The sequence below is a fragment of the Moorella sp. E306M genome (assembly GCF_006538385.1).
Classification (GTDB): domain Bacteria; phylum Bacillota; class DSM-521; order Neomoorellales; family Neomoorellaceae; genus Neomoorella.
The window spans coordinates 2,295,167-2,525,165 of record NZ_BJKO01000001.1; the positions used below are offsets into that span (position 1 = coordinate 2,295,167).

The following is a 229,999-nucleotide window of genomic DNA, read 5'->3' on the forward strand; positions in this document are numbered from 1 at the left end:
GGGGGGGGGGGGGGGGCACCCTGATAGCTTTGCTTGGCGAAATACTTTTTTTACTGAGGCGGCCGCTCTGACCAGAGCCGGGTCATACATGGCGGGGAGGGCAACGACCGTTCGGGATAAGCAGGCGGGATGGCATATACTGGACAACGCCACGTGCAACCGCGGCGGTAACAAACAATAGTCCCCCCAATGAGCTGTGTTCTTGGAGCGTTGCCAAATTGATCAGCATATAGAAAGATGCGAGGGCAACTGTATAATGAGTATAGAGCAACTAAGGGGCACTCCATTTGGGCCCCAAGCCGCAAGGTTGAAGGTGGCCCTTCCTGTTAATAATCGAGCAGCAAGCGGCTTTTTACTTGGAGGTAGACTGATGGACACGGTTCCAGGGAAGAAAATACTCATAGTGGAGGACAGCAGGCTTCAGGCCCAGATAGCAGCGGATATCCTCAGCAGGCACGGGTATATGATTGAAATTGCCCTCACCGCAGAAGAGACCCTGCAAAAAGCATCCGGTCCGGAATGTCCCGACCTCATTCTGATGGACATTGACCTGGGAGAAGGGATGGACGGAACGACGCTCTCCAGACGGATTCAGCAGGTTAAAGACATCCCCGTGGTATTTCTCACCGCCATCTCTACCCGGGAGGCTGTAGAGCAAGTCCGTTCGGTCACGCGCTACGGGTATGTTCTGAAGGGCGCCCCGGAACACGTGCTGGTGTCCACCGTAGAGATGGCCCTAAAGCTCCATGAAGCCCTCTCTCTGGCGCAAATGTACCGCAGGATAGTCGAGGGGTCCTTGACGGAGGTCTATATCTTTCATCCCGGCACGTTAAAGTTCCTGGCAGTCAACCGGGGGGCCAGGGAGAACCTTGGCTATACCGAAGAAGAACTCCTGGACATGAACATCCTGCATCTAATGCCGGAATTTGACGGGGAGAGCTTCAGAGCCCTTCTGGCTCCTTTACAGCAGGGTGAAAAAGAAAAGATCGTATTTGACACTATACACCGCCGGAAAGACGGTTCCCTCTACCCGGTGGAAGCGCACCTGCAGCTCTTCGGCCATGGGAAAGACGGCATAGGCGTGGCCTTTATATTGGATTTGACAGAACACAGGAAAATGGAAGAAAAGCTGAGGCAGCAGGGAGAGTTTCTGCAATCGCTCCTGGCCGCCCTGCCTGTCGGGATCTTTATCATCGACCCCGCATCCCACCGCATCGAGGAGGCCAATCTGGAAGCGGCGGCCATGATCGGAGCCGCACCCGAAGAGATCGCAGGCAGATCCTGCTGGGAATTTTTCCCGCAATCCGCAGGAATCTGCCCTATTACTACGTCGAATGAAGAGATCGATCGCTCCGAACGGCTTTTGCGCCGGAAGGACGGGAGGGAGATCCTCGTGCTTAAGACGGTAAAGCGCTTGCGGACGGACAGCGGGGAGAAACTGGTGGAAACCTTTATAGACATTTCCGAACGCAAATACCTGGAGGAAGAGCTTTACCGCCTCTCCATCACCGACCCCCTGACCGGCGCTTACAACCGCCGTTATTTTTTAGAAATGCTGGAAAGAGAAATTGAGCGTAAGCAGCGGACGGGGCATTCCTTAGCCCTGATCATGTTTGATCTGGACCACTTCAAGAGCATTAACGACCGTTTCGGACACGCCGCCGGCGATCGGGTTCTTAAGAGCCTGGTGGCCGCCTTTAAGGAGAGGTTGCGCAAGACAGATTGCCTTGCCCGCTGGGGCGGGGAAGAATTTGTGATCCTTTTGCCCGACACGACCGCGGCAGGGGCCGCCAGTCTGGCGGAAGAACTTCGCCACCGGTTGAGTCAGATGGAGATCCCGGGTGTGGGGCACGTGACGGCCAGCTTCGGAGTGACCGGATATTGTTCTGGTGACACTGTGGAGACCATCATCCAGAGAGTAGACAGTTTGCTATACAGAGCCAAAGAAAACGGCCGGAACTGTGTATGCGCCTGCCAGTAAAGTGTAAAGTAATCCGTGTTTGTGGCAATCAAAAAGGGGACCACTGTGGTAACCGGAAAGGGACCCACCCCCGTTTTGGCTACGCCTAAGCGGGCTCGCGCAGTTTTTCGCGTTCTACCGTTTATTTTTCATCCCCAAACACCTCCACCCAGCGGCTGAATTCCAGGTAAGCCTATTAAAAAAGCCAACCCTCACTTGCAGATAAAGTAGCCATTGCGCACAAGTGGATCACAGCCGGGTACAACGCTACTCTCGTGCTGCGCATAGTACACATGAACCCAAGTACGACGGGTGGACGTCCGTTTCCTGGTCATTCACTGACTGTGGGCGGCTGTGTGAAGTACGGATACATTGCAGGAGAAGACCGGTTTTTCTTTGTGCTGTCGTACATTGACGTCTATGACAGGCAGATTGTGGGCTATCATATTGGTCTAACCTGTGAAGCCAGACATGCCGTTGAAACTTTTCGAGCAGCATTGTGGAAACGTCAGATTCTTCAAAGGAATTTACCATTACCCATCATCCGTTCGGATAATGGACCCCAGTTTGTAAGCCATCTGTTTGAACTTGGCCTATAATTTACACCGGTTGGCAACAATAATTTAACAAGATAGGTGAAGCAGTTAGAGATTAACCAGGACTATAGTCGGAAAATATCATTTCCCCTTAAGTGATGCAAAAAAGTTTACTTTTTAGGGGGAACTAACTATTACTGCCACATTTGTAAACTACCCTTCCTAGTTTCTCCAGATTAGGGAAAGCAGGATTTTCTTGCCTGGTACAGAATTATTAAATTATATTATCGTTATAAGAGAACAAATTGATACTCCCTACGGTCCAGAGCGATGTTAAAGTCTTTTGTTAACTATTATTTGGAAATAACTGATAGAGCATAGCAGGATTTCTCTTAGTAAAACGAATAGCACATTCAAGATAGAGGCTTAATAGAGTTTAAGGATAAGAAAGCATGAAAGTTATGCCCGTCCAGCCACATATCTATCACATTACGCATGTGGAAAATCTGCCATCCATAATCAAAGAAGGTAGGTTATGGTCAGACGCAGAAATGATTGCACGGGGCGGACCGGTAGCATCAATTGGCATGAGCACTATCAAGCAACGACGGCTTAAGTTGCCTGTAAAATGCTATCCAAAAGATCGCGTAGGTGAATACGTACCGTTTTATTTCTGTCCTCGCTCGATCATGTTATACTTGCTTTATTGTGGCAATCATTCAGAATTAACTTATCATGATGGTCAAGAACCGATCGTCCATCTGGAAGCGGATTTGTACGAAACGGTGAGGTGGGCTAAAAGTCAAGGCCAACGCTGGGCGTTTACCCTGTCCAATGCTGGGGCCACTTACACTGAGTTCCGCAACCGGCTAGATCAGCTTGAGGAAATAGACTGGGAGGCGGTGGCAGCCAGAGATTTCCGTGACGAAAATGTCAAAGAGAGAAAACAAGCCGAGTTCCTGATATATAACTTCTTCCCCTGGCATCTTGTCCGGCGCATTGGGGTACAATCCTTACGCATCAAAAAGCGAGTGTTGCAGGTATTGACCAGAAGCAGACACCAACCGATTGTGGAGATACGTAAAGACTGGTATTATTAATTCAGGAGGATATAATGAAATGATTAGGTATATGAAAGGCAATATCCTGCAAGCTGAAGCTGAAGCCTTGGTCAACACCGTTAACTGCGTAGGCGTAATGGGACGGGGCATTGCGCTTCAGTTTAAGAACGCTTTTCCGGATAATTTTAAGGCGTATGCCGCAGCCTGCCGGCGGGGAGAGGTGCAGCCAGGGCGCATGTTTGTTTTTGATAGAGAAAAGCTATTCGGACCGCGTTACATCATTAATTTCCCGACCAAGCGCCATTGGCGCGGCAAAAGTCGTATCGAGGATATCGAAGCCGGGCTTGCCGCTTTGGTAAAGGAAATTCGGGAGCGCAATATTCGCTCTGTTGCCATACCACCTTTGGGCAGCGGGTTGGGCGGACTTAATTGGAACGAGGTGCGACCGCTCATTGAGCGTGCGTTGGCAGCTTTAGAGGACGTTGATGTGCAAGTGTTTGAACCTAACGGTACCTCAGCAAATATGAGAGCCAATAATGCGCGTGAAACCCCCAAAATGACACCTGGCCGTGCCGCATTAGTAGGGTTGATAAATCGTTACCTAGCCGCCTTGATGGACCCAACTATTACCCTGCTGGAGGTTCATAAACTAATGTATTTCCTGCAAGTTTCTGGGGAGCCGCTGCGTCTGCAGTTTGTGAAAGGGCCTTATGGTCCCTACGCAGAAAACTTGCGCCACGTGTTGCGTGCCATTGAAGGGCATTTGATTCTGGGTTATGCGGACGGCGGCGACGTGCCGAATAAGCAATTGTCTATAGTGCCAGGCGCGGTGCGAGACGCTGAAGCCTTCCTCGAAAAAAACGTTGAAACACGGGCACGCTTTGAGCGCGTAGCACGCCTCATCGATGGTTTCGAGACCCCGTTTGGGCTTGAGCTACTTTCAACGGTGCATTGGCTGATGACGAAGGAGGAAGTGCAAGACGCTGAAGCCTTGGTTAGAGCTGTATATGACTGGGCGCCCAGGAAACGCCGATTTACTCCCGCGCAAATTGAGCTTGCCGCGGAGCAGTTACGTTCGGAAGGCTGGATCTCATAAAGATGCAGCAGATTTTCGGTAAGCGTAAAATAACCCCCGCCTTGCATCTAAGGCGGGGGCTAAAACAGGCTTAATTATTCATCCGGCAGACAGGAGGCAGAGTTTCCGCCCACGGCAGGAGTTGATCCAGGGCATTTTTATCCTGGAGGTCCAGGTTGGGAAGTTTTTCGAAGAGGTAAATGAGGTATTGAAAGGGATTTAACCCGTTTTCTTTTGCCGTTTCTATGATACTGTAGGTAATGGCACTGGCTTTAGCACCCCGCGGGGTATTGGCAAACAACCAGTTCTTGCGGCCGATGACGAAGGGCTTGATGGAGTGCTCGCTGCGGTTGTTGTCGAGTTCCAGACGCCCGTCTTGCAAGAAGGCTACGAGTTTATCCCACTGGGCCAGGCAATAGTAAATGGCCTGGCCAAAGGAACTTTTGGGCAGTACCCGGGATTTCTGGGTTTTTAGCCACGCCAAAAAGGCGTCCAGCACGGGTTTGCTGCGCACCTGGCGGATTTGATATCGTTCTTCCGGGGTTTTATCTTTCAACTCGCGCTCGATGGCAAAGAGCCGGTTGCAGTACTCCAGCCCCTCCCGGGCGGCTACTGCTTTATTGCGTTTATCTTCCGGCAGGGCCTTTAATGCTTCGTCGAACTTGCGCCGGGCATGGGCCCAGCAGCCAACCAGGGTAACATTGGCAAGTTCATTGTAGCCAGCATAGCTGTCAACGTGCAAATAACCCTTAAAACCTGTTAGAAACCGGCTGGGGTGTTTGCCGGCCCGGGTGGTCTGGTAGTCGCTACTACTGTAGCTGCGGTAATCAGGGCTATCCTCATAGGCACTGCAGGGCTCTGATAACTGGCGCCTGGTCACTTTCTTCGGCCACTACGGCTATCTCCCTTCCCAGACGCTCTGCCATGGTTTCGGCTTCTTCCAAAGCGTGAAGGTATTCTTTGAGAGCTATTGCCTGTCCGGGTTGGTTAAACCGAATACTGTTTAGCCACTGGCGATATTTGACAGTCCAGGCTTTTCCTCCTGCTGGCGGCCTTAAAGACCTTTAGCGTAATAGCAGTTTATCGACCTGGTTTTTCTTGCGAAGAATATCTTCCTTGGCGTCTTCATAGGCGCGGGTCAGGTCGCGCAAGACTTCCTCTTTTTCATCTAGTACCCACACTGGTTAATTCGCCGCTGCGTAGAAACGCGCCAACTTCCTGGCATCCCGCCGGTCGGTCTTTATTCGTTCTCCTGGTCGTTGCGGTATTAAGGACGGGGCTACTACCAGACAGTTAACTCCCATGGTTTTGAGCTGCCAATAGATCACATAACCGCAGGGACCGACTTCGTAACAGAATAATAGCTTTTCTACCGGTTTTCTTAAGCGCCGCACCAATTTGGCTATTGCTTCGGGTTTGTTGATGATGTTACCCAGATTTTCTGCTTCTTCACGTCCTACTTTGGCAATGGCTACCGAAATGCTATCCTTGTGAACATCCAGCCCTACATATGTGCTATAATTCATCCTGCCAGCCTCCTTAGCTTGTAGCTCTGTATTGGTCTCTATTGTACCAGTATAACCTACGTATAGCTACTGTGGGGCTGGCCCTTCCATTATGTCTAGGCCTATCTTGCACTGCTATGGATGCTGTTCGGGTAGTGAAAAATGCTCTAAGAAAGCGAGGCCTGTACAAAGGAGCAAGGATGCCCAAACTTCGCACAGATAATGGACCACAGTTTATCGCCAAGAAGTTTCAAGAAACTTGTGAAAAGCTAGGGATTATCCATGAGCGTATACCTGTGTACTATGGTTCCTGTGGTGTTGTTTTGTGCAATAGAGGCAAAATGCAACACTAGTGTCAATCCGGTGTATAACTTCCTTGTTATTCTGGCACATCTGAAGCCGTGCTTGGACACATCTGGGGCGAGGATGTAAAAGAGCTCTATAGCTATTGTGCAATATGCAACACAAAGCTAGCCGCAAGGAAGGCTGGGCTAGCTTGTATTTTTTAACTGCCCTTGCTTTAGAATAGGTGGCATGGATTTTGCTAATACGATTGTTTAAGGTTAGGGCCAGACCCTTTGATACTGCGGGAAGGAGAGAGAAACGGGTTGGGGCGAACGAGAGACGTTCTGGTCTTGCACGCAAGCGATAATGTGGCCGTTGCTCTCAAAGACCTTGCGCGCGGTGAAACGGTCACGGTGAACTTGGAGGGAAAATGCAAGGAGATAGCGGTAAAGGAAGATATTCCTTTTGGGCACAAAATGGCCCTGGTGCCGCTGTTTCCTGGAGACCTGGTAATTAAAAAGGATACGCCTATAGGTGAGGTAATAAAACCCATTGAGCCAGGGGGGTGGGTACACATTCACAACGTAGTCAGTCGGCGGGCTTCTTTTAAAGCCAAAAGTAGCAGGCAATAGCCTGTAGGCAGGGCGGGAGGAAGAACGCCTGTAATAACGCGAGGTTACAGTACCACAATTATAGCCCGGCTTAGGCTGGCTGTACTCATAGCTGAATTGCTTATACGTTTATACCATTGAGGGTGAAAAGGCAGGTCAAGAGCTAACGATGAAGATTTCCGGGTATCGTCGCGCTAATGGTTGGGTGGGTTTCAGGAACTACGTAGCCATTTTACCTACGGTAATGTGCTCTTCTACTTTGGCCGCACAGATAAGCTCTATGGTCCAGGGCACGGTGGCCTTGCCGCATCCCCATGGTTGCTCGGAGCTGGAAGATGATCGGCAGCGGACCCTGCGCACTTTAGTAGGGCTCGGCGCTAATCCCAACGTAGCCAGCGTGCTGGTTGTGGGGTTGGGTTGCGAGAACGTTACAGTAGCGGAGGTTGTCGAGGGCCTTAAGGTACCGGGGAAACGGGTGGAGCACTTATCCATCCAGCAGGAAGGGGATACCATCTCTGCCCTGGAAAAAGGTCTACGACTGGCCCAGGAAATGGTGCAGGAAGCGTCCCGGTACCGGAGGGAAGAGGTGGATTGGGATGAGGTTATCCTGGGTTTGAAGTGCGGGGGATCGGATGCCACGTCAGGTTTAGTCTCTAATCCAGTACTGGGTTTTGCCGCAGATAAAGTGGTATCTCTGGGCGGTACAGTGGTCCTCTGTGAAACAACGGAGCTTATCGGCGCCGAGCATATCTTGGCCGAGCAAGCAGCAAACGAGGAGGTCAGAAGGCGACTTCTCCAGGCTGTGGGAGCTACGGAGAATACCATATGCAGCCTTGGCCTCGATCTCAGGGGAACGCAGCCTAGCCCTGGCAATATGGCCGGAGGGTTGACCACCATTGAGGAGAAGTCCCTAGGGTGTGTATGCAAGGGGGGGACTTCGCCCCTGGTGGAAGTGGTGGACTATGCCTGTCGGCCTACCCGCCGTGGCCTGGTGATGATGGATACTCCTGGTAACGATATGGAAGCGGTCACCGGCCTAGTAGCTGGAGGTGCTCAGGTCATAGCCTTTACTACCGGATGCGGCACCCCTACCGGCAGTGCCTTGGCTCCGGTGATCAAGATATGCGGTAACCCGGTGACTTCCAGGCGTATGCAGGCGAACATCGATGTGGATGTGAGCGGAGTTATAAGCTTGGGAGAGCCGTTGGAAGAAGCTGGGGAAAGGCTATTTAGGGAGGTGGTGGAGGTACTCAACGGGAAGCTCACCAAGGCCGAAGTGCTAGGTTATAGGGAGCTTGCTATAAGCAGGATACATCAAAGCTTTTAGAGGGGGATTGAGGATGACGAAAAAGGTAGTCGGGTTAGTGGTGGCAATATTGGCTGTGCTTTTCCTTGCAGGCTGCGGATCTACTTTAGCGCAGAAAGGGACGGATCACTCCGGTGCCTCCAACTTACAAGACCAGACCAAACAGGTGGTCATTCAGATTGGATACGAGAACAACCCGGGTGAGCCTATTGATCTGGCCTGCAAGGAATGGAAGAGGCTTTTGGAAGAGAAAAGCAACGGCACCATTAAAGTTGAGCTCTTCCCTTCCAGCCAACTAGGCTCGAAAAACGATCTGATAGACCAGATGCTGGCAGGTGCCAATGTCATTACCTTAGCTGATGGAGCCTTTTATGCCGACCGAGGTGTACCAGACTTTGGCATAACCTTTGGTCCCTACCTCTTCGACAGCTGGGATCAGTGCTGGAAGTTAGTAGATAGCAATTGGTGGAAAGAACAATCTGCAAAACTGGAAGCCAAAGGACTAAAGCTTCTCACGGCTAACTGGATCTATGGGGAGAGACACCTCCTAACCAAGAAACCGGTGAAGAAGCTGTCCGACCTTAAGGGCTTAAAGATCCGCGTTCCCAATAATACTATTCAGATCAAGGGCTTTGAAGTCTTAGGCGCTACGCCTACGCCCATGCCCTTGGGGGAAGTTTACACGGCTTTACAACAGGGAGTAATTGACGGACTAGAAAACCCGTTACCTGTCCTTTACAACGGTAAATTCCACGAGGTGGCCAAGTATCTGGCCCTTACGGGACATATCAAGAATTTCACCACTTGGATATGCGGGGTAACTCTATTTAACTCTCTTACTCCAGAACAGCAGAAGCTTTTGGTGGAAACGGGTAACGAGGCGGGCGTGTTCAATAATTCCATACAAGAGAAGGTAAGCAAAGAAACGCTGGAGAAGCTAAAGGCCGAAGGAGTACAGGTTACGGAAGTAAATGTTGCGGAATTCAAAGAAGCGGCCAAAGCTTTCTATTCTTTACCTGAGTTTACCTCCAAATGGTCTCCTGGGCTATATGAGGCTGTGAAAGCGGCCATGAAGTAGCCTGGTAAGGAGAAGATGGGGGTTGTGTGTGAACAGGTCCCAAAGGTACGAAACCTTTGGGACTTGGAATCTTATCTTTGGCAATACTTGGTAAGAAAATGTCCACACACGACACAACTCTCCATAGGAACAGTTAGCAACTTAAAAGCTAAAGTCCAGCAAACGTCTGCCCCCAATGGGGCGATTGCTGTAAAAGGTTGGTGTGCCAGCTTGAAAGATAGCTTGAATAGAGTCTTAAAGCTTCTACTTAACATGGACCTGTTGCTCGCCGGGATAACCCTTGCGGCCCTGGTCTTTGTCACCTTTATTGGTGTTTTGATGCGTTATTTTTTCAATGCCCCCTTTGTGTGGCAGGAAGAGGTGCAGCTGTGGTGTGTGGTTTGGATGGTGTTCTTGGGAGCCGGTGCCGCCTTTCGCAGCGGTAGCCATGTCGCCATTGAGTTTGTAGTTGAACGCTTGCCCCAGACTTTGAGGAAAGCCGTTGGTGTATTAGGCTATTTTGTGGTCATCTTTGTGCTCACCTATCTCTCAGTCTACGGCTGGCAACTACTTATACAGCTTCTCCGTACTGGGAAGACCACTAACGTCCTGCATATACCCTATCCAGTGATTTATATTACTTTTCCTTTGGGCTGTCTTCTCATGATTTTGAACTATAGCCTTGCAGCTATCCCGGCCTTTCTCAGGAGCCCATTCCGTTCTGAAGGCGAAGGCGGTGAAGGGACGCAAACATGAGTGCAGTGAGCGTAGCCTCCATAGTATTGCTGGTACTACTTTTTCTCAGGGTCCCGGTGTTTGCAGCTGTGCTCGCAGGTTCAGTCAGCTATTTCATTTTGAGCCCTAGCGTTCCTACGCAGATTATAGCCCAGCGGGTGCTCGCCGGCATCGAGAGTATTCCCCTTCTAGCTGTGCCGTTTTTTCTCTGCGCCGGTGTGTTCATGAACTATTCTGGGGTTACCAAACGGGTGATGGAGTTCTGCGAGATACTTACGGGTAATATGACCGGCGGGCTGGCCCAGGTAAACGTATTGCTGTCCACCCTTATGGGGGGCCTTTCCGGTTCGAATCTGGCAGATGCGGCCATGGAGGCCAAAATACTGGTACCGGAAATGAAAAAGAGGGGCTTTTCCAAGGAGTTTTCTTCGGTCGTCACAGCAGTGTCAGCCCTCATCACTCCTCTTATTCCACCGGGGATAGCCATGATTATCTATGGATCCATCACTAACGTTTCTATAGGCAAGCTCTTCGTTGCCGGCATAGGACCAGGACTTCTGCTGTGTGCCTCGTTGATGGTGTTGGTGGCTATAATTTCCAAGAAGCGCAATTACAGATCCGTACGGGACAACCCATTAACTGCTAGGGAAATTTTCAGAGCTGTAGCCCATGCCGCTCTGCCACTCTTTTTGCCCGTGGTCATCATAGGTGGCATCCGTCTGGGAGTGTTTACTCCTACCGAAGCCGGGGCGGTGGCCATAGTTTACTCGCTTTTCCTCGGCCTGCTCTACCGGGAGATTAAACTTAAGGATGTTTTGCAAGGGATTAGAGAAACCATAACCAGCACAGCCTCCATCATGGTCATCATCGGCGCGGCCTCCGCATTCGCCTGGGTACTGACCCGCGAGAGGATCCCCCAGCAGTTGACGGAGCTTATCATAAGCACTATCACCAACAAGTACGTATTCCTGCTCGCTGTTAACGCCTTCTTGCTTCTGGTGGGCATGTTCATCGAGGGTAATGCAGCCATGGTTATCCTAGCTCCCCTTTTACATCCTGTGGCCGTAGCCTATGGGATAAATGAAATCCACTTTGCTATAGTGTTCATATTCAACCTAGCTTTAGGTTGCCTAACCCCACCTATGGGCACGGTTATGTTCGTCACTTGCAGCATAACCAAGTGCAAGATAAGCGATTTTATCCGAGAAGCTATTCCTTTCTATATCCTTCTCTTAATTTGCCTCCTACTTTTGACCTTCATACCGGTTTTGTCTACTGGTATAGTCGAGCTAATCTATTAGATTTAATTGCTTTAGTCTGAGCTTGATTATGAGGAGGGTCCAGTTATGGCGGATTTAAGCCCTTTTAGCCTGGAAGGCAGGACGGCTCTGGTCACGGGTGCGGGGAGCGGTATAGGGCAGGCTATAGCTCTAGGGCTAGCCCGGGCCGGGGCAGAAATATTTGCCGTGGGGCATACGAGCATTGACGATACGAGGGCGAAGTTCCAAGAGATGGGCGGTAGACACCTGGCAGCTACCGCAGACTTATCGCGGGAAGAAGAGATAGAGAGGATAGTTAAGAGAGCTTTGGAGGCCTGGGGTAAGATAGACATCCTGGTCAACGTAGCCGGGGTGATCAGGAGATCTCCTGCAGAAGAGCATCCTCTCACAGATTGGGACGCGGTGTTAAATTTGAATCTGCGGAGCGTTTTCCTGCTCTGCCAGCACGTGGGCCACCACATGCTGGCCAGAAGTTACGGCAAGATAATCAATATCGCCTCTATGCTCACCTTCATGGGCGGGTATACAGTGGTATCCTATGCGGCGGCCAAATCAGGTATAGCGGGGTTGACCCGGACACTGGCTAACGAATGGGCAGGCCGGGGAATAAATGTTAACGCCATTGCTCCTGGTTGGATAGAGACCAAGATGACCCAAGCGATCCAGGAGAACCGCGAACGGTACCATTTCATCCTTTCTCGGATACCCGCGGGCCGTTGGGGGAAGCCCGAGGACCTAGTGGGAGCGGCCGTATTCCTTGCCTCTTCGGCTGCGGATTACGTAAACGGCCACATCTTGGTAGTGGATGGCGGTTACCTGGCCCGAGGTTAGTAGGACGGGTACCAGTACGGGGCAAGGCCGCGGTGCAGGCAGCATTACCCCGCCTATGCTCTACCTCTAATCCTATTCCGGCTCCCTGGTGCAAGTTTTGCATGGTGATTCTTGGTATTTCCAAATTCCGGAGAGGTGAAGTAAGGAAATGAAAGCTCTCGTTTACTATGGTCCCTACGAAGTCAAGGCCGCCGATGTACCCTGCCCGGAGTTGAAAAAAGGGGAAGCCCTGGTAAAAGTAGCGTATGCGGGCATATGCGGGAGCGATCTTATGATCGCCGCGGGCAAACATCCTCGCGCCCGAGCGCCGCTTATTTTGGGGCACGAGTTCTGCGGCGAGGTAGTGGAAGTATGTGATCCAGAAAACAAACACCTCGTAGGTCAGCGAGTGGTAGTTGAACCCTTGCTCACTTGCGGCCGCTGCCGGGCGTGTTGGGAAGGCAACTATCATGTATGTGAAACCCTGGGTTTCTTAGGCATAGATGCGCCAGGAGGTATGGCCGAGTACGCCGCGGTTCCCGTAGAACGGCTCTACTCTGTAGATGGCCTTTCTTGGGAGGAAGCGGCAGTCGTAGAACCGGTGGCGGTGGCTGTCCACGCGGTAAGACGTTCTGGCTTTAAGGTTGGAGAGGTAGCGGTGGTCTTGGGCGGCGGGACCATAGGTCAACTGGTGGCTCAGGTCTTGGTAGTTGGTGGGGCGTCGGAGGTTATAGTCTCGGAAGCTAGCCCTTACCGCAGGGAGTACCTGAAGAAGCTACCCGTAAAAGTGGTAGATCCGACCCAGGAGGTACTAAAAGAGAATATGGCGGATGTGGTCTTTGAGGCTGCGGGAGTGGCCGAGACTATAAACTACGCCATAAACGTTGCCCGGGTCAGGGGTGTCATTGTGCAATTGGGACTTCCCAAAGTGCCCCCTGCCACTGATGTAATGAAGATATCCTTTAAAGAGCTTTCCTGGATAGGTTCTCGCGTTTACAATCGGTGGGATTACTTAGCCGCCATAAAGCTTATCCGATATGGTAAAATCAATAGAGAAGCGCTGGTGACCCATGTGCTTCGGCTGGAAAAGGGGGCGTCGGGCTTCGACATTCTTAATCGCGGCGAGGGGATAAAGATTCTCCTCCAACCTTAAGCTTGTGGGGCGGTGGGCGGTGAAAGCGGGCAGGAAGATCTGCGTTATTGCTCCTTATCCCCATCTGAGTTCTGTGGCCGCAAAGGTCTGTGAAGAATTGAGTCTTGAATGCGATATTTGCGTGGGCAACATGTCCGAAGGACTGGAGCTCGCTCTTAAGGCAGTGGAGAGGGGCAGCAGGGTGCTCCTTAGCCGCGGTGGTACCGCTATCCTGCTTAGGAATTATGTTAAAGTTCCCGTCGTGGATATCCCGGTCACGGCTTACGACATCTTGGATGCCCTGGCCGCGCTGCGAGGATGCAAGGAACCAATAGGGGTTATAGGTTTTCGTAATGTAATCCAGGGCTCTCAGAAGGTCGCGAGTTACCTGGGCCTTGCTACTTACGAGTTTGAACTAAAGGCACAGGAGGAGATACCTTCTTGCCTGGATATGGCGGCACGTCAGGGCATAAGAATAATCATTGGGGATAGAGATGCCGTGGCCCAGGCCAGAAGGCTGGGCTTTGAGGCCAGGCTTATTGATTCCGGCCCGGAATCTTTCCGGGATGCTCTTTTGGAGGCGCAAAGGGTTTTGGAGGCCCAGGAATTAGAAAAGGAGCGACGCCGGCAAATCAAGGCCATTGTGAACCATATAGGCGACGGAGTTATAGCCCTGGATGAGAACGGGCGTATCACTCTTTTTAATCAGGTAGCCAGTTCTATCTTCGGTGTGCAGCAAGCAGAGGTAATGAATAAAGACCCTGCCAGGGTTATGGCTTTGAAACCGTTGGGTGAAGCCCTTTACAGCGAAACGGGCAAACAAGTATATATTATCCACTTGGGGGACAAGCCGGTAGTGGTGAACCGGGTACCGCTGGTGGAGGCTGGCCAAATAAAAGGGGTGGTTATAACTGTTCAGGACGCCCGTCGCATACAGCAAGTTGAAAAAGAAGTGAGGAAGGAGCTTCAGCGCAAAGGGTTCAAGGCCCGCTTCAGTCTGGAACAGATGGTGGCCGAATCCGCTGCCATGCAGGCGGTAGTGGAAGAAGCGCGCAAATTTGCGGCGGTAGATTCCACGATATTGATTATTGGAGAGACAGGTACGGGCAAAGAGATGGTAGCCCAAGGTATACACAACGCCAGCAGTCGGCGAGAAGGATCTTTTGTGGCCGTAAACTGTGCCTCTATTCCCGAGTCGCTTCTGGAGAGCGAGCTCTTCGGTTATGCCCCGGGCGCTTTCACTGGGGCCAGGCGGGAAGGCAAGATGGGTCTCTTCGAGTTGGCCCACGGGGGTACTATTTTTCTTGACGAAATAGGAGAGGCTACTCCAGGAATACAGGCTAAACTTTTGCGGGTGCTACAGGAGCGCCAGATAATGCGCGTCGGGGATGACAAAATGATCCCCATAGATGTTCGGGTCATCGCAGCCACCAACAAGGATTTAAGGAAGCTAGTAAAGGCCGGTAAGTTTCGGGAAGATCTGTATTACCGCCTGAGCGTACTCACTCTTAATATTCCGCCTTTGCGGGAGAGACAGGAGGATATTGGGCCTCTAATAGACTATTTTTGGGCTCGTGCCTGCGCCCGGCTGGGCAAAAAGGTAGTGCTGCCGCAGGAGGTTTTGGTCGCTTTATTAAAGTATAAGTGGCCAGGGAATGTACGGGAACTGGAGAACGTGGTGTACCGCCTGGTGCTTTCCGGAGAGGCAAGTCTCAGCCAACTTGAACGGTGGGGGCTCCTTGACACAAGAACCTTAGCCCCAGTAATAGGCTCGCAGACTTCTACTGCCGAGGCATCGAGGAAAAGCTGCATCGAGTTGCGGGGTACGCTAAAGGAGATGGAAGAGGCTATAATAAAAACGGTACTGGAAGAGGAAGGGTACAACCAGGCTCGGGCGGCCCGGAGGCTGGGTATAGACCGTTCCACCCTGTGGCGAAAGATAAATAAGGTGTGGCGAAAAACATGTAAGTGTTAGTATGCCATTATCGACAACCTACTTGAAGGGGTTAGAGAGTTTGGCAACAGCTCATCTATAGCTCCCACTACGCGGGGAGCTTTTTAATTTAGTATTTACAAAAACCATGTTCGCTACCACTTGATATAGATAGAGAGGGGAGCGGAGTGAAAGCGGAGATGACCCCTGAAATCTAGCGAAATAGATTTAGCGAAAAGATGTGGTGCAAGGGGGAGAGGTAAGCGTAAAATAACCCCCACCTTGCATCTAAGGCGGGGGCTGAAACAAGCTTAATTATTCATCCGGTAAATAGGAGGCAGAGTTTCCGCCCACGGCAGGAGTTGATCCAGGGCGTTTTTATCCTGGAGGTGTAGATTCTCACTTTAATTCGGAAAAGCTTCTCACAATAAATTAGACGAAGATAGCAGCAAAAGAATAAAGTTTCTCAGATTAAACCGGATATAGACAAACATCATTCTAAGATTGCGCCAGCAAAAAGGTTAAATAAAGCCAAAACCGGGCACCACAAATTGGTACCCGGCTTTAGCAAATTCTTACCTTCTTCCGGCTCTAAATCTCCAGTTCCCTTTGTGCCTGGTAGACGATCTCATCATCAATCAGCCTCTGTTTCTTGCCACAGGCACAGATGAGGCAGGTGGTGACCAGGTTGTTAACCAGGCGGGGCAGGCCGCCTGTTATGCCGTAGATAGCCTCCAGGGCGGAGGGGGTAAAAATATCCTCATGAAGGCCGGCAAGTTTTAGCCGGCTCAAAACATAATCCCGCAGTTCCTCCGGCCTAAGGCCCTGGAGGAAATACTTGACCGCCAGGCGCTGCCTTAAAGGAGCGTTAATATTTAAGCTCAGGCGGGAACGGATAAGGTTTTGGCCGGCGAGGATAAGGACAAAGGGGTTCTGGGAGTCCATCTGGAAGTTAAAGAGGAGGCGCAGGTCCTCCAGGATTTTGTTGGCAGCGAGATGGATTTCGTCCAGGACAATAAGGGGAATAATATTGCGGTCGGCATAAAGGCTATTGACAGCCGCCTGGATCTGGTGGAAGATATGGACTTTTTTATGCTTGGGTTCCTCGCCCAGGGCGAGGGCCAGGCCCTGGTAAAACTCCAGCACCGTGACGGTGGAGAGGGCAAAATAACAAGCTTTGTAGTGGGCCGGGTTAAGTTCACTGACAAATTTCCTGAGGGCGGTAGTTTTACCACAGCCGGCCTCGCCGGTAATTAGTCCAATACCCCGGACGTTAAGGAGATACTTCAGGCGGGAGTTAAGTTCCAGGAGGTCCTGGCTTAAGAACAACTGGTCGAAGGGTATTTCTTTGGTGAAGGGATTAAATTTAAGGCCAAAGAACTGGGTAAACATCACCCTTCACCTCCAACGTTCTCTGGGGTGAGGATAGCGGCAAAAGAGACGGAAGGCGCCGGTGCCGGGAGGGGGTTGTCCGCATGAGGGAGATTTACCTTCCCCGGCAACTGAAGGGGTGGGCGGTCCTTGCCGGCCGGGCGGCCGCGCCCTCTTCTTTTCAGGCCGGCATTGGTGGCAAAGTCCACCTGCCTGGCCTCGCCCACCTTTAACCCTTCGCGGTACAAAAGGACGGGCCGGGCGGGGTTTAAAAGCCACTCCGGGTCGTACCGCACCTCAAGGCGCAATCCGGCCAGCTGCGGCTCCGTTTCAAAGAGGACATTCTCCAAAGAGAAGGTAGCATCATGGTTAACCTTGCGCATGACCCGCAGGAGAAAATACTCATCCAAAAGCGCCGGGTCGGGAAAGAGGCGTATCCGCTGAACTTGGGAGAGGAAATAATCCAGGGGGCTAAGGCCCAGGGAGCTATGAATTTTGCGTTGGTAGTCCTCCTCCAGCCACTGCCAGAAGAGGAGGTTTAACTCCTCCAGGGATTTAATTTTCTCCAGGTCCAGCCGGGGCAAGAAACGCGTCCTGACCGTCCGGAAGAAACGCTCAATCTTACCCCGGGCATAAGGGGTGAAGGGTTCGGCATGGAGCAAAGCACAGCCTAAACTGGCACAGACTACGGCCAACTGCCCAGAACGGTAGACCCTGCCGTTATCGGTGTAAATCATCTTCGGCACGCCGCGCTTTAAGATGGCCTCTTTTAAAGTAGAGCGCACCGCCAAATAATTCTGCTCCCAGAAGAACTGGGCATGAAGGATAAGGCGCGAAGCGTCGTCGATAAAAGCAATGAGGTAAGTCTGCCTTTTACCCCGGGCCGTTTTAAGGTAAGGGCCGTACATGATATCCCCCTGCCAGAGCTCATTCACCCACTGGTGGGCAAAGCGCTTGATTTCCTTTCCTTTAGCATTTGTTGCCGGAGAAGACGAAGGAAGCGGGTGCCGGGAGAGGTAGCGGTAAAAGGTGGATAGAGAAACTTTGTCAGGAGTAAACACCCCGTCTTTCACCAGCTCCTCATAGAGCATGATACCACTTAGCCCCGGTTTCTCTGTCCTTTTGGCCTCGATTTTTAGGGCCATCTCTTCCGTTATCCGCCGGCTTTTCCCCCGGTCGGAACGATAACCGGGTTTTAAACCCTCCAGGCCATGGCGGCGGTAGAGATACAACCACCAGGCAAAACTCTTGGGAGAATACCGCTTTATGCCATAATGGGGCATGACAATAGGTTGAGAGGCCAGGTCCTTAAAGTACTCCTGGTGACTTTCCACCTGGCCGTTAAGCACCGGCGCAATCAAAGCAAACTTCTTCAGGGCGATCTCTTCCCGTTCTTGAGAAGAAAGCATAAAGAACCGTAAGCCTCCTTAAAACTAAATGTTAAATTTTAGGAGGCCGTAAGCGCTTACAGCCCGCAGGCGCCCTTGAGTATCATGATACCATTCTCTGATAGCCGGTCCCCAGACAAAAGTTTTGTTGCTGCCATTTTTCACCTCCAGGGGTACCAGAAGAGCTCCGGTTATGCTAAAATATTACGCAAAGGAGCCATAAAAGCGTACCCCCAAGCCTCGTAAAACCTGGTACTGAAGGACTGGATGTGGGCAAATCCAGTGGTAATGAGGCGGAGTACCTTTTGGGCTCCTTCCTTTTTGGCGGGTATTTCCTCCGGCAGCCGAACCCGGGGCATGAATTGGCGTAAGGCTAATTTGATAAATTTCAAATTGGCCAGAAAACGGCGCAGGTAAAACTGTAAGTGTGAGATGTCCCAGTAGAGCTTTGGGTAGCGCCCTTTTAGAAACTTAAGGCAACCTCGCAGGGAGAAATTGAACTCCAGCATAAGCCTGAGGCCGGTAAAAATCAAATCAACACAATACTGAAAATAGGGCAGGCAAAAGGAAGGCAAGTAAGAAATGGTAGAGTGGCAGTATTGGCAGTAGTAACGCCGGATTAAGATGCGGCCGCTGAAATCAGCGGTAATAACGTTGCGGTGAAAGAACCCGTGTTTTCGGGGCGGTATCTTTATCCGGCAATGGGGGCAGCAATCGGGTTCCGGAAAGGGGAAATCTTTACCCTGGCGGCTGTACTCTTCGGGCGACACGGTGGTGTAGAATATCAGCTGCATGGTAAACCCTCCCAGCCAATATTCTACTCTATTCGCCCCCAAGCAGCACGCCTTCCAGAAGATGGACTAAACCCATCTATAGTTTGAATACTGGCGTAAAGTGAAATAGGATTCTCATACTCTCCTGGTATTAACTTTAGATGCAGATTGTTCAATTTGCGACCATGGAATTATTTTGGGATGAATTAATGTGAGGATCTACACTGGAGGTCCAGGTTGGGAAGTTTTTCGAAGAGGTAAATGAGGTATTGAAAGGGATTTAACCCGTTTTCTTTTGCTGTTTCTATAATACTGTAGGTAATGGCGCTGGCTTTAGCGCCCCGTGGAGTATTTGCAAACAACCAGTTCTTGCGGCCGATGACGAATGGCTTGATGGAGCGCTCACTCCGGTTGTTGTCGAGTTCCAGACGCCCGTCTTGCAAGAAGGCTACGAGTTTATCCCACTGGGCCAGGCAATAGTAAATGGCCTGGCCAGGTGTTTACCGGCCAATCACTGTTCCATCTGTTTCTTCAACACGGCGATCTCATCCGGAGTAAGCCCCGTAGCTTTAACAATGGTCTCTATATCGACGTTGAGCAGTAGCAGGTTCCGGGCTACTTCTCGTTTGCCCTCCAATTTTCCTTCCAATTTTCCTTCCAATTTCCCCTTCAGTTCGCCTTCTTTTAAGCCTTTTAACAAAGCCTGCTGTTGCATCTCTTCCAGGGTTAATTCCAAGTTATAAATCATCCGTTCCACCTCCCAGGGATTGCTTGCGTCCAGGATACCGTCGATTTTTGCGCTATAATCTCCAGGCATTCTGGGTTTGACAACATTCTTCAGCCACGTCGTGAAATGGCGGAACTCATCAGGCGTGAGCCGCCTTAAGACCCTCGCCAGTTTCTGCAACCGTCCAACCAGCTCTTCCGGGCGCATCTTCTGGTCCAAAAGAAATATGCCGGCAATCAGGTTTGCCGCTCTGATTAGCTCTTCTTCGCTGTAACGGTTGACGTCAAACAGCAGGTAGCGGAAGTCCAGAAGATGCCCGCTGAAATCCTGGAGGACGTAGGACTTGTTCACCAGAATGAGGTCGTCGGCGTCAATGGCCTCCACCCATTTTTCCCGGACGAAGGTTTTCAACAGTTCCAGGAAAACTCTCTTGTCGGAAAGGAGCTGCCGGTAACCCTTGTCGTGGGGGTGGTGGGGAAACTGGAAGGGAGACCCCTCTATCATTCCAACGTGCGCGCGGCATTCAAAAGGCTGGCGGTGAAAGCTGGAGTGGCAGTCATTCGACTACATGATCTTCGCCATACCCATGCCACTTTCCTGCTTAGGAAAGGCGTCCACTCCAAAATCGTGGCTGAAAGATTGGGCATTCCAGCGTTAAGATAACTCTAGACACATATTCTCACGTCCTGCCGGATACCCAATCTGAAGCCGTAAAAAGCAATAGAAAGCATTTTCGAAGATAGATTTGTAAATGTTTGCAACCCCTAAAGCCTAATCCTTAGTAACGTTGAAAATCAAGGATTTCAAGGGTATATACAAATATATTGTATACTTGCGTAAGAAATATTGCACCGCCCGGCTCGTGTTTATATAATAAGGCAAGGCGGTTGAATAAAAAGACAAGCACCGCTCTGGTTATTACACCAGAGCTTTTCTATAGCCGCAAGGACCACCCATAGTGGTCGTAAACGCCGCCGGCCAAGAGATAAATATGTTTAGGGAGCCTAGCTTCCCTATATGGAGGAGAGCCGTTTTGAGCCAGCTAAAGATCACCGACACCACCCTGCGTGACGGTCACCAGAGCCTCTGGGCCACGCGCATGACCACGGCTGACATGCTGCCCATCATTGAAAAAATTGACAGCGTCGGTTACCATTCCCTGGAGGTCTGGGGCGGCGCCACTTTTGATGTCTGCATGCGCTTCCTGGACGAAGACCCCTGGGAACGCCTGCGGACCTTAAAAAAATATGCCCGGAAAACACCCCTGCAGATGCTTCTCAGGGCCCAGTCCCTGGTAGGTTACCAGCTGTACCCCGACGATGTGGTGCGGGCCTTTATTGCCAGGGCGGTGGCCAACGGCATTGATATTATCCGTATTTTCGATGCCCTGAATGATCTGCGCAACATGGAAGTTCCTATTGAAGCCGCCAAAAAGGAAGGCGCCCACGTCCAGGGGACGGTGGTTTACACCATCAGCCCGGTCCATACCATCGAGCACTACTTGCAGACAGCCCTGGAACTGGAGAGCATGGGCGTGGACTCCATCTGCATCAAGGATATGGCCGGCCTTCTTGCTCCCTTTGAGGCCTATGAGCTAGTAAAGCTCTTTAAAGAAAAGCTCCACATCCCCGTCCAGCTCCACAGCCACTATATCGGCGGCCTGGCCGTAGGTGCCTACTTAGAGGCCGCCCGGGCGGGGGTGGATGTGGTTGATACGGCCTCGGTCCCCCTGGCCTTCGGTGCTTCCCAGCCACCGGTAGAGACGGTGGTGAGGGCGCTGGCCGGGACGCCTTACGATACCGGGCTGGACTTGAACCTCCTCTTTGAGATTGCCCGTTATTTCGACGACCTGCGCCGGGAGCTGGGTTATGAGCGCGGCGTAACCCGCATTACCGATATGTGGGTCTTCCAGCACCAGGTCCCCGGCGGCATGATTTCCAATCTGGTAAGCCAGCTAAAGGAGCAAAAGGCGGCTGACCGCATCAATGAAGTCCTGGCCGAAATCCCGCGGGTACGGGCCGACCTGGGTTACCCGCCCCTGGTAACGCCTACCAGCCAGATTGTCGGCACCCAGGCGGTGCTCAACGTCCTGCTGGGCCAGCGTTACAAGATTGTGCCCGGGGAAGTTAAAAACTACGTTCGCGGCCTCTACGGCCGGCCGCCGGTTCCTATAAGTGAAGAAATTCGCCGGTTGATCATCGGGGATGAAGAACCCATCCAGGGGCGGCCGGCGGATGTCCTGCCGCCGCGCCTGGAAGAAGCCCGGCAGGAAATCGGCGATCTGGCCCGGAGTGAAGAAGATGTCATCAGCTACGCGTTGTTTCCCCAGGTGGCCCGGAAATTTTTTGAGGATCGCCGCGCCGGGCGGTTGCAGCCGGGCCGCCGGACTTTAAAACCCCAGGCCGGGGGTAAGGCCGAGGCAGGAGGTACAAAGAAGATGGATCTTAAGGACATTACCCAGCTCATTAAAGCCTTAGAAGAAACAGGCATTACCGAACTTAACCTGGAAAGCGAAGGGGTCAAAATCATAATCCGCCGTGGTGGTGACCGGGGAGGGAGCACCGGCCCGGCCCCTGTAGTCCAGGTAACCCCGAACGATGAGCCTCGTGCCCGTGGGGATATACCACCGGTCCAGCCAGCCGAGGATATTATCGAAGTCCGGGCACCCATGGTAGGTACTTTTTACCGGGCGCCAGCCCCGGACGCGCCGCCTTTCGTTGAAGTCGGTACGAGGGTTAAACCGGGGCAGACCCTGTGTATAATAGAAGCTATGAAGCTGATGAATGAGTTGACGGCCGAAACCGCCGGCCAGGTTGTCAGGATTCTGGCCGAAAACGGCCAGCCGGTGGAATACGGCCAGGTGCTGTTCCATTTAAAGAAAGAGTAGAAACAAATATGCTGGGCGGTGTAGAAACATAAACTGCCGCTAAGAAGTATGCTTTTTTCGGAGGATAGGAGATGTTTAAACGAGTTCTCATTGCCAATCGCGGCGAGATTGCGGTGCGGATTATCCGCGCCTGCCGTGAAATGGATATCGAAACAGTAGCCGTCTATTCTGAGGCCGATCGGGGAGCCCTGCATACCAGGCTCGCTGACAAAGCCGTCTGTATCGGGCCGGCGCCGGCCAACCGCAGTTACCTGCATATCCCCAGTATTATTGCTGCTGCCCAGATGAGCGGTGCCGATGCCATTCATCCTGGTTATGGCTTTCTGGCAGAAAACCCCTATTTTGCCGAGATGTGTGCCACGGCAGGGATCACCTTTATCGGCCCTTCACCGCGTTCCATGCAGCTTATGGGCGCCAAGGCCACGGCCCGGGCTACCATGATTGCTGCCGGGGTGCCGGTAGTACCAGGTTCAGAAGGGGTTGTCAAGGACTTGGATGCCGCCCTGGCTATAGCCAAAGAAATTGGTTACCCTGTTTTAATTAAAGCGTCAGCCGGCGGCGGTGGCCGCGGCATGCGTGTGGCCCAGGGACCTCGGGAGTTGCGCCAGGCCATCCAGACCGCCCAGCGGGAAGCCGAAGCTGCTTTCGGCGATTCCCAGGTTTACCTGGAGAAATATATTGAAGAACCCCGCCATATTGAATTCCAAATATTAGGTGATACCGAGGGGAACCTCATTCACCTTGGGGAGCGCGACTGTTCCCTGCAGCGGCGCAACCAGAAGATACTGGAAGAAGCCCCCTCGGTAGCCCTGACACCGGAACTGCGGCGGGAAATGGGAGAAGTCGCCTTAAAGGCCGCCAGGGCCGTCGATTATTACAGTACCGGTACGGTAGAATTCCTGCTGGATAAGCATGGCCGCTATTATTTTATTGAAATGAATACCCGCATTCAGGTGGAACACCCGGTGACCGAGGCGGTTACCGGGATCGACCTGGTCCAGGAACAGATCAGGATAGCAGCAGGGGAACCTTTAAGTATCCGCCAGGAGGATGTCCAGATACGGGGGCATGCCATTGAGTGCCGGATTAATGCCGAAGATCCCAACCATAATTTCCGGCCGGCCCCGGGGCGCATTGAGCGTTACCATGTACCGGGAGGCTTTGGCATCCGGGTGGACAGCGCTGTGTACAGTGGTTACTTTATTCCCCCTTTTTATGATTCTTTGATTGCCAAGGTCATTGCCTGGGCGCCGGACCGGGAAGGGGCCATCAACCGCATGGCTGGAGCTCTAAAAGAAATGGTAATTGAAGGGGTGCCGACAACTATTCCTTTCCACCAGCAGATTCTGGCCAACGCCTTTTTCCGGCGGGGCGAGATCTATACCAACTTTATCCAGCGCCGCTTGCTGGCGGGGTAAAGTTACTGGCGTTTCTACTTCGCCAGGGCTGCTGCGCCAGCCGGGTCAAACCATAAAAATCTGGCCGGCTTTGCTTCAGGGATAACGAGTAATTTTCGCCGTAAGCAGTTGTGATGGCTGCCGGCCTCTGGTATAATATAGAAAAAGGTGGAGGTGGATGCAGTGGATAATGCTTTAGAACAACAGGCCCGAACCGATCTCGGCACTATAAAAATTACCAACGAAGTGGTAGCCATCATCGCCGGCCTGGCCGCCACGGAAATCGAAGGAGTAGCCGGCATGAGCGGCGGCATTGCCGGCGGTATTGCCGAACTTTTAGGCCGGAAGAATCTAAGTAAGGGCGTTAAGGTAGAAGTAGGAGAAAAGGAAGCTGCGGTTGACTTGTACATAGTGGTTAACTTCGGCGTTCGTATTCCTGATGTAGCCATCCGGGTACAGGAGAATGTTAAAAGGGCTATTGAATCAATGACAGGCTTACGGGTGGTAGAAGTAAATGTTCACGTCCAGGGCGTAGTATTTCCCCAGGAAGAGAAAGAAGAAGAAACCACCCGGGTCCGGTAGGAGGGTAGTGACTTGTCAATGCTGGACCGGGCCATACTGGCCCTTTTTGCTTTACTGGTGGCGGCCCTTTCCCTGGTTACCATGGCGGTAATCGCCGGCTGGACAGTACCCCTGGACCTTTTTGAACTAAGCCTATTACGTACGGACTACCGCTTCATAGCCGGTCTGATAGCCGCCGTATTGTTCCTGCTGGCCTTGCGTTTCTTTCTGGCCAGTGTGCGCCCGGCAGCAGCGAAGGAAGAGCAGGCGGTTATTAAATCTACCGACCTTGGTACGGCCAGCATTGCCCTGCCGGCCCTGGAAAACCTGGTCAACAGGGCCGCCCGCCAGGTAAAAGGAGTACGAGAAGTGCGGCCCACCCTCAGAGTCCTCCCGGAAGGGCTGGCAGTGAAGCTCAATATTACCGTCAGCCCCGACCGCAATCTACCGGAATTAGCAGCAGCACTCCAGCAACAAGTCTATGAATATATTGTTGCTACAGCCGGCCTGGAAGTGCCGGAGGTCCAGGTGCGGGTGAACGGTATTTACCAGGAAGGCCTGCGCCGGGTAGAATAGGGGAGAAGAAGGCGTGGAAAATATTTTCGATTTGCTAGGCTATCTCTGGCGGGAACACCGTGGTAAGCTAATCGGCGTCACCCTGGGCCTTATTTTTGGGATTTTAACTGCCATCTGGGGCTTTGGGAAGGCCTTTTTCATCGGCCTTTGTGTAGCGCTGGGCTATGTTATCGGCCGTCGCCTTGATCAGGGCCGGGGATGGGAGGACCTCTGGCAACGTTTCTTTGGTCGTCGCTGGTAAGGGGGAATAGCGTACTTTGAGTAGACGAGCAGCCAGGACAAAAGCCCTGCAGGCTCTGTTTGCCATTGACCTGGGCCGTATGGCCCCGGAAAGGGCGGTGGAAGAAGTTTTAGCTGAAGAGCAACTTTCACCCCAGGCAGCAGCCTTTGTCCGGGAACTGGTAATGGGGACGGTCACAGCCCGGCAGGAACTTGACGCTATCATTAGCAAGTATGCCGTGGGCTGGCGCCTGGAACGCCTGGCGGCCGTCGACCGCAATATTCTCAGGATGGCTTTGTATGAAATGAAATATTACCCGGATACGCCGGTAAGCGTTATAATAAATGAAGCCATTGAACTGGCCAAAACCTTTAATAACGAAGAAGCCGGCAAGTTTGTCAACGGCTTGCTGGACAGCGCCCGCAAGGAGTTAGGGAGATAGCTGATGGCCATTCTCGGCATCGATACCAGTGCTTATACCTGTTCAGTAGCCATCGTCAGCGTTGACGGCGAAGTGCTTACTGCCCACCGCCGCCTGCTACCGGTACCCGCGGGAGAAAGGGGACTGCAGCAGGGAACGGCGGTTTTTCATCATGTCCAGATCTTACCGGAACTGCTGGCATCAGCCTTTGCCGACGTGCCGGCAACCAGGCTCAAAGGCGTGGCAGCAGCTACCAGACCCCGGCCTGTGGAAGGCTCCTATATGCCGGTTTTTACCGTGGCCGCCGGGCAGGGCCGCGTATTGGCAGCGGCATTGCAGGTGCCTTTCCTGGCCACAACCCACCAGGAAGGGCATCTAGCCGCTGGCCTGTGGTCGGCAGGCTGGCAGCCGGGCGGTCCCTTCCTGGCCGTCCACCTGTCGGGAGGGACTTCCGAAATCCTCAAGGTCAGCAGGAAACGCGGCGGTTTTAATATCAGCAAACTTGGAGGCACCCTGGATCTTCATGCCGGGCAGCTGGTGGACAGGGTCGGGGTGCTAATGGGCCTGAAGTTTCCTGCCGGCCCGCAGCTAGAATTGCTGGCCCGCGAAGCCGGAGAGGAAAAGGGTGAGAAGGTCCGGCTGACCTCAGCCGTGCGGGGATATAATTTTAGTTTTTCCGGGCCGGCCAGCCAGGCAGAACGACTGCTGGCCGCCGGTGCTTCCCCGGCGGCCGTGGCCCGGGCGGTGGAACAGTGCATTGCCAATACCCTGGAGCGAGTTCTCCGGGCCGCTGTTGGTGAAACCGGCATTAAAGAAATTTTAATCGTCGGCGGGGTGGCGGCCAATACCTACCTGCGCAGTCGGCTGCGCCGCCGCCTGGAACACCGCGCCGTAGGGGCACGCCTTTATTTTGCCGACTCTCAGCACAGCACCGACAATGCCATCGGCGTAGCCCTCCTGGGCCGGGATGGGGTTTTTAGTGCATGCGGGCCGGGTGCCGACGGCGATCCGGCAGAGGGAGGGTCATGGCGGCAGCCAGGGCCGGAATAATGGCCAGGAGATGGATGACAAAAGGGACGCCCCGGGCGTCGGCAATGCCGCCCAGCAGGATAAGGCCCAGGCCGCCGGTACCAATGGCAAAACCCATCATCAGTCCGGAGGCCATCCCAATGTGCCGGGGCATCAAGGATTGAGCAAGGACAATAGCCGGGGCGAAGGTTGAAACTACAAAAAAGCCGCTTAAGGCCAGCAATATGGCCACCCAGTATCCCTTGACGTAAGGGAAGGCCAAGACCAGGGGTATAAGGGCCAGCATGGAGGCGAGGATCATTTTTTTGGTCCCCCAGTAGTCGGCCAGGCGGCCACCTACCAGGGTACCCACGGCGCCGGCTATAAGAAATATGGAAAGCATTGTGCTGGCCAGGGCGGCATCGCCATGGAGGTAATGCTGATAGTAGAAGGGGATATAGTAGGTTAAGCCGGTATGCAGCCAGGAACGCAAGATGACTACCAGGACCAGGAGAGTAATGGCCGCCAGGGAAGTCCTGCTATACTTTTCTCCCTTCTGACCGGCAGCAGCTACCCGCTGGCCGGCGGTCATGGTGCGGCCAATAGCCGGCATGGTATGGACCAGTAGAGCCACGGTAAGGGCCGTAGGAAAGATAACCAGCCAGGAGGATTTTAAACCGCCGTGGCTGAGGATTAGGGAGGCGATTATTGGTCCCAGGCCGAAACCCAGGTTGCCGCCTACGGAAAAGACGGCCATGGAACTAGCCTGCATGGGGCCGCTGATGTAATGGGCCGACTTGGAAGCTTCCGGGTGGTAGGCGGCTACCCCAAGGCCGCTGACAAAGACTATGGCTGTAAGTAAGTAGTAGTTGGGTACCAAGCCGAAGGCAGCCATACCCAGGCCGGCTAAAAGGCAGCCGGCGGGTAAGAGCCAGCGCAGCTGGTACCGGTCCGACAGGTAACCGAAAAGGGGCTGGATCACGGAAGAACTGATAGTAGATAGGGCGGGAATGATGCTGGCGGCCGTAAAGGTCAGGGCAGCCTGTTCTTTATATACCGACAGAAAGATGGGCAGCAGGCCCTGGTTGACATCGGTAACCAGGTGTCCCAGGCTTAGCAGGTAAAGAATACGTTTTCGCACTTCTTTAAACCTCCAGTCTCATCATATCTTAAACCCTGCAAGGAAAGTGGTCAAGGATCATTAGCAGGAATATGGGTTTTAACAGCGAATATAATTAAGGTTATTCTGTACTAGTTTTTGATAGCTCAACTTATAGGGGGTAGGGGATGCCCGTGTACCGTATTGTACGGAAAGAAGTTATGTCGCCGGTTATCAAGCTGATGGAAATTGAAGCTCCGGAAGTGGCTGCCAAAGCCCGGGCCGGACAATTTATTATTCTCCGGATAGACGAAGAGGGGGAACGCATTCCTTTAACGATCGCCGATTTTGATCGCAGCCGGGGTACCATTACCACTATCTTCCAGGAAGTGGGTTATACAACCAGGCGCCTGGGAACCATGGAGGCAGGAGATGCCCTGGCTGACTTTGTCGGTCCCCTGGGGCAGCCCTCGGAGATTGAAAATTACGGCCGGGTTGTTTGTGTGGGCGGCGGCGTCGGCGTGGCCCCGGTTTATCCCATAGCCCGCGCCTTAAAGGAAGCTGGCAACGAGGTAATTTCTATTATAGGCGCCCGGACAAAGGAACTGCTTATCTGGGAAGAGAAAATGCGCGCCGTTTCCAGCGAACTGCTGGTGGCCACCGATGACGGCAGCTACGGCCACCACGGCTTTGTAACGGACCTCTTAAAGCAGGTATTGGAAGAACGGGGCAATGTAGCTCGGGTCTGGGGTATCGGCCCGGTGGTCATGATGCGGGCTGTGGCGGAAACTACCAGGCCCTTTGGCGTACCCACCATTGTCAGTATGAATCCCATTATGGTGGACGGTACCGGTATGTGCGGCGCCTGCCGGGTCAGCGTCGGCGGGGAGACCAAATTTGCCTGTGTCGACGGGCCGGAATTTGACGGGCACCAGGTGGACTGGCAGCTGGCTCTGCGGCGGATGAACATGTATAGAGAAGAAGAGGAAAGGATTATCAAGTTCCACGAGGGGGGTGGCTGCGGATGCCATTAATTCCCAGAAAAACTCCCATGCCTTCTCAGGACCCGCAGGAGCGTATCCACAACTTCAATGAAGTAGCTCTGGGCTATACCGAAGAAATGGCCCTGGCCGAAGCAGAACGCTGCCTCCAGTGTAAAAAGGCTCCCTGCCGCCAGGGATGTCCGGTCGAGGTGGACATACCCGCTTTTATCAGCTTGATAAAGGAAAAAGATTTTGACGGGGCTATTGCCAAAATCAAAGAAAAAAACAACCTGCCGGCCATTTGCGGGCGAGTCTGTCCCCAGGAAAACCAGTGCGAAAAATACTGTACCGTGGGCAAGAAGCATGAGCCGGTAGCCATCGGCCGCCTGGAACGTTTTGTCGCTGATTACCAGATGGCTAAGGGCGAGGCAGCAGCCGTACGCAAGGCCCCGGCCACTGGCTTTAAGGTAGCAGTAATCGGTTCCGGTCCCGCCGGTTTGACCGCCGCGGCCGACCTGGCCCGGATGGGACACCAGGTAACGGTCTTTGAAGCCCTCCATGTGCCCGGGGGCGTACTGATGTATGGCATTCCTGAATTCCGCCTGCCGAAAAAGATCGTCCAGCAGGAAATCGACTCCATCCGCCGGCTTGGAGTAGAAATCCGGACCAATGCCGTGGTCGGCAAGGTTACCACCGTGGACGAACTCCTCGCCAGCGGCTACGATGCCGTCTTTATCGGCACTGGGGCCGGGTTGCCCCACTTCATGGGGATACCCGGGGAAAACCTTCTAGGCGTTTACTCGGCCAATGAATTCCTCACCCGGACCAACCTGATGAAGGCCTATCTATTCCCCCGCTATGCCACCCCCATCAAGGTGGGCAGGCGAGTGGCTGTTATCGGCGCCGGCAACGTGGCCATGGATGCGGCCCGTACTGCCCTGCGGCTGGGAGCAGAAGAATCTTATATTGTTTACCGCCGCTCGGCAGCCGAAATGCCGGCCCGCAAGGAAGAAGTAGAGCACGCCGAAGAAGAAGGGGTCAAGTTCCACCTTCTTACCAGCCCGGTGAAAATCTACGGTGACGACCGGGGTGTGGTGAAGGGCATGACCTGCCAGCGCTTTGAACTGGGCGAGCCGGATGCCTCCGGCCGCCGGCGGCCGGTGCCCATCCCGGGTTCTGAGTATGACATGGAAGTAGATACAGTGGTTATGGCTATCGGCCAGGGCCCCAACCCTCTGGTCTTAAGGACCACGCCGGGCCTGGAACTTACCCGCAAAGGTACTATCGCCGCCGACGAGGCTACCGGCGCCACTTCGAGGAAGGGCGTCTTTGCCGGCGGCGACATCGTCACCGGGGCGGCAACGGTAATCCTGGCCATGGGAGCCGGCAAAGCCGCCGCGCGGGCCATAGACAAGTATTTGCGGGAGAAATGAGTTTTTCGGAGGAGGCACCCATGGTGGTGAGCCGCCACCAGAGGGCATAAAAATGCCGGGCTGGCATTTGTCGGAAGCGAGCGCGACAATGCCAGCCTGGGAGTGAGTATTTTAAGGAGGTCTAGTGCCATGCCAGCCCAAATCTTGGACGGCAAGCAGATTGCCGCCGCAGTACGGGAAGAAGTCAAGCAGGAAGTAGCCAGGTTGAAAGAGCAGGGGATTACTCCCGGTTTGGCCGTCGTCCTGGTCGGCGACGACCCGGCTTCCCAGGTGTATGTCCGCAACAAGCACCGTGCCTGCGAAGAAGTCGGCATCTACTCGGAAGTCCACCGCCTGCCGGCGGAAACCACCCAACCCCAGCTCCTGGACTTAATCAAACAGCTCAATAATGATCCGCGCCTCCACGGCATCCTGGTACAGCTGCCTCTGCCCGATCATATTGACGAAAAAACCGTCATCGACACCATCGCCCTGGAAAAGGATGTCGACGGTTTCAGCCCGGCCAACGTCGGCAACCTGGTTATTGGCGACAAGTGCTTTTATCCCTGCACGCCCCATGGCTGCATGGTCCTCCTGGATAAGGCCGGGATTGATCCCAAAGGTAAAAAAGCAGTCGTCGTTGGCCGCAGCAATATCGTCGGCAAACCCATGGCCATGATGCTTTTAGCCCGTCACGCCACGGTAACCATCTGCCACTCCCGCACCAGAAACCTGGCCGAGGAATGCCGCCAGGCCGACATCCTGGTGGCTGCCGTAGGCAAGCCGGAGATGATCACCGGCGACATGATCAAGGAGGGCGCGGTAGTCATCGATGTAGGCATCAACCGCGTAGGCGAGAAAAAGCTGGTAGGGGATGTCCACTTTGAGAGCGCCGCGCAAAAAGCCAGCTGGATTACCCCTGTGCCCGGGGGAGTTGGTCCCATGACCATTGCCATGCTGCTGAAAAATACAGTCGAGGCGGCCCGGCGCTAGTGTCCGGGCAGCGGGTTCTGGCGGTGAGGGAACTCACCGCCTATTTGCAGCGCCTGATAGGCAATGACGGCCGCCTGGCCAACGTCTGGGTCAAGGGGGAGATCTCCAACTTGCGCCGCCCGGTATCGGGTCACCTCTATTTTACCTTGAAGGACCAGGTGGCTGCTTTGCGCTGTGTTATGTTCCAAGGCCGCAGCCGGAGCTTGAGTTTGTCGCTCCAGGACGGTTTGGAGGTAATAGCCAGGGGTCACATAGCCATTTATCCCCGGGACGGCGTCTACCAGCTTTATGTGGCCGAAATCTATCCGGCCGGAATGGGTATGGCTACTCTTGCCCTTCAGGAGCTGGCGGCCCGCCTGGAAAGGGAAGGCCTTTTTGCCGCCGAACGCAAACGTCCCTTGCCCCTCCTGCCGCGCCGGGTGGGCCTGGTGACCTCACCGAGCGGTGCCGCCCTGCGGGATATGGTTACCGTCAGCCGGCGGCGCTTTCCCGGTATTGACCTGGTACTGGCCCCTGCTACCGTTCAGGGGGATACTGCTCCCTTTGAATTGGCCCGGGCCCTGGAACTTTTGGGCAAACTGGGCGGGGTAGACGTGATTATCATCGGCCGCGGCGGCGGCTCGGCGGAGGACTTGAGTGCCTTCAATACCGAAATCGTCGCTCGGGCCATCTATGGCTGCCCGGTGCCGGTTATTGCTGCCGTTGGGCACGAGACGGACCTCACCCTGGCCGACCGGGTAGCCGACCGGCGGGCACCAACCCCTTCGGCGGCCGCCGAGCTGGCCGTCCCGGTAAAAAAAGAGCTGGAAGAGCGCCTGAATATCCTGGCTACCCGTGCCCGGCGGGGAATGGAGCACCGCCTGCAGATGGCGCAAGCAAGGCTTGAACGCCTGGTTAAAAGCCGGGGCATGGCCCGGCCCCAGCAGGAACTGTATTATCGCCAGCAATACCTGGACGGGCTGGAACAGCGCCTGCTGGCTGCCTGGCAGCGCCATGCCGGGGCCAGGGAACAGGCCCTGCAACTGTTAACGTCCCGCCTGGAGGCCGCCAGCCCCTTGACCATCTTGAGCCGCGGCTATGCCATCTGCCGTCGTCCCGGCGGTGGCCCCCCCATCCGGCACAGCCTGGAGGTGGCTCCTGGGGAAAGGGTGGAAGTAGTCTTAAGCCAGGGTCGCCTCCAGTGCCAGGTAGAGGATGTGGACGGTGGCTAATGTATCGTTTGGGAGGAACCAAAGCATGCCTGAAGGCGAACAGCTTAAATTCGAAGAGGCTTTGCAGAAACTGGAGGGTATCGTCCGGGCTCTGGAAGGAGAAGGCCTGACCCTGGAAGATTCCCTGGCCTATTACCAGGAAGGGATCAGGCTGGTACGCCTGTGCCGGCAGCGCCTGCAGGAAGTCGAGGGTAAACTCCAGGCCCTTCTGGTCCAGGAAGGCGAAGTTGTACTAAAGGAAATCTCTATATCCGGGGGTGGGGGTTACGGAGCTTGAAAGTTATCTAGCTTCCCGCCAACAAATGGTCCAGGAAGCCCTGGAAAAGAGCCTGCCGCCGGCAGATAATTATCCCCCGGCCGTTCACCAGGCCATGCGCTACAGTCTTTTCGCCGGGGGGAAGAGGCTAAGGCCTATCCTGGTTTTGGCTGCGGGTGAGGCTGTAGGCGGCCCCCCGGAACCACTGCTGCCGGCCGCCTGCGCGGTGGAGCTTATCCATACCTATTCCCTCATCCACGATGACCTGCCGGCCATGGATAATGACGATTTTCGCCGCGGCCGGCCCACCTGCCATAAAGTTTTCGGTGAGGCCATTGCCTTGCTGGCCGGGGATGCCCTCCTCACCCAGGCCTTTGCCGTTTTGAGCCAGGTGCCCGACGGCATCCCGGCGGTGAAAGTTCTCCAGGCCATCGGCGAGCTGGCCGCCGCCGCCGGCAGCCAGGGGATGATTGGCGGTCAGGTGGTGGACATGGAGGCCGAGGGCCGGCCGGCGACCCTGGAAACAGTTAATTACATCCACACCCACAAGACTGGTAGCCTCATCCGCGCCTGCCTGCGCCTGGGCGGCATTTTAAGTGGCGCCGGAGAGGAGCAGCTGGCGATATTAACGCGCTATGGCGAAAACCTGGGACTGGCCTTCCAGATAACCGACGACATTCTCGATATTGAGGGCGATTTTACTCGCATGGGTAAAAAAGGCGGGATGGATGCAGCCCGGGGCAAGGCAACCTACCCGGCCTGCTTAGGTCTAGAGAAGGCACGGGAGATAGCCGGCGAACTCTGTACCGAGGCGCAAAGTTTAGCCCGTTCGCTGGGGCCGGCTGCCGAACCTTTATTCCTCCTCGCCGGTTACGTTCTTAACCGACAGGGATAGTCATACGCCAAGCATAAAGGTGTCCGCGAAAGGGAGGAAAGGCATACCGGTGCTGGCTGCCGGCCAGCACTATAGACGGCTTAAGGCCACCGGGGGCTTCTGGCCGTGGTGCTTGCTGTTTAAGGACAAATACCTTATAATACATCCTACCAGCAGAAAAATTTTTGCTTAGCCTATTGGTGGGTGGCGCAGTATTCTAGTCAAGACCACCATCTTTGAAGACGGGCCTAAAAATCCGTCAAGGGCACACCGATGAAGTTCCTGGTGCTGGCTGTCGACGCCCAGTCGGGGGTTGGTACTGGGAGTTAAGGAGGGGGGGCGATCTACAATGGCATGTAGGCGTGGACCCTCCCTCCGTGGAGACCCAGGTGCGTGGGAAAGTTCCTGCGGCAGGAACAACTACTATGGCCTGGGGTAGAAACCTGCAGTCGGTACGGAGGGTGCTGGCTGCAGCGTAGCCTGCCTTGAGCGGTAGTGGTGGATGCGGGTGTTAAGCGCCTGTCAAGGTCTTCGCCGAAGACCTCTTGACTATAGCGGAAACCACTACTGCAAAAGAGGCTAGAAGATGGCGGGGCTTGTCGAGGAAAACTCCTAGACTGTTTACCACCGGTAAGGCTGGCCGGGGATTAAAGTATGCGCTAAGTGGTAATCCAGTCCTGCCTCCGGCGACGGCGCAGGGCACCCTTTAAAGGGAAACCGCCATTGCGGCGACGCGTGGTAGGGTGCCGGGAAAACCTACTGGACCTAAGCCATAACATTTATCCGGCCAGCTGCCACCCACCAGGATTACATAATCCTTATCCCTCATGGAGGCAGAAAACACATTTGGCCAGATCACAAGGTCGTTCCTCCTGGAAAAATGCCCTGACTATGGGCGGAGGAACTTTTTTTATAGCCCTGGCTGTAGGCTATGGTTCCCAGGTGTTTCTGGGTAGAATAACTTCAATAATTTTAACCTTTACCCTGTTGCTGTTAATTATCGTGGCGGGTATTGCCTTTGATATTGTTGGCGTAGCCACGGCGGCGGCCAGTGAAGTACCCCTGCATGCCCGGGCGGCCAAAAAGATCCCCGGCGCCCGCCAGGCCCTGGGTTTGCTGCGCAACGCCGAACGGGTGACCAGCTTTGCTACCGACGTGGTGGGGGATGTCTGCAGCACCTTGAGCGGTGCGGTTGGGGCGGTAATTATCTTACGCCTGGCAGGACAGCATGGAGCGGAAGACCTGCTGGTCAGTACTATTATGACGGCCATTATTTCGGCTGTGACTGTGGGGGGTAAAGCCCTGGGCAAGGGATTTGCCCTGCGCCAGGCCAATGATATAATATTTTTTGTGGGCCGGCTGTTGTACGGCGTGGAAAAATTAACCGGGTGGCGCCCCTTTAACTATGCACCCCAGAAAGGACGGCGGCCATGAACCTGCTGGATAAAATTAACGAACCGGCTGATGTGAAAAAGTTGAATAACGTGGAACTCGAGATGCTGGCCGTGGAAATACGCAGGGAACTGGTCCGGACGGTGGCCCGCACTGGCGGCCACCTGGCGCCCAACCTGGGGGTAGTAGAGCTGACTCTAGCCCTGCACAGCGTTTTCGACTTACCCCGGGATAAAATCATCTGGGACGTGGGCCACCAGTGCTATGTGCACAAGATGCTTACCGGCCGGCGTTCCCAGTTCAGCACTTTACGCCAGTTCGGGGGCTTGAGCGGCTTTCCCAAGCGAGCCGAAAGCCCCTATGATGCTTTTGATACCGGTCATAGCAGCACCTCTATTTCCGCTGCCTTAGGCTTTGCCCTGGCCAGGGATTTAAAGGGTGAGGATTACCAGGTAGTAGCGGTTATTGGCGATGGTGCCCTGACGGGCGGTATGGCCTTTGAGGCCATGAATCATGCCGGTCATCTGAAAACCAGCCTGATTGTGGTGCTGAATGATAATGAAATGTCTATCTCCAGCCCTGTAGGGGGCATGGCAGCCTACCTTTCTCGCCTGCGGACGGATCCCATGTATTCCCGGGGCAAGGAAGAGCTGGAAAACCTCCTCAACCGCCTGCCCCATTTTGGTCCCCGGGTTTTAAAGATAATTGACCGGATTAAAGATAGCTTTAAATACCTGGTTGTTCCGGGAATGCTTTTTGAGGAACTGGGCTTCACGTACCTGGGTCCCATCGAAGGCCACAGCATAACCCGGCTTAAAGAAGTACTGCAACGCGCCCGGGTTACCCGTGGGCCGGTCCTGGTACATGTGATTACCACCAAAGGCAAAGGTTATCATCCTGCTGAGACCCATCCCGGCCGCTTCCATGGCGTTGGCCCCTTCGACCCGGAAACAGGTGAACCTGTAACTACCGGGGGACCGCCGACTTTTACCTCCGTCTTTGGCGCTGAGCTGGTACGCCAGGGGGAGAAAAACAACCGCCTGGTAGCCATAACGGCGGCCATGCCCGACGGTACCGGGCTCATTCCTTTTGCCCGGCGCTTCCCCAGACGCTTTTTTGATGTCGGCATTGCCGAGCAACATGCCCTGACCATGGCCGCCGGCCTGGCGGCTGCGGGATTAAAACCGGTAGTGGCCATTTACTCTACCTTTTTGCAACGGGCCATAGACCAGGTAATCCATGACATTGCTTTAATGGAACTACCGGTAGTCCTGGCCATTGACCGGGCCGGTCTGGTGGGCGAAGATGGAGAAACTCACCAGGGCCTCTTTGACCTGGCCCTGCTACGCAGTATCCCGAGTATGGTAATCATGGCTCCCAAAGACGAGCAGGAGCTGCGGCACATGCTAGTTACAGCTATCCAGCACCACGGCCCGGCAGCCTTACGTTATCCACGGGGTGCCGGCGTGGGTGTACCGTTAACCGGTGTAGCCCAGCCCCTGCCTATCGGCAAGGGGGAGGTCCTGCGTCAGGGCAGGGATGTAGCCATCCTGGCCCTCGGGCCCCTGGTTTACGCCGCCCTTGCCGCAGCGGAAGAACTGGCCGCCCGGGGTATTGAAGCGGCAGTCATCAACCCGCGCTTTGTTAAACCCCTGGATGCGGATTTAATTCTCAGCTGGGCCGGTAAAACCGGCTGCCTGGTGACGGTTGAGGAACACGTCCTGGCCGGCGGTTTTGGCAGCGCCGTCCTGGAATTGCTGGCTGCCAGAGATATGGTGAGGACGAGGGTGCAATGCCTGGGGATCAAGGACCAGTTTGTCCCCCAGGGTAAAGCGGCCGTGTTACGGGAACACTTAGGTTTGACGCCGGCGGGGATCGTCAAGGCCGTCCAGCAGGTGTTGGAGGGAGAGTCGATGTTTACCAGGCGTAAATTGGGTACCAGGGAGATTTCCGGTGGCTAGGCAACGACTGGACGTCCTGCTGATACAGCGGGGACTGTTTGGCAGCCGCCAGCAGGCACGGGCAGCTATTATGGCTGGTGAGGTGCTGGTCAACAATATCCCGGTAGACAAGCCCGGGGAGAGGGTCCCGGTTGATGCGGCGATACGCCTTACCGGCCGGCCCCTGCCTTACGTCAGCCGCGGCGGCTTAAAGCTGGAGAAGGCCTTAAAGGTTTTTAATATTGATTTGCACCATAAAGTAATCTTGGACGTGGGCGCGTCCACCGGAGGCTTTACCGACTGTGCCCTTAAACACGGCGCCGCCCGGGTCTATGCCGTTGATGTCGGTTACGGCCAGCTGGCCTGGTCGCTACGCCAGGATCCGCGGGTAATTGTCCTGGAAAGAACCAACGCCCGTTATCTGGAACGGGATAAGCTAGGGGAGCCGGTTGACGTGGCCACTATAGATGTAGCCTTCATTTCCCTGGCGAAAGTCCTGCCAGCCGTCCGCCGCTGCCTTAAACCGGAGGGGGAGATTATTGCCCTGGTCAAGCCCCAGTTTGAAGCCGGCCCGGGCCGGGTCGGTAAAAAAGGGGTTGTGCGCGACCCAGTCGTCCACATGGAGGTTTTAAAAGAAGTAATGAACGCGGTAACCGGGTTGGGTTTAAAAATATATGGGTTGACCTGGTCACCCATCAGCGGCCCGGAAGGTAACCTGGAATTCCTCCTCTGGCTGGGTTTAAAAGGCCAGGGCCTGGCACCAGCAGACTGGCAGCACCTGATTGAACAGGTAGTAGCTGCAGCCCATCAGGAAGTGCATTAGGTTTGAAGTGAGGGAGTCAATTGCAGCAGATTGGTATGGTGGCCAACCTGGATAAGCCGAGGGTAAAGGAAGTAGCCCTGGAAATCATGGCCTACCTGGAAGACCGCGGTGTGAGGGTACTGGTATCCACCAGCAAAGCTGCCGCCCTGGGCTGCCCGGAAAAGGGCGTGCCGGAAAAAGAGCTGGCAGGTGCCGATTGCCTTTTAGCTCTAGGTGGTGACGGCACCCTCCTGCGGGCGGCGCGAATAGTTGCCGGTGCCGCTACGCCCATTCTCGGCGTCAACCTGGGTCACCTGGGTTTTTTAACAGAAATTGAGCTGGCTGAACTTTATCCCGCCCTTGATAAGCTCCTGGCCGGTGGTTACCGCCTGGAAGAGCGGATGATGCTCCAGGGTGCCGTCAGGCGACCGGACCAGGCCCTCCACTGCCAGGCCTTAAATGATGTTGTAATTACCAAGGGCGCTTTTTCCCGCATGCTCCGCCTGGAGGTTTATATCGGCCCGGCCTACCTGGACACTTATCCGGCTGACGGTCTCATTATCTCCTCACCTACGGGTTCAACGGCTTATTCCCTGTCGGCCGGCGGCCCCCTGGTATCACCGCAGCTGCAGGTGATGATATTAACGCCCATCTGTCCCCATACCCTTTATAGCCGGCCCCTGGTTGTACCGGCGGAACAGCAGATCAGGGTCCATGTCCATGCCCAGGGAGCGGAAGTCATGCTAACTGTTGACGGCCAGCAGGGATGGCGCCTGGAGAACGGGGACGTCGTTACCGTGACGCGAGCGGAAGTACCTACGCGCCTGATACGTTTAAAAAATAACACCTTTTACAGCCTGGTACGGGAGAAATTGCGGGAAGGGGGGAGCCGGCAGTATGACGAAAGCCAGGCGCCAGCAGCTGATTCTGGAAATCATAGCCAGGACCCCGGTAACTACCCAGGAACAGCTGGCCCGGGAACTCAACAAGCACGGGCTTAAGGTGACTCAGGCTACCGTTTCCAGAGATATTAAAGAACTGGGCCTGGTTAAAGTGCCGGCGGGGGAGAATCTCTATCGCTACGCCGCACCGCCGGGACAGCCCCCGGTCAACGTCTATGGCCGCTTGCAACGCCTTTTTGAAGATTCTGTTGTTAAAATAAACGACAGTGAAAACTTGATTTTAATTCGCACCCTGCCGGGGACGGCCCATGCCGTTGCCTCCTGCCTGGATAACGTGGCCTGGCCGGAGATTATAGGAACGGTAGCCGGGGATGATACCATCCTGGTCATTGTTAAACCTAAAGAAGCCGTGGCTGCGGTTTTAAAGCGTTTTGAGGAGCTCAGGGAAGGGTGAGGCCATGCTCCAGGAACTGCAAATCGAAAATTTTGCCCTGATCGAATCCCTGCAGCTGGACCTGGAACCCGGGCTAACGGTCCTCACTGGCGAAACCGGCGCCGGAAAGTCCATCATTGTCGATGCCGTGGGGCTTCTGGTGGGGGCGCGGGCTTCAGCGGAGTATATCCGTTCCGGTGCCGAACGGGCCCTGGTGCGCGGGCTCTTTCAGGCTGCCGGTATACCTGGACTGGAGGAAGTCCTGGCCGAATTTGGTGTTCCGGTTGAGGCCGACGGGACCCTTTTGCTCAGCCGGGAAATCAGCCGCAGCGGCCGGCATAGCTGCCGCGTTAACGGCCGCAGTCTCACTTTAAGTATGTACCAGAGAATTGGCCAGATGCTGGTCGATATCCACGGCCAGCACGCCTACCAGTCAATTCTCAGGCCCGCCTCTCAGACGGACCTGCTTGACGGTGTGGCGGGTTTAATGGAACTGAGGGCGCAAGTTAAAGAACTTTACACAAAATGGCAGAATTTACAAAAAGAGCTAGCAGAACTCGGCGGCGACGCGGCGGCAAGGGAACGGCAGCGTGACCTGTTAACTTACCAGCTAAAGGAAATATCTGCCGCTAATTTAAGACCGGGTGAAGATGAAGAATTACTCCGGGAACGGGAGATTCTAAATAATGCGGCCAGGCTGGCTGAAGGGGCTGTTGCAGTTTACGCTGCCCTTTTTGGGGAAGAAGGCAGGGCGGCCTATGACCGCATCAGCCAGGCAGCGGCAATTCTGGATACCATGGCTGGCATCGATGCTGGCCTTAAACCCTGGCAAAATTTACTGGAAGCTGCCGCCGCCCAGGTGGAAGAGGTAGCCCGCGGTATCCGCCGTTACGGGGAAGAGCTGGACTATAACCCGCAAAGATTAAAAGAAATTGAGGAACGCTTGGAATTGATTAAAAACTTAAAGCGTAAATACGGGAACGATATTCCGGCCATCCTGCGCTATCAGGCGGAGACGGCAACAGCTTTGGAGGGCCTGGAGCAAAGGGCAGCCAGAGTGGCGGCCATGGAAAAAGAAATAGCTGCCGCTGAAACCAAGTACCGGGAAGCAGCCCTGCGGTTACGCCGGCAGCGCTTGAAGGCAGCGCAAAAATTGGCTGCGGAGATAACCGCTGTATTGCATGACCTGGCCATGCCTGCGGCCCGGGTAACAATAGCCTGCACGGAAGCGTCCCTGCCGGGACCCGCAGGGATGGATACGGTAACTTTTCTCTTCCAACCCAACCCCGGGGAAGGGAGCCGTCCCCTGGCTCAGATTGCCTCAGGCGGGGAAATGGCGCGGGTAATGCTGGCCTGCAAGAGTATCTTAGCTGATGTTGATGCAGTGCCAACTTTGATTTTTGACGAAATTGATGCCGGGGTGGGCGGTGCTGCCGCCCGCGCGGTGGCCAGAACTTTGGCGGCCATTGGCCGGCGCCACCAGGTTCTCTGCATTACTCACTCGGCGCAACTGGCCGGTGTTGCCGGGCAGCATTACCGGGTTAGTAAGGTTGTCCAGGGTGGGCGTACCTTTACCAGAGTTGAAAAATTAACGGGTGAGGCCAGGGTGGAAGAACTGGCCCGGTTGTTATCCGGGGAAACAAGCCCGATTGCCAGGGAGCATGCGGCCGCCCTTTTAGAACAGTCGCAGGCCAAAAATTGAAATTTATGTTATTGACATTTAAAAATCATAAATTAGCACCTGAACGCTTCCTAATGCAGGCTATATCTCCTCCTCAGGACGTTTTTAACAGCATAAAAGCGACGGCCTGAGGTTATTTTATGTTTAGAAAGCAAAAATAAAATCCCTGAATGGGGGTGGTGCCCTTGAAACGCCTGGGGCGCCAGGTTTTCGGCCTGGTGCTGGCGGCATTGTTATTGTATGGAGGAATGCTCCCGCCGGTACGCGGGTTTTTTAGTCTGCCCCAGATGCTGCGCCTGTCAACGGCGGCGCCTTTTAAGCTAAACTGGGAACTACCGCCGGGCCTGGCCCGGCAGGTAGAAGTGCAGGTTAACAGCCTGGATGAAATCAGTACGGCCAGCCAGGGTCGCCCGGGCTGGTGGCAGCTCCAATTAAAATTATTTGGTCTTATTCCCTTAAAAAATATTACCGTGCAGATGGTCCAGCCGGTCAGTGTTTTTCCAGGCGGCCAGGCCATTGGCGTCCTGCTCAAAACAGAAGGGGTAATGGTCGTGGGCCAGGCAGCCGTAACGGACAACCAGGGCAACAAGCTTTACCCGGCGCGGCAGGCCGGCCTGGAAACGGGTGATACCATCGTAGCCATTGATGGCCAGAAGGTTAGCAGCGATCAGGAAGTGGCATCCTTGATCGATGCTGCCGGCCGTGCCAAGCGCCCTTTAAGGCTAACGGTCAGAAGGGATGAGCATTTGTTTAGCTTAAATATCCAGCCCCTGTACTGCCGGGAGACGGGGCGTTACCGGATCGGCATCTTTGTCCGGGACAGTACCGCCGGTGTGGGGACATTAACCTTTTATGACCGGGACAAGAGTGTCTTCGGCGCTTTAGGGCATATCGTTACCGGTGACGGCCAGACGGGAATGAATATCAGCGGTGGCCGGATTGTTGCGGCCGCCATCCAGGGGATCCATCAGGGGAGACGGGGCCAGCCCGGGGAAAAAATAGGTGTTTTTCTGGAAAACAGCAGTTTTAGCGGCATAATCAAGAAAAATACCACAGTTGGCATATTTGGGACAATAACGGGTAATATTCCGGGCTATTTTACCTCACCTTTGCCGGTTGCCCTGGCGGAGACGGTGCGCCCGGGACCCGCCGAAATCTTAACAGTAGTTGAGGGAGAGAAGGTAGAAAGGTTTCAGGTGGAAATTGAACGGGTAATGCTCCACCAGCGAGCCAGTGGTAGAGGGCTTATTTTACGGATAACCGATCCCCGGCTACTGGCCTTAACAGGGGGAATTATCCAGGGTATGAGCGGCAGTCCCATTATCCAGGATGGGCAACTGGTGGGAGCTGTGACCCATGTGTTTATTAACGATCCTACCAGGGGGTATGGAGTGCTGGCCGAATGGATGCTGCAGGAAACAGATCTTGTCTCGCCAACCAGGGGAACTGTCGTCGAATCCCCTGGGAGATTACATATAATGGAAAATGATGTTGGATAACCAAAAGTTTTGCCTCTTTATGCGATTGGAAGGATTATCCCTTATCGGCGTCGAAAACTATCTCGACTAAAATGACACGGGTCTTTAGGAGGCGGGATGAAATACAATGAAAGACCCCATAAAGGTATTAATCGCCGATGATAATCGGGAATTTTGTGAAGTACTTGAGGAATTTTTTAACAGGCAGCAGGATTTTGTTTTGTCAGGGATAGCCCATAATGGCCATGAAACCCTGCAGCTTATCCAGGAGCAAGAGCCGGACGTTGTAATTCTAGATATTATTATGCCGCATCTTGACGGTATCGGTGTCCTGGAACGGCTCAATGATTTAAACTACGAACCGCGGCCGAAAATAGTAATCCTTACGGCTTTGGGCCAGGAGAGCACGACCTTGCGTTCCATGGAGCTGGGGGCTGATTATTACATACTTAAACCCTTTGACCTGGAAGTGCTGGGCAACCGTTTACGGCAACTGGCCAACGGATACTCCTTGCCCGCGCCACCGGCCCAGTTAAATCGTAGCGGTCGCAATATGGATGTTGAAGTAACCAAGATTATCCATCAGATGGGGGTTCCGGCTCACATTAAGGGTTATCAATACTTACGTGAAGCCATCCTGATGGTAATCGACGACGTGAGCCTCTTGGGCGCGGTGACAAAAGAGCTTTACCCCCTGGTGGCGAGGAAATTTATGACCACGCCCAGCCGGGTAGAACGCGCCATCCGCCATGCCATCGAGCTGGCCTGGGACCGGGGCAACGTGGAGATGATGAATAAGTTCTTTGGTTATACTATTAACGTAGAACGGGGCAAACCGACCAACTCGGAATTTATTGCCATGATAGCAGATAAACTAAGAATAGGCGCCAAGACAAACTGATATACGGGAGGTCAGGGGAACTGGCGTAATGCCAGTTTCTTATCTTTTTTCGGAGGGAGAATGAAATATGGATCTTACCGAAGTGCTGCTGAGTTCTGAACGCATTTATGAAGGACGTATATTGAATTTGCGCCGGGACCGGGTGCGGCTACCCGATGGCAATGAAGCCAGCCGCGAAGTTGTTGAACACCCGGGCGCTGTAGCAATTATCGCTCTGGATAAAGAAAAAAACGTTTATCTTGTTCGCCAGTACCGTTACCCTATTGGCCGGATAACCCTGGAGATCCCCGCCGGCAAACTTGATGCCGGGGAAGAACCGGTAAATTGCGCCCGGAGAGAGCTGGCGGAGGAAGTAGGCCTCAAAGCTGCCGAATGGCAACTGCTTTTAACCTTCTATTCAACACCGGGCTTTTCCAATGAAATCATGTACCTTTTTATGGCCACCGGCCTCGAACCTCACCGGGAAGAAGCTGATGCCGATGAATTTCTGGAAGTGGTACGGCTACCTCTGGCTGCCGCCGTGGCCGAGATCTTTAAGGGTACTATCCAGGATGCCAAGAGTATTGCCGGTTTGCTGGCCGCCGCCCGTACTTTGCAGGCATAAATATCCCCAGGCGGCATAACTATCTAGGGGATGATATTTGACTGAGCGGCCGGGGAGGGAATGAGGTGGAAAGGGCCCTTGCCAGGCACATCAGGGACAACCTGGGCTTATATCTGGTCATATTTTTCTTTTTCCTGGGAGGAATTATTGCCGGAACAGTTACCCTTTACTTCCTCGAGGAACAGCAGGTGCTCCAGCTGGCCGCCTACCTGGATAACCTCTTGCAGCAATTTAACAGCAGCGATATAAGCGGGTATAAAGTCGTTCAACAGGCCATTATCAATGCCCTTAAAGAGATCGGCCTGGTATGGTTTTTGGGCTTAACGGTAATTGGCATACCTTTGATTATTGTCGTTGTCTTCTTAAAGGGCTTTATCCTTGGTTTCACTGTCGGTTTTTTGGTGCAGCAGAAAGCCATCCATGGTGTGGCCCTGTCGCTGATGGCCATCATGCCACCTAACCTTATCCAGATTCCGGCCTTATTTGTGGCGGCTATGCTGGGCATTTCCTTTTCTACCAGTTTAATGCACGGGCGAAGCTTTAATGAAAGGGGCATTTTACCGCGATTTTTAAACTATTCCATTTTTATGCTGCTGGTCACGCTGCTGGTAGCGGGCGGGGGCCTGGTGGAGGCATATCTCGCGCCGGTTTTTGTCAGGGTGGTACTCAATTATTTTTAAAAGTTTGGAGGGATAGGGGATGATTGTTGTTACCATTAGTAAATGGCGGCAAAAGCTTGTCTGGCTGCTGGCAGCTATACTGGTGGCCGCTGTCTTGCTGGGCCAGATGGTAGGCAGTGGCCGGTCCAACCTGGCAGGGCAAAGCAACACCCCGGCTGCCGTCCGGCAGCAGGATCAGCCGGCTGCTGCCCCAGCGGCAGGGGAAGCAGCCCACCTGGAGGGATTATTAGAGAAATTAAGGAGCTTTTACCGGGGTGAATAAGTGGTAGAAAGATCCGCCTTTAGCAGGCGGGTTTTTTATGGCTTTTTTTGGTGACGATGGAGGACTTTTACCTGTACATGTGGAAATAATCTGGTAAACTTAAGGGGAATGGTGGTGCGCCGTGCGTGAGCTGGTGGATGAATTCCTTTACTATCTGGTGGTAGAAAGGGGACTGGCGGAAAATACCCTGGCTTCCTATAACAGTGACCTGCAACAATTTTTGCAGTACCTGGAAAATAGCAAGGTAAAATCTTTGCGCGAGGTTAATCATGGCTTACTGGTAGCCTACCTGGTGAAACTGCAGCAGGAAGGCCGGTCACCGGCGACGATTTCCCAGCACCTGGCTGCCTTAAAATCCTTTTACCACTTTTTATTAAGGGAACGCCTGGTGGATAGCGATCCTACGGCCAACCTGGAATCCCCGCGGCAAATAAAAAAACTACCCCAGGTATTGACAGTGGATGAAGTTGAGAGGCTCCTCAGCCAGCCGCGCCCGGATACGCCTGCGGGTTTAAGGGATAAGGCCATGCTGGAATTGCTTTATGCCACAGGCCTGCGGGTCTCGGAACTGGTGGCCCTCAATGTGGACCAGGTCAACCTGGAGGGGGAATTTATCCGCTGCCTGGGCAAGGGGTCGCGGGAAAGGGTGGTTCCCATGGGCCAGGTGGCCTGTTTTCACGTGCGGACATACTTGGAGAACGGGCGGGGGAAACTAATCAAAAAGAAGATGGAGCCGGCCCTTTTTGTCAACCAGCACGGTCGGCGCCTTTCCCGCCAGGGCTGCTGGAAAATTCTTAAAGGATATGCCCGGGCGGCCAACTTGAAAAAGGAAATTACGCCCCATACCTTGCGCCATTCCTTTGCCACCCACCTGCTGGAAAATGGCGCTGACCTGCGTTCGGTCCAGGAGCTTTTGGGCCATGCCGATATTGGTACAACCCAGATTTACACCCATCTTACCAGGAAAAAGATTCGCGAGGTGTACGACCGGACCCACCCGCGGGCGTGAGAACATTTATGGAGGCAATAGCTGCAATGGCCATCGATCGCGTTATAATCATCGTTCTCGACAGCGTTGGTGTAGGTGAACTGCCAGATGCCGGAAAATTTGGCGACGAGGGCAGCAATACCCTGGGGAATATCGCCGCTACGGTGGACCTGCACCTGCCGAATATGGCCCGGCTGGGACTGGGCAATATTATTCCCCTCAAGGGCATTGCCCCGGTAGCCGCACCTGCAGCCGCCTATGGAAAAATGGCTTCCCGGACGGCCGGTAAGGATACTACCAGCGGTCACTGGGAGCTGGCCGGCCTGATTTTAGAGCGTCCCTTCCCTCTTTATCCCCACGGCTTCCCCCCAGAGATCATCGAGCCCTTTGAAAAGGCCATCGGCCGCAAGGTCCTGGGCAACAAACCGGCCTCCGGTACGGTTATTATTGAGGAACTGGGCGTCGAACATATGCGCACCGGTTACCCCATTGTTTACACCTCGGCCGACAGTGTCTTCCAGATAGCAGCCCATGAAGACGTTATCCCCGTCCAGGAACTCTACCGTTACTGTAAAATTGCCCGGCAACTGCTGACGGGTGAACACGCGGTAGGCCGGGTAATTGCCCGGCCCTTTGTCGGGGAACCGGGGCATTTCATTCGTACGGACCGGCGCCAGGATTTTTCCCTGGAGCCGCCCCGGCCTACACTGCTGGATGCCGTCATAAGCGCCGGCCTCCAGGTCATGGCGGTCGGTAAAATAAAAGATATCTTTGCCGGCCGGGGCATCAGCCGCTGGATTCATACCCATGATAATATGGACGGCGTCGATCAGACGTGTAACTTCATGCGAGAAGGCGGCCGCGGCCTTATTTTCACCAACCTGGTGGATTTTGATATGCGCTATGGCCACCGCAACGACGTGGCCGGCTATGCTGCCGCCCTGGAGGCCTTTGACCGGCGCCTGCCGGAGTTGCTCGAGGCGTTAAACGAGAATGATGTCCTGGTGCTTACCGCCGACCACGGTTGCGACCCCACCACCCCCAGCACCGATCACTCCCGGGAGTATGTCCCCCTTCTGGTTTGTGGGAGGCAAATCAGGCCAGTAAATATTGGCGTGCGCCCTACCTTTGCCGACCTGGGGGCTACTGTTGCCGATCTTTTGGATGTCCCCTATAACCTGGCCGGGGAGAGTTTTGCTTCTATATTGATGTAATAAATGCTCATATTTTCCCCCTCTCGCTAATATAAGTTAAAAGAGAACAAGCCTGGCGAGGAGGGCGGTGGGGTGCGTAAAACAGGAGTTCTACTACTGGCGGTCATCCTGGGACTGTGCTTGCTTCCAGGGTTACTGCTGGCTGCAAGTTCGGGGCCAACAGACGCGGCCGGGGCCCTGCCGGCGGATGCACAACCGGCGCAGGCTGCTGCAGGCAACCAAGCAGCAGCAAGCCTGACCCTGAACGCCAAAGGGGCCATCCTTATGGACCCCCAGACGGGGGAGGTCCTCTGGGAGAAGAATGCCCATGCCCGTTACTACCCGGCCAGCATGACCAAGCTGATGACTATGATAGTAGCCATGGACATGGTGGCCAATGGCCAGGCCAGGTTGGATGAACCGGTGCAGACCAGCGAGCGGGCTGAAAGTTTTGGCGGTTCGGAAGTCTTCCTGGCTGCGGGGGAGACTTTCCCCCTTGAGCAGATGCTCATTGCCATCGCCGTGGCTTCGGCCAACGACGCGGCAGTGGCCGTGGCCGAACACCTGGCCGGCTCGGAGGAAGCCTTTGTGGCCATGATGAATGCTAAGGCCAAAGAACTGGGCTTGAAAAATACTCATTTTGCCAACTGCCATGGCCTCCATGATGAGCAAAACTATACTTCCGCCTACGATATGGCTGTTATTGCCCGTTATGCCTTGAAGTACCCCAAAATCAGGGAGTGGACCTCTATCAAACGTTACACCTTCCGCCGGGAACCCTTGTCCATCCTGGACAATACAAATAAAATGCTTTACTGGTACCCGGGTACCGACGGCTTTAAAACCGGCTTTACCGATGCCGCCGGCTTGAACCTGGTATCAACGGTCGAAAGGGATGGCCTGCGTTTAATCGCCGTAGTTATGGGCGTGGAAACCCCCCGGGGCAATTTCACCGATTCCATGAAGCTTTATAACTGGGCCTATAAACAGTGGGCCTTCCAGCAGCTCTATGGCCCCGGCCAGGTAGTAGCCACCGTACCGGTAGGCAAGGGCCGAGTGGAACAGGTCAAAGCCATCACCACGGCTAAAGTTGGGGCGCGGGTTAGCCGCATCCGGGGCAAGGCCGAAAAGGTAACTGCCAGGGTAGATTTACCGCCGCTTTTAAATGCTCCCGTTAATGAGGGTCAGAAGGTCGGCCAGGTGACGGTCTTCAGGGATGGTAAAGAGATCGACCACGTCGACCTGGTGACCGGCGAAGGGGTAGCCAGGGCATCCCTGGGCCAGGAGATTACCAGGGCAATCCGGGCCGTTTTCACCATTCGACAATAATTTTACCATTATTTAGCAGGAAGAAAGCCGGTGAAGAGCGAATTAACCCCTTCGGAGATCGTAACGAGGGGGTTTTTCCTTTGCAGGTATTTTTTAGCATGGAAGGTAAAGAACTCTGGGCGCGGGTCAAGGGAGAAGTTGACCTGGAAAGCGCCGACGCTTTGCGCCGGGAACTGGAAGCCAGCCTGGATCACGCCCGCCCAGAAGTATTGCTGCTGGATCTGGAAGGAGTTACCTTTATGGATAGTTCAGGGCTGGGGGTAATCCTGGGCCGTTACCGGGATTTAAAGAAGCAGGGAGGCAGGGTGGTCATTTGCCGGCCCCAGCCCCAGGTAAGGCGGTTGCTGGAAATATCCGGCCTTAGTAAAATTATGACCATCCATCCCGATGGGCCAGAAACTGCGGGAGGGGTTGACTGATGGCTGGTGAGGCGCAAGTTAAAAACAGTATGGCCTTGGAGTTTTTGAGCCTGCCGGAAAACGTAGGCCTGGCCAGGGTGGCGGTTGCCACCTTTGCCGCCCAGGTAGATATGACCTTGAATGAACTGGAAGAGATTAAAGTTGCGGTTTCCGAAGCGGTGTCCAATGCCATCATCCACGGTTATCGAGGAGAACCCCGGGGTATAGTACGGGTGGCCGTGGAGCGCACGGCAGCGGGGCTGGTAATTACCGTGGAGGATAAAGGCTGCGGTATTCCCGATGTGGCCACGGCCATGCAACCGGCCTACTCCACTGATCCCGAAAGGATGGGGCTGGGCTTCGCCTTTATGCAATCCTTCATGGATGACCTGGAAGTGACCTCGGAGGTCAACCGGGGGACGCGGGTGAAGATGTTTAAAGCCTTCAAAGGAGAGGCTGGAAAGTAACCGGGGTGGCGATTTAAAGTGCGCTTGTCGGAAATGAACCTGCCCCGCTTTCCCCTCCTGTCTGAGGCTGAAACAGAAGAGCTGTTACGCCGGGCCAAGGCGGGGGATAAAGAAGCCCGGGAGCGGTTGATTAATTGCAACCTCAAGCTGGTTTTCAACCTGGTCCAGCGCTTTGAACATCGCAACTATGAGCTGGAGGACCTGTTCCAGATCGGCACCATTGGCCTGATCAAAGCCATTGACAAATTCGACCTGAGCTACCAGGTGCGGTTTTCCACCTATGCCGTTCCTATGATTTTAGGGGAAATCAGACGGTTTTTGCGCGATGATAGCACCGTTAAAGTAAGTCGTTCTCTAAAGGAGACAGCTTTCAAGGTCAACCGCACCCGTGAGGAAATGGCCAAAAAACTGGGCCGGGAACCATCTATTAGCGAAATAGCCGAAGCTATGGATCTTTCCCGGGAGGAAATAGTAGCCGCCCTGGAAGCCGTACAGATGCCGGGGTCCATCCACGATACCATTTACCAGGATGACGGCGATCCAATTTACGTTTTGGACCAACTGGCTACAGAGGAAGGGGAAGAGACAGCATGGCTGGATAAAATTGCTATAAAAGAAGTGCTGCGAAAGATTCCGGAGAAACACCGGCGGGTCCTGGTCATGCGTTTTTTCCAGGATAAAACCCAGGCCGAAGTGGCAGCCCGTATGGGATTGTCGCAAGTGCAGATTTCCCGCATCGAGCGCCAGGCCTTGCAAAAAGTCAGGGAACTGTTGCAGGCGGAGGGAAACAAAGGGGCGTCGCCGGCAGATAAAGAAAATGGGTGAAACATAAAAAAGTGGGAGACTGGAGCGAATGCCAATCGCTTTTCGTCTCCCAATTATTATTTTTACCATGATACCGCCGGCCATCCTGGCCGTCAGGTAAGGATACTATAATATTAAGCGCTGCGGTAAAGTTTGGTGAGGATAAATTCCTTGTGGCTCAGGGCCTCGGCGCAGGTATAACGGCCGTTCAGGGTACGGATAAACATATCCAGGATGGCGGTGCCGGCACCGTCCAGGTCCATTTCCCGGCGCAGCAGGCCTGTCAGGTCGACGTCAATGTGCTCGCTCATGGTACTGACCGTTACCGGGTTGGCCGATATCTTGATTACCGGGATGATGGGATTGCCGACAATGTTGCCTTGGCCGGTGGTGAAGAAGTGCAGGACCGAGCCGCCGGCAGCAAAAAGGGTCACGGCTTCAGCGCCGGCAGAAGAGGTCTCCATGTACCACAAACCCTTACCTTTGGGGGCTTCGGCGGGCTGGAGGACGCCCTGGATCAGGGCCCGCCTGCCGATTTTCTGGATGTTACCGAGGGCCTTTTCTTCGATAGTAGTCAGGCCGCCGGCGATATTGCCTTCTGTAGGCTGGGAGCCGCAGAGATCGACGCCCTGGGAAATAATAAAGTCGCTGTAGGATTTAAAGCTCTGCATGAACTGTTCCCGGATCTCCGGGGTGGCGCAACGGGCGGCTACCAGGTGCTCGCCACCGGTAAGCTCGGAAGTCTCGCCGAAGAGGACGGTGGCACCCATATCGACCAGGCGATCGACAACGTTACCTATGGAAGGATTGGAGGCTAATCCAGAGGTGGTGTCGGACTCGCCGCACTTGATGCTGACGACCAGTTCGGAGATATCGCATTCCTCTTTTTGCAATTCGGTAGCATACTGGACAAATTCGATAGCCTTGCGGGAAGCCATTTCAATGACCTTCAGGTCGCCGTAGCGCTCAATGGCAAAGCCGGCCACGGGTTTCCCGGTTTTGGCGACGCCTTCCACCACGCGGTTGGTCCAGTTGGGTTCAATTCCGATGACGATGCAGGCCGCCACATTGGGGTTGGAGCCGGTGCCGATTAAGGTGCGGAAGAAGAGTTCCAGGTCTTCGCCGAATTGGAGGCGGCCATAGGGGTGGGGCAGGGCGATGGTGCCGTCAATGAGTTTGGCTACACCTTCGGCGGCAGCATTGGAAAGGTCATCTAAGGGAAGAATAACTACCCGGTTGCGGACGCCGACGCTACCGTTTTCCCGGCGGTAGCCCATGAATTTGGTCCCGGTCATTTTTACCACCTCGCAGTTTTTAAATTATGGACGTGGACATGTTCGCCTTTGGCAATGGGGGCTACGGTTTTGCCGATTGGTTCGCCGTACTTGATTACCGTTTCACCATTGGCGATGTCCTTAAGGGCAATCTTGTGGCCGAGTTTGATGTCGCTCAAGGCCTTTACGGTAATGATGGAGTTGTCTTCCATCACCCATCCGCTAACCGTCTCGCCGGCCTGGATATCGGCCACGGCCACACCAACGGTATCCCGCTTGTCATGGACAAAAAATTTTTCCACTTCAGGTTCCCCCTCTCCGGAAATGTAAGAAAAGGACTCATCTGGAAGGCATAAAGTATGAGGTCTGTGGTAAGACCACATTTATTGTACAACCTTCTGTTAATAGTGTCAAGGCAAAATTTAATAGTAGATCCCCATAAAAAACAAGCAAGTATTACAAAAAAATTGTAAGATGCAGCAGGAAAATTTATAGTAATGGCGAATAATAATTACCAACCAAAGGATATATTAGGCAAACTTGAAAGGATGATGTTTAGTTGTCGCTCAAAAATGTTATTGCAACTGATGGGGCACCGGCAGCTATTGGTCCTTATTCCCAGGCTATTAAAGTTGGCAATATTATTTTTACTTCCGGTCAAATTCCCATTGACCCGGCCAACGGCCAGGTTGTGGAAGGTGGGGTGGCCGAGCAGACGGCCAGGGTGATGGCCAATTTGCAGGCCGTGCTGTCTGCTGCAGGAGCCAGCCTGGATGACGTTGTTAAAATAACACTGTACATTAAGGATATGAATGATTTTGGTGTCATCAATGAAGTTTACAGCCGTTATTTTGCCAAAGAACCCCCGGCGCGTTCCTGCGTGGAAGTGGCTCGGTTACCCAAAAATGTACTTGTGGAGATTGAGGCAGTCGCGGTTGTTGCCGGAGATAAGCAAACACTAGAGTAAACAAGAATAGCGCTAGGAGGAATATTATTTAGCTATAGGTACATTTAGCTCAAGGCGACGTTCGAGGAGGAAGAGAGGATGAGTTTTGTCCGTTGCTTGGAGTGTCCGAGGTGCCACAGTACTTATACAGCAACAGAGATTCATAATCTCTGCCAGTGTGGTTCTCCACTGCTGGTGCGTTATGATCTGGAACGCCTGGGGCAGGCTGTTAAAAAAGAGGACTTAAAAAGCCGGCGGGCCGATCTCTGGCGTTACTGGGAGTTTTTGCCTTTGAGAGGGAGAACTGGTAAAACCGGAAACAAAGGTATCAATGTAGAAATAGTAAAGTAATTTTTACACGAATAATTTATTTGTTTTATTTGTTAGGGCCGGCTAAGCTGGCCTTTCTTTTTAAACACCGGGTTAGTTGAACTGTTAATTCTGCTTTCTGAAGGGTAAAGGCCTAATACACCTGCTTTAAATCGTTTCTTAGTCATTTTCCTTGAACAGCTCAACAAATAAGGTATTTTTTTGTATAATACTAACCATAAAGGTTAACAAGGGGGTTAACCATGGCAAGCGACCAAATCCACCCGGCCCTTAAGGCTATGAAACCTATTGCCCAAGGCATAGCAGCAACCTTTGGTAAAAATTGTGAAGTTGTTCTTCATGATCTCAGCGAGCCGTCCAGTTCCCTTATTTTCAAAGCCGGATCGGTGACTAATAGAGAAATCGGCGCCCCGGTTACCAACCTGGTGTTAGAAGCTCTGCAACGTTACGGTGACGCCACCGAGGATTTAATCGGCTATCTTAACCGGACCAAGGACGGTAAGGTCTTGAAATCCTCCACCATTTTTATCCGTGATAACAGCGGCAAGATCATTGGTTGCCTGTGTATTAACTTTGATCTTACTGAGTTCCAGCTGGCAAAAAATATTTTAGAAGACTTTTGCCAGCTAAAGGACCTGGCGGAAGCAGGTTTTGAACGTACCCAGGAGCAGTTTGCCCGGGACATTAACGAAGTGGTTGACAACGTAGTGGAAAACGTCCTGCAGGAACTGGGCAAACCGGTACCGGTCATGACCAAGGAAGAAAAGGTTAAGGCCGTGGAAATGCTTGATGACCGGGGTATTTTCCTGGTCAAGGGGGCGGTGGATGTGGTAGCCCAGGCCCTGGCAGTTTCAAAATATACCATTTATAATTACCTGGAGGAAGCCCGGGCCCTTAAAGGCAACCGGAGGGCCGTACTATAGAGTTATCAGAAGATAGGGGAGCAGGCTGGAAACTTGGCCCTTAAGAAAAAGCCGGACAAAGTTGGCGGCAATTTTGGGGAGGCAGGACAGGATGCTTTTTACCTTTGATCTCCAGACGCCAAGCAAAGAGGCCATGGTTGATATTACCCACCTGGCAGCTAGAGCAGTACAGGAGGCGGGTGTAAAGGAAGGCCTTTGCCTGGTCTACGTCCCCCACACGACGGCAGGCGTTACTATAAATGAAAATGCCGACCCGGATGTGGCGGCCGATATCCTGGCGGCTCTGGCCAGAATTGTTCCGGCGGGAGGTTACCGCCACGGCGAAGGCAACTCGCCGGCTCACATCAAAACCTCCCTCATGGGCAGCAGCCAGATGGTGATTGTCCATAACGGCAACCTGGTGCTCGGTACCTGGCAGGGCATTTATTTCTGCGAATTCGACGGTCCCCGCCGGCGCAAGGTGCATATCAAGGTATGGCAGGGATAGCGATAAAGACTGCTCGACATTTCGGAAGGCCGATGGTATAATATACCTGTAACGCAAGATAATAGTAGGAACGAAGCGGTGAGCTAAATGGAGAATACTTCCCTTTCGCTGGAAGAACGCTTGCGGGAGGCCTTGATAACGAGAAAAGAAATTATGTTTGCTTATCTCTTTGGTTCCCACGCCCGGGGAACGGCGAATAAACTGAGTGATGTAGACGTGGCCGTTTTTCTGGATGAACTCCGTTTACCGCCGGTGGGTCACTATGGTTATAAAAGTGAGTTGCTTGTTGCCATGAGACAGGAGCTGCGGGAACCGTTGGATTTTGTTATCCTTAATGAAGCACCTTTACCCCTGCGTTTTCGTGTCCTGCGGGATGGAAAACTCCTATTCTGCCGCGATACCCGGGTTCGGATAACTTTCCACGAAAAAACCATGCGGGATTACCTTGATTTCCGGCCCATGCAGAAGATTCAAGTGGAGTACCTGCACAAGAGAATGGCCGAAGGACGCTTTGGGGGTGCAAGGGATGGTTGATGCGGCCGTTATCAATCGAAAATTGCAACAGCTGGAAAGTTATCTAGCTCAACTGGAGAAGCATAAACATGTTAAGGCCCCTGACCTGGAAAAAAATATGGAACTAGCCTGGATCGTAGAACATGGTTTGCAACTAAGCATCCAGGTTGTACTGGATATAGGTACGCATATCCTGGCTGAAGAAGGAATTATTGTAGATGAATATAGCAATATTTTTGGTGAACTTGCCGAACTAGGGGTTTTACCTGAAAAATTTGCCCGGGATATTTCCGGCATGTCAGGATTTAGAAATATTCTGGTCCATGAATATGGCAAGGTAGATATGGAAAAAGTGGCCGATATCATGAACCACCACCTTGATGATTTTCGTCAGTTTGCCCGCTATATTGTTAAGTACCTGGGTTGGAGTTTTTAGCTGCTATAAAGCCCCGGCGATTCCCGGGGCTTACATTTATAGATCGGCGCTATGATCGGCATAAGCGATTTTCACATTGGCCTTGAATTCGGTTAGTTTGCCGTCTCTAACATTGGCAGTCAGGTTATAAACCTCTACGCCAGAGATGTTTTTTACCTCCCGGCTAGCTTCAGCCACTGCCTGCTGGACGGCATCCTTCCAGTTATGGGGCGATTCGCCCACCAGTTCTACTACTTTAACGTGCAAAAGAAAACCTCCCTTCCTTCAAAAATCATATTTACTGTTGGTTTTATTATTCCCCGGCCAGGTAGAATAATCCCCTTTCTTGACGGAGTAATAAACGGGATTTATAATAACCTTAAGTGACAAGACAGCTGATAAGACAGAACCAATAAATTTAACCTCTAGCAGGACTGGTCTGGCGGCTATCTTTAGGATTGGAGATTACACCGGGGATGTCCGTACGGTCCTGAGCACTTTTGGAAGGGGAGAACTTATGTCGGAACTGGTTCAAGAAATAGAAAAACTAAAAAAAGAACGCCAGGCGGTAGTCCTGGCCCATAATTACCAGCAGGATGCCGTCCAGGATATAGCGGATTTTGTGGGCGATTCCCTGGCCCTCAGCCGTTATGCTGCCACTACCAGGGCCAAGGTGGTAGTTTTAGCCGGGGTACGCTTTATGGCGGAAAGTGCCAGCATCCTGGCACCAGAAAAAATAATCCTCCTGCCGGACAGCCAGGCCGGCTGTCCCCTGGCCGATAGCATTGATGTCGAGGCCCTGCGGGAAGCTAAAGCTAGATACCCGGATGCCGCGGTAGTCTGTTATGTTAATACCTCAGCAGATGTTAAAGCCGAAAGCGATATTTGCTGTACCTCCAGCAATGCCGTGGCGGTCGTTCAGTCCCTGACCCGGCGAAGAATACTTTTTGTCCCGGACCGGAATCTCGCCAGTTTTGTCGCCCGGTTTACCGACAAAGAGATAATCCCCTGGGATGGCGGCTGCCTTACCCATTACCGGGTAACCCTCGACGAGCTAGATAGGGCCAGGGCGGCCCACCCGGAGGCCGAAATCCTGGTCCATCCCGAGTGCCGGCCGGAAGTCGCCCGGGCGGCCGACTTTGTCGGCAGTACCGGGGCCATTATCAAATATGCCCGGGAAAGCAGGGCTAAAGAGTTTCTAATCGGTACGGAGATGGGCATTCTCCACCGCCTGCAGCTAGATAATCCGGAGAAAAAATTTTATCTCCTGTCCCCGGGGCTGGTTTGCCCTAATATGAAGCTTACCACCCTGGAGAAAATAGCCCGCTGCTTACGGGAGATGCAGCCGGTAGTCCAGGTGCCGGAAACCATCCGCAGCCGGGCCTACCGCGCCCTGGAGCGCATGCTGGCCGTGTAATTGGCTTTAAGGATAAAGCTAAGCCCGGTCAAAATGAGGAGCAGTTACTGGTTTGGGGAACAAGTTGTTACGGCTGCCTTTTTCATCCTCTGCTGGTGCCGTCCAGGCGGCATGAATGTCTACTTTGAGGAGAGATTATTTGAAGTATGGACTGGGAAAGGGTTCCCCGTTATCTCGTCAATTTTAATCTTACTGGTTTACCCCGGGAAGAGACCGATATTTTGATTATCGGCAGCGGCATTGCCGGCCTTTATACAGCTTTAAAGGTAGCCGGACGCTACCGGGTGGTCCTGGTAACTAAAGATAACCCGGCGGAATGCGCTACCGACCTGGCCCAGGGGGGAATTGCCGCTGCCATTAATGAGGAAGATTCCGCCGCATTACACCTGGAAGATACTTTAACGGCGGCTGCCGGCCTGGGGGACCCTGCTGCCGCCAGGGTGCTGGTAACAGAAGGGCCCGGACGGGTCCAGGAGCTGATTGAATGGGGTATACCCTTCGATCGTGAAGGCGATAAGGTAGCCCTGGGTAAGGAAGGAGCCCACAGCCGGCGGCGCATCCTTCACGCCGGCGGCGACGCCACCGGGGCTATCATCTGGCAGGGCCTGGCAGCTAGGGCGGCAGGAGCCACAAACATTCAGCTGTGGCCGGGGACCATGGCCCTGGACCTGCTGGTTGTTGAAGGCCGCTGCTGCGGCGCCCTGGTGTTAACCGGAGCGGGAACCCTGAAGGCTATCCTGGCTCAAGCTGTTGTCCTGGCCTGCGGCGGCGCCGGCCGAATTTACCCCGTTACGACCAACCCGGCAGTAGCTACCGGCGACGGCGTGGCCATGGCCTACCGCGCCGGGGCTGAGGTCATGGACGTGGAGTTTTACCAGTTTCACCCTACCGTCCTGGTGCACCCCGGCGCACCCGGTTTCTTGATTTCCGAGGCCGTCCGTGGTGAAGGGGCGATTTTACGCAATCAGGCCGGCGAAAGGTTTATGCCTGCCTACCACCCCTTGGGGGAGCTAGCCCCCCGGGATGTCGTCGCCCGGGCGGTAGCCAGCGAGATGGCCCGGCACGGGTCCGGCCACGTTTATCTGGACCTGACCCACCTCGAGGGCGAACTGGTGCAACGCCGTTTTCCCACCATCACCTCCACCTGCCGGGAGCTGGGATTAGACCCGCTAAAGGAATGGTTGCCCGTGGCCCCGGCGGCCCATTACTTTATGGGCGGGGTACGAACGGACTTAAACGGGCGGACTAATATTACCGGCCTTTATGCCGGCGGCGAAGTGGCCTGTACCGGGGTCCACGGCGCCAATCGCCTGGCCAGCAATTCCCTGCTAGAAGGCCTGGTTTTTGGCGGACGGATAGCCGCCGAACTTTTAAACCAGGAACTCAAGCCATCCCCCTGTCCACGGCTAAAATACAACACGCTAAAAGATGGCGGCCAGGAGGATACCGGCAACTGGCTGGCCGTCCAGGAAATTATGCAGCAGCGGGCAGGTTTAATCCGCAATAGGGAGGGCTTACAAGAGGCTGCCAGCACCCTGGAATCTTGGTGGCCGTTACTGGGTTATCCAGCCCGGGATCGACTGGCGGTAGAGATCCGCAATATGCTGACTGTGGCCCATTTAATTATTACTGCCGCCACCTGGCGCCGGGAAAGCCGGGGCGCTCATTACCGCGAGGACTTCCCGGAAACCGATCCCGCCTACCGGAAACGGCTGGTGCTGGCCAGGGAGAAGGAAGCCAGGGAAGTCCCGGTCGTGTAGAAGGGGGATTGCTAAATCATGCTCAATATGCTCGCAGTTACAGAAATAGTCAAAAGAGCCCTGGAAGAAGACCTGGGCGCGGGAGACCTGACCAGCAGCGCCCTTTTTACCCCTGCCGACCGCGGCCGGGGGGAAATCATCGCCCGCCAGGAGGGCATTATTGCCGGCCTGCCGGTAGCCGGACTGGCCTTCCAGCTGCTACCCCCGGGCTGTACCTTTACACCCCTGGTAACCGATGGGAGCCAGGTTGCCGCCGGGCAAAGGGTAGCCTTGGTAGAGGGGTCTCTGGTGGCCATCCTCGGGGCCGAAAGGGTGGCTTTAAATTTTCTCCAGCGCCTCTCGGGCATCGCTACCCTGACGGCCCGTTATGTAGAGCTGGTTAAGCCCTATAAAGCAAAAATTTGCGATACCCGCAAGACCGTTCCCGGCCTGCGCCTCCTGGATAAATACGCTGTCCGCATGGGGGGCGGGGTAAACCACCGCTTGAACCTGGGCGATGCCGTCCTGCTTAAGGATAACCATATTAAAGCGGCCGGGAGTATTACCGCGGCGGTAGCCAGGGTCCGCCGGGCTATTCCCCTGACGACGAAAATTGAAGTGGAAGTTGAAAACCTGGCTCAGGTCGAAGAGGCCCTGGCCGCTGGGGTGGAGCTGATTATGCTGGACAACATGTCTCCCCCGGAGATGCGCCGGGCCGTAGAAGTGATTGGCGGCCGGGCCTTAGTAGAGGCTTCCGGCGGCATCACCCTGGACCGGGTAGCGGAAGTAGCGGCTACCGGCGTCGACTATATTTCCGTTGGCTCCCTGACCCATAGCGTTGCCGCCCTGGACCTGAGTTTGGAACTATTTTAGCCTCCTGCCTCCCGTGAGGAGGCTTTTTAAATACCCCTGGTAATTTTATTTTTAACAATGAGGAGGATTTTATCCTCGGAGTTTGAACTAAATAAACTGGGGTCCTGAAACATATTATTGTGATAATAAAAGGGCAGAAGGAGGCAAAAGTAATGGTGAAAGTCGAGAAATTGGTTCGCTTTGCTGCCGGGAAAGATATCTTTTACGGCCGCCTGGAGGGAGAGACGATTGTCGCCTTTGAAGGTGATATTTTCGGGGAGCACTGGGAAAATGGCCGGTGCTTCAGTTTAAACGAAGTGCGTCTATTGGCTCCCTGCCGGCCCAGTAAGGCTGTATGTGTAGGGCTGAATTATAGCAATCATATTAAAGAAATGGCCGAGAAAGTGCCGGAAGAGCCGGTCATCTTTATCAAGCCGTCAACCTGTGTAATTGGCCCTAATGAAAATATAATTTACTGGCCCGTGGTTAAACGCCTTGATTACGAAGCAGAGTTGGCCGTGGTTATCGGCCGTGAGGCCCATAATGTAAAAGAAGAAGAAGCCTGGGAGTATATTTTCGGCTATACCGTTGGAAACGACGTTACAGCCAGGGATTTGCAGCAGAAAGACGGCCAGTGGACCAGGGCTAAGAGCTTCGATACATTTTTACCCCTTGGACCCTATATTGTGCGGGGTATTGACGTTTCCGACCTTCGCGTCCAGTCTTTTTTAAACGGCGAACTAAAGCAGGACGGCCGTACTTCCCAGCTCATCTTTTCTATACCTTTTCTGGTGAGTTTTATCTCTCAGGTAATGACCTTATTACCCGGAGATGTAATCATGACCGGCACGCCGGAAGGGGTGGGTCCCATGCAGGTGGGCGATACCATTGAAATTAGGGTGGAAAAGATAGGGAGCCTGGTTAACAGGATCATTGCTCGGTAATTATCACTAACGTTACTTACAAAAAACTTTAGCCCATGGCCATCCCGCTAAGATTTTTTAAGCGGTCAACAATATGCAAGCAATAAAGTGCATACAAACCTGTCTACTCATATATTCATTTTATATCATAAATTTCATTTTTCATCAAAAACAATTTGCATTCTACATTGACTTGAGCCGCAGTTATGATAGAATTCCCCAAAGGGGAAGCGTAACATAGAAGATGCAATTTCAAAACACTACATAAAGCATTTATAAAGGGGTTTGAGAAAATATGGATAGTTCGAAGCAGCTTGGTGAAAGCAACATCGGTCAGCTGCTGTGGAAATTTTCGTTGCCCGCCATAACAGGCATGCTGGTAAATGCTCTTTATAACGTGGTGGACAGGATATTTGTCGGACGGGGAGTAGGCTCCATGGCCCTCGCGGGGATAACCATAAGTTTTCCCGTAATGATTGTGCTGATGGCCTTTTCCATGCTTATCGGCATGGGGTCTACTTCATTAATATCCATCCGCCTTGGTGAGCGCAGGAAGGAAGAGGCCGAACAGATAGCCGGGAACGGCCTGGTATTGCTGGTTTTAATTGCAGCAGTTTTATCGCTTCTGTTCCTGGGATTCTTAGAACCCGTTTTATCCGCCTTTGGAGCCAGCGAAGTTGTAATGCCTTATGCAGCGGATTATTTGCGAGTAATTTTAACAGGTAATGTTTTAATGTCCATCGGCTTCGGCATGAGCAATATGATTCGGGCTGAGGGCCAGCCGGTAATTGCCATGTACACAATATTAATTGGCGGGATTACCAATATTCTTCTCGATTATATAGCTATCTTCCTACTGGAAATGGGGATTAAAGGCGCGGCTCTAGCTACAGTTATTTCCCAGGGGGTCTCCGCCAGCTGGGTCCTTTATTATTACCTGTCCGGGAAAAGCCTGATCAAGTTGCGCTCGAAGAATTTTACTCTGCAACCGATTGTGTGTCTTAACATTTTTGCGGTGGGTTTTCCCCCCTTCGCCCTGCAATTGGTACACAGCGTGCAGCAGGTGCTTTTCAACAAGAGCCTTACTTTTTATGGAGGAGACCTGGCCGTAGCTGCTGTCGGCGTTGTTTTTAGCCTGGGGACCTTTATGTTCATGCCTGTGATAGGAATCTCCCAGGCCGCGCAACCGATCATCGGCTTTAACTACGGAGCCCGGCAATTTGACCGGGTTAAGGCCACTTTAAAGCTGGCCAGCTTTTGGGCGACGGTAATTGTGGGGTCCGGCTATATTTTCACTAGAATCTGGCCGGAACATCTGATAGCGCTATTCAGCCGTGGGGATGTCCAGTTAATAGAGTTGGGCAGCCATGCCATGCAAAGACTTTTTCTTGTCCTCCCCGTGATCGGATTTCAAATTGTCGGTGCAGGATATTTCCAGGCGGTAGGAAAACCGGTGCAGGCTACGATTCTTTCTCTGTCGAGGCAGGTACTGCTCTTTATACCTCTACTGCTAATCCTGCCGCGGTTTTGGGGGCTGGAAGGTATCTGGTGGGCCGCTCCTATTGCCGATGCAGGCGCAACCCTGATAACTGCCGGGTGCCTTTATTATGAGTTTAGAGCCAGGAATGCACCTCTGGCAGGATTAGAACCATGCAGCACCGGCAGGAAGGGATAACCAGGCGGGAAGGGTGTCCGGTTCCGGCGACAGAATCCGTCCTGGCCAGAGGTAAAAAAGCCTTTACAAATTCAACGGTAAGAGAAATAATAAAAATATCATCAACGCTGGAGGGATTTATGGTGGAACTTGCCCGGCGGGCTGCCGGCATCAGCCCATCTCCTACCCTGGCTATAGATGCCCAGGCCAAAGCCATGAAGGCTAAAGGTATTCAGGTAATCAACTTTAGTGCCGGTGAGCCTGATTTCGACACGCCCGAACATATCAAGCAGGCAGCCATTGACGCCTTGAAGGCCGGCTTTACCCGTTACACGCCCGTGGCCGGGATCCCGGAACTGCGCCAGGCAGTCTGTGACAACCTGAAAAACCGGGGTTTGAGCTATGAGCCTGCCGATATAGTGGTATCGTGCGGCGCCAAACACTCCCTTTACAACGCCATGCAGGTCTTACTTAATGATGGGGATGAAGTAATCATCAGTGCTCCCTACTGGGTAAGTTATTACGAGCAAATTAAACTGGCCGGTGGAGTACCGGTGGTAGTAAATACCGATGCTACTACGGATTTCAAGTTAACCCCGGCGGCCCTGAAGGCAGCCCTGACTCCCCGGACCAAACTCTTAATCCTTAATTCGCCCTGCAATCCCACCGGGGTGGTCTACAGCCGGAACGAATTAGAAGCCCTAGCGGAAGTAGTCCTGGCCCATGGGCTGATGGTTATTTCCGATGAAATATACGCCGCCCTGCTCTACGATGGTCTCAACCATACCAGCATCGCCGCCCTGGGGCCGGAAATAAAAGAGCGCACCATCGTCATCGACGGCGTGTCCAAAACCTATGCCATGACCGGCTGGCGGATTGGCTATGCCGCCGCTCCCCGGCCTATTGCCAAGGCCATGACCGACCTGCAGAGCCACTCGACTTCCAACCCTACTTCTATAGCCCAGAAGGCGGCGGTGGCCGCCCTGACCGGCAGCCAGGAACCGGTGGAGGCAATGCGCTGCGAATTTGAAAAGCGCCGCAACCGCATCCTGGCAGGATTAAGGGAACTGCCGGAAGTAGAATGCAACCAGCCCGGTGGAGCCTTCTATGTTTTCCCGTACATCGGCAAGCTATTTGGCCGCCGCTTCCGCGGCCAGGTGCTGGCCAGTTCTACCGACGTGGCTACGGTTCTCCTTAATGAATACCAGTTAGCCGTGGTACCTGGCATTGCCTTTGGCGCCGACCCATTCTTACGCCTATCCTATGCCACCTCGATGACCCAGATCGAAGCCGGCCTGGAGCGGCTAAAGGCTTTTATCGTCGAATTACAATAAAACTACCAACTCCTGAGCCCGGGGTGTCCCGGGCTTTTGTATATAAGCTACAAAAACGATCGCCTGGAAATATATTCCAGGCAGATAATGCTCAATTACCAGAGCTGGTTTTATGGTAACCTGGCCAGGATAGCGAGCAGGGAAGCGATAATACCGACAAATCCGACTATTACTGCTGCGATAGTACCAAAAGACCAGCGCTGAACACTGCGGAATTCGCGTAGCATTTCCTCCCGCAGAATACCAATCGCTTGCCGTAACGTCCCCATTTCTGTTTCTATTCTGGTAAACCGGTTTTCGTATTTATTATCTAGTTCGTTAAACCTACCTTCAAACTTTTTCTCTAACTCGGCAAACCGACTTTCGAATTTTTTCTCTAACTCGGTAAACTGGGTTTCCACCTTACTAAACCTGGTTTCCCAGCGTGCATCCATGTTATTAAGCTGCTGGACCAGGTAATTGAATGGGTCAAAACCTCTGGGGTAGAATATTTCATCTGTCCCGGCAGCTATTTCTTTCCTGGCTTCTTCAGGCATATTTTTCCCTCCCTGATACAATTGTACCATTATCTCCCGGGACGGGCAATAGCAGTTCTTATTACTGCAAACCTCCCCTCATTGTCCGGGACAGTAGAACAGCATCACCAGGCCGGGCAGCAGGGCGGCCCCGGCCACCAGCCCCCAAGCCCCGGTGGGTAGGGTGCCGGTACCCAGGACAGCCTGCAAGGGTGTCAGGTAGACAGCCATCAGGGTTACTACTGCCGCTCCCAGGGCCCAGAGATTAAGGACACTGTTGCTAAAGAACCCCTGGCGGTAAGGGGGCAGGCTCTGGGTCCTTAAGGCGTAGGCCAGCAGGACATGCCCCAGCATCCAGGTAGCAAAGGCGGCAGTTTGCCTTATAGGTACAGGGGCCGGTCCCCACCAGAGTTCGAGGCCCTGGTAGGCCAGCCCTACTGCCAGGGCCAGGAGCAGGCCTCCGGCAAAGATCACCTGGACCATGGGCCGGTCCAGGAAGGGCCGGTCGGGCCGGCGCGGGGGGCGTTCCATGAGAGGCTCCTCCGGGGGCTCGATGACAAAGGCAGTTGAGGCCGCCAGGTCCATGAACAGTTCTAGGAGAATAATCATCAGGGGCGAAAAGGGAGCCGGTTGCCCCAGGGCGGCAGGTACCAGCATAGTAGCGATGAGGGCTACCTTCACTGCCAGGTAATAGCGCACCGACTTTTGCAGGTTCGCCAGGAGGCCCCGCCCCTGGCGGATGGCCGTGGCCAGGGTAGAAAAGCAGTCGTCGCTTAAAACCACGCCGGCGGCCTCCCGGGCGACATCGGTACCCTGGCGGCCCATGGCCAGGCCTACGTGGGCTACGGCCAGGGCCGGGGCATCATTAATACCATCGCCGATCATGGCGACTATTTCCCCTTTAGCCTGCAGGGCCTGGACTAACTGGAGTTTCTGTTCCGGCGTTATGCGTGCCAGGACACGGGTTTCCTGGAGAAAGGGATCCCAATCCTTAGGGCTTAATTGCTCCAGTTCGGCGCCGGCCAGCAATTTCTCTGCCGGGATACCTACCTGGCGGGCAATACGGCGGGCTGCCTCGGGGTGGTCGCCGGTGGCCAGGTAGACCTTGATCCCGGCCTGCTGCACGGCGCCCACTGCCGCGGCAGCCTCAGGGCGTAAGGAGTCGGCAAAGATTAAAAATCCCAGGAAAGTGAGGTCCTGGCCGGCTGCAGCAGCCTCTGCCGGCAGGTCCTGGCTGGAGAAAAAGCGCCTGGCTACTGCCAGGACTCGCTTGCCTTCGCCGGCAAGTTGCGCCAGGGTGGCGGCGGTAGCCTCCTGGGTGGAAGGATCGGTACACATGGCCAGCACTTCTTCCGCCGCTCCCTTGACGTATAGGGTAGCCCCGGCCTGGTTAGCGCGCAGGGCCCCTACCCAGCGTTGATCCTGGTTTAAAGGGTAAAAAGCCAGCAACTCTTCCCGGGGCAGGTCCAGGTGTCCTCCCCCTTCGGCCAGGGCCTTTTCCAGGGGGTCACAGGCTTCCAAGGCAGTAACCGGGCTCTGGGTCAGGAGGGCGGCCAGGAGTAATTCCCCGGCCGCGTTATCCTGCCGGGCCAGGGTAGGGGACAGGAGTTTTCCTTTCCCCGGCAGCCAGATGGCTTCCAGGGTGAGGCGGTTGGCCGTCAGGGTACCCGTCTTGTCGGTGACCACGGTGGTGATGTATCCCAGGGTTTCAGCGGCTCGCAGGCGCCGGACCAGGGCCTTTTCCCGGGCGAGCTTTAGAGACCCCAGGCCCAGGACCATGGTCACCAGGATGGGGAGTTCTTCGGGTATTGTAGCAAAGGCCAGGCTCAGGCCGGTGAGGACCGCCCGGGGCCAGGGTTCCCTGGCCACCAGGAACTGGAGGAAAGGGATAAGCACGGCAAAACCCAGGGCAACTAGCGCCAGGACCCGGCTCAGTTCCCGCATAAACTGCTGCAGGGGGGTGCGGGGCTCACGGGCCCGGCGCGTAAGGCCAACAATCCGCCCCAGTTCGGTCTCCAGACCTGTGGCTACCACGCAGGCCAGGCCTTCACCCCGGGATATTACCGTACCCTGATAAACCATATTGTGACGGTCGGATAGAGGGGTTTCCGGGTCCAGGGGCCGGGTGTGTTTTTCCACCGGCAGGGATTCCCCGGTAAGGGGGGACTCATCGACGGCCAGGCCGGCGCTCACCAGGAGGCGGGCGTCGGCCGGCACGCGGTTGCCGGGCTGGAGCACCAGAATGTCGCCGGGGACAACGTCTTCAGTATTAATGGCCTTTACTTTGCCCTGGCGCAGGACCGGGGTAGTGGGGGCGTTCAGGTCCTGGAGGGCGGCAATGGCCTTCTTGGCGCGAAACTCGGTGCCTACCTCAATGAAGACGATACCCAGGATAATGGACGTTGCGGCCAGGGCTTCCCCCAGTTCTCCCAGGAGGAAATAGGCGGCAGCTACCGCCAGGAGTAAAAGGATCATGGGCTCGCGGATTTCTTCGGCAAAGATATGCCAGAAGGATAGGACGGGACGGACCAGCGTGCGGTTGGGACCGTAAATTTTCAGGCGCCTCTGGGCTTCAGCGGCACTTAGACCCTCCTCCGGATCTACCTGCTGCCAGGCCAGAACATCTTCCGGCGCCTGGCTCCAGGGGCAAGGGGCCGGCATCAATTAATCTCCCTTTCTTTTAAGGCTCCATAGGTAAGAGTGGTAAACCTCGCCAGGGCTACCCGGGCTTCGTCTATAAGGGAGGCGACCTGTTCACCCAGGGGGGCATTATACCAGTCGCGCTCCCGGGCCCGCTGGTACCAGCGTTCGATTTTTTCCAGTTCGGCTTCCTCCTCTTCTATTTCCGCCGGAGAAAAGTTCTGAATACGCACTTCCTTTTCCAGTTCTGCCAGGTATTTGTTAATCTCTTTAATTATTTCCTGGTATTCTTTATTGCGCATTTCCTTGAATTGCTCTATTATCTGAGCTTCTTGCCCGGGATCAAGGTTGAGATTGGGGAAGAGATAGGCAGTGCCTTCGAATTCTTCTACCCGTGACTTTAGTTGTTCCAGTTTTTCCAGTAGTCCGGGGCGTGCCGGGAGGAGGCAGGCGGCCTGCTGCAGGTAGAGGGCTCCCAGCCTGTTGAGTTCCCGCCAGAGGTAAATGCGCTTGCTCGATGGTTCGCCGGGTACTTTATAGATGAACAGGTGCCATTTGTTGCCGCGGCCGGTAATGTCCTGGTTCATTATTCTCACCCATGATGTAACATTCGTTACAATGTAACAAATGTTGCATTGAAAGTCAAGGTTAAAGGGAGGAACGGCAGGAAAAATTAATCCTCGCGGCGAATAATTGCAAGATATATTTCAGCAGGAGCATACTGGCAATGATTGTCGTCCATGGGACCTGGGTTAAAGATAGCAATAAAGAAGTAAATGGCCGCTTTTTTGTCTGGGGGGAATCCCTGGCCGCCGCTCGTCAGCAAAAGGAACTCTACCTGCCCAGGCCAGCTAAAAATAAAGTGCCCCTTCATCCTTTTCAGGCTTCCGACCAGGAACTTATCACCGTCCTCCTTAATTTAAGCGCGGGCCTTTATAAAAGCATACCCCTTATTCCGCCGGGCCTGGATAAAATCCAGTTGTTACTCCCCTCAACCAATCTTGGACCCCTGCCTTCGCCGCAGCTAAGGCATCTGCCCGGTAGCGGCGAGATTGCCCGGAGGGGTCAATCTTTACGGGAAAGCAACCTGGTCTTAACCCCCTGGGAGGTCAAAGGCCTGGCAGTATCACCGGTATGGGTTATCAATGTCCTGACCCGGCTGGGGGAAGGAAGTGCCGGGCAAATTAAAGGTAATATTTTAGCACCCGATTTCCTGTTCTGGAGCCTGGCAGCCAAGCTGGCCCTGGAACTCCTGGTCCGGGAACGCTTTATCCCGGTGGTACTGGAGGAGGTAAAAGCACCGGCGGGGAAGAGGGCCGGGGCAAAAACTCCGCTGAGGCAGGAATTAAGGGCTTCCTGGCGAGCCCTCTTAGACCAACCTGAAGATGCCCGCCGGGTGGACTTACTGGCGGCCGGTATGCCGCCCGCCTGCCGGGCCGTGGCGAGTACTCCGCTCCCGCATCCTCGCCTCCTGGTGGAAGATTTCCTGCACGGCACCGTCGATGCCATGGCCCGGTACTGGCTTATGATTTCGCCTCTCGAGGGGAGGACCAAGGGGCTCGGGGACGATAATACCCCGGCTAAGTGGGCTATGGCCCTGACGGCAGAAAAAGCCACCTTTAGCGGGCCGTTGCTGGAAATGAAAGACCTGAAGGAGCAAATCAATGGCTGGACGAAGACCCTGTTCAGCCAGCCGGGGACCGTAGCCTTTCGCACCTGTTTCCGCCTGGAACCACCGGAAAGAACGGGAGAAGAAGGCCAGCCTTCCTGGCAGTTGCAATTTTTACTCCAGGCCAGCGATGATCCCAGCCTCCTGGTGCCAGCCGGGGAGGTCTGGCGCGAAAAGGGCAGCGTGCTGGAGTTCCTGAACCGGCGCTTCGCCAATCCCCAGGAAAGGCTCCTGGCCGACCTGGGCCGGGCGGCAAGGTTATTCCCGCCCCTGGAAAAGAGCCTGAAAGACCCTTCACCGGAAGGCTGTCTCCTTACTACTGAAGAAGCCTATACCTTCTTGCGGGAAGCGGCCGGCCTCCTGGCCGAAAGCGGCTTTGGCGTACTGGTGCCTTCCTGGTGGGGGCAGCATAAATCCCGCCTGGGGCTGCGCTTAAAGCTGAAGACCAGTGAGCGGGGCAAAAACGCTTCCCGGATGATTAGGCCGGCTGCATACGGGGGCCTGGGCCTGTCCGCCCTGGTCGATTATGAATGGGAAGTGGCCCTGGGGGATACCGTCATCGACAGGAAGGAATTTGCCAGGCTGGCTGCTTTAAAGGTGCCCCTGGTCCGGGTACGGGGCCAGTGGGTGGAGCTCCGGCCGGAGGAACTGGCGGCCCTGGACAGGTTTTGGAAAAAGCAAGCCATCCAGGGGACCATGAGCCTGGGTGAGGCTTTACGTCTCAGCCTGCTGGGCGGGGTAGTTCCAGATTCAGGTAAAGAGCAACCTGAAGGCGAAGTAGCCCTCGCCAGTCTCCCGCTACTGGGTATTGAATCAGAGGGTCAGCTTAATTCCATTCTAGAAAAGGTGCACGACAACCAAAAAATTGCCCTCCTGCCCCAGCCCTCCGGATTCCGGGGTAGCCTTCGCCCTTACCAGGTGCGGGGTTTTTCCTGGCTGAAGTTTATTACTGAACTGGGCCTGGGTGCCTGCCTGGCCGACGATATGGGCCTGGGCAAGACCATCCAGCTCCTGGCTTTACTGCTTTACCGCAAGGAACAGGGAATGGCCAGCGGCCCGGTTCTCCTTATCTGTCCCACTTCAGTGGCCGGCAACTGGCAGCGGGAAGTAGCGCGTTTTGCCCCCTCACTGCGAGTCCTTCTCCACCACGGCAGTGAGCGCCTCTCAGGCGACGAATTTATCCGGGAGGCAGCCCGACGGGACCTGATAATCAGCACCTATACCCTTGTTCACCGGGATGAAAGGGAACTGGCAGCCGTAGAATGGGATGGGGTGGTTCTCGACGAGGCCCAGAATATTAAAAATGCGGAAGCCAAACAGACCCGGAGCATCCGACGCTTAAAGGCCGGTTTCAGAATCGCCCTTACCGGTACACCGGTGGAAAACAACTTAAGCGAACTCTGGTCCATAATGGAATTTCTAAACCCCGGCTACCTGGGCAGCCTGGCCGATTTTCGCAACCGTTTTATGATCCCCATAGAACGTTACCGGGACCGGGAGCGGGCGGAACGGCTGCAGCGCTTGGTCCAACCTTTTATCCTACGCCGGATCAAGACTGACCCGGCAATCATTCAGGACCTGCCGGAAAAGCAGGAGATCAAGGTCTTTTGCCATTTGACCCGGGAACAGGCTACCCTCTACGAAGCTGTTGTCCAGGACATGCTCCAAAAGATAGAAGCCGCCACCGGCATCGAGCGTAAAGGGCTGGTCCTGGCTACCCTGGCCAAATTAAAACAAATCTGCAACCACCCGGCCCAGTTCCTGGGTGACGGTAGCCACCTGGACGGGCGCTCCGGGAAACTTACCCGGCTCCAGGAGATGCTAGAAGAGGTCCTGGCAGCCAGGGAACGAGCCCTCATCTTTACCCAGTTTACCGTCATGGGGCAAATGCTGCAAGAATATTTAGAGGCGGCTTTTGACCGGGAAGTCCTTTTCCTCCACGGGGGGCTGGCAAGGGCCAAACGGGAGGAGCTAATCCGCCGCTTCCAGGAGGAAAACAATGGGCCGCCCTTTTTCATCCTTTCCCTCAAGGCTGGCGGGGTGGGACTAAACCTCACCCGGGCCAACCATGTGTTTCACTTTGACCGCTGGTGGAACCCGGCCGTAGAAGACCAGGCTACCGATCGCGCCTTCCGCATCGGCCAGAAGAAAAATGTACAGGTTTATAAATTTATCTGCGCCGGGACGCTTGAAGAAAGAATTGACGCCCTGATCGAGGAAAAACGTTCCCTGGCGCAGCAAATTATCGGTACCGGTGAAGGCTGGCTTACGGAATTGTCAATTGGAGACTTACGGGAACTGCTGGCTTTACGGAGCGAGGGAATAGAACTTTAACCGTAAAAAACAAATTCGATTAAAAGCTTTTTGGAGGTTAAAGAATGACTTCCCGGCGAAATTTCGGTAACAACTGGTGGGCCAGACGCTGGCTGGATGTCCTGGAGTCCTTTGGCTGGGCCAGCCGCCTGCAGCGTGGCCGGGCCTATGCGCGGCGGGGTAACGTCTTAAGTATAGATCTCGCCCCAGGGCTGGTCAAGGCTAAAGTACAGGGGAGCAGACCCAGACCCTACGATGTAAAAATTAAAATTAAGCCCCTGTCAGACGGAGAATGGACACGGGTAATAGAGGCCCTCGCCAGTCAGGCAGCTTTTGCTGCTCGCTTGCTGGCTGGCGAAATGCCTGATGATATTGAGGAGGCCTTTACCGGGGTGAGCCTGTCCCTCTTCCCCCATGCTGCAGGAGATATCGTGACCAGCTGCACCTGTCCTGACTGGGCCAACCCCTGCAAGCATATCGCCGCCGTCTATTATTTGCTGGGTGAAAAGTTTGATAGCGACCCTTTTTTACTTTTCCTCTTGCGCGGACGGGAAAAAGAAGCGATAATCAAGGCTCTCAGAGAGAAGCGTGCAGCCCTTGCCGGCGGCCCCTCCCTACCAGTTAAAAAAGAAGAAGAGATGGAGCCGGTCCCAGAAGAAAGTAGCTCCCCACCGGAGTTACCTGTCGACCCGGTTGATTTTTGGCAGTCCGGGGAAGGGCTGGATGCCTTCCAGGTTAATATGCACCCACCTGCCGTTCCCGGGGGTGTTTTAAAACGCCTGGGTCCTCCTCCCTTTGGGCGCTATGCCCGGGATTTTTATCAGCTTTTAAATAGCTATTACCAGGAAATCTCCCGTAAGGCTTATGAGCTGGCTTATGATGCGGGAGAAGACGGTAGTCAGGTGTGACAGGTTTCCCAAAATTGCTTCTATACGGCTCCTGATGTATAATAACAAAAATAGTACCAGGAGGGATAAAGATGAAAGTAACCGTAACCTGGGAAGGGGAACATATGCGCTTAAAGGGGCTGGGGGCTTCCGGCCAGCCGGTAACCATGGACGCCGCCCCTGAGCATGGTGGCCAGAACCTGGGGGCCAGGCCTTCAGAGGTCCTGCTCATGGGTATGGCCGGGTGCACGGCTATGGATGTCCTGAGCATCCTCAAGAAAAAACGCCTGTCCCTGGCTTCCTTTGCCATTGACGTCGAGGCTGAACGGGCTCCAGAGCATCCTAAAATCTTTACTGCTGCTACTCTGGTTTACCGCTTGGCCGGGCCCGAACTCCCTGAAGATCAGGTCAAGCACGCCATCGAGTTATCTTTAAGCAAGTACTGTGGTATGGTCAATACCTTGAAAAAAGCCATGCCTATCAGTTACTGTTACGAAATTAACGGTAACCGCAGTCCAGTAATCCCAGCACCATAATACTTCAACCAGCGGCCGATTAATATCTCGGCCGCTTTTTTAAGTGGTCTTTTAAACCTTATAACAAAACGCTAAAATATATTAATAACAGCACCTCAGGGGAGGGAAATGGAGATGGGTATGTATGAACCCTCTATCCAGCCGCAAGCGGCCCCCCTGGAACTAGAGAACCGCCAGCAACAACTGGAATACTTGATGCGGCGCTTCGGCGATAAAGTCCTTTACCTGGCCTATTCCTATCTCCATGACCTCCACTGGGCCGAAGATGTAGCCCAGGAGGTTTTTATCCGTATATACACCAACCTGGATAAATTCCAGGGTCGTAGTTCCATTTATACCTGGATATACCATATAACTGTCAACCTCTGCCGCGACCAGCTGCGGGCCCGGACCCGTCGTCGCGACGTAGAACTCGTTAAGCCGCCAGAGCATACCTTTGCCGGTGTGGAGGACCGGGTGCTGGAAAACCTGCAACAGCAGGAATTATGGCGCGCTATTTTAAATTTGCCGGTTATCTACCGGGAGGTAATCTGGCTCCATTATTACGAGCAGTTAAGCCTTAAGGATATTGCTAAAATCCTGGGTATATCCCTGCCATCTGTAAAGATCCGTCTTTACCGGGCCCGCCAGCGCCTGCAGCAAGTTTTTAAGGTAGGTGAGGGTGATGCCTAAACGCCGGGACCGCCTGGATAAACTACTGGCCGGATTACCGGGGAAAGTCCCGCCGCCCCTTGCTGGCTGGCATTTTACAGCCGCCATGCGGCGGCGGGTACAAAATAGGGTGGCTTCCTTACCAATGACAGAGGTACCTACCGTATCTACCCGGCAGCGGAAGGTGAAGTGGTCCCTGGCCGGGGTAGCGGCCCTGGTGCTGGTCTTTTTATTCCTGGTTTGGTGGCAATGGTCGGCTACTGCACCTGAGCCGCCAGCAGGATTTAAAGTTACACCACTCCAATACCGCATGGTTAGCTTAAACGGCCCGGAGCCCGAAGCCCTGGTAAGCATCGGTCAGGTAGAGGGTTCCAACCAGCTCCTGGCTTCCATCAGCAAGCGCCGGGAGCACGCAGGCTGGCAGCTTATCTATACCCAGCCCCTTAACGCCTACCTGGTCTTACCCGTGCAGGTGATACGTTCGGATACCAGCAGGAGCGCCTTGATCCTGATTACCTACCAGGAGCAATGGGGGCCGGAATACCACTACCTGATTTTGGAGTTCGACGGCGACAAGGTAATACCCTATCGGGAGGAGGATAAGATTACGGGGACTGGGCGCTAAAAACGCCCTAATTTTTTGTCCAAGCTGTAACCTCCCGGCCTAACCGGACGTCTATAGTATAGAATTTATTTATTGATATCTGCGATAGGGGGGAATTATTTTGCTTCGCCAGCGCTCATGTTTAGTCCTGACTACTCTTTTATTTTTCCTGGCCCTGGCCTTCAGTCCCTTTGTAGAGACAGCCAGGGCGGATAACGGCCTGCTTCTATCCACGGCCTTCCCGGGCATTGAGGCCCAACCCGGGGAAACGATTACCTTTCCCCTGGAGTTACGCAATAGCGGTGTACCTCAAAAAGTTGATCTGAAAGTTGTTTCCGCCCCCAAAGGGTGGCAGGCCCTGTTTAAAGGCGGCGGCATGGTTGTCAGCCAGGCTTTTGCCGATACTGATAATCCGGCCAGCGTTGATTTCCAGGTAGAAGTGCCGGCCGATGTTAAACCCGGGAACTACAGCTTTGTGGTCCAGGCCAGTGGGCGCAGCGCCTCTTCCCGCCTTGACCTGCAGGTGCTCATTAAAGAGGTGGCTTCCGGCAGTGACAAGATGACCACCGACTACCCGGTATTGAGCGGAACCAGTAGCACAAGCTTCCAGTTCCGGGTTAGCCTGACCAATAATGGCGCCCAGGAGCGTTCCTACAGCCTGGGCGCTCAGGCGCCCCCAGGTTGGCAGGTAACCTTTAGCCCGGCTTATGACAGCAAGCAGATTGCTAGTTTAAGTCTAAAGCCTGGTAAGAGCCAGGACCTGGATGTGACCGTCAAGCCGCCCCAGAACGTCAAGGAAGGCACTTATAATATTCCTATCCAAGCCATTTCGGGGAGCAGTAAAGCAGGCGTTGTTCTCAAAGTTAACATTACCGGCACCTATAGCCTGGAACTGACTACCCCGTCTGGACGCCTGAACGCTGACGCCATTGCCGGCAAAGAGAGCCCGGTAACCATGGTGGTGAGAAATACTGGCAGCGCCGACCTGGCCAACATTACCTTTGCCGCCAATGCAGCCAGCGGCTGGGCGGTCACCTTTAAACCGGAGAAGATTGACATGCTGCCGGCTGGCGCCAGCCAGCAGGTAACGGCTTTTATCAAACCCTCGCCCAAGGCCATAGCCGGTGACTACGTGGTGCGCCTTACGGCCAGTACCCAGGAAACTAGTGGCAGCGCCGATTTGCGGGTCAGTGTGCGGACCTCTACCCTATGGGGTTTGGTGGGGGTAATCCTGGTTCTTGGTGTAATTGGTGCTGTTGGGCGAACTTTCCGGAAGTACGGACGGCGATAGCCATGGCAGGACAGGAAGCAGTCATTGTCACCCGGAACCTTACCAAGCATTATGGCTCCATAACTGCCGTCCAGGACCTCAACCTGGAAATCAGAGAGGGAGAGATTTTCGGCCTGCTGGGGCCCAATGGTGCCGGCAAGACGACGACGATTTTAATGCTTCTGGGGTTGACTGAGCCGACGTCCGGCCAGGCCCTGGTAAAGGGCTTAGATGCCACCCGTCACCCCCTGGAGGTTAAGAGGATAGTGGGCTATTTACCCGATAATGTCGGCTTCTACGACGACCTTACGGCACGGGAGAACCTTCTCTATACCGCCGGTCTGAACCTGATCCCCCCGGCGGAAGCTGAAAAGCGCGTGGCTTTAAGCCTGGACCAGGTGGGCTTAAGCAATTACGCCCACCGCAAGGTGAAGGAGTTTTCTCGCGGGATGCGCCAGCGGTTGGGCATTGCCGATGTCATGGTAAAGGACCCGGCGATTATTATCCTCGATGAACCTACCCTGGGCATTGATCCCGAGGGCGTACGGGAGATGCTGGCCCTGATTGTCCGGCTGGCACGGGAAGGCGGAAAAACAGTTCTCCTCTCCTCCCATCTCCTGCACCAGGTGCAGCAAATCTGCGACCGGGTGGGAATTTTTGTCGGTGGCAGACTCCTGGCCGCGGGGCCGGTGGCTTTACTCGGGCATCAAGTCATGGCGGGCAAGCCCCTGGAGATTGAACTGCAGGCCGAGCCGGACAATGACAATTTGTTTTCTGCCCTCCGGTCCCTTCAGGGCGTGACCGCTGTCGAGCGTCACGGAGCCTTTATCCGGGTCCGCTGCGCCGCGGGCCGCGATATCCGCCCCGAGCTTACGCCTTACCTGGCCGGTAAAGGATTTACCCTGCTCTATTTGCGCGCCCGGGGCTATGACCTGGACGATATATACAGGGAGTACTTCCAGGGGGAGGGTTACCATGGCACGATGGCAGGCTAAACTAAAAGATTGGCTGGACTGGTTCCGGCAACAGGAGTGGTTCAGCGGTGGCCTGAAAACTGTTTTTCAGAAGGAACTGGCGGACAACCTGAGCAGCACCCGCTTTACGATCCTGGTTTTCCTGGTGGCCGTGGCCGGCATTGGTGCCTTTTACGTAGCAGCCCAGAGCATCCGCCAGACAGCAGGGGATGGTGATCCTCAATTTGTCTTCCTGCGCCTTTTTACCACCAGCGGCGGGTCCTTACCACCCTTCATCACTTTTATTTCTTTTTTGGGGCCCCTGCTGGGCCTGGCCCTTGGTTTTGATGCCATTAACGGTGAGCATAATAAACGTACCTTGAGCCGGTTGCTCGCCCAGCCTATCTATCGGGACGATGTCATCAACGGCAAGTTCCTGGCCGGTCTGGTAGTTCTGGCCTTGGTCATCATGGCCCTGGGGCTCTTAGTGGCTGGGTTGGGGCTGCTGCTAATTGGCGTTCCTCCCACGGGCGAGGAAATCGGGCGGTTGTTTATTTACCTCCTGGTCACCATTATTTATGTAGCCTTCTGGTTGAGTGTCTCCCTCCTATTTTCTTTGTTGTTCCGCCAGACGGCCACCTCGGCCCTGGCCGGGATAGCCGTATGGCTGTTTTTCGCCCTCTTTGCCGGGATGCTGGCGGGGCTCATTGCCGACGGTCTCCTTCCGGTAAGTGAAGATGCCGCGCCGGCCCGGGTCCTGCACAATGCGACTTTGAAACAAAATCTTAGCCGCCTTTCGACGACGACTCTTTACGATGAAGCTACAGTAACTCTCTTGAACCCAGGGGTAAGGACCCTAGGACCTGTACTGGTGGAACAGTTAGAAGGGGCTATACCCGGAAGCCTGCCACTGGACCAGAGCCTGCTTCTCATCTGGCCGCACCTGGTAGGGCTTATCGCAGCCACCATGCTGATTTTTGCCCTGGCCTATTACTTCTTTATGCGCCAGGAAATACGGGCCGGCTAGGCTGAAATATCTTTCCTCTGCCGGTGATAAATCTTCACCGGCTTTTTTCTTTTTACTCCTCGAGGGACTGGGGTCCGCAATCCTGGCTTCTAGTCTTTTATTTAAAATTATATCTCCGGTGGCTTCTCTGGTCCTTAAACCGGAGGAAGGGCAGCAACGGCGATGGTGTCGCCCCTTGTGGCAAGCAAGCTCGTGACAACATCACAATCCGATGACACACCTCGGGGTTTCTGTTGACAAATGTCGACCAAATGTAGTAAAGTAGTGATTGTGTCACGTCACATTGCATAATACAGCCAGTACCGCTAAAGGCAAACTCGTCGAAAGGCGGGGGCGCAAAGCCGCGGACCTAAGTCCGTTTTAAGGATATGGTAGCCAGGCTGCCGGGGGAGTAAGTAAGTTGAAATTAAATACAGGTTCTCTACGGCCGCCGTGAAAGCGGCCGTTTAAATTTAAACGCAAAATGGGGTAAAACGTTAGGTTAGTTCCTTAATGGGTGAGGCTGAGGCAAAGCTATTGTCGTTCTAGCAAGACAAATGTAATGAAGGAGGTATAGGTCGCCCCGCAGACCGAAGTTCGCCAGGAGCGGGAGCGACCGGCAGCAGTATGATGGGAAAACTTACAGGAAGTCTGCGAGGCAAGATGACCGCGCTCTTCGGGCTGATCGTTCTAGTTGGATGCCTGGTGCTGGTATTTGTAAGCTACGACCGTGCCAGGAACGCTCTGGAGAGCGAAGCTAAAGAGGCCATGTTGAAGATGGCCCAGCAGGCCGCCGAAACTTTGGAAAGCCGCATCCAGGCGCGGATGTACGTTATGGAAACCCTGGCCAATAACACCGTCATCCGTGGGCGATGGGGCGACCGCGAAGCCACGCTAGAAGAAAAGTTGGATGTTCTCCGGGAAGAGCAAAAAAAAGCGGGAAGTCTGGGCTTCAGGCGGTTTGGCATTGCTGATAAGGAAGGGAACGCAGTATATTCCGACGGCAGTAAAGCTAACATCGCAGACCGGGAACACTTCCGGGCTGCCCTGGAGGGTAAGACTTTCGTCTCCAGCACTATTGTCAGCAAGATCGACAAGTCGGTTATATTTGCTTATACCACACCTATACGCAACTATGCCACCGATGAAATAATCGGCGTGCTGATTGGTATAGTGGACGCGACAAAGTTCAGCGAGCTGGTGGCGGACATTACATATGGACGTACTGGGTATGCGTTTGCAGTAGACAGTACCGGTAAGACCATAGCTCACAAGGACGCGGAGAGGGTCACAAATGAGGAGAATGTCGTGGAGGCGGTTAAGTCTGACCCTTCCCTGGATTCCCTGGCGGCAGTAATGTCCAGGATGATTCAAGGAGAAAGGGGAGTCGGCAATTACATCTTCCAGGGCCAAAAGGAAATTATAGCCTACGCACCTGTTGAGAGCACCGGCTGGTCTTTGGGAGTTGCCGCCCCCGAAGTCGAGGTGCTGGAGAAGATCGCCGGCCTTAAATGGTCCGTGCTGTTTGTCTCCCTGATCATAATCCTGGTTGCCTTGGTACTGACTCTTGTAATGGCAAGAACTATTACCACTCCTCTGGCCCTGGCTGTCGACGACCTGGGGCTTATAGCCGGTGGCGACTTCACCCGACCCGTTTCTGAAAAATTCCTCCGCATGAAGGATGAGATAGGCCGGCTCGTCCGGGCGGTGCACCGCCTGCAGGCCGACCTCAAACCGTTGCTTTCAGGACTCAAAGAAGACGCTAAAACGCTGGCCGGCAACTCGGAGGCCTTAAGCGCTGCTTCAGAAGAGATCGCCTCTTCTTCCGGCGAAGTTGCCAAGGCCATCCAACAGGTGGCCTCGGGAGCCTCGGAACAAGCGGGTCACCTGCAGGAAATACTGGGCCTCGTTGAAAATATAACCTCCAACCTGGAGAAGGTGTACACCGAACTTGGTTACGTTAAGGCTAACACCGAAGAGACCTCCAGGCTGGCAGGTGTAGGCAAGAAAGAGCTGGACATCCTGATTGCTTCCATCAAGGATGTGCGCGAGGCCTTCAAGGTGGTCGTGGAGAAATTAACTGATTTAAGCAGCTCTGTGAATCAAGTAGGCGAGATCCTGGAAGTGATCAACGGGATAGCAGACCAGACGAACCTTTTGGCCTTGAACGCGGCCATTGAGGCGGCGCGCGCAGGCGAGGCCGGCCGCGGTTTTGCAGTGGTGGCGGATGAGGTCCGCAAGCTGGCTGAGCAGTCCCGTGCTTCTTCGGATAAGATCAGGGCGCTGTTGGACACTATAGCCGCGGGGACCAATGAAGTTGTGAACACTTCGGAGGAAGTCAGGAGGCAGGTAGTTGCGCAACTGGAAAATGTAGAAAAAACGGTCAAATCCTTTGACGACATACTCCATTCGGTAGCCGCTATAGCACCCACGATCGATGAGACGTACCGTCAGGTAGACAACACTGTGAAGGCCAAGGACGTGATGCTGGAACGGGTTCAGAGCATAAGTGCTGTGTCGGAAGAAACTTCAGCTTCGGCACAAGAGATTTCGGCCTCGGCTGAGGAACTGTCAGCATCAACCCAGGAGATAGCCTCAACAGCCCAGGAGGTCCTCAGGGTAGCCAGGCGATTAGAAGAACAAGTGGGGCGCTTCAAGGTATGAATGGCAACCTGTCTTACGGCGCTAAAGACAACCGTGCAGGGAGCAAACCTGTCGCCAGGTCACGGCCAATATACCTACATACCTACAGTTTTATTAAACTCAATTGCCTTCACAGCTACTACCGGTTTTTTCAGTTTTTTGGCTCTGGTTGAAGCCAGGCTGGCCGTATTGACCAGGTATTTGACTATGTAACTACTGTCTTCACCAGAATTGTGTAGTTCTGAACAGCGGCCTCCGGCTACGCCGGCAGAAATGGCGACCTTTATTTTCCCGGGCCAGTTTTCATTAGCATGGGCCAGGACCATTTGCCGGGCAAGTTTTTCGGCTTCGGGCAGGGGCCGGTTAGTTACGGCTGCAAATTCGTCGCCCGCATAGCGACATAGAGTTTCCTTATTGCTGTCGATTAAGCTATTTAAGATTAGAGCAGTCTGGCGCAGGACATTGTCGCCGTAGATGTGGCCGTACTCTTTATTAATAAAGCCAAAGTTATCTAAATCCAGGAAGATTACCGTAATCTCCTGGCCTTTTTTTAATAACTCCAGGGCTTTTTCGTAAAAGATTTCGGCTTTATTTAACCCGGTAAGGCCATCGGTATATTTACCCAATTCTGACATAATTTGAGTGTGAGTAACGACACCAATAATATCACTTTCTCTGGTAACTACCAGATGCTCAATTTTATGTTTGGCCATTAATTTTTGCGCTTCAGTGAGGCAAGCCGTTGGCGGTATAGTAATCACTTTGCGAGTCATAGCATCGGCAACCAGCCGGTTGGGGTGAGATCTTTTTATATCCCTTGAAGTAATGATGCCTACCAGTTTTCCTTCTTCAACTACCGGTAGACTACCTATACCATAACGCTCCATGATTAGTGCCGCCCGGCCGACACTGGCCACAGGGTCGATGGTATAAAGCTTCTCGCTTATCAGGCCTTCTACCGTGGGCACTACAAATCCACCGTCCTGCTGATCTGAATAGTAATATTTACCTGTGCCTTAATTACCATATTCTCGCTGGCGATGCGGTTTCCTTCGTCGATTACAACTGGCAAAAGTTTTTCTTTGGGTAGGAGCCTTAAAAGAGATTTTTTAACTACTACAGCTTCAAAAACTTCGTGATTGAGGCGAACAATCTCATATTGTTCCGGCGAGACTGCATCAACCATCCGCCTGACGGCTTCGGGACCAATAGGGGCTCTTTTACCAACGAGTAAAATGTCCTGCATGGGAGGGATCTCAAATTCCGATAATTTTATGCTGATGTCGGCTTTGCGTTGTGGTTCCGGTGAGCGGGACGTTTCCTGGAGCGTCAAAATATCTCCCTTCCTTCCCCAAGACATATATTTATATTATACCCTTTATTACTAAATTTGCCCATGGGGTTAATAACAATATTAGTCAAGTTTAGCATTCATTTTACTGAAATACTGTAAGGTTTTCGCCTGTAGTGGAATGGAAAAGATGACGCCGCATAACATCGCCCATGTTTACGGCGTACCGGTGGTGATGGCAAAAATGAGAAACATCCCGGTAATCATACCGCTGGGTTAACTGTAATCATCGCACCCTGGAGATGGCCTCCGGGTTTTTTATTTATGGCATATTATTATTGACAAATGGCCATAATAGACTTATACTAATAATGAACATAAGACCGAAAGGGGGTGTAAAAATGCCACGTGGTGACAGGACCGGTCCGTGGGGTCTCGGGCCACGCACCGGCCGCGGAGCCGGCTTTTGTAACGGTTTCCCCGTACCGGGCTTTATGAATCCTGCTTTCGGCTTTGGACGGGGCCTGGGTTTTGGGCTGGGTCGCGGCCGGGGCTTAGGCCTGGGCCTGGGCCGCAGGTGGGCCTGGGGTTTTTCCCCGCCGTCTTATGGCTGGTTTCCCGGTGGCTGGTGGGGCGCACCCTTTCCCGGTGCCTTACCGCCCCAGGGCGCGGCGCCTGATGTGGAATTTTTAAAGCAGCAGGCGGCCGTGCTTGAAGGCCAGCTCAAAGCGGTCAAAGAACAGCTGAAGGCTTTACAGCAGGAAGAGCGGCAAGATAAGGCCCGCGATCCGGAAAATGAGGACCTGTAGGTAAACCCAAAATGCGGGGCCGGGTCATAAATTTACATCCCGGCTCTTTTTGTTTAATATTTTATTGACATAAGGTCAAAATAACTATATAATGCTATTGGACAAATGACCATTATAGAAGGGGGCGAAATTAATGAAAGTGGCTATTACGGCCCAGGGTAAAGATGCGGCGGCAGCGGTGGACCCCCGTTTCGGTCGCTGCCAGTATTTTGTTATTGCCGATACAGCAAGGAATACCTTTGAGGCCGTAGCCAACGATAACATGGCCGCCGGCGGCGGGGCGGGAGTGGCTACAGCCCAGGCCATGGTCAACCGGGGTGTGGAGGTTGTCCTTACCGGAAATGTTGGGCCCAATGCCCTGCGGGTTTTGCAGGGTGCCGGAGTTAAGGTTTACTCAACTACAGCACCGACGGTCCAGGCGGCGTTGCAGCAGTGGCAGGCCGGAGAGGCCACGCTATTTTCCCAGGCTAACGTAGGGTCTCATTTTGGTATGGGTCGGGGAGGTAACAGATGGTGAAGATCGCCGTAGCAACCGAGGGAAAAATGGTAGCCGAGCATTTTGGCCATTGTTCCCAGTACAGCCTGTTTACCGTTGAAGACGGGAAAGTAATAAGTAAAGAAGTTATTGCCAATCCCGGGCATCAGCCTGGCTTCTTACCGGGTTATCTGGCAAATTTAGGTGTTCACTGCGTTATTGTCGGCGGCATCGGCGCCCGCGCCGTGGAATTGTTCGGTGAGCGGGGCATTGAAGTAATAAGCGGTGCTTCCGGCCCCGTAGAGGCGGCAGTGAATGCTTACCTGAGCGGTAATCTCAAGAGTACCGGCAGTACCTGCAGCCATGACCATGATGGCTGCAATCATTAAAATAAACGGAGGAGAGTAACATGGCAGCCAGGGTTGATGAAGATAAGTGCACCGGCTGTGGCAGCTGCGTCGAGGTTTGTCCGGTAGAAGCCATTACCGTTGAAGAAGTAGCGACTATTAATGCCGACGAGTGCCTGGAGTGCGGCGCCTGCGTTGATGAGTGCCCGAATAATGCTCTCAGTCTTGATTAAAGTGTGGTGAAGGGAATGCTTGTCACTGTGGCCAGCGGCAAAGGGGGCACGGGGAAAACGACCATTGTTACCAACCTGGCCCTGGCCCTGGCCAGGAAAATACCGGTGCAGGTACTCGACTGCGATGTAGAAGAGCCCAATGCCCATCTCTTCCTGCATCCGGTATTCCAGGAAGAAGAGGAAGTGACCCTGCCGGTCCCGGAAGTGGACAATACCAAATGTAACGGCTGCGGCAAGTGCAGCGAAGTTTGCGCTTTTCACGCCCTGGCCGTCGCCGGGGGTAAGGTTATTACTTTTCCGGAAATGTGCCACGGCTGCGGCGGCTGCGCCATTGTGTGTCCCCAGGGTGCAATTACAGAGAAACCTTATCGTATCGGGGCGGTAGCCAGGGGCCAGGCCGGCAAGATTGATTTTGTCCACGGCAAGATTGATGTGGGCGTGCCCCTGGCACCCCCGGTGATCAGAGCGGTCAAAAGGCTCGCCCACAAAGAAGGGCTCACCCTTATAGACGCCCCGCCGGGTACTTCCTGCCCGGTAGTAGCTGCCTTGAAGGGCAGCGATTTTTGCCTGCTGGTTACGGAGCCCACTCCTTTCGGCCTTAATGATCTCAAGCTCGCAGTCGGCATGGTGCGAGAACTGGGTATTCCTTTTGCGGTGGTTATCAATCGTTCCACCCTGGGTGACCTGCGGGTGGAGCGTTATTGCCGCCAGGAAAAGATTCCGGTCCTTCTGAAAATCCCCTTTGACAAAAGATATGCTGCCACCTATGCCAGAGGGAGATGCCTGGTGGAAGATTATCCCGACTGGGTACCGCCTTTTGTCGGCCTCTGGCAGGAGATAGAGAGGCTGGTGTCACAACATGCAAGAGCTGCTGGTAATTAGCGGTAAGGGCGGTACCGGTAAAACTTCTATCGTTGCTGCCCTGGCAGCCCTGGCGGAGGATAAAGTCCTGGCCGACTGTGACGTTGACGCTGCCGACCTGCACCTGCTCCTGCGGCCGGAGGTGGAGAGCGTCAATGAATTTTACGGCTCCAACAAAGCGGTTACTGATGCCGGGCGTTGCACCGGGTGCGGCCGCTGTATCGAAGTTTGCCGGTTTGGCGCTATCACGAAGGCAGATAACGGGTCAAGGGGCTCCGTTTTTCAGGTGGATTCTCTATCATGTGAAGGCTGCGGGGTCTGCACCTTGACGTGCCCGGCAGGGGCCATTACCATGAAACCCAACCTAGCCGGGTACTGGTATATTTCAGAAACACCTCACGGCCCTCTTGTACATGCCCAGCTAGGCCTGGCCGAGGACAATTCCGGCAAGCTGGTGACGAAGGTACGCCAGGAAGCGCGGCGGCTGGCGGAGGAAAATAAGGCCCGGCTGATCATTACCGACGGCCCGCCCGGCATCGGCTGCCCGGTCATATCCTCCCTGAGCGGGGTAACCCTGGCCCTGGTGGTGACGGAACCGACGGTAGCCGGCTGGCACGACCTGGAACGGGTGGTGAAGCTGGCCGGCCACTTTAAAGTACCGGTGGCCGTTTGTATTAACAAATATGACCTGGCCCCTGAGAAAAGCCGGGAGATTGAAGCTTATTGTTATGAGCAGGGCCTTACCATAGCCGGTAAAATACCTTTTGATGCCGACGTGGCCAGGGCCTTGGTAAATGCCGTGCCGCTTACGGCCTGTTCCCACGGGGCGGCAGCAAATGCCGTCAAAGCCATGTGGGATAGCTTGATGGTACAATTGGCAAGGATAGGAAAGTAGTAAGAGGACTTTATGGGGCAAATAAATATGGGGCAAATAAAAAAGTTCTTGCCGGGAGGATTCTGGTAGTATCTGTAGAATGGTTATATAAAGAAAAATGAATAACGGTGCAGGCATCAAGGGAAGCCGGTGCAAATCCGGCGCGGTCGCGCCACTGTAAGGGGGAGTGACCCCGCATCAGGCCACTGGACCGCTACTCAGTACGTTTTTGTAACGGGTTAACTTCTTTAGGCTGAGTGCGGGCTGGGAAGGCGTGGGGGAACGGTGAACCCGAGCCAGGAGACCTGGTGCTTGCCGAAGTAGCTGGTGCTCCCTACGCAGGATGGGGAAACGGCATAACCCCTGATTTCTTTGGAGCAGGGGTTTTAATTTTATCAGGGTAGGCGCCTGGCCCCGAGGGGCCGGCTTAAATGCTGCCAGCCGGCCCGGCAAGGAGCTTCCAACAAGGGACAACAACTGGATGTTCACGATGCGCCGGGAACGGTAGATGGACGGCCTATTCTAACCCACCCGGGGAGTATTGCAGGGAGGTGTTAGCATGAGGCCGTCTTTTTCATTTTTGCAAGCAGACAGGTGCTGGGTCTGGAGCACGTCGTAAAGGTGTGACACCCGTTAAGACCCTTTTGATTCTCTGGCTAAATTTTATGAAAGGCAAGGTGGCAGGAATGTCCTATAAGAGGTTCAACAGGCGTTTTATATCCCTGGCAACAACGGTTTGCCTTCTTTTCAGCTTTCTTGTACCTTTTGTTGTCCCGGACAAGGCTATGGCCGCGGATCAGGCCGTTGCCTATACTGCCCAAGAACTGGCCGCCAAAGCCATAAAATTTATTAACGACCGCTACCAGGCCGGGGAGAAGATTGACGGCTACACGGCCTACATACTTACCCTGGCGGGAGAAAATCTAGAAGATAAAGTAAAATGGACCAAGAATGAGGAAACGTTAAAAAGCAGCATCGAAAAACTGGCCGACTTACTTGGCAATAATAATAGTTTAATTACTTACATTATGGCGACCCAGAATGCCGACGGTAGCTTTGGCCCTTTGGCCAATGATTATGGCACCAAGGCACCGCTGCAGGCCCTGGCGCTGGTAAAACCTGATTTGCCGGTTAATGATCCTGTTTATAACCAGGTCCAGGACAGCATTAGCAAGGCAGTTTCTTATTTTAAAAATCGTTACCAGAATGGCAGTTTAACTTATGAGGTCAACGGTTGGAACTTTGATTATCGCTGCGTAGAAGCTCTGGTCAACGCCGGTGAAGACCTTTCTGGAGGCGGGTGGGTCTATAATGGTAAATCTTTGAAAAATGTCGTTATTGCCTCTGCCGAGGCTGCTGCCAGCAATCCCTCCGTACTGGATGCCGTCTATCTGGCGAAAGAATTAACCGCCCTTTATGCCGTAGATCCGACTTCAAGTTACATTAATATGCTAGCCGACGCCATTATTGCTAAACAAAAGACTACTAATGGAACGATTTATTTTGGCAACAGCATTTATGACGATGTTACAGTTTTAACCGCCCTTGGCAAAGCAGGCAGGCTTAGTGTCATTGACCAGGTGTATGCCTTGAACTACCTTAATGGGTTTAAACATGAACATAAAAACGCCTGGGGGCAGCCAGCCGGAGCGGCATGGAGCGGTTATACCGCGGAGGAACCGGATTTAACGGCCCAGGTGCTTACGGCCCTCAGCTACTTTGACGGGGCGAAGGTAGAAGGTAGCGACGTTTATAAAACCATCCAGGAGGGCCTGGCTTACCTTAAAGATATCCAGGACGTAGACACTGGCGCTATCCCGGCCCAGTGGGATAGTACCTTTTCTACGGCCGAAACCCTGATTGCCTTAAAATCTTTAGGTAAAACGTATAATGATTATGCCGGCAGCAGTTCTCCATGGGTGAAAAGATCAAGAACGAAAACTATAGCCCAATGCTTGTTGGCCTTAAATAGATGGGGTGATACAGTACGGGTAAATAAGCTGGCAAATCTTTTAAAGGAACGGCATTCTCCTAACGGTTTTGACAACAGCGTTTACAGCGACATGTGGGCCTATATTGCTCTGGGGGAAGCGGGCCAGATAACCTTAATCAATGATGTTTATGCCCACGATTACATCCTGGGCAAGCAAAGCGTGGCCGAGGCCACTTATGGCGCCTGGGGAGAGGCGGTGGGTAACACTTTTTACCCCGACTTTATGTCTACCGCCCAGGCGATCCGGGCCTTGACTTATCTGCCAGGTTATCAACAAAATGACCCGCAAATCCAGAGCGCCATCGATAAGGGCCTGGCCTATTTAAAGAAGTGGCTGCAGCCTGACGGCAGCGTGTATTATCGCACCGAGTCTTGGGCCGAAGATCCGGTAGTAGATACCACCGAAGTGATTATTACCCTGAAAAGGCTGGGACATGATCTTTTGAGCTGGCGAAGCCCTACGGGGTTATCGCCGGTATCCTACATGATGCTCAAAGCCTTGAACGATGATGGTAGCTTTGGTGCATATAGAAATGTTTTGGACGCCAGCGAGGCCCTTTATACTTATCTTATCCTGGCTGGAACAATCGACCCCAGAACTTCCCTGGGCCTTCTTGTTCAACCTGCTGCTGCCAGCCTCAATCTCAACGGCAAGCAGCAGTTTAAGGCCGTACTGGCTTATTTTGACGGCACGAGGAGCGACGTGACCAACGAGGCCGTCTGGTCGGTGGGCGATACCAGCATCGCTAGTGTTTCTGACAGCGACTACGGCCTGGTCACTGCCCTCAATACCGGCCAGACGGTGGTAAAGGCTATTTATAACGGCCTGACGGCGACGGCCATTCTCAATATTACCTTACCCACCTCATCCACTCCGGATCGTGATTACTGCATCGTCGACATTGCCGTAGTAGGCATGAACGGCGAGCTCCTTTATGGGCCCGGCTCGGTCATGGTGAGCAAAAACGGCAGGTGGGGCCTGACGGCCCTGGGAGCCCTGGACGCCACCGGTCTTTCCTACGTCGACGATAACGGCTTTGTTAAAAGCATCGCCGGCCAGGCCAACAGTGGTATGAACGGGTGGATGTACAAAGTCAACGGCAGCGTACCCATAGTGGGCGCTTCCCAGAAAGCGATCCAGGAGGGCGACCAGATCATCTGGTGGTACAGTACGGACTGGAGCTCTTCGGGACCAGTGTGGGAAAGTCTGGTAAAAAGCAGCACATCTGCCTCGACGGCTATGTCTGTACCGGCCGATCTAAAGGAGCAAAATAAAAAACTCCCAGTAGCCCTACAGGCCCCCCAAGTTGCCGTGGATGCATTAGCGAAAATTAACCAGTTGCTGGAATTAACAGAGGGTACCTTCCAGATCGCTCCTTTAAGCGAAGTTAAAAAAGCCGTGGTAGTCACTGGCGGCGAAAAAGCCATGAGCCGTGCTGAAATTGCCGCCCTGAGAAAAGAACTGGCCCAAAACCAAATTGATCTGGCCCAGAAGGTCACCGCTTCAGCGGGAGCAATCATAACTGATGCTAAAGAAGAAATAGCCCTGTCCATACCAGCCGAGGCATTACAAAACGATTTAGAGATTACCATTAAGAAGAATACTGTTGTTGCGAGCGCTGGAAATAACGGGGGTAATGCCGCCCAGGCTCCTCCGCCGGCAGGCTACCAGCAAATATCGGCAATTTACAATTTTGGACCCGACGGAACTACCTTCAACATACCGGTGACCTTAAACTTAAAAATTGCCTTGCCGCCCCTGGCCAAACCGGAAAACCTGGCCCTGGCCTGGTACGATAAGACAAAAGGCCAGTGGGTAGCTATACCGGCCGTGGTCGACATGTCTAAAGGCTTAATCTTGGCCCGGATAAACCACTTCTCCGACTATGCCGTGTTTGCAAAGGAAGCCAGGAAATCTTTTGAGGATGTAACTAATAATTCGTTTGCCTGGGCGAAGGATACCATTGAAACCCTGGCCGGGGCTGGCATTGTGGCTGGGGTGGACAGCAGCCGCTTCGAGCCGGGCCGGGCGGTGACCAGAGCGGAATTTGCCAGCCTCCTGGTCAAGGCCCTGGGCCTGGAGGTGAAAGAAGGGACGAAGAACCCCTTTAAGGACGTAAAAGGTGACGCCTGGTACGCCGGGGCAGTAACTGCCGCCGCCGGCAACGGCCTGGTCAAGGGCTATGAGGACGGCACCTTCCGCCCGGAAAAGACCATTACCCGCGAAGAAGTGGCGGTTATGCTGGTACGGGCCATGAACTTGCCTGAGGGCGAGGAGAAACTATCCTTTAAAGATAACGACAAAGTCTCTGCCTGGGCCAGAAAGAGCGTGGGTGCAGCTGCCGCCCACGGGCTGGTTAAAGGCTTTGAAGATGGGACTTTCCGGCCCGGAGAGGCGGCCAGCCGGGCAGAATGTGCAGTGATGGTCTACAGGATGCTAGTAGCAGAGTAGATAGAAAAGAATGATTAAAACGGTGGGGAGCGCCGGCGAGTCCAGCGGTGCTCCTCATCATTGCTAGAGATCTTACGGGCCCAGACAAGGTGGCCTTAACGGGACTGATAATACAGGCATAGCGAGGAATCGTAAATGCAAAAAAAATTTATTTACCTGGTAGCGGCCCTGATCGTCTTACTGGCCTTAATAGGGCCGGCAATCTCCAATTTCTATACCGGGCCACGCGGGGCTGATAATGTCCGGACACCACCCACCGGGGCTCCCTTACCAGCGGAGAATGCTGTTGCCGGCAGCGTTCCGGAAAGTGCCGGCAATCAAAAAGCGCCTGAGACCCTCAAGCCGCCGGAAAAAACGGCGGGGGAGAAGTCAGGTGACAGCGCTATAACCGGCGGGGGGAAAGCCTCGGGACCTGCCGGTACTCCCCAGGCGACACAGCTGGCGCAGAGTGCTGGCAGCCAGAGTGATGCCGGCAGCAGCGCCCCTCTACCAGCAGCTAAGAAAGACGGCAACAGCAGTTATAACCAGGATTCTCCTGCCGCCTCCGGGTGTCGGGTGGATATTGCCGTAGTTGGCATGAAAGGGCAACTCCTTTATGGTCCTGCTACGGTGACGGTTGCTAAAAACAACAAATGGGGGTTGACGGCCCTCGGGGCCCTGGATGCCAGCGGCCTGAAATACAGCATGAGCCCTGTATACGGCAATTTTGTCCTGGGTATAGCCGGGCAAGACAATAAAGGTATGGCCGGCTGGATGTATAAGGTTAACGAGGAGATCCCCATGGTGGCGGCCAGCGAGAAAGGGATTCGGTCAGGTGATAAGATTATCTGGTGGTATAGCGAAACCCTGAACAGTACCGGGCCCACCTGGGAAGAGTTGAAGGCGGCTTCACCTTGATTTATCAGGAAAGGGGTACACAGGCATGTTAAAACAGAGGATTTCAGATTTGGCACTGGCTTTTTTAATTTTATTCTTACTTATCGCTGGCGCCGCCACGCCAGCCTGGGCCCTTGCCGGGTTGGATAGCGCCGGAAAATCATTAAATAACGCTGCCGCTTATTTGTTAACAAGAGAGAAGGCCAGAGGTATTTTGTCTCCCTGGAGCTATATTGCCCTGGCGGCGTCAGGAAGGGATTTAAAAGGTACGCTGGCCGGCCAGGCCTGTGAAAAAATGCTGGCTGCTGCTACCGCATCCGGGGAAATGAATGATTATGCCACCCTGGTCCTGGCCGTTCTGGCTGCTGGAGGGAACCCCTATAATTACCAGGGCCAGAACCTTATAAAAAAGATCCAGGATGCCCAGCTCGCCAGTGGTAAGTTTGCTGACAATATAGCTCATGGCGGTGAACAGCTAGTTAATGCCCATATCTGGGCGGTATTGGCCCTGCATGCTGCCGGCGCTGATATTCCCGATAAGAGCAAGGCCCTAAGCTGGCTGGTGGCCAGGCAGCACGCCGACGGTTCCTTTTACTGGGACGCTACAGATAAAGAAACGTCCGATGTGGATTCTACCGGTATGGCGTTAATGGCCCTGGGGGCTTTAGGTGAAAAAAAAGATAGTCCGGTTGTCCAAAAGGCAGTGGCTTACCTGGCTAAGGCCCAAAAAGAAAATGGCGGTTTTGAGTCCTGGGGGGCGGAAAATCCAGAAAGCTCCTGCATGGTCATTGAAGGGCTGACTGCAGTTGGCATTGATCCACTTCAAGGCAATTTTAACAAAGCAGGAGGAAATATTTTAACTGCCCTCCTTCGCTTCCAGTTGCCTGACGGTTCCTTTGAACACATCACTGGGGCGGGAAGTAATGAAATGGCTACCAGTCAGGCCTTAATGGCCCTGGCCAGCCTCTATTTTGGTCAGCCGTTTTATGCTCGATTAGCCACGCCGCCTGCTGCTAACCGGTATAAAGCACGTTTTATTGTTGGCGACAGGAGCTATACAGTTGTGGCCGAGGGGAAAGAAGATGTAAAGGCGATGGATGCAGCCCCTTTCATTGACAACGATCGGACGTATGTACCCGTGCGTTACCTGGCTTATGCCCTGGACGTGCCTGGTGATGGTGTTAGCTGGGATGAGAAATCTTCTGCTGTTAAACTGAGCAAGGATGGCGTTACAGTAACCCTTGTTATTGGCGAAGAGACCGGCTACATCAATGGCCAGCCCAGGAGCATCGGCGTCGCTCCCCTGCTGCGAGAAGGTCGTACCTATCTCCCGGCCCGGTTTGTAGCGGAAGCCTTTGGCTACCAGGTAGACTGGGATGCAATTTCCCAAACGGTGAGCATAAAAAATTCAAACTAAACCACCTTTATGGCAACAGCCGATGCCGGCAATCGTCAGCTCCGCAAGGAACATCCAACGGGCGAAAAATAGTATTTCAGTTTCCGCAGGAGCACATTTTGGAGGGCTTCACTGAAGATGTTCAATCAATTTTTTTACCAGGACAAAGGTCTCTTTTTACAGAGCCTGCATCCGGCGGCAGCCCTGACTTACTTGGGCATTTTATTTGTGCTGGCCCTGGTGTTCACCAACCCCCTTTACCTGCTGGGGTTATTACTGGTCGTTGTCCTGGCCATTAGCGCTGCCCGGGGTCTTGCGGTCTGGGAAATTTATTTGCGGCTCAGCCTGGGCTTGCTGTTGCCGGTGATTATTGTCAACGCCCTGTTGACCCATGCCGGGAAGACGATAATCTGGTGGGGACCGCGCCTGCCGGTTTTCGGCCGCTTAACCGTCTCGTTGGAAGCCATTTGTTACGGAGCGGCTATGAGCGTGCGGCTTTTAGCCATCATCAGCATCTTTTGCCTCTATAATCTTATAGTTCACCCGGATAAAGTTTTAAGTTTGCTGGCACGCTTTGCCTCCAGATCGGCTCTGGTGCTGTCCCTGGCTACCAGATTGTTTCCGACCATGGTCAGGCAAATGGCAAACATCCAGGAAGTGCAAATGATAAGGGGCGTTGATTTTCATACTGGAACGTTAAAAGAAAGGCTGCACAGATATGCTGCTCTGATGAATATCCTGCTCCTCTCTTCCCTAGAAGATTCCCTGGAAATAGCCGAGGCTATGCAGGCGCGGGCCTTTGGCAGCGGCCGGCGCTCCTGTTACCGGCGGGATACCTGGCGGCCGCGGGACAGCCTTTGCCTTGGAGGGGCCCTCTTGGCTTTAGCAACGGCCGTTTATGGTCAGGCCAAAGGATTCAGCACCTTCATTTTTTACCCGCAGTTGGACTACTTGATTAAAGGCCCTATGACCATAATTATTTTAATCATTATCATTCTTTCTTTATCCGTTCCGATGGTATTGAGCTGGGGGTGGCAGCGTTGCCCTTATTTCAATGTGAAAATTTGACCTATTATTACCCGGATAGGGAAAAACCGGCCTTAAAAGGCATTGATTTAAGTATCGAGGAAGGGGAGTTTTTGCTTATAACCGGCGGTTCGGGATCGGGCAAGTCTTCTTTAGCGCGGGCGCTGGCCGGACTGATCCCGGACTTTTACGGCGGCAGGTTTGGGGGCAAGGTTTATTTTCAAGGGCGGGACATGGGCCAGATGGACCGGCGAAAACTGGCCCGGGAAGTAGGGATAGTCTTCCAGGATCCGGAAAAGCAGCTGGTTATGACCAGTGTCGAGGCCGAGATCGCTTTCGGCCTGGAAAACCTGGGCTTGCCCCAGGCAGAAATGTCCCGGCGGGTAGCCGAAGTCCTGAGCTTTCTGGATCTGGCAGAGGTAAGACAGGAATTTACCGCGCACCTTTCCGGCGGGCAGAAGCAAAAGCTGGCTCTGGCTGCCGTCCTGGCCATGCAGCCAAGAGCGCTGGTTTTAGACGAGCCTACCTCCCAGCTGGATCCAGTAGCGGCCGAGGAATTTTTTAATCTCATTAAACGGTTAAATGAGGAGATGGGCCTGACCATAATTTTAATCGAGCAGCGGCTGGAAAGGTGTTTCCACCTTGCTGATCGGGTAGTGCTCATGGAAGACGGCCAGGTCAAATATGAGGGTACACCGGAACAACTGGCCCGCTGGGCGGTAGCAAGGGAAATTCCTTTTATTCCTCCCGTGGCTCGTTTTTTTGCCCGGCTAGGTTTCCCCTCTGTTCCCGTTACCGTCAAGGAAGGACGCCGGTTACTGCGGTCCAACTTTAACTACCGGAAGTTTCCTCCTTTAAGGCCGGTAGTAAATGAAAATCCGGGAGAACCGGTTTTGACCATGAGCAGGGTATGGTTTACCTATCCCAACGGTAAAGAAGCCCTGCAGGACATCAGTTTGCAAATTGCCGGCGGTGAGCTGGTGGCTATCCTGGGTAATAACGGCGCCGGTAAATCCACCCTCCTGAAGACCATGGCCGGCTTGTTAAAACCGGGACGGGGCCGGGTGCTGGTAATGGGCCGCGACCTGAGTAACGAGTGCCGGCCCGGGGACGGCAGGATTGCCTACCTTTCCCAGAATCCCAATGATTATCTCTTCCAGGATACCGTGGAAGAGGAATTACTATTCACCTTAAAAAATTTCGGTCTAACCGATGACGGTGTGGTTGACGAACTCCTGAAGAAGCTCGGCTTACAGCGCTACCGGCGGGTAAACCCCCGCGATTTAAGCAGCGGCGAGCGCCAGCGGGTAGCCCTGGCCTCGATACTGGTGACCCGGCCCCGGCTTCTGGTACTGGACGAACCTACCCGGGGGATGGATTATCGTTTGAAAGACGAGCTGGGAGGAATGTTGACGGGCTTAAGCAGGGAGGGAGTAAGTGTGGTATTGGTGACCCACGATGTAGAATTTGCCGCCGCCTACGCCACGCGGGTGCTGCTGCTGTTTGCCGGCCGGATCGTAGCCGATGGATCTAAACACCAGGTCCTGGGCCAGTCGGTTTTTTATTCCACCCAGATTGGTAAAATGTGCCGCGGCTATGTTGACGGTGTCCTGACCCTGCAAGATGCCCTGGACAGGCTGGAACCCGTATGGCCTGCCAGGCAGGCAGTTCCAGAAGTAAGGTGAGGGATCCGGAGGGACCGCCGCCCGGCCCGTACCGGCGGGCCGGTTAGCGAGTACGGCTTTCCCATTGCATGGGATGTTCTTTGCGATTTTTTCCAGGCTGCCTGTGCCGCCTTATACGACCCGGCTGGCGTTTTGGGAGGTTATTACCTGTGGCTTTCTGGCGTAGAATGCTGTTGCCCCTTGCCCTGGTGTTTATCCTGGGCTTGTTGCTGGCCAGTATCAAGATAAACGCCCTTCTTTTGGGCCAGGGGTGGGGTTTGCTGGCTTCGGTAATAATTATTATGGCTCTGGTTTTGCTGTACTGGGGGTTTGAACAGGGACGGGTTTCTTCCCGGGAGGTAGCCGTAATCGCCATGCTGGGTACTATTGCCGCCGTTGGCCGGGTTCCTTTTGCTGCTTTGCCCAATATCCAGCCGGCCACCTTTATGGTAATCATTTCTGGCTTTGTCTTCGGACCGCGGGCCGGGTTTATGGTCGGTTCCACAGCGGCTCTGGTATCCAACTTTTTCCTGGGCCAGGGCCCGTGGACGCCCTGGCAGATGTTTGCCTGGGGGCTGGCCGGCACCTCGGCAGGGGTGATGGGGATTATCTTCCCCCGGGCGGGCAAAAAGGTTATGACGGTATTTAGCTTTCTGTGGGGATACCTTTTTGGCTGGATAATGAACCTGTGGACCTGGACGGGCTTTATTCATCCCCTGACCTGGCAATCCTTGGTGGCCACTTATGCTGCCAGTTTCTGGCTTGATACCTTTCATGCCGCAGGCAACGCTACCTTTTATCTGCTTTTTGGCTCCAGCTTCGTGAAAATACTGCAGCGCTATCGCCGCAAGCTGGAAGTAACTTTCTTACCGGGGAGGAAAGACTTATAACAAAAAGTTATACCACGTATACAGGGTATCGCGGTTAAAAAAAGAATATTATATGACAGCAGGAGAGTCCTGCCGGAAAATAACCCGGCTCTTCCAGCCGGGATAGGGAGCGTCAGGGATTAGCGCATGATTTACCTGAATAATGCCGCCACCTCCTGGCCCAAACCGGAAGTCGTCTACCAGACGGCTGATGCCAGGTTACGACAGTTGAGCGGCAGCGTTAACCGCGGGGGCAATAAAGGGGCCCTGGACGCCGGCCGGGTAGTGCTGGAAACGCGAGAATTGCTGGCAGCTCTTTTCGGCATCCGGGAGCCGGAACAGATAGTCTTCACGGTCAATGCTACCGCAGCCCTGAACCTGGCCCTCCAAGGACTGCTGGAATCCGGGGACCATGTCATTATCAGCAGCATGGAACATAATGCCGTGGTTCGGCCCTTATACGCCCTGAAAAACAAGGGAGTGGAATTTACCATCGTTAACTGTGCCGCCGACGGCACCCTGGACCCCCTGGCGGTGGAAAAAGCAATCCAGTCGCGTACCAGGCTGATCTGCCTCACCCATGCTTCCAATGTTACTGGCACCATTATGCCTATTCATGAAGTGGGAGAGATCGCCCGCCGCCACCACCTCCAGTACCTGGTAGATACGGCCCAGACGGCCGGGGAAATTTCCGTAGATGTAGAAACGGCCGGGATTACCCTGCTGGCCTTTACCGGCCATAAGGGATTAATGGGTCCTCCCGGTACCGGCGGTCTTTATATCCGCTACCCGGATACTATCAGGCCGCTCATCTATGGTGGTACGGGAAGCAGCTCGGAGTTGTTTACCCAGCCAGAAATAATGCCCGACAAATTTGAAAGCGGCACTATCAATGCCCCGGCCATTGCCGCCCTGGGGGCGGGGGTAAGATTTATCCAGGAAACCGGGTTAGAGAAGATCCGCCGGCATACCCGGGAGCTGACAGGCCAGCTTTTAGAGGGCTTGCAGCAAATCCCGGAAGTGACTGTCTACGGCCCTGCGGAGCCGGAAAGGCGGGTACCGGTGATATCAATCAATATCCGGGGTATCTCGGCAGGGGAGGCCAGCGCCTGGCTGGCGGATCATTATGAAATTGCAACTCGTTCAGGTCTCCACTGCGCCCCCCTGGCCCACCAGACCACCGGTACCCTAGCGACAGGTACCTTGCGGCTGAGCCCGGGGTACTTTAATACCTCGGCCGAAATCGAGACCACCCTGGCTGCCGTGCGGGAACTGGTAGGGGTGCTGCGGGATGCCTGACGAGCTGGTATTGCTGACCTTTCCTTCCACCCATTATGCCCTAAAGGCGGAAAAGACCGTCCAGGGTGCCGGACTTCAAGGGCGGCTCATACCAATGCCCCGGGAGCTGAGTTCCTTGTGCGGCCTGGCTCTGGAGCTGGAGCCGGAAATAAGCGTGCACGCTTTAGCCCTTCTTGAGGCAGCAGGCGTCAGGCTGGAAAAAAAGGTAAAGGTGCTCAAAGACCGCGGTCGCATCCGGGTAATAGAGGCAATTGAGAAATATGAAGCAGGCGATTTGCGGGAAAGAGAGGAAAGCGGGTCCTGAGTTGAACTCAGGACCTTTTAAATTTATACCATGAATTTATACCACCATGGTGTAGCTACACTTTTTCTAAGCCAAAATTTTACTTTCCCGGTTTAAAAGGCAGGGGTAACACTGGCCCGGCGGGCGGCATAGCCTGATATCAGAAAGTTGCCGGCCGGCAAGGGATTGCGTGGCAAGCAAAAATGTGGGTTAAGGAAGCCGGGCGATCAGTTATCAGGCTATGAAGAGGGGAGTGCCAATGAGTACGATCACTAGCCTCAGCAACCTCAGGCCGGGCAGTTCCGGCGAAGTAGTTTCCTTACAGGCCCGGGGCCTGGCCCGGCGCCGCCTCCTGGATCTCGGGCTGGTACCGGGCACAAGGGTGGTGGCCTTACGCCGCAGTCCCAGTGGTGACCCTACGGCCTTTTTTATCCGCGGGGCGACCATTGCCCTGCGGCGGGAAGAAGGCCGGGAGGTCCTGGTGCAGCAAGTGTAAGGCAGGAGGGTGGCCGGAATGGGGCTAACAAACCAGGCAACAGGCTTTCGTACTTTACGGGAAAACTTTCTCCCGGCCAGCACCGGCGGCTACCTGGTAGCCCTGGCCGGGAATCCCAATGCCGGCAAAAGCACGGTTTTCAATGCCCTGACCGGCTTAAAACAGCACACCGGCAACTGGCCCGGTAAGACTGTTTTGCAGGCCCGGGGCAAATTTACCCACCAGGGCCATACCTTTACCCTGGTAGACCTCCCGGGTACGTACTCCTTACTGGCCAATTCCGTCGAGGAACAGGTGGCCCGGGATTTTATCTGCTTCGGCAGGCCCGATGTCACGGTGGTAGTCGTCGATGCCACCTGCCTGGAACGCAACCTCAACCTGGTCCTCCAGGTAACAGAAACGACAAACGCCGTGGTGGTTTGCTTGAATCTAATGGATGAAGCACGGCGAAAAAGGATAGCTATTGATGTCCCCCTCCTGGCCAGGGAATTAGGAGTGCCGGTGGTACCAACGGCGGCAAGAAGGGGGGAGGGGCTGGCTCATTTAAAAGATACGATTGCTGCTGTGGCAACAGGCGCCCTCTGCCCGGGCCCCGCACCCATAATTTATGACGCCGATATTGAAGCGGCCGCCGGCCGGCTGGCAAAGCAATTGCAGCCGCTTTTAAGGGGCCGGCTTAATGCCCGGTGGGTGGCCCTGCGCCTGCTGGAAGGCGACGCAACTCTGTTACAGGGAATACAACAGTTTTTAGGCGTCGACTTATCTGAGCCCGGGATAAAGTTACAGGTAAAAGAGGTGCTGGTATAATGGCTGGTCAGAAAACCGACCCGGTACTTGTTGAGGCCCGGCGCCTGGCCGGTGACCTGGAGGATTCTTACCGCGACCGGATTGTGGCGGCCCTTTACGCCCGGGCGGAAGCCATTGCTTCCCGGGCCGTCAAGGAGGCACCTGCGCCGCGGCGGGAACTTGACTGGCGGCTGGATGCCATTTTAACCTCCAGGCTCTGGGGATATCCCATCATGCTAGCTTTACTGGCCGTTGTCTTCTGGCTGACCCTTAAGGGGGCCAATTACCCCTCCGCGCTGCTGGCCAGCTTACTATTTGCTTTTCAAGATATACTTACCAGCTTATTTCACCGGCTGGATGCCCCTGCCTGGTTACATGGCATCGTGGTCCTGGGCATGTACCGCACCCTGGCCTGGGTAGTTGCCGTCATGCTGCCGCCCATGGCCATCTTTTTCCCCCTGTTTACCCTCCTGGAGGACCTGGGTTACCTGCCGCGCATTGCTTTCAACCTGGACAATTTCTTTAAAAAGGCCGGCGCTCATGGCAAGCAGGCTTTAACCATGTGCATGGGCTTCGGCTGCAATGCCGCCGGCGTCGTGGGCTGCCGCATCATCGATTCCCCCCGGGAACGGCTACTGGCCATCCTGACCAACAATTTTTCCCCCTGTAACGGCCGTTTTCCCACGCTAATTACCCTGGCCGGCATCTTTATGGGCGGTTTGCTCACCACGGCGGCCGGGGTAGCGGCAGCAACTCTCACCGTGGTCGGGATTATCTTGCTGGGTATTGTACTGATGTTTTTTACTTCCTGGTTGCTCTCCCGGACCCTCCTGAAAGGTGTACCCTCATCCTTTACCCTGGAATTGCCCCCCTACCGGCCGCCCCAGGTGTTACGGGTAATCATCCGCTCCGTCCTGGACCGGACCCTCTATGTGCTGGTCAGGGCTGTCCTGGTGGCCGCCCCGGCCGGAGCCTTTACCTGGGTCCTGGCCAATGTCCACCTGGGCGCTTTCAGTATTATCGACCACATGGCCGGCTGGCTGCAGCCCTTAGGCAAGGTGGTTGGCCTGGATGGCTACATCCTGCTGGCCTTCATCCTGGGCCTGCCGGCTAATGAGATCGTCATCCCCATCCTGTTGATGAGTTACCTCTCGACAGGTATGCTCACAGAGGTGAATAGCCTGGCCGCGCTGGGAGAAATCCTGGTGCGACACGGATGGACCTGGATTACCGCCCTTAATGTCATGCTGTTTTCCCTTATGCACTGGCCCTGTGGGACCACCCTGCTGACCATTTATAAAGAAACGAAAAGCCTGAAATGGCCCCTCCTGGCGGCTGTAATCCCGACGGCCCTGGGCCTGGCTGCCTGCTTCCTGGTAAAGCTGCTGGCAGGCCTGCTGGATATTGTCGCGGCAGGATGACCTCCTGCCGGCACCATGAAGAGTACCTCCAGGAAAAGCGGGATGAAAGTAGGACTTAGTCGCTGCTGTGGCGGAACAGCCAGGCCCTGAGGTCCTCCAGTTTTTCTCCTTCCGGATACTTGTTGAGCCGACTCATGGCATGGACCTCTTCCAGGCATTCGGGATGGGTGCGAAAGTACTGGACCAGGTTGCGAAACAGGCACATGGTAGGCGGCGTGATGTAATGCTCGATGCCTTCTACCTGTTCTTCCACCCCTACCCGGGCGTTGAGGAGGGTTAAAAACTCTTTGAGCACGGCATCGCGCCAGACGAGAAAATACCCCAGCCGTTTCCCTTTATCGGTGAGGGCAATATGCCGGTACTTTGCGTACTGGATAAAACCCTCTTCATGGAGCTTCTGAATCATCCTGGTAACGGATGAGGGCTGGACGTTCAGGGCTTCAGCCAGGTCGACTGCCCGGACATAACCTTTTTCCTGGATTAGCCTGTAGATCATCTCCAGGTAATCTTCCATACTTTCCGTCAACATGGCTCTCCCTCCCGGAAGTTTCTTGCCTGCTAAACTTTATGCCGGGAGACACAGTTTTTTGCCCGGACTAAAAGGCCATGGTACAGCTTAGCTGACCGCGGCTACAAAACCAAAAAAATAAGCCGGTTTATGACCGGCTACAGCTCATCCTGCAGGTTTAAACGGGCTTTACGCTCGCCTTCTTCCGCCAGGGCCTTTTCCCCCGCCTTCACCAGTTTGCGCACCATATTGCCGCCGATTTTACCGGCTTCCCCGGTGGTCAACTCATCCCCCGGGTTGGCCAGGTCATCATCCAGACCCAATTCTTTGGCCGTTTCCCACTTCAATTTGTCGAGCTGTCTTTCCGTCCGCAGCCGGTCATTATCCTTTTTGTGGCTCATTTTAATCACCCCCGCAATATTGTGCCGTTACAAGCAGGGAATTATGTACTTGCTGGCAGTAGTCTTACCCTTTAATATTGCGTATTTTAGCTACCAGGAGCAGCGAGGCCGGGTAGATCAGGTAAGCAGGAAGGAAATAAAACGGGAAGGCGCGACCGGCAAAGATTAACATTTGGGAAAAATTTTCATAGAGGCTCATGGTTAAAAAGGTTAGCAGAAGGCCTGCCGGCAACACCAGAGGGCGGTAATCTTGCAGGCCTAAAAGCTGGGCCGTGCCCAGGGTAAAGGTATAGTAGACAACAGTCAGTTTTAATAAAATGGTAAAGCTCCAGACGAAAATGATGACCGGTTCCAGGCGTTGCAGAAAGTCGCCAATATTAATCATCTGGATGGCTATAAGGCTGGGGAAATTAATGCGCGCCGTTTCGGAAGCGCCCAGGACGATGATGTTACGTACCAGTACCAGCGTGGTGAGCAATGACGCTATGATTACGGCCCGGGCGAAGGGAGCAAAGCTTTTTTTGGGTTCGGTTAAAAAAGGTAAAAGAACCAAAAAGAAAACGGTCTCGCCAAAGGGAAAGACAAAGGCCGGGTAGACCCCGCGCAGAACAGGTAGCGGCCCCCTTTCCATAACCGGGAGGAGGGCTTCCCAGTGAGCCAGTCCCGGGACAGCTTCAGCCAGGGCAGTAAGAACTAAGATGGCAACAATTACAAGAGGAAGTAAGAGTTCACCCATCCGGGCCGGGACTTCTATCCCCAGCCGAACGGCGTAGGCGGCCAGGCCGGCAAAAACCCCGGCAACGATTTCCATTGGCGTTTGGGGCAAAACGATCAGCTTGTATAAATCAACAACGTTACGCAAAACCAGGGCTGCCAGGTGCAGGGCGTACCAGAGAAAAATAATATTCAAGCAGGTTCCCAGCCATCGCCCCAAAACCCGGGAGGCATATTGCACCGGTGATTCTCGCGGGAAGCGCCGGCCGAGGGCAGTATAGCAATAGGCCGCACCCAGGCCCAGGGTTCCCGCTAGAAGATAAGATATCCAGGCGTCCTGTTTGGCCGGCCCGACAGGGACGATCAGGGTAGAGGTACCAATAAGGTACCCGGTAACCAGCAAAAAAAATTGCCAGAGAGATATCCTGCCTTTTTCACCCACGATTGCTTCCCCCTGGTGACCAGCCAGTATTTCATAACTAATATTTCCACTAAAAGGGAAAATATACAGCTGCTTTTGGTATATAAAGCCATACCGGGTTTCATACTAGTTCCATCCAGTTCCACAATTTTGGCTAGAGAAGGTGCTGGCTTTGCTCTGGATATGGCACCGTTTATGGCGCCAAGCCACCCCGGGCAAGCAAACTTCGAACGAACACGCCCTGCCGATAACTACCAGGCTTGATGCTAACATTAATTACCTTAAAAAAACCTTTGGCCAGAGTGAGGACCTGGTCATCAGGGAGATAGAACTGCCAGGTAAAAAACTGGCGCTGGTTTACCTGGAAACCCTGATCGACCGGGATGTTGTCCAGCGGGATATCCTGCGTTCCCTGTTAGCCTTGCAGGCAATACCGCTATCGGGGGACGAGGCCAAATTTAGCCGGTTGATCCGCGCCAGGTTAACCATCGGCGATCTTCAAGAAGAGCGGCTGTGGTCAAAGATAATCACCGGCTTGCTGGACGGTAAGGCAGTTTTAATGGTTGAAGGATATAGCCGGTGCCTGCTGCTCAGTATAGAAGGTTGGGAAAAAAGGCCGGTCGAAGAACCTGTCAATGAAGTTAGTATCCGTGGCCCCCGCGAGGGATTTGCTGAAAATTTAGCAACGAATATCTCTCTCATCAGGCGGCGGCTGCGTGCGCCCGAGCTTCGTTTTGAAGCTATGAACCTGGGCCGGCGCACCCACACCAAGGTGGTTATCTGTTACCTGGAAGGACTGGTATTAAAGGGAATTCTGGAAGAACTCCGCCGCCGGTTGCAGCGTATTGATATTGACGGTATCCTGGAAAGCGGCTATATTGAGGAACTCATTGAAGACGCTCCCCATTCTCCTTTTCCCCAGCTTAACCGCACGGAAAGGCCGGATAAACTGGTTGCCGATTTATTAGAAGGTAGGATAGCCGTCTTGACTGATGGTACACCCTTTGCCCTGATCCTCCCGGGCAGCCTGGTATCCCAGTTGCATGCTCCGGACGATTATTATGAGCGCTGGCCTTTAAGTATAGGGGTGCGCCTGTTCCGCTTTTTAGGAATATTTATCGCCCTGCTCCTACCGTCCCTTTATGTAGCTTTGACTACCTTCCACCAGGAAATGATTCCTACCCCCCTGGCAATTTCTATCGCTGCCCAGCGTGAACTGGTGCCGTACCCGGCCGTTGTTGAAGCTTTAATCATGCAGGTGCTCTTTGAAATTCTCATTGAAGCCGGCATAAGGTTACCCCGGGCCATCGGACCGGCGATTAGCATCGTAGGAGCCCTGGTAATCGGTGAAGCAGCCGTCCGGGCGGGGCTGATGTCGGCGGCAATGGTTATTGTTATTGCCGCTACAGCCATCGCTTCGTTCACCATACCTACATTTGGCCTGAGCCAGGCCGTGAGGATGCTTCGCCTGCCGATGATTCTTTTAGCCGGTTTTCTGGGCCTGCTTGGTATTTTTGCCGGCTTGCTGGTCATTTTAATCCACCTGGTGAGCCTGAGGAGTTTTGGTGAGCCTTATCTCAGCCCCCTGGCACCATTTATTTGGGAAGCGCAAAAAGACCTGGTGGTGAGGGTGCCCTGGTGGGCCATGCTCTGGCGGCCTGTACTCACCGGCTGGCGCGATTTGCGGCGTATTAAACCAGGCCTGCACCCTTTTATTACAGCTAGAGATAAAAATGCCCAGGATGAACTGGAAACGCAGTTGGGTGAAGGCAATGCGAAAAGCGTTACAGGCAGGAAAGGGAGAAGAAAAAAAACGGGGAAGCTGGCGAGGAAGAGATAAATTAACTGCCAGAGAGGCCTTATGGCGTTGATGGGCGAGATCGACCGGGAAGTGGTATATTGGTTTTTAAAGCCGGAAGCAAATATTTTTTATACGTAACCTTTGGCCTGGTAGCCCTTTTGACGGCCCTGTTCTTGAGCGGCTGCTGGGATCGCCGGGAGATAAATGAACTGGCCTTCCTGTCCAGCATGGCGGTAGACCTGGCAGGAGAGCAGCGTCTTTTAACCTATGAATTCGTCCGGCCGCTTACCACCGGTGGGGGCGAAAGGGGAGGAGGGGGAACTTTACCTCATCGCCAGGCTACCCTCCGCAGTGGCAGGGGAGAAACCCTTATAACCGCCTGCCGGCAAATTACCACCGGTCTTCCCCGCCGGGTTTATCTTGCCCATACTAACGCGGTACTGGTAGGAGAAGAAATGGCCCGCCAGGGCCTGAGAGAGTTACTCGATTTTATTGACCGGAACCCGGAATTACGCCGCACGACCTTGATTATGCTTACCCGGGGAGCGGCACGGGAGATATTAATAAAAGTGCAGGGGGACATGGAAACAACCTTGGGCAAGGAAATAAGCGGTCTCCGCAAGTGGGTGCAGAGCAGTGGCTACGGTTTTATTCCTAATGTTAACGACGTTTTTTTTGATTTATCCAATGGAGCGGGAACCACTGTCCTGCCGGTACTGGAGCTCAGTCCCCAGCCGTTCCCGCCCCTTATTGGTACTGTTGCGACATCAAGCGGCGGTGGTTCCCGGGGAACCGGGGGTACAGAGGGACGGGTAGAGGAACCGGAAACGGTAAGGACGGTGCGCCTCAACGGCGCCGGCCTTTTTTACCACGACAAACTGGTGGCGTGGCTGGATAAAGATCAGGCCCGCGGCTGGGCCTGGGTGCGCAATAAAGTACGGCGGGCCGTACTGGCGTTACGTTGCCAGGGAAATAATACCAAGGTTGCCGTAGATATAACTGAAGCCCACGCCGATGTCAGCGTCGACATGCAAGGGAGCCAGCTCCAGGGTAAGATCAAGCTCAGGGTGGAGGGCGAGCTTCTGGAACAGCAGTGCAACCTGGAATTTACCAGGGAAGAGGCCATTAAATCGCTAGAAAGCCGCATGGCAGCTCAGATTACGGCTGAAATCAGCAGTGCCCTCAATCAGGCCAAGATGGTGGGAACTGATGTTTTCGGCTTCGGCGGCGCCCTCCATCGCCAACAACCTGAACTGTGGCGCCAGTTACAGGGACGCTGGAACGAAGAATTTAAAAAGCTGCCTGTTACCATCAATGTCGAAGCTAAATTGAGACGTACTGGTATGACTGGTCGTCCCTGGCAGCCCGGGGCGCGCTAGTAGTTAAAGCAGCCGGCTCCCTTCTGAGACTTGCTATGTAAGGAGTGCCTTAATGGCAGGCTTGTTTATTTTAGTGGTTGTATATACCATTATTTTTCTCCTGGATGTCCCGCCCCTGGTCCGGCGCCGGGCCTGGCGGGAACTACTCGCTTTTGCCGTCCTCTCCCTCATGGGGCTGGCCCTGGGGGTTCCCTGGTCCCTGGGACATAAAATATTCTTTCCTTCGGAGGCAATCATCAAATTTTTTGAGCCGCTGGCCCGGTTGGTCATGGGCCCCCAGGAATAAGCAGCAGCTGCTACCCTGCCTCGTAGTAGCGCAAAATGTGATACTCATTATCGCGTTGGGCGGGTCGGAAACCGGCCGCCCGGATGCAGCGGAGGATCTCCTCCTGATCAGCGCGGAAGGAAGCCCCTGCCGCCCGGACGACGTTTTCCTCCAGCATGGTGGAACCGAAATCGTTGGCGCCAAAGAAGAGGGCCGTCTGGGCCACTTTGGTTCCTTGAGTTACCCAGGAGACCTGGATATTGGGGAAGTTGTCCAGGTAAATCCGGGAAAGGGCGAGTATCCGCAGGTATTCGCAGGCGCCCACCTCCTCACCACCCAGGTCGGTATTGCCTGGTTGGAAACTCCAGGGAATAAAGGCTGTGAAGCCACCCGTTTCATCCTGGAGCTGCCGGACAGCCTCCAGGTGAGCGATCCGCTCAGCCATTGTTTCTCCCAATCCGAAAACCATGGTGGCTGTTGATTTCATCCCCAGGGCATGGGCGGTACGCATCACCTCCAGCCAGCGGGCCGTGGAGGTCTTGTTAGGGCTGACCCGGTTACGAACACTGTCGACCAGGATCTCTGCCCCTCCGCCAGGCAAGGAATCGAGACCCGCTCTCTTCAGCCGCTGCAAAACCTCTGCCACCGGCAGCCCTTCCTTCCGGGCCAGGTCATCGATTTCTACGGGGGATAGGGAATGAAGGGTGACCGGATAGCGGGATTTAATCCACGAAAAGAGGTCCTCAAACCAGGCCAGGTCTAGATCGGGATGCAGGCCCCCCTGCATCAGGATCTGAGTCCCACCTGCAGCCAGGGTCGCCTCTATTTTACGGCCGATTTCCTCCCGACTGAGGACGTAACCTTCCGGGTGACCGGGCGGGCGATAGAAGGCGCAGAAACGGCAAGCATTGACGCAGATATTGGTATAGTTGATGTTCCGGTCCACGACAAAGGTGACCGTCCCCTCGGGGTGCAGCTTCTGGCGAACCCGGTTGGCCAGGTAGCCAAGTTCCAGCAAGCCGGCCTCTTGATAAAGGTGCTCCGCTTCGTGAAAATTCAAACGCTCACCGTCAAGCACTTTGCAGGCGATAATTTCCTTCATCTTCTCCTCCCCAGATTTCCAGCGCTACCGGATGTAGTAGTAAGCCCTCAGCATGGGCCAGGCGGTAGAAGGTTAAAAGGCCTTCCAGGTGCGGCCAATCCAGGTCATAGTTTAACAGGGTAAAATAATCCTCGATGAATTCCGGTTCCACCCTCAGCATCTGGGCCCCTACTGCCGCCAGGGTCCCCGGGTGCCTTTTTCCCCAGGCCTTGGCCTTCTGTAAGGACCGCCAGATTCCGGCCAGCTTTTCCGGGTGGGCAGCCGCAAAATCTTTCCTGGCCACCCAGAGGGCAAAGACCATAGGCTTGCCGGTTAATTGGCGCCACTCTTCCCCCAGGTCATAAACAAAGGAGTAGCGACCTGCCCGGACAATCTGCAGGGCCTCATCCCCGATGGCAAGCAAGGCTTCCGGCTGGCCCCAATCCGGGGGGCTGCCGGCCGGGCGGATAAAAAGGGCGGGCGCAACGCGATAAAGCCGTTGGAGGAGGATACGCAATAAAACCACGCTGGTGGCCGAATAAGGTGTAAGGGAAAGGGGTCGGCCCCCGAGTTCCTTTGCCGGTACCCGGCTCACCAGGACCACGCTGCCAACCTTGCCGTAGCAGGAGATAGATAATCCCGGTAGAACCAGGGCTTCTTCCGCAAACTGCCCGTAAGCCAGGGAAGAGACGGCCGTGACCTCCAGTTCCCCTTGCCGGAAGGCCTTATTTAAAACCGCCGGGTGGTCAGCAATTATTTTGGCCGGTACTTTTACCTGTCCTGTCTCCAGAGCGTAAAAAAGCGGGAGGCAATTCAGGTAACTCACCCGGCCCAGTCGTGGCCATTCCATGTCCATCCTCCTTTCAGGCATAGCGCCTGATTTCCCGGTATAAAGTGTCCCGTTCCACCGGTATCCTACCGGCGGCCCGGATGCTGCGCAAAAAGCTTTCGGCAGGCTGGTATTGGGGCGTAGCGGCCCCCGCGTCATGAAAAATACGTTCTTCCCGTACGGTACCATCCAGGTCGTTGACCCCGAAATGCAAGGCCACCTGGGCTAATTTCGGTCCCATCATGATCCAGAAGGCCTTGATGTGACGAAAGTTGTCCAGGAGCAGGCGGCTGATGGCCAGCATCTTTAGATCCTCCACCCCGGTGGTTCCCGGCAGGTTGCTGAAGGCCGTGTTGGCCGGGTGAAAGGCCAGGGGTATAAAGGCCAAAAAGCCCCCCGTCCGGTCTTGGAGTTTCCGGAGGGCCAGGAGGTGGTCCACCCGGTCGGCCGCTGTCTCCAGGTGGCCGTAGAGCATGGTAGCGTTGGTGGGTATACCCAGGCGGTGGGCGGTTTCGTGGATCAGGAGCCAGCGCTGGCCGTCAATCTTTCTGGCACAAAGGCGCCGGCGTACCTCCGGGGCAAAGATCTCGGCCCCGCCACCGGGAAGGGAATCCAGGCCCGCCTGCCGGAGTTCCCGGAGCACGTCGGCTACAGGCCGGCCGGCCTGGGTCGCTATAAAGTCAATTTCTACGGCATCAAAGGCCTGGATGCAGGCCCGGGGCGCTACCCGGCGCACCGTACGGATCAGGTCCAGGTAGTATTCATAAGGCAGTTCCGGATTCAAACCTCCGACAATGTGAATCTCGGTGACCCCTGCGGCAGCCGCCGCCCTGGCCTTGGCCTCGACTTCAGCCAGGGTAAGGGTGTAAGCCTCCGGACTACCTGCCTCCTTACCAAAAGCACATAAATCACAGAGATTTTGACAAACATTAGTATGATTAATGTGGGCATTATTAATAAAGTAAACGTCATCCCCGCACACCCGCCGTCGAGCCAGGTCGGCGAGGAACCCGATGCCCAGGAGGTCCTGGCTCTCGAACAGGCGAATACCGTCTTCCCGGCTCAGCCTTTCCCCGGCATACACCTTGGCAGCTATGGCCGCCAATTCTCCCCGGGAGAGTTCCGAACGTATTTGGTCAATATAGGCTGACAAGACCTGTCAACTCCCTTCTATGCGGGGTTTATAATACTTACCAATATTCTCCGGGCGCAAAAGGGTGGGTTTACGCAGCGTAGCGCAACCACAGTCCTCATCAAAAGTCACTCGTCCCAGGGCCTTCAGGATAATGCGGCCGAAAGCCGGAGCATCATCAAAAAAGATCTCCCTTAACTCCCTGTGTTCCCAGGGTTTCACCACACCTTCCCCGTAATTTACTACCAGGTAGATGCCGGCGTAACAGGCCCCCATTTCCCTCGCCAGGTAGACCTCGGGGCAGAGGGTTTGGCCTACGACATCCGCCCCCCACTGGCGAAACATGTTTACTTCGGCTACGCTCTCAAAGTGGCGCCCATCTGTCACCAGGTAAACGCCGCGGTCAAAGATCCGCCCCAGAGGGGTCTCTCTAGCCGTTTCTACCAAAGTCTTGTGCAGAGAAGGGCAAATAGGCTGGCGCATTATTGACAGGAAGCCCTCCTGGAGCCCCACATCCCGGCGCATGGAAAAATCAATATAATCTGTAACCACTACAATATCCCGGGGATCCAGGAGGTGATTTACGCTTCCCACCCCGCCCTCAGCAATGATCTTCCGGACTTTAGCCTGCATAAAGGCATGGAACAGGCGCTGCGAACTCTCGCCCCAGGAGACGCCGGGAATCCTCCCATGCATTTTGGCCGCCAGCACGCGCCGCGGCGGGTCGCCGGTTGTAAAAAGAGTTAGAGGTGCACTGGGACCCCAGGGGGTGGTAAAAACCATATCCCGGGCCAGTACCTCTGTTCCAGGATCCTTTAATGCTTCGGGAAAATCCAGGCTAAAGGTGCCCGAGCCACCGATAAAGCCAATATCCGCCTGCACCCTTTCTTCAATCATTCTCCAAGTCTCCTTCCAGGCGATAACCCAGACCGCGCAAGTTATAGGCTACCAGCTCTTTCCCCGCCGCCGTTAAATCAGCCGGAATACCATCTTTCAGCCAGCTAATGACCACCTGGTAAAAGGTACCTACAAAAGCTAAAGCTGCAACATGGGCATCCTGGGGTGGTAGCTCCTTCCTCTGGATACCCTCCAGCACGTCTTCCTCTACAAGCTTGGTTAGACGGCGTAACAAGTCGTAGAGTTGTTCTGCCACCGCCGGGTGGCCCGCCGGCGATTGGACCAGCATTACCCGGGCCAGGTCATGGTTCTCCTGTAAGACCGCCAGGGCTGCCTCCATAGAGACCTGGAGTTTTTGGCGTCCACCGGTGGCTTTTTTGCGGGCCTGGGCAATACGTTCCAGGACCATCTCATAAGCTTCGTTGACCAGGGCGGTAAAAAGGGCTTCCTTATTGCGCAGGTACAAGTAAATCGTGCCGATGCCCACCCCCGCCCGGCGAGCGATATCTTTAACCGAAGTACCATAAAACCCGTTGCGGGCAAATTCTTCCCTTGCCGCCTGCATAATGGCCTGCAGGCGAGCCTCTATCTTTTGATCTACCTTTTTCGTCCGCCGGTAAACCAAAAACCCTTCCCCCAATTTTCAAGCAATGAACTGCAATTCAATTCTTCAATCGCCATTTTAGATCATTTAAAGGCCGGAGTCAATTTTAAAGTTATTAGGTCTTAAGATATGAGGTATCCCTGTGATTCCGTAGCCGGGCAATCAATACTTGTTTGCTTGAATTTTCCTTGAAGCCGAATATATTTATTTTGGAAGTCTTGATTTTTAATGGATCTTGTTCACAAGCTTGCATCTTATGGTAACATAGATTATATAATCAATACTAATGTAAGCAGCAAGGTGTTGGCTCAAAGCTTTAGCATGGCAGTATAAAACCTGAATCCTTTGGTGCGGGGTGAACCCGTTGCTGGACATCAATGCCCTCGATCGCATCGTCAAAGAAACTATTGAAGCCATTGAGCGTAGTCAGGTACAGATTTATGAAATCGCTGAAAATACCCGGGTTGAGGCGAACCTGGTTAGTAGTGAATTGTCTGGCGTCAAAAATGAGTTAAATGCTGTTATCGCGGAGGTAGATAAGCTGGAGCGGGAGGAAAGAAGAGCCCGGTTGCGTTTGGCCGAAGTAAGCAAAGACTTTAACCGCTATACCGAGCAAGATATCAAAGCCGCCTACGATAAAGCCTATAATTTGCAAATTGAACTTATTAAACTTAGGGAAAAAGAAAAAGTGCTACAATACCGGCGCAATCATCTGGAAATGAGCTTGCGCCGTTTACAAGCGACCATCCAGAAGGCAGAAAAGCTGATCTCGCAGGTGGGAGTGGTTCTGTCTTATTTGAACGGCGGGCTCCATGACTTGAGCTTGAAGATTGGTGAAATGCAACAAACACAACAAATGGCCCTTGATATTATCCGGGCCCAGGAAGAAGAACGCAAACGTGTTGCCAGGGAAATTCACGACGGTCCGGCCCAAACCATGGCCAATATTATAATGCGGGCCGAATATTGTCTGAAACTTTTAGACAGGGACCCGGAAAAGGTCCGAGAGGAATTGCTGGCCCTCCAGAATATAGTCATGCTAAGTTTGCAGGATGTCCGTATGATTATTTTTGACCTCCGGCCCATGGTTCTCGATGATTTGGGCCTTGCTCCGGCGTTGAAGCGTTACTTTGCCTCCTATAAAGAACAGTACGGGTTGGAAATTGAGTTTCTTTTCTTCGGACAAGAGCGCCGTTTAGAAAGCACCATTGAGATAGCACTTTTTCGCATTATTCAAGAGGCCGTAAATAACATTAAAAAACATGCCCGGGTCAAAAGCGCCGTGGTCAAGATGGAGATGCAGCCCGATAAGATTACGGTTTCAATCAGGGATACGGGTAAGGGATTTGATCTAAACTCTGTCCAGGGCGGTAAAAATGGTAATGGCTACGGCCTCGTAGGCATGCGTGAGAGGGTCCAGCTCTTAAACGGCGAAATGAAGATTAACACCGCGCCAGGTAAGGGCACCTGCATTAGCATCACGATACCTTTGCAGGATCAGGGGCCTGGCATTTAGACACCTGAGTGCTGCCAGCAACACTGGCATACCTGGCTTGGCTGTTACCGGTTTGGGAGGGTTAAGTCATATTTAATTATGAAAATAGACGCAAAACCGGAGTAAAAGCGGTGGGAAAGTGGGGAATAATGGGGTCGAGGTGGGTAAAGTGTAATTTAAATTTAAGGGATTAGATTAGATTAGATTGATAGCACGCCCTGCCAGGGCGAACAAAAGACCTAAGATGATGCTGCCCAGTAAATAGGTTAAAGCGTTTATAACTTCCCCATCTTCCAGAAGCCGGACAACTTCATAGGAAAAGGTAGAGAAGGTAGTATAGGCCCCTAAAAACCCCGTAGTCAACGCTAAAGTCAAGCTGGTACCAAATCTGTGGGTAAATGCCGGTGTGCCTAAAAGTAGTCCTAACAGAAAAGCGCCAGTTAGGTTAATTATTAGAGTGCCTGTAGGAAAATTACCCCTGCTTCTTGCTGATAATGCCTGTCCTAAAGCGTATCGAGTAATAGCACCCAAAAGCCCGCCTAGTCCTACATAAAAATACTGCATTCTTATCTCCTACCTGTTTTCTGCCCTGGTTTGCTGTACTTTGAATGCCAATAAAATTGGTATTCTAGCCAGGATTATTCCCGCCCTTGCAGCAATTAAACCTCCCAAAGTGGATACCAGAATATAGATGGCGGCATAAGCAATATGACCGCTAGTTAAAAGGGTTATCGTCTCCCAACTAAAGGTGGAGAAAGTCGTAAAGGCGCCCATAAAGCCTGTTGTTATACCTAACCTTAATTCGGGACTTAAGGTAAAGCGTTCTAAGCTATAGGTAAGAATAAAGCCCATAGCGAAACATCCCAAAATGTTTATTATTAGGGTCCCTAAAGGAAAGGATGAGTGCCATAAGGTAGCAATGGAGCGGCCAAGTTCAAACCTGGCTATGGCCCCCAAAAAGCCAAAAATACCAATATATATGTAGAGCAACTTAATCACCTCCACATGGAGTTGCAAAACTAACAAAAAAATCCTACCTTCGGGGCATAAAATTAGCCCGCCTTTTGGTAGGAGTCATCACTGCTTGCCGCAGATTTAAGGCGAACTCCATCGCCTAAGACTATTAGCAAGATATGATAGTATTATACGACAAGAAGGCGCTAAAATCCTGCTTAGATCAACAGCACGACTAAAGACGCAATAAAAATAATAATCAATCCAATTGAAAGCGGGAGATAAAGAGAAAAGCCCCTTACCGGGGCTTTAGCTTTAATAGTATTTTTTACGCTCCAGGTACTCTTGGATCAGGTTTAACGTCTCGCCGAAGCGCTGGAAGTGGACGACTCTCTTTCCCTGAAGAAGCGCAGAGCATCGGTAACGTCCGGGTCATCAGACAAATTAATGAGCCACACATAGGTGGAGCGGGCCTTTTGTTCGGCAGCTATCTTTCAGGAAGATCGAACTTTGGTTAGAAGGAAATTAAGGTTAGGTAGCGAATATAATCAAGAGTAGAAAAGCGGCCGGAGCCGCCGGGAAGCAAAATTAAGGAAGCAAGGAAGAATGATAAGCACCACGAAGGTGTTGAGTCTTTACGAAGGAGCATCCAAGTGGTGCTTTTCTCTGTATATGGGCCACGGAGGCCTAATCCCCTTGAAAATGGAGGAGGGGAGGTTCCGTGGCTCTTACTTTTGTCCGGGAGTTGGCGAGCAGCAGTGTGGGGTTACTTTCTAAAAGAACCCTACTCTTCTGATGTGGATAGTATTTCGGGGGCACGTATTGGTTGGTTCAAAAAATAAAAATTTGAGGGGGTTTGGTTAAAGATGCCTAAATTGATTGTTAGCGGCCGGGGCGGCAGCGGGAAGAGCACACTGGTGACCCTGCTGGCGCGGCGGCTGGGAGAACAAGGAAAGGTCCTGGTGGTAGATGCAGACGAGTCAAATCTCGGGCTGGGTGCAATATTTGGGATCGAACCACCCGGAAAAACTCTGATGGACTACCTGGGGGGCAAAACGGCGGTAAAGGAAAAGCTGGTAGCCATGCTCAAAGGTGAAGGAAGCGAGCAGGTAGCGCTTTTTACTGAAAAAATGGCTCTGGATAGCTTACCCCCGGAATTAGTGGGCTGGGATGGACCTGTGGCTTGCCTTATTTCCCGGCCGTAGCCCGGGCGAATCTTCTGGGAGTTCCTCTGGACGCAGGCGCCCTGCGGGAGGAGGTGGACAGGCTGAAGGGCGGGATTAGAGGGATGTTAGAAGGTAACTAGCCATCACAACAGGTGTGGTGAAAAGGGGATGCCTTGCAGCGGAAGAGGTTACGGAGAAACGAGTTTTTATACAGTAAATCCAAAAAAGGGAGGAGAAATAAATGCGGACAAAGGCATTGAAGGCAGTGGCTATGCTCATTGCCCTGCTGATTACCGTCATTATCCTGGGTGGGTGCGGGGCTAAAGCACCCGGGCAGGATACGGCGACGCCGCAGAAAACCGTTGTCACCGACCTGGCCGGCCGGCAGGTGGAAGTTCCCGTACCGGTAAAGAAGGTGGTGGCCATCGGCCCCGGTGCCCTGCGGCTGGTTTGTTATGTGAACGGCGCGGATAAGGTGGTGGGCGTGGAGAACCTGGAAAAGCAGCAGCCCACCGGCCGGCCGTATATTTTAGCCCATCCCGAATTAAAGGATTTGCCCACCATTGGCCAGGGAGGGCCCAATTCCACCCCGGACGCGGAAAAGCTGGTCAGCGTCAAGCCGGACGTAATTTTTGTTGCCTACCTGGTAGACAGGTCTCGGGCGGATGAACTGCAGGCCAAAACGAACATCCCGGTGGTGGTGTTGAGCTACGGCAGGCTGGCCACCTTTGACGAGGACGTTTATAAGTCCCTTAAGCTGATTGGGAAAATTACCGGTAGTGAAGAAAGGGCCCGGGAAGTAGTTGATTACCTGCAAAAATGTCAGCAGGATTTGCATGCGAGGACGAAGGACATCCCTGAAGACAAAAAACCCAAAGTTTATGTAGGCGCTCTGGGCATGAAGGGAGTACACGGCATCGAGAGCACCCAGGCCAAATATCCGCCCTTTGCGGCTGTTAACGCCCGGAATGTGGTTGACGAAACGGGTAAAACGGGGAGTGTTATGATCGACAAGGAAAAGCTCCTGAGCTGGGACCCTGATATCATTTTTATCGATGAAGGGGGCTTCTCTCTGGTGCGGGAAGACTACAAGAAAAACCCGCAGTTTTACCAGTCCCTGAAGGCGGTCAAAACAGGTCAGGTTTACGGCCAGATTCCTTATAATTACTACACCACAAACATAGGCACTGCCATTGCCGACGCCTACTACGCCGGGAAAGTGATTTACCCCGAACAATTTAAAGATATCGACCCGGCCCAAAAGGCCGACGAGATTTACCAGTTCCTTTTGGGCAAACCTTTATATGAACAGATGGCGAAAGATTACGGTGGATTCAAGAAGCTTGATCTTGCTAATCCGTAATACTCGAGGGGAAAGAAAAATATGCGGCAGGTAGCTATGGAAAACATCCCGGAAAGTTACCTCAAGTATACCCAAAGAAAAGTTTTTATCATTTGCCTGCTTTTCCTTTTGACCGTCCTGCTAGGTGTCTACGCCATCAACGCCGGGTCGGCGGAGCTTTCGCCGGCCCAGGTAATGCTGACGCTGCTGGGCAAAGCGGAGGGACGTTTAAATATCATTATTTGGAATATCCGGCTGCCCCGGGTGCTGGCGGCGGTTACTGCCGGGGTCGGTCTTTCCGTGGCGGGTTGCGTGATGCAAAATCTCTTGAGAAACCCTCTGGCGTCCCCTTTCACCCTGGGCGTTTCGCAGGGTGCGGCCTTTGGCGCCGCCGTGGCCATCATTGCTCTGGGGGCGGGGAGCATCCACAGCACCAGCGTCGATGCAGTCATCATCAACAACCCCTATCTGGTCACCATTTCCGCCTTTGTAGGGGCGATGGCGACGACCCTGGTAGTTCTCTTCCTGGCCCAGGTCAGGGGGGTCACTCCCGAAGCAATGGTCCTGGCGGGGGTGGCCCTGGGGTCCCTTTTTTCAGCTGCCACCATTATCCTGCAGTTTTTTGCCAGCGACGTGCAGGTGGCTTCGATTGTTTTTTGGACCTTCGGCGACATCGGCCGGGCTTCCTGGCGGGATCTGGAAATTATGGCCGCGCTAACCTTTGTCGCGCTGCTTTACTTTATGGCCAACCGGTGGAATTACAACGCTTTGGACGGCGGGGAGGAGACGGCCAAAGGGCTGGGTGTTGATGTAGAGAGGATCAGGTTGACCGGGATGTTCGCGGCCTCCCTGGTCACGGCGGTAACTGTTTCCTTTCTGGGCATTATCGGCTTTATCGGCCTGGTCGCCCCGCACATGATGAGAAGGGTGCTGGGCGGCGACCACCGTTTCCTGATCCCTGCTGCCAGCGTAATGGGAGGGCTTTTGCTGCTTGCTTCCGATACCCTGGCCAGGACCGTTGTTTCCCCGGTTGTATTACCGGTGGGGGCGATTACCTCTTTTATGGGTGCCCCCCTGTTCCTTTACCTTCTCTCCAGGGGGTATGGCAAAAGATGATCTTGTCGGTAGACGGGGTGGAATTCAGTTACAGCAGCCGGCCCGTGTTAAGGGATATCAAATTTGAAGTCAACAGGGGGGAATTTTTTGCTATCCTGGGCAACAACGGCGCCGGGAAGTCCACCCTGCTCAAGTGCCTGAACAGGATTTTAAAGCCGCAAACAGGGACAATTCTCATTGAAAAAAAAGACCTGTTTGCCCTCAGTCCCCGGGAAGTTGCCCGCCGCCTGGGGTACGTGGCGCAAAGATACGAAAGCGCCCGGTTTACGGTCTTCGACGCCGTGCTTTTGGGCAGGAAACCCCACATCAAGTGGGGCACAACCGCAAGAGACCTGGAAATCGTCCGGAATGTGTTGGGTATTCTTGGCCTTGAGAAGTTTTCCCTGCGTTACCTGGATGAATTGAGCGGGGGAGAACTGCAAAAGGTGGTCATCGCCAGGGCTCTGGCCCAGGAACCCCGGGTGCTTTTACTGGACGAGCCCACCAGCAACCTGGATCTGAAAAATCAATTCGAGGTTTTGCAAACGGTAAAAAGTGCAGTCAGGGAACATAACATTGCAGCGGTGGTGGTAATGCACGACCTTAACCTTGCTTTGCGATTTGCAGATAAATTTTTGCTCCTGAAGAACAGAACCGTTTTTGCCTGCGGGGGGATGGAAATCATGACTCCGGAAAATATCGCCGGCGTCTACGGAGTTCGGGTAGCGGTGGAAAGACTGGCAGACATCCCCGTGGTCGTGCCCTTGTAAAAAGCCCGCGAAATCTTGAATGTTATTTTGGTTTGTTATATAATTATTAAAGAAATAGGCAACCAAGGAGGTTGCTAAATCTCGACCATGGAGGTCGTTACGGTATAAACCGGACATCTTCCATGGTTTATTTTATTTTTAACACAAGTTGGTTGACCTCGGAGGGGTGGTTATGGAGGTAGACTAGGCCTGCGCAACCGGAGACTTAAATAATTGAAGGAGGAAAAACGTATGCATATGGCAGATGCCCTGCTTTCACCGGCTGTAGGTGGAACCATGTGGGCAGTGACGGCAGGAGTCGCAGCTTATTCAATTAAAAAGGTTCAAAATGAATTAGATGAGCAAAAAATACCTTTAATGGGGGTAGTAGGTGCATTTGTATTTGCGGCCCAAATGATAAACTTTACAATTCCGGGTACTGGATCCAGCGGCCATTTAGGAGGAGGCATGCTACTGGCTATATTGCTGGGTCCTTATGCTGGTTTTCTAACCATGGCATCTGTTTTAGTTATCCAAGCACTTTTTTTTGCCGACGGTGGCCTGCTAGCATTGGGAAGCAACATTTTTAATCTTGGTTTTTATACATGCTTTATTGCATATCCCCTGATTTATAAATTGATTATTCGCAAAGGGTACTCAACTGGACGCATATTTGCCGGGTCACTACTGGGTGCAATAGTAGGCTTGCAGCTGGGAGCGTTCAGTGTAGTTCTAGAAACCCTGTTTTCGGGTATAACAGAGTTGCCCTTCAGCACGTTTGTTTTGTTGATGCAGCCCATTCACCTTGCTATCGGATTGGTAGAAGGCCTCGTAACTGCTGCTGTTGTCGCCTTCATTTGGAAAGCCCGCCCTGAAATAATTGAGAAGGCGGCATTGGGTGAGAAGCTGGGCGGTATTCCCATCAAGAAGGTCCTTGCCGGCCTTGCCATTGTTGCAATTATAACTGGTGGTGTCTTCTCATGGTTTGCATCTACATATCCCGATGGATTGGAATGGTCTATGCTTAATACTTCAGGTAAAGAGGAACTCGAGGCTCCGGACGGTATTCATCAAACGCTGGCTTCTATTCAGGAGAAAATCGCGTTTTTGCCTGACTACAGCTTTAAGAAAGTAAGTACTGATGCTCATGAACAGAAAGTAAGTACTGATGCTCCAGAGACCGAAGAGGCATGGCCGGCGGTGAATACCGGGACCAGTGTATCGGGACTGGTTGGCGGCGCAATGACTTTGCTTTTAGCTGCAATAACAGGGCTTATTATAAGATCAATTAAAAAGAGGGAAAAAGCAAGCGCAGTTTAAAGTAAAAGCAACAAGGCGGGGCTTTAACCCCCGCCAAAACTTATATAAATATAATTATATAAATGGGATGATAGGTGATGTCCAATCCGGCGGACTCATTATATAACATAAGAATACTTGATGAATTTGCAGATAAGAAATCTATTATACATGATGTGCACCCGCTTATGAAAGTGTTAACAACGGGCGCATATTTGCTAGTAACTGTATCCTTTAGTAATTACGAGTTAAGTGGTATGTTGCCACTTATATTTTACCCTGTTATTATCATGACACTGGCAGATATTCCTATGGTCCCGGTTTTCAAAAGGGTACTCTTGGCTTTACCTTTGATAATCGGCATCGGATTATTTAACCCCCTATACGATAAAAGCCCGATGCTAGTGTTGCCATGGATTACTATTTCGGGAGGCTGGGTTTCTTTTTTTGCAATCTTAATTAAAGGTTTTTTAACAATACTGGCAGCACTCATTCTCATAGCCACCACTGGAATGACGAGAATCGCCTCAGCGCTAAGAACCATAAGGATACCCGGGGTATTTATTATCCAACTTCTGCTAACATACAGGTATATCGCGGTGCTGGTTGAGGAAGCTGGCCGTATGGTACGTGCCTATTCATTGCGCTCTGCGGGTGAAAAAGGCATCAAATTTAGAGATTGGGGTTCGTTAACGGGACACTTACTTATCAGGTCGATAGAAAGGGCCCAACGTGTTTACCGTTCAATGTGCTGCCGGGGATTTACAGGAGAATATCATATCGGGAGAGAAAAAGGAATTGGTATTGGCGACATCCTGTACTTCGCCGGATGGAGTTTATCTTTTGTAATAATACGCTACTTCAACATTCCTGAGATGATAGGTTGGGTAATGATGGGAGTAAGGAGATAAATGAGCCATCATATTATACAAGCAGATAATTTAAAGTATAAGTACCCTGATGGACGCCAGGCGTTGAACGGAGTTGCTTTTAAGATTACTCACGGAGAATCCGTTGGAATTGTAGGCGCGAATGGTGCAGGCAAGTCGACATTGTTGATGCACCTTGTCGGGGTATTGTTTCCAGATGAAGGAGAAATCATGATAGGTGATGTGCCGGTAACCAAGAAAACATTGCCGTTGATTCGGCAAAGGGTGGGGATGGTTTTTCAAGACCCAGATGACCAGTTATTTATGACCACCGTTTATGATGATGTAGCCTTTGGGCCGCGCAACTATAAATTACCTGAGGAAGAGGTTGAAAAGAGAGTAATTAGCTCACTCGATACTGTTGGAATTCTACATTTGAAGGATAGACCGCCGTACAAGCTTTCAGGTGGTGAAAAGCGCGCAGCAGCTATTGCGACGGTTTTGGCTATGAATCCTGATATTCTCGTTATGGATGAACCAACGTCATCCCTTGATCCGAAATCAAGACGCCGTTTAATAAGACTTCTTCAAAGCTTTACCCATACGAAGATAATTGCGACCCATGATTTGGACATGGTATTTGAGCTTTGCGAGAGAACAATTGTTTTGAAGGACGGCAGGGTAATAACTGACGGTCCTACAGAAAAAATTCTTTGTGATGCAGAACTGATGGAAGAATGTGGGCTGGAGTTACCCCTGGGTTTACAGGGGTGTCCGGTCTGTGGTACGAAAAAGCCCATTTGAACGTTAGTGCTCCTAGTTCCGGATAACTAAAAGCGCCCGAGAAGGGGTGGCGGGGGTTATCCTCAAATTGTAATTAGAACAGTTACGGAAAACTGTCGTACGTTGAAATTTAAGGACTATGGATTTGAAGAAGATGAGTAATGTCAAGGTAGGAAGGTAGGCGCCCAGGTTTCCAGAAAAGATTATTGTTTTCGGCTCTTGGGCTAAAGGATAAGCAGGGCCAAACAGCGATGTATCGCCACCATGACTATAGAAGAGCTGCGAGAGCGATGTGTCCAGCTGGAACAACAAAACGCCGAACTGACCGCTAAATTAAACTGGTTTATGGAGCAGTTCCGTTTAAGCAAGAAGCGGCAATTCGGTGTTTCCAGCGAACGGACCAAGCCTCTAGAAGAGCAGCTTTTACTTTTTAATGAGGCGGAAGCGGGAGCCAGGCCGGAGGCGCCTGAGCCGGATTTGGAAACCATCACCTACCAGCGCCGCAAAAAACACAGCCGCCGGGAGATGAACCTGGAAGATCTGCTGGTAGAAGTAGTAGAGCACCGCCTGCCGGAAGAAGAGCGGGTCTGCCAAAGCTCACGGCGGTCCCCTGCATGAGATGAGCACCGAGGTGCGGCAGGAACTTAAGGTCATCCCGGCCCAGGTGAAAGTGGTTAAGCATATGCGCTACGTCTATTTCTGTCGCCGCTGCGAGCGGGAAGAGATAACCACTCCGGTTGTCACGGCACCCATGCCTGCTCCCGTACTTCCCGGCAGCCCCATATCTCACTGGACCCGGGGTACTACAAAGAGATTTCAAGCGCCGGAGGACAAAGTATGCGTTGCCTGCCGGCATTCCTGGGGTAAAAAGCGCGGGCATTGCGATATAGCAGGCAGGGGGTCAACCCTTACGGTAATTACGACATAACTTTAAGTTTGAAAATACTGGTATGTAGTTGTGGTCATAGTGTATAATAGTGGCAGGGGTGATTATTAACGTAAGACGTGAGGGGATAGTTCTGTGAAAGAAGAAATTAAGCAGTTAATCCTATACAGGATGGACCGCTCTAAAGAAGCTATAACTGAGGCGGAATTGCTTTTTTCAGAAGGCCATATACGTACTTCCTAACCGGTTATATTATGCCTGTTTCTACGCCGTTTCTGCCATTCTCCTTGCCAAGGGTTACTCGTCAGCCAAAATTCAGGTATCCGTTCGCTTTTTCCACCAGAAGATCGTTAAAGCTGGTTTGGTTAACCCTTCGGCCGGAACATTATATAACAGGCTGTTCGATGCCCGCCAGAAAGCGGATTATGCCGACCTGGTTAAATATGAAGCCGATATTGTTGCTCCCTGGTTTGATGAAGTAAAATCTCTTGTCGATCAGATTGAAACTCTTGTGGTTAAAGAGATCCGCAGTCCTGGCTGATCTATCCAGCTGTAGAAAGTCAAATGAATTGCACCAAAGCACCCGGCAGGGAAACCAGCCGGGTATTTTATTTCGACACCGGGTCTGGCTCCCGACCATTGACAAAATAGAGGGCGCGGTCGTGGTCGGCATAGTAGCCGTCCAGGCCGGCCCTTTTTATTTCTTCCAGGGGAGCGTCTTTGATCAGGTTATAGACCAGGGTAGCCACAATCTCCATGTGGGCCAGCTCTTCCGTACCGATGTCTGTAAGAACTGCCTTGGCCTGGGGGATAGGCATGGTGTAGCGCTGGGTGAGGTAGCGTAGAGATGCAGCGAGCTCGCCGTCGGGCCCGCCTGACTTTAACTTTTGTTATCCAAAACCTACCCTAAAAAAGGTAGAAGGTAAAAGACAAAAACTGGTTCCAGCAATGCGGGAGGGAGTTCTGGAGGCCTGCGGGAGGATTATAAACATCCACTAAGGTCGATAAAGCCCAAAAAGAAGAGAACCCATATAATTATAGCGCGAAACCTTGAGTTAGGGTATAATATTTACCAGGAGGGGGCTGGTTAACAGGAAATGAAAACCACGCGCTATTTTGAAGAGCAGGTTTTGCGAAAGCGCCCCTACCTTAAGATGGAATGGTGCGAGCAGGCCATACGTAAACCCGAGTTTCATGAAGTGCAGCCAGATGGGCGAATACGTCACTGGATATATGTCCCGGACTTGGGGAAATACTTGCGAGTGGTAACCCTGGAAGATGGCCGAACGATTCATAATGCCTTTCCTGATCGCAATTTTAAAATTGCAACCACCAAAGAGGAGTGAAAACATGAAATTTCATTACTACGCGGATACTGACACCCTGTATATAGACCTTTCGGAAAAAGAAAGCGCCGACTCGTTAGAAGTAGCGCCTGGCGTAGTGCTGGATTTTGACGCCGAAGGGAACCTGGTAGGCATAGATATTGACCGTGCTAGCGCCTTGATAGATTTATCGCGCTTGGAAGCCGATGGGCTTCCTCTTGGCCGCATTATGCTAACCGGGCCGGGTTCTAATATAAGCACCGCCCGGGCGGGCTGAGAACGGTACAGTTGTCAGGGAAGGTTCAGGAGTAAAATTTCTCCACAAAAAGAGGACCAATAAGATGACGGCAGGAACGCCAAAGCGCGCCTGCCGCTTTTGTTTAAAGCCGGTATTCCACGGTTTTTTGCTGGACCAGGACGTCGTAAAGGAAGCTGGCCTTGCTTAATTTTTCCAACTGCACCTCTTCGGGAACGCAGGCCAGGGGTTCAATGGGTTCCCTTACCCTGGCGATAGCCGTACCCAGGATTTCAAAACGGCGGTGGAAAGGCATTTTGGCGAAGTCAGGAGAGACGACCAGCAGGTCGATATCGCTGTCCTCCCGAGCCTCGCCCCTGGCCTGGTAACCGGGGCCAGGCATCATCACCATAAGCGCCCCCTGGTTCTAACTGCCCGCAAACTCGTACGCATGGTCTTCACGCTGCTGAGTGAAGGCCAAATTTACCAGCAAAGGAGATTAGGTAAGCACCTTCCTTCAACTTACTTTTATTGCTCAGGCTAGTAATTACTGCTCTAGCTTGCCTGCTTAGTTTCTTATTGCCGTTTTACGTTTTGAGGCACTAACATTGCTGGTGAAAGATGCTTGTGGTACCTACATCATAGAAAACCTTAACTGCAACTACGCCTTCGCAGCTATCCTGGACCTCATACTTGATTTTGCTGCTGCTCAACTTTACGCCCGGGATTGAAGGCTGCCTGGCCTGGGCAGAGTGCACCCTGGTAGAAGAAATCAGCCGCAAGCATTATTCCCTGGTTATCGGTAAGGTGGTGCATCTGGAGGTAGATGAACGTTTCTTCAATGAAGCTGGAGAAATGGACTATGAACGGGCGAAACCGTTATCGGTAATGCTTGGTGAGCACGGAATGTGGTTTACCCGGCCGGTTTTTGCGGGTAGGTATGCAGATTACACAGAAATGTTCCTGGGTAAAAAGGATGAGGCCCCCGCTTTTACTGGCGAAAACGGGTAGAAGTTGTGTGCCCTGTAAGGATATTCCTGAAGGGGGGCGGGAGAAGAGGCCCCGGAGGAACCGGCAGGTATCTGCGAGTTTTTATTTAACCCGTTCAGGTGCCTTCACTGTGGCCATACCTGACGCGCGCAGTGCTAGAAACAATATATACAAAGTACGATAATATCGAACGAATTTGCGAATGGTTTTGCAAGGAAGCCAAAGGGTATAAAGAAATGCTTAAACAACTGAACGGTATACGACAATATAGAATATCAAGCCTGCGATGAAAGGGGGGCATCAGGCTTGAAGGTAGTAAATCTTGTGGCCGAAGTAGATGAAGAAAAGTGTAAGGCTTGCCGCACCTGCGAGCGGGTGTGCCCGGTTCTGGCCATCAAGGTGGAGAACGGGAAGGCGGTAGTAAATCCGGAGCGCTGCCGGGGTTGTGCAGCCTGTGAACAGCGTTGCCCTGACTACGCCATTACCATGGCCAAAAGGGAAGAGCCTGTAGTAGTAGGGGTAAGCATGAATAGTGTAGATTATAACCAAGTCATAGAGCTCTGCCTGCGGGCCAGGCTCCATCCGGAGCAGATAATTTGCTGCTGCACCTCAACTAGGGCGGAAGAGGTGGCTGCGGCTATCTTACTCGGAGCACGTTCCCCGGAAGATGTTTCCTTCACGACCGGAGCCAGGACGGGCTGCAAAGTGGGGTGCATTCAGTCCATATTGAGGCTCCTGGGGGCAGCGGGTATTGAACCGTCTCCTCCTAAAGGAGGCTGGCAATGGTACTGCCGGACTCCCACAGTATGGGATATTCCCGAGAAAGTGAAACAGAGGTACACCGGAAGAGGATTCCGCTTTGAGGATGATATCAGGCTTTTGGAGCGGGTAATAGCGGCCCCCCTGCAAGGGGTGATAGTGATTCCCATGAGAGGAAGGAGGAAAGCTTAAATACGTCCGCCTATACCGCCAATACCTCCCCGCAAATCCCAGTACGGTATTGACCCCTCTCTCCTACGGAAGAGGGTGTGTGAGCTTCCGGGGATGACCTCGGTTCTCCTTAAGGAACTCTTCTTCGATCTATCCGAGGTCATATGTTCCGGTGACCATAAAACTATAACTATAAACCATGGAGTAAAGGAGGAGTAAGATGAAAGTCGCCTATTTTGACTGCTTTTCTGGTATCAGCGGGGATATGTGTTTGGGAGCCTTGCTGGCCAATGGCCTTTCTCCAGAAGAACTGATAGCTGGATTAAAAGACTTGGCACTAGAAGGATGGGAACTTAAGATCAAGGAAGTTAAACATCAAGGTATTACAGCTGTGGATGTACAAGTGCAGGTACACGATCACCATCACCACCGTCACTTGGAAGATATTTTAAGAATAATACACGACAGCCCGCTGCCTGTGCCAGTGCGGGAAAAGGCTACGGCTATCTTCCGGCGCTTGGCTCAGGCTGAAGCTCAGGTGCATGGCATTAGTCCGGAAGAGGTACACTTCCATGAAGTAGGAGCCGTCGATGCCATTATCGATATCGTAGGAACCGTTCTGGGTCTGCACCTTCTGGGTATTGCACGAGTTATGTCATCGCCGCTACCCCTGGGTTCGGGTTGGACCGAATGCCATCACGGCAGATTGCCTGTACCGGCGCCGGCGACCCTTTACCTACTCCAGGGTTATCCTGTTTACGGTACGGAAGTTGAAGCGGAACTGGTAACTCCAACTGGTGCAGCTATCATTACTACTTTGGCTGACAGGTTTGGTCCTTTTCCACCTATGAATTTGATCAGCGTTGGCTTTGGCGCGGGCAAAACCAAGTTGCCTCATCCTAACATTTTGCGCTTGGCTTTAGGGGAAATGAGCGACACAGCGGGAAAAGGGGAAGATAGCATACTGGTCCTCGAAACCACCATTGATGACATGAACCCTGAGTTTTTCCCTGTCCTCATGGAGCAGGTTTTGGGTGCCGGAGCTGTGGATGCGTACTTTATACCAGTACATATGAAAAAAGGTCGTCCCGGCCTCCTTTTTACAGTTCTTTGTCCGGAGAGCCGTCTTGCTGCAGTAGCGGCGGCAATATTCCGCCATTCCAGCACCTTGGGTCTACGCTTTCGCCGCGACCAAAAACTGATCTGCCAGCAACAGATTACTGAAGTGCTTACGCCCTATGGACCGGTTGCTGTAAAATGGGGGCTCTATCATGATCATGAGGGTCAGGCAATCACTAACATAGCACCGGAGTACGAATCTTGTCGCCAGGTTGCTCTGGCCGCCGGTGTACCTATAAAGGAAGTCTACACAGCTGCTTTGGCCGCCGCTAGGTCCGTACTAGTTAATTCCTGACAAAGTTAGATGGCCACATCACTTACACTGACTTTTGCTGTTTCTATTGGCGGCTCGTACAGAGGCAGATTACCGGGAGAAAGAGTTTTCTCGGGAAGAGGTCCAGGAATATATTGAGTTTGAGAAGAAGGATTTGCAGCAGATTGATGAATTGGCATATGAGCTTGGAAGCTATTCGTCACAAATCCAGGTGCTCATGGACCAGGTTTAACGTCTCGCCGAAGCGCTGGAAGTGGACGACTTCCCTTTCGCGCAAGAACTTCAAGGTGTCGCTGACATCTGGGTCGTCGGAGAGCTGGATCAGGTATTCGTAAGTGGAACGGGCCTTTTGCTCGACGGCCATATTCTCATGGAGATCGGTGACCGGGTCACCCTTGGACTGGATGTAGGTGGCCGTCCAGGGGGCGCCGGCGGCGTTGACAAAGTAGAGGGCGCGGTCGTGGTCGGCATAGTAGCCGTCCAGGCCGGCGCGTTTGATTTCTTCCAGGGGAGCGTCTTTTATGAGGTTATAGACTACCCAGATTTATACTGCCGGCAACTTCCTGCAGGTAACTGGTACTGGTTACCAGCCTGACGGCCGGTTTCTGAACCAGCAGGGAAATGAAATTGCTCCTTTAACTGATCGGAACCTGGAATTAATGCTTTTGGGCGGGTTGTTAAACAGTGACGCCCGGTTAGAGGCAACAATTTCTTTTGCACCTCATTCATACGGTTTCTCGCCTCCTGGTGGGTTTGTTTGTTTTGAGTCTATTATTTTTTTACCAGGAGGCTTTTTTATTGGCAACACCTACCTTAATTCATTACAGGAATGCTTTTATGGAAATGCTATAATGGTTTCAGGGAGGTGTCTGCATGACCCGTGAGGCTTTGATAAAAGAACTCCTGAAGCTCTCGCCTGCTGAATTGAAACATGTGCGGCTGGACGTAATTTACCGCACGGTAGCACCGCTTGTAGCGGTGGATTTATTTATTGGTTTATACGCCGCAGGAGTTTGCCGAACTGGCTAGAACCCGACCGTTTATTCGGCAAATAATAAGTGAGGGGAAGATACTCTATGAGGCCAGAATATGCTCTGGAAGCTAAAAGATGGCTGAAGCAGGCCCGGTGCCTGGTTTCCGGGCCGGGGAAATAGGTGGTGTTCCTCACCGCCCTGGACACACCATTGAGATTGGCTGTGCTTTGGGGGCATGGCGGTTAGTCCGAAAATAGCCTTTAGCCTATTTTCATTAGGTGGTTGTGCCTCCCGGGCATGGCCGGTTAGTACGAAAATAGTCCTTAACCCTATTTTCAAAGTGGTTGTGCTCCCTGGGCATAAGGGGTTAGCAGGCAAATCGCTGCAAGCTAAGATACTAGAACTATGCTATAAGGCAGGTGCGGAAAGAATATGGCGAAACAAGAAAAGGTTGATCCCTGGCGGGCTGTTTATCAGTTCAAGGTGACACTGAGGGATGTCCATCCGCCCGTATGGCGGAGGTTCCAGGTGACCCGCGACATTTCTCTTTACCGGCTGCACCTGGTGCTGCAGGCTGTGATGGGGTGGTGGAACTATCACCTTTACCAGTTCATTATCCGCGGAACTTACTACTGCGACCCCGATCCCGAGTTTGATGCGGAGTATGTGAACGCCAGAAGAGTGAAGCTCTGGCAGGTGTTAACCAGGCCCAGGATGAAGTTCCTTTACGAATACGACTTTGGCGACGGTTGGGAACACGAGTTGGTACTGGAGAAGATACTGCCACCCGCTGAGGGAACCCCCTATCCTATATGCCTGGAGGGCGCCCGGGCCTGCCCTCCGGAGGATTGCGGCGGATCGTGGGGTTACGCAAGGATGCTCGAAATTCTATCCAATCCGGACCATGAAGAATATGAGGAAACGGTCGAGTGGCTGGGCGGGGAGTTCGACCCGGAGGCGTTCGATATAGAAGAAGTCAACCGGCGGCTCAGGCGCCTGAGGGTGAGGTAGTACCGACCACCGGGGCTTTAATTGTTTTTCATGGCCGCTTTTTCACCCTTTTTCACCTATGATGGTGTTGTGGCACCGGGCTCGTAAGGGCCACCTTTCGGGCCAGGCTGTTCCATAAAACCTTAACCCCCAGAGGTGCGGTCAGGACGAGCCCGCTTTCTGCTCTGCCTGACCGTGTATGTCCGGCGACTTTTGCCGGAGGAAAACCTACGTGCGACCAAAGCTCTAGAGGATACTGCCGTATAAAATGAAACCGTACAGATTATATAGCGAGAAATTCAGAGAACTCGCAGTTCCCAGATGCGCGGGTCTTCCAGGCCCAGGCGCCAGACACCGATGCCAGGGAGGTTGTACTCCCGCACCAGGCCTAGCTTTGTGCTAAAGCTCCGTACATCTTCAAACCATACTACATGGGAAATATTATCCTCTACATAACTAAAGGTGGATTCCTGGGCCGCTTGGTCATAATAGATAGTGGCACCCACGCGGCGAGCAAGCTCTACGGCTTGGCTGTGGGAGAGAGTTATGGGAATAGGCGCTCCTTCAGCCCAGTCGTAACCATAAACAGCCATACCGAGGCGTATTTTTTCCCGGGGGATAACGCTTACAGCATAGTCCAGTACCCGACGGACAAAACCCATGGAAGCGATAGGGCCGGGTGTAGCGAAATGTTCGTCGTAAGCTAGAATATAGACCTGGTCACTAAGTGCTCCTAGTTCCGGATAACTAAAAGCGCCCGAGAAGGGGTGGCGGGGGTTATCCTCCAGTTCTGCCGGTACGGAAATGGTGGTTAAAAAACCTGCCGTACGGAGGGCCTGGGAGAGCTGACGCATAAAGCTTGTCAAAGAGGGACGATCCTCCGGAGGCACAAATTCAAAATCGATATTTACGCCGGCAAAACCCCAGCGGTACATGAGGGTTAAGATATTGTTTACCAATGTCTGGCGCAAGCTTGGCGTAGTCAGTAAGCGGTGTATCAGGGGTCTATACTGGGGACTGGAATAGTTGTGGACGATGGCCAGCACAGGGAGATTATATTGCCGGATGGCCGCTAGGCCTTCGGTATCGGCTTGATCCACGAGGCTTCCTGTCTCGGTTACGCCAAACCAGAAAGGTAGGATATATCTTAACTGGCCGCCGTGGCTGCGTAAGGAAGATAACCCCGGAGGATCAGGAACATAATACCAGTTGTTTTCTACCTGCCGTTCCTGCAAGGCCATACTTAAAACACCTCCTGTTCATAATTATATAATATGTTATTCCTGGCAAATGTGTCCAGGAAACCTGGCGGCACGCTATAAAAAAGGATGCAATGAAGTGCGGTTGCAGGCGCCGGGCCTCGGCCCGTTCCATTTCTTCTTTTATTTCTCTAACTTTGGTGACATCCATGGTATCCCTGGCCAGGGCTCGCTCTTCGAGAAGTTGTTGCAGCGCCTGGGCTTGGAAGCCCATGCCAGCGCTCTCAACCCGGTGGCGGTTTTGATTACCAAGGCTTTATGCTGAAATTCCGAAAGGGTTACCGGAAATTGTAATTAGAACAGTTACGGAAAACTATCGTACGTTGAAATTTAAGGACTATGGATTTGAAGAAGATGAGTAATGTCAAGGTAGGAAGGTAGGCGCCCAGGTTATTTCTCAGAGAAATATATAACCAGAAAAACCAGTAACAGTAATAAAATGACATCGCAACAAGGCACTATAAGCCCCGGGGAAATCATTATCTGGTATTGTCTGTTGAATGTTTAATTATGTTAGTGTAAAATAGTGGAAGAAATGCCTGGTAACTAATATCCCGGGGGGATGGATCTGGTGGATGAAAAAATTATTTATTCTATGGCAAAGCGTATAGAAGAGAAATTTAATCCAGAAAAGATTATTGTTTTCGGCTCTTGGGCTAAAGGAGAAGCAGGGCCAAACAGCGATGTAGATATCCTAGTCATAATGGACTGTGCCCGGGAAAAAAAACGTCAGATGCAGGTGGCAATCCGCAAAGAACTGCGGGAATTCAAGGTGCCCAAGGATGTTATAGTTGCCAGCCTTTCTGACATTAACAAACATAAAGACTCCTGGTGGACAGTTTATCATCCCGCTCTTAAAGAAGGGGTTGTGATGTATGAACGTTGAGGAAAGGAAACAAGAGGCGCTCAAGTGGTTGAAAAAAGCTAAGGGGGATTTACGGGTAGCCCGGCTGGCTTTTACGGATAGGGAAGGGCCGGAGTATGGCGTGGCATGTTACTTGGCGCAACAATGCGCGGAAAAAAGCTTGAAGGCTTTTTTGATCAGCACAGGAATTGAGTTTGCATATAAACATGACCTTGAGTACCTAATCGAGCTATTTCCGGATGAAGATAAGGCCGCCTTTGCTGGTATAGAGCTTGAATGGTTAAGCGATTGGGTTACTGAAGGCCGTTACCCTGGTGACTGGCCCGAAGCTACCCATGAAGATGCTAAGAAAGCGATCGCGATGGCAGAGGCTATATACAATAATATCGTTGAAGCTTTAGAAACTGGGGAGTCCTGTAGGTAAAACGTTCAAAGCGGAAGGGCCTGACAAAGGATGTATTTTATAACATTATGTAGGTGGGGGAGGCTAACCCCCATATTTGATTTTAATAGTACTTTTTCCGCTCCAGGTGCTCATGGACCAGGTTTAACGTCTCGCCGAAGCGCTGGAAATGGACGACTTCCCTTTCGCGCAAGAACTTGAGAGTGTCGCTAACATCGGGGTCGTCGGAGAGCTGGATCAGGTATTCGTAAGTGGAACGGGCCTTTTGCTCGGCGGCCATATTCTCATGGAGATCGGTGACCGGGTCACCCTTGGACTGGATGTAGGTGGCCGTCCAGGGGGCGCCGGCGGCGTTGACAAAGTAGAGGGCGCGGTCGTGGTCGGCATAGTAGCCGTCCAGGCCGGCGCGTTTGATTTCTTCCAGGGGAGCGTCTTTTATGAGGTTATAGACCAGGGTAGCCACAATCTCCATGTGGGCCAGCTCTTCCGTGCCGATGTCCGTCAGAACTGCCTTGGCCTGGGGGAGGGGCATGGTGTAGCGCTGGGTGAGGTAGCGTAGAGATGCAGCGAGCTCGCCGTCGGGCCCGCCGGACTTCAAATTTTGTTATCCAAGACTAAAAGAGAAACAGGTAAAAAACCTTGCTCCTGTTGGCAGGAACGGCAAAGCGTTCCTGCTGCTTTTGTTTAAAGCCGGTATTCTACGGTTTTTTGCCGGGCCAGGACGTCGTAAAGGAAACTAGCCTTGCTCAATTTTTCCACCTGCACTTCTTCAGGAGTGCAGGCTAGGGGTTCAATTGGCTGCATTACCCTGGCCAGGGCTTTGCCCAGCACTTCATAGCGGCGATACAGGGGCATTTGAGCAAAATCGGATGATACTACCAGTAAATCTATATCGCTATCTTCTCTAGCATCGCCTCTGGCCTGGGAGCCAAACAGAATGATCTTGTCGATCTGGATACCTTGATTTTTTAGAGCATCAGCAAACTGCTCTATAATTGCTTGAATATCTGGTCTTTCTTTATCCATTCCAGTATCTCCTTTGTTTTAACAAGATAATCTTGAGCAACATTACGGGAATAAGTTTTTCGTGCGGCAGCAAGGTCTTTAGGGTAACGGGCCCCCGAACCTATGGCATCCAACGTTCCTAAAAATTCAAGGTGTTCTTCTACTAAATTAACCTGCCCTAACTTCACAAGGAGTAATAATTTATGCGTTTTAGGAGGGGTTTTATCTGTTCGCAGAGCAACGACAGCTTTCAGGATTTTTTCTAGAGCTAACTGGCACATATAAATCATGTAAAGGTATTTTCTAGCGTGGAACATAGCTTTAGCGGTGGAAAAATCGTATTCGGCCTGCTCCATCCATTCCTTGACTTCTGGCGACACCCACAACACCTCACCCATATGATACCACATTCTGTAAGAAAGGCCAACACTAATTTTTTAAACTCATTTTATAATCTAATCCGATAAGTGACTTACTTAAAAAAGCCCCTTTACCGGGGCTTTAGCTTTAATAATACTTTTTACGCTCCAGGTAATCGTATACAAGGTTTAACGTCTCGCCGAAGCGCTGGAAGTGGACGACTTCCCTTTCGCGCAAGAACTTGAGAGTGTCGCTAACATCGGGGTCGTCGGAGAGCTGGATCAGGTATTCGTATGTCGAACGAGCCTTTTGTTCGGCAGCCATATTTTCATAGAGGTCGGTGACCGGGTCACCCTTGGACTGGATGTAGGTGGCCGTCCAGGGGGCGCCGGCGGCGTTGACAAAGTAGAGGGCGCGGTCGTGGTCGGCATAGTACCCGTCCAGGCCGGCGCGTTTGATTTCTTCTAGGGGAGCGTCTTTTATCAGGTTATAGACCAGGGTGGCCACGATCTCCATGTGGGCCAGCTCTTCCGTGCCGATGTCTGTAAGAACTGCCTTGGCCTGGGGGAGGGGCATGGTGTAGCGCTGGGTGAGGTAGCGTAGAGAGGCAGCAAGCTCGCCGTCGGGCCCGCCATACTGGGTGATGATTACCTTGGCTAGGCGGGGGTTGGGGCCACCGACGCGCACAGGGTACTCCAGTTTTTTTTCATAAATCCACATTTTGAATCCCTCCGCCTAAAAAGTTGTTTCCCAGGGCCAGGGTTCGTCAATCCAGCGCCAGGCCTGGGGACTGGGCGTACTGCCGTAATTTGTTAAAGGACCGTAAAGGTTTTCGTATTCCTTTTTTGCCGCCAGCAGGGCTTCGCTGGCGGCATTATATTCCGCTAACGCCCGGTAGTCCTCGGGATGGGTGTCCAGGTAAAGGTTAAAGTCTACGCAAGTAAATTCCAGGGCCATAATTTTCTTTAGCAGATTTAAGCGTTGAGGATCCATCATTTCTCCCTCCGCCAGGTTGTTTTAAGGTGTCCGCCGGGGCTGGTAAGGCTGGAAGAGTTCGGGGAAAATCGTCCCCCGGGCCAGGCCTTCCATAGGGTCCCACCTGTTAGTAAAACGCTGCCAGGGTACATAGGCCCGGGCCAGCTGGTAAGAAAAGGATTGTTTTTCTACCTGCTCGTCGCCGGGACGGACAGTAATACTACGCTTTCCTTGCTGGTCGGCAGTCATAATAGACCTCCTCTCCTAAAAATCGCTAATTTATATTATGATGGATAGGGGAGGAAGGGTTACCAGAAGATAAGCTTGATGCCACCTGTATCCAGGTTTAAGCCCGGTACTCCTGCAACAAGGAGAAGGGTGCGGCATTTCCTAAGGAGGCTAAGGGCAATCGCCCTTTGGTGGCCCTCGGTGCCGGCCTGGTGACTGGCATTTCAGCCAATGGTTGACGCCAAGGGGTTTCTCGTATATAATTTAATTAAAATCAAAAGGGAGTAGCTCGTAGGCCTTATGGCCTGTTGACCAGGGCGACAGTACGCATCGGTAAGAGCCGCCCTGGTCCCAGGGGCTTAACTTGGGAGCAAGACCTTTGTTTAGTGCTTTTTTGCACTGAACAAAGGTTTTTTATTTACATTTTTTAACTTGCTAAGGGTTATTGTAGTGATAAAGCTCTACACAAACTGGGAGGAGGATTATGAGTTGCCAGAGAAGAAATGGTATGCCATGGAGATCCATCAGGTCTGCCAGGAACTTAATTCAGACCTGCACCAGGGGCTGAATCAAGAGGAGGCCAACGAACGATTAAAGATCTACGGCCCCAATGTTTTAAAAGAGCCGCCCCCCCGCAGCCTTTTTTCCATGTTTATAGGGCAGCTAAAGGAAATTCTGGTCTTAATCCTGATTGGAGCGGCGATCATCTCGGGTATCCTGGGCGAATGGGAAGATTCTATTGTTATCCTTGTTATCGTAGTGTTGAATGCCGTTCTGGGCGTGTATCAAGAGAATAAAGCTGAACAGGCCCTTAAAGCTTTAAAGGAGATGACCAAACCTGCAGCCAAAGTGATCCGGAACGGAATGGTAACGCAGGTTGACGCAGGCGAACTGGTCCCTGGTGATATAGTATTATTAGATGCAGGAGATTCTGTACCGGCTGATGCCAGGCTGATCGAGGCGGCTTCCCTACGGGCAAACGAAGCCGCCTTAACGGGCGAGTCGGTACCGGTAGAAAAGGACCCTGCCATGATAGCGGCCGGTGAAGTCCCGGTGGGCGATCGGAAAAACATGCTCTTTATGGGTACTATTATTACCAGCGGACGCGGCAAGGCCCTGGTGGTGGAAACAGGGATGAACACCCAACTGGGTCGGATCGCGCAACTGCTTCAGGAAACGCCGCTGGAGCCTACACCGCTGCAGCGGCGGTTGAATGAACTTGGTAAAACTTTGGGAATGGCTGCAGGATTCATCGTGGCCCTGGTGTTTGCCACCGGGTTGTGGCGGGGCGAAGATGTTCTGGAAATGTTTATGACAGCCATCAGCCTGGCAGTAGCAGCAGTTCCGGAAGGCCTGCCCGCCGTAGTGACCATTGTGCTCGCCCTGGGCGTTACCAGGATGAGCCAGCGGCAGGCTGTTATTAGAAAACTGCCGGCGGTAGAGACCCTGGGCACTGCAACTGTTATTTGTTCTGACAAGACAGGTACCCTTACCAAAAATGAAATGACTGTTACCCAGATTTATACTGCCGGCAACTTCCTGCAGGTAACTGGTACTGGTTACCAGCCTGACGGCCGGTTTCTGAACCAGCAGGGAAATGAAATTGCTCCTTTAACTGATCGGAACCTGGAATTAATGCTCCTGGGCGGGTTGTTAAACAGTGACGCCCGGTTAGAGGCAACAGAGAAGGGTTACCGCGTAATCGGCGATCCCACGGAGGGAGCCCTGGTAGTGGTAGCAGCCAAAGCGGGTTTGATAAGGGAGGAGGTGGAGAAGACCTACCCCCGGCTAGCCGAAATCCCTTTTGATTCCGCCCGCAAAATGATGACCACCTTTCACCATATAGATGGCTCAATCCAATCCTTTACCAAGGGAGCCCCCGATGTATTGCTGGCCCGCTCTACCGGAGTAATGACCGGGCAAGGAATTGAACCTCTAACTGGAGAAATGCGTACCCGGCTTTTGCAAATTAACTCTCAGTTGGCGTCCCAGGGGCAACGCGTACTGGCCCTGGCTGTCCGCCGGTGGCCTGAAATTCCGGCTGGCCTCTCACCGGATACCGCCGAGCAGGACCTTACCTTTGTCGGTTTTTATGCCATGCAGGATCCACCGCGTCCCGAGGTCAAGGAAGCGGTGGCTGTCAGCCGCCGGGCAGGCATCCGGACGGTAATGATCACCGGTGACCACCAGGAAACAGCTATGGCCATCGCGAAAGAACTGGGTATCTGGCAGCAGGGTGACGGCGTCCTGACCGGTGCGCAACTGGACCAGATGGACGACCAACAACTGAAAGAGGTGGTAAACCGCGTCACCGTCTACGCCAGGGTATCCCCTGAGGATAAGCTCCGCATCGTAGCAGCCCTAAAGGAACACAAACATGTGGTGGCCATGACCGGCGATGGTGTCAATGACGCCCCGGCCCTCAAACGGGCCGATATCGGGGCTGCTATGGGGATTACCGGTACCGAGGTAGCCAAAGAAGCCTCAGATATGGTATTATTAGACGACAATTTTGCCACCATCGTCAATGCGGTTGAAGAAGGGCGAACCATCTACGACAATATTCGCAAGTCTATCCAGTATCTCCTTTCCTGCAACACCGGTGAGATTGTAGCTATCTTTTCTGCCATTTTACTGGGATTGGGTAGTCCCCTGACTCCCATCCAGATACTATGGTTAAACCTGGTTACTGACGGTCCTCCTGCCCTGGCCCTGGGCCTGGAGCCACCCGAAAAAGGCGTTATGGACCGTCCACCCCGTAAACCCAAGGAAGGAGTGTTTGCCGGGGGCATGGGCATTAACATCGTGTGGCAGGGTACCATGATCGGGCTGCTGGCTCTGTTTTCATACTGGCTGGCCCTTAGCTGGGGACGGACCCTGGAGGAAGCCCATACCATGGCTTTTGTAACCATGGCTCTGTCGCAACTGGTGCACTCCTTCAATGTCCGGAGCATGGATCAATCCCTCCTGTCCATAGGATTGGGAAGTAACCGCAGTTTGGTGTATGCTTTCTTGGCGTCAATATCTCTCCAGGTGGCTGTAGTATTGATTCCTTTTTTGCGAGGTATCTTTGAGACGGCGGTGTTGCGTACCGGCGACTGGGCGGTGGTCCTGAGCCTGAGCCTTGTCCCCATGGTGGCTGTGGAAATAAGTAAACTTTTGGGCAAGCTGAAGGTTGGCAAAAAAGGGTAGACTTTGATGCCGGTTAATGTTGATGCCCTCGGGGCCTGCTCGCCGCTGCCCGGACTACTTTGGCATCCTACGGCATAGGGGAAATACGCCCTTGTCACAACCTTAGCCTCAACGGCAGGAGGACTTTTTGGCCGCTGGAGGGAACACACATGTATCATATACGTGCTGTAACTTTTGACGCCTATGGAACGCTTTTCAATATCGAGGGTCTGCATGCTAAAGCCACAGAACTAATATTACAAGCCAACTCTTTTCCGGCCGACCCTGTAGCTTTTCACCAGGAGTGGGATAAGTTTGCTGATAAACTAATCATGGCGGGGCCTTTCTCTAAGCTCTGGGTGGTTTTTGATCAAGCATTGGATATGACCTTCAGGCAATTCGGCTTTCGTGGGAGGCGAGTTCCCAATGACCTGGAAATATGGTTGCGAATGATAGAAAACTGTCAGGTTTATACCGCTGCTCCTGTAGTAGTTGAGGCTGTGGGCCGTCAATTCAGGACGGCTTTGATTTCCAACACTGACAATCACGAGTTATCTATAGCTTTAATGAGACACGGACTAAAATTCGATGCCATTGTGACTTCAGAAGACGCCAGAGCTTACAAGCCCTCGCCTGTGATTTTCCAGCAGGCGGCTGAGCTTTTAAAGTGTAATCCGGAAGAGATCATTCATGTAGGGGATTCTTTCATTGCCGATGTTGTAGGCGCCAAGGGCTTTGGAGCTACTGCCGTATGGTTGAACCGTAAAAGGGCCAAACTTCAAAATCAGCCTGTACAGCCTGATTATATAGTTGAATGTCTAGAGGAAGTTCTGGACATTATAGGTGACCTGGTAAACTAAAGGACCGTTATATTACCAGCGTTAACTCTGGGTGTAAATTAAAAGCAGGATGAGGTGATATAAATGACCCGTAAAGGGCAGCTTGAAGATGATATCAGTAAAGCATTAATGAAATTTGAAAAGGAATATCTGGGCCGGGGACCCCAGGAAGTTAAAACCTTTATCATTGAAGACCAGATCTTTATCCGTCTCAAGGGAGTTTTAACTCCGGCCGAACAACACCTGGCTCATAGCCATGAAGGTAAAATTTTGATTAAGAAAGTACGTACTCAGTTGTTGGAGGATTCCCGTCCGTTATTAGAAAAAATGATCCAGGAATTCACCGGTCAGAAGGTAATAAGTTTGCATACTGATATTAGCACCGTCACAGGAGAAAGGATTCTGGTTTTTACCCTTGAGGCTAATCTTGAAGCCCTAGTTGATTAAGCTTGCCTTTACCATAACTATAGTATATAATAACACGGGGTAGCGATGGGGGATTCTCCTTTAATCGAGGGAGAAGCCAACATCAAACTTTAAGGTCCGCTGGTCGGCAGCTGGTCTGGTACAGAAGAGCTGGCGAATAGCAGGCCAACAATAGTGTCTTTAAACAGACATTATTGTTGGCCTTTTTATTTACCTTATGGAGGTAAATGAGATGACAGAGTGGGAACAGCATCATGTTATTGTCCTTGGACCTAATATATGCGAAACAGCATCGGACATATTTAAAAGTCCAATTTTCCACCGGATTCTGGCAAGCTTCATTGAAGATTTAGAGCAACACCAGGCACCGGAACTGGAGGCTATAAAACCTTTCCTGAGAACACCTGCTGGTAAGCAAGGTAGCGGTGCTGGTGCCAGCAACCTGTGGGATAAGGAGGCCCTTGCCGATTTACTTTTGCTTCTTACTGAATACCGGCCAGATGAAATTAGCAAACGTTATCCTGCTTTCAATTCTGTTTTGGCTAGAAAGACAATGCTATATGATTTTGCGGAAAAGCTTTACAATTATTGGCGGAAATATGCCCGTTTCCTGATTGTTGATGATGGTTGCCACCAGGCAGGAGAAACTGCCAGTGATCATCATAAGTTTATTGAACTTAATGAGCGCTTTACCAACCTGGTACTGGAAATTTACCGGAAAATCGGGGCCAATTTAATGGAAAAACTCCCCCGGGTATACCGGCAACTACCCTGCGGAGCAGGAGCAGGAATACTGGCTGATAAAATTGCCTGGGATATTCCCGGGGAAGAATACCGACAGTTGCAGGCGATACCTTTTATCCAGCTGGTAGTTATCGAACCGCCGCTGGTATATTACCCCAAACGCAATTACCGCAAGGGTATGTTTATGCCGGTGTCCCATAATCCCCTCAAGCATAGTCAATTGGAAGCCAGGGATTGGCTTTGCTATCCGGCTAAAGTAGGGGATTTGTTAACCTTTATCTATTTTCATAAACGGTATTTACCCCTGGGTCTCAGTCTCGCCAACCTGTTTGAATTAGCTGAGCCAGCTGAAATTCAAGGTCGACGACCAGAAGCCATCCTGATTTTCGGAGTTGAGCCGGAACTGTTGGGTAAGCGCCAGACAGTATACTATGAAGACCGGCAGGCGGGTATAGTATTAGGACTGATCGGGCGAACTGATGATGTTGACTACTTTGGTTATTTTAAAAAGATGGTTTTAACCCTGCATAACCTTATTGCCATTGAGCATGGTTATTTACCTGTTCATGGTGCTATGGCGCGAATTGTTTTACGGACAGGGGCTAGTGCCAACGTGGTCCTGGTCGGTGATAGCGGTGCTGGCAAATCAGAATCCCTGGAAGCCTTTCGCGTTCTGGCCACGGACTATATGCGTCGCTTAACAGTTATTTTTGATGATATGGGATCCTTAAGGATAACCCCTGAAGGAGAGGTGGTGGGCATCGGGACAGAAATTGGCGCCTTTGTCCGCCTGGATGATTTAGCCCCGGGTTTTCCCTATGCGGAGATTGACCGCAGTATCTTCATGAACCCTCATAAAAAAAACGCCCGCCTGGTAATCCCCATTACTAACTACCAGGAAGTTACCAGGGGGTATCCTGTAGATCTATTCCTGTACGCTAATAATTATGAACCGGTAGATAACAAGCATCCCCATATAGAGTTGTTTAATGACGTCGATACAGCCCTGGAGGTCTTTAGCGAGGGTGCCCGGCTTTCCAAGGGTACCACTGATGAAGAAGGTCTGGTGCATACTTATTTTGCCAACCCCTTTGGTGCCCCCCAGAAGCGGGACCAGCATGATGCTCTGGCCAGACAATATTTTAGCCAGATGCTTGCCAGGGGTGTCAAAATAGGGCAGTTACGTACCCAGTTGGGCCTGCACGGATATGAAATAAAAGGCCCGGAAGCAGCTGCTAAAGCTTTATTTGAATTTATAACTTACGGGGGTTGATGTAAATGAATTTTGCTGGCGAGTCAGTATGGGATGAAGTGCGCGGTTTTTTGAGGGATAACAGGACAGAAAAGTTACTCTTTATATTTAAGGAAATCCTGCCTGGGGAATTAAAAGCTATCAGTAGTTTTTTAAGCAATGAAGAACGCCAGGAGTTACTGAAAAATTTGCAGGGTAACCACTATAATCCTGCCGAAGATAATTATTTTCAAGAACGCATGCTGGCGGAGATGGCTGGGGAAGATATAGTAGACTAAATTAATCTCACGCTTCTGGTGAAATGGCCCGGCTATTGACGGGCCGGTTACAGTTCCTTCCCACTCCTTGACCATCAGGCAGGAAAGTACGATAATATAAATTGAGGAGTTAATGAAAAGCGGGCTGGATGAGGCCCGCTTTTATACAGGAATTGGGGGTGGGGAAACTGGATCTCGAAACCCTTGCCAGCGCCTTGACGGGGCTGGGTCAGGTACGCTTGCGTGCTGAAAAATGTATCCGCACCCTGTCGCCCTGGGCGACCTGTCAGAAGTGCCTGGAGGTCTGCCCGGTTGATGGGATTGAGCTGCAAAACGGCCGGCCCGGGTTGAAAGAGTGCCGGCGCTGCGGCCTTTGTGCCGTGGCCTGCCCTACCGGGGCCCTGGAAGATCCAGAGCAAACCCACGCCTTCATTCTCGCCCGGGGTCAGGAGATTATTGCTGCCACCGGGCAAGTAATTTTTTCCTGCACCCGGGGTCGGGAAAAGAGCCTGCCGCAAGGCTTTTTTATGGTTCCCTGCCTGGGGGCAGTGGCTCCGGAAATAATGGTCGCCCTGGCCGCAAGGGGCAAAACAGGGTTTCGCTACCGGCCCGAGGATTGCTCTGCCTGTCCCTGGGGAGAGAAGGGGCAGGAGCTTTTTAAGGCTTCCTTTGCCTGGGCACAAAGGACCCTGGCGGCCCTGGGCCTGCCACACGATCGTCTGGTGCAGGGGACTACCCTTACACCGGCTCCGGCCCCAAAGCATCGAGAAGGCCAGGCATCCCACGCAGCCCCGGCTGCCATGGGCAGGCGCGAATTTTTCCGCTCCTTGGTACGGGGGATCAAAGTGCCGGGAGTTAAAGCAGCGACACCAGCCCCGGGTCCGGGTAAGAAACAGGCAGTTTTTCCCGGGGAGAGGATGTCCATCCTCAGGGAGGCCTTACAGCGAGTACGGTTTGAGACAGGCTACCCGACGAGGGCCCGTTTACCCCTGGCCTCCCTGGAACTGGCCGGTCCCTGCTACCTCTGTAATATCTGCAGCCGCCTCTGTCCCGCCGGTGCTCTGACCCTGGGCGAAGGGGAGTTAAGGTTTATCCCGGCCCGCTGCAACCACTGCGGCCTGTGCCTGGCAGTCTGCCCCCAGCACAGCCTAACCTGGGGGGAGGATATGGCCATAGAAGCTGTGGCCGACGAGGCAACTTTTAATCTGGCTACAGCCCGCGAACACCTTTGTGCGACCTGCGGGGAAACCTTCCAGGCCAGCGCCGGGGCCACTGAGTGCCTGCGCTGTTACCTGACCCGGAACCTGCCCGGGCCAGGGTAGAAAGGATGGGAGATTTTATGGACAAGGAATTATTACTTGAGTGGCTCCAGGGGCGGGAACTGATTTACCTTTTCTTGGCCCGGCTCTACCAGGAAGGGCCAGGAAAGGAACTGTTGTCCGCCCTGGTAGAGGAGCAACTCCTCGCCGAACTACCTGCCAGTATTGATAATCCCATGCTGGCCGCAGGTTGCCGGCAGATGCAGGCCGAGTTAACGGCCCGGGCCGGTGACATGGAAGCCTACCAGCAGGAACTCCAGGAGGATTACAACCGCCTTTTCGTCGGTCCCGGTCACCTGGAGGCGCCGCCCTGGGAGTCAGTATATCGCTCCAAGGAGCATCTCCTCTTCGGCGAGGAAACCCTGGCGGTAAGGGAGTTTTATCGTTCTTTTGGCCTGGAGAGTAAAAAGAAAAACCGGGAGCCGGACGACCACCTGGGCCTGGAAATGGAATTCATGGCCTGGCTCAGCCAGGCAGCGGCCGCAAAAGTCCAGGCCGGTGAAGAGGCAACTGAATTTCTGCAGGGGCAGCGGCGCTTTTTGAAGGAACATTTGGAGCAATGGGTACCGGCCTTATGTAGCGATATCCAAGGGGCTGCCCGGACTGAATTTTTCCGTGGCCTGGCTCTCTTCACCCGGGGCTGGCTGGAAGCCGATGCCGCTGAACTGGAAGCGGTACTGGAGGATTTTTGCGGGGGTGAAAAATCATGACAGTTGCCGACGGCCGGGCCATCATCACAGTTTTAGGCCAGGACAGGGTGGGAATTTTAGCGGGTATAACCGCCGTCCTGGCGGCGGCCAATGTGAATATCCTCGATATCAGCCAGACCATTTTGCAGGAATTTTTTACCATGATCATGGTTGTAGACCTGAAAGATAGTAATCTTGATTTTTTTGACCTGCAAACACAACTCAAAGCCAGGGGCGAGGAACTGGGTGTCCAGGTGACAATGCAGCAGGCGGAAGTCTTCAAATTTATGCACCGCATCTAACCGCAGCCCCCATGAGGTTAAATGATGGTAAGCCCGCAACTAAATGATAAGCCTTCTCCCATTCAAAGATGGAGGAAAACAATGCCGACTCTATTTTCATTTACCCCGGAAGAAATTTTAGAAACCATCCGCATGGTCCAGGTAGAAAACCTGGATATCAGGACCATTACCCTGGGTATCAGCCTGCGTGATTGTGCCACCGGAAGTCTTAAGGAAACCTGCCGCCGCGTATACGATAAAATAACCCGCCTGGCAGATAAACTTGTTGCTGTTGGCGAAGAAGTGGCGACTGCTTATGGCATCCCCATTGTTAATAAGCGTATAGCCGTAACCCCCATAGCCCAGGTGGGTGAACCTTCGGGAGAAAGCGACCTCACCCCTCTGGCTCGGACCCTGGACCGGGCGGCAGAAGCGGTAGGCGTGAACTTCATCGGCGGCTTTACTGCCCTGGTACATAAAGGCTTTACTAAAGGTGACCGGGCCATCTTTAATTCTCTACCGGAAGCCCTGGCCACCACGGAGCGCGTTTGCGCCTCCATCAATGTGGCCACCACCAGGGCCGGGATGAATATGGACGCCATCGCCGAGTTGGGCCAATTGATTAAAGAGACGGCGCAGCTTACGGCTGATAGGGGTGGGATCGGGTGCGCCAAACTGGTAACTTTTTGCAACGCCCCCGAAGACAATCCCTTTATGGCCGGGGCCTTCCACGGCCCTGGTGAGCCAGAGTGCGTATTGAATGTCGGCATCAGCGGTCCGGGGGTTGTCCTGGCGGCAGTACGCCAGCACCCGGAGGCCGACCTGGGTAAGCTCGCAACAATTATTAAAAATACAGCCTTTAAAGTGACCCGCATGGGAGAACTGGTGGGCCGGGAGGTTTCGGCCCGCCTGGGAGTGCCCTTCGGCATTGTCGACCTTTCCCTGGCTCCTACCAATGCCCTGGGGGACAGCGTGGCGGAAATTCTGGAAGCCATCGGACTGGAACGTTGTGGCGCCCACGGCACCACGGCCGCCCTGGCTTTACTCAATGACGCGGTCAAAAAAGGGGGGGCCATGGCTTCTTCCTACGTCGGGGGCTTAAGCGGCGCCTTTATCCCGGTGAGTGAAGATAACGGCATGATCCGGGCGGTGGAGAGCGGCGCTTTAAGCCTTGAAAAACTTGAAGCCATGACCGCCGTTTGCTCGGTGGGATTGGATATGTTCGCCGTCCCGGGTGATACGCCGGCGGAAGTTATTGCTGCCATCATTGCCGATGAAGCGGCAATCGGCATGATTAACAATAAAACCACGGCCGTCCGGGTCATACCTGTACCGGGGAAAAAGCCCGGGGATATGGTAGAATTTGGCGGCCTCCTGGGACGTGCGCCGGTAATGCGCGTCAACAACTTCAGCCCAGCGGCCATGATCCGGCGCGGCGGCCGTATCCCCGCTCCCGTCCAGGCCCTGGGGAATTAGAGGGAGACGGCCGCCCAGGTAAGTTAGAAGGAAAAAATGCTGTTGGGCTCCGGATATACCCGGAGCCCTTTGTTATTCCTCCCGGTAGGCGTAGTCAAGCAAGAACCGGACTATTTCCTGGTGGCTGAAACCCTGGGGAAAATTGCCCCACTGCTCGCCGGTCCGGGGGTCGAAGTGTTCGGCCATCAGGTAAAGGTCAGTAGCATTATCCAGGCAGACCTGTAATAGTTCATGCGCCCGCTCGTAGTTGCCGGCGTGGAGGTAATAGCGCCCCAGCCACAGGGTGGGCAGGTAAAAAGGAATAGCCGCGTGTTCAAAACGGGCGATCCCGCCCCACATATTAAGCCCGCCCCGGCCTGAAGACTCGCCCCTGGCAACAGGCGCAAGCTTTTCCATGGCGGCTACCGTCTTCTGTAAACGGGGGTGGTTGGCTGCCAGTAAACCATAAAATTCCAAGGCCAGCACGGATATATCCAGGGGAGCGTCAGGACCGTAATGCTGCAGGTAGGCTTGGCGCTCTGCCGACCAGCCGTGGATAAGGAGCTGGCGGCGGACGCGACTTGCCGCCCGGTGCCACCGGCCGGCCCACTGCAACCGCCCCATTTCGATAGATAAATGGGAGGCGGCTGTTAAACCAGCATAGCAAAGGATTTTACCATATAGCCAGTGATCTTTGCGTTCGCGGATTTCCCAGATGCCGTTTTCCGGCTGGTCCCAGTAATTTTCCAGCCAGATGGCCGCCCGGCGGATGGCATCCCAGCGGGAGCGGATATATTCCCGGTCCCGGGTGGCCAGGAAGTGGTTCCACAGGCCGTCCAGGACGTTACCGGCATTATCCAGCTGGATCTGGTGCATGGCAGCGTTGCCGAAGCGAATGGGTTTTTCTCCATTGGGGCCGGCTAGGTCTTCGGCGATGTATTCGGTACCACCCCTTCCTTCCACAGGTACCAGGGGCATATACCAGCCTCCGTCGGGCTGTTGTAAAGAAAGGGCGAATTCATAGAAACTGCGTGCTTCCTCATGATAGCCGGCGGCATCAAAGGCCAGGGCGGTGAAATACCCGTCCCGCAGCCAGCAGTAGCGGTAGTCCCAGTTGTCGTTGCCGCCGGGTACGGCGGGAAAAGAAGTGGTCGGCGCCGCAATAATGGCGCCGGTACGCTCGTAGGTTAGGAGTTTTAAAACCATCAAGCTGCGGTAGTATGCTTCCATAACTTCCGGGTTAGTAGTATGGGGCCGCCGGGCTTTCCTCAGCCACTGGCGCCACCAGGTGAGATTTTCTTCCAGGGAGCTGTAGAAGCCCGCCGTCCAGTGCTGGCGGGCCAGGGTTAAACTGGAGCCGTAAGCCAGAACCAGCCAGAAACGATGCTTTTCACCCGGTTTTAAAGTCAGGGTGGAAGTAGGTCCCGGTGAACCGGCCATGCCAATGCAGGCTGCGCCTTCGGGACCGGAGATAAATTGAAAAGATCCCTGGAACCGGACTTTAAAAGTATGGACACTGGTAACAATGGGCCGGGCCACCCAATCTACCCTGGGCTTTAAAGTTACTGTGCCGGTATTTTCTAGAATAATTAGGCGACTCAAATGGTGGTAGCCCCATGGCATAAAGTCCAGAACAGTAACCTGCAGGCCATGGCCTTTACCAATAGTTTCCAGAACATTGCTTTCCGGTAGGTAGCGCTGGCTTACAGGCGTTATTTTGGGTTCAATGTTTAGGCGCAGGCTACCGCCACTTTCCGGGCACAGGGCGGCAGCGAAAAGGGGAAAACTGTCAAAACGTGGCACGCACAGCCAGGCAATGGAAAAGTCAGGAGCAATAAGGGCGGCTGTTTCACCATTGCCGATAAACCCGTAATATGGCCGATGTTTCAAAAGATGTCTCAACTCCCTCGCCAATCTTAGTAAAAATTTTATGTAAGTATTTGAGTAAAGTCAACTACTGGCATAATTAGCCAGCGGTTGACTTTTTACGTATAAACAGTGCTCCCAGCGGTTGATAATATAGCCGAGCGATAAAAATCCGAGGTGAGGGTAATGGCTGACAGTACCAAACAGCCGGGGCCGCCCAAGAAGCCCCTGACCCTGGCGGAACAGGTAAAGCAGCAAAAACAGACCTACGACCAGCAGGCCTACCAGCGCCTGGCCGACAGCGTTAAACCCAGGCCCAGGGTTCTTGTTAACGCCCTCAATGCCTTCTGGGTCGGGGGGATCATCTCGGCCCTGGCCCAGATCATTACCCTTATTTTTGCTTCTGCCGGTTTAAACCCCAGGGATGCTGCTTCGGCAACAGTAATAGTTATGGTTTTCCTGGGGGCCTTCCTGACCGGCCTGGGGGTATACGATGAAATTGGCAAAGTCGCCGGTGCCGGTTCTATTATCCCCATTACCGGGTTTGCCAACTCCATCGTGGCACCGGCCATGGAGTATAAACGGGAGGGTTTCGTCTTTGGCGTGGCGGCGAGGATGTTTAACATTGCCGGGCCGGTACTTGTATACGGTTTTATAGTTTCCGTCTTAATAGGCCTTATTGCTTATTTCCTGAAGTAGGAGTGACGACCCTTGAGCGCACCCAAAAGAGTAGGGCAACATACCATCCAGTTTGCCAACCCGCCGGTCATTGTTGCTACGGCAACAGTTGTTGGTCCCAAGGAAGGGGAGGGACCCCTGGGCAACACCTTTGACATGGTTATTGACGACAGCTACTTTGGTGAGGAAACGTGGGAAAAGGCCGAGCGCAAAATGCTGGAAGAAGCCGTCAAAATGGTAATCGCCAAGGCTCAGCTTAAACCCCAGGATATCGATTTCCTCCTGGCCGGAGATCTGTTAAACCAGACCATTTCCGCCAACTATGCCGCCCGGAGCCTGGGGATACCCTTCCTGGGCCTGTACGGGGCCTGCTCCACAATGTATGAGGGGATGGCCCTGGCAGCCATGCTCATTGACGGCGGTTTTGCCCACCACGTAGTGGCGGCCTGCAGCAGCCACTATGATACGGCGGAACGCCAGTACCGCTTTCCTACCGAGCAGGGCGTGCAGCGACCGCCGACGGCCCAGTGGACGGTAACCGGGGCCGGAGCCGTTTTAATGGCGCCGGCGGGCAACGGGCCCCGCGTCACCCATGCCACCATCGGCCGGGTACTGGATGTGGGGATCAAGGACCCCAATGATATGGGTTCAGCCATGGCTCCGGCGGCCGTCGATACCATTGTCCGCCACTTCCAGGATACCGGCCGTGGCCCTGTTGATTATGACCTGATTATTACCGGTGACCTGGGCCGGGTCGGGCATGATATTGCTACAAAACTCCTGGGCGAGCAAAAGTACGATGTCTCCAAGAACTACAGCGACTGCGGCATCCTAATTTATGATCACGAACGCCAGGATACCCATGCCGGCGGCAGCGGCTGTGCCTGCTCGGCGGTGGTTTTTGCCGGCCATTTAATGGGTAAACTAAATGAAGGCCGCTATAAGCGCATCCTGGGGGTCGGTACCGGGGCTCTGTTGAGCACAACGGCAACCCAGCAGGGGGAATCCATCCCCGGCATCGGCCACGGCGTGGTGATAGAAAAATTATAGGCAGAAAATGAGTAAAAAAGCCGGAGGGATTTGGGCAAGATTATGCTAAAGCCTACAGGAGGTATAACTAGTTGAGTATCGTGATGGCCTTTCTTATTGGCGGCCTCATCTGCCTGGTGGGGCAGCTCATTATGGATCTGACGCCATACAAGGTAACACCGGCCCATATCCTGGTAGGTTTTGTTACGGGTGGGGCTATTTTAAGCGCCCTGGGCCTCTATGGCCCCCTGGTGAAAATAGGTGGGGCGGGAGCTACTATCCCCATCAGCGGTTTTGGCCATAACCTGGCCCAGGGTACCCTCGAAGCCGTCCAGGCTAAAGGGCTCCTGGGCGCCTTCAGCGGTGGTATCACCGCCGGGGCTGCAGGTATTGCGGCAGCAGTAATTTTTGGTTTTACGATGGCCGTTTTATTTAATCCCCGGGGCTAGAAGGGGTGAAAACAAAAACAAATGACCATCTCAGGGGATATTGTCAAAGTTGATAAAAAAGCTGATGTCAACGTCGACTGGATTAGCAAGGAGTTGGGTGTCGGCGAAAGCTTTGACGTCGTCAGGCGCAATATTACCTTTGCCGGCCGCAAGGCGACACTGTTTTACATTGACGGTCTGGTCAAAGATGATATTATGACCTATCTCCTCATCTCTTTCTCCCGCCTGGAGCGGGAGGACCTGGCCCCCGATGCTTTTTTAAAGCTTTATAAGCAGTATCTAAGCTACATTGAAGTCGAAGCCCTGGATGACCTGCATAAAGCTGTCGATAAAATTCTCTGCGGCGGCGTTGTAATGATTGTTGACGGCTTTGATAAGGTTATCTTGATAGATGTGCGGAAGTATCCCGCCCGCAATCCAGAGGAATCAGACCTGGAACGGGTAGTCCGCGGTTCCCGCGACAATTTTGTTGAAACCCTTTTATTTAATACCAACCTTTTGCGCCGCCGCATCCGTGACCCCAAACTGCGAACCGAAATCCTGCAAGTGGGCAGCCGTTCAAAAACTGACGTGGCCATAGTTTATATCAAGGATATCGCCAACCCGCGCCTGGTGGATACCATTAAAGAAAGAATTAAAGCAATTAAAATGGATGGATTGCCCATGGCGGAAAAATCCCTGGAGGAGTTTATTGGCCCGGGAAGTTTCTGGAATCCCTTCCCGCGGGTACGCTATACCGAACGGCCGGATGTAGCCGCCGCCCATCTCCTGGAGGGGCACGTCCTGGTGATGGTGGATACTTCTCCCAGCGTCATGATCCTCCCGGCAACCCTTTTCCACCATCTCCAGCACGCCGAAGAATTTCGCCAGGCCCCTCTGATTGGTACTTTTTTACGCACGGTGCGCTTCTTAGGCGTTGCTATATCCGTATTTTTACCACCACTGTGGCTTCTCGTTGTCTTAAAGCCGGAACTGCTACCTCCTGGCCTGTCATGGATCGGGCCTAAAAAATTAGGGGCTATCCCCCTGGTATGGCAATTTATCCTTGCCGAACTGGGCATTGACCTTATGCGCATGGCGGCCATTCATACCCCTACAGCCCTGGCCACGGCTTTAGGATTAATAGCCGCTGTGTTGATAGGCGATATTGCCGTGGCGGTAGGTTTTTTTAACCCGGAAGTAATTCTTTATATGGCCATTGCCGCCGTCGGTATCTTTTCGACGCCAAGCTACGAACTGGGTATGGCCAATACCCTGGTACGGATTGCCTTGTTAGCCGGCGTAGGGCTGTTCCGCCTGCCCGGTTTTGTGGCCGTGACCCTTGGGGCCTTTTTATTGCTGCTTACTACCAAATCATTCGGCCTGCCCTATCTCTGGCCCCTGATACCCTTTAACGGCAGTGCATTAAAAGATATTTTTGTGCGGCCACCGGTTCCCTTACAAAAATTACGTCCTCGTGCTCTCCACCCCCTTGACATAGACCGGCAACCCTACCCGGAACCGGCCCGCAAGCCCTTAGAGCGGGAAAAACGCATCTGGTCGCAATTTATGAAAGACGAGGATGATAACCGTGAAAAATAAAAAGTGGCGTTTGGGGGTGCCGCGCGCCCTCTTTTATTATTACTACGGCCCCTGGTGGGAAACCTTTTTTGAGGCCCTGGGAGCCGAAGTGATAGTTTCGCCACCAACTTGCAGGGAAATTATGGACCTGGGGGTAAGCCTGGCAGTAGCCGAAGCCTGCCTGCCGGTAAAGGTCTATTACGGTCACGCTGCCTGGCTGGCCTCTCGGGTAGATGCCCTTTTTGTACCCCGGCTGGTCAGCGTGGAAAAAAAGAGCTTTATCTGCCCCAAACTCATGGGCCTGCCTGACATGCTGCGGGCGGCCTTAAAGCCCTGCCCGCCCATTATCGATACTACGGTCAATCTTGCCCGCCGGCCTGAGGAAGGCCTGGCTGCGGCTGTGCAGGGAATGGCCAGGTCACTGGGGGTGAAGGGATATCGCGTCGATCTGGCAACAGCGGCAGCGGAGGCCCGTTACCACGCCTGGCTGGCCGGGCAGCAGGGAGATAGTATGGCTGCAGCTGACTGCAGAGAGGAAGAGCCGGCTTCAGGAGTTTACCGTTCTGGTTCCAGCCAGGGCAAAGAGAGCCGCGACGCTTTGCAGATAGGGGTTATTGGCCACGGTTACCTTCTCTATGACCAATACCTTGGCATGGATATCCCCGGAAAGGTGAAAAAGTTAGGAGGAAAGGTGATTTTACCCGAAAATTTAACCACTCTCCAGGTAGAAACAGCCTGCCGGCAACTACCGAAACGCCTCTACTGGACCCTGGGGCGGAAAATCATGGGGGCGGCCCTGTACCTGATGGAACAGGAAAACGTTGCCGGCCTGATTCACCTGACGGCATTTGGCTGCGGTCCCGATTCCCTGGTGGGCGACCTGGCCGAACGCTATGCTCGCCGCCGGGGCAAGCCCTTTTTGTTGTTGACCTTAGACGAGCATACCGGTGAGGCCGGCCTCAATACAAGGCTGGAGGCTTTCATGGATATGCTCTGCCGGAGGCGAACCGCATGAAGGTAACTTTTCCCCATATGGGCCACCTTTGGCTGGTCTTGAAGGCAGCCCTGGAAGGCATCGGCCTGGAGGTGGTGGTCCCACCGCCCTGCACCCGCCGCACCATGGAACTGGGCGTGCGTCATGCGCCGGAATCGGCCTGCCTGCCCTTAAAGGTCAACCTAGGTAATTTCCTGGAGGCAAAAGAACTGGGTGCCGATACCATCGTCATGGCCGGCGGGGTGGGGCCCTGCCGCATCGGGTATTACGCCCAGGTGCAGCGGGAGATCCTCCGGGACATCGGCTGCGACTATGAGATGGTGATCTTTGAACCACCGGATGTTCATTTTTCTGAAGTCTGGGATAAAGTTAAATACTTGAACCGCAGGCCCTGGCAGGAAGGGGTACGTGGGGTAATCCTGGCCTGGCAAAAGGCCTGCGCTGTCGATTCCCTGGAACAGGAATTGCAACGACTGCGGCCCAGGGAAGCAAAGCCCGGTCAGGCCGATGCCGTCTTCCAGCGCGCTTTGCGGGAGCTAGACGCGGCCGGCAGCAGCGGGGAGATTAAAAGGATCGTTAAAAAAGTAAAAAGCGAAATGGCGAAAATACCCCGGCATACCAACGGCCCGGTGCTGCGGGTGGGTATTGTTGGCGAAATCTATACCGTCCTCGAACCCCTGGTTAACCTGAATATCGAAAGGCGCCTGGGGGCTCTGGGGGTAGAAGTGGTCCGGGGGCTTTTCCTCAGCCGCTGGATTAATGATAACCTGTTTAAAGGTCTCTTGCCCCTGCCCGGCCACAACCCGGAAAAAACAGCCCCGCCCTTTCTCAACCACTTTGTCGGTGGTCATGGCTGGGAGTCGGTAGGGGATACAGTTACCTTTGCCCGGCAGGGTTGCAACGGCATCATTCAGCTGGCACCCCTTACCTGCATGCCGGAAATAGTCGCCCACTCCGTGATGCCGTCTGTCCAGGAGGCTAATGGCATACCCGTGATGACTATTTACCTGGATGAACAGACGGGCGAAGCCGGCCTGCAGACTCGCCTGGAAGCCTTCGTAGATATGCTCCGCTGGCAGAAGGGCGCTCCACAAGGGCACAGGTAGCGAGGGAGACAATGCCAGCCTGCGATAGAGTTAATTTTGGAGGAGTTGATAAAGAATGCTAACGATTTACCTTGGTATAGATGTTGGCTCGGTGAGCACCAACGTTGTAGCCCTGGATGAACAAGGGCAGGTACTTACCACCGTCTACCTGCGTACCCGCGGCCAGCCAATCCAGGCCATCCAGGAAGGCTTACACCAGGTTGCAGCTACTTTAGGCAGAGGTACATGCGTCGCAGGTGTCGGTACTACCGGCAGCGGCCGTTCCCTGGCAGCTGTTATGGTAGGGGCTGATGTGATCAAAAATGAAATTACCGCCCATGCCGTGGCCGCCAGCTTCTCCGTTCCCGGGGTGCAGACAGTTCTGGAGATTGGCGGCCAGGATTCTAAGATTATCATCCTCCGCCAAGGCATAGTAACGGACTTTGCCATGAATACCGTCTGCGCGGCCGGTACCGGCTCCTTCCTGGACCAGCAGGCGGCCCGCTTAGGGATCCCCATTGAAGACTTCGGTCGCCGCGCCCTGGAGGCCAAAAGTCCGGTGCGTATTGCCGGGCGCTGCGCCGTCTTTGCCGAATCCGATATGATTCACAAACAACAGCAGGGTCATCCCCTTGAGGACATCCTCGCTGGTTTATGTGAGGCTCTGGTACGTAACTACTTAAATAACGTCGGCAAAGGGAAAGAAATCCTGCCGCCTGTTGTTTTCCAGGGTGGGGTGGCGGCCAATGCTGGCATGCGCCAGGCTTTTAACCGTGCCCTGGGGACGGAGGTAATCGTCCCCGAACACTACGGTGTCATGGGAGCCTTTGGGGCCGCCCTGCTGGCCAGGGAAATGCAGCCTAAAGCAAGCACCTTTAGGGGCTTTGATCTTACCGAGCGGGAATTCCGTACCGGTGGTTTTGAGTGCCAGGGTTGCGCTAATCACTGTGAAGTGGTGGAACTGCGAGAAGGACGGCAGGTCCTGGCCCGTTGGGGCGACCGCTGCGGTAAATGGAGTAACGCCGTAGCGGTATAAAACTACGCCCCCTGGTAGAACCGCCAGGGGGCGTATGGTGCTCACTTTTCTTTGCCGGCAGCAACCTCCAGATTACCCGGGGACCAAGAGATTATACTCGTCAGGTATTCCCGGAAGGGCCCGGCCAGGTCCGGGCGGGCCAGGGCGAATTCTACGGTAGCCTGGAGAAAGCCCAATTTATCACCGATATCGTAACGCTTACCCTGGAAACGGTAGGCATAAACCCGTTGTTGCTGCGCCAGCAGGCGAAGGGCATCGGTTAGCTGGATTTCACCACCGGCCCCAGGTTTTACCCCGGCCAGGAGGGGGAAGATTTCCGGCACCAGGATATAACGGCCGATTACGGCCAGGTTAGAAGGGGCTTCTTCCGGCCGCGGCTTTTCTACCAGGTCTTTAACCTCGATGAGACGGCCGTTGATTTCCAGGGGTTCGATGACGCCGTAACGGTTGACTTCGTCCCGTGGTACTTCCTGGACAGCAATTACTGCAGACTTAACTTCATTGTAAACTTCCAGCATCTGTTCCAGGCATGAGGGGTGGTTCACGATGATGTCGTCCCCCAGCAGGACGGCAAAGGGCTCCTGGCCGATAAATTTACGGGCACAGTAAACGGCATGTCCCAACCCCAGCTGTTCCTTCTGCCTTATATAGTGGATATCGGCCAGTTCAGCCACCTTTTCCACTAGGGCCAGCAGGTCTTCTTTGTCCTTTTCCCGCAGGAGGTTCTCCAGTTCCAGGGAACGGTCAAAATGATCCTCAATGGCCCGTTTGTTTTTCCCGGTAATAATGAGGATGTCCTCTATTCCAGCATTAACGGCTTCTTCGACTATGAATTGGATGGCTGGCTTGTCAACAATTGGTAGCATTTCTTTGGGCTGGGCCTTGGTGGCCGGCAGGAAGCGGGTGCCCCATCCGGCAGCTGGAATGATGGCTTTCTGTACCGTTGACAACAAATATCACCTCGTTCTCAGGATTTTAAAATTTTTATTGTTCTCGGGTCCGGGATAGACTTGGCCTTTTATTATAAAGAGATCAGAAGCTCCAGGAACTGAACAACTTCTGCCGGGGATGGTAAAAAATAGCGGGCTTTGCTGGCAACCCCGTTACCTACGCGGATGGCCAGGCCGCCGGCGGGCAAAGCAGCGAAGGCATCTTCATCGGTCCGGTCATCGCCTAAATAGACGGGTAATGACCGGGGCCATTGCCTGGTGAAGTAGGCTACCGCCAAGCCCTTGTTTATGCCCCGGCGACGAACTTCAAGCACTTTATGACCGGAAAGCAGTTCGACATTGTTATTTAAAAAGGGCTGCATGGCCCGGCGAAACTGTTTTAAGGCTATCGCAGCTAGCTTTGGGTCAGCCAGGCGGTAATGTAGGGCTATAGCTTCACCTTTATTTTCTACAAAAACTCCAGGAATATCTGCTATTATCTGGCGGGCCAGCCTAAAAATATCTTTCCAGGGGATATCTTCTTGCCCGGAAGGCAGGAGATTGATTACCTGCCTTTCCGGTGTAGCTACCTCTGCCCCGTGCAGGCCAGCAAGATAAAGCCCTGCCACTGGCAGCAACTCCTGCAGGTCCTTTAGACCCCGGCCACTAATTATGGCCAGGTGGAAGCCTGGCCTGGATACCAGCTGCCGCAGCAAGGTCAGGAGATGAATATTGGGACGGGCCAGCTCTGGCCGGGGCGCCAGGGGTACAAGGGTGCCGTCATAGTCACACATAAGGAGCACTTCGGGGTAATCACGGACTTTAGCTGCTAGCTGAGCCGGAGACACTGGGTGTTTCCCCTTCCCGGGCCATCATGGCCTGGTGGAAACAGGTCAACCACCAGCGGATATCATGGCGGCGTACCTTTTCCTGCATCAGGCGCATTCTTTTTTCCTGCTCGGCCCGGCCCATGTTCAGGGCTGTATTTAAAATCATGGCCATGCCATCAATATCGTATGGGTTGACGAGGACGGCACCCTTCAATTCCTGGGCGGCACCGGCAAAGCGGCTTAAGACCAGGACCCCGCTGCCGTCATATCGGGAAGCTACATATTCTTTAGCCACCAGGTTCAGGCCATCACGCAAAGGCGTAACCATCATGACATCGGCTGCCAGGTAATAGGCTACCAATTCTTGTCGGGGCAGGCCCCGCCAGAAGTAGTGGACGGGGCGATAACTACCTTCGCTGAAGCGGCCGTTGATCCGGCCCACGGCAGCTTCTACTTCTTCCTTTAGCTGGCGGTAGGCCGGTACGGCCGTCCTGCTGGGTACGGCAATCTGGACCAGGGCCGCCCGGCCGCGCCATTCGGGTACTTTTTCCAGCAGGCGTTCCCAGGCCAGCAGCCTTTCCAGGATACCCTTGGTATAATCCAGCCTTTCTACACTCAGGGCCAGGTGTTCAACACCAAACTGGCTGCGCAAGGCTCTAGCCCGGGCCCGGGTAGCCGGATCTAATGCCTGGCGCTGGAAGGCCTGGTAATCGACACCCATGGGCCAGGCACCGACATGGATGCGCCGCTGTTGCCAGTAGACAACATTGTGCTCAAAATCCACCCGGGCATCCAGCAGGGTGGCGACGGCATTCAGGAAATTATCGACATAAGATTGCAAATGAAAGCCCAGGACATCGGTGCCCAGGAGACCGCGCAAGAATTGGGGCGCCCAGGGAAGGGTGGCCAGGAGATCGTGGTGGGGAAAGGGGATATGCCAGAAAAAGAACTGCTTTAATTGCGGCTTGCGGTGGCGGATTTGGGCCGGTACCAGGGCCAGGTGATAGTCGTTGACCCAGACGGTATCGCCTTCCCTGGCTTCCATAAGTGCAGCATCGGCAAATTTAGCGTTGACTTTAACATATGTTTCCCATTCCAGGGAGTTATAACAACACTTTTCTAAAAAATAATGGCACAGGGGCCACAGGGCACTGTTGGTAAAACCGTGGTAATAAAGCTTTATTTCCTCGGCAGTCAGGGGAACCTCCCGGAAGGTATAGGCCGGATCGTCCTGGGGAACCGGTAAACGTACCCCGGGAGTATTGTCCTGTGGCGCATCGCGCCCGCCCCAGGCAACCCAGACACCACCCTTTTCCTTTAAGAATGGTTCTACCGCCGAGACGAGGCCGCTGATGGCCGGTACAGGTTGGATACCGCTGTCAGTGGCTTGCAAATTGTAGGCACCCCGGTTGGAAACCATAATAATTTTAGCAGCCTGTTTTTTAGCCACTTAGCATACCTCCTTTTAGCCTGTGCCTATTGTCGAGACCTACTTCACTCCTTTAAAATAAAATTAAAAATAAAATTAAACCCCGAGGGACCGGGGTATGTAAGTATCGATATATCCCCTTCCACGCTTACGAAGTTAGCTGACGGATTCGGGCTGAAGGTTAGCCCTACTCACCGGAATTAACCGGCAAGATTCACCCCGGAAAAATGGGTCCCCCGCTTACGGCTGTTGCACCGCAATTCAGCGTTCCAGGATATACAAATTAATTATATCATATTTATTATATCATACTGGTAACGAAATGCAAATATTACGTTTTATATATTGGAAATAAATTCCAAAAACCGCTCAATCTTTCTAAAAACACACAGGAGGGTGATATATGCTGGAAACGTCCCTGGATTTACGCAATAGTCCATGTGTATTGGAACCCCGGACAGAAGTCCTAAAAGAAGGGAATATTTTCCTTATTTCCCTGCCGGATGGTTCCATTATTGACCAGGACAACAGCAGCCTGGGCCTGTATTATAATGATACCCGTTATCTAAACTGCCTGGAACTCACCGCTGGCGGGTGGCGGCCTGTTTTCCTTTCCTCCTCTGTGCGCGACAGCCATTTTACCCAGATTGAATTAACCAATCCCGTTTTTGCTCTGAGTGATGGTAAAGTAGTACCAGCCCAGTCCATCCACCTCCGCCTTTTGCGGCTGATTAAAGGGGCCCTCTACCAGCGTTTACGCTTAATCAATTTTAATCCTTTCCCCGTAAATTTAAACCTTCATTTTACCATCGGTGCTGATTTCCGGGATGTTTTTGAAGTTCGCGGCAGCCGGCGCCAGCGCCGGGGAGAATTTTTAAAAACAGAAGTTCACCACCAGGGGTTAATCCTCGCTTACCTGGGCCTGGACAACGTGATCCAGACTACGCATATTACCTTCGAACCGGCACCGACCAGTATTGTAGGCCGGCCGGGCCGGGCGGAAGTTACCTATGACCTTACCCTGCCCCCCCAAAAAAAGCTTTACCTGTACTTAAGGATTGAACCCGACGGGCAAAACATGTTCCCGGCCACGCATATCAGCGACCTTTTTGCCGCAGCCACCATAGAGCTGGCCGGTTCTTACCACCAGTGGCAAAAGGAATGCACCCAGATCTGGACGGATAACAATTTTATTAATGATATGTTCCGCACGGCCATCACCGACCTGAAGGCCCTGGAAATTGATTATCCCGGGGAGGGGAAAATTATTGCCGCCGGGATACCGTGGTATACCGCTCCTTTTGGCCGGGATTCCCTCATCACTTCCTGGCAGACCCTTATCTTAAACCCGGATCTAGCCCGCCATACCCTGCGGTTCCTGGCCCGTTACCAGGGGAAGCAGGTGGACAAATGGCGGGAAGAAAGGCCGGGAAAAATACTCCATGAGTTGCGGCGGGGCGAGATGACCCGCTGCCAGGAAGTACCCCACAGTCCATATTATGGTTCCATAGATGCCACCCTGTGGTTTATTATCCTCCTTGCTGCCGCCTACAGGTGGACTTTAGATCAGGATCTGTTACAGGAAATGGTCACCCCTTTAAGGCGCTGCCTGCACTGGTGCGTGCGTTATGGCGACTTAGATGGTGACGGTTACCTGGAATACCAGCGGGAATCGTCGGCAGGCCTGACCAACCAGGGGTGGAAAGATTCCTGGGATGCCGTAGTCGACCGTGAAGGGCGCATCCCCGAAGGACCTGTGGCCCTGGTAGAAGTCCAGGCCTATTACTACCTGGCCCTCCTTGAAGCAGCCCACTTATTTTCAGTCCTGGGGGACAAGAGAACGGCGACTGAGCTGAAGGCGCAGGCGAGCAGGTTAAAAATGCGTTTCAACCGGGATTTCTGGCTGGAAGAAGAAGGATACTTAATTTTTGCCCTGGATGGCAAAAAAAGACCTCTTACCACCCTGGTCTCCAACGGCGGCCACGCCCTTTTCACCGGCATCCTGGAACCAGAGCGGGCCCGGAAAGTGGCCCGGCGCCTGCTGGCGGGGGACTTTTATTCCGGCTGGGGTATTCGTACCATGAGTAAAAATGAAAAAGCATACAACCCCATGAGCTACCATAACGGTTCCGTCTGGCCTCACGATAATGCCATTATCGCTGCCGGCCTGCGCCGCTATCAATGCCTTGAAGAGTTATCGCGGCTGGCCGGCGGCCTTTTCGCCGCCAGCTCTTTCTTTAATTACCGGCGCTGGCCGGAACTGTTTTGTGGTTTTACCCGCCGGGGGTTGAGCGGCCCGGTGCGTTACCCCGTTGCCTGTGACCCCCAGGCTTGGGCGGTGGGCAGCCTGTTTACCTTCTTACAGAATTTACTGGGCATCGAGGTGCGGGAGAATACCCTTTATATTTCCCGGCCCTTATTAATACCCGGTACCAGTAGGGTGGTAATCAGAAATCTAGCTGTCGCCGGTAGCCGCCTGGACCTGGCCTTTGAAGAAAAGGATGGACGGATCTTTGCCCATGTTTTAAAGAAAGAGGGGGCAATTAAAGTAATCATCGAAGCCTGATGGATTTGTCCTTTCTTGACTTTCCTTTAAGCTCTATATAAAATTAAATTGTATATTTTTATCAATAAAGGGAGGCTGATGTAATATGCGCATTGCCATGTTACACTGGGCATTTCCGCCGATTATCGGGGGAGTGGAATCTCACCTTGCCCTCCTATGCCCTTACCTGGTCCAGCAGGGGCACCAGGTAAGCCTCCTGACGGCCACAGCCCCCGGAGCGCCGGAGAGAGAGAGCTGGCGGGGAGTAACCATTAAGCGTTCAACTTTACTTGATCTGAACTCTTTAACCCCGGAAACCATTGAAGCCAGAGCCGGAGAAATAAAGCATCTACTGGAAAGCTTTTTACTGGAATGCAGGCCCGATATCGTTCACGCCCATAACTTCCATTACTTTAGTTTCGTCCATGCTGCCAGCCTGCAGGAAATCTGCCGCCGGCACGGCTGGCCTCTTATCCTTACGGCTCATAATGTCTGGGAAGACGAGCTGTGGGCAAAGATGAATACTCTAGCTCAAGGGTGGGACCAGATTATAGCCGTCAGCCATTACATACGCCAGGAACTCATGGTAAATGGTTATCCCCCCGAGCGGCTGACGGTAGTTTACCACGGCACCGATACGGCTACTTTTCGGCCGCCTACCCCGGCGGAACTCCAGTCTATCTATGCTACTTATCCGGAATGGCGGGGCCGGCGCCTTATTTTCCATCCGGCGCGCATGAGCCGTGCCAAAGGCTGTGATGTGAGTATTCGCGCCCTTGACCTTGTCCGCCGGGAAATTCCCAACGTTTTACTGATTCTGGCCGGTACTACCAATACCGTCGACTGGGGCCAGAAACAACCGGGGGAAGTAGCCTGGATTCAGGAACTCATTACCAGCCTGGGCCTCGAAAAAAATGTCTTTATCCGCTTCTTCCCCTGGCAGGAAATACCGGCAGTGTATAAAGCGGCCGAGGTTTGCCTGTACCCGTCGTCTTTCCAGGAGCCCTTCGGACTGGTAATGCTGGAAGCCATGGCTACGGCCAGGCCCATAATTGTCAGCCGGGCCGGAGGTATGCCGGAGATAATCCGTCCCGGTTATAACGGCTTTTTAGTCTCCATGGGTAACTACCAGGAACTAGCCCGCTACACAACCTTCCTGCTTCGCAATCCGGAGGTAGGCACGGCCATGGGCCAGAACGGTCGTCGCCTGGCTGAAGAAGACTTTACTACGGCCGTAATGGCCCGCAACACCTTGGCGGTATACAGCCAGTTGCTGGCCCTGCCCCGGGCCAGTTAGGTCAAAAATGGGAACCGTTAGAGGTTCCCTTAATTTTTCTAGACATGGCAGGCAGCCTCGGTTAAAATGAGAATATACTGGGTGAAAGGAGTAACCGGTTTTAATGCACCTACAGGGTACCATGCAGGTAAATTCTAGAGGTAAACTTACCATCGGAGGCTGCGATGTTGTCGAGCTCGTCCGGGAGTTCGGCACCCCCCTTTACATTTTTGATGAAGACTGTATCCGTAACAACTGCCGGGAGTTTTACCGGGCCTTTGGCGTGAAGGAAGGCCTGTCCAGGGTTATCTACGCCGGCAAAGCTTTTTTGACTGCCGCTATGTGCCGGATTATCGCCAGTGAAGGCCTGGGATTGGATGTGGTTTCCGGGGGCGAACTTTACACGGCCCTCGCGGCCGGATTTCCCGTAGAAAACATTTATTTCCATGGCAACAATAAAAGCTATGCCGAAATCTGCCAGGCCCTGGAGGCCGGGATAGGGAGGTTTGTAGTCGATAATTTTGCCGAACTGGAGCTCTTAAGCCGCTTGAGCACGGAACGGGGCCAGGTAGCGCGGGTAATTTTAAGGGTGACACCGGGGATTGAAGCCCATACTCATAATTATATTCGTACCGGCCAGATCGATTCCAAGTTCGGCTTTACCCTGCCCAATGGCCAAGCCCTGGAAGCCGCCAGGCGGGTCAAAGATTTACCTGGCATTGAGTTCAAAGGTTTACACTGCCATATAGGTTCCCAGATTTTTGAGCTGGAACCCTACAACCAGGCGGCTGCCGTTATGATGGAACTGGCCGCCGCTATTAAAGAAACGACGGGTTTGATTACCTCTGAACTTGATCTGGGAGGCGGTTTTGGCATATATTATACTGCTGAGGACCATCCCCAGCCGATTAACGCCTATGCCGAAACAATCCTTACCAGGGTCAGGGAGGAAGCCCGGGCCTTAAACCTGCCTCAACCCCTGGTAATTGTTGAGCCGGGCCGCGCCATTATCGGGCCGGCGGGCAGCACTGCCTATACCGTGGGCACCATTAAAGAAATTCCCGGGGTGCGCAAGTATGTGGCCGTTGATGGCGGCATGGCCGATAACATTCGGCCCGCCCTTTATGGCGCTAAGTATGAAGCTATTCTGGCCAATAAAGCCAATCTCCCGGCCACAGAGACGGTAGCCATTACCGGTAAATGCTGCGAGTCCGGCGATATGCTTATCTGGGAAGCAAAGCTTCCCCGGGTGGAAGCCGGCGATATCCTGGTCATTTCCTGTACCGGTGCTTATGGCTACACCATGGCCAGCAATTACAACCGCCTGGGCCGGCCAGCCGCCGTCTTGGTCCGCGAAGGAAACGCTGACCTGATTTTAAAGCGGGAAGATTACAACGATCTGCTTCGCAATGACGTCGTTCCGGCACGGCTGATTTGTACAAGATAAATTCCGTGGCAAACGATGATCTCCTACCAGAAATTTTTCCGCCGCAACCAGCTGCGCATCCTGTTCCAGGCCAGAAAAATAGCCTCTGTTAAAGGCCAGCGGGTTTACCTGGTAGGCGGGACGGTCCGGGACCTGCTCCTGAGCCGGCCCGAGGTCGACCTAGACCTGGCAGTGGAGGGCGACGGCCTTCTCTTTGCCCGGGAACTGGCCCGGCAGTTAGGCGGGCGCGCAGTTTTTCACGAGCGTTTTCTGACGGCTACTGTCTACTGGAGCGGCGAGCGGGTGGACGTAGTCACCGCCCGCCGGGAATATTATCCCCGGCCTGGAGCCCTGCCCGAAGTGGAGGCGGCGACCCTTGAGGCCGACCTGGCCCGGCGGGATTTTAGCGTCAATGCCATGGCTCTTCCTTTAATGGCCCGCGACTTGGGGGAAATCCTGGATCCTTTCGGCGGGCGGGAAGACCTGGCCCGGCAAATCTTAAAGGTGCTGCACCGGGACAGCTTTCGTGATGACCCCACCCGCCTTTTAAGGGGGGTGCGTTTCGCCACCCGTTTGAAATTTAACCTGGAAGAAGAGACCTGCTCTTTAGCAAGGGAGGCCCTGGCAGGAGGTTACCTGAACCTTATAGAACCGGAGCGTTTCTGGCAGGAATTTATCCTTTTACTCAAAGAACGGCGGCCAATAGCGGCCTGGGAAAGTTTAATCGACCTGGGCTGGCGGGGTTTACCTGGAGGCGGATTGCCCGATGTGGCCGCCGGCCGGCGGGCGGAAAAACTCCTCTGCCAGTGGAAATGGCGGGGCCAGCGCCCCATAGATGCCAGCCTGGTTTATTTTTTAATCGCCACGGCAAAATTAAGGGCAACAGAACTGGATGAGGTCCTGGATAGTTTGAATTTTGGCCGCAAAAAGCGCAGTAAGATTTATGCCGCCAGGGATTTGCTGCCGGAACTGGCTCCCTGCCTGGCGCGAGGTTTCCTGCCCGAATACATGGCGGCAGGCCCCCGCATGGCCCCGGAAGCACTGATTTTTATCCTGGCCATGGCTGGGTGGAGCCGGCTACCAGCGCGGGTATCACCCTGATGGAAAGGAGACGGTCATGCACCTGCAAAGTTTACCCCAGCTGATCTTAGGCATCCCGGCCATTTTAATTGCCCTGACCTTTCATGAGTATGCCCACGGCAAGATGGCCTACATCCTGGGCGACCCGACGGCCAGGAACCAGGGACGGTTAACCTTAAACCCCCTGGCCCACCTGGACATCCTGGGAACCCTGCTCCTTATTGTGGCCGGTTTTGGCTGGGCTAAACCGGTGCAAATCAACCCCTATTACTTCCAGATGGACCGGCGTAAAGGGATGATGCTGGTGGGCCTGGCCGGGCCCGCCATGAACCTGGTGCTGGCCTACCTGGCGGCAGTTGTCCTGCAGGTCTTTCTCAGGTTTGATGTAGGCGGCTACTGGCTGGCTACTTTTTTAAACCTCTTGGTTGGTTATAACGTGGTCCTGGCTGTTTTTAACCTTATCCCCGTACCGCCCCTGGACGGTTCCCGCGTCCTGGCCGGCATCTTACCCCCGGAAGGAGCGGCGGCAGTTTACCAGTTAGAAAGCTACGGTACCTTGCTTTTACTGCTCCTTATTGCTACTGGAATTATCGGCCGCATCATGGGTCCTCTGGTTACCCTGGTACTCGATTTGATTATTACGGCCAGCGGCCTGGCATTTATATAAGTAGAGGAGTGTTTCATAGAATGCGTATTTTGAGCGGCATGCGACCCACAGGGCGGCTGCATATCGGCCACCTGAGCGTGCTGGAAAATTGGGTGCGCCTGCAGGAAGAAAACGAATGCTTTTACTTTATTTCCGACTGGCACGCCCTGACTACAGGTTATGACAATACCGCAGAGCTGCAGGAGAATATCCGCGCCATGCTCCTTGACTGGTTGGGCGCCGGATTAGACCCCGAGCGCAGCACCATCTTCGTCCAGTCCCATGTCAAGGAACATGCCGAGCTCCATCTGCTCTTTTCCATGTTCACCCCCTTGTCCTGGCTGGAACGCGTCCCCACCTACAAGGATCAGATCCAGCAGCTGGGTAAAGAGGGTAAGGACGTGTCAACCTATGGTTTTTTGGGCTATCCCCTCCTGATGGCCGCTGATATCCTTATCTACCTGGCCGACGGCGTCCCGGTGGGCGAAGACCAGTTGCCCCATCTGGAGTTCTGCCGGGAAGTGGCGCGCCGGTTTAACTACCTGTATAAAACTTCCCTTTTCCCCGAGCCCCAGGCCCTGTTAGCTAAAGTCGCCATGTTACCCGGCATTGACGGCCGCAAGATGAGTAAAAGCTATCACAATGACATTCCCATGTCGGCTGCACCGGAAGAGGTGTGGGAAAGGGTCCGGCTTATGGTCACCGACCCGGCCCGGATTCACAAAACCGATCCCGGGCACCCGGAAGTATGCCTGGTCCACCGCTACCACGAGATTTATAATGGTGAAGAAATTGAAGAGACGCGGGTCAGCTGCCGGGGCGGCCGCATTGGCTGTGTCCCCTGCAAAAAACGCCTGGCGGAAAAAATAAACGCCTTCCTGGAACCAGTCCGGGAGCGCCGGGCCCGTTGGGCGGCGCGGCCGGAGCTGGTTGATGAGATCCTGGCAGCCGGAGCCGCAAAAGCCAGGGCCACGGCGGGCCGGACTATGGCCATGGTCCGGGAGGCCATGGGAGTGTAACTTAAATGGGGTGGGGCGCATGATCGGCAATATTCGGCTGGATATATTTCAGGGCCCCCTCGATCTCCTCCTCACCCTGATTGAACGCCAGGAAATCGATATCCAGGCTATACCTGTTGCCGAGGTGACGGCCCAGTACCTGGAATACCTCCATGAAGTAGAGGAGCTAGACCTGGACTGGGCCAGTGAATTTTTAGTCCTGGGCGCCGAACTGTTAGCCCTCAAGGCCAGGCTGCTCCTGCAACGCCCCCTTAAGGGCGGGTCGGGAGAGGAAGAAAAGGGAGAGGGCGAGGACCCCGCCAGGCTCCTGGCCGAGCGTCTTATAGAATACCGCCGCTACCGGGAGGCAGCCGCCCATCTCGGCGATCTAGCAGCTCAAGGAGCCCTTGTCTTTGGCCGTCCCCTGGACCAGGAAGCCGTCGCCCGGGCCCTGGCTGGTGTTAACCCCCTGGCCGGGATAACACCTGTAGATCTAGCCCGCGCCCTGGTTAGGGTGCTGGCAAGGCAGCCTGTCACCCCCAAGCCGGAAACCCGTACCATTACCCGCCCGGCCCTGACCCTGGTGGGGCAAATACGCACCATCCTGCGGCGCCTCAAACAGGAGGAGGACCTTACCCTGGCCACTCTTTTAAGTCCCCGGCCCACGCGCCTGGAAGTGGCGCTGACCTTCCTGGCCCTGCTGGAACTGGCGCGCCGGGGACGGGTAAGCCTTGTCCAGGAAGAAGCCTTTGGTACTATTAAAGTAAGCCGGCTGTCGCCCGGTGAGACCGCTGCTGCAGGGGGGTGATCCCTTTGCCGTTATTTTTTAGCGAAGATAAAAGGGCAGCCCTGGAGTGCCTCCTCTTTGTAGCCGGGGGGCCGGTACCGGTTGGTACCCTGGCCGCCTGCCTGGGGCTGAGTAGCGATGATGTAGTTGAGCTGGCTTTAGAATTGAAAACGCTCTATGATGAAGAGGGGCGGGGCCTGCAGATCCGGGAGGTAGCCGGCGGCTACCAGATGTGCACCCGGCCCCAGTTTGCTAATTATGTTGAGGCCTTCCTGCAACCCGAGTTGCCTGCCCTGTCCATGGCCGCCCTGGAAACCCTGGCCATTATTGCCTACCGCCAGCCCGTTACCCGGGCGGAAATAGAAAATATCCGCGGAGTCAAGGTGGATGGAGTTTTAAATACCCTCTTAAGCCGTGGCCTTGTCCAGGAAGCAGGGCGTAAAGACGCCCCCGGCCGGCCCATCCTTTATGCTACCACTCCTCGCTTTCTGGAATTTTTGGGTTTAAAAGATTTATCCGAGCTGCCGCCCCTGGATGAAGCGGCGGCCGGGCAGGAATAGTATATAAGGCGCCTCCGGTGGAAAAATAGGGGCAAACTGGCTGCCGGGGGTGGTGAAGTGTTGTGGGCCTGGACGGCAGGGATAGTTGCGGGTTTCCTTTTATTACTCCTGGTACCGGTGCAGCTGGAGGTAACTTACCGGCAAATAGCTGGAGAAGAAAAACTTGAGATAAAACTTAATTTACCGGGAGACTGGGGCCGGTGGGAAGTGGCATTCCCCGCCTTCCGTGACTGGTGGCCGGGGCAAAGTCACCGGCGACTGGAAACCCTCTTGCCGGGAGAAAGGGTAGAAGCAGGATTACCCGGGGAAGTAGCCCAGCGTCCTGCCAGGGGCAAAAGGTGGAATGCCGGTCGGATAGCCCGCTTCATCACCGCCGGGCCGTTAGGGTACTGGTTACATAAATTAAATAATTTAAAGGGCATCTGGCGGCATTTTTTCGCCCGGGTGACCTGCCGGCATTGGCGTTTATTTTTAACCCTGGGGACGGGTGATCCGGCAACTACGGCTTTTGTTTACGGTACCAGCTGGACCATCCTGGCCTGGATGTATCAGAACCTGCGGCGGCGAGCCCGACTGGATTTCCGCGCACCCGAATGGCAGGTAACACCTCTCTTCGATACGCCGGGCTGGCAGGCCGATTTCAACTGCATATTTACCCTTAAGTTAGGTCATATTATAAGTGCCGGAGTACAATCTTTATGGCTATTGCTGCAGATAGTCTGGCAGATGAGGAGGGGCAGGTGCAGGTGCCCGAACATCCCATAGAGGCTTTAATGAAGACCGCCATGGAAAGCATCAAGGATATGGTTGATGTTAATACCGTTGTGGGCGATCCTATAGAAACGCCGGACGGCCATGTGATCGTCCCTGTATCCCGCGTTTCGGCCGGTTTTGTTGCCGGAGGCACTGAATATGAACCCGGCCAGGAAGACGGTGGTGGAGGCGGTAAATCCTTACCCTTTGGCGGCGGTAGCGGCGCCGGTGTTTCCGTCCAGCCGGTGGGCTTCCTGGTGGTGGGAAAGGAGCAAATCCGGCTGCTGCCGGTTGACGGCAATGCTGTTGTGGACCGGATTATCGATGTCGCCCCCCAGGTGCTGGAAAGGCTCCAGGAACTCCTGGGGAAAGGTAAGAAGGAAAAGGGTAACGGCAATAATTCCCCCGCCCCTGTACGAACGAAAATGGTCTTACGCCCCCAGGAAGAGACATGAAATAATCCCTGAGATTATGGCCCGGGTTCTCATATACCGGGTTTTTAATTTGTTTCCGGCCTCTCAAGTCCCGTTCTAGAAAATGCCCTCCCTTCATAAATGTTACCAGGAAGGTAAATTATGGAGGGAGTGGCAATGGTTAATATCATCTGGTTATTAATGCTTCTAGCAGGCATTATCGTGGCCAGCTTTACCGGCCACATTGAAGTAGTTACCGAAGCTTCCCTGGAGGCGGCCCAGACGGCCGTAACCCTGGCCTTTGAACTGATTGGGCTCATGTCCATGTGGCTCGGGCTTTTAAAGATTGCCGAGGAAGCCGGCCTGGTAGGCCTCCTGGCGCGGCTTTTACGCCCCTTTACCTGTTATCTTTTCCCGGAAATACCACGGGATCACCCGGCCATTGGTTCGATCATTATGAATTTAAGCGCTAACATCCTGGGCCTGGGCAATGCCGCCACCCCTTTTGGCCTCAAGGCCATGCAGGAATTACAAACTTTAAACCCCCGCCCTGAAGAAGCCACCCCGGCCATGTGTACCTTTTTGGGATTAAATACCGGCTGCCTGACCCTTATTCCGGCGACCATAATTGGCATCCGGGCGGCAGCCAGCTCCACCGACCCGACCATCATCGTCGGACCTACTATTTTAGCAACCGGATTCAGCATGATCACGGCCGTGGTTGCCGATCGTTTCTTGCGCCGGTTTTATAACGGGCGCCGGGGGTGAAGGAACGTGACTGAACTCATACTTGAGGTTTCGCGCTGGGCGATTCCCATGGTTCTTTTTTTTATCCCCCTGTATGGGTACCTGCGGGGCGTACCGGTTTATGAAACCTTTGTTGCCGGGGCCGAAGACGGATTCAAGGTGGCAGTAAAGATTATTCCTTTCCTGGTGGGCATGCTGGTGGCCATCGGGGTTTTCCGGGCTTCCGGGGCCATGGACCTCTTGGCGCGGCTACTGAACCCTGTCCTTCAACTGATTGGCGTGCCGGGAGAAATTTTACCTCTGGCCATCATGCGGCCCCTTTCCGGCGGGGGAGCTCTGGGAATAGCAGCCGAGCTAATCGGTAACTACGGCCCGGATTCCTTTATCGGCCGCCTGGCTTCGGTGATGCAGGGCAGTACCGATACTACCTTTTATGTCCTGACGGTTTATTTTGGGTCGGTAGGGGTGCGGCGCTATCGCTACGCCCTGGCCCTGGGGCTCCTGGCCGATATTTCCAGCCTTATAGCCGCCATCGTTATCTGCCGGTTGATGTTTGGTTAGTTTTTAAATTACCCTTCTCGAAATTCAACAGCCACTCTTTGGTTGCCAGCCCCCCCAAAAAACCTACCAGCCGGCCGTCCTTACCAATGACCCGGTGACAGGGTATAATAATACCGACAGGATTACGACCGATGGCCTGTCCTACAGCCCGGACCGCTCCCGGCCTGCCGATGACCCGGGCAATATGGCTGTAACTGCAGGTGGTACCGTAGGGGATCTTTTGCAGGGCTGACCAGACGGCCAGCTGGAAGGGCGTACCGCAAAGGTCCAGGCGCAGGGAAAAAGAAAAGCGCCGGCCGTCAAAGTACTCGTCCAGCTGCCGGAGAACTTCCCGGCAAGAGCTGCCGTTTTCATCCACGTTGATGGTTGCGCCACGGGATTTTTGGGCCAGGTAGCTGGGGGTTGTTCCAGGTGCCTCCCCGGGGAATGACAGGCGGCAGAGGCCCGCCGGGCCTGTTACTATCGTCAGGTTACCGATAGGAGAGGGATAATGGCTAATGGTAAACAATTCTTTCGGCATGATGGCGTTACCTCCCCGCGTTCTAGCCTTCTTTCCACCAGGCCAGGAATAGGGCCAGGATACTCATGCCGGCGGCATAACCGGCCAGGACATCGGTGGGGTAGTGCACACCCAGGTAAAGGCGGCTGAAACCCAGTAAAAGCAAAAAAATAAGGGTAACCGGAACCATATGGCCGCGACAACGGGGAGGGCATATTTTTAACAACCACAGGACCAGGAGACCAAAGAAGACGGTTCCCATCATGGCGTGACCGCTGGGAAAACTAAAGCCCGGTGCAGGTTCCAGGGGGCCGAGACTGGGCCTGGGACGGTGATAAAAATTTTTTAGCCATTCCATAATGCCCCAGGTACCATTCATGGTAATTAACACGCCCCAAAAGCCCTGCCAACGACGCCAGGTATAGTAGGCAAGACTCAAAGCAGCCGTTGCAGGATAAAAGAAAGTCGGGGTGCCGAAGAAAGTAATAAACCTGAAGAAATGGGTAGCCGCAGGCGTTCGCCGGGCCATTATACCTGCCAGGACCAGGAGATCGAGATTGGCCGCATGGGGTATGGCAGCGGTCAGCAGAAAAAAGATAAGAATCATAGCAATGGCAAGCAAGATGAGACGGTGACGGGACAAAGTGGAACCCCCTCGTGCGAGACTTTTCCTGGCTAAAATAACCCCGGGACTGTAATATTTTCTGATAGTACCCAGAGGGTAACATTATTGTCGTGATGTAAGGGTAGTCTTTATAAAAAAATCAGTATAGCACTATTGCCTTTAAAAGGGGAATTATGATAGCATAATAACGTTAACGGAGGTTTTTATGCGTTTACAAAAATACCTGGCCCAAACGGGGGTGGCTTCTCGGCGTCATGCGGAGGAGATGATCCGGGCCGGCCGGGTAAAGGTTAATGGTAAAATTGTTACTGCTATGGGCGTCCAGATAATACCGGGCCGGGACGAGGTAACTGTCGATGGCCGGCCTATTACCGGTCCGGAAGAAAAAGTCTATGTATTATTATATAAGCCGCCCGGTTATGTAACAACGGTCTCCGACCCCCAGGGGCGCCCTAAAGTAGTTGACCTGGTCAAAGACGTGCCTGCCAGGTTATATCCCGTCGGCCGCCTGGATTATGCTACCGAAGGCCTTTTATTACTTACCAATGATGGAGAATTGACCTTAAGGCTCACCCACCCGCGCTATCGTATACCTAAAACTTATCTGGCCCTGGTAAAAGGAGTGCCGGATGCTAATACTATTACCCATTTACGCCGGGGTGTCAAGCTGGAAGATGGCCTTACCGCCCCGGCGTGGGTACAAATGCGCCGGATTAAAGGGGACCATGCCCTGCTGGAATTAACCCTGCGTGAAGGACGCAAACGAGAAGTAAGGCGCATGCTGGCTACAGTAGGTCACCCGGTAGTCAGGCTGAAACGCATTAAATTTGCCTTTCTCACCCTGGGAGATTTAAAACCGGGAGAATACCGCCGCCTTACTCCTGCCGAAGTAACCCGGCTGTATCGCCTGGTGGGTTTAGATTTTCCTCCTCGTTGAAAAGACAATGGTGTGGTAAAATAAGGTGAAAAAGAGAGGAGGAGAAAGATTTGGCAGGTTTGGAGCTGGGGCTGGTGCAGGTCTATACCGGCGAGGCTAAAGGCAAGAGTACGGCCGCCTTTGGCCTGGCCTTAAGGGCCTGCGGGCACGGTCTCAAGGTACTGATTGTCCAGTTTATGAAAACGCCTGACTACGGCGAACATAAAGCCTTCCCGCGGCTGGCGCCGGAGGTAGAGGTAAAAACCTTTGGCCGCAAGGGTTTCATCCACCGGGGCGGTGCCAGGCCGGAAGATTATGAGCAGGCCAGGGCGGCCCTGGCCTTTGCCCGGGAAGCCATGCTTGGCGGCAGGGTAGATATTCTCATCCTGGATGAAATCAACAACGCCCTTTATTTCGGCCTGTTAACAGAAGAAGAAGTCCTGGCTTTCCTGATGGAGCGGCCGCCGCATGTGGAAGTCATCCTCACCGGCCGCAATGCCCCGCCTAGAATTATTGAGGTTGCTGACCTGGTAACGGAAATGCGCCAGGTAAAGCACCCTTATGAAAAGGGGATAAAGGCCAGGAAAGGGATAGAATACTAGGAACGCCAAACGTTGAATTTTACTTCCCAGGCAGGAATTTCCGCGTAGGGTGCGAATATGTAAGTTTAATACATTTTACAGGAGGTGAATTCCTGGCCGGCTTTTTGGGGCCAGGAGAAAAGTGGCCGTAGTGTATTATGATCAGGATGCCGACCTGGGCGTCCTTAAAGGCAAGAAAATCGCCGTTATGGGCTATGGCAGCCAGGGACATGCCCAGGCACAGAACTTAAAGGACAGTGGCCTTGATGTAATCGTGGGCCTGCGCCCTGGCAGTAAATCGTGGGCGGCAGCTGAGGCTGCGGGCTTAAAGGTCGCGACGGTGGCTGAAGCTGCGGCCGCAGCCGATATTATCCAGATTTTGTTGCCTGACGAGACCCAGGCCAGGGTCTATCGTGAGGAGATCGCCCCGCACCTTACGGCAGGCAATGTTCTTATGTTCTCCCACGGTTTTAATATTCACTTCAACCAGATTGTGCCGCCGGCGGATGTGGATGTCATTATGGTTGCTCCAAAAGGACCAGGCCACCTGGTACGCCGGATGTATGTAGAAGGCCAGGGGGTACCGGCCCTTCTGGCCATTCATCAGGATGCCAGCGGCAGGGCTAAAGAAATCGGCCTGGCTTATGCTAAAGGAATAGGTGCTACCCGGGCCGGTGTAATTGAGACTACTTTCAAAGAGGAAACCGAAACTGACCTGTTTGGCGAACAGGCTGTCCTCTGCGGCGGAGCCACCGCCCTGGTCAAGGCCGGCTTCGAAATCCTGGTGGAGGCGGGTTACCAGCCGGAAATCGCTTACTTTGAATGCCTGAACGAACTAAAGCTTATTGTCGACCTCATGTATGAAGGCGGCATCAAGTACATGCGCTATTCCATCAGCGACACGGCTGAGTACGGCGATGTCACCAGGGGGCCCAGGATTATCGACGACCATGTCCGGGCCACCATGAAGGCCATCCTTAAAGAGATCCAGGACGGTGTCTTTGCCAGAGAGTGGATCCTGGAAAACCAGGCCGGCAGGCCGAGCTTTAATGCTTTAAGGAAAAATGAACGGGAGCACCTTATCGAACAGGTGGGCGATTCTTTACGGGAAATGATGCCCTGGTTGAAAAAGTAAAGCAGGCGGGAATCAGACGGGGTGAAGGAAGCCCCGGGATCTTCCCGGGGCTTTAATTTATTAACTTTATTATTAACTTTTGGGTGAAAGGAGTGGCGAGGGAATAATTTGCTAATAATAAAAAGGCTAAAGTTAAATTATTGAAGGGGAGGAAACACTTGTGGAACTCCTGGCACCTGTAGCAGGAATACTGGCACTTGTGTTCGCTTTTTACCTCACCAACAAGATTAACAGGGCCGATCCCGGGAATGCGCGCATGCAGGAAATAGCGGCAGCCATCCACGAAGGGGCCATGGCTTTTTTAATGCGGGAATACCGCACCCTGATCTTTTTTGTTCTGGGTATGGCGGCTCTGATCGTAATTACCGGCTTTCTTACCCAGGGTGCTGAAAGCATGCAGCCGGTAACGGCCGTTGCCTATGTGGCTGGAACCCTCTGCTCTATTGGGGCCGGCTATATTGGCATGCAGGTTGCTACCAGGGCCAATGTCCGGACGGCCAATGCCGCCCGCCACAGTCCCAACGCTGCCCTGGAGATAGCCTTTTCCGGCGGTTCAGTCATGGGTATGGCTGTAGTGGGTCTTGGCCTTTTAGGCCTCGGCATTGTTAATCTCATTTTTAAAAATCCCAGTATCGTCAATGGCTTCGCCCTGGGGGCCAGCTCCATTGCCCTTTTTGCCCGGGTGGGCGGTGGTATTTATACCAAGGCGGCCGACGTGGGCGCAGACCTGGTGGGTAAAGTGGAAGCCGGTATACCGGAAGATGACCCCCGCAATCCTGCGGTGATTGCCGATAACGTTGGCGATAACGTAGGCGATGTCGCCGGTATGGGAGCCGATCTTTTTGAATCATACGTTGGCTCCATTATCTCCGGTATTGCCCTGGCGGCAACTTTAAATATCCCCAATGGTACCCTTGTACCCCTGATGATTGCCGCTGCCGGCATTGTATCCTCCATTATCGGCGCTTTCTTTGTCCGGACCAGCGAGGGGGCCAATGCCCAGAAGGCTTTGAATACCGGCACCATGGTGGCGAGTATACTGGCGATTATAGGTACATTCCTGGCTACCCGCCTGTTACCTTCTCAATTTGTTGTCGGTTCTGCTACCTATACTTCCCTGGGGGTATTTATAGCCACCATAGCCGGCCTTATTGCCGGAGTTCTCATTGGCCGCATTACCGAATATTATACTTCCGGCGATTATGAGCCGGTGAAAGAAATTGCCAAAGCTTCCCAGACCGGTACCGCCACCAACATTATTGAGGGGTTAAGTACCGGTATGTTGAGTACTGTTTTACCCATCCTGGTAATTATCATTGCTATCCTTGCTGCCTATCATTTTGCCGGCCTTTACGGTATTGCCCTGGCGGCAGTTGGGATGCTGTCAACGACCGGAACCACGGTAGCCGTGGATGCCTATGGACCAATTGCCGATAATGCCGGCGGCATTGCCGAAATGGCAGAGCTGGATCCTAAAGTCCGTAAGATTACCGATGCCCTGGATTCTGTTGGCAATACTACTGCTGCCATTGGTAAAGGTTTTGCCATTGGCTCGGCAGCTTTAACGGCCCTGGCCCTATTTTCCGCCTATACGACTGCCGCCAGGATAGCTACTATTGACCTTACTAACCCAAAAGTAGTTGGTGGGCTTTTTATCGGCGGTATGCTGCCTTTTCTCTTTGGTGCCCTGACAATGAAGGCAGTGGGGCGGGCTGCCTTCCATATGATTGAAGAAGTGCGCCGGCAGTTCAAATCCATCCCGGGTTTAATGGAAGGTAAAGCCCGGCCGGATTACGCCCGCTGTGTAGCCATTAGCACCGGAGCAGCCTTGAAAGAAATGATCATTCCCGGCCTCCTGGCCGTAGTGGTACCCCTGGCAGTGGGGCTGATCCCCGGTCTGGGTAAAGAAGCCCTGGGGGGCCTTCTCGCCGGAGCTACGGTGACAGGCTTTTTGCTGGCCGTAATGATGGCCAATGCCGGCGGCGCCTGGGATAACGCCAAAAAGTATATTGAAGGTGGGAATTTCGGCGGTAAAGGCTCACCGGCCCATGCAGCGGCCGTCAATGGGGATACTGTAGGCGATCCCTTTAAAGATACATCCGGGCCGGCCATGAACATTTTAATTAAGCTTATGACCATTGTTTCCCTGGTGTTTGCGCCTTTGTTTATGCAACTATAAGGGTTGTGCTAACCGGTAAGAATCGTAAGCGACATCAGCGCTTAAAAGCCCTTATCCCTCGTGGGGACAAGGGCTTTTTTCTAGGGAAAAATTAGCAAGCACTATTCTTTCAAACCCCTTACCCCCGCCACGTTGTTCGTAAGAATAGAACCAGGATCGTATATATTTCTAAACGGCCAACAAGCATCAACCATGATAGTAAATACTTGGCTGCTGCAGGTAAATGGGCATAATTATGGGCAGGGCCGACGGCGCCCAGGCCGGGGCCAACGTTTCCCAGGGTAGCGGCAACTGCACTGGCAGCTTCTTCCAATTTCAAGGAGGTTAAAGACATGAGTAAAGTTCCCAGGGCAAACAGCAGCAGATAGAAACCTATAAATTGAAGGATATTCAACACCAGTTCTTTATTTATTATGCCTATATTGCTGAAACGAATTGAAACTACGGCATGGGGATGAACGGCACGAAAAAGTTCTGCGATACCATTTTTTAATAACACTAACAGGCGCCCTACTTTAATCGATCCCCCTGTTGAACCGGTACACCCTCCTACAAACATTAACAACAAGAGCAAGGTGCGTGACAGGTTAGGCCATTGATCGAAGTCTACTGTGGCATAGCCCGTGGTAGTAACAATAGAAACTACCTGGAAGGCAGCCATGCGCAAGAGATTTTCTCCCGGGTTAAAACCTGCCAGGGATAGATCAACAACAATAATAATAAAGGCTGCCAAAATTATAGCACTATATAATTTAAACTCTGGGTTAAGCCAGAAATAAAAGGGATTCCTGAGCTTCACGGCCTGGTAATAAAGGGCAAAATTAACACCGGCCAAAAACATAAAGATAATAATAATCCATTGTATAAGGGGACTGTTATAATACCCGATACTGGCATTTTTGGTGGAAAACCCACCTGTAGCCATGGTCCCGAAAGTATGGACGACAGCTTCATATAAAGGCATACCCGCAAATAATAGTAGTAAAATTTCCAGAGCGGAGAGGAAGATATAGGTCCGCCAGAGGATTATCGCCGTTTCCTGGATGCGGGGCTTTATTTTCTCTGTAACCGGCCCGGGAGTTTCGGCCTGGAGTATTTGGATTCCCCCGGAACCTAACGGTGATAGGAGAGCTACAAAAAGGACGACTATTCCCATCCCGCCGAGCCAGTGGGTAAGACTACGCCAGAAAAGGATGGCACGTGATTGGGCCTCAATATCGGTCATTACACTGGCGCCGGTAGTAGTAAACCCGGAAACTGTTTCAAAAATGGCATCGGCAAGAGTAGGAAAGGTACCGGCAAATATGTAGGGCAAACTACCAAAGATTGTAGCTGCCACCCAGCTTAAAGCAACTACCGCGTAACCCTCGCGGCGACGGATCTCGCCATTATGAGAGGGCAAGGAACTCAAAGGGATGCCTGCAGCCAGGGTTATCGCGGCGCTGTAAGTAAAGGCCAGCCATTCTTTTTCCCCAAAATAAAGGGCTAATACCAGGGGCATCAGTAAAGAAAGGCCAATCAAAATTATAACTTTCCCCAAAAGCTGTAGAACTATCGGGTAGCGCATCTTTACTTCACCTGTTAGTACCAAAGAAATTTTGAACGGCAGTTACGGCCTTGGGAAGGGCAAATACAATTACATGATCGCCGGGCGTTATATAATCGTTACCTCCGGGAATTATTATCTCGTCTCCCCTGGCAATGGCGCCGATGATGGCATGGCGAGGAAAGTTGATTTGCTGTATCGGCTTATTGGCCTGACGGCAATTCTGGGGAACGATAAATTCAATCATCTCAGCTTTATCCTGGCCTAATAAACTGATCGCTACAATATGACCGCGCCGGACAAACTTTAAGATGGCTGCTGCTGTTAGAAGACGCGGGCTTATCACCACGTCGATGCCAACTTTTTCCATAAGACCGGCATAGTCCGAACGCCCAACTTTAACAACGGTTTTCTTGGCGCCGAGATGTTTTGCTAGCAGGGATACAAGCAAATTTACTTTATCATCGCCGGTAACGGCAGCAAAAACGTCCGCCTGGCCGATATCTTCTTCTTGCAGGAGGCTCAAGTCACTGCCATCGCCATGGATGAGGGTAACATGGGGCAGCTTATAGCTCAAACTTTCACAAAGCTGGCGGTCCTTTTCAATAATCTTGATTTCAATCTTTTTTCCTGACAGCTTTTGGGCCAAATAGTAAGCCGTCCTGGTGCCACCTAAAATGACGAGTCGCTGGGCGCGGGTACGTTTCTGTCCCAGAAGGTGCTCGACGGGTTCCATTTGCTTGGCCGGGGCAAGGACAAATACTTTATCACCAGCAAGGAGGCGATCTTCACCCCTGGGAATTAACATTTTTTCGCCTCGCTGGATAGCCACAATCAAATAAGGGTTGGGAGAGGGTAAATCCTTCAGCATTTTATTTACTGCCTGGGCATCAGGTGGTAGAATAAGTTCCAGCATTTGAATTTTACCACCGGCATAATATTCAGATTCGATGGCCTCTGGAGCTTCTACCAATTCAGCAATGGCTTTGGCTGTTACATAATCGGGATTGATAACAAAATCTATACCCAGGTCTTTGTCGAAACCGATTTGATTATTTAACAGGTATTCAGGATTACGGATCCTGGCTACAGTTTTCTTTGCTCCGAGCTTTTTGCCAAACAGGCAGGCGACAATATTCACCTCATCATTTTCAGTCACTGCCACTAATAAATCCGTATCACCTATACCGTTTTCTATGAGAACGGCAGGGCTGGCACCATTGGCGCATAAAGTTTGAACATCCAGTCTTTCTTCAACAGCCCTGATTCTCTCTGCATCTTGCTCAATAACTAAAACATCATGGTTGCTGTACGATAACATCTCGGCCAGCTTAAAACCTACTTTGCCAGCACCGATTATAGTTATGCGCAAGATTGGCACCTCTTTTGGAAAGTGTTAAAAGGGACCCGTTGGCAAGAATGAGCCTATATATTCGATAACGAACCTCAATATTCGATAACGAACCTCAAGTTTCCTGCTATGTTACCCGGAGAGAAAGTCTAAAACCCGGGTGCTCCGGCCCATTCCATATTCTTGCAGGGTCCAACGGGATGTATTATAATCGGTACATGGGAAAATCAGGTGGTGAAAAAATGGAATACGGGAGTAAAAAAGTGGCGGCGGTGGCCATAAAGATGGCCCTTGCTGAAAACCGGGAAGAAGAAGCTCGGCTAAAGAAAGAATTTGCTGGCGATGGTATCCGGGCGGCAGCCGTTGATTACGGCGGTGAATTTATCAATTCCGTGCAAAAAATCGTTGAAAGAGCAGTAGTAGCCGCCAAAAGGGAAGGGGTTATTAAAGAAACCCACCCCGAGGAAGGGGCCGTTGCCGGGGCAACCCGGGAAGCCCTGTCCCAGATTATGCCCAAGGCCCTGGGTTTAAATGTAGGCGGCAAAATTGGTATTGCCCGCTGGCATGATCACTTGAGTGTGGCCATTTTCTTTGGCATCGGCCTGCTACACCTGGATGAAGTAGGCATTGGCCTGGGTCATCGGGCCGTCTGAGGGGCAGGATGGCAGGCAGTTTGGTAAAAAATTGCAGGATGGTAGGGGAGAATTATGGAAGAAAAAATTCAGGGTTTACCCGGAACCGGACGCAAACGGGAATCCGGGGGTACAAAAGTACGGGGCTTACGCGGGGCCGTTGAAGTGCCGGAGAATACGGCCGCCGCCATTCTTACGGCAACTGAAGGTTTGCTCCGGGAAATGATGGGCCGGAACGGGCTGGCCGTAGAAGACATTATCAGCGCCATTTTTACGGTGACGCCGGATCTCAATGCGGCTTTCCCGGCCGAGGCTGCCCGGCGCCTGGGCTGGCAGGAAGTAGCCTTAATGTGCGCTACCGAAATACCGGTACCGGGAAGCCTGCCAGGGATTGTCCGCGTTTTAATCCATGCTTATAGCGATCGGGAACCGGTCCACGTTTATCTGGGCCGGGCAGCACAATTACGCCCGGATTTACGTTAGCGAAAACAAAACTATTGACAGCTATTTACTATCCATGGTATGCTGTTAGCAACAAACTGAATATAGCTGAGTTGAGCTGAGTGGAGTTGGAGATGAGCCTGGAGTAGAGCATGGGAGAGTATGCCGGACCAGGGCTCACTTGAGCGCTGGTTTTTATTTTGCCTAAAAGGGGAGGAGAGACTGGTGATCCAGCCTGACCGGCAAACCTATCTGGATCTGGCCCAAAAGGTCCCCTATGTTCCCGTCTGGGCCGAAGTCCTGGCCGATACCGAAACTCCCATTTCCCTGTACTTAAGATTGGCCAACAAACCGGACAGCTTTTTACTGGAAAGTGTTGAGGGCGGGGAGAGGCTGGGCCGCTACTCCCTGATCGGCTTTGATCCCTTGCTGACTTTTAAAATCCGGGCAGGGAAAGCTTATTTAACTGCCCGAGGACAAACTGAGCTTCTCCCAGAAAAGCCGGTGGCGGCTTTACGCAGGTTAATGGCGCAATTATCCCTACCGCCAGTTGTTGGGCCTCGTTTTTGCGGGGGATTGGTGGGTTACCTGGGTTACGACCTGGCCCGGGAAATAGAGAGCTTACCCGGCCACGCCGTGGATGACCTGCAACTGCCGGATACTTATCTAACCCTCCACCGGGTGTTTCTCATCTATGACCACATCTTGCGAACGGTACGGGTGGGTTACCTGGGCCGGGGCGGGGAAGAGGCGGCAGCGGGCTATGAAGATGCCGTAGCCGCAGTCCGACGCCTCTTGCAGGCTTTTGATAGGCCGGTAAAAACGTGCCGGCAGGACAGAAACCTTCCCTTTACTGCCGGATCTTGGCAGGCCAATGTAACCCGGCGGGAATTTATCCAGGGAGTAAAAAAAGCCAAGGAATATATCGCTGCCGGGGATATCTTCCAGGTCGTCCTCTCCCAGCGCTTGAGCCTGCCCTTTACCGGCGATACCCTGGCTGTTTACCGGCGGCTGCGCACCCTTAATCCTTCTCCTTATATGTTTTACCTGAACCTGCCGGAAGTAAAACTGGTGGGGGCCTCCCCGGAAATGCTGGTCAGGGTAGAAGGGGGGAAGATTGACTACAGTCCTATTGCCGGCACCAGGCCCCGGGGCCGGACTCCCCGGGAGGACCAGGAGTTAACTAGAGAACTCCTGGCCAGTGAAAAGGAGCGAGCCGAACATCTAATGCTCCTGGACCTGGGTCGCAACGACATCGGCCGGGTGGCAGCTCCCGGAAGTATCCAGGTACCCCGGCAGATGGTAGTTGAATATTATTCCCACGTCATGCACCTGGTTTCCCGTATTACCGCCCGCCTGGCGCCGGGCAAGGACGCCCTGGACGCTTTACTCGCCTGTTTCCCTGCGGGTACGGTAACCGGGGCCCCGAAGGTGCGGGCCATGGAGATCATTGCCGAACTGGAGCCAACGGCGCGAGGACCTTATGCCGGTGCCGTGGGGTATCTCGGCCTCCACGGCAACCTTGATACCTGCATCGCCATCCGGACCATTACTTTTACCCGGGGGCAGGCCTTTGTCCAGGCCGGTGCCGGTATAGTTGCCGATTCCGACCCGGCGGGTGAATATGAAGAAACCTTGAATAAAGCCCGGGCTCTGCTTCAAGTGCTGAATACCAGGGGGGAAGAGAATTATGCTGCTAATGATCGATAACTACGACTCTTTTACCTATAACCTGGTCCAGTATTTCCTGGAACTGGGACAGGAGGTGGTGGTGCGGCGTAATGACGCCATTACCCTGGAAGAAATTGCTGCCCTGCAGCCTGATTACCTGGTCCTTTCTCCTGGTCCCTGTACGCCCAATGAAGCTGGTATCTCCCTGGCGGCCATAACCGCCTTTGCCGGGAAAATCCCCATCCTGGGGGTTTGCCTGGGACACCAGAGTATAGCCCAGGCCTTTGGCGGCCGGGTAGTCCGGGCCGGGAGGCTGATGCACGGCAAGACCTCAACTATTACTCACGACGGCAAAACTATTTATCGTAACCTACCCAACCCCTTCACTGCCACCCGTTATCATTCCCTGATAGTTGAAGAAGAGACCCTGCCGGGCTGCCTGGAAGTCACAGCCCGCAGCGAAACCGGTGAATTAATGGGCTTGCGCCATCGCCACCTGCCGGTGGAAGGGGTCCAGTTCCACCCGGAATCGATCCTGACGACGGCGGGTAAAGAGTTGCTGAAAAATTTTTTAGAAGTATATGCTAAGCAAACCTTCATGGAAGCTGGTGCCCTTCCGCTTCAAGGCTTAAGTGGAACAAACGAATATAAAGCCAGCTAAACTATCCTTTGCGAGGGGAGAGGAGCAGAGTGTTAAAGTCCCTAATTGGCCAGGTGGTAGCTGGCCAGGATTTAAGTGAAACCGAAGCTGAGCAAGCAATGGATATCATCATGACAGGCGAGGCTACCCCGGCCCAGATAGCTGCCTTCCTTACAGCCCTGCGCCTGAAGGGTGAAACGGTAGAAGAAATCACCGGCTTTGCCCGGAGCATGCGGCGCCGGGCTGCCGGCATCACCACCCGCCACCAGGTATTTATTGACACCTGCGGGACCGGCGGTGACGGTCGCCATACTTTTAACATTTCCACCACGGCTGCCTTCGTTATTGCCGGCGCCGGGGTGGCCGTAGCCAAACACGGTAATCGTTCCGTATCCAGCCGCTGCGGCAGCGCCGATGTGCTGGAAGCCCTGGGAATCAAGGTTGACCTGCCGCCGGCAGCCGTGGCACGCTGCCTGGATGAGGTGGGCATGGCCTTCCTTTTTGCCCCGGTATTCCACGGTGCCATGAAGTATGCCGCCGGCCCGCGCCGGGAAATCGGCATCCGCACCGTCTTTAACCTCCTTGGTCCCCTGACCAACCCGGCCGGTGCACCCTGCCAGCTGGTAGGCGTCTATGATCCTTCTTTAACGGAAACAGTAGCCGCTGTTCTGGGGCGGCTGGGGAGCCGTCGGGCTTACGTGGTCCACGGCAGCGACGGCCTGGACGAAGTCACAACCACCGGACCTACGAAAATAACCTGCCTGGATCACGGTAGCCTCACCACTTATACCTTTTATCCCGAGGATGCCGGCCTGCCCCGGGCTGGTTTAGAAGACCTGGCCGGGGGGACGGCAGCCGATAATGCTGCCATTACCCACTCCGTACTGAAGGGCGAAAAGGGCCCGGCCCGGGACGTAGTTCTCCTCAATGCCGCCTTTGGCCTCCTGGCCGCGGGTGTAGAAAAATCCCTCCCGGGAGCTTTGGCTACAGCGGCAACGAGTATCGATTCCGGCGCCGCCATGGCCAAACTACAGGATATGACGGCCTGGATAGAAAGATGGGCTGCCTGATGCTGGCGGAGATTCTGGCCCATAAACGCCGGGAAGTGGCGGTTGCCAGGGAGCAAAGGCCCCTGGCCCAACTGGAAAGGGAGGTAAAAAATCTACCCTTGACCGGGGATTTTCGCGCCGCCCTGCGGCGCCGGGGGGCCGGCCTGAACCTCATTGCCGAATTAAAGCAGGCTTCACCTTCCCGGGGCCTGATCCGGGCCGCCTTTGACCCGGAGGAGCAGGCCCGGCTTTATACAGCTGCCGGGGCGGCGGCCATTTCCGTATTAACAGACTGGCGTTTCTTCAAGGGTAAGCCGGAATACCTGTCCCGGGTGCGGCAGGTAACCCCCCTGCCGCTGCTCCGCAAGGATTTTATTGTTGACCCCTACCAGATTTATGAAGCCCGGGCTTTAGGTGCCGATGCTGTGCTGCTAATTGTTGCCGCCCTGGAGCCGGCAGAACTGCAGGAATACCTGGCCCTGGCGGATAAGCTTAAGCTGGGAGCCCTGGTAGAAGTCCATACGGAGGCAGAAGTTGAAGTAGCCCTCCAGGCCGGCGCCGGGATTATCGGCATCAACAACCGGGATTTACGGACCTTTAAAGTCGACCTGCATACCACCCTTGCTTTACGGCCCTTGATCCCCCCGGGGCCGGTGGTGGTCAGTGAAAGCGGGATCATGAGCCGGGCCGATGCGGCCCTGGTAGCTGAGGTTGGCGTTGATGCCATCCTGGTGGGGGAAGCCCTGATGACAGCGGGGGATGTAAAGTTAAAAATTGCCGAGTTGAGTCTATCCTAAATCATAACAGGAGTGGCGTTAATGGTCAGGGTAAAAATTTGCGGCATCCGGAGCTATGAAGAAGCCCGGCTGGTCCTGGACGCCGGCGTCGATACCCTTGGTTTTGTCTTTGCCAGAAGCCCCAGGCAGATAAACCCGGAAGCCGCCCGGGAGATAATAATGAAGCTGCCGCCCTTTACCACGACGGTAGGCGTTTTCGTGAATGAGCCCCGCTACAGCCTCATGGAAATAGCTACCTTCTGCCGCCTGGATGTCCTCCAGCTCCATGGTGATGAGCCGCCGGAATACTGCCGCAGGCTTTCCCAGCGACTTATTAAAGCTTTCCGGGTACGGGATGCCAGCTTTGTCCAGGCCATGGACTCTTACCCGGAGGTACAGGGCTTCCTCCTGGATGCTTACGTCCCGGGGGTTGCCGGCGGCAGCGGCCGAACCTTTAACTGGGAACTGGCCAAAAATGCCGTGGCCCGGGGCCGGCCTATCATCCTGGCCGGTGGCCTGACACCCGAAAATGTTGGCACCGCCATCCGTACCGTGCGGCCCTATGCCGTCGATGTCGCCAGCGGCGTGGAAACAAACGGCCGCAAGGATCCGGCCAAAATAGTTTCATTTCTACAGGCTGTGAGGGAAGCTGAAGAGTCCACCACTGCATCACCCCTAGCGAAGAGGTGAAAATTACTGATACGGAGGTAAACCCAATATGGCATTACCAGACAGCCGGGGGCATTTTGGTCCCTACGGCGGGCGCTTCGTACCCGAAACCCTCATGCCGGCCCTTAAGGAAATCGAAAAGGCATACCGGGAGGCCAGGGAGGATCCAATCTTTCAAAGGGAATTAAAATATTACCTTGAGCAGTACGCCGGCCGGCCGACACCTCTGTATTTCGCAGCCAATCTCACCAGGCACCTGGGCGGGGCCCGGATTTACCTGAAGCGTGAGGACCTCAACCATACCGGTTCCCACAAGCTGAATAACGCCCTGGGCCAGGCTTTGCTCGCTCGGCGCATGGGCAAAAAACGCCTTATTGCCGAAACCGGTGCCGGCCAGCACGGGGTGGCCACAGCCACCGTGGCCGCCCTCTTGGGAATGGAATGCGAAATTTACATGGGGGAAGAAGATACCCGCCGCCAGGCCCTGAATGTCTTTCGCATGGAACTCCTGGGGGCCAGGGTAATCCCCGTGGCGGCCGGCAGCCGAACTTTAAAGGATGCCGTTAATGAAGCCCTGCGGGACTGGGTTACCAATGTCCGGACCACCTATTATCTAATCGGTTCAGTTGTTGGTCCCCACCCCTACCCCATGATGGTCCGGGACTTCCAGGCCGTCATCGGTGCAGAAACGCGGCAGCAGGTCCTGGAGGCTACAGGCCGCCTGCCAGACCACCTCATTGCCTGTGTAGGGGGGGGCAGTAACGCCATGGGCATCTTTTATCCCTTTATCCAGGACACCGGTGTCAAGCTGTGGGGCGCTGAAGCGGCCGGGCGAGGGTTAAATACCGGCCGGCATGCAGCCTCGTTAACTGCCGGCCGGCCCGGCGTTTTCCAGGGATCTTACAGCTATATCGTCCAGAACGAAAACGGCCAGATCAAGCCGGTATACTCGCTCTCAGCCGGCCTCGATTATCCCGGCGTAGGACCGGAGCATAGCTACCTTAAAGACAGCGGCCGGGCCACCTATGTGGCCATTACTGACGCCGAGGCACTGGAGGCCTTTCAACTGCTGAGCCGTACCGAAGGCATCATCCCGGCCCTGGAAAGCGCCCATGCCGTGGCTCTGGCCATGAAAGTGGCCCCCGGGTTATCACAGGAGGAAATTATCGTTGTTAATCTTTCCGGCCGCGGCGATAAGGACGTCCAGCAGGTGGAGGCTGTGCTCCAGGAGGGAGGAGAAAACCATGGGTGTTGAGAGGATCAGCGCGACCTTTGCCGCCCGGGAAAAGGAAGGGCGCAAGGCCTTAATCGTCTACCTTTGTGCCGGGGATCCTTCCCTGGAGGTTACGGCGGCAGCCGTTGAGAAGCTGGCGGCAGCCGGGGTTGATATCATTGAGCTGGGGGTACCCTTCTCCGACCCCGTGGCCGATGGCCCGGTCATCCAGGCCGCCAGCACCCGCGCCCTGGCCAGGGGGACGAATTTAAGGAAGATCCTGGACCTGGTAAAGGATTTGCGCTCCCGGGTGAGCCTGCCCCTGGTCCTCATGAGCTACTACAACCCCCTCCTCCAGTACGGCCTGGCAGCGCTGGCTGCCGACCTGGCCGCTGCCGGGGTAGACGGCCTGATCGTTCCCGACCTGCCCCTGGAAGAAAGCGCCCCTTTGCGGGAAAAATTAGCAGCGGTAAAACTAGCGGCCATTCCCCTGGTGGCGCCGACGACGCCGGCAGAACGCCTGCAGCAAATTGCCGCAACAGCGCAGGGCTTTATCTACTGCGTTTCCCTGACGGGGGTAACCGGGGCCAGGGAAGGCCTGCCGCCGGGGATTGCGGCGTATCTCGCCAGGGTGCGGGAGGCGACGGACCTCCCCGTGGGGGTAGGATTCGGCATCAGCCATCCTGAGCAAGCCAGGCTCCTGGCTCCCCTCTGCGACGGCATCATCGTCGGCAGCGCCGTTGTTCAGGCGCTCCATAAAGGGGGCGTGCCGGCAGCTGCAGAACTTGTGCATAGTTTGCGCCAGGCTATATAAAAACAATAAAAGTCCCCTTGCCAGGAGGGGGGCGTTGTGCTATAGTCTAAATTGTAGTATGGTAGGGTACCCTCAAGGCTTACTTAAAATGGCAGGATGGCAGTACGGCAGGAGAGATGGCACTTGAAAAAACGTCACTCCTGGCGGGGGTGACGTTTTGCTTTTGCAGGGGGGTTAAAAATGATTATTATCATGGAGCCCGGAGCAACTTTAGAGGAACAGCAGGCGGTGATAGCGCGCCTGGAACGGGAGGGTTTCAAGGTACACCTTTCCCGGGGAGTAGAACGGACAATAATCGGTGCTATTGGTGATAAGACACGTCTGAAGTCTGAAACCCTGGCCGCCCTGCCCGGGGTGGAAAAGGTGGTGCCCATTTTACAGCCCTACAAGCTGGCCGGCCGGGATTTTCACCCCGAGGACACCGTGGTACCTGTAGGGGATTTGACCGTCGGCGGCCGCCAGGTGCAGATTATCGCCGGACCCTGCGCGGTGGAGAGCCGGGAGCAGCTCCTGGAAACCGCCATGGCCGTCCGGGAGGCCGGGGCGACCATGCTGCGGGGAGGAGCCTATAAACCCCGCAGCTCACCTTACTCCTTCCAGGGCCTGGCCGCCAAAGGCCTGGAATTCCTGGCCGAAGCCCGGGAAGTTACCGGTTTGCCCGTGGTGACGGAGATCATGGACCCGGCCTTGGTCACTGAAGTTGCGCAGGTTGCCGATGTACTGCAAATCGGTTCCCGGAACATGCAAAACTTCGCCCTGCTCCAGGCCGTGGGCCGCACCCAAAAGCCGGTGCTTTTGAAACGCGGCCTCTCGGCGACCATTGAGGAATGGCTCCTGGCCGCCGAATATATCCTCGCTGAAGGTAACAGCCATGTCATCTTATGCGAGCGGGGCATTCGTACCTTTGAGACGTACACCCGCAATACCCTGGACCTGAGCGCCGTACCGGCAGTAAAGCATTTATCCCACCTGCCGGTCATTGTCGATCCCAGCCACGGGACCGGGCGCAAGTTTATGGTCGCGCCCATGGCCAGGGCCGCCCTGGCTGCCGGTGCCGACGGCTTAATGATCGAGGTGCACCCCAACCCCCAGGAAGCCCTCTCCGACGGCCCCCAGTCCCTGACACCGGAGCAATTTGCCCGCCTGGTACAGGAAATCCGGCCCATAATCGCTGCCGGCGAGCGGGAACTGGGGCATCTGGTATCATGAAGGCTATAGCTTACCTGGGGCCCCCCGGGACTTTTTCCCATGAGGCGGCAGTTGCCTGGGCACGGCGGGTAGATCGCAACTGGCAGGCAGGGGCGGATAATTTCCTGACCTGCTTGAGCCTCCCGGAAGTCCTGGCCGCAGTCCAGAACCACCAGGCAGGAGCAGGGATTTTACCGGTGGAAAACTCCATCGAAGGAGCGGTGAACCTCACCCTGGACCTGGTCCTGGAGGAAGAAGGGCTTAAGGTAATCGGCGAAGTAGTATTGCCGGTCTGCCACTGCCTATTGGGCCGGGCAAAAGAAATGACGGCCATCCGGGAAGTCTGGTCCCACCCCCAGGCCCTGGCCCAGTGCCGCCATTACCTGGCCACTAACCTCCCTGGAGCAAAACTTAAGGCGGTTACCAGTACGGCTGAGGCTGCCAGGGAGGCCCGCCAGAGGCCGGAACTGGCGGCCATCGCTTCGGCTTTTGCCGCCAGGCTTTACCAGCTACCGGTACTGGCAACAAGCATCCAGGATTACCAGGATAACAAGACTCGTTTCTGGGTCCTGGGCCGGGAGGCACCGTCCCTCCCCGGACCTTACAAGACCTCCCTGGTGGTGGCTGCCCTGGCCAACCGCCCGGGAAGTCTTTATGCCATTTTAAAGGATTTTGCTGAAGCCGGCATAAATTTGACCCGTATTGAATCCCGTCCGACCAAAAAGGAACTGGGGGAATACCTTTTCTTTATTGACTGCGAGGGCAAAGCCACGGCATCACCATTAAAAGAAGTGCTGGCAGGCCTGAAATCCAGGACGGGTTTATTAAAAATCCTGGGATCTTACTCCCAGGACAGGGGGGAAACCAGTTGCAGCTAGACCGGGACCCGGTTCCGGTAGCACCTCCGGCCGGGAAAATAAGCGGCAATAAAGGGGCCGGTCCCCTGGTTGAAAGGATGGCCATTATCGGCCTGGGCCTGATTGGCGGTTCCCTGGGCCTGGCCCTGTTGCAGGGAGGCCTGGCCCGGGAAGTGGCGGGCTATGACCGCGAGGTTGAGGCCATCCAGGCGGCCATGCAACTTGGTGCCATCAACCGCAAGGCTTCCTGCCCGGAGGAAGCAGTCGCCGGGGCTGAGGTGGTTATCCTGGCCGTACCTGTCGGCACTTTAAGCCAGGTAGCCGGGGTTATCGCCCCGTTCCTGGCGCCGGGGACCGTTGTTACCGATACCGGCAGCGTCAAAGGAGCCATTGTCCGGGAACTGGAAAGTATTCTCCAGCCCCGGGCCTTTTATGTCGGCGGTCATCCCATGGCCGGTTCCGAGCGGGCCGGCATCAAGGCCGCCGACCGTTATCTCCTGGAAAATGCGGTCTATGTTTTGACGCCAACACCGGCCACCGATGCCGGGGCCTTGCAACGCCTGGAAGAGCTGTTCCGGGTGATGGGAGCAAGGGTTATAACCATGGACCCGGAGGAGCACGACCTGGTGGTTGCCGGGATCAGCCATTTACCTCATCTATTAGCCGTCAGCCTGATGCAAACCGCCGGCATTCTTTCCCGGGAGCATCCCCTAACATTGATGCTGGCTGCCGGCGGTTTCCGGGATACAACCCGCATCGCTGCGGGCGACCCGGTCATGTGGCGGGATATTTTTCTCCACAACCGCCAGGCTATTCTTACTTTGTTAAAATGCTGGCGCCGCCAGGTGGAATCCCTGGAGGGGATGATTGCCCGGGGTGACATAGAGGACCTGCAGGCCGTTTTACAGCAGGCCTGCTCTTTAAGGGCCCAGGTGCCGGCGCGGCAAAAGGGCTTGCTGCCCGCCCTCCATGAGCTGGTGGTGACCGTCCCCGACCGGCCGGGGGTCATCGGTGCCATGGCTACGGCCCTGGGTAATGCCGGTATTAATATTATTGACATCGAAATCCTCCGGGTGCGGGAGGGGGAAGGAGGCAGCATCCGCCTGGGCTTTACCACAGCCGCCGCTGCCGCCAAAGCCCTGGAAATATTACAAAGCAGGGGTATTAACGCCCGGAAGTTGTAGGAACTGCTTGACACCGGTAGATATTCCTGGTAGTTTGGAAGGGGAATCAGGAGGAAAAGAATGCAGCTTATTATCAGGCCGTCGCCATCCCTGGCGGGAAGTTTGAGACCGCCGGGGGATAAATCTATTTCCCACCGGGCAGCCATCATCGGGGCTCTCGCCGAAGGGACAACGGTCATCGAGGGTTTCCTGGAGGGAGCCGACTGCCTCAGCACTTTAAGATGTCTTAAGGAACTGGGAGTAGAGATTAATGGCCCCCACGAAGGCCGGGTAGTTGTCCGCGGTGAAGGGATGGGTTCCTTGAAAGAGCCGGAAGCGATCCTCGATGCCGGCAATTCCGGTACCACCATGCGCCTCCTCCTGGGGGTGCTGGCCGGGCAGCCCTTTTACAGCGTGATTACCGGCGACGCCTCCCTGCGCCGCCGGCCCATGGGCCGGGTGACCCGGCCCCTCGCCGCCATGGGGGCCAGAATCTGGGGACGCCAGGGCGGGGAACTGGCCCCCTTAAGTATCCAGGGGGGTAACCTGCAACCCCTTACCTATACCCTGCCGGTGGCCAGTGCCCAGGTAAAATCGGCCCTGCTCCTGGCCGGCCTTTTTGCCCCCGGGGAGACGGTTATTATTGAACCCTGCCGCTCACGGGATCACAGTGAGCGCCTGCTTAAAGCAGCCGGGGCTGCTATCAAGGTCGAAGGGCTGGCTGTCAGGCTCGCAGGCCAGAAGCCGTTGCGGCCATTAAACGTCAGCATCCCTGGGGATATTTCGGCAGCGGCTTTTTTCCTGGTTGCCGGGTGTATCCATCCCCGGGCCACAATCACCCTGAAAAATGTGAACTTAAACCCCACCCGCACCGGCATCCTGGATGTACTAATGGCTATGGGGGGGCAAATAAAGGTAACGCCCCGGGGCGAGAGCGGCGGCGAGCCAGTCGGTGATATCCAGGTAACTTCCAGCAGCCTCCGGGGTGTGGAGATGGGCGGCGAACTCATTCCCCGCCTCATTGATGAAATACCGGTCCTGGCAGTGGCAGCCGCCCTGGCCGCAGGGGAAACGGTAATCCGCGACGCAGCCGAACTGCGGGTGAAGGAGAGCGACCGCATCACCATGGTGGCCCGCGAGCTGGAAAGAATGGGCGCCAGTATCCAGGCACGCCCCGACGGATTCCTGATCAGAGGGGTTAAAAGGGGCCGCCTAAAGGGAACGGTGGTGGACAGCCACGGCGATCACCGCCTGGGAATGGCCCTGGCGGTAGCCGCCCTGGTGGCCGAAGGGCCAACGGTAATCAACGGCGCTGAATGTATGGCCATTTCTTACCCCCATTTTGCCGCCGACCTGGCCCGGCTGGGGGTAGAAGTCAGGGAAGAAGAGTGAGGAATAAATTGTACGGTAACGTAGCCATCGACGGCCCGGCCGGGGCCGGTAAAAGCACAGCAGCCAGGCTCCTGGCGCAAAAACTGGGTTATCTATACATCGACACCGGGGCCATGTACCGGGCCCTGACCTGGAAGGCCCTGCACCAGGGGATAGACCTGGCCGACGACAGGCAACTGGTTGCCCTGGCAGAGGCAACTACTATCAGTCTGGAAAATACGGCTGCTGGCACGGTGAAGGTTTACTGCGATAGCGAGGAAATTACCGCGGCCATCCGGCAGGAAACTGTTTCCCACCATGTGTCTACCGTCGCCCGGGTCCCTGGGGTGCGGCGGCGGCTGGTGGAGCTACAGCGGCAGATGGCCGCCTCCAACCGGGTGGTCATGGACGGCCGCGATATCGGAACCAATGTTCTGCCGGAAGCGCCCTACAAGTTTTTCCTGACGGCTTCTCTGGAAGAGAGGGCGCGGCGGCGTTACCATGAACTCATAGCTTCTGGCCGGCCGGTAGACCTGGAAACCATAAAGGAAGAAATCCGCCGGCGGGATGCCCAGGATAGCCAGCGTGAAGTTGACCCCTTGCAGCCGGCGCCCGACGCCGTCATCATTGATACCACCAATATGAGAGTTGAAGAAGTAGTGGCTAAATTGCTGGAACTAATTCAGACCCATCATGGGGTTAATGCCACCGCCAGCGAACGATGAAAATTTGCCAGGGACATATCCCCACCAGAAGGTACCATTTTTGGAAGAACCCTATTTTCGGAGGAATCCTCCAGGTGTTTTACCAGTTCGCTAAATTTGTCTGCTATCTCTTCTTGCGTTTTTTCTGCCGCTGGGAAGTTCAGGGACGGGAAAACTTCCCCCTTGAAGGACCGGTTATTGTTATTGCCAACCATATCTCCCTTCTGGACCCGGTGGTTGTCGGCGTGGCTGCTCCCCGGACGGTGCGCTTTATGGCCAAGGAAGAGCTTTTCCATATTCCCGTAGTTAACTGGATTATCAAGGGGCTGCACGCCTTCCCCGTCCGGCGGGGGCGCTCCGACCGGGCGGCCTTAAAAGCAGCCCTGGAGGTCCTCCATAACGGCCAGGTCCTCGGCATGTTTCCCGAAGGCACCCGCAGCAAGGACGGCCGGTTACTTCCTTTCCAGCATGGCGCCGCCCTGCTGGCCTTGAAAACCGGTGCGCCTATATTGCCGGTGGCCATAAAAAATACCAATAGAGTCTTTCGTGGTGGCAGGATTAAAGTGATCTTCGGCCCCCCTTTAAAATTTGAGATTGCTGGTCCAAGTACACCCCAGCAGGTCCAGGATCTGACGACTGCCGCTTACCAGGCAGTAGCCAGAATGCTGGCTTAAAGCCGGCTTTTTTTAATGACAGGCAGGAATTTGCTTCTTTTTCGCGAAATGTAAATAATGCTTGGCTGGAATCAGCAAACTAAATTTTAACCTTGATCCAGGAGAAGAGCTTTAGGTGGAAGTGATTGTCGCTGATTATGCGGGCTTTTGTTTTGGCGTCACGCGGGCCGTAAAACAAGCCAGAGAGGCTCCCAAACCGGTCGCCTCCCTGGGAGCACTGGTCCACAACCGGCAGGTAGTGGAACAGCTGGCCAGTGAAGGTGTTCACCCGGTAAATTCCCTGGAAGAAGTAGAAAGCGGCCGGGTATTAATCCGTTCCCACGGCGTGACGCCGGAAATTTTAGCTGCTGCCCGGGAAAAGGGCCTGGAGGTTATCGATGCTACCTGCCCTTACGTGGCACGGGCCCAGCGCCTGGCCAGGAAGCTGGCTGAAGAAGGTTACCAAGTAATAATTGTCGGTGATCCGGCACACCCCGAGGTTAAAGGGCTAGTAGGCTGGGCTGGTCCGGGAGCAGTAGTAGTTCCTAATAAAGAAGCAGCAGCAACCCTGCCATTTCATCCCCGGCGGGCGGTTCTAGCCCAGACCACCCAGCCGGAGGAGAGGTTGGAGAAAGTTGCAGCTGTTTTGCGTTCCAATACGGACACTCTGGTAGTACACAATACCGTCTGCCATGCTACCCGCCGGCGCCAGGAAGCAGCAGTTAACCTTGCGCGTCAGGTAGACATAATGGTGGTAGTCGGCGGTAAGGAAAGCGCTAACACCCGGCACCTGGCTGAGCTCTGCCGGGCTACGGGAACGCCGACCTACCACGTGGAAAGGGCCGGGGAGTTGTGTCGCCAGTGGTTTAATAATGCCCGGAGGGTCGGGGTTACAGGTGGCGCTTCGACCCCAGCGTGGATTATTGAGGAGGTAGTAGCAATGCTGGCTGAACAGGAAAAAGTAATGGTTCCAGAAGACGAAAAGGAACCGGCAAGAAAACCGGAAGGAGCCGACTTTGCGCCGGCCGGGGAAAATAACGTAATTGAGGTGAAACCGGAAAATAATCCTGCCGTTACAGCTGCAGGAGCAGAGGACGCTACGGTAGCAGCAGGAGCCACAGCCGGCCCGGCAGAACCGGCTGTGGCGGAACCGGCCGCTCCCGGAGAACAGCAGGAAGAACAGAAAAATGAAATGCAACAAATGGAAACTAAAATACCTGAACTGCGCCGGGGCAGCATTGTCACTGGTACAGTAGTCCAGGTTAACGATAATGAGGTCCTGGTGGATGTGGGAGGAAAGTGCGAGGGGATTATTCCTTTAAATGAACTCTCTCACCGTAATGTAACCGACCCGCGGGAAGTAGTAGCCGTGGGCGATACCATCGATGTCATGGTCCTAAAGCCCGTAAACGAAGAAGGGCATCCCGTTTTATCCAAGCGCCGCGCCGATCGCCGGGCTGCATGGGATAAACTGGAAAAATACCTGACCAGCGGCGCTGAGCTCCAGGCTGAAGTTATCGAAGTAGTTAAAGGCGGCTTACTTGTCGATGTGGGTGTCAGGGGTTTCGTCCCCGCTTCCCTCATCGAAAGGGGTTACGTTGAAGACTTAAACGCTTACCTGGGTAAAACTTTACGCCTGCGGGTTATCGAGCTGGACCGCAGCAAGAATAAAGTTGTTCTTTCCCAGAAAGCCATCCTGGAAGAAGAATATGAAAAACAACGCCAGGCTACCTGGGACAGCCTGGAGGTAGGCCAGGTACGTAAAGGCATCGTCCGGCGGCTGACCAACTTTGGTGCCTTTGTCGATCTTGGCGGTGTCGATGGCCTGCTCCACGTCTCAGAAATTTCCTGGGGCCGGGTGGAACATCCCCGGGATGCCCTGACGGAAGGCCAGGAAATCGAAGTCAAAATTCTGGGTATCGACAGGGAAGAAGGCAAAGTTTCCCTGGGTCGCAAACAGCTCCTGCCCAATCCCTGGGATACGGCCGCCAGCCGTTACCCGGTGGGAGCGATTGTGGAAGGGAAAGTTCTGCGCTTGGCTCCCTTTGGCGCTTTTGTAGAAGTCGAACCAGGTATCGAGGGCCTGGTGCATATTTCCCAGCTGGCCGACCGGCACGTAGAAAAACCTGAGGATGTGGTAAACGTAGGGGAGGTCATCCCGGTTAAAATCCTGGGGGTAGACCAGGAAGCCCAGCGCATGAGCCTCAGTCTCCGCCAGGCCCTGCGGGATAGAGCCAAAAAGCAGTCCAAACAAGTAGACAAGACCCAGGAAAACCAGGAAGAAAGTGGTGTGAAACTGGGTGATCTGTTTGGGGAGCTTTTCGAAGAGGCAAAATGAAACGCGAGGCGTAAGGGGATGCCAGAGACAATAGCTGGGAGGGGCCAGCGCAAGCTGGAACACCTGCGTTTCTTCCAGGAAAAGGGTTACGGCACCAGCGGCCTGGAGGATATTCATTTAATCCACCAGGCCGTGCCGGAACTCGATTGGACGGATATTAATCTTAGCTGCCGGTGGCTGGGGAAAACCCTAGCCGCACCTTTTATTATTAACGCCCTTACCGGCGGGCCCCCAGAAACAAAGGACATCAATGCCGCCTTGGCCAGGGTGGCCCGGCGGACGGGTATTGCCATGGCCGTAGGTTCCCAGAAGGCAGCTATAGAAAATAAAGCCTGGGTGGAAAGTTTCGCCATCACCCGCCGGGAAAATCCACAAGGCTTAATCCTGGCCAATATAGGTGCCGGTAATTCCCTGGACGCTGCCCGCGAAGCGGTAGCCATGATCGCGGCCGACGGTTTACAAGTACACCTCAACGCTGCCCAGGAAATGGTCATGCCAGAGGGCGACCGTTCCTTCCGGGGCTGGCTGAAAAATATAAAGGATATGGTAAACTTCCTGGACATACCTGTTATTGCTAAAGAAGTGGGCTTCGGCCTGTCCCGGGAAGCAGCCTTACAGTTATATCATAGCGGCGTCCGTATCATGGATGTCGGCGGCCGCGGCGGGACTGATTTTACCGCTATTGAAAATAAACGTCGGGACCGCCAGATTACGGCCCTGGCCCACTGGGGCTTGCCCACCGCCGTGAGCATCCTGGAAATTAAAGAACTGGGCCTGCCGGTGGAGATTGTAGCCACCGGCGGTATCAGGAGTGCCCTGGATGCCGCCCGGGCCCTGGCCCTGGGGGCTAAAATTGTTGGCGTGGCCGGCTATTTCTTAAAAATTCTCCTGGACCAGGGGGAAGAGGCCCTGGCGCAGGAGATTTTCAGCTGGCAGGAAGATTTAAAACGCATTTGCCTTTTAACTGGCTGCACCACCCCGGCAGAACTGGCAACTAAACCTTTAGTCATTACCGGGAAGACAAAAGCCTGGTTGGAGGGTATTCAGCGCCGGCCTGGTTGCAGTAGCCGTTATTAAAACACTCCCGCCAAACCCATCAATCTTATAATGAGGGTTTGGTTTTTTTATCCTTAGTCTACGGCTTATATCTGTAAAAATTTCGCCTGCTAGGCACCTACAAGGATTTACACCCCCTGGAGTAACTCCTTTCCTTTGAGCCTACTCTTCAAGCTTTTTTAATTGTGACTCTTTTCTCCCGGCCGGTACCGGTATATTTCTTACCTGACGGGGAAATCTAACCCTGGAAGGTGATTAACTATGACGGGATATACCACCGGTGTTTTATTGTTAGTTATCATCTTTGTCCTGGTCTATTTTGGCCTTGCCCACCGGGTTCTGGACCGCCTTTATTTAAGCGACCGGGCGGCCCTGACCCTCATTGTCGCTATGATTATCGGGAGCTTTATCAATATCCCTATAACTAGCGGGCGAGTGGTTACTTCTGTTAATGTGGGTGGTGGCCTGATACCTCTGGGCCTGGCCATTTATGTCCTGTACCGGGCTGGAACCGCATGGGAAGTGAGCCGGGCTTTGCTGGGAGCAGTAATTACCGCCGCCGTACTTTCTGGTATCAGCATCCTGACCCGGGGCCGGGAAGCCTGGAATGTTTACGGCCTGAGCCTCTTAGACCCCCTTTACTATTACCCCCTCATCGCCGGTGTAGTCGCCTACCTTGTAGGCCGCTCCCGCAGGGCAGCCTTTGTAGGAGCCATCCTGGGAGTGCTGTTGCTGGATCTTGTCGACCTCTTTTACTACCTCAGCCGGGGTTTAAGAGGAACGGTAGCCTTTGGTGGGGCCGGTATAATCGATGTTACTTTTATGGCCGCCGTTGTGGCCGTACTCCTGGCAGAATTTATCGGTGAAGCGCGGGAAAGGATCCAGGGTGGGCCGAAGGCAGACGGGCGCCCGCGTTCCCTGCTGGCCGGATTGCGAGGAGCTTCACTAAAACCTTTACCAGACAATAAAAAGGATAACGGTGGTGAACAGGGTGAATAAATTAAGGAGACCTCGAAGATTTTGGGGTGGATTGATCCTTTTGGTTTCCGCCTTGGCCCTGGTGGCTATCTTTACCTTCCAGGAAAGCCGGAAGGTAGCTACTACCAGGGTCTTCAGCCTGAAAAACCTGCTGATGAGCCAGGCCCATACCGAAGGCGAATATTCCATTTTAGTTGACGAACAGGGACGGATCCTGGATATGATGGCCCGCCGGATTTACATCAACGATGAATTTATTGCCGCCGACAACCACCGTTATAAGGTAATTCGTGTTGAAGGGAACCGGGCTATCTGCCGGGAAATAGGTATAGAGCAGCTTTCCCGTGGAGAAGAAAAGGTTGTTGTTCCCTCGCAAGCAGTTGCCCCGGTTCAGGCCGAAGGCACCCAGGTAATCGGCATTTACCATTCCCATGATGACGAATCCTACGTACCCACTCAAGGTGCAGAGAGTATACCTGGCCGTGGTGGCATCCTGAAGGTGGGTACGGCCTTTGCCAATCGTCTGCGCAGCCTGGGCTTAACTGTAATCGATGACCAGACCTCCCATGCCCCCCATGACGACGCGGCCTACCGGCGCTCGCGTCGCACGGCCGTGGGTTTACTGCAAAAAGGGGCAGCAGCCATTTTTGACCTGCACCGCGATGGCGTACCTGATCCCTCCTTTTATCGCCGCAACATTAACGACCAGGATGTAACGATGGTTCGACTGGTCGTCGGCCGGGAAAATCAGAATATGAGCGCCAACCTGGATTTTGCCAAACGGCTCAAGGCAGCCGCCGATTCCAGGTATCCCGGCTTGATCAGGGGGATTTTTATCGGCGCCGGCAGCTATAACCAGGACCTGTCACCCCGGGCCTTGCTCATGGAAGTCGGTACCTATACCAACACTCTGCCTGAAGCCGAACGGGGGGCAACTCTTTTTGCTGACATTGTACCCCCTGTCCTGGGTGTGGCTGCCCGGCCTACGGCCGCCCGGACTTCTAGTACGGCTGCCGACTGGAAAGGCGTTCTGTTTGTTATCCTGGCCGTCATCCTTGGCGGCGGTGCCTTCCTGATTGTTTCTACCGGCAGCTGGGATAAAGCTGTGTCCAGGCTGAAGCAGTTTACTTCGATAGAGTGGATCAATTTACTGGGGTGGAGGCGGGCAAGGCGGCCCGTGATGCCTAGAGAAGAAGGGCGGGAACCTGACAACCAGAAGGAAATGGTAAAATATGTCAAGAAACCCGCCCCAGAATCATCATCCAATGAGGAAAGGGCTGACTGGCAAAAGGATTAAAATGATTGTCATATACCACTGTTTTGGTGGTTCCCATTCTTCGGTTACGACAGCGGCTATCCACCTGGGGCTATTGCCCCGGAACAGGTTACCTACGGCAGCGGAACTCCTGGCCCTGCCGTATTTTGATGGTCGCAGCCGGGGAGAAGAAGGAGAACTAAAATTTATGGGTACCGATGTGTATGGTAACAGGGTCTATGCCGTGGGTAAAAAGAACCTGGGTAGCCGGTTTGAAGCCCTTCTCTATGATCTGGCAGCAACACTGGGAATAAAGCGGCAGGACATCCTGCTTCTTAATACCTCTCCTCTGGTAAATCTTTTCATGCGGATCGGCGGTTTTACTTCGCGCCGTATGGGCCTGACGTTCCTGGGCCGGCCTTTGGTTGTCCTGGGTACCAGGCGCGCTTTCGCCAGTCTGTTGAAGCTAGTAGAACAAAATCAGCATCTGTGGATGCCAGCACGTGCATTACCCGGGACGCCAACAAGACAAGCATAAATTTACCCGGAAAGGTTTGCCACGGTGATTATCGTTTATGCCTGTTTTAGTGGTACCCATGCGGGGGTTATCGCCGCTGCCCTGCATGCGGGCTTTTTAAATCCAGGCCGGCAGCCGGCCTGGGAGGAGTTAAAAAAATTGCCCCACTTTGACGCTTTTGAAGGGGAAGGCGGCATGCGCCATATAGGTTATACGCCAGAAGGCCATGCCGTCTATACTGCTGCCGTCGGCCATGACGGCGAAGCAGCCCGGCGGGCTATAGAGACTTTCCTGGCAGCCCTGGACCGGGATCAGCGTGAGGTACTTTGGATAGACGTTTCCCACCGGGTTTCCTTTTTATGGCGGGCGGGCGCTTTTTGCCGGCGCTATCCATCACTGGCCTGGTTGGGGCGTCTGCTGCTGCAGTTTAGCCTGGGGCGAGACTATCCCGTCCTGGTTAACCTGGTTAAGGAGGCTCGCCAGCAAGAACTCCATAACGTTAAATCCGGCAGTTAGAACCTCTATCCAGGCGTATAACAAAGGCTTCCAGCAAGACCTTGACGGCGGGGGTAAAATATTGGATAATTAAGGCGAAAAAGCGCAGGCCATGTATATTACAGCTGGACCTGGGCAAGGGAAGTCAGGAGATGACATCTACTTGGCTAAACAAAGGGCAGTAATAACAGCCGTCCGGCCGGACAGTATAGCCGCCGCGCTGGGCATCAACCCTGGCGATGTACTGGTAGCCATCAACGGGGAAAGGGTGCCCGACCTGATTGTTTACCGTTACCTTTGCGCCGGTGAAAACCTGGAGGTAGAGATTGAAAAACCTGGCGGTGAACGATGGCTTCTGGAAATTGAAAAGGATTACGATGAGGACCTGGGGCTGGAATTTGCCTCTGCTACCTTTGATGGCCTGCGCCGTTGCGGGAATAAATGCCTTTTTTGTTTTGTCGACCAGATGCCCCGGGGCTTACGGCCCGGTCTTTATATCAAAGATGACGACTACCGTTATTCTTTTCTTCACGGCAATTTTATTACCCTGACCAACTTAAAACCTGGGGACTGGGAATATATATTGCGCTGGCACCTCAGCCCTCTCTATATTTCCGTCCATACCACCAACCCGCAATTAAGAAGCAAGCTATTAGGAAATCCCCGTGGCGGGGAGATAATGGCACAGCTGCGGAAACTGGCCGCCTCCGGCATTCAGATGCATACCCAGATTGTCCTCTGCCCGGGGCTTAATGACGGCCCGGAGTTAGAGCGGACGGTAAAGGACCTCAGCAGCCTTTTTCCAGCCGTCCAATCCATTGCGGTGGTACCTGTGGGCCTGACCTCACGGCGGGAGCATTTATTCCCTTTAAGGAGGGTGACGCCGGAGGAGGCCGCAGCAATAGTAAACCGGATTGCAGCCTGGCAGGTTGGGTTTCGCCGCCGCTTTGGGTGCGGCCTGGTCTACGGCGCCGATGAATTCTATTTGCTGGCCAATCTTCCCCTACCTGCAGCTTCTTACTATGACGACTTTCCCCAGACGGAAAATGGTGTTGGTCTCACGCGCCTTTTTCTGGATGATTTTGAAGCTGTTCTGGCCAACCTCAACCGACCTGAAATCCAGACTCGCCGGGTGATAATAGCTACCGGTACCCTGGCGGCACCAGTCTTGGAGGGGCTCGTTCAGGAGGTGATGGCAAGGGCCGGCAACCTGGAAGCCAGGGTGGTTCCGGTAACGAACTTTTTCTTTGGCCCGCAGGTGACGGTGGCCGGACTACTGACCGGCCGGGACCTGTTAAGGGGCTTAAAAGAAGCCGCCTCCTGGGTTCGGGAAAAAGACGGAGTTATTCTCATCCCCGACGTCATGTTAAAAAGGGATGCCCCGGTTTTTCTGGATGACCTGACGCCGGAAATGCTTGCCGCTGAACTAAAAGTTGACGTAGAAGTAGTTCCAGCTACGGGAAAAGGGCTGGTAGCGGGATGCTGCGGCCACGTCGTTATTCAGTAGAAGCTCGCTCCGATATAAAAGCCAGCCGTCTATCATTTTGAGATTTATAGTATTATATTTTTATGGAGGAATCCTTTTTTGCCTAAACCGGTAGTAGCTATTGTCGGCCGGCCCAATGTGGGCAAATCAACCCTTTTCAATCGCATTACCGGCGCCCGGGTGGCTATCGTTGAAGACACCCCCGGAGTAACCCGGGACCGCCTTTACCACGATGCCGATTGGCGGGGTCGCCAGTTTACCCTGGTTGATACGGGCGGCATTGCCGCCAGATCAGACGATCCCCTGGTAGTCCAGGTAAGGCGCCAGGCCGAAACGGCCCTGGAGGAAGCCGATGTCATCCTTTTTGTTGTTGATGCCAGGACCGGCCTGACCGCCGATGATGATGAGGTGGCAGAGCTATTACGCCGCTCCGGGCGGCCGGTAATCCTGGTGGCCAACAAGGTCGAAGACTTCAGCGATCCTACCCTGATCCACGAATTTTATCGTCTGGGGTTGGGAGATCCTTTGCCTATTTCTGCCATTCACGGTTTAAATATAGGCGATCTCCTGGACAGGATAGTTGACCTCTTACCGGAGAGCGCTGCAGAAGAGGACGGGATGGCCTTAAAAGTAGCCGTGGTGGGGCGCCCCAATGTGGGTAAGTCTTCTATCGTCAACCGCCTTCTGGGCGAAGAGCGGGTCATCGTCAGCGAACTGCCGGGAACTACCAGGGATGCCATAGATACATATATTCGCCAGGGTGAAAGAGAGTATATCCTTATTGATACCGCCGGTATGCGTCGCAAGAGCCGTATCGCTGACCCAACAGAACATTACAGCGTTTTACGGGCACTGAAGGCGGTGGAACGGGCCGACGTAGTCCTGGTAGTCCTGGACGGTACCGAAGGCGTTACCGAACAAGATAAAAAAATAGCCGGCTATGGCCATGAACAGGGCAAAGCCTCTATAATAATAGTAAATAAGTGGGATTTGGTGCCCAAGGATGATAAAACAATGGCCCGTTATGAGGAGATGATCCGTGAAGAGTTAAGTTTTATGTCCTATGCTCCTATCCTTTTTATTTCGGCCCTGACAGGACAACGGGTTGGCCGGATTTTACCTGCCATTGATGCTGTGGGAGCAGAAGCCAGCCGTCACGTTGCTACGAGCACATTAAATTCCATAGTGCAGGAAGCGGTCATGCTCACGCCACCGCCGGCGGTAAAAGGACAGGCGGTTAAAATCTTTTACGCCACCCAGGTCAAGGTTAACCCCCCAACCTTTATCTTTTTCTGTAACCGTCCAGAAGATGTCCATTTTTCCTACCAGCGCTACCTGGAAAACCAGCTCCGCCAGGCTTTTGGCTTTGAAGGCACACCGTTACGCTTGCTGTTCCGCCGCAGCAAGGGACAATAATTTAAAATGGAGGGGAAAATATGTGGCTGCTGGCCCTGGTACTTGCTTATCTTATCGGTTCTGTTCCCACAGCCTATGTGGTGGGACGTTATGTTTACGGCTTTGATATTCGGCGACGGGGCAGTGGCAATGTGGGCGCCACCAATGCTTTAAGGACCATGGGTACTTTTCCAGGCTTGCTGGTACTGGCAGCTGATACCTTTAAAGGTATGCTGGCTGTCTGGTTGGGGCAAGCTTTTGGAGGCCCCTGGCTGGCAGCCTTTACGGCTATGGTAGCCATAATCGGCCATAGCTGGTCCATATTCCTGAAATTTGAAGGTGGTCGGGGTGTGGCCACGACTGCTGGGGCAGTACTGGTCATGGCACCGTCTGCCATTTTTTGGGCGGTGGTGATCTGGTTTATAATTGTGGTCTTTACCCGCTATGTCTCTCTGGGGTCAATTATTGCTGCGGCCTTAGCCCCCTTTCTCATGCTCTTTTTTCACCGGCCCTGGCCCTACACCCTTTTTACCTTTGCCGGAACAGCCCTGATTATTTACCGTCACCGTCCCAATATAAAACGGCTCCTGGCTGGAACCGAACATAAACTGGGGGAGCGAAGTTAATTGCTCGGAACTATTGCCGTCATTGGTGCCGGTAGCTGGGGGACAGCGCTGGCCATTTTACTGGCCCGCAAGGGGTTTCGGGTGAACCTGTGGGCCAGGCGCCGGGAAGTTGTGGCTGAACTGGAAGAAATTAAGGAAAATAAAGCATATTTACCCGGGGTGAAATTACCTGCTGGTATCAGGCCGACGATTGATTTGCAGGCCGCCACTAGGGATGCAGACCTGGTGGTCTTGAGCGTACCTTCCCATGCCGTCAGGTTAACAGCCCGGCAGGTAAAACCTTTTTTACCTCCAGGAACTATAGTCGTTAATACTGCGAAAGGATTGGAACTGGACACTAAAAAACGTTTATCAGAAGTCCTGGCCGAAGAAGGTTTTACCCGGGTGGCGGTGCTTTCCGGCCCCAGCCACGCAGAAGAAGTTGGCCGCGGCCTGCCGACTACCGTGGTCGTAGCTGCTGCTGACAGGAATGTAGCTGAATATGTCCAGGATATTTTTATGGACCCTACCTTTCGCGTTTATACCAATCCCGATGTAACAGGGGTCGAATTTGGCGGCGCTTTAAAAAATATTATTGCCCTGGCCACAGGGATTGCTGATGGCCTGGGCTTGGGCGATAATGCCCGGGCTGCCCTAATGACCAGGGGTATGGCGGAAATTGCCCGGCTGGGGGTAGCCCTGGGGGGCAAAGCCATGACTTTTGCCGGTTTAAGTGGTATTGGCGATTTGATTGTCACCTGTACCAGCATGTATAGCCGTAACCGTCGCGCCGGGATGCAGCTGGGAGAGGGCAAGGCCCTGGCCGAAGTCCTGTCCGGGATGGGCATGGTAGTCGAAGGTGTGCGGACTACGGCGGCAGCCCGGGAGCTAGCCCGTCAGTACCAGATCCGGATGCCTATTACCGAAGAGATTTACCAGGTTCTTTATGCGGGCAAACCTGCGCGGGACTGTGTGGCCGCCCTGATGGAGCGACCACGTACCCACGAAGTCGAAACAGGTCTCTGGTAGACCTTTATTTTGCCAGAGCACAACCAAAGTGAAGGTAATAGTAAAGCAGTAATTGTCATGGCAGACAAACCTAAAACCTCTTACCTCCCAATTCTCACCTCCATCTTCTATTCACCGCAGGTTCTTCTCTTGTCCCCAGGTGCATATACTTGTAAAAGGTTGACCCCAAAAATGATTTTTGGGTCATATTCTGACCGTCAAGTCATATAGATGTATTGTTAAAACATGCCAGCAGGACTGGACGGTAAACTAAATGGCCTGGGGAGGGAGAATACGGGGTGGAAAAGCGGGATATTTTCCGGGATATAGCCGAACGTACCGGTGGTGATATTTATCTCGGCGTCATGGGGCCGGTACGCAGTGGCAAGTCGACTTTTATTACTCAATTCATGGAAAAGCTGGTGTTGCCTAACATCAAAAATCCCAATGAACGGGACCGGGCCAGGGATGAATTGCCCCAGAGCGGCGCCGGGCGCATGATTATGACCACCGAACCCAAATTTATTCCCAATGAAGCGGTGGAGATTACCATCCGTGAAGGGTTAAAGATGCGCGTGCGGGTGGTAGATTGCGTTGGTTATACTGTTCCTGGCGCCCTGGGTTATGAGGAGGGCGGGGGCCCCAGAATGGTCCAGACGCCCTGGTTTGAAGAGCCGGTACCCTTCCAGGAAGCAGCGGAAACAGGAACGCGCAAGGTAATCAACGACCACGCCACCCTTGGCATCGTTGTCACCACCGATGGCAGTATTACCGAGATTCCCCGAGAAGATTACGTCGATGCCGAGGAACGGGTCATCTGGGAACTCAAGGATTTAGGTAAGCCCTTCGTCGTCCTGCTCAATTCCGTCCATCCCCTGGCGGAAGACACAATTACCCTGGCGGGGGAACTGGAGTCCGCTTATGATGTACCGGTCTTACCGGTGGACTGTCTGCATTTAAACGAAGAAGACATCCTGCATATCATGGAAGAGGCCCTCTATGAGTTTCCGGTGGCCGAGGTCAACGTCAACCTGCCCCGCTGGGTGGATGAACTGGCAGGCGAACACTGGTTAAGACAGCAACTGGAAAATGCCGTTCGGGATTCAGTAGGGGAGGTCCGGCGTTTGCGAGATATCAATGGCGCTATTGAGAGGCTTAATGAAAATGAATATGTTTCCCGGGTAGCATTAAAGGATATGGACCTGGGAACCGGTACCGCCCACATTGACCTGGCGACCAGGGAAGGGCTTTTCTACCAAATCCTGCGGGAAGTCAGTGGCCTGGACATCAATGGTGACCAGGATATCTTGCGCTGGATACAGGAACTGGCCGGCATCAAGAAAGAATGGGATAAAATCGCCTATGGTATCCAGGAAGTACGCAACACCGGTTACGGTGTCGTTACGCCTACCGAGGAAGAAATGGAACTGGCCGAACCGGAACTTATCAAGCAAGGTGGTCGCTCCGGCGTAAGGCTCAAAGCCACAGCCCCATCTTACCACTTCATCCGCGCCGATATCACTACCGAGGTAACGCCACTGATAGGTACTGAAAAGCAGTGTGAGGACCTGGTGAAATACATCATGGAGGAGTTTGAAGATAATCCCCAGAAGATCTGGCAGACCAATGTTTTCGGCAAATCCTTGAGCGAACTGGTGCGAGAAGGTATCCAGAGTAAACTCTACCGTATGCCGGAAAGTGCCCAGGTGAAGCTCCAGGAAACAGTAGAACGCATTGTCAACGACGGTGGCGGCGGGCTAATCTGCATTATAATTTAGCCAGGTAGCTAACGGTAACCGGGGCAACGCCCCGGATTTTTTCCGCCGTTACGGTCCTGGCCCGGTAACTGCTCATTGTCAATGATAAGTGGCGGGATCGGGATTAACTATCCAGATATAAGGAGCCGGGTAAGGTGGTTATTTACTGCTTCACCTGGTTATGGTACAATGAATAGAGAGGTAAGACCACTTGTCCCACGGGTAGGAGCGATAAACCTTGCGCGATAGTTCGATTGAAAGGCCTTTCCAGCCCATTAACCGCAATCCCAAAAGCGTCTACCACCGGGTGGTAGATGAAATCAAAAAAAGCATTTTTGAGGGGCGGATGAAACCCGGCGATCGCCTGCCGGCCGAGCGGGAACTGGCGGAAATGCTGGGTGTGAGCCGTACTTCCGTCCGGGAAGCCTTAAAAATGCTGGCTGCCGAGGGCCTGGTAAGCATCCGTCACGGCCAGGGGGCGTTTATCAGCGAGCAGGATCCCGATGAATACTTAAAGCGCTTTGCCAGCCACCTGCCGGTGAACAGGGATACCGTTTTGCATTTATTTGAAGTGCGTAAAGTGTTGGAGCCCCAAGCGGCCCGCTGGGTGGCGGAAAGGGCCAGCCAGGCTGATATCCAGGAACTGGCCGGCATGGTGACCACCACCAGGGAACATTTGGGCCGCCTGCGCAGCGGCCGCCTTTCCCTCCTCGCCGGGCATGACAGCAATTTCCATTACCGGTTGGCCCAGGCCACCGGCAATACCGTCCTGGTGCGCTTGATGCACAGCATGCTCGATCTCCTGGCTGACAGCCGCTCCCGCAGCCTGGCCATTCCCGGGCGCGGTGAACGCTCGGTCGATGAACACTATGAGATAGTAAAGGCTTTGCTTAACCGTGATGGCGAAGGGGCTGCGGCTGCCATGTTGCGGCACTTGGAAGACGTCGAGGAGCAGGTAGCCGCCGCCTGGCGCGAGGGATAAATAAAAATCCTTGACATCAGCTAAAACAGGGTTTATAGTGTATATCAAGCTGGCTTAACTTAATACAGGAACTAAAAACTCTTATCAAGAGTGGTGGAGGGACTGGCCCGATGAAACCCGGCAACCCGCTGTCCCGGTTTTTCGGGGGCGACAGGTGCCAATTCCTGCAGGGCATATGCCCTGAGAGATAAGGGGGGTAAGAAAATTATGCCTCTTCTTATCGGAGAGGCTTTTTTATTCCCCCGCAGCCGGCTAATTAAAAAGAGAGGGGAATATCTATGTCCCAGCAGCAGCAGTACCGTTTTGCCACCCTGGCGGTCCACGCCGGCCAGGAACCAGACCCGGCTACGGGAGCGCGAGCCGTACCCATTTACCAGACCACTTCCTACGTTTTCCGGGATGCCGACCATGCGGCGACCCTCTTTGCCTTAAGCGAACCCGGCAACATTTACACCCGGATCACGAACCCCACTACCGATGTTTTCGAAAAAAGAATGGCCGCCTTGGAAGGTGGTGTGGGGGCTCTGGCTACGGCTTCCGGCCAGGCGGCTATCACCCTGGCCATTGCCAATATTGCCACCGCCGGGCAGGAAATCGTGGCTTCCACCAGCCTTTACGGCGGCACCTTCACCCTCTTTAATTACACCCTGCCAAAATTCGGCATCAAGGTCCGCTTCGTCGACAGTACCGATCCGGAAGATTACCGGAGGGCCATTAACGACAACACCCGTGCCATTTATGTAGAGATTATAGGCAACCCCAAACTGGACGTACCGGACCTGGAAGCCCTGGCGGCCATCGCCCACGCGGCTGGCATACCCCTGATAGTTGACAATACCTTTGCCACGCCGTATTTATGCCAGCCCATTGCCTTCGGTGCCGATATCGTGGTTCATTCAGCCACCAAGTTTATCGGCGGCCACGGCACCTCCATAGGCGGTGTCATTGTCGATGCCGGTAAATTCAACTGGGACAACGGTAAATTTCCCGGCCTGGTGGATCCGGACCCCAGTTATCACGGTCTCAGTTATCTGAAGGCTTTCGGGCCGGCGGCCTATATCGTCAAGGCGCGGGCCCAGCTCCTGCGCGACATGGGACCGGCTTTAAGCCCCTTCAATGCTTTCCTTTTTCTCCAGGGCCTGGAAACCCTGCCCTTACGTATGGAGCGGCACGTCCAGAATGCCTTGCAGATTGCCCGCTGGCTGGCAGAACACCCGGCCGTCGCCTGGGTAAGTTACCCCGGCTTGCCCAACCACCCCTCCTATGAACGGGTGCAAAAGTACCTCCCCCGGGGAGCCGGGGCGATTTTAACCTTTGGGATTAAAGGTGGCAGGGAAGCAGGGAAAAAATTTATCAACAGCCTGGAGCTGTTCTCTCTCCTGGCCAATGTCGGTGACGCCAAGTCCCTGGTCATCCACCCGGCCAGCACTACCCACCAGCAATTAACGCCCGAGGAGCAGCTGGCATCAGGCGTAACTGAGGATCTGGTCCGCCTCTCCATTGGCCTGGAAGATGTCGACGACCTCATTGCCGACCTGGATCAGGCCCTGAGCAGGAGCAGGTTATAGTATGGGCGATGTAGGTATTGTTACCACCCGGTTTTATAACTGGCCGGGAAGCCTGCAGCTGGAAAGCGGGGCCCGTTTGGGCCCCCTTACCATAGCCTATGAAACCTATGGCGAGCTGAATGCTGCCGGGGATAACGCCGTCCTGGTTCTCCATGCCCTTACCGGCAGCGCCCATATTGCCGGCCGCCATTCCCCGGACGACCGGCTGCCCGGCTGGTGGGACCCCCTGGTGGGACCGGGCAGGGCTCTGGATACCGGGCGTTATTTCGTGATCTGTGCCAACGTCCTGGGCAGCTGTTATGGGACTACAGGACCAGCCAGCATAAACCCGGCCAGCGGCAGGCCCTATGGTCTAGATTTTCCAATAATTACTATTCGTGACATGGTTCGGGCCCAGAAAATACTGCTGGATTACCTGGGCGTGAAACACCTGGTAGCGGCCATCGGCGGTTCCATGGGCGGTATGCAGGTCCTGGAATGGGGTTTCCTTTACCCGGAAATGGTAACAGCCATTATCCCCATTGCCACCTGCGGCCGGACGACACCTATGCAGATAGCTTTCAACAATGTCCAGCGAGAAGCTATTTACGCCGATCCTGACTGGAAGGGTGGCGACTATTATGGCACCCCGGGACCCCAGCGGGGACTGGCCCTGGCCCGGCGGATAGGGACCATTACTTATAAGAGCGACCCTTCCTGGACCATGAAATTCGGCCGGACCGTGGTGGACCCGGGAAAATACTACCAGCTTGAGGGCCAGTTTGAAGTGGAAAGCTACCTGGCTTACCAGGGGAGAAAGCTGGTCCAGCGCTTTGACGCCAATGCTTATCTCTACTTGACCAAAGCTATTGATCTCCATGATGTCAGCCGGGGCCGGGGAAATTATACTGAAGTATGGCATAATTTACCTCCATGTCTGGGGATAGGCATATCCAGCGATTTTCTTTTCCCTCCCTACCAGGTGAAAGAGATTGTCAGTCTAATTAATGCCGGCGGCGGTCGCGCCCAGTACATGGAACTCAATTCTCCCTATGGTCATGACGCCTTTCTTATTGAATTTAAACAGCTGGAGGCTATTATTAAACCTTACCTCCGCCAGGTTAAGCTCTGACTCGATTGGATAAAAAGTATTGCCCAACATTGAGGGATAAGGTAAAATTGAAAGGTACAAGGAGAGTGAAGGTGTGTCAGGACCAATAAATATCGGCCTCCTGGGCCTGGGTACCGTGGGCAGCGGCGTGGTCCAGCTCCTGCGGCAGAACGGGGCTGCCATCGCCCAGAAGCTGGGCCGGCCTTTGAAAATCAGCCGCATCCTGGTACGGGACAGGCATCGACCTCGCCAGGTAGAAGTCAGTCCCGACTTGCTTACTACCGAACCGGAAACGATCCTGGCCGACCCGGATATCCATATTATAGTTGAAGTGATGGGCGGCACCGGCGCGGCGCGGGAATACCTCCTCAAGGCAATCAGCCGGGGCAAAAGCGTGGTTACGGCCAACAAGGATCTCCTCGCCCTTCACGGCAAGGAGCTTTTTGATGCCGCTGCGGCCAGCGGCGTTGATCTTCTTTTTGAAGCCAGTGTAGGTGGTGGCATTCCCATTATTCGCCCCTTGAAGGAATGCCTGGCCGGCAACCGTATCCGCCAGGTCATGGGCATCGTCAACGGGACCACCAATTATATCCTCACCAAGATGAGCCGGGAAGGCCGTGATTTTGAAGAAGTCCTTCGGGAAGCCCAAGCCCTGGGTTATGCCGAGGCCGATCCGGCAGCCGATATTGAAGGTGACGATGCCGCCCGCAAAATGGCCATTCTGGCTTCCATTGCCTTTGGTACCCGCATTACTTACCCGGATGTTTACCGGGAAGGCATCAGCCACCTGACTGCCCAGGACATCAGTTACGCCGCCGACCTGGGTTATGCCATTAAGCTCTTAGGAATTGCCCGCGAAGACGAAGAGGGAATCGAAGTACGGGTCCACCCGGCCCTGGTACCTATAAACCATCCCCTGGCGGCAGTGAGCGATGTTTTTAATGCCATTTTCGTGGAAGGCGATGCCGTAGGGGAAACTATGTTTTACGGCCGGGGGGCCGGTTCCATGCCTACGGCCAGCGCTGTGGTGGGCGATATTATAGAAGCAGCCCGCAACCTCCAGTACAAAACCCGGGGCCGCATATCCTGTACCTGCTTTTATGACAAACCCCTGAAACCTATAGGAGCAATCAATACAAAGTATTACTTACGACTGGTTGTTGTCGACCGGCCGGGGGTCCTGGCCAGTATCGCCGGCGTGTTTGGTGACCGAGAAGTCAGTCTGGCCTCGGTCATCCAGGAGCGGATGTTGGGGGAACTGGCCGAGCTAGTACTCATTACCCACCGTGTCCGGGAGCAAAACCTGAAGGATGCTCTTGGTGTCTTAGCCGGTCTGCCAGTTGTTAAAGAAATAGCCTGCGTTTTGCGGGTAGAAGGAGGAGAAAGTAGTTGAGCTGGCCGGGGGTTATTCGCGCTTACCGGGAGTTCCTGCCGGTGACGGAGGCAACTCCCTTGATTACTTTACAGGAGGGGAACACTCCCCTGATAGCCGCCGGTAATCTTTCCCGGGAGCTGGGGATAAAACTCTATTTCAAGTATGAGGGGCTTAACCCCACCGGTTCCTTTAAGGACCGGGGCATGGTCATGGCGGTGGCCAAAGCTATGGAGGCCGGGTCAAAGGCCATTATGTGTGCTTCGACGGGAAATACGTCAGCTTCGGCTGCCGCCTATGCCGCCCGTTGCGGCTTAAAGTGCAGCGTTCTTATACCAGAAGGCAACATCGCCCTGGGGAAACTGGCGCAGGCTCTTTTTTACGGCGCCAGGGTGATTGCCATCCAGGGTAATTTTGACGACGCCCTGAAGCTGGTACGCCGGATTACGGCCAAACATCCTATTACTCTCGTTAATTCCATTAACCCTTTCCGTATTGAAGGGCAAAAAACGGCTGCCTTCGAGGTTTGCGATTGGCTTGGCGAGGCGCCCGATTACCTGGCCATCCCTGTAGGCAACGCCGGCAACATTACTGCTTACTGGAAGGGCTTTAATGAGTATTACCAGTCCGGACGGAGTCATCTTTTGCCGAAAATGATTGGCTTCCAGGCCGAAGGCGCGGCGCCCATTGTGCGGGGCGAAGTGGTGCCCAACCCGGAAACGGTGGCCACGGCCATCCGCATTGGCAACCCGGCCAGCTGGCAGCCGGCCGTACGGGCGGCTAAGGAATCCGGTGGCTTTATCGACTGTGTCAGCGATGAAGAAATCCTGGCGGCCCAGCGCCTGCTGGCTACAGCCGAGGGCATCTTTGCCGAACCGGCTTCGGCCGCTTCCCTGGCCGGGGTAATCAAGTATGTTAAAAAAGGCTATTTTCACCAGGGCGACCGTGTCGTCTGCGTATTGACCGGTCACGGCCTGAAGGATCCCAATATTGCCATTAAACAAGTGGCCGAACCTATATCCCTGCCGCCTGAAGAGGCCAGGATAGTAGAAGTAATATTGTAAGCATGCAGCAATATCAGGGGGCAGAGCACTTTAAAGTTTTGCCCTGGAGATGGAGAAATGAAGGTAGGATAAGTTATGCCACTGGTACGGGTGCCGGCTACAACAGCCAACCTGGGGCCGGGGTTTGATACCCTGGGTATGGCCCTGGACCTTTACGATGAACTGCTAATCGAAGCAGCTCCTGACCTGGAGATTACCGTAACCGGTGAAGGCGAGGCAACCATACCCCGGGGACCGGAAAATATAGCTTACCGGGCGGCCATGGCCGTTTTTGCACGCGTCAGGCGGGTAGCCGTTAATTTAAAAATAGCAATGCATAATAACATCCCCATAGCACGGGGCCTGGGCTCCAGCGCAGCAGCCCTGGTGGGAGGGCTTGTTGGAGCCAATGCCCTTCTCGGTGAACCATTAAGCCGGGATGATCTGGTAAATCTGGCTACGGAACTGGAAGGGCACCCCGATAATGTGGCCCCGGCTATTTTAGGCGGCCTGGTAGTAGCCGCCAGGGAGGGGAATAAGGTCTACTGCCGGCGCCTGGAACCGCCGGCAGGCTTAATGACCGTGGTAGCCATTCCCCAGTTCACCCTGTCAACCAGGATATCCCGGGGTGTCCTGCCGGCCAGGGTGGCCTTAAGTGATGCTGTCTTTAACCTCAGCCGGGTAGGTCTCCTCCTGACCGCCGTCCAGGCCGGTGACCTGGAGTTAATGGGAAAAATGATGGAGGATAAACTGCATCAGCCCTACCGCTTGTCCCTGGTGCCGGGGATGAGGGATGTTTTTGCCGCCGCCCGGGAGGCCGGGGCCCTGGCTGTCACTTTAAGCGGTTCCGGGCCGTCGGTAATTGCTTTTTGCCATGGCCGCAAGCCCGAGGTAGGACAGGCCATGACGGCAGCCTTTGCCCGCCATGGGGTGGCCTGTACCGTGAAAGAGCTAGCCCCGTGCTCCCAGGGCGCATTGATCGTTTAATATCCTCTCACATCTCTTTTACAGGAGGTTCTTTATGGCACTTATAGTTCAAAAATACGGCGGAACTTCCGTTAATGGGCCCGAACGGGTCAAAAGTGTAGCCCGCCGGGTGGTAGACACCCGCCGGGCGGGCAATGATGTAGTGGTCATTGTCTCGGCCCCCGGAGATATGACCGACGACCTGATCGCTATGGCCCACGAGATCAGTCCCAACCCACCGGCCCGGGAAATGGATATGCTCCTGGCTACGGGAGAGCAGACCTCTATTGCCCTGCTGGCCATGGCCATCCATGAACTCGGTGAACCGGTCATTTCCCTGACAGGGCCTCAGGTGGGCATTTTAACCGATAATGTCCACACCAAAGCCCGTATCCTGGAGGTTAGCTGTGATCGCCTGCACCGGGAGCTGGCGGAAGGCAAAATTGTTATTGTTGCCGGTTTCCAGGGCAGAACTGGCGATAATGAAATTACGACCCTGGGCCGGGGAGGTTCGGATACGACGGCCGTAGCCGTAGCTGCTGCCCTGAAGGCTGACGTTTGCCAGATTTATACTGATGTGGATGGCGTCTATACGGCGGACCCCCGGATAGTACCGGCAGCTAGGAAACTCCCGGTTATCTCCTACGACGAAATGCTGGAACTGGCCAGTCTCGGCGCCCAGGTGCTGCAGCCCCGCTCAGTGGAGTTCGGCAAGCTGAACCATGTGGTTTTAGAGGTACGTTCCAGCTTTAACTATAATGAAGGAACCCTGGTGAAAGAGGTGACCGAAATGGAAAAGAAAATGGTGGTCAGCGGCGTAGCCGGCGATCGGAATGTTGCCCGGATTGCCCTTCACGATGTTCCCGACCGGCCGGGGATTGCCAAAGCCTTATTTGTTGCCCTTGCCAAAGAAAGCATTAATGTCGATATGATCGTCCAGAGTGCCATGCGAGACGGTATCAACGATATTGCCTTTACCGTGGGCCGCAACGATCTCCGCAAGGCAGTTGAGGTTACCGAAAGGGTGCGCGCCGAGATCGGTGCCAGCAAGGTAACTTATAATGATAAAGTGGCCAAGGTGTCCATTGTCGGCGCCGGTATGATTACCAATCCCGGCGTAGCCGCTGAGATGTTTGCCTGCCTGGCGGAGGAAGGGATCAATATCCATATGATCAGCACCTCCGAGATCAAGGTTTCCTGCATCATTGATGAAGAGTACCTGACCAGGGCCATGCAGGCCCTCCACAGCCGCTTCGGCCTGGACAAGGAATAAACGTTAGTACCTTTCTTTGAGCCCACGCATAAGATGCAGGAAGATAACCTGCAAGGGGTGGTTGTACGTGGGCTTATTGCAAGTACCCTGCCCATCCGGCCGTTACTGGCGGGTGGAAGCGGGGGATACCCTGTATCAAATAGCCTTACGGATTGGTACTACGGTAGCCGAACTGGAACGCCTGAATCCCGGGATTGATCCTTATAATTTGCAGATTGGCCAGGTGCTCTGCCTGCCTAACGAACCGCCCTGTCCCTCGGGCGTATACTGGCAGGTTGCTCCCGGCGACACCCTGTACAGCATTGCCCGGGCCACCGGGACGACGGTAGAAAAGTTGCTGGAACTAAATCCCCATGTAGATCCCTACAATCTCCAGGTCGGCCAGAATATCTGCCTGCCAGGGTAAATTGCTGAATTTGTGCTTGCAAAAAATTTAATTGTGGTATATATTAATAGCAAAGGGCAAGGATGTCCTTAAACTTATTAAATCAAACGGCGATGCATGCCAGAGTGAGCAAAGACGCTCCAGGGGTAAAAAACCTCGATGGGGCGTCTTTCTTTTTTCCTAGAGCAGAGGGAGGTGTAAGGAAAAGCTTGTTCCTGGGAGGACGAAAATGGTAGACCAAGACTATAATTTAATAATGAAAGGGGTTTCACCAAGAGTATGACGGCTAAAGAAGTCCTCGCCATGGCCAGGGAAAACAATGTTCAGATGGTTGACCTGAAATTTATCGACCTGCCAGGCACATGGCAGCATTTCACGGTCCCCATAGAACAGTTTGGGGAAGAGGTTTTTACCAGCGGCGTAGGTTTTGACGGTTCCAGTATTCGCGGCTTTAAAACCATTAATGAAAGCGACATGATCCTCATTCCCGATCCGGGAACAGCCTTTATTGATCCCTTTTGCGAAATCCCGACATTGAGCCTGATCTGTAACGTCTATGACCCGGTGACTGGTAAGAACTACAATCGCGATCCCCGCTTTATAGCCCAGAAGGCGGAGGCCTATCTCAAAGAAACGGGTATTGCCGATACCAGTTTCTGGGGTCCGGAGGCCGAGTTCTTCATCCTCGATCACGTTCGTTTTGATCACAGCCAGTATGCCGGCTACTACTTCATTGACTCCATAGAAGGGTTTTGGAATTCGGGAGCGGAAATGAACGGCCATCCCAACCTCGGCTACCGGCCGCGCTATAAGGAAGGGTATTTCCCGGTTCCCCCTACTGATACCCTGCAAAACCTGCGTACAGAAATGGTGTTATTGCTCAAAGAGATGGGCATCGCCGTGGAGGCTCACCACCATGAGGTAGCCACGGCCGGGCAGGGTGAAATTGATATGAAGTACGCACCCCTCACCCGGATGGCTGATCAGCTGATGATGTTTAAATATGTGGTCAAAAACGTAGCCATCAAGCATAACAAAACGGCTACCTTTATGCCCAAGCCGGTGTTCCAGGACAACGGCTCGGGGATGCACGTCCACCAGAGCCTGTGGAAAGACGGCCGGCCATTATTCTTTGACGCCGGTGGCTACGCCGGTCTAAGCGAAACCGCCCTTTACTATATCGGCGGGTTGTTGAAGCACGCCCCGGCCCTGGCTGCCTTCTGCAGCCCCACCACCAATTCTTTCAAGCGGCTGGTGCCCGGCTTTGAAGCCCCGGTGAACCTGGTTTACTCCCAGCGCAACCGCAGCGCGGCCATCCGTATTCCCATGTATTCCAACAGCCCGAACTCCAAGAGAATCGAATACCGGCCGCCCGATCCTTCCTGCAACCCCTACCTCGCCTTTGCCGCCCTTTTAATGGCCGGTATCGACGGGATTAAAAACAAGATTCATCCGGGTGAACCCCTGGATAAAGACATTTACGATTTACCGCCGGAAGAAGCAGCCAGGATAAGCTCCCTGCCGGGCTCCCTGGAAGAAGCCCTTGCTGCCCTGCAAAATGATCACGAGTTTTTACTTCAGGGCGGCGTCTTTGACGAGGACCTTATCAATAGCTGGATTGAATACAAAACGAAAAAGGAAATCAGCCAGGTTAAACTCCGGCCCCATCCCTACGAGTTTGTCCTGTACTACGATATTTAGGCAAAGTATTCACCCTGCCCTGCTGCCAGTAAGGGCAGGGTTTGTTGTCCCCTACAGGCAGCTTTAATTCAATACTTTAACTTAATAAAGAAGCGGCTAAAGCCACCAGGAAAATGCCGTCAAAGACGCCGGCGCCGCCGATGCTGACCACCTGGGAGCGCAAGCTGCGGATGGCGCCGAGGTTTAAAATGTCGGCTCCCAGGAGGGTGCCCAGAGCGCCGGCAATGTAGGCCACCGGGGCGGCATTATGGGGAGAAACGATAATGGCGGCCAGGGCGGCGACAATGGGCGGGATAAAGGTAGGTATGGAAATACCCACTCCCGGTATTACCCGGGCCAGAACCTTGGCTACAATGGTAACAATAAGCGTAGCCTGCAGGGCCGGTATTAATGGTGCGCGGGTGGCCAGGAGGTAGAGGGAAAAGAGGACGGGGATCACCGCCCCGCCGACGTTAACGCACAGGAGCTGGTAGCTCACCTGGGGCGGGTAATAGAAAAAGAAGGGGAAGCGACCGAACTGGGGTTGTTCAACATAAAGACGCCGGCGGGAAATAGGGATATTAATGAGCCCGCCAATGATTGAAGCGGCAAGCAAAGCAAAAGCTCCTGCCGGTGTCAGTCCCAGCCGGGCAAAGGAAAAAACGGCTAAATTGAGGAAAAGGGAAGCCAGCAGCATGGGGATAAATAAAAAAAGGAATAGTAGCGACCACAACATTTTTATAAGATCACCCCAATGATATTTGTACCCGGTTAACCTTGCTAATCCATTTTATCCCCGGGCCGTCGTAAATATTCTATCATAAAAAAGCTTGACGGCTCTATAAAGTATGATATAATAACTGCAAAAGTCAGTAACCGGTAAAAACCTTAAACGGGAGCAATGGCGTTCCCAAAGGGGTAAAGAAGCCCTCTGAAGCTATGGAAAGCAGTAGCTTAAGAGGGCTTTTTGCTTTTGGGAAAAATTTTAACTGGGGGATTTTTGATGATAAATGAAAAACTGACCAGGGATGATATTCTCCAGCGGGTAAAGGAACTTAACGTCCGTTTTATCCGCCTGCAGTTTACCGACATCTTCGGGGTTTTAAAGAATGTTGCTATAACTACCAAGGAATTACCGAAAGCCCTTGACGGCGAATTAATGTTTGACGGCTCTTCCATCCACGGTTTCGTCCGCATCGAAGAATCCGATATGTATCTCAGGCCCGACCCCTCTACCTTTGCGATCTTTCCCTGGCGGCCGGCAGACGGGGCGGTAGCCAGACTTATCTGCGATGTATATAACCCTGACGGCACTCCCTTTGCCGGTTGCCCCCGGGGAGTGCTTAAAAAAGTCCTGGCCGAGGCGGAAGCTATGGGTTATACCATGTATGCCGGCCCCGAGGCGGAATTTTTCCTGTTCCATACCGATGGCCGTAAGCCCACCCTAGAAACCCATGACCAGGCCGGTTACTTTGACCTGTCACCGGTTGACCTGGGCGAAGACGCCCGCCGGGATATGGTCCTGGCCCTGGAAGCCATGGGCTTTGAAATCGAGGCTTCCCATCATGAGGTTGCCCCGGGCCAGCATGAGATTGACTTCAAATACGATAACGCCCTGGCCACGGCCGATAAAATCGCTACCTTTAAATTTGTTGTCCGCACCATCGCCCAGCGCCATGGCCTTCATGCCACCTTTATGCCCAAACCGGTAGCCGGCATTAACGGTTCGGGCATGCATACCCACCAGTCTCTGTTCAAAGACGGGCAGAACGCCTTTTATGATCCTGGAGATCCCTTACAACTAAGCCAGACAGCTTATTACTATATCGGCGGCCTGATGCACCATGCCCGGGCCATGGCAGCTGTTACCAACCCGACCGTCAATTCCTACAAACGCCTGGTACCAGGTTTTGAGGCCCCGGTCTATATCGCTTGGTCCCCCCGCAATCGCAGCCCCTTGATTCGCGTACCGGCCAAGCGCGGGGCCTCAACTAGAATAGAATTGCGCAACCCCGACCCGGCCTGCAATCCTTACCTGGCCCTGGCCGTCATGCTCAAAGCCGGCCTGGACGGGATAAAAAAGCAGATTCAGCCCCCTGCACCTGTAGAGCGCAATATCTACGAAATGACGGCAGCCGAACGCCGCGACCTGGGTATCGGCAGCCTGCCGGAGGACCTGAAGGAAGCCCTGGACGAGCTTTCACGTGATAATGTAATCAGGGAAGCCCTGGGCGATCATATCTATGAACGCTTTGTCGAAGCCAAAGAAAAAGAATGGGACGAGTACCGCGTCCAGGTCCATCAGTGGGAAGTAGAGCAATATTTGACCATGTTTTGAAATCAGCATGAGGTGCCGCCAATTTCGCGACCAGAGACACGCCCGGGTTGTTACACCCAAACCCATACCCGGACCGGATTATACGGTAAGGCCGGCCCGGGTTTCGGGGCAGGTGGAGTGGTGATCTCAATACGTGAACAGGCTACCTTGACCTGTACCTCCAGGCGGCCCGGTCCGGGGGAAACAAAGGCCCGCTGCCAGCGGGGCCCGGACATCAGGGTAATGGTAGCAGTGTGGCCGGCAGCATCGGCATAGGTCACAAGAACTTCATAATTGTAGAAAGCCCTCGCCAGGGTATAGCTGCCAGAAGGAATGGGCACCAGTTGCTGCCTGACGGTAATATTTTTAGCACAGCAGGCAATAACTTTAACCGGCACTCCTGGGGTAGGTGAGGAGGAACTATAAGACCACTGGAATAAGTTATCCGTGGCCAGGTAAACCGAATCCAGCACCCTTTCCGCAGTGATTAATTCAATCCCCGGCTGTAGTTCCTCAAGTAATAAAGGCCGGTCGGCATGGGCAGCAAGCGCATGTGCAGGCGGACTTACTGGCTGTATTCCCCAGGTTGGAATTAACAGCAAAGTAGATTGCACGATATTAAAGACCACCCATTCTTGCACCGTTACCAGGATAATCGGACTGGGACCGACATGGAAGAGGTTTCCTTTATTGGCCACAGTAGGAGCTGTAAAGGACACATACCTTCACCCACCCGGTGAGTCCAAAACCAGACAATTAGCGAAAAACTGTTTCCAGAACCCTGGCCCAACGCTCGGCCCATATCTTACGGTTGAAAGTCAGAGCCACTTCCCGAGCCCTCTGGCCCATGATCTGCCTTTTAGCTTTATCCCGGGCCAAATCTTCGATGGCCGCCACCAGATTTTCCACAGTCGGTTTAATTAGATAACCATTGTAGCCGTGCAAAACAATGTCGCTCAAGCCACCTGCCAGGCCGGCAATTACCGGCCGGCCGCTGGCCATGGCCTCCAGGGCGGCCAGACTCGTGCCTTCGGTAGAGCGTGAAGGGATGATGACAATATCCGCCTGGCGGTAAACCTCAGGCATCATCTCCAGGGGCTTCCAGTAGTAAAAACAACGTTCCTGGGTAGCAATCCACTGGGACATGAGCCTTTCGGCGTTGTCATCATGGCCGCGTCCACAAAAATGAAATTCAATCCAGGGATAGCGAGCCGTCAATTTTTCTGCTGCCCGCATGGTTTCATTAATCCCGCGAACGGGAACCAGCCGGCGGGGGAAGAGGACACGGATGGTATCCGTGCTATTTTTTTCCTCTTCAGGTGGGTGAAAAAGGTCAGTATCAACATAATTGGGGATGTACTCCCATTTGTGATAAAAGCCGGGGAGGGTAGCATTGAAGAAGTTAATGGTGTTGGTATCTACAGAGATTAATTTTTGTGGCCCTGTCAGGGCAATACCAAGCCGCCTTAACCATTCCTGGCGTTCCTCCAGGCGTCCGGCCATGAGGTCGAAACCCGGCCAATCCCAAAAGATCCCGTGGCTAATGGCAATGCTTTTTTCCCGGGCTATGGGGTAAGCCAGGGTAAGGATGAAATAAATGGCGTAATCAAAGGCCATGGAATTCTCGTAAAAGGCTGTACTGAGATCGGGAAAGGTATGGTATTCGCTTTTAGAAACCGGGATGCTGCGGATACGCACGCCATCGAATTCCCGGGTCCAACCGCTGCCTATCTGCCAGACCTCAACATAAAAACCTAGCTCGCGGAGCAGGCGGCAGAGGTCAACCTGGTAACGCTCCGCACCGCCCATAATAATTCTTTCGTTAGTAGGGTGAAAAAAGTTAGTCGTTAATAAAGCTACCTTTTTAGTCGTCATATCTCTTTCTCACCTTCTTGCAATCAGCTCTACAAAATTAAGCCCGGCCAAGGGCCGGGCTAGGGCATTAAGCGAGGGGGGAAGCCTGGGCCGTAAAGACCAGATCGACGCTCAAGTCCAGGTTCTGGGCTATGGTACCAGCAGTACTAGGCAGGCTGACGACGAAGGTCAGCAGATCATCATAGGGAGAAACCAGCAGGCGGCCACTAGAAGGCTGGTTGTATAGACCGGAAAGAGTGCCATTATAGAGCACTGTTGCTGGGCTGGCTTCGATATAAATGTTTAAGCGGTCGGCAAGTAACTGGGCCTCGCGGGGAGTAGTAGGGCTTACTTCCTTCCAGTCAGCAAAGATAAAGTAATACTCGTCTACAGTACCGGTATTTGACACTTGCAGCTGGGGCGACCCGACAGACTGGCCGGGAACCAGGTTGGCCGGGGAAAAAAGAGCCGTGGTCGGGCTTAAGGTTAGAGCTACATCGGCAGTTCCTGCCGTACTGCCAGTAACAGTGGCACTGGCGGTTAGAGCCATGCAGATCACTCCTTATTACAAGCTTTTCTCTTTCCCCCTGTGCCTTTTTGGTATTAACAAAGGGGGTCTTTCCTTTTTCTGGATTAATATTACTATATGCATCTTAGCACGGAGAAGTTATCTAGTCCTGCCATTTTTCGAGCTGAATTTTATCCGCTGGCCAGAGGATGCTTTCATAATGTTCCCGGGGCATATATTTAAAGGTCGGATCCTGGCTAACGGCGCGCTCGTATTTAACCCGGATGTCAGCCGGGTTGGCCCAGCCGAGGTGTTTGATCCTCAGATCGCTTTCCAAGTGGGGCAGGTGGCGGTAGGCTAGAGGCAGGCGGCCGCAGTGAAATTTTTGTAATGGCCAGGCGGCATCCAGCCAGGGCTGGTACTTGACGAGGTAGATAGAAAAACCACGCAGCCAGGGATTCCAGAGGCCGTCGACGCGGTAGTAGTCTTCACTGCCCCAGCAATCAAAAAGGCGGAAGCTAATAGCTGGGAAGAGATCCTGTTTTAACAAATAAGGGAGTTCCCGTTCTACCCTGGTCTCCAGGAATTCATCGGCATCAATGGCCAGTATCCATTCGGGGTTGGTAGCAACAGTATGGTGCCAGAGTTCGCAGCGCAACTGAGCTTCATCCTTAAGAAATAAAGGGGTATCGCGGCGATAAAGTTTAACCATGGGGAAATTCAAACAGATCTCCGGAGTAGCATCCGTAGAGGCATCGTCCAGGATGACCAGCTCATCAACATAGTTAGTCAAAGCTTTAAGGCAACGCTCCAGATAACGATTGGCTTCATTACGGACGATCATCATGGCCGTAACCTTGGGCATAGAACTTGCTTCCCCTCCGAACTACTGCTTATCCAAAGGATAAACCTTGTTGATATACTGCCGCCAGCGGGCTTCCCAGAGGCGACGGTCAAAGGCCCGGGCGGTAGCAGCGGCATTGGCGCCGAGGCGCAGGCGTTCCCGGGGGTGATCGATTAAAAAGCGCAGGGCTTGGGTCAGGTATTCCCTGGAGGGATGGATTAACAGGCCATTATAGCCATCGATAATCAGGTTGGTGAGTCCGCCAACATTGGTGGCAATAACAGCCTTACCCATGGCCATGGCCTCCAGGCATGAAAAGCTGGTACCCTCCGAATAAATACTGGGAATAACAACTATATCGGCAGCGGCATAAACCTCCGGCATGGCGTTAAAGTCTGGATGACTGTAAAGAATACGCCCGTTATGGGCCTCCTTTTGCCGCCAGGCATGAAAAATCTCCAGGTACCGGGGGGTATTTGTATCAATGGCAAAGTAAAACTCCAGGTCGGGGTACTCAGCCAGTAAAGGAGGGATAACCTCTTTCAACAGGTCAAAGCCCCGTTCCGGGGCCAGCCGGCGCGGGTACAGGACGCGTACCCTGGGCTGTTGTTCCTTTTCGCGGGGATAAAATTGCTTTAAATCGACAAAGTTTGGGATTACCCGGACCTTCTGGTCGGCCAGATTAGGGTAGATGGCCCGAGCAACGTTAAGAAAGTTGTAGTCGCAAGATATGATTAAAGTGGCCTGAATAAGGGCGGCAGCGACATAGTTTTCATAGGCAGCCCGGGCGTGGGCCGGGCTGTAACCCGGTAGTTCCCACCAGACGCCATGGGAGATGCAAATAGAACGGGGTCGGTAATAGACTTGCTGGAGAATAGAGGAATAAAGCACTCTCCCGCGGACAGTTTCCTCCATTCGTTTAACAGTTAAGTGCAAATGGTGCTGATCGGCCCGGTAGCCATATACCGGCCAGCCGCGGAAAGTAGTTTGAAAATCCCGGTGGGCGTTCTGATGGAAGGAAACTTCATAACCCATCTCTGTCAGGAGTTCTGCCAGGGCGTGGAGGTATCTTTCCAGGCCCCCGATAACTGGTTCTTGACCATTCCAGGCCAGCAGGTTGGGTGTAAAAATGGCTATTTGCCGGTCCAGGGAGTATCACCCCGTTTCTTTTCCATCTCTTGTACTCATGTTAACCTATGCGTTTGTTCCACGGATAGTTACCAAAAACCCTTCCTAATACTGCAGATTAGGAAGGGTTTTAAAAGCTTTAACTTGCTTTAATCAGGTTTTCAGGAAATTCAGCAGCATAGTTCAAAATCCGCTGCAGGACCTCCTGGCGTTTGGCGTTAATGGCCTCAAAATTCATGGCCGGTATATAGAAGGTTTCCATGTAATCATGGGTTAACTTGGCCTGGCGGATGTAGGCCACGGCCCGATCCAGGCAGGCCTGATAGCGGTAGGCGGCGCTGCTGATCTCGTGGGCGTAAGTTCCTAGCTTATCCCGGTCGATATAGGCCGACAGGTTAAGTTTCATGGCCGTGAGTTCCGGCAGGCAGGAGGGATCGTAAGTGTGGGGCGGCTGGACGTTCATGGCCGCTGCTTTTATTTCCGGTATAATTACCAGGTCAATATTCCGGGGATTGAAGGGACAATGGTAAATCTCCGTGTGCAATCCTTTTTCGTGGGCCAGGTCGGCGATCCGGGCCAGCACCTGGGGCACGCCGGAACCTGGCTCACCAGAGATGGTATATAGCTGCTGCACATCCTGGAGCAGGGATTCTACATGGCCGGTAATGATGCCATCAGGGGTAATAGCAGTAGCAAAGAGATGGCGAACTTTAGCCGGCCGGTCATAGCGTGGCGCTACACCGCTGAGAATGGCATGAAGCAGGTTGGCCACAGCCTTGTTTACCTGGCTTTCAATCATGCACTCGGAAATATAGCTTTCCCACTCATCGCGGATAACCTTGGCTTCCCGGAGGGCACTGTAGGCTATGTGGAACAGGCGCCCGACCCGGGCGTTGACTTTAAGGATTTCCTCTTTATGGGCCCGCATCTTGCTTTCGTCCCAGTAGTCCCCCAGGTGGATAATCTCATCTACCGCACCGGGGTTCTTAGGATCAACTATATGGGGAGCCGTACCATCGATTAGAGCTACTTTAATGGCCGGGATAACCACGGCATCCAGGGAATTGTTATCGGAGGAGCAGCAGTGGAATTCTACATCATAACCTTTAGCCAGCATAGTTTCGCCGATTTTGCGCATGAAAGTGGACTTGCCCACCCCCGGGCCGCCTTTAACGACAAAGATCCGGGTGGCATCGGGTTCGATAATGTAATCATAAAAGGAATAAAAACCCTCACAGGTATTCCCGCCGGGGAAAACCCTTCGCAACTTGCCCTGGCCCATGTTTTAACCTCCCTGTAAAATTAACTTACTTAAATCTTATGCTCCCAGGCACAAAACTTGCTTGGTCCAAGAAGAACATGATTTTCACTATGCGGAAATATTTTTTGAAATACTGAATACATCAGTTTTGCCTATTGTCAATTCAGTGTTTTTCCTTTATAATTGTGCCATACCAAATGAAAAAGCATTTCGCAGGGCAAAGGGGTCCATGAAGTGCTACAACGGCGTAGCGCGAGGAGGGCAGGGATTAGATTTTATGCAGCAGCCCAAAATTTTTATCGCCAGTGCCGACCCGTCTGCCCGGCAAAACTTGAAGTACATGCTGGTTCGGGAAGGTTACTTGATTGCCGGCGAAGCCCCGGACGGCAGCCAGGCCCTGCGGATGATCCGCACCCTGCAGCCCAGCCTGATAATTCTAGATAGCGAACTCCAGGGTACCAATGCCCTGGAAGTAGCCAGGATAATCGAGGAAGATGGGGTAGCACCGATTATCCTCCTGGCCTCTTCCTGGCACCGCAATCTGCTTGCCCGTACGCGTGATTTTCCAATCTTTGCTTATTTAATTAAACCGGTCCAGGAAAGCACCCTGTTGCCGGCGGTAGAAGCAGCCCTGGCCAATTACCAGAAAATATGCCGCCTGCAGCAGGAAATCAGCAAGCTGAAGGAGACCCTGGCGGCGCGGAAAATAATTGAGCGGGCCAAGGGCATTCTCATGGATACCATGGGGTTAACGGAAGCCGAGGCCTACCGGCGCATGCAGCGCCAGAGTATGGATCGCTGCGTTCCCATGAAAAGCATCGCGGAAGCCATTATTGTCGCCCATGAACTCCAGGGTGGCAGCAATAAGGCCAAAAAGACGGACTAACCCTTTAGGGCAACGGCGTCCTGAAGGAGAGGGTTTTTATGCCCTTTTCTTGCAGGACGCTTTTTATAAAGAAACTGGCGTAGCCAGTTTCTATAGAAGATCCCACTTCCCACTTCTCACCTCTCACTTCTATCAATTTAGCAGGAGGTTTATGCTGATGGATGACAAGGAAAAACGGGCGGCTGTCCTAAACCGGGCTGAAGAATGGGGGGTAAAATTTGTTCGCCTCCAGTTTACCGATATTTTTGGGGTATTGAAAAATGTAGCCATTCCGGTGGACCAGTTGCCCAAGGCCCTCAACAATGAACTCATGTTTGACGGCTCTTCCATTGAAGGCTTTGTGCGTATTGAAGAGTCGGATATGTACCTGCGCCCTGACCCAGACACCTTTGTTGTTTTCCCCTGGCGGCCCCATGAGGGGACGGTAGCCCGCCTCATTTGCGACGTATATAACCCCGATGGTACGCCCTTTGCCGGTTGTCCCCGCTGTACCTTGAAGAAGGTTATGGCCGAAGCGGCCGCTATGGGTTTTACCATGAACGCCGGGCCGGAAGCTGAATTCTTCCTTTTCCATACCGACGCCTCCGGCCGGCCGACCCTGGAAACCCACGACCGGGCCGGTTACTTTGACCTTACCCCGGTGGACCTGGGGGAGGACGCCCGCCGGGACATGGTCCTGACCCTGGAGCAGATGGGTTTTGAAATCGAGGCTTCCCATCATGAGGTGGCTCCCGGCCAGCATGAGATTGACTTTAAATACGCCGAGGCCCTGACCACGGCTGACCGCATTGCCACGTTCAAATTCGTGGTGCGGACCATCGCCCAGCGTCACGGCCTCCATGCCACCTTCATGCCCAAGCCCATTTACGGCATTAACGGTTCGGGTATGCACGTTAATATCTCCCTGTCAAAAGACGGCCAGAACGCCTTTTACGACCCCGACGACAGGCTGGGCTTAAGCCAGACCGCTTACCAGTTTATCGCCGGCGTCATGGCTCACGCCCGCGCCCTGGCGGCCGTAACCAACCCGACGGTCAATTCTTATAAACGCCTAGTTCCCGGTTATGAAGCGCCGGTCTATATCGCCTGGTCGCCGCGCAACCGCAGCCCCTTGATCCGTGTGCCGGCCAAACGCGGTCCTTCCACCCGCATTGAAGTGCGACACCCGGATCCTTCCTGCAACCCCTACCTGGCCCTGGCCGTACTGCTGAAGGCCGGGCTGGATGGAATTAAAAAAGGCCTGACCCCGCCGCCGCCGACGGATAAAAATATCTTTGCCATGACCCCGGCCGAACTCCAGGCGGAAGGCATCGGCGTCCTGCCGGGAAGCCTTGATGAAGCCCTGGAAGCCCTAGCAGAAGATGAGGTTATCAAGGAAGCTCTGGGACCCCATATCTATGAGCGCCTGACCCTGGCCCAGAAACTCGAATGTGAACAATATCGTACCAGGGTACACCAGTGGGAGATCGACCAGTACCTGACGAAATTTTAGTATCCCACCTCTCACCTCTAACTTCACACTTCCATATTAAGGAGTGAGCAACGATGCTCAGGGAGGGAAAATACCGGATCCCTTCGGGATGCGCCATTAGCGGCTTTATCAATAAAGACGGGCGCAGGGTTGACGGCAGCGCTATCATCCAGTCCATTGCCCTGATGCAGGAGCGGTCCAACGGCCTGGGCGGCGGCTTCGCCGCCTATGGCATCTACCCGGAATATCAAGATTATTATGCCCTGCACCTGCTCTTTGAGGACAAGCTGAGCCGCAACCAGGTGGAAGAGTTGATTAAGGATAATTTTTATATTGAAGCCGAAGACCGTATCCCTACCCGTCATGTCCGGTCCATTGGCAAAGCGCCCTTACTATGGCGCTATTTTGTAACCCCCAGGCTGTCGAAAATTGAAGAATCCCAGGAGTCAGAGGCCGACTTCATGACCCGGCTGGTCATGCGTATCAACGATAGCGTCAACGGCGCCTATGTCGTTTCCAGCGGTAAAAACATGGGAGCCTTTAAAGGAGTGGGTTATCCGGAAGATATCGGCGAGTTTTTCCGCCTGGACGAGTACCAGGCCTACAGCTGGATTGCCCACGGCCGCTTTCCCACCAATACCCCCGGCTGGTGGGGCGGCGCCCACCCTTTTACCCTGCTGGACTGGTCTGTAGTTCATAATGGCGAGATATCTTCCTACGGGGCCAACCGGCGCTTTTTAGAAATGTACGGATATAAAATGACCCTGCAGACAGATACCGAAGTAGTGGCCTATGCCATAGATTTACTGGTCCGGCGCCATAAACTGCCCCTGGAACTGGCGGCCAGGGTCCTGGCAGCCCCCTTCTGGCAGGCAATTGACCGCCTGCCGGCAGCGGAACGCGACCTTTATACTCGCCTGCGGGTAGTTTACGGTAGCCTTTTGATGAACGGGCCCTTTTCTATCATTGTCGGCTTCAGCGGCGGCATTATGGCCCTCAACGACCGCATCAAGCTGCGGCCTCTGGTGGCCGGTTCTCAAGGTACTACCCTGTATGTGGCCAGCGAGGAAGCAGCCATCCGGGAAATTTGCCCTGACGTGGAAAAGGTATGGTACCCGCAGGGCGGCGAGCCGGTCATCGGCCGCCTGGAGGAGGGATCCCAATGCCGTCTCTCAGCCTGATGCCGCCTGAATTCAGTGTCGTCCGCGATGACAACAAATGCATTAAATGCCTGGCCTGCGTGCGCCAGTGCGGCTTTGACGCCCAGCAGTATGACGCGGAAGACGACCGTCTCTATGCCATTGATGCCAACTGCGTTAATTGCCAGCGTTGCGTTAGCATCTGCCCGGCCGGGGCGCTGACTATTTATAAAAACCCGCCGCCCATGCGGCCCAATGCCCACTGGACGGAAGGACACTTACGCAACATTGTCAAGCAGGCGGAAACCGGCGGGGTGCTCCTCACCGGCATGGGGAACGATCAGCCCTTCCCCCCTTATTTCGACCGGCTGCTCCTTAACGCCAGTCAGGTGACCAATCCTTCCATTGATCCCTTAAGGGAACCCATGGAACTGCGGACTTACCTGGGCAGCCGTGCCGAGCCGGTAAGCCGGGAGGAAAGCAAAGATAAAACCAGCACCCCCCTGGTGCCCATCGAGACCCCCATCATGTTTTCCGCCATGTCCTACGGGTCCATCAGCCATGAGGCCTTTGAATCCCTGGCCCGGGCGGCGAAAGCCTTCGGCACCCTGTTTAATACCGGCGAAGGCGGCCTGCCGGGGGATCTCTACGAGTATGCCGATCATGCCGTGGTGCAGGTGGCCTCGGGCCGCTTCGGCGTCCATGCCGACTACTTGAATGCCGGGCGCGTGATCGAAATTAAAATCGGCCAGGGGGCTAAACCGGGCATCGGCGGCCACCTGCCGGGGGAAAAGATTACCGCGCCTGTGGCAGAGACGCGAATGATACCTGAGGGGACCGACGCCCTGTCACCGGCTCCCCATCATGATATCTACTCCATTGAAGACTTGAAGCAATTAATCTTTACTTTAAAAGAAGCAACCCGATACCAGAAACCGGTCTCCGTCAAAATTTCGGCCGTCCATAACGTGGCGGCCATTGCCAGCGGCATTGCCCGGGCCGGGGCCGATATCATCGCCATTGACGGCTTTCGGGGGGGAACCGGGGCGGCGCCCACCATGATCCGCGACCATGTGGGTATTCCCATCGAGCTGGCCATTGCCGCCGTGGACCAGCGCTTGCGCGAGGAAGGTATCCGCAACCGGGTATCCCTGGTGGCTGCCGGCGGCTTCCGCAGCAGCGCCGATGTGGTGAAAGCCATAGCCCTGGGTGCCGACGCGGTCTACATCGCCACCGCCGCCTTGATTGCTCTGGGCTGCCACCTCTGCCAGAAATGCTATACCGGCAAGTGCAGCTGGGGCATCGCCACCCAGGATCCCTACCGCAGCCGGCGCCTGAACCCGGAAATCGGCGCCGAACGCCTCTACAACCTGCTGCGGGGCTGGTCCCACGAGATAAAAGAAATGCTGGGCGGCATGGGCATCAACTCCATTGAAAGCCTGCGCGGCAACCGCTTGCACCTGCGGGGCGTTGGCTTGAACGAAGTAGAACTGAAGCTCCTGGGTGTCAAGCATGCTGGCGAAGCAATGTAGCAGGGGAGGGAACACCAGTGAAAAAAGTATACGCCCGGCCGGCCTACTGTATGAACTGTCACCTCTGCGAAGTGAACTGCATTGTAGCCCATTCCCGCAGCCGCGATCTATTCCGGGCCTACAAGCGTGAGAATTTAAGGGGTACGGCGCGGGTTATTGTCGAAGAGCGGTTGCCCCTTTCGGTAGCCGTCCAGTGCCGGCACTGCGATGATCCCCGCTGTGTGGCCGGCTGCATCTCGGGGGCCATGGTCAAAGATCCGGAGACGGGGATTGTCTACTGCCAGGAAGATAAATGCGTGGGTTGCTGGACCTGTGTGGCCGGCTGTCCTTATGGCGCCATCCGGCCCGGGGAGAAAAACGGCCGCCCGGTGCCTTTGAAATGCGACCTCTGCCGGGAGGCTGATGAGCCGGCCTGCGTGGTCGGTTGTCCCAACCGGGCCCTTGTTTTTGAGGAAAGGAGGGCAGGGGCATGAACTACGTCATTATCGGCAATTCCGTAGCTGCCGTCAACGCCGTCGCAGGAATTCGGGAATATGATCGGGAAGGTTCCATTACCATCGTCTCGGCGGAAAACTATTATGCCTATGGCCGGCCCCTGATTTCCTACTGGCTGGAAAAGCGGGTCCAGGACCAGGATATGCCCTACCGGCCGCAAGAGTTTTATGAAAAAAATTGCGTCCGCGTCCTCCTGGGACGCCGGGCCGTAAAACTGGACCCGGAAGTCCGCCAGGTCCACCTGGATAACGGTGAGAAGCTCCCCTACGACCGTTTGCTCCTAGCCACCGGGGGGCGGCCCTTTGTGCCGCCAATTGCGGGGTTAACCGCGGCCAACTATTTTACCTTTATAAACTATGACGACGTTCGTCGCCTGGAGGCTTTTGCCATCCCCGGGAGGGAAGCCGTAATTCTGGGGGCCGGGCCCACGGGCCTCAAGGCCATGGAGAGCCTGGTGCAGCGGGGCGTCAAAGTAACGCTGGTGGAGCTGGCCGACCGCATCTGGGCCCCAGCCCTGGACCCGGAAGCGGGAGCTTTAATAGCCGGCTTCCTGCAGGATAATGGTATCAGCCTTTATTTAAACGATACCCTGACCGGCATCCGCCAGGAGGATGATGGCCACCTCCATATGGAGCTTAAATCCGGCCGGGAACTCAAGGCCGACATCCTGGTGATTGCCATCGGCGTGCGGCCTAACGTTGAGCTGCTCGAGGGTTTACCAGGGGTAACCATTAACCGCGGCGTCGTTGTGGGACCGGACCTCAGCACCGGCCTACCCGGCGTTTACGCCGCCGGGGATGTGGTGGATGGCAACCCGCCTTTACTACCCCATGCTGCCATCCAGGGGAAAATAGCTGGGCGCAATATGGCCGGGGCACAGGAGACCTATCTACCCTTACCGCCCTATAACGCCCTTGGTTTCCTGGGACTGCATATTATCAGCATGGGTAACAGTGTCGCCACCGGTGAGGGATATGAACTCCTGACGGAAGTAGACCCTGCCACCCTGGTCTACCGCAAGCTGGTTTTAAAGGATAACCGCTTGAGCGGCGCGCTGCTGATCAATAAAATCGATCGGGCCGGCATCTACCGCCAGTTGCTCGAGGAAGGCATTGAGGTCACGTCCTTTAAAGATGCATTGCTGCGGCCAGATTTTGGTCTCTTAAGTTTACCGGAAACCATCTGGAAGCAAAAGCTGGCAGAGTGAGGTGAAGGGGATTTTATGGAAACCTTGGATGCCCGGGGACTGTCTTATCAAACCCTGAATGAGTCCATCAGGACCCTCCTGGATAACGGCTGCCGGGAACTGGTTTTAAAAAACGTCAACGGCCAGCGTTATATCGGTGCCGGGGTCCAGGGCCGGGCCCGGCTGGAGGTTTACGGCGTGCCGGGCAACAACCTGGCGGCCCTTATGGATGGTCTGGAAATAGAGGTTTTTGGTAATGCCCAGGACGGCGTGGGCAACACCATGAACGACGGCACGGTAATTATCCACGGCAACGCCACCGATATAGCCGGTTACTCCATGCGCGGCGGCCGGATTTTCATCCGTGGTAATGTCGGCTACCGGGTAGGTATCCACATGAAGGCCTTCCGGGATAAAAACCCTTTGATTGTCATCGGCGGTAAGGCCGGAGACTTTTTCGGCGAGTACATGGCCGGCGGCACCCTGGTCCTCCTAGGCCTGGATTTACAACCAGGGGAAGCTGTTGTGGGTAATTTTATAGGCACCGGGATGCACGGCGGCGAAATCTTTATCCGCGGCCAGGTAGATTCTTTCTACCTGGGTAAAGAAGTTAAAGCAGTACCGCTTACAGCCGCCGACCAGGAGCGCCTGCGGAAAATTGTTGGCGATTTTGCCCGTTACTTTGACCTGGAGGCCGAAAAGATCCTGGCCCGTCCCTTTACCAAGTTGATACCCTACAATAAACGGCCATATGGTACGTTGTATGCTTATTGAGTGAAATGAACAAAAAGCCATCTGCGTGAGACAGATGGCTTTTGCTAATCCAGGGGGGCGCAATCAAATTTTCTCGAAGGCTTCTTTGCCGGCACCGCAGATGGGGCAGGCCCAGTCACCCGGCAGGTCCTCAAAGGGGGTACCCGGAGCAATGCCGTGTTCCGGGTCGCCCTGGACCGGGTCATAGATATAATTGCAGATAGTGCACCGGTACCTGGGAGCAGTGGTAGCCGTCCCGGCTTCCGTCCCGGCGGCGACAAAGGTCGGCGCCGTTTTTGGGGTTGTGCCGCGCTTGACCTGGTGATAGTAGGCATAGGTCATGGGGTCACCCTGCTGGAGGACGGCGGCATCCGTCAAAGTGCCGATAAATATACTGTGGGTGCCGGCGTCAACCGTTTGATTTACTTTAGCTTCCAGGTAGGCCAGGGTGTGTTCAGCCAGGTAAGGAAGACCTGACTGCGTTAGTTTGTAGTTCAACCCGGCAAACTTGTCTACCTCACGGCCGGATTTGAAGCCAAACTGGCCGATGAGGGAGAGGGGAGCATCCTTGGCCAGGACCGAGACGGCAAAGCTCCTGCCGGCCTGGATAAATTCATGGGTCAGGTTTTGCTTGTTGATGCTGACAGCAACTGTCGGCGGTTCCGAGGAAATCTGGAAGACGGTATTGGCAACCTGGCCGTTGAAACGATTGTCTTTTTTGGCCGTAACCACATACAGCCCGTAGGAAATGGTATGTAGGGCTTTGATATCCAAAACTATCCCTCCATGTAAATGTAAGTCAGAGTGTCATAACGCCTCTAGCCCCTAATTCTTATAGCCATCTCCCGGCCCAGGTTATAGCAGTGCTGCAGGTCGCTCTCTTTAGGCACCCACTTCACTGTGGGGCCGGGCTCGGCAATTAACTCAATTTTGGCGGCCTTTAAACGTTCCTCCAGGATCTTCTGCGCGCCGCCCCCCCAGCCGTAAGCACCGAAGGCCAGGCCGATTTTATTTTTCGGCCTTAAGCCCACCAGGTCATCCAGGAGGGGAGAGACCACCGGCAGGATGTCGTTATTGATGGTCGGTGAGCCTACCAGGACGGCGCGGGCATCGAGGATCTCTTTGATAATATCATTGCGGTCGGATACGGAGAGCTTGAAGAGCTTGACCTCACAGCCCCCGGCCACCAGGCCGTCCAGAAGGGCATAAGCCATCTTTTCCGTACTCAGCCACATGGTATCATAGGCAATAACGGCCTTTGCCGTACCTTTGCCTTCAGCCCAGCGGGCATAGGCCTCAATGATCCGGTAGGGATCCTGCCGCCAGATAATGCCGTGGCTGGGGGCAATGGTTTTAATGGTCAGATTCATCTTCTGGATTTCTTCCAGCTTTTTGGTAATCAGGCTGCTGAAGGGCATGAGGATATTGGCGTAATACTTGGCCGCCTCGTCCATAATTAGTCCCACATCTACTTGATCATCGAAGCGGGCGCTGGAGGCGATATGCTGGCCGAAGGCATCGTTGGGAAGGAGCAGGGCCTCTTCGGGAACATAGGTAAACATGCTGTCGGGCCAGTGGAGCATGGGCGCTTCGATAAATGCCAGGGAACGTTTACCAAGGCTGATGCTGGTCCCGGTTTTGACGATGGTGTACTGGAAATCAAGATGAGGGTAATGGTCCTTGAGGCTTTCATAACCACGCTGGGTACAGAGGACGTGGGCGCCGGGGCATAGGTCCATGATGGCCGGGAAGGCGCCGGCGTGGTCGCTTTCAGTGTGGTTGACCACCAGGTAATCGATTTTGACCGGGTCCTGGATTTGCTTCAGTTTGGCTATCAATTCCTCTTGAAAGGGTTCGTAAACGGTATCCACCAGGGCGGTTTTTTCATCGACAATATAGTAGGCATTATATGTAGTACCCCGGTGGGTGGAAAAGGCGGGGCCGTGAAAGTAGCGGATGTTCCAGTCGATGGCACCCACCCAGTAAATACCTTCCGCAATGGTAACGGGCTGGCTCATGAGTCCTTAACCATCCTTTCGGCCGGTCTGTTTTTTCATCCTCGCCTATCAGTAAAACAGGGCGGCTAATTAATCATCCAATGTCAGCTTTATTACCTCAGCTTTTACCCGGCTAAGGGCGTTAAGCTCATCCCTTAGCTGCTGGACCTGGACTTCAGGGGCGCATAACTGCAGGATAATCAATCCTTCGTCGCTACAGGCCTCAGTTTCGTGGAGGCCAAGGCGCACCCGGATAATACAGCCATACTTGGTTAAAATCTCCTGAACTTTAGTCGCCGTTTCGCGCCGGTTGTCAACCAGGATGGCCATAATCGTCGGGCAAGACATAAGGCCGTCACCACTCCTCAGTAATTTTCCGCCTGTAGTTCAAAGAACGCCTGGGGATGAGCACAGGCCGGGCATACTTCCGGGGCGGCATTGCCTTCATGGATATAGCCGCAGTTGCGGCAGCGCCACATTACCTTTTCATCCCGCTTAAAGACACGGTTATTTTCTATATTGGCCAGCAGGGCGCGGAAGCGTTCTTCATGTCCCTTCTCGGCCCGGGCAATGGCCTGAAAGACGGCAGCTATCTCCTTGAAACCTTCTTCTTCAGCTACCCGGGCAAACTCGGGATACATGTTGGTATGTTCGTAATTTTCCCCGTCGGCACTGGCGGCCAGGTTCAAGGAAGTAGTGGCAATGGTACCGGCCGGGAAAGCGGCGCTAATTTCTACTTCGCCGCCCTCCAGGAATTTAAAGATACGCTTGGCATGTTCTTTTTCGTTATCGGCAGTTTCTAAAAAGATAGCTGCAATTTGCTCATAGCCTTCCTTTTTCGCCTGACTGGCATAGTAAGTATAGCGGTTGCGAGCCTGGGATTCGCCGGCAAAAGCCGTCAGCAGGTTTTTTTCCGTCCGGGTACCTTTAAGACCGGGCATATTGCTCACTCCTCTATAAGATTTCGACGCCATTTTACCTTACCAAAGTTAGGAAGTCAAGGCAGGCATCAGTTGATGGTTTAAGCAATTAAAAGGCAAATTTTTTTTGAAAAACTTTTATAACCGGCAGGAAAAAAGGGAAATTATAGCGAATATTAATTGCGAATAGTAATCCTTACTAAAAGGGGGAATTTCATTATGACAGCAATCGGCCAGGTTTACAGGTGCAATGTTTGCGGTAATATTGTCGAGGTCCTCCATCCCGGTGTTGGGGCCCTGGTATGCTGCGGCAAACCCATGGAGTTATTGACGGAGAACACTGTAGACGCCAGCAAGGAAAAGCATGTCCCGGTAGTTACTAAAGTTAATGGTGGTTTTAAAGTGACCGTTGGCAGTATTCCCCATCCAATGGAAGAAAAGCATTATATTGAGTGGATCGAACTGCAGGCCGGCGGCCAGGTCTTGCGACAGCACCTGGATCCCGGTGACGCTCCCGAGGCAGTTTTTTGTACTGAATCCGGGAGTGCCACGGCCCGCGCCTATTGCAACCTCCACGGCCACTGGCGGTCCAATAATTAAACCAAGTTAAAAATAATCACTCCAGCTCAGCATGTTTCTTTACGTTATTTGAAGTCAAATTAACCCGGGCGGTATACCCGGGTAAGATAATATGGCAAGGAGTGCATTTTTAATGGAAAAATATGTCTGCATAGCGTGCGGCTATGTCTATGACCCGGCTGAAGGCGATCCTGCTAACGGCATCGCCCCGGATACGCCCTTTGCCGACCTGCCGGAAGATTGGGTTTGCCCGGTGTGCAGCGCCGGCAAAGAGATGTTTGAACCTGAAGCCTGAAAGCACCCTGTTAACCGGTAGGCGCCATTATTATAAATGGCTGACTGCAGTTGCAATAAGGCGACAAAAGTTTTCTGGGCTAGAGTCTAAAGGAGGCATATTGGCATGAATAAATGGCGCTGTTCCGTATGTGGTTATGCTTTTGAAGGGGAAGCCCCTCCGGAAAAATGTCCTTCCTGCCAGTCAACCTGTAGTTTTGTCGATGCCAACTGCTATATCCCTGATTGCGGCGGCGGCTCTATATAGTTAACACGGCAGTTGATAGCAGGTATTTTACTTTCGCCATCCAGTTTGAAAAGGATGCCCTGCTGTTTTTCAGCGGTTTAAAAAACCTTGTTTCTGTAACTGAGACAGCCGTGATTGATGAGTTGTTACGCCAGGAAAGGCGGCACCTGTGCGAACTGCACAGCGCCCTGCAGAATAAATAATTTTACTTGCCCCGGGCTGCGCCAGAATCGCCCCTTGACAATGCCGTTCGTCAAGTGATATACTTTTCCTTGCACAGAGGAAGAACGGGGCGTAGCTCAGTTTGGCTAGAGCGCTACCTTGGGGTGGTAG

231 protein-coding genes, 1 tRNA gene, 8 pseudogenes and 5 riboswitches (1 of these 245 only partly in view) are annotated in these 229,999 nt (G+C 53.9%); of the genes and pseudogenes, 184 read left to right on the top strand and 56 right to left on the bottom strand.

Annotation, left to right across the window (positions count from 1 at the left end; all coding sequences use genetic code 11):
- The first annotated feature begins 370 nt into the window (after window positions 1–370).
- The 3 genes from FLZ89_RS11820 to darG all read left to right on the top strand — a co-directional run bounded on the left by FLZ89_RS11820 (window position 371) and on the right by darG (window position 4,653).
- Window positions 371–1,981, top strand: coding sequence for a GGDEF domain-containing response regulator (locus FLZ89_RS11820; RefSeq protein WP_141305035.1), 1,611 nt, complete (start codon window positions 371–373; stop codon window positions 1,979–1,981).
- 976 nt (window positions 1,982–2,957) lie between these two features.
- Window positions 2,958–3,596: a type II toxin-antitoxin system toxin DNA ADP-ribosyl transferase DarT gene (darT, locus tag FLZ89_RS11830; protein WP_256369538.1), complete on the top strand. Its 639-nt coding sequence runs from the start codon at window positions 2,958–2,960 to the stop codon at window positions 3,594–3,596.
- 19 nt (window positions 3,597–3,615) lie between these two features.
- Window positions 3,616–4,653 (top strand): type II toxin-antitoxin system antitoxin DNA ADP-ribosyl glycohydrolase DarG, encoded by a 1,038-nt coding sequence (gene darG, locus FLZ89_RS11835; protein ID WP_141305038.1) that lies wholly within the window; start codon window positions 3,616–3,618, stop codon window positions 4,651–4,653.
- A gap of 70 nt (window positions 4,654–4,723) precedes the next feature.
- On the opposite strand, the pseudogene tnpC reads toward darG, so the two are convergent.
- Window positions 4,724–5,437, bottom strand: a pseudogene (gene tnpC / locus FLZ89_RS11840) (IS66 family transposase); the annotation flags it as partial.
- A 379-nt stretch (window positions 5,438–5,816) separates the two neighbouring features.
- A complete protein-coding gene (locus FLZ89_RS11845) occupies window positions 5,817–6,158 on the bottom strand; it encodes an IS110 family transposase (protein ID WP_141305039.1) in 342 nt (113 codons plus the stop codon).
- Between the two features lie 95 nt (window positions 6,159–6,253).
- On the opposite strand from FLZ89_RS11845, the pseudogene FLZ89_RS16195 reads away from it, so the two are divergent.
- The 9 genes and pseudogenes from FLZ89_RS16195 to FLZ89_RS11890 all read left to right on the top strand — a co-directional run.
- Window positions 6,254–6,436: pseudogene (locus tag FLZ89_RS16195) on the top strand (IS3-like element ISHahy4 family transposase); the annotation flags it as partial.
- A 309-nt stretch (window positions 6,437–6,745) separates the two neighbouring features.
- On the top strand, window positions 6,746–7,054 hold the full coding sequence (locus tag FLZ89_RS11855) for a UxaA family hydrolase (RefSeq protein ID WP_141305041.1): 309 nt from the start codon (window positions 6,746–6,748) through the stop codon (window positions 7,052–7,054).
- Window positions 7,055–7,202: 148 nt separating this feature from the next.
- The gene (locus FLZ89_RS11860) at window positions 7,203–8,360 is read left to right on the top strand and encodes a UxaA family hydrolase (RefSeq protein WP_141305042.1); all 1,158 of its coding nucleotides are present in this window, start codon (window positions 7,203–7,205) and stop codon (window positions 8,358–8,360) included.
- A gap of 13 nt (window positions 8,361–8,373) precedes the next feature.
- A complete protein-coding gene (locus FLZ89_RS11865) occupies window positions 8,374–9,417 on the top strand; it encodes a C4-dicarboxylate TRAP transporter substrate-binding protein (protein ID WP_141305043.1) in 1,044 nt (347 codons plus the stop codon).
- A gap of 222 nt (window positions 9,418–9,639) precedes the next feature.
- Window positions 9,640–10,152: a TRAP transporter small permease gene (locus tag FLZ89_RS11870; protein ID WP_216363896.1), complete on the top strand. Its 513-nt coding sequence runs from the start codon at window positions 9,640–9,642 to the stop codon at window positions 10,150–10,152.
- Window positions 10,149–11,432 (top strand): TRAP transporter large permease, encoded by a 1,284-nt coding sequence (locus FLZ89_RS11875; protein WP_141305044.1) that lies wholly within the window; start codon window positions 10,149–10,151, stop codon window positions 11,430–11,432. Before FLZ89_RS11870 ends, FLZ89_RS11875 begins: the two co-directional genes overlap by 4 nt.
- Window positions 11,433–11,477: 45 nt before the next feature.
- Window positions 11,478–12,242, top strand: coding sequence for a 2-dehydro-3-deoxy-D-gluconate 5-dehydrogenase KduD (gene kduD, locus FLZ89_RS11880; RefSeq protein ID WP_141305045.1), 765 nt, complete (start codon window positions 11,478–11,480; stop codon window positions 12,240–12,242).
- Between the two features lie 148 nt (window positions 12,243–12,390).
- Window positions 12,391–13,374 carry a zinc-dependent alcohol dehydrogenase gene (locus FLZ89_RS11885; protein ID WP_141305046.1) on the top strand — a complete coding sequence of 328 codons (984 nt, stop codon included), beginning with the start codon at window positions 12,391–12,393 and terminating at the stop codon, window positions 13,372–13,374.
- A gap of 19 nt (window positions 13,375–13,393) precedes the next feature.
- Window positions 13,394–15,328 (top strand): sigma 54-interacting transcriptional regulator, encoded by a 1,935-nt coding sequence (locus FLZ89_RS11890; protein ID WP_141305047.1) that lies wholly within the window; start codon window positions 13,394–13,396, stop codon window positions 15,326–15,328.
- Window positions 15,329–15,877: 549 nt separating this feature from the next.
- Here the strand turns inward: FLZ89_RS11890 and FLZ89_RS11895 are convergent.
- The 5 genes and pseudogenes from FLZ89_RS11895 to FLZ89_RS11915 all read right to left on the bottom strand — a co-directional run bounded on the left by FLZ89_RS11895 (window position 15,878) and on the right by FLZ89_RS11915 (window position 20,049).
- The gene (locus tag FLZ89_RS11895; protein WP_141264859.1) at window positions 15,878–16,678 is read right to left on the bottom strand and encodes an ExeA family protein; all 801 of its coding nucleotides are present in this window, start codon (window positions 16,676–16,678) and stop codon (window positions 15,878–15,880) included.
- The gene (locus FLZ89_RS11900) at window positions 16,678–18,066 is read right to left on the bottom strand and encodes a DDE-type integrase/transposase/recombinase (protein WP_141264860.1); all 1,389 of its coding nucleotides are present in this window, start codon (window positions 18,064–18,066) and stop codon (window positions 16,678–16,680) included. Before FLZ89_RS11900 ends, FLZ89_RS11895 begins: the two co-directional genes overlap by 1 nt.
- A gap of 170 nt (window positions 18,067–18,236) precedes the next feature.
- Entirely contained in the window at window positions 18,237–18,839 is a 603-nt protein-coding gene (locus FLZ89_RS11905; protein ID WP_141264861.1) for a DUF6431 domain-containing protein, read from the bottom strand.
- Between the two features lie 185 nt (window positions 18,840–19,024).
- Window positions 19,025–19,312 (bottom strand): annotated as a pseudogene (locus tag FLZ89_RS11910) (IS66 family transposase); the annotation flags it as partial.
- Between the two features lie 17 nt (window positions 19,313–19,329).
- Entirely contained in the window at window positions 19,330–20,049 is a 720-nt protein-coding gene (locus FLZ89_RS11915) for a hypothetical protein (RefSeq protein WP_141305048.1), read from the bottom strand.
- A 33-nt stretch (window positions 20,050–20,082) separates the two neighbouring features.
- On the opposite strand from FLZ89_RS11915, the gene FLZ89_RS16420 reads away from it, so the two are divergent.
- From FLZ89_RS16420 to FLZ89_RS11955, 8 genes are all read left to right on the top strand, one after another.
- Window positions 20,083–20,208: a hypothetical protein gene (locus FLZ89_RS16420; RefSeq protein WP_277997584.1), complete on the top strand. Its 126-nt coding sequence runs from the start codon at window positions 20,083–20,085 to the stop codon at window positions 20,206–20,208.
- Between the two features lie 328 nt (window positions 20,209–20,536).
- Window positions 20,537–22,432 (top strand): acetyl-CoA carboxylase biotin carboxyl carrier protein, encoded by a 1,896-nt coding sequence (gene accB / locus FLZ89_RS11925; RefSeq protein WP_141305049.1) that lies wholly within the window; start codon window positions 20,537–20,539, stop codon window positions 22,430–22,432.
- A gap of 71 nt (window positions 22,433–22,503) precedes the next feature.
- A complete protein-coding gene (gene accC / locus FLZ89_RS11930; RefSeq protein WP_141264955.1) occupies window positions 22,504–23,850 on the top strand; it encodes an acetyl-CoA carboxylase biotin carboxylase subunit in 1,347 nt (448 codons plus the stop codon).
- Between the two features lie 147 nt (window positions 23,851–23,997).
- Window positions 23,998–24,411: an Asp23/Gls24 family envelope stress response protein gene (locus FLZ89_RS11935; RefSeq protein ID WP_141264954.1), complete on the top strand. Its 414-nt coding sequence runs from the start codon at window positions 23,998–24,000 to the stop codon at window positions 24,409–24,411.
- 18 nt (window positions 24,412–24,429) lie between these two features.
- The gene (gene amaP, locus FLZ89_RS11940) at window positions 24,430–24,966 is read left to right on the top strand and encodes an alkaline shock response membrane anchor protein AmaP (protein WP_253256560.1); all 537 of its coding nucleotides are present in this window, start codon (window positions 24,430–24,432) and stop codon (window positions 24,964–24,966) included.
- Between the two features lie 13 nt (window positions 24,967–24,979).
- Window positions 24,980–25,207: a DUF2273 domain-containing protein gene (locus FLZ89_RS11945; RefSeq protein ID WP_253256477.1), complete on the top strand. Its 228-nt coding sequence runs from the start codon at window positions 24,980–24,982 to the stop codon at window positions 25,205–25,207.
- A gap of 16 nt (window positions 25,208–25,223) precedes the next feature.
- Window positions 25,224–25,628, top strand: coding sequence for a transcription antitermination factor NusB (gene nusB / locus FLZ89_RS11950; protein WP_141264952.1), 405 nt, complete (start codon window positions 25,224–25,226; stop codon window positions 25,626–25,628).
- A 3-nt stretch (window positions 25,629–25,631) separates the two neighbouring features.
- Window positions 25,632–26,657: an O-sialoglycoprotein endopeptidase gene (locus tag FLZ89_RS11955; protein ID WP_141264951.1), complete on the top strand. Its 1,026-nt coding sequence runs from the start codon at window positions 25,632–25,634 to the stop codon at window positions 26,655–26,657.
- Here the strand turns inward: FLZ89_RS11955 and FLZ89_RS11960 are convergent.
- Window positions 26,584–27,756 (bottom strand): MFS transporter, encoded by a 1,173-nt coding sequence (locus tag FLZ89_RS11960; RefSeq protein WP_141264950.1) that lies wholly within the window; start codon window positions 27,754–27,756, stop codon window positions 26,584–26,586. The genes FLZ89_RS11955 and FLZ89_RS11960 overlap by 74 nt on opposite strands.
- A gap of 152 nt (window positions 27,757–27,908) precedes the next feature.
- Here FLZ89_RS11960 and FLZ89_RS11965 point away from each other — a divergent pair, with 152 nt between their 5' ends.
- From FLZ89_RS11965 to sigF, 23 genes are all read left to right on the top strand, one after another.
- Window positions 27,909–28,748 carry a sulfide/dihydroorotate dehydrogenase-like FAD/NAD-binding protein gene (locus FLZ89_RS11965; RefSeq protein ID WP_141264949.1) on the top strand — a complete coding sequence of 280 codons (840 nt, stop codon included), beginning with the start codon at window positions 27,909–27,911 and terminating at the stop codon, window positions 28,746–28,748.
- Window positions 28,739–30,130, top strand: a complete 1,392-nt coding sequence (gene gltA / locus FLZ89_RS11970) for an NADPH-dependent glutamate synthase (protein WP_141305051.1) — start codon at window positions 28,739–28,741, stop codon at window positions 30,128–30,130. Before FLZ89_RS11965 ends, gltA begins: the two co-directional genes overlap by 10 nt.
- A 129-nt stretch (window positions 30,131–30,259) precedes the next feature.
- The gene (gene folD / locus FLZ89_RS11975) at window positions 30,260–31,102 is read left to right on the top strand and encodes a bifunctional methylenetetrahydrofolate dehydrogenase/methenyltetrahydrofolate cyclohydrolase FolD (protein ID WP_141264947.1); all 843 of its coding nucleotides are present in this window, start codon (window positions 30,260–30,262) and stop codon (window positions 31,100–31,102) included.
- Window positions 31,102–32,313 (top strand): exodeoxyribonuclease VII large subunit, encoded by a 1,212-nt coding sequence (gene xseA / locus FLZ89_RS11980; RefSeq protein ID WP_141264946.1) that lies wholly within the window; start codon window positions 31,102–31,104, stop codon window positions 32,311–32,313. Before folD ends, xseA begins: the two co-directional genes overlap by 1 nt.
- Window positions 32,314–32,338: 25 nt before the next feature.
- Complete coding sequence (xseB, locus tag FLZ89_RS11985; RefSeq protein WP_141264945.1) at window positions 32,339–32,590, top strand: exodeoxyribonuclease VII small subunit; 252 nt, start codon at window positions 32,339–32,341, stop codon at window positions 32,588–32,590.
- 25 nt (window positions 32,591–32,615) lie between these two features.
- Entirely contained in the window at window positions 32,616–33,464 is an 849-nt protein-coding gene (locus tag FLZ89_RS11990; RefSeq protein ID WP_172613595.1) for a polyprenyl synthetase family protein, read from the top strand.
- A gap of 825 nt (window positions 33,465–34,289) precedes the next feature.
- On the top strand, window positions 34,290–34,877 hold the full coding sequence (locus FLZ89_RS11995; protein WP_141305052.1) for a hypothetical protein: 588 nt from the start codon (window positions 34,290–34,292) through the stop codon (window positions 34,875–34,877).
- The gene (gene dxs, locus FLZ89_RS12000; RefSeq protein WP_141305053.1) at window positions 34,874–36,796 is read left to right on the top strand and encodes a 1-deoxy-D-xylulose-5-phosphate synthase; all 1,923 of its coding nucleotides are present in this window, start codon (window positions 34,874–34,876) and stop codon (window positions 36,794–36,796) included. Before FLZ89_RS11995 ends, dxs begins: the two co-directional genes overlap by 4 nt.
- Complete coding sequence (locus tag FLZ89_RS12005) at window positions 36,789–37,598, top strand: TlyA family RNA methyltransferase (protein ID WP_141264941.1); 810 nt, start codon at window positions 36,789–36,791, stop codon at window positions 37,596–37,598. The genes dxs and FLZ89_RS12005 overlap by 8 nt, the downstream gene beginning before the upstream one ends.
- Window positions 37,599–37,618: 20 nt before the next feature.
- Window positions 37,619–38,578 carry an NAD(+)/NADH kinase gene (locus tag FLZ89_RS12010; protein WP_141264940.1) on the top strand — a complete coding sequence of 320 codons (960 nt, stop codon included), beginning with the start codon at window positions 37,619–37,621 and terminating at the stop codon, window positions 38,576–38,578.
- On the top strand, window positions 38,475–38,933 hold the full coding sequence (gene argR, locus FLZ89_RS12015) for an arginine repressor (RefSeq protein ID WP_141305054.1): 459 nt from the start codon (window positions 38,475–38,477) through the stop codon (window positions 38,931–38,933). The genes FLZ89_RS12010 and argR overlap by 104 nt, the downstream gene beginning before the upstream one ends.
- 4 nt (window positions 38,934–38,937) lie before the next feature.
- Window positions 38,938–40,614, top strand: a complete 1,677-nt coding sequence (gene recN / locus FLZ89_RS12020) for a DNA repair protein RecN (RefSeq protein WP_141305055.1) — start codon at window positions 38,938–38,940, stop codon at window positions 40,612–40,614.
- 158 nt (window positions 40,615–40,772) lie between these two features.
- Entirely contained in the window at window positions 40,773–42,092 is a 1,320-nt protein-coding gene (gene spoIVB, locus FLZ89_RS12025; protein ID WP_141305337.1) for a SpoIVB peptidase, read from the top strand.
- Window positions 42,093–42,198: 106 nt separating this feature from the next.
- Window positions 42,199–42,972, top strand: coding sequence for a sporulation transcription factor Spo0A (gene spo0A / locus FLZ89_RS12030; RefSeq protein ID WP_141264936.1), 774 nt, complete (start codon window positions 42,199–42,201; stop codon window positions 42,970–42,972).
- Window positions 42,973–43,039: 67 nt separating this feature from the next.
- Window positions 43,040–43,576, top strand: coding sequence for an NUDIX domain-containing protein (locus FLZ89_RS12035; protein WP_141305056.1), 537 nt, complete (start codon window positions 43,040–43,042; stop codon window positions 43,574–43,576).
- A gap of 65 nt (window positions 43,577–43,641) precedes the next feature.
- A complete protein-coding gene (gene spoIIM, locus FLZ89_RS12040; RefSeq protein WP_141264934.1) occupies window positions 43,642–44,256 on the top strand; it encodes a stage II sporulation protein M in 615 nt (204 codons plus the stop codon).
- Between the two features lie 19 nt (window positions 44,257–44,275).
- Complete coding sequence (locus tag FLZ89_RS12045) at window positions 44,276–44,518, top strand: hypothetical protein (RefSeq protein WP_141264933.1); 243 nt, start codon at window positions 44,276–44,278, stop codon at window positions 44,516–44,518.
- 121 nt (window positions 44,519–44,639) lie between these two features.
- Window positions 44,640–45,527, top strand: coding sequence for a site-specific tyrosine recombinase XerD (xerD, locus tag FLZ89_RS12050; protein ID WP_141264932.1), 888 nt, complete (start codon window positions 44,640–44,642; stop codon window positions 45,525–45,527).
- Between the two features lie 32 nt (window positions 45,528–45,559).
- On the top strand, window positions 45,560–46,720 hold the full coding sequence (locus tag FLZ89_RS12055) for a phosphopentomutase (protein ID WP_172613723.1): 1,161 nt from the start codon (window positions 45,560–45,562) through the stop codon (window positions 46,718–46,720).
- A gap of 72 nt (window positions 46,721–46,792) precedes the next feature.
- Window positions 46,793–48,028 carry a D-alanyl-D-alanine carboxypeptidase family protein gene (locus tag FLZ89_RS12060; RefSeq protein ID WP_141305057.1) on the top strand — a complete coding sequence of 412 codons (1,236 nt, stop codon included), beginning with the start codon at window positions 46,793–46,795 and terminating at the stop codon, window positions 48,026–48,028.
- Window positions 48,029–48,108: 80 nt separating this feature from the next.
- Window positions 48,109–48,447: an STAS domain-containing protein gene (locus FLZ89_RS12065; protein WP_141264929.1), complete on the top strand. Its 339-nt coding sequence runs from the start codon at window positions 48,109–48,111 to the stop codon at window positions 48,445–48,447.
- The gene (gene spoIIAB, locus FLZ89_RS12070) at window positions 48,447–48,893 is read left to right on the top strand and encodes an anti-sigma F factor (protein ID WP_141264928.1); all 447 of its coding nucleotides are present in this window, start codon (window positions 48,447–48,449) and stop codon (window positions 48,891–48,893) included. The genes FLZ89_RS12065 and spoIIAB overlap by 1 nt, the downstream gene beginning before the upstream one ends.
- 33 nt (window positions 48,894–48,926) lie before the next feature.
- A complete protein-coding gene (sigF, locus tag FLZ89_RS12075; protein WP_172613724.1) occupies window positions 48,927–49,718 on the top strand; it encodes an RNA polymerase sporulation sigma factor SigF in 792 nt (263 codons plus the stop codon).
- A gap of 113 nt (window positions 49,719–49,831) precedes the next feature.
- On the opposite strand, the gene FLZ89_RS12080 is transcribed toward sigF, so the two are convergent.
- Window positions 49,832–50,992: a UxaA family hydrolase gene (locus FLZ89_RS12080; RefSeq protein WP_141305058.1), complete on the bottom strand. Its 1,161-nt coding sequence runs from the start codon at window positions 50,990–50,992 to the stop codon at window positions 49,832–49,834.
- A 2-nt stretch (window positions 50,993–50,994) separates the two neighbouring features.
- Window positions 50,995–51,273 carry a UxaA family hydrolase gene (locus FLZ89_RS12085; protein WP_253256478.1) on the bottom strand — a complete coding sequence of 93 codons (279 nt, stop codon included), beginning with the start codon at window positions 51,271–51,273 and terminating at the stop codon, window positions 50,995–50,997.
- A 257-nt stretch (window positions 51,274–51,530) separates the two neighbouring features.
- Between FLZ89_RS12085 and FLZ89_RS12090 the strand changes: the two genes are divergently transcribed.
- The 6 genes from FLZ89_RS12090 to hepT all read left to right on the top strand — a co-directional run bounded on the left by FLZ89_RS12090 (window position 51,531) and on the right by hepT (window position 54,606).
- Window positions 51,531–51,938, top strand: a complete 408-nt coding sequence (locus tag FLZ89_RS12090) for a RidA family protein (RefSeq protein WP_141264924.1) — start codon at window positions 51,531–51,533, stop codon at window positions 51,936–51,938.
- 78 nt (window positions 51,939–52,016) lie between these two features.
- Window positions 52,017–52,268 (top strand): hypothetical protein, encoded by a 252-nt coding sequence (locus tag FLZ89_RS12095; RefSeq protein ID WP_141305059.1) that lies wholly within the window; start codon window positions 52,017–52,019, stop codon window positions 52,266–52,268.
- Between the two features lie 221 nt (window positions 52,269–52,489).
- Window positions 52,490–53,170: a helix-turn-helix transcriptional regulator gene (locus FLZ89_RS12100; RefSeq protein WP_141305060.1), complete on the top strand. Its 681-nt coding sequence runs from the start codon at window positions 52,490–52,492 to the stop codon at window positions 53,168–53,170.
- A gap of 91 nt (window positions 53,171–53,261) precedes the next feature.
- Entirely contained in the window at window positions 53,262–53,657 is a 396-nt protein-coding gene (locus tag FLZ89_RS12105; RefSeq protein ID WP_141264920.1) for a secondary thiamine-phosphate synthase enzyme YjbQ, read from the top strand.
- 87 nt (window positions 53,658–53,744) lie between these two features.
- Window positions 53,745–54,191 (top strand): type VII toxin-antitoxin system MntA family adenylyltransferase antitoxin, encoded by a 447-nt coding sequence (gene mntA / locus FLZ89_RS12110; RefSeq protein ID WP_141264919.1) that lies wholly within the window; start codon window positions 53,745–53,747, stop codon window positions 54,189–54,191.
- Window positions 54,184–54,606 (top strand): type VII toxin-antitoxin system HepT family RNase toxin, encoded by a 423-nt coding sequence (gene hepT / locus FLZ89_RS12115; protein WP_141264918.1) that lies wholly within the window; start codon window positions 54,184–54,186, stop codon window positions 54,604–54,606. Before mntA ends, hepT begins: the two co-directional genes overlap by 8 nt.
- A 36-nt stretch (window positions 54,607–54,642) precedes the next feature.
- Here hepT and FLZ89_RS12120 read toward each other — a convergent pair whose 3' ends face one another.
- Window positions 54,643–54,852: a dodecin family protein gene (locus FLZ89_RS12120; protein ID WP_083476461.1), complete on the bottom strand. Its 210-nt coding sequence runs from the start codon at window positions 54,850–54,852 to the stop codon at window positions 54,643–54,645.
- A gap of 250 nt (window positions 54,853–55,102) precedes the next feature.
- Here FLZ89_RS12120 and nadA point away from each other — a divergent pair, with 250 nt between their 5' ends.
- From nadA to FLZ89_RS12150, 6 genes are all read left to right on the top strand, one after another.
- Window positions 55,103–56,002: a quinolinate synthase NadA gene (nadA, locus tag FLZ89_RS12125; RefSeq protein ID WP_141264917.1), complete on the top strand. Its 900-nt coding sequence runs from the start codon at window positions 55,103–55,105 to the stop codon at window positions 56,000–56,002.
- A 146-nt stretch (window positions 56,003–56,148) separates the two neighbouring features.
- On the top strand, window positions 56,149–57,762 hold the full coding sequence (nadB, locus tag FLZ89_RS12130) for an L-aspartate oxidase (RefSeq protein ID WP_141305061.1): 1,614 nt from the start codon (window positions 56,149–56,151) through the stop codon (window positions 57,760–57,762).
- An 18-nt stretch (window positions 57,763–57,780) separates the two neighbouring features.
- Window positions 57,781–58,614 carry a carboxylating nicotinate-nucleotide diphosphorylase gene (nadC, locus tag FLZ89_RS12135; RefSeq protein WP_141264915.1) on the top strand — a complete coding sequence of 278 codons (834 nt, stop codon included), beginning with the start codon at window positions 57,781–57,783 and terminating at the stop codon, window positions 58,612–58,614.
- Between the two features lie 152 nt (window positions 58,615–58,766).
- Window positions 58,767–59,537: a fumarylacetoacetate hydrolase family protein gene (locus tag FLZ89_RS12140; RefSeq protein WP_141264914.1), complete on the top strand. Its 771-nt coding sequence runs from the start codon at window positions 58,767–58,769 to the stop codon at window positions 59,535–59,537.
- Window positions 59,538–59,811: 274 nt separating this feature from the next.
- Complete coding sequence (locus FLZ89_RS12145) at window positions 59,812–61,191, top strand: MATE family efflux transporter (protein WP_141264913.1); 1,380 nt, start codon at window positions 59,812–59,814, stop codon at window positions 61,189–61,191.
- Window positions 61,192–61,313: 122 nt separating this feature from the next.
- Complete coding sequence (locus tag FLZ89_RS12150; protein ID WP_141265254.1) at window positions 61,314–62,504, top strand: pyridoxal phosphate-dependent aminotransferase; 1,191 nt, start codon at window positions 61,314–61,316, stop codon at window positions 62,502–62,504.
- A gap of 110 nt (window positions 62,505–62,614) precedes the next feature.
- Here FLZ89_RS12150 and FLZ89_RS12155 read toward each other — a convergent pair whose 3' ends face one another.
- The 3 genes from FLZ89_RS12155 to FLZ89_RS12165 all read right to left on the bottom strand — a co-directional run bounded on the left by FLZ89_RS12155 (window position 62,615) and on the right by FLZ89_RS12165 (window position 66,246).
- Complete coding sequence (locus tag FLZ89_RS12155; protein ID WP_141305062.1) at window positions 62,615–63,040, bottom strand: hypothetical protein; 426 nt, start codon at window positions 63,038–63,040, stop codon at window positions 62,615–62,617.
- Window positions 63,041–63,118: 78 nt separating this feature from the next.
- On the bottom strand, window positions 63,119–65,680 hold the full coding sequence (locus tag FLZ89_RS12160) for a cation-translocating P-type ATPase (protein ID WP_141305063.1): 2,562 nt from the start codon (window positions 65,678–65,680) through the stop codon (window positions 63,119–63,121).
- Entirely contained in the window at window positions 65,680–66,246 is a 567-nt protein-coding gene (locus FLZ89_RS12165; protein WP_141264910.1) for a Chromate resistance protein ChrB, read from the bottom strand. The genes FLZ89_RS12160 and FLZ89_RS12165 overlap by 1 nt, the downstream gene beginning before the upstream one ends.
- A gap of 140 nt (window positions 66,247–66,386) precedes the next feature.
- Between FLZ89_RS12165 and FLZ89_RS12170 the strand changes: the two genes are divergently transcribed.
- The 9 genes from FLZ89_RS12170 to FLZ89_RS12210 all read left to right on the top strand — a co-directional run bounded on the left by FLZ89_RS12170 (window position 66,387) and on the right by FLZ89_RS12210 (window position 78,212).
- Window positions 66,387–69,662 (top strand): DEAD/DEAH box helicase, encoded by a 3,276-nt coding sequence (locus FLZ89_RS12170; protein WP_141264909.1) that lies wholly within the window; start codon window positions 66,387–66,389, stop codon window positions 69,660–69,662.
- A 44-nt stretch (window positions 69,663–69,706) separates the two neighbouring features.
- The gene (locus tag FLZ89_RS12175) at window positions 69,707–70,549 is read left to right on the top strand and encodes an SWIM zinc finger family protein (protein ID WP_141305064.1); all 843 of its coding nucleotides are present in this window, start codon (window positions 69,707–69,709) and stop codon (window positions 70,547–70,549) included.
- Between the two features lie 71 nt (window positions 70,550–70,620).
- Window positions 70,621–71,064 carry an OsmC family protein gene (locus FLZ89_RS12180; protein ID WP_141264907.1) on the top strand — a complete coding sequence of 148 codons (444 nt, stop codon included), beginning with the start codon at window positions 70,621–70,623 and terminating at the stop codon, window positions 71,062–71,064.
- 114 nt (window positions 71,065–71,178) lie between these two features.
- On the top strand, window positions 71,179–71,736 hold the full coding sequence (locus tag FLZ89_RS12185; protein WP_172613596.1) for a sigma-70 family RNA polymerase sigma factor: 558 nt from the start codon (window positions 71,179–71,181) through the stop codon (window positions 71,734–71,736).
- On the top strand, window positions 71,729–72,340 hold the full coding sequence (locus FLZ89_RS12190) for a hypothetical protein (protein WP_141305065.1): 612 nt from the start codon (window positions 71,729–71,731) through the stop codon (window positions 72,338–72,340). Before FLZ89_RS12185 ends, FLZ89_RS12190 begins: the two co-directional genes overlap by 8 nt.
- Window positions 72,341–72,440: 100 nt before the next feature.
- Entirely contained in the window at window positions 72,441–73,610 is a 1,170-nt protein-coding gene (locus FLZ89_RS12195; protein ID WP_141264904.1) for an NEW3 domain-containing protein, read from the top strand.
- 2 nt (window positions 73,611–73,612) lie between these two features.
- Entirely contained in the window at window positions 73,613–74,584 is a 972-nt protein-coding gene (locus FLZ89_RS12200) for an ABC transporter ATP-binding protein (RefSeq protein ID WP_141264903.1), read from the top strand.
- Window positions 74,565–75,569, top strand: coding sequence for an ABC transporter permease (locus tag FLZ89_RS12205; RefSeq protein ID WP_141264902.1), 1,005 nt, complete (start codon window positions 74,565–74,567; stop codon window positions 75,567–75,569). Before FLZ89_RS12200 ends, FLZ89_RS12205 begins: the two co-directional genes overlap by 20 nt.
- 300 nt (window positions 75,570–75,869) lie before the next feature.
- Window positions 75,870–75,957: riboswitch (cyclic di-GMP riboswitch) on the top strand.
- Window positions 75,958–76,175: 218 nt separating this feature from the next.
- A complete protein-coding gene (locus FLZ89_RS12210) occupies window positions 76,176–78,212 on the top strand; it encodes a methyl-accepting chemotaxis protein (protein WP_141264901.1) in 2,037 nt (678 codons plus the stop codon).
- A 74-nt stretch (window positions 78,213–78,286) separates the two neighbouring features.
- Here FLZ89_RS12210 and FLZ89_RS12215 read toward each other — a convergent pair whose 3' ends face one another.
- Complete coding sequence (locus FLZ89_RS12215; protein ID WP_141264900.1) at window positions 78,287–79,159, bottom strand: GGDEF domain-containing protein; 873 nt, start codon at window positions 79,157–79,159, stop codon at window positions 78,287–78,289.
- On the bottom strand, window positions 79,159–79,524 hold the full coding sequence (locus FLZ89_RS12220; protein WP_253256479.1) for a hypothetical protein: 366 nt from the start codon (window positions 79,522–79,524) through the stop codon (window positions 79,159–79,161). The genes FLZ89_RS12215 and FLZ89_RS12220 overlap by 1 nt, the downstream gene beginning before the upstream one ends.
- 359 nt (window positions 79,525–79,883) lie before the next feature.
- On the opposite strand from FLZ89_RS12220, the gene FLZ89_RS12225 reads away from it, so the two are divergent.
- The 17 genes from FLZ89_RS12225 (at window position 79,884) to FLZ89_RS15750 (ending at window position 97,642) form a co-directional block, all read left to right on the top strand.
- Window positions 79,884–80,291 (top strand): DUF5320 domain-containing protein, encoded by a 408-nt coding sequence (locus FLZ89_RS12225; protein ID WP_141264898.1) that lies wholly within the window; start codon window positions 79,884–79,886, stop codon window positions 80,289–80,291.
- Between the two features lie 133 nt (window positions 80,292–80,424).
- Window positions 80,425–80,808, top strand: coding sequence for a NifB/NifX family molybdenum-iron cluster-binding protein (locus FLZ89_RS12230; protein ID WP_141264897.1), 384 nt, complete (start codon window positions 80,425–80,427; stop codon window positions 80,806–80,808).
- The gene (locus FLZ89_RS12235) at window positions 80,802–81,155 is read left to right on the top strand and encodes a NifB/NifX family molybdenum-iron cluster-binding protein (RefSeq protein ID WP_141264896.1); all 354 of its coding nucleotides are present in this window, start codon (window positions 80,802–80,804) and stop codon (window positions 81,153–81,155) included. The genes FLZ89_RS12230 and FLZ89_RS12235 overlap by 7 nt, the downstream gene beginning before the upstream one ends.
- Window positions 81,156–81,175: 20 nt before the next feature.
- Window positions 81,176–81,346, top strand: a complete 171-nt coding sequence (locus FLZ89_RS12240) for a 4Fe-4S binding protein (protein ID WP_141264895.1) — start codon at window positions 81,176–81,178, stop codon at window positions 81,344–81,346.
- 15 nt (window positions 81,347–81,361) lie between these two features.
- Complete coding sequence (locus FLZ89_RS12245) at window positions 81,362–82,228, top strand: ATP-binding protein (RefSeq protein WP_141264894.1); 867 nt, start codon at window positions 81,362–81,364, stop codon at window positions 82,226–82,228.
- A complete protein-coding gene (locus tag FLZ89_RS12250) occupies window positions 82,206–83,102 on the top strand; it encodes an ATP-binding protein (protein ID WP_141264893.1) in 897 nt (298 codons plus the stop codon). Before FLZ89_RS12245 ends, FLZ89_RS12250 begins: the two co-directional genes overlap by 23 nt.
- Window positions 83,103–83,221: 119 nt before the next feature.
- Window positions 83,222–83,388, top strand: a riboswitch (cobalamin riboswitch).
- A gap of 379 nt (window positions 83,389–83,767) precedes the next feature.
- Window positions 83,768–87,526, top strand: a complete 3,759-nt coding sequence (locus tag FLZ89_RS12255; protein ID WP_172613902.1) for an S-layer homology domain-containing protein — start codon at window positions 83,768–83,770, stop codon at window positions 87,524–87,526.
- A 135-nt stretch (window positions 87,527–87,661) separates the two neighbouring features.
- Complete coding sequence (locus tag FLZ89_RS12260) at window positions 87,662–88,423, top strand: DUF4430 domain-containing protein (RefSeq protein WP_141264892.1); 762 nt, start codon at window positions 87,662–87,664, stop codon at window positions 88,421–88,423.
- A gap of 49 nt (window positions 88,424–88,472) precedes the next feature.
- Window positions 88,473–89,819, top strand: coding sequence for a stalk domain-containing protein (locus tag FLZ89_RS12265; protein WP_253256480.1), 1,347 nt, complete (start codon window positions 88,473–88,475; stop codon window positions 89,817–89,819).
- Between the two features lie 117 nt (window positions 89,820–89,936).
- Entirely contained in the window at window positions 89,937–90,866 is a 930-nt protein-coding gene (locus FLZ89_RS12270; protein WP_141264890.1) for an energy-coupling factor transporter transmembrane component T, read from the top strand.
- Window positions 90,839–92,509, top strand: a complete 1,671-nt coding sequence (locus FLZ89_RS12275) for an ABC transporter ATP-binding protein (RefSeq protein WP_141264889.1) — start codon at window positions 90,839–90,841, stop codon at window positions 92,507–92,509. The genes FLZ89_RS12270 and FLZ89_RS12275 overlap by 28 nt, the downstream gene beginning before the upstream one ends.
- A 167-nt stretch (window positions 92,510–92,676) precedes the next feature.
- Window positions 92,677–93,378 (top strand): ECF transporter S component, encoded by a 702-nt coding sequence (locus FLZ89_RS12280; protein WP_172613725.1) that lies wholly within the window; start codon window positions 92,677–92,679, stop codon window positions 93,376–93,378.
- A 126-nt stretch (window positions 93,379–93,504) separates the two neighbouring features.
- Window positions 93,505–94,656: an aminotransferase class V-fold PLP-dependent enzyme gene (locus FLZ89_RS12285; RefSeq protein ID WP_141264887.1), complete on the top strand. Its 1,152-nt coding sequence runs from the start codon at window positions 93,505–93,507 to the stop codon at window positions 94,654–94,656.
- Window positions 94,649–94,960: a DUF3343 domain-containing protein gene (locus FLZ89_RS12290; RefSeq protein ID WP_141264886.1), complete on the top strand. Its 312-nt coding sequence runs from the start codon at window positions 94,649–94,651 to the stop codon at window positions 94,958–94,960. Before FLZ89_RS12285 ends, FLZ89_RS12290 begins: the two co-directional genes overlap by 8 nt.
- A 238-nt stretch (window positions 94,961–95,198) precedes the next feature.
- Window positions 95,199–95,435 carry a FeoA family protein gene (locus tag FLZ89_RS12295; RefSeq protein WP_172613598.1) on the top strand — a complete coding sequence of 79 codons (237 nt, stop codon included), beginning with the start codon at window positions 95,199–95,201 and terminating at the stop codon, window positions 95,433–95,435.
- Between the two features lie 18 nt (window positions 95,436–95,453).
- Window positions 95,454–96,242, top strand: a complete 789-nt coding sequence (locus FLZ89_RS15745; RefSeq protein WP_172613599.1) for a FeoB small GTPase domain-containing protein — start codon at window positions 95,454–95,456, stop codon at window positions 96,240–96,242.
- Window positions 96,242–97,642, top strand: a complete 1,401-nt coding sequence (locus FLZ89_RS15750; RefSeq protein WP_172613600.1) for a nucleoside recognition domain-containing protein — start codon at window positions 96,242–96,244, stop codon at window positions 97,640–97,642. Before FLZ89_RS15745 ends, FLZ89_RS15750 begins: the two co-directional genes overlap by 1 nt.
- A 55-nt stretch (window positions 97,643–97,697) precedes the next feature.
- Here the strand turns inward: FLZ89_RS15750 and mntR are convergent, their stop codons facing one another.
- The 3 genes from mntR to FLZ89_RS12315 all read right to left on the bottom strand — a co-directional run bounded on the left by mntR (window position 97,698) and on the right by FLZ89_RS12315 (window position 99,707).
- Entirely contained in the window at window positions 97,698–98,171 is a 474-nt protein-coding gene (gene mntR, locus FLZ89_RS12305; protein ID WP_141264884.1) for a transcriptional regulator MntR, read from the bottom strand.
- Window positions 98,172–98,308: 137 nt separating this feature from the next.
- Window positions 98,309–98,551, bottom strand: a complete 243-nt coding sequence (locus FLZ89_RS12310; protein WP_141264883.1) for an alpha/beta-type small acid-soluble spore protein — start codon at window positions 98,549–98,551, stop codon at window positions 98,309–98,311.
- 64 nt (window positions 98,552–98,615) lie between these two features.
- A complete protein-coding gene (locus FLZ89_RS12315) occupies window positions 98,616–99,707 on the bottom strand; it encodes a GerAB/ArcD/ProY family transporter (RefSeq protein WP_141264882.1) in 1,092 nt (363 codons plus the stop codon).
- A 151-nt stretch (window positions 99,708–99,858) separates the two neighbouring features.
- Here FLZ89_RS12315 and FLZ89_RS12320 point away from each other — a divergent pair, with 151 nt between their 5' ends.
- The 3 genes from FLZ89_RS12320 to FLZ89_RS12330 are packed head-to-tail and all read left to right on the top strand — an operon-like array spanning window position 99,859 to window position 103,152.
- Entirely contained in the window at window positions 99,859–101,526 is a 1,668-nt protein-coding gene (locus FLZ89_RS12320; protein WP_141305066.1) for a spore germination protein, read from the top strand.
- Window positions 101,527–101,585: 59 nt separating this feature from the next.
- Complete coding sequence (locus tag FLZ89_RS12325) at window positions 101,586–102,866, top strand: Ger(x)C family spore germination protein (protein WP_172613601.1); 1,281 nt, start codon at window positions 101,586–101,588, stop codon at window positions 102,864–102,866.
- Between the two features lie 52 nt (window positions 102,867–102,918).
- Window positions 102,919–103,152: a hypothetical protein gene (locus FLZ89_RS12330; RefSeq protein ID WP_141264880.1), complete on the top strand. Its 234-nt coding sequence runs from the start codon at window positions 102,919–102,921 to the stop codon at window positions 103,150–103,152.
- Between the two features lie 10 nt (window positions 103,153–103,162).
- On the opposite strand, the gene mqnC is transcribed toward FLZ89_RS12330, so the two are convergent.
- Genes mqnC through FLZ89_RS12355 form a run of 5 tightly spaced genes read right to left on the bottom strand, consistent with a single transcriptional unit; the run spans window position 103,163 to window position 107,695 of the window.
- On the bottom strand, window positions 103,163–104,233 hold the full coding sequence (gene mqnC, locus FLZ89_RS12335; RefSeq protein ID WP_141305067.1) for a cyclic dehypoxanthinyl futalosine synthase: 1,071 nt from the start codon (window positions 104,231–104,233) through the stop codon (window positions 103,163–103,165).
- Window positions 104,202–105,062, bottom strand: coding sequence for a menaquinone biosynthetic enzyme MqnA/MqnD family protein (locus FLZ89_RS12340; RefSeq protein WP_141305068.1), 861 nt, complete (start codon window positions 105,060–105,062; stop codon window positions 104,202–104,204). Before FLZ89_RS12340 ends, mqnC begins: the two co-directional genes overlap by 32 nt.
- 13 nt (window positions 105,063–105,075) lie before the next feature.
- The gene (gene mqnE, locus FLZ89_RS12345; protein WP_141305069.1) at window positions 105,076–106,194 is read right to left on the bottom strand and encodes an aminofutalosine synthase MqnE; all 1,119 of its coding nucleotides are present in this window, start codon (window positions 106,192–106,194) and stop codon (window positions 105,076–105,078) included.
- A 6-nt stretch (window positions 106,195–106,200) separates the two neighbouring features.
- Window positions 106,201–107,070, bottom strand: a complete 870-nt coding sequence (locus FLZ89_RS12350) for an MTAP family purine nucleoside phosphorylase (protein ID WP_141264876.1) — start codon at window positions 107,068–107,070, stop codon at window positions 106,201–106,203.
- Window positions 107,063–107,695: a TetR/AcrR family transcriptional regulator gene (locus FLZ89_RS12355; RefSeq protein WP_141305070.1), complete on the bottom strand. Its 633-nt coding sequence runs from the start codon at window positions 107,693–107,695 to the stop codon at window positions 107,063–107,065. Before FLZ89_RS12355 ends, FLZ89_RS12350 begins: the two co-directional genes overlap by 8 nt.
- Before the next feature lie 334 nt (window positions 107,696–108,029).
- Here FLZ89_RS12355 and FLZ89_RS12360 point away from each other — a divergent pair, with 334 nt between their 5' ends.
- A complete protein-coding gene (locus FLZ89_RS12360) occupies window positions 108,030–109,190 on the top strand; it encodes a sensor histidine kinase (RefSeq protein ID WP_253256482.1) in 1,161 nt (386 codons plus the stop codon).
- 174 nt (window positions 109,191–109,364) lie between these two features.
- Here the strand turns inward: FLZ89_RS12360 and crcB (FLZ89_RS12365) are convergent, their stop codons facing one another.
- The 3 genes and pseudogenes from crcB (FLZ89_RS12365) to FLZ89_RS16590 form a co-directional block, all read right to left on the bottom strand.
- Window positions 109,365–109,733, bottom strand: coding sequence for a fluoride efflux transporter CrcB (crcB, locus tag FLZ89_RS12365; protein WP_141264873.1), 369 nt, complete (start codon window positions 109,731–109,733; stop codon window positions 109,365–109,367).
- A gap of 9 nt (window positions 109,734–109,742) precedes the next feature.
- Window positions 109,743–110,174, bottom strand: coding sequence for a fluoride efflux transporter CrcB (gene crcB / locus FLZ89_RS16585; protein ID WP_373995622.1), 432 nt, complete (start codon window positions 110,172–110,174; stop codon window positions 109,743–109,745).
- Between the two features lie 56 nt (window positions 110,175–110,230).
- Window positions 110,231–110,293: riboswitch (Fluoride riboswitch) on the bottom strand.
- Between the two features lie 145 nt (window positions 110,294–110,438).
- Window positions 110,439–110,614, bottom strand: a pseudogene (locus tag FLZ89_RS16590) (manganese catalase family protein); the annotation flags it as partial.
- A gap of 375 nt (window positions 110,615–110,989) precedes the next feature.
- Between FLZ89_RS16590 and FLZ89_RS12380 the strand changes: the two are divergent.
- The 9 genes and pseudogenes from FLZ89_RS12380 to FLZ89_RS12420 all read left to right on the top strand — a co-directional run bounded on the left by FLZ89_RS12380 (window position 110,990) and on the right by FLZ89_RS12420 (window position 118,853).
- A complete protein-coding gene (locus FLZ89_RS12380) occupies window positions 110,990–111,328 on the top strand; it encodes a zeta toxin family protein (RefSeq protein WP_141305071.1) in 339 nt (112 codons plus the stop codon).
- Window positions 111,329–111,530: 202 nt separating this feature from the next.
- Entirely contained in the window at window positions 111,531–112,652 is a 1,122-nt protein-coding gene (locus tag FLZ89_RS12385; protein WP_172613602.1) for an iron ABC transporter substrate-binding protein, read from the top strand.
- A 21-nt stretch (window positions 112,653–112,673) separates the two neighbouring features.
- A complete protein-coding gene (locus tag FLZ89_RS12390) occupies window positions 112,674–113,747 on the top strand; it encodes a FecCD family ABC transporter permease (protein ID WP_141264870.1) in 1,074 nt (357 codons plus the stop codon).
- A complete protein-coding gene (locus tag FLZ89_RS12395) occupies window positions 113,744–114,496 on the top strand; it encodes an ABC transporter ATP-binding protein (RefSeq protein WP_141305072.1) in 753 nt (250 codons plus the stop codon). Before FLZ89_RS12390 ends, FLZ89_RS12395 begins: the two co-directional genes overlap by 4 nt.
- Before the next feature lie 231 nt (window positions 114,497–114,727).
- Window positions 114,728–115,795 carry an energy-coupling factor ABC transporter permease gene (locus FLZ89_RS12400; protein ID WP_141305340.1) on the top strand — a complete coding sequence of 356 codons (1,068 nt, stop codon included), beginning with the start codon at window positions 114,728–114,730 and terminating at the stop codon, window positions 115,793–115,795.
- 77 nt (window positions 115,796–115,872) lie between these two features.
- On the top strand, window positions 115,873–116,685 hold the full coding sequence (gene cbiQ / locus FLZ89_RS12405) for a cobalt ECF transporter T component CbiQ (protein WP_141305073.1): 813 nt from the start codon (window positions 115,873–115,875) through the stop codon (window positions 116,683–116,685).
- Window positions 116,686–117,447, top strand: a complete 762-nt coding sequence (locus FLZ89_RS12410; protein ID WP_141264867.1) for an energy-coupling factor ABC transporter ATP-binding protein — start codon at window positions 116,686–116,688, stop codon at window positions 117,445–117,447. It begins immediately after the preceding gene.
- 243 nt (window positions 117,448–117,690) lie between these two features.
- A pseudogene (locus FLZ89_RS12415) lies at window positions 117,691–118,213 on the top strand (IS66 family transposase zinc-finger binding domain-containing protein); the annotation flags it as partial.
- 379 nt (window positions 118,214–118,592) lie between these two features.
- Complete coding sequence (locus tag FLZ89_RS12420) at window positions 118,593–118,853, top strand: hypothetical protein (protein WP_253256561.1); 261 nt, start codon at window positions 118,593–118,595, stop codon at window positions 118,851–118,853.
- A 97-nt stretch (window positions 118,854–118,950) separates the two neighbouring features.
- Here the strand turns inward: FLZ89_RS12420 and FLZ89_RS12425 are convergent.
- Window positions 118,951–119,187: pseudogene (locus FLZ89_RS12425) on the bottom strand (manganese catalase family protein); the annotation flags it as partial.
- 222 nt (window positions 119,188–119,409) lie between these two features.
- On the opposite strand from FLZ89_RS12425, the gene FLZ89_RS12430 reads away from it, so the two are divergent.
- Window positions 119,410–119,658, top strand: coding sequence for a hypothetical protein (locus FLZ89_RS12430; protein WP_141305074.1), 249 nt, complete (start codon window positions 119,410–119,412; stop codon window positions 119,656–119,658).
- Window positions 119,659–119,662: 4 nt separating this feature from the next.
- Window positions 119,663–119,914 carry a DUF2283 domain-containing protein gene (locus tag FLZ89_RS12435; RefSeq protein WP_141264864.1) on the top strand — a complete coding sequence of 84 codons (252 nt, stop codon included), beginning with the start codon at window positions 119,663–119,665 and terminating at the stop codon, window positions 119,912–119,914.
- 103 nt (window positions 119,915–120,017) lie between these two features.
- On the opposite strand, the gene FLZ89_RS12440 is transcribed toward FLZ89_RS12435, so the two are convergent.
- Window positions 120,018–120,275, bottom strand: coding sequence for a nucleotidyltransferase domain-containing protein (locus FLZ89_RS12440; protein WP_253260469.1), 258 nt, complete (start codon window positions 120,273–120,275; stop codon window positions 120,018–120,020).
- A gap of 317 nt (window positions 120,276–120,592) precedes the next feature.
- On the opposite strand from FLZ89_RS12440, the pseudogene FLZ89_RS12450 reads away from it, so the two are divergent.
- The 3 genes and pseudogenes from FLZ89_RS12450 to larC form a co-directional block, all read left to right on the top strand.
- Window positions 120,593–120,883: pseudogene (locus FLZ89_RS12450) on the top strand (flavin reductase); the annotation flags it as partial.
- Between the two features lie 285 nt (window positions 120,884–121,168).
- Window positions 121,169–121,813 (top strand): (2Fe-2S)-binding protein, encoded by a 645-nt coding sequence (locus FLZ89_RS12455; protein ID WP_141305076.1) that lies wholly within the window; start codon window positions 121,169–121,171, stop codon window positions 121,811–121,813.
- Between the two features lie 199 nt (window positions 121,814–122,012).
- Window positions 122,013–123,206: a nickel pincer cofactor biosynthesis protein LarC gene (gene larC / locus FLZ89_RS12460; protein ID WP_141305077.1), complete on the top strand. Its 1,194-nt coding sequence runs from the start codon at window positions 122,013–122,015 to the stop codon at window positions 123,204–123,206.
- A 178-nt stretch (window positions 123,207–123,384) separates the two neighbouring features.
- Here the strand turns inward: larC and FLZ89_RS12465 are convergent.
- A pseudogene (locus FLZ89_RS12465) lies at window positions 123,385–123,723 on the bottom strand (manganese catalase family protein); the annotation flags it as partial.
- 335 nt (window positions 123,724–124,058) lie between these two features.
- On the opposite strand from FLZ89_RS12465, the gene FLZ89_RS15755 reads away from it, so the two are divergent.
- Window positions 124,059–124,214, top strand: a complete 156-nt coding sequence (locus tag FLZ89_RS15755; protein ID WP_172613604.1) for a hypothetical protein — start codon at window positions 124,059–124,061, stop codon at window positions 124,212–124,214.
- A 377-nt stretch (window positions 124,215–124,591) separates the two neighbouring features.
- Window positions 124,592–125,170: a plasmid pRiA4b ORF-3 family protein gene (locus FLZ89_RS12470; protein ID WP_141264852.1), complete on the top strand. Its 579-nt coding sequence runs from the start codon at window positions 124,592–124,594 to the stop codon at window positions 125,168–125,170.
- A gap of 278 nt (window positions 125,171–125,448) precedes the next feature.
- Here FLZ89_RS12470 and FLZ89_RS12475 read toward each other — a convergent pair whose 3' ends face one another.
- Complete coding sequence (locus FLZ89_RS12475; RefSeq protein ID WP_141305078.1) at window positions 125,449–126,390, bottom strand: glycosyl hydrolase family 18 protein; 942 nt, start codon at window positions 126,388–126,390, stop codon at window positions 125,449–125,451.
- A 97-nt stretch (window positions 126,391–126,487) separates the two neighbouring features.
- Here FLZ89_RS12475 and FLZ89_RS12480 point away from each other — a divergent pair, with 97 nt between their 5' ends.
- From FLZ89_RS12480 to FLZ89_RS12490, 3 genes are all read left to right on the top strand, one after another.
- The gene (locus FLZ89_RS12480; protein WP_141305079.1) at window positions 126,488–126,673 is read left to right on the top strand and encodes a hypothetical protein; all 186 of its coding nucleotides are present in this window, start codon (window positions 126,488–126,490) and stop codon (window positions 126,671–126,673) included.
- Window positions 126,674–126,970: 297 nt separating this feature from the next.
- Window positions 126,971–127,294, top strand: a complete 324-nt coding sequence (locus tag FLZ89_RS12485; RefSeq protein WP_236712971.1) for a nucleotidyltransferase domain-containing protein — start codon at window positions 126,971–126,973, stop codon at window positions 127,292–127,294.
- The gene (locus FLZ89_RS12490) at window positions 127,284–127,697 is read left to right on the top strand and encodes a HEPN domain-containing protein (RefSeq protein ID WP_141305080.1); all 414 of its coding nucleotides are present in this window, start codon (window positions 127,284–127,286) and stop codon (window positions 127,695–127,697) included. The genes FLZ89_RS12485 and FLZ89_RS12490 overlap by 11 nt, the downstream gene beginning before the upstream one ends.
- Before the next feature lie 82 nt (window positions 127,698–127,779).
- Here FLZ89_RS12490 and FLZ89_RS12495 read toward each other — a convergent pair whose 3' ends face one another.
- From FLZ89_RS12495 to FLZ89_RS12520, 6 genes are all read right to left on the bottom strand, one after another.
- The gene (locus FLZ89_RS12495) at window positions 127,780–128,274 is read right to left on the bottom strand and encodes a manganese catalase family protein (RefSeq protein WP_141305081.1); all 495 of its coding nucleotides are present in this window, start codon (window positions 128,272–128,274) and stop codon (window positions 127,780–127,782) included.
- 86 nt (window positions 128,275–128,360) lie between these two features.
- Window positions 128,361–128,702, bottom strand: coding sequence for a nucleotidyltransferase domain-containing protein (locus tag FLZ89_RS12500; protein WP_011392910.1), 342 nt, complete (start codon window positions 128,700–128,702; stop codon window positions 128,361–128,363).
- Window positions 128,666–129,079 carry a HEPN domain-containing protein gene (locus FLZ89_RS12505; protein ID WP_172613605.1) on the bottom strand — a complete coding sequence of 138 codons (414 nt, stop codon included), beginning with the start codon at window positions 129,077–129,079 and terminating at the stop codon, window positions 128,666–128,668. Before FLZ89_RS12505 ends, FLZ89_RS12500 begins: the two co-directional genes overlap by 37 nt.
- Window positions 129,080–129,188: 109 nt before the next feature.
- Entirely contained in the window at window positions 129,189–129,761 is a 573-nt protein-coding gene (locus FLZ89_RS12510; RefSeq protein ID WP_141264847.1) for a manganese catalase family protein, read from the bottom strand.
- A 15-nt stretch (window positions 129,762–129,776) separates the two neighbouring features.
- Window positions 129,777–130,034, bottom strand: a complete 258-nt coding sequence (locus FLZ89_RS12515; protein ID WP_141265246.1) for a spore coat protein CotJB — start codon at window positions 130,032–130,034, stop codon at window positions 129,777–129,779.
- A 24-nt stretch (window positions 130,035–130,058) separates the two neighbouring features.
- Window positions 130,059–130,265 carry a spore coat associated protein CotJA gene (locus FLZ89_RS12520; RefSeq protein ID WP_141264846.1) on the bottom strand — a complete coding sequence of 69 codons (207 nt, stop codon included), beginning with the start codon at window positions 130,263–130,265 and terminating at the stop codon, window positions 130,059–130,061.
- A gap of 492 nt (window positions 130,266–130,757) precedes the next feature.
- Between FLZ89_RS12520 and FLZ89_RS12525 the strand changes: the two genes are divergently transcribed.
- From FLZ89_RS12525 to FLZ89_RS12565, 9 genes are all read left to right on the top strand, one after another.
- A complete protein-coding gene (locus tag FLZ89_RS12525; RefSeq protein ID WP_141265245.1) occupies window positions 130,758–133,436 on the top strand; it encodes a calcium-translocating P-type ATPase, SERCA-type in 2,679 nt (892 codons plus the stop codon).
- A 149-nt stretch (window positions 133,437–133,585) separates the two neighbouring features.
- Window positions 133,586–134,275 carry an HAD family hydrolase gene (locus FLZ89_RS12530; RefSeq protein WP_141264845.1) on the top strand — a complete coding sequence of 230 codons (690 nt, stop codon included), beginning with the start codon at window positions 133,586–133,588 and terminating at the stop codon, window positions 134,273–134,275.
- A 63-nt stretch (window positions 134,276–134,338) separates the two neighbouring features.
- Window positions 134,339–134,701 (top strand): DUF2294 domain-containing protein, encoded by a 363-nt coding sequence (locus FLZ89_RS12535; protein ID WP_054937201.1) that lies wholly within the window; start codon window positions 134,339–134,341, stop codon window positions 134,699–134,701.
- A gap of 211 nt (window positions 134,702–134,912) precedes the next feature.
- Window positions 134,913–136,697, top strand: a complete 1,785-nt coding sequence (locus FLZ89_RS12540) for a phosphoenolpyruvate carboxykinase (RefSeq protein ID WP_141264844.1) — start codon at window positions 134,913–134,915, stop codon at window positions 136,695–136,697.
- Window positions 136,698–136,702: 5 nt separating this feature from the next.
- Window positions 136,703–136,954 (top strand): hypothetical protein, encoded by a 252-nt coding sequence (locus FLZ89_RS12545; RefSeq protein ID WP_141264843.1) that lies wholly within the window; start codon window positions 136,703–136,705, stop codon window positions 136,952–136,954.
- A 158-nt stretch (window positions 136,955–137,112) separates the two neighbouring features.
- Complete coding sequence (locus FLZ89_RS12550) at window positions 137,113–138,255, top strand: DUF362 domain-containing protein (RefSeq protein WP_141305082.1); 1,143 nt, start codon at window positions 137,113–137,115, stop codon at window positions 138,253–138,255.
- Window positions 138,210–138,962 (top strand): TorD/DmsD family molecular chaperone, encoded by a 753-nt coding sequence (locus tag FLZ89_RS12555; protein WP_253256484.1) that lies wholly within the window; start codon window positions 138,210–138,212, stop codon window positions 138,960–138,962. Before FLZ89_RS12550 ends, FLZ89_RS12555 begins: the two co-directional genes overlap by 46 nt.
- Window positions 138,959–139,243: an ACT domain-containing protein gene (locus FLZ89_RS12560; protein ID WP_141264842.1), complete on the top strand. Its 285-nt coding sequence runs from the start codon at window positions 138,959–138,961 to the stop codon at window positions 139,241–139,243. Before FLZ89_RS12555 ends, FLZ89_RS12560 begins: the two co-directional genes overlap by 4 nt.
- 81 nt (window positions 139,244–139,324) lie before the next feature.
- Complete coding sequence (locus FLZ89_RS12565; RefSeq protein WP_141264841.1) at window positions 139,325–140,698, top strand: PFL family protein; 1,374 nt, start codon at window positions 139,325–139,327, stop codon at window positions 140,696–140,698.
- A gap of 72 nt (window positions 140,699–140,770) precedes the next feature.
- Here FLZ89_RS12565 and FLZ89_RS12570 read toward each other — a convergent pair whose 3' ends face one another.
- On the bottom strand, window positions 140,771–142,567 hold the full coding sequence (locus tag FLZ89_RS12570; RefSeq protein WP_172613606.1) for a glycoside hydrolase family 15 protein: 1,797 nt from the start codon (window positions 142,565–142,567) through the stop codon (window positions 140,771–140,773).
- A 162-nt stretch (window positions 142,568–142,729) separates the two neighbouring features.
- Between FLZ89_RS12570 and spoVAC the strand changes: the two genes are divergently transcribed.
- The 7 genes from spoVAC to FLZ89_RS12605 all read left to right on the top strand — a co-directional run bounded on the left by spoVAC (window position 142,730) and on the right by FLZ89_RS12605 (window position 149,374).
- Complete coding sequence (gene spoVAC / locus FLZ89_RS12575; protein WP_141264839.1) at window positions 142,730–143,242, top strand: stage V sporulation protein AC; 513 nt, start codon at window positions 142,730–142,732, stop codon at window positions 143,240–143,242.
- Window positions 143,243–143,254: 12 nt separating this feature from the next.
- Window positions 143,255–144,271, top strand: a complete 1,017-nt coding sequence (gene spoVAD, locus FLZ89_RS12580) for a stage V sporulation protein AD (RefSeq protein WP_141264838.1) — start codon at window positions 143,255–143,257, stop codon at window positions 144,269–144,271.
- A gap of 83 nt (window positions 144,272–144,354) precedes the next feature.
- Complete coding sequence (spoVAE, locus tag FLZ89_RS12585; protein ID WP_062282404.1) at window positions 144,355–144,699, top strand: stage V sporulation protein AE; 345 nt, start codon at window positions 144,355–144,357, stop codon at window positions 144,697–144,699.
- A gap of 21 nt (window positions 144,700–144,720) precedes the next feature.
- Window positions 144,721–146,280 carry a spore germination protein gene (locus tag FLZ89_RS12590; protein ID WP_141305084.1) on the top strand — a complete coding sequence of 520 codons (1,560 nt, stop codon included), beginning with the start codon at window positions 144,721–144,723 and terminating at the stop codon, window positions 146,278–146,280.
- A complete protein-coding gene (locus FLZ89_RS12595) occupies window positions 146,270–147,274 on the top strand; it encodes an acyl-CoA dehydratase activase-related protein (protein ID WP_172613607.1) in 1,005 nt (334 codons plus the stop codon). Before FLZ89_RS12590 ends, FLZ89_RS12595 begins: the two co-directional genes overlap by 11 nt.
- Window positions 147,271–148,359 (top strand): acyl-CoA dehydratase activase-related protein, encoded by a 1,089-nt coding sequence (locus FLZ89_RS12600; RefSeq protein WP_141305085.1) that lies wholly within the window; start codon window positions 147,271–147,273, stop codon window positions 148,357–148,359. Before FLZ89_RS12595 ends, FLZ89_RS12600 begins: the two co-directional genes overlap by 4 nt.
- A 55-nt stretch (window positions 148,360–148,414) precedes the next feature.
- Complete coding sequence (locus FLZ89_RS12605) at window positions 148,415–149,374, top strand: acyl-CoA dehydratase activase (RefSeq protein WP_141264834.1); 960 nt, start codon at window positions 148,415–148,417, stop codon at window positions 149,372–149,374.
- 41 nt (window positions 149,375–149,415) lie between these two features.
- Here FLZ89_RS12605 and galU read toward each other — a convergent pair whose 3' ends face one another.
- From galU to FLZ89_RS12620, 3 genes are all read right to left on the bottom strand, one after another.
- Window positions 149,416–150,324: a UTP--glucose-1-phosphate uridylyltransferase GalU gene (gene galU, locus FLZ89_RS12610; protein WP_172613608.1), complete on the bottom strand. Its 909-nt coding sequence runs from the start codon at window positions 150,322–150,324 to the stop codon at window positions 149,416–149,418.
- Between the two features lie 71 nt (window positions 150,325–150,395).
- Window positions 150,396–151,151, bottom strand: coding sequence for a trehalose-phosphatase (otsB, locus tag FLZ89_RS12615; protein WP_141305086.1), 756 nt, complete (start codon window positions 151,149–151,151; stop codon window positions 150,396–150,398).
- Window positions 151,126–152,583 carry an alpha,alpha-trehalose-phosphate synthase (UDP-forming) gene (locus FLZ89_RS12620; protein ID WP_141305087.1) on the bottom strand — a complete coding sequence of 486 codons (1,458 nt, stop codon included), beginning with the start codon at window positions 152,581–152,583 and terminating at the stop codon, window positions 151,126–151,128. The genes otsB and FLZ89_RS12620 overlap by 26 nt, the downstream gene beginning before the upstream one ends.
- Window positions 152,584–152,692: 109 nt before the next feature.
- A riboswitch (cyclic di-AMP (ydaO/yuaA leader) is annotated at window positions 152,693–152,839 on the bottom strand.
- 126 nt (window positions 152,840–152,965) lie between these two features.
- Here FLZ89_RS12620 and FLZ89_RS12625 point away from each other — a divergent pair.
- From FLZ89_RS12625 to FLZ89_RS12680, 12 genes are all read left to right on the top strand, one after another.
- Window positions 152,966–155,128, top strand: a complete 2,163-nt coding sequence (locus FLZ89_RS12625; RefSeq protein ID WP_141305088.1) for an amylo-alpha-1,6-glucosidase — start codon at window positions 152,966–152,968, stop codon at window positions 155,126–155,128.
- Between the two features lie 85 nt (window positions 155,129–155,213).
- Complete coding sequence (locus FLZ89_RS12630) at window positions 155,214–156,404, top strand: glycosyltransferase family 4 protein (RefSeq protein ID WP_141264829.1); 1,191 nt, start codon at window positions 155,214–155,216, stop codon at window positions 156,402–156,404.
- 103 nt (window positions 156,405–156,507) lie between these two features.
- Window positions 156,508–157,830: a diaminopimelate decarboxylase gene (lysA, locus tag FLZ89_RS12635; RefSeq protein ID WP_172613609.1), complete on the top strand. Its 1,323-nt coding sequence runs from the start codon at window positions 156,508–156,510 to the stop codon at window positions 157,828–157,830.
- A 15-nt stretch (window positions 157,831–157,845) separates the two neighbouring features.
- Window positions 157,846–158,910, top strand: coding sequence for a CCA tRNA nucleotidyltransferase (locus tag FLZ89_RS12640; protein WP_172613610.1), 1,065 nt, complete (start codon window positions 157,846–157,848; stop codon window positions 158,908–158,910).
- A gap of 16 nt (window positions 158,911–158,926) precedes the next feature.
- The gene (locus FLZ89_RS12645; protein ID WP_141264828.1) at window positions 158,927–159,556 is read left to right on the top strand and encodes a site-2 protease family protein; all 630 of its coding nucleotides are present in this window, start codon (window positions 158,927–158,929) and stop codon (window positions 159,554–159,556) included.
- Between the two features lie 20 nt (window positions 159,557–159,576).
- Window positions 159,577–160,554, top strand: a complete 978-nt coding sequence (gene trpS, locus FLZ89_RS12650) for a tryptophan--tRNA ligase (RefSeq protein ID WP_141264827.1) — start codon at window positions 159,577–159,579, stop codon at window positions 160,552–160,554.
- Between the two features lie 19 nt (window positions 160,555–160,573).
- Window positions 160,574–161,341: a segregation and condensation protein A gene (locus FLZ89_RS12655; RefSeq protein ID WP_141264826.1), complete on the top strand. Its 768-nt coding sequence runs from the start codon at window positions 160,574–160,576 to the stop codon at window positions 161,339–161,341.
- Window positions 161,338–161,880 (top strand): SMC-Scp complex subunit ScpB, encoded by a 543-nt coding sequence (gene scpB / locus FLZ89_RS12660; RefSeq protein ID WP_253260447.1) that lies wholly within the window; start codon window positions 161,338–161,340, stop codon window positions 161,878–161,880. The genes FLZ89_RS12655 and scpB overlap by 4 nt, the downstream gene beginning before the upstream one ends.
- A 57-nt stretch (window positions 161,881–161,937) precedes the next feature.
- On the top strand, window positions 161,938–162,645 hold the full coding sequence (locus tag FLZ89_RS12665) for a DUF2953 domain-containing protein (RefSeq protein WP_172613611.1): 708 nt from the start codon (window positions 161,938–161,940) through the stop codon (window positions 162,643–162,645).
- Window positions 162,627–163,088, top strand: coding sequence for a GerW family sporulation protein (gene ytfJ / locus FLZ89_RS12670; protein ID WP_141305089.1), 462 nt, complete (start codon window positions 162,627–162,629; stop codon window positions 163,086–163,088). The genes FLZ89_RS12665 and ytfJ overlap by 19 nt, the downstream gene beginning before the upstream one ends.
- A 135-nt stretch (window positions 163,089–163,223) precedes the next feature.
- Entirely contained in the window at window positions 163,224–163,814 is a 591-nt protein-coding gene (locus FLZ89_RS12675; protein ID WP_172613612.1) for a nucleoside recognition domain-containing protein, read from the top strand.
- A gap of 48 nt (window positions 163,815–163,862) precedes the next feature.
- The gene (locus FLZ89_RS12680) at window positions 163,863–164,354 is read left to right on the top strand and encodes a spore maturation protein (protein WP_172613728.1); all 492 of its coding nucleotides are present in this window, start codon (window positions 163,863–163,865) and stop codon (window positions 164,352–164,354) included.
- On the opposite strand, the gene FLZ89_RS12685 is transcribed toward FLZ89_RS12680, so the two are convergent.
- Window positions 164,329–164,874, bottom strand: coding sequence for a methylated-DNA--[protein]-cysteine S-methyltransferase (locus FLZ89_RS12685; protein WP_141305091.1), 546 nt, complete (start codon window positions 164,872–164,874; stop codon window positions 164,329–164,331). The two genes, FLZ89_RS12680 and FLZ89_RS12685, sit on opposite strands and share 26 nt — an antisense overlap.
- 22 nt (window positions 164,875–164,896) lie before the next feature.
- A complete protein-coding gene (locus tag FLZ89_RS12690) occupies window positions 164,897–165,496 on the bottom strand; it encodes a phosphatase PAP2 family protein (protein ID WP_172613613.1) in 600 nt (199 codons plus the stop codon).
- Between the two features lie 187 nt (window positions 165,497–165,683).
- On the opposite strand from FLZ89_RS12690, the gene FLZ89_RS12695 reads away from it, so the two are divergent.
- From FLZ89_RS12695 to FLZ89_RS12710, 4 genes are all read left to right on the top strand, one after another.
- Entirely contained in the window at window positions 165,684–166,415 is a 732-nt protein-coding gene (locus tag FLZ89_RS12695; RefSeq protein ID WP_141264820.1) for a pseudouridine synthase, read from the top strand.
- A 50-nt stretch (window positions 166,416–166,465) separates the two neighbouring features.
- A complete protein-coding gene (gene cobO, locus FLZ89_RS12700; protein WP_141264819.1) occupies window positions 166,466–166,996 on the top strand; it encodes a cob(I)yrinic acid a,c-diamide adenosyltransferase in 531 nt (176 codons plus the stop codon).
- A 121-nt stretch (window positions 166,997–167,117) separates the two neighbouring features.
- The gene (gene ilvC, locus FLZ89_RS12705) at window positions 167,118–168,110 is read left to right on the top strand and encodes a ketol-acid reductoisomerase (RefSeq protein ID WP_141264818.1); all 993 of its coding nucleotides are present in this window, start codon (window positions 167,118–167,120) and stop codon (window positions 168,108–168,110) included.
- A 160-nt stretch (window positions 168,111–168,270) separates the two neighbouring features.
- Window positions 168,271–170,289: a sodium-translocating pyrophosphatase gene (locus FLZ89_RS12710; RefSeq protein WP_141264817.1), complete on the top strand. Its 2,019-nt coding sequence runs from the start codon at window positions 168,271–168,273 to the stop codon at window positions 170,287–170,289.
- A gap of 118 nt (window positions 170,290–170,407) precedes the next feature.
- On the opposite strand, the gene FLZ89_RS12715 is transcribed toward FLZ89_RS12710, so the two are convergent.
- Complete coding sequence (locus FLZ89_RS12715; RefSeq protein WP_141305092.1) at window positions 170,408–171,856, bottom strand: TrkH family potassium uptake protein; 1,449 nt, start codon at window positions 171,854–171,856, stop codon at window positions 170,408–170,410.
- A gap of 7 nt (window positions 171,857–171,863) precedes the next feature.
- Window positions 171,864–173,207, bottom strand: coding sequence for a Trk system potassium transporter TrkA (gene trkA, locus FLZ89_RS12720; RefSeq protein ID WP_172613614.1), 1,344 nt, complete (start codon window positions 173,205–173,207; stop codon window positions 171,864–171,866).
- A 221-nt stretch (window positions 173,208–173,428) separates the two neighbouring features.
- Here trkA and FLZ89_RS12725 point away from each other — a divergent pair, with 221 nt between their 5' ends.
- The 35 genes from FLZ89_RS12725 to glnA (FLZ89_RS12895) all read left to right on the top strand — a co-directional run bounded on the left by FLZ89_RS12725 (window position 173,429) and on the right by glnA (FLZ89_RS12895) (window position 210,297).
- Window positions 173,429–173,839, top strand: a complete 411-nt coding sequence (locus FLZ89_RS12725; protein ID WP_062281816.1) for a HutP family protein — start codon at window positions 173,429–173,431, stop codon at window positions 173,837–173,839.
- Between the two features lie 54 nt (window positions 173,840–173,893).
- A complete protein-coding gene (gene aroH / locus FLZ89_RS12730) occupies window positions 173,894–174,301 on the top strand; it encodes a chorismate mutase (protein ID WP_141264814.1) in 408 nt (135 codons plus the stop codon).
- Between the two features lie 183 nt (window positions 174,302–174,484).
- A complete protein-coding gene (trpE, locus tag FLZ89_RS12735) occupies window positions 174,485–175,969 on the top strand; it encodes an anthranilate synthase component I (protein WP_141264813.1) in 1,485 nt (494 codons plus the stop codon).
- Window positions 175,950–176,591, top strand: a complete 642-nt coding sequence (gene pabA / locus FLZ89_RS12740; protein WP_253256485.1) for an aminodeoxychorismate/anthranilate synthase component II — start codon at window positions 175,950–175,952, stop codon at window positions 176,589–176,591. The genes trpE and pabA overlap by 20 nt, the downstream gene beginning before the upstream one ends.
- 29 nt (window positions 176,592–176,620) lie before the next feature.
- Window positions 176,621–177,640, top strand: a complete 1,020-nt coding sequence (trpD, locus tag FLZ89_RS12745) for an anthranilate phosphoribosyltransferase (protein ID WP_141305094.1) — start codon at window positions 176,621–176,623, stop codon at window positions 177,638–177,640.
- Window positions 177,628–178,416, top strand: coding sequence for an indole-3-glycerol phosphate synthase TrpC (trpC, locus tag FLZ89_RS12750; protein WP_253256486.1), 789 nt, complete (start codon window positions 177,628–177,630; stop codon window positions 178,414–178,416). The genes trpD and trpC overlap by 13 nt, the downstream gene beginning before the upstream one ends.
- A 21-nt stretch (window positions 178,417–178,437) precedes the next feature.
- The gene (locus FLZ89_RS12755) at window positions 178,438–179,085 is read left to right on the top strand and encodes a phosphoribosylanthranilate isomerase (protein WP_141305095.1); all 648 of its coding nucleotides are present in this window, start codon (window positions 178,438–178,440) and stop codon (window positions 179,083–179,085) included.
- Between the two features lie 28 nt (window positions 179,086–179,113).
- Window positions 179,114–180,319, top strand: a complete 1,206-nt coding sequence (gene trpB, locus FLZ89_RS12760) for a tryptophan synthase subunit beta (RefSeq protein ID WP_141305096.1) — start codon at window positions 179,114–179,116, stop codon at window positions 180,317–180,319.
- Window positions 180,309–181,091: a tryptophan synthase subunit alpha gene (gene trpA / locus FLZ89_RS12765; RefSeq protein WP_141305097.1), complete on the top strand. Its 783-nt coding sequence runs from the start codon at window positions 180,309–180,311 to the stop codon at window positions 181,089–181,091. Before trpB ends, trpA begins: the two co-directional genes overlap by 11 nt.
- Window positions 181,092–181,271: 180 nt before the next feature.
- Entirely contained in the window at window positions 181,272–182,300 is a 1,029-nt protein-coding gene (gene aroF / locus FLZ89_RS12770; protein WP_141305098.1) for a 3-deoxy-7-phosphoheptulonate synthase, read from the top strand.
- The gene (pheA, locus tag FLZ89_RS12775) at window positions 182,297–183,157 is read left to right on the top strand and encodes a prephenate dehydratase (protein ID WP_141264806.1); all 861 of its coding nucleotides are present in this window, start codon (window positions 182,297–182,299) and stop codon (window positions 183,155–183,157) included. Before aroF ends, pheA begins: the two co-directional genes overlap by 4 nt.
- Window positions 183,148–184,320, top strand: a complete 1,173-nt coding sequence (locus FLZ89_RS12780) for a prephenate dehydrogenase (RefSeq protein WP_253256487.1) — start codon at window positions 183,148–183,150, stop codon at window positions 184,318–184,320. The genes pheA and FLZ89_RS12780 overlap by 10 nt, the downstream gene beginning before the upstream one ends.
- A gap of 60 nt (window positions 184,321–184,380) precedes the next feature.
- Window positions 184,381–185,691 carry a 3-phosphoshikimate 1-carboxyvinyltransferase gene (gene aroA, locus FLZ89_RS12785; protein ID WP_141305099.1) on the top strand — a complete coding sequence of 437 codons (1,311 nt, stop codon included), beginning with the start codon at window positions 184,381–184,383 and terminating at the stop codon, window positions 185,689–185,691.
- Window positions 185,688–186,395 carry a (d)CMP kinase gene (gene cmk / locus FLZ89_RS12790; RefSeq protein ID WP_141305100.1) on the top strand — a complete coding sequence of 236 codons (708 nt, stop codon included), beginning with the start codon at window positions 185,688–185,690 and terminating at the stop codon, window positions 186,393–186,395. The genes aroA and cmk overlap by 4 nt, the downstream gene beginning before the upstream one ends.
- Window positions 186,396–186,469: 74 nt before the next feature.
- Window positions 186,470–187,048, top strand: coding sequence for a lysophospholipid acyltransferase family protein (locus FLZ89_RS12795; protein WP_141264803.1), 579 nt, complete (start codon window positions 186,470–186,472; stop codon window positions 187,046–187,048).
- 115 nt (window positions 187,049–187,163) lie between these two features.
- The gene (locus FLZ89_RS12800) at window positions 187,164–189,365 is read left to right on the top strand and encodes a bifunctional 4-hydroxy-3-methylbut-2-enyl diphosphate reductase/30S ribosomal protein S1 (RefSeq protein WP_141305101.1); all 2,202 of its coding nucleotides are present in this window, start codon (window positions 187,164–187,166) and stop codon (window positions 189,363–189,365) included.
- An 18-nt stretch (window positions 189,366–189,383) separates the two neighbouring features.
- Window positions 189,384–190,442: a type 2 isopentenyl-diphosphate Delta-isomerase gene (gene fni / locus FLZ89_RS12805; protein ID WP_141264801.1), complete on the top strand. Its 1,059-nt coding sequence runs from the start codon at window positions 189,384–189,386 to the stop codon at window positions 190,440–190,442.
- Window positions 190,443–190,682: 240 nt separating this feature from the next.
- A complete protein-coding gene (locus FLZ89_RS12810) occupies window positions 190,683–191,420 on the top strand; it encodes a DUF1614 domain-containing protein (protein ID WP_141305102.1) in 738 nt (245 codons plus the stop codon).
- Window positions 191,421–191,460: 40 nt separating this feature from the next.
- Window positions 191,461–192,696 carry a stage II sporulation protein P gene (spoIIP, locus tag FLZ89_RS12815; RefSeq protein WP_172613617.1) on the top strand — a complete coding sequence of 412 codons (1,236 nt, stop codon included), beginning with the start codon at window positions 191,461–191,463 and terminating at the stop codon, window positions 192,694–192,696.
- Window position 192,697: 1 nt separating this feature from the next.
- The gene (locus tag FLZ89_RS12820) at window positions 192,698–193,192 is read left to right on the top strand and encodes a DUF3189 family protein (RefSeq protein ID WP_141305104.1); all 495 of its coding nucleotides are present in this window, start codon (window positions 192,698–192,700) and stop codon (window positions 193,190–193,192) included.
- 24 nt (window positions 193,193–193,216) lie between these two features.
- Window positions 193,217–193,687: a DUF3189 family protein gene (locus tag FLZ89_RS12825; RefSeq protein WP_141305105.1), complete on the top strand. Its 471-nt coding sequence runs from the start codon at window positions 193,217–193,219 to the stop codon at window positions 193,685–193,687.
- A gap of 142 nt (window positions 193,688–193,829) precedes the next feature.
- On the top strand, window positions 193,830–195,173 hold the full coding sequence (locus FLZ89_RS12830; protein ID WP_141264796.1) for a DUF512 domain-containing protein: 1,344 nt from the start codon (window positions 193,830–193,832) through the stop codon (window positions 195,171–195,173).
- A gap of 78 nt (window positions 195,174–195,251) precedes the next feature.
- Window positions 195,252–196,568, top strand: a complete 1,317-nt coding sequence (der, locus tag FLZ89_RS12835; RefSeq protein ID WP_141264795.1) for a ribosome biogenesis GTPase Der — start codon at window positions 195,252–195,254, stop codon at window positions 196,566–196,568.
- Window positions 196,569–196,588: 20 nt separating this feature from the next.
- A complete protein-coding gene (gene plsY / locus FLZ89_RS12840; protein WP_141264794.1) occupies window positions 196,589–197,173 on the top strand; it encodes a glycerol-3-phosphate 1-O-acyltransferase PlsY in 585 nt (194 codons plus the stop codon).
- Window positions 197,174–198,181 (top strand): NAD(P)H-dependent glycerol-3-phosphate dehydrogenase, encoded by a 1,008-nt coding sequence (locus tag FLZ89_RS12845; RefSeq protein WP_141264793.1) that lies wholly within the window; start codon window positions 197,174–197,176, stop codon window positions 198,179–198,181.
- 278 nt (window positions 198,182–198,459) lie between these two features.
- Window positions 198,460–199,938, top strand: coding sequence for a stage IV sporulation protein A (gene spoIVA, locus FLZ89_RS12850; RefSeq protein ID WP_141264792.1), 1,479 nt, complete (start codon window positions 198,460–198,462; stop codon window positions 199,936–199,938).
- Between the two features lie 217 nt (window positions 199,939–200,155).
- Entirely contained in the window at window positions 200,156–200,899 is a 744-nt protein-coding gene (locus FLZ89_RS12855; protein WP_141305106.1) for a FadR/GntR family transcriptional regulator, read from the top strand.
- Window positions 200,900–200,977: 78 nt separating this feature from the next.
- Window positions 200,978–201,093, top strand: a riboswitch (SAM riboswitch).
- A gap of 84 nt (window positions 201,094–201,177) precedes the next feature.
- Complete coding sequence (locus FLZ89_RS12860; RefSeq protein WP_141305107.1) at window positions 201,178–202,467, top strand: homocysteine synthase; 1,290 nt, start codon at window positions 201,178–201,180, stop codon at window positions 202,465–202,467.
- A gap of 1 nt (window position 202,468) precedes the next feature.
- Window positions 202,469–203,578, top strand: a complete 1,110-nt coding sequence (metX, locus tag FLZ89_RS12865; RefSeq protein WP_141305108.1) for a homoserine O-acetyltransferase MetX — start codon at window positions 202,469–202,471, stop codon at window positions 203,576–203,578.
- Between the two features lie 73 nt (window positions 203,579–203,651).
- Window positions 203,652–204,950, top strand: a complete 1,299-nt coding sequence (locus FLZ89_RS12870; RefSeq protein ID WP_141264788.1) for a homoserine dehydrogenase — start codon at window positions 203,652–203,654, stop codon at window positions 204,948–204,950.
- Window positions 204,947–205,993 (top strand): threonine synthase, encoded by a 1,047-nt coding sequence (thrC, locus tag FLZ89_RS12875; RefSeq protein WP_141305109.1) that lies wholly within the window; start codon window positions 204,947–204,949, stop codon window positions 205,991–205,993. Before FLZ89_RS12870 ends, thrC begins: the two co-directional genes overlap by 4 nt.
- A gap of 75 nt (window positions 205,994–206,068) precedes the next feature.
- Complete coding sequence (gene thrB, locus FLZ89_RS12880) at window positions 206,069–206,959, top strand: homoserine kinase (protein ID WP_141264786.1); 891 nt, start codon at window positions 206,069–206,071, stop codon at window positions 206,957–206,959.
- Between the two features lie 34 nt (window positions 206,960–206,993).
- Window positions 206,994–208,211 carry an aspartate kinase gene (locus FLZ89_RS12885; RefSeq protein ID WP_141264785.1) on the top strand — a complete coding sequence of 406 codons (1,218 nt, stop codon included), beginning with the start codon at window positions 206,994–206,996 and terminating at the stop codon, window positions 208,209–208,211.
- A gap of 67 nt (window positions 208,212–208,278) precedes the next feature.
- Window positions 208,279–208,617: a LysM peptidoglycan-binding domain-containing protein gene (locus FLZ89_RS12890; protein WP_141305110.1), complete on the top strand. Its 339-nt coding sequence runs from the start codon at window positions 208,279–208,281 to the stop codon at window positions 208,615–208,617.
- A gap of 258 nt (window positions 208,618–208,875) precedes the next feature.
- A complete protein-coding gene (glnA, locus tag FLZ89_RS12895; RefSeq protein ID WP_141305111.1) occupies window positions 208,876–210,297 on the top strand; it encodes a type I glutamate--ammonia ligase in 1,422 nt (473 codons plus the stop codon).
- A 76-nt stretch (window positions 210,298–210,373) separates the two neighbouring features.
- On the opposite strand, the gene FLZ89_RS12900 is transcribed toward glnA (FLZ89_RS12895), so the two are convergent.
- Window positions 210,374–211,018: a DUF1614 domain-containing protein gene (locus FLZ89_RS12900; protein WP_172613730.1), complete on the bottom strand. Its 645-nt coding sequence runs from the start codon at window positions 211,016–211,018 to the stop codon at window positions 210,374–210,376.
- A 261-nt stretch (window positions 211,019–211,279) separates the two neighbouring features.
- Here FLZ89_RS12900 and glnA (FLZ89_RS12905) point away from each other — a divergent pair, with 261 nt between their 5' ends.
- On the top strand, window positions 211,280–212,614 hold the full coding sequence (glnA, locus tag FLZ89_RS12905; RefSeq protein ID WP_172613618.1) for a type I glutamate--ammonia ligase: 1,335 nt from the start codon (window positions 211,280–211,282) through the stop codon (window positions 212,612–212,614).
- Between the two features lie 50 nt (window positions 212,615–212,664).
- On the opposite strand, the gene FLZ89_RS12910 is transcribed toward glnA (FLZ89_RS12905), so the two are convergent.
- From FLZ89_RS12910 to FLZ89_RS12935, 6 genes are all read right to left on the bottom strand, one after another.
- Window positions 212,665–213,291 carry a hypothetical protein gene (locus FLZ89_RS12910; protein ID WP_172613619.1) on the bottom strand — a complete coding sequence of 209 codons (627 nt, stop codon included), beginning with the start codon at window positions 213,289–213,291 and terminating at the stop codon, window positions 212,665–212,667.
- 58 nt (window positions 213,292–213,349) lie between these two features.
- Window positions 213,350–214,468: a glycosyltransferase family 4 protein gene (locus FLZ89_RS12915; protein WP_141305114.1), complete on the bottom strand. Its 1,119-nt coding sequence runs from the start codon at window positions 214,466–214,468 to the stop codon at window positions 213,350–213,352.
- Between the two features lie 67 nt (window positions 214,469–214,535).
- Complete coding sequence (locus tag FLZ89_RS12920; protein ID WP_054936823.1) at window positions 214,536–214,997, bottom strand: hypothetical protein; 462 nt, start codon at window positions 214,995–214,997, stop codon at window positions 214,536–214,538.
- Window positions 214,998–215,118: 121 nt separating this feature from the next.
- A complete protein-coding gene (locus tag FLZ89_RS12925; RefSeq protein WP_141264779.1) occupies window positions 215,119–215,820 on the bottom strand; it encodes a glycosyltransferase family 2 protein in 702 nt (233 codons plus the stop codon).
- Window positions 215,821–215,841: 21 nt separating this feature from the next.
- Window positions 215,842–216,948 (bottom strand): glycosyltransferase family 4 protein, encoded by a 1,107-nt coding sequence (locus FLZ89_RS12930; RefSeq protein ID WP_141264778.1) that lies wholly within the window; start codon window positions 216,946–216,948, stop codon window positions 215,842–215,844.
- Between the two features lie 118 nt (window positions 216,949–217,066).
- Window positions 217,067–218,209: a PRK06851 family protein gene (locus tag FLZ89_RS12935; RefSeq protein WP_141305115.1), complete on the bottom strand. Its 1,143-nt coding sequence runs from the start codon at window positions 218,207–218,209 to the stop codon at window positions 217,067–217,069.
- 208 nt (window positions 218,210–218,417) lie between these two features.
- On the opposite strand from FLZ89_RS12935, the gene FLZ89_RS12940 reads away from it, so the two are divergent.
- From FLZ89_RS12940 to FLZ89_RS12970, 7 genes are all read left to right on the top strand, one after another.
- Complete coding sequence (locus FLZ89_RS12940) at window positions 218,418–219,074, top strand: ANTAR domain-containing response regulator (RefSeq protein WP_253256489.1); 657 nt, start codon at window positions 218,418–218,420, stop codon at window positions 219,072–219,074.
- Window positions 219,075–219,231: 157 nt separating this feature from the next.
- Complete coding sequence (gene glnA / locus FLZ89_RS12945) at window positions 219,232–220,566, top strand: type I glutamate--ammonia ligase (RefSeq protein WP_141264769.1); 1,335 nt, start codon at window positions 219,232–219,234, stop codon at window positions 220,564–220,566.
- Between the two features lie 53 nt (window positions 220,567–220,619).
- A complete protein-coding gene (locus FLZ89_RS12950) occupies window positions 220,620–221,726 on the top strand; it encodes a class II glutamine amidotransferase (RefSeq protein ID WP_141264768.1) in 1,107 nt (368 codons plus the stop codon).
- Window positions 221,708–223,216: a glutamate synthase-related protein gene (locus FLZ89_RS12955; RefSeq protein WP_141264767.1), complete on the top strand. Its 1,509-nt coding sequence runs from the start codon at window positions 221,708–221,710 to the stop codon at window positions 223,214–223,216. Before FLZ89_RS12950 ends, FLZ89_RS12955 begins: the two co-directional genes overlap by 19 nt.
- A gap of 17 nt (window positions 223,217–223,233) precedes the next feature.
- Window positions 223,234–223,689 carry a 4Fe-4S dicluster domain-containing protein gene (locus tag FLZ89_RS12960; protein ID WP_141305116.1) on the top strand — a complete coding sequence of 152 codons (456 nt, stop codon included), beginning with the start codon at window positions 223,234–223,236 and terminating at the stop codon, window positions 223,687–223,689.
- A complete protein-coding gene (locus FLZ89_RS12965; RefSeq protein ID WP_141305117.1) occupies window positions 223,686–224,918 on the top strand; it encodes an NAD(P)/FAD-dependent oxidoreductase in 1,233 nt (410 codons plus the stop codon). Before FLZ89_RS12960 ends, FLZ89_RS12965 begins: the two co-directional genes overlap by 4 nt.
- A 15-nt stretch (window positions 224,919–224,933) precedes the next feature.
- Window positions 224,934–225,671, top strand: a complete 738-nt coding sequence (locus FLZ89_RS12970) for a hypothetical protein (protein ID WP_141264764.1) — start codon at window positions 224,934–224,936, stop codon at window positions 225,669–225,671.
- 63 nt (window positions 225,672–225,734) lie between these two features.
- Here FLZ89_RS12970 and rd (FLZ89_RS16595) read toward each other — a convergent pair whose 3' ends face one another.
- The 4 genes from rd (FLZ89_RS16595) to rbr form a co-directional block, all read right to left on the bottom strand.
- Window positions 225,735–226,424, bottom strand: a complete 690-nt coding sequence (gene rd, locus FLZ89_RS16595) for a rubredoxin (RefSeq protein WP_141305118.1) — start codon at window positions 226,422–226,424, stop codon at window positions 225,735–225,737.
- 44 nt (window positions 226,425–226,468) lie between these two features.
- A complete protein-coding gene (gene fprA / locus FLZ89_RS12980) occupies window positions 226,469–227,668 on the bottom strand; it encodes a nitric oxide reductase FrpA (protein WP_141264762.1) in 1,200 nt (399 codons plus the stop codon).
- A 69-nt stretch (window positions 227,669–227,737) separates the two neighbouring features.
- Window positions 227,738–227,995, bottom strand: coding sequence for a hypothetical protein (locus tag FLZ89_RS12985; protein WP_141264761.1), 258 nt, complete (start codon window positions 227,993–227,995; stop codon window positions 227,738–227,740).
- Between the two features lie 17 nt (window positions 227,996–228,012).
- The gene (gene rbr, locus FLZ89_RS12990) at window positions 228,013–228,588 is read right to left on the bottom strand and encodes a rubrerythrin (RefSeq protein WP_141305119.1); all 576 of its coding nucleotides are present in this window, start codon (window positions 228,586–228,588) and stop codon (window positions 228,013–228,015) included.
- A gap of 198 nt (window positions 228,589–228,786) precedes the next feature.
- Between rbr and FLZ89_RS12995 the strand changes: the two genes are divergently transcribed.
- The 5 genes from FLZ89_RS12995 to FLZ89_RS13015 form a co-directional block, all read left to right on the top strand.
- On the top strand, window positions 228,787–229,167 hold the full coding sequence (locus FLZ89_RS12995; RefSeq protein ID WP_141264759.1) for a desulfoferrodoxin: 381 nt from the start codon (window positions 228,787–228,789) through the stop codon (window positions 229,165–229,167).
- A 112-nt stretch (window positions 229,168–229,279) separates the two neighbouring features.
- Window positions 229,280–229,441, top strand: a complete 162-nt coding sequence (rd, locus tag FLZ89_RS13000) for a rubredoxin (protein WP_083476630.1) — start codon at window positions 229,280–229,282, stop codon at window positions 229,439–229,441.
- 105 nt (window positions 229,442–229,546) lie between these two features.
- A complete protein-coding gene (locus FLZ89_RS13005) occupies window positions 229,547–229,687 on the top strand; it encodes a rubredoxin-like domain-containing protein (protein ID WP_129588675.1) in 141 nt (46 codons plus the stop codon).
- The gene (locus tag FLZ89_RS13010; protein ID WP_141305120.1) at window positions 229,666–229,869 is read left to right on the top strand and encodes a hypothetical protein; all 204 of its coding nucleotides are present in this window, start codon (window positions 229,666–229,668) and stop codon (window positions 229,867–229,869) included. Before FLZ89_RS13005 ends, FLZ89_RS13010 begins: the two co-directional genes overlap by 22 nt.
- 85 nt (window positions 229,870–229,954) lie before the next feature.
- Window positions 229,955–229,999 (top strand) — tRNA-Pro (locus tag FLZ89_RS13015); it runs 33 nt beyond the window's last position.

Bases quoted from the DNA above. Each gene is read 5' to 3' on its own strand.
- FLZ89_RS11820 (WP_141305035.1), top strand. From the start codon at position 371: ATGGACACGGTTCCAGGGAAGAAAATACTCATAGTGGAGGACAGCAGG.
- darT (WP_256369538.1), top strand. From the start codon at position 2,958: ATGCCCGTCCAGCCACATATCTATCACATTACGCATGTGGAAAATCTG.
- darG (WP_141305038.1), top strand. From the start codon at position 3,616: ATGATTAGGTATATGAAAGGCAATATCCTGCAAGCTGAAGCTGAAGCC.
- FLZ89_RS11845 (WP_141305039.1), bottom strand. From the start codon at position 6,158: ATGAATTATAGCACATATGTAGGGCTGGATGTTCACAAGGATAGCATT.
- FLZ89_RS11860 (WP_141305042.1), top strand. From the start codon at position 7,203: ATGAAGATTTCCGGGTATCGTCGCGCTAATGGTTGGGTGGGTTTCAGG.
- FLZ89_RS11865 (WP_141305043.1), top strand. From the start codon at position 8,374: ATGACGAAAAAGGTAGTCGGGTTAGTGGTGGCAATATTGGCTGTGCTT.
- FLZ89_RS11875 (WP_141305044.1), top strand. From the start codon at position 10,149: ATGAGTGCAGTGAGCGTAGCCTCCATAGTATTGCTGGTACTACTTTTT.
- kduD (WP_141305045.1), top strand. From the start codon at position 11,478: ATGGCGGATTTAAGCCCTTTTAGCCTGGAAGGCAGGACGGCTCTGGTC.
- FLZ89_RS11885 (WP_141305046.1), top strand. From the start codon at position 12,391: ATGAAAGCTCTCGTTTACTATGGTCCCTACGAAGTCAAGGCCGCCGAT.
- FLZ89_RS11895 (WP_141264859.1), bottom strand. From the start codon at position 16,678: ATGTTTACCCAGTTCTTTGGCCTTAAATTTAATCCCTTCACCAAAGAA.
- FLZ89_RS11900 (WP_141264860.1), bottom strand. From the start codon at position 18,066: ATGCTTTCTTCTCAAGAACGGGAAGAGATCGCCCTGAAGAAGTTTGCT.
- FLZ89_RS11905 (WP_141264861.1), bottom strand. From the start codon at position 18,839: ATGCAGCTGATATTCTACACCACCGTGTCGCCCGAAGAGTACAGCCGC.
- FLZ89_RS11915 (WP_141305048.1), bottom strand. From the start codon at position 20,049: ATGATAGAGGGGTCTCCCTTCCAGTTTCCCCACCACCCCCACGACAAG.
- accB (WP_141305049.1), top strand. From the start codon at position 20,537: ATGTTTAGGGAGCCTAGCTTCCCTATATGGAGGAGAGCCGTTTTGAGC.
- accC (WP_141264955.1), top strand. From the start codon at position 22,504: ATGTTTAAACGAGTTCTCATTGCCAATCGCGGCGAGATTGCGGTGCGG.
- amaP (WP_253256560.1), top strand. From the start codon at position 24,430: ATGCTGGACCGGGCCATACTGGCCCTTTTTGCTTTACTGGTGGCGGCC.
- FLZ89_RS11955 (WP_141264951.1), top strand. From the start codon at position 25,632: ATGGCCATTCTCGGCATCGATACCAGTGCTTATACCTGTTCAGTAGCC.
- gltA (WP_141305051.1), top strand. From the start codon at position 28,739: ATGCCATTAATTCCCAGAAAAACTCCCATGCCTTCTCAGGACCCGCAG.
- folD (WP_141264947.1), top strand. From the start codon at position 30,260: ATGCCAGCCCAAATCTTGGACGGCAAGCAGATTGCCGCCGCAGTACGG.
- xseB (WP_141264945.1), top strand. From the start codon at position 32,339: ATGCCTGAAGGCGAACAGCTTAAATTCGAAGAGGCTTTGCAGAAACTG.
- FLZ89_RS11990 (WP_172613595.1), top strand. From the start codon at position 32,616: ATGGTCCAGGAAGCCCTGGAAAAGAGCCTGCCGCCGGCAGATAATTAT.
- dxs (WP_141305053.1), top strand. From the start codon at position 34,874: ATGAACCTGCTGGATAAAATTAACGAACCGGCTGATGTGAAAAAGTTG.
- argR (WP_141305054.1), top strand. From the start codon at position 38,475: ATGACGAAAGCCAGGCGCCAGCAGCTGATTCTGGAAATCATAGCCAGG.
- recN (WP_141305055.1), top strand. From the start codon at position 38,938: ATGCTCCAGGAACTGCAAATCGAAAATTTTGCCCTGATCGAATCCCTG.
- spo0A (WP_141264936.1), top strand. From the start codon at position 42,199: ATGAAAGACCCCATAAAGGTATTAATCGCCGATGATAATCGGGAATTT.
- FLZ89_RS12035 (WP_141305056.1), top strand. From the start codon at position 43,040: ATGGATCTTACCGAAGTGCTGCTGAGTTCTGAACGCATTTATGAAGGA.
- FLZ89_RS12045 (WP_141264933.1), top strand. From the start codon at position 44,276: ATGATTGTTGTTACCATTAGTAAATGGCGGCAAAAGCTTGTCTGGCTG.
- spoIIAB (WP_141264928.1), top strand. From the start codon at position 48,447: ATGGCTGGTGAGGCGCAAGTTAAAAACAGTATGGCCTTGGAGTTTTTG.
- sigF (WP_172613724.1), top strand. From the start codon at position 48,927: ATGAACCTGCCCCGCTTTCCCCTCCTGTCTGAGGCTGAAACAGAAGAG.
- FLZ89_RS12080 (WP_141305058.1), bottom strand. From the start codon at position 50,992: ATGACCGGGACCAAATTCATGGGCTACCGCCGGGAAAACGGTAGCGTC.
- FLZ89_RS12095 (WP_141305059.1), top strand. From the start codon at position 52,017: ATGAGTTTTGTCCGTTGCTTGGAGTGTCCGAGGTGCCACAGTACTTAT.
- FLZ89_RS12100 (WP_141305060.1), top strand. From the start codon at position 52,490: ATGGCAAGCGACCAAATCCACCCGGCCCTTAAGGCTATGAAACCTATT.
- FLZ89_RS12105 (WP_141264920.1), top strand. From the start codon at position 53,262: ATGCTTTTTACCTTTGATCTCCAGACGCCAAGCAAAGAGGCCATGGTT.
- mntA (WP_141264919.1), top strand. From the start codon at position 53,745: ATGGAGAATACTTCCCTTTCGCTGGAAGAACGCTTGCGGGAGGCCTTG.
- hepT (WP_141264918.1), top strand. From the start codon at position 54,184: ATGGTTGATGCGGCCGTTATCAATCGAAAATTGCAACAGCTGGAAAGT.
- nadA (WP_141264917.1), top strand. From the start codon at position 55,103: ATGTCGGAACTGGTTCAAGAAATAGAAAAACTAAAAAAAGAACGCCAG.
- nadB (WP_141305061.1), top strand. From the start codon at position 56,149: ATGGACTGGGAAAGGGTTCCCCGTTATCTCGTCAATTTTAATCTTACT.
- nadC (WP_141264915.1), top strand. From the start codon at position 57,781: ATGCTCAATATGCTCGCAGTTACAGAAATAGTCAAAAGAGCCCTGGAA.
- FLZ89_RS12140 (WP_141264914.1), top strand. From the start codon at position 58,767: ATGGTGAAAGTCGAGAAATTGGTTCGCTTTGCTGCCGGGAAAGATATC.
- FLZ89_RS12145 (WP_141264913.1), top strand. From the start codon at position 59,812: ATGGATAGTTCGAAGCAGCTTGGTGAAAGCAACATCGGTCAGCTGCTG.
- FLZ89_RS12155 (WP_141305062.1), bottom strand. From the start codon at position 63,040: ATGCCTGAAGAAGCCAGGAAAGAAATAGCTGCCGGGACAGATGAAATA.
- FLZ89_RS12160 (WP_141305063.1), bottom strand. From the start codon at position 65,680: ATGCCGGCCCCTTGCCCCTGGAGCCAGGCGCCGGAAGATGTTCTGGCC.
- FLZ89_RS12165 (WP_141264910.1), bottom strand. From the start codon at position 66,246: ATGAACCAGGACATTACCGGCCGCGGCAACAAATGGCACCTGTTCATC.
- FLZ89_RS12170 (WP_141264909.1), top strand. From the start codon at position 66,387: ATGATTGTCGTCCATGGGACCTGGGTTAAAGATAGCAATAAAGAAGTA.
- FLZ89_RS12175 (WP_141305064.1), top strand. From the start codon at position 69,707: ATGACTTCCCGGCGAAATTTCGGTAACAACTGGTGGGCCAGACGCTGG.
- FLZ89_RS12180 (WP_141264907.1), top strand. From the start codon at position 70,621: ATGAAAGTAACCGTAACCTGGGAAGGGGAACATATGCGCTTAAAGGGG.
- FLZ89_RS12185 (WP_172613596.1), top strand. From the start codon at position 71,179: ATGGGTATGTATGAACCCTCTATCCAGCCGCAAGCGGCCCCCCTGGAA.
- FLZ89_RS12190 (WP_141305065.1), top strand. From the start codon at position 71,729: ATGCCTAAACGCCGGGACCGCCTGGATAAACTACTGGCCGGATTACCG.
- FLZ89_RS12200 (WP_141264903.1), top strand. From the start codon at position 73,613: ATGGCAGGACAGGAAGCAGTCATTGTCACCCGGAACCTTACCAAGCAT.
- FLZ89_RS12205 (WP_141264902.1), top strand. From the start codon at position 74,565: ATGGCACGATGGCAGGCTAAACTAAAAGATTGGCTGGACTGGTTCCGG.
- FLZ89_RS12210 (WP_141264901.1), top strand. From the start codon at position 76,176: ATGATGGGAAAACTTACAGGAAGTCTGCGAGGCAAGATGACCGCGCTC.
- FLZ89_RS12225 (WP_141264898.1), top strand. From the start codon at position 79,884: ATGCCACGTGGTGACAGGACCGGTCCGTGGGGTCTCGGGCCACGCACC.
- FLZ89_RS12230 (WP_141264897.1), top strand. From the start codon at position 80,425: ATGAAAGTGGCTATTACGGCCCAGGGTAAAGATGCGGCGGCAGCGGTG.
- FLZ89_RS12235 (WP_141264896.1), top strand. From the start codon at position 80,802: ATGGTGAAGATCGCCGTAGCAACCGAGGGAAAAATGGTAGCCGAGCAT.
- FLZ89_RS12240 (WP_141264895.1), top strand. From the start codon at position 81,176: ATGGCAGCCAGGGTTGATGAAGATAAGTGCACCGGCTGTGGCAGCTGC.
- FLZ89_RS12245 (WP_141264894.1), top strand. From the start codon at position 81,362: ATGCTTGTCACTGTGGCCAGCGGCAAAGGGGGCACGGGGAAAACGACC.
- FLZ89_RS12250 (WP_141264893.1), top strand. From the start codon at position 82,206: ATGCAAGAGCTGCTGGTAATTAGCGGTAAGGGCGGTACCGGTAAAACT.
- FLZ89_RS12255 (WP_172613902.1), top strand. From the start codon at position 83,768: ATGTCCTATAAGAGGTTCAACAGGCGTTTTATATCCCTGGCAACAACG.
- FLZ89_RS12260 (WP_141264892.1), top strand. From the start codon at position 87,662: ATGCAAAAAAAATTTATTTACCTGGTAGCGGCCCTGATCGTCTTACTG.
- FLZ89_RS12270 (WP_141264890.1), top strand. From the start codon at position 89,937: ATGTTCAATCAATTTTTTTACCAGGACAAAGGTCTCTTTTTACAGAGC.
- FLZ89_RS12280 (WP_172613725.1), top strand. From the start codon at position 92,677: ATGCTGTTGCCCCTTGCCCTGGTGTTTATCCTGGGCTTGTTGCTGGCC.
- FLZ89_RS12285 (WP_141264887.1), top strand. From the start codon at position 93,505: ATGATTTACCTGAATAATGCCGCCACCTCCTGGCCCAAACCGGAAGTC.
- FLZ89_RS12290 (WP_141264886.1), top strand. From the start codon at position 94,649: ATGCCTGACGAGCTGGTATTGCTGACCTTTCCTTCCACCCATTATGCC.
- FLZ89_RS12295 (WP_172613598.1), top strand. From the start codon at position 95,199: ATGAGTACGATCACTAGCCTCAGCAACCTCAGGCCGGGCAGTTCCGGC.
- FLZ89_RS15745 (WP_172613599.1), top strand. From the start codon at position 95,454: ATGGGGCTAACAAACCAGGCAACAGGCTTTCGTACTTTACGGGAAAAC.
- FLZ89_RS15750 (WP_172613600.1), top strand. From the start codon at position 96,242: ATGGCTGGTCAGAAAACCGACCCGGTACTTGTTGAGGCCCGGCGCCTG.
- mntR (WP_141264884.1), bottom strand. From the start codon at position 98,171: ATGTTGACGGAAAGTATGGAAGATTACCTGGAGATGATCTACAGGCTA.
- FLZ89_RS12310 (WP_141264883.1), bottom strand. From the start codon at position 98,551: ATGAGCCACAAAAAGGATAATGACCGGCTGCGGACGGAAAGACAGCTC.
- FLZ89_RS12330 (WP_141264880.1), top strand. From the start codon at position 102,919: ATGGCAGGCTTGTTTATTTTAGTGGTTGTATATACCATTATTTTTCTC.
- mqnC (WP_141305067.1), bottom strand. From the start codon at position 104,233: ATGAAGGAAATTATCGCCTGCAAAGTGCTTGACGGTGAGCGTTTGAAT.
- FLZ89_RS12340 (WP_141305068.1), bottom strand. From the start codon at position 105,062: ATGGAATGGCCACGACTGGGCCGGGTGAGTTACCTGAATTGCCTCCCG.
- FLZ89_RS12350 (WP_141264876.1), bottom strand. From the start codon at position 107,070: ATGATTGAAGAAAGGGTGCAGGCGGATATTGGCTTTATCGGTGGCTCG.
- crcB (WP_141264873.1), bottom strand. From the start codon at position 109,733: ATGCAGTATTTTTATGTAGGACTAGGCGGGCTTTTGGGTGCTATTACT.
- FLZ89_RS12380 (WP_141305071.1), top strand. From the start codon at position 110,990: ATGCCTAAATTGATTGTTAGCGGCCGGGGCGGCAGCGGGAAGAGCACA.
- FLZ89_RS12385 (WP_172613602.1), top strand. From the start codon at position 111,531: ATGCGGACAAAGGCATTGAAGGCAGTGGCTATGCTCATTGCCCTGCTG.
- FLZ89_RS12390 (WP_141264870.1), top strand. From the start codon at position 112,674: ATGCGGCAGGTAGCTATGGAAAACATCCCGGAAAGTTACCTCAAGTAT.
- FLZ89_RS12395 (WP_141305072.1), top strand. From the start codon at position 113,744: ATGATCTTGTCGGTAGACGGGGTGGAATTCAGTTACAGCAGCCGGCCC.
- FLZ89_RS12400 (WP_141305340.1), top strand. From the start codon at position 114,728: ATGCATATGGCAGATGCCCTGCTTTCACCGGCTGTAGGTGGAACCATG.
- cbiQ (WP_141305073.1), top strand. From the start codon at position 115,873: ATGTCCAATCCGGCGGACTCATTATATAACATAAGAATACTTGATGAA.
- FLZ89_RS12410 (WP_141264867.1), top strand. From the start codon at position 116,686: ATGAGCCATCATATTATACAAGCAGATAATTTAAAGTATAAGTACCCT.
- FLZ89_RS12430 (WP_141305074.1), top strand. From the start codon at position 119,410: ATGAAAACCACGCGCTATTTTGAAGAGCAGGTTTTGCGAAAGCGCCCC.
- FLZ89_RS12435 (WP_141264864.1), top strand. From the start codon at position 119,663: ATGAAATTTCATTACTACGCGGATACTGACACCCTGTATATAGACCTT.
- FLZ89_RS12440 (WP_253260469.1), bottom strand. From the start codon at position 120,275: ATGCCTGGCCCCGGTTACCAGGCCAGGGGCGAGGCTCGGGAGGACAGC.
- larC (WP_141305077.1), top strand. From the start codon at position 122,013: ATGAAAGTCGCCTATTTTGACTGCTTTTCTGGTATCAGCGGGGATATG.
- FLZ89_RS15755 (WP_172613604.1), top strand. From the start codon at position 124,059: ATGACCCGTGAGGCTTTGATAAAAGAACTCCTGAAGCTCTCGCCTGCT.
- FLZ89_RS12470 (WP_141264852.1), top strand. From the start codon at position 124,592: ATGGCGAAACAAGAAAAGGTTGATCCCTGGCGGGCTGTTTATCAGTTC.
- FLZ89_RS12475 (WP_141305078.1), bottom strand. From the start codon at position 126,390: ATGGCCTTGCAGGAACGGCAGGTAGAAAACAACTGGTATTATGTTCCT.
- FLZ89_RS12485 (WP_236712971.1), top strand. From the start codon at position 126,971: ATGGATCTGGTGGATGAAAAAATTATTTATTCTATGGCAAAGCGTATA.
- FLZ89_RS12490 (WP_141305080.1), top strand. From the start codon at position 127,284: ATGAACGTTGAGGAAAGGAAACAAGAGGCGCTCAAGTGGTTGAAAAAA.
- FLZ89_RS12500 (WP_011392910.1), bottom strand. From the start codon at position 128,702: ATGGATAAAGAAAGACCAGATATTCAAGCAATTATAGAGCAGTTTGCT.
- FLZ89_RS12505 (WP_172613605.1), bottom strand. From the start codon at position 129,079: ATGGGTGAGGTGTTGTGGGTGTCGCCAGAAGTCAAGGAATGGATGGAG.
- FLZ89_RS12510 (WP_141264847.1), bottom strand. From the start codon at position 129,761: ATGTGGATTTATGAAAAAAAACTGGAGTACCCTGTGCGCGTCGGTGGC.
- FLZ89_RS12515 (WP_141265246.1), bottom strand. From the start codon at position 130,034: ATGGATCCTCAACGCTTAAATCTGCTAAAGAAAATTATGGCCCTGGAA.
- FLZ89_RS12520 (WP_141264846.1), bottom strand. From the start codon at position 130,265: ATGACTGCCGACCAGCAAGGAAAGCGTAGTATTACTGTCCGTCCCGGC.
- FLZ89_RS12525 (WP_141265245.1), top strand. From the start codon at position 130,758: ATGGAGATCCATCAGGTCTGCCAGGAACTTAATTCAGACCTGCACCAG.
- FLZ89_RS12530 (WP_141264845.1), top strand. From the start codon at position 133,586: ATGTATCATATACGTGCTGTAACTTTTGACGCCTATGGAACGCTTTTC.
- FLZ89_RS12535 (WP_054937201.1), top strand. From the start codon at position 134,339: ATGACCCGTAAAGGGCAGCTTGAAGATGATATCAGTAAAGCATTAATG.
- FLZ89_RS12540 (WP_141264844.1), top strand. From the start codon at position 134,913: ATGACAGAGTGGGAACAGCATCATGTTATTGTCCTTGGACCTAATATA.
- FLZ89_RS12545 (WP_141264843.1), top strand. From the start codon at position 136,703: ATGAATTTTGCTGGCGAGTCAGTATGGGATGAAGTGCGCGGTTTTTTG.
- FLZ89_RS12560 (WP_141264842.1), top strand. From the start codon at position 138,959: ATGACAGTTGCCGACGGCCGGGCCATCATCACAGTTTTAGGCCAGGAC.
- FLZ89_RS12565 (WP_141264841.1), top strand. From the start codon at position 139,325: ATGCCGACTCTATTTTCATTTACCCCGGAAGAAATTTTAGAAACCATC.
- spoVAC (WP_141264839.1), top strand. From the start codon at position 142,730: ATGGCTGACAGTACCAAACAGCCGGGGCCGCCCAAGAAGCCCCTGACC.
- spoVAE (WP_062282404.1), top strand. From the start codon at position 144,355: ATGGCCTTTCTTATTGGCGGCCTCATCTGCCTGGTGGGGCAGCTCATT.
- FLZ89_RS12590 (WP_141305084.1), top strand. From the start codon at position 144,721: ATGACCATCTCAGGGGATATTGTCAAAGTTGATAAAAAAGCTGATGTC.
- FLZ89_RS12600 (WP_141305085.1), top strand. From the start codon at position 147,271: ATGAAGGTAACTTTTCCCCATATGGGCCACCTTTGGCTGGTCTTGAAG.
- FLZ89_RS12605 (WP_141264834.1), top strand. From the start codon at position 148,415: ATGCTAACGATTTACCTTGGTATAGATGTTGGCTCGGTGAGCACCAAC.
- FLZ89_RS12625 (WP_141305088.1), top strand. From the start codon at position 152,966: ATGCTGGAAACGTCCCTGGATTTACGCAATAGTCCATGTGTATTGGAA.
- FLZ89_RS12630 (WP_141264829.1), top strand. From the start codon at position 155,214: ATGCGCATTGCCATGTTACACTGGGCATTTCCGCCGATTATCGGGGGA.
- lysA (WP_172613609.1), top strand. From the start codon at position 156,508: ATGCACCTACAGGGTACCATGCAGGTAAATTCTAGAGGTAAACTTACC.
- FLZ89_RS12640 (WP_172613610.1), top strand. From the start codon at position 157,846: ATGATCTCCTACCAGAAATTTTTCCGCCGCAACCAGCTGCGCATCCTG.
- FLZ89_RS12645 (WP_141264828.1), top strand. From the start codon at position 158,927: ATGCACCTGCAAAGTTTACCCCAGCTGATCTTAGGCATCCCGGCCATT.
- trpS (WP_141264827.1), top strand. From the start codon at position 159,577: ATGCGTATTTTGAGCGGCATGCGACCCACAGGGCGGCTGCATATCGGC.
- FLZ89_RS12655 (WP_141264826.1), top strand. From the start codon at position 160,574: ATGATCGGCAATATTCGGCTGGATATATTTCAGGGCCCCCTCGATCTC.
- FLZ89_RS12675 (WP_172613612.1), top strand. From the start codon at position 163,224: ATGGTTAATATCATCTGGTTATTAATGCTTCTAGCAGGCATTATCGTG.
- FLZ89_RS12680 (WP_172613728.1), top strand. From the start codon at position 163,863: ATGGTTCTTTTTTTTATCCCCCTGTATGGGTACCTGCGGGGCGTACCG.
- FLZ89_RS12685 (WP_141305091.1), bottom strand. From the start codon at position 164,874: ATGCCGAAAGAATTGTTTACCATTAGCCATTATCCCTCTCCTATCGGT.
- FLZ89_RS12695 (WP_141264820.1), top strand. From the start codon at position 165,684: ATGCGTTTACAAAAATACCTGGCCCAAACGGGGGTGGCTTCTCGGCGT.
- FLZ89_RS12715 (WP_141305092.1), bottom strand. From the start codon at position 171,856: ATGCGCTACCCGATAGTTCTACAGCTTTTGGGGAAAGTTATAATTTTG.
- FLZ89_RS12725 (WP_062281816.1), top strand. From the start codon at position 173,429: ATGGAATACGGGAGTAAAAAAGTGGCGGCGGTGGCCATAAAGATGGCC.
- aroH (WP_141264814.1), top strand. From the start codon at position 173,894: ATGGAAGAAAAAATTCAGGGTTTACCCGGAACCGGACGCAAACGGGAA.
- pabA (WP_253256485.1), top strand. From the start codon at position 175,950: ATGCTGCTAATGATCGATAACTACGACTCTTTTACCTATAACCTGGTC.
- trpC (WP_253256486.1), top strand. From the start codon at position 177,628: ATGGGCTGCCTGATGCTGGCGGAGATTCTGGCCCATAAACGCCGGGAA.
- FLZ89_RS12755 (WP_141305095.1), top strand. From the start codon at position 178,438: ATGGTCAGGGTAAAAATTTGCGGCATCCGGAGCTATGAAGAAGCCCGG.
- trpB (WP_141305096.1), top strand. From the start codon at position 179,114: ATGGCATTACCAGACAGCCGGGGGCATTTTGGTCCCTACGGCGGGCGC.
- trpA (WP_141305097.1), top strand. From the start codon at position 180,309: ATGGGTGTTGAGAGGATCAGCGCGACCTTTGCCGCCCGGGAAAAGGAA.
- aroF (WP_141305098.1), top strand. From the start codon at position 181,272: ATGATTATTATCATGGAGCCCGGAGCAACTTTAGAGGAACAGCAGGCG.
- pheA (WP_141264806.1), top strand. From the start codon at position 182,297: ATGAAGGCTATAGCTTACCTGGGGCCCCCCGGGACTTTTTCCCATGAG.
- aroA (WP_141305099.1), top strand. From the start codon at position 184,381: ATGCAGCTTATTATCAGGCCGTCGCCATCCCTGGCGGGAAGTTTGAGA.
- fni (WP_141264801.1), top strand. From the start codon at position 189,384: ATGCCAGAGACAATAGCTGGGAGGGGCCAGCGCAAGCTGGAACACCTG.
- FLZ89_RS12810 (WP_141305102.1), top strand. From the start codon at position 190,683: ATGACGGGATATACCACCGGTGTTTTATTGTTAGTTATCATCTTTGTC.
- FLZ89_RS12820 (WP_141305104.1), top strand. From the start codon at position 192,698: ATGATTGTCATATACCACTGTTTTGGTGGTTCCCATTCTTCGGTTACG.
- plsY (WP_141264794.1), top strand. From the start codon at position 196,589: ATGTGGCTGCTGGCCCTGGTACTTGCTTATCTTATCGGTTCTGTTCCC.
- FLZ89_RS12860 (WP_141305107.1), top strand. From the start codon at position 201,178: ATGTCCCAGCAGCAGCAGTACCGTTTTGCCACCCTGGCGGTCCACGCC.
- metX (WP_141305108.1), top strand. From the start codon at position 202,469: ATGGGCGATGTAGGTATTGTTACCACCCGGTTTTATAACTGGCCGGGA.
- thrB (WP_141264786.1), top strand. From the start codon at position 206,069: ATGCCACTGGTACGGGTGCCGGCTACAACAGCCAACCTGGGGCCGGGG.
- FLZ89_RS12885 (WP_141264785.1), top strand. From the start codon at position 206,994: ATGGCACTTATAGTTCAAAAATACGGCGGAACTTCCGTTAATGGGCCC.
- glnA (WP_141305111.1), top strand. From the start codon at position 208,876: ATGACGGCTAAAGAAGTCCTCGCCATGGCCAGGGAAAACAATGTTCAG.
- glnA (WP_172613618.1), top strand. From the start codon at position 211,280: ATGATAAATGAAAAACTGACCAGGGATGATATTCTCCAGCGGGTAAAG.
- FLZ89_RS12915 (WP_141305114.1), bottom strand. From the start codon at position 214,468: ATGACGACTAAAAAGGTAGCTTTATTAACGACTAACTTTTTTCACCCT.
- FLZ89_RS12920 (WP_054936823.1), bottom strand. From the start codon at position 214,997: ATGGCTCTAACCGCCAGTGCCACTGTTACTGGCAGTACGGCAGGAACT.
- FLZ89_RS12925 (WP_141264779.1), bottom strand. From the start codon at position 215,820: ATGCCCAAGGTTACGGCCATGATGATCGTCCGTAATGAAGCCAATCGT.
- FLZ89_RS12935 (WP_141305115.1), bottom strand. From the start codon at position 218,209: ATGGGCCAGGGCAAGTTGCGAAGGGTTTTCCCCGGCGGGAATACCTGT.
- FLZ89_RS12940 (WP_253256489.1), top strand. From the start codon at position 218,418: ATGAAGTGCTACAACGGCGTAGCGCGAGGAGGGCAGGGATTAGATTTT.
- glnA (WP_141264769.1), top strand. From the start codon at position 219,232: ATGGATGACAAGGAAAAACGGGCGGCTGTCCTAAACCGGGCTGAAGAA.
- FLZ89_RS12950 (WP_141264768.1), top strand. From the start codon at position 220,620: ATGCTCAGGGAGGGAAAATACCGGATCCCTTCGGGATGCGCCATTAGC.
- FLZ89_RS12955 (WP_141264767.1), top strand. From the start codon at position 221,708: ATGCCGTCTCTCAGCCTGATGCCGCCTGAATTCAGTGTCGTCCGCGAT.
- FLZ89_RS12965 (WP_141305117.1), top strand. From the start codon at position 223,686: ATGAACTACGTCATTATCGGCAATTCCGTAGCTGCCGTCAACGCCGTC.
- FLZ89_RS12970 (WP_141264764.1), top strand. From the start codon at position 224,934: ATGGAAACCTTGGATGCCCGGGGACTGTCTTATCAAACCCTGAATGAG.
- fprA (WP_141264762.1), bottom strand. From the start codon at position 227,668: ATGAGCCAGCCCGTTACCATTGCGGAAGGTATTTACTGGGTGGGTGCC.
- FLZ89_RS12985 (WP_141264761.1), bottom strand. From the start codon at position 227,995: ATGTCTTGCCCGACGATTATGGCCATCCTGGTTGACAACCGGCGCGAA.
- rbr (WP_141305119.1), bottom strand. From the start codon at position 228,588: ATGCCCGGTCTTAAAGGTACCCGGACGGAAAAAAACCTGCTGACGGCT.
- FLZ89_RS12995 (WP_141264759.1), top strand. From the start codon at position 228,787: ATGACAGCAATCGGCCAGGTTTACAGGTGCAATGTTTGCGGTAATATT.
- rd (WP_083476630.1), top strand. From the start codon at position 229,280: ATGGAAAAATATGTCTGCATAGCGTGCGGCTATGTCTATGACCCGGCT.
- FLZ89_RS13005 (WP_129588675.1), top strand. From the start codon at position 229,547: ATGAATAAATGGCGCTGTTCCGTATGTGGTTATGCTTTTGAAGGGGAA.